Source organism: Micromonospora sp. NPDC049801, assembly GCF_040656575.1.
GTDB lineage: Bacteria > Actinomycetota > Actinomycetes > Mycobacteriales > Micromonosporaceae > Micromonospora.
Window position 1 is genome coordinate 343,396 of sequence record NZ_JBFAMS010000002.1, and the last position, 197,216, is coordinate 540,611.

The window sequence follows — 197,216 nt, forward strand, 5'->3', positions numbered from 1 at the left end:
AGCCTGGAGTCGGCGAGCGTCGCCGTGGTCGACGACCTCGGGCTGCCCGCCGCCCTGCTGGATCCGGCCGTCTCGGTGGACACCATCGTCCAGCGCTTCCCGACGCTCGCGGCCGAGCTGCGCGGCCTGCTCACCCCCACCGACGCCGAGCCCGACGCCACCGGACCCGACGCCATCGGGCCTCGGGCCGTTGGGTCGGACAGCGGGCGGGACGACGCTGAACCGGACGACGCTGAACCGGACGACGCTGAACCGCACGACGCTGAACCGGACGACGCTGAACCGGACGACGCTGAACCGCACGACGCTGCGCCGCACGACGACGGGCCGCGCGCGGATTCGGCCTATCTGCCCGGTGCCGCCGAGGTACGCCGCGCCGCGCTCGTGTCGAAGGTGCTGCTGAACGTGTTCGCCACCGGCTCCGGCCCGGTCAGCGCGACCCAGCTGGCGCGGTGGCAGTCCGATGCCGGCTGGTTCGAGCAGGCACTCGGCTGCGAGCCCGGCGAGCTGCGCCGTCAGAGCGGCGGGCTGGGCGGCACCCTCGCCGGGCTGGAGGGTGACCTGGTCCGACGGATGCACCTGCGGGAGGTGCTTGCCGACCCCGCGCTGGCCAGCCAGCTGACCCCGAGCATGTCGCTGATCGAGCAGTTGCTACGGGACAAGGCCAACCTGTCCGGACTGGCGCTGGCGAACGCCAAGGCGTTGATCCGGCGCTTCGTCGACGAGGTCGCCGAGGTGCTCCGGACGCAGGTGCAACAGACGAGTGTCGGCGCGCTCGACAGGTCGGTGCCGCCCAAGCGGGTGTTCCGCAACCTGGATCTCGACCGGACCATCTGGCAGAACCTGACCAACTGGAGTCCGGACGACGAGCGGCTCTACGTCGACCGGCTCTACTACCGGCACACCGCACGGCGCACCACTCCGTCCCGGCTCATCGTGGTGGTCGACCAGTCCGGCTCGATGGTCGACGCGATGGTCAACTGCACGATCCTCGCCTCGATCTTCGCCGGCCTGCCGAAGGTGGACGTGCACCTGATCGCGTACGACACCCGGGCACTAGACCTCACCCCGTGGGTGCACGACCCGTTCGAGGTGTTGCTGCGTACGCAGCTCGGTGGCGGCACCGACGGCACGGCGGCGCTGACGCTGGCGCGGCCGAAGATCGCCGAGCCGAAGAACACGGTGCTGGTGTGGATCTCCGACTTCTACGAGGTCAACCACCAGGCGGTCTTCGACGGCCTGCAGGCCGTCCACCGCTCCGGCGCCAAGGTCATTCCGGTGGGCTCGGTCAGCAGCTCGGGCCAGCAGAGCGTCAACCCCTGGTTCCGGCAACGCCTGAAGGACCAGGGCACCCCGGTCATCTCCGGCCACATCCGCAAGCTCGTCGTCGAGCTGAAGAACTTCCTCACTTAGGAGAGCACCCCCTCATGTCCGAGATGTTGCGCGCCCCCGCCGAGGTCACGTACGCCGACGAGCTGGATTTCCTCGAGTCGGTCGACACCGGTCCGAAGCCGTTCTCGTGGCGCCTGAGCCCGCGCATGGTCCGGCTGTTCATCCTCGGGTCGGAGCGGGCTGACGGCCTGTCCCGGGAGATCCCGCAGAAGTGGTTCGGCGACCGCAGTTTCGTCGAACGCGCCATCGTCACCCTCGCCTCGGACCGGGGCCTGCTGCTGATCGGTGACCCCGGCACCGGCAAGAGCTGGCTGGCCGAGTTGCTGGCCGCGGCCATCTGCCGCAACTCGACCCTGGTCGTGCAGGGCACCGCCGGCACGACGGCGGACCACATCAAGTACTCGTGGAACGTGTCCATGGTGATCGCCAAGGGCCAGTCCCGGGAGTCGATGATCCCGTCGCCGATCATGACGGCGATGGAGCGTGGCGTGGTCGGTCGCTTCGAGGAGTTGACCCGCTCCACCAGCGACGTACAGGACGCGCTGATCTCGATCCTGTCCGAGAAGTACGTCGCGATCCCCGAGCTGGACCAGGACAACATCGTCTTCGCCCAACCCGGTTTCTCGATCATCGCAACGGCGAACAGCCGCGACCGGGGCGTCAACGACCTCTCCTCGGCGCTCAAGCGGCGGTTCAACTTCGTCCGGATCCCGGTGGTCACCAACAAGCGCAGCGAGGCCGAGATCGTGCGGTTCCGCACCGAGGAGTTGCTGCGCCGGCACCGCATCGAGCTGGACGTGCCGCCCACCCTGCTGGACATCCTGTTGCAGAGCTTCGCCGACCTGCGCGCCGGCGCCGCGGCGGCGACGAGCGACGAGGAGAAGCTGGAGTCGGCACTGTCGACCGCCGAGCAGATCGGCGTGCTGGAGGACGCGATCCTGCACAGCCAGTTCTTCGGCGACCGTACGCTGCGCGCGGCGACGCTCGCCGGGTCGTTGGTCGGATCGCTGGCCCGGCGCAGCCCGGAAGACCTGGCAATCCTCAACAAGTACCTGCACGGCGTGGTCGAGCCACGGGCCCGCAAGGACGACGACGGCTGGGCGGGCTTCCTGGACGGCGGCCGTCAGGCGATCGCGTCCCTCTCGTGACCGCGTCGACAGTCGCCGGCACGTTCGGCGCGCTCCGCGAGCAGCTCACCGACGCGGCGACCGCGTTCGCGGGGTCCTCCGACGCGCTCGGCGCGATCCTCGCCGGGATGGTCGACGATGTCGACCGGGCGCTCGGCGAGCCGCTGGAGATCTTCCCGGTCTGCCACCACTCGCCGGCCTCCGCGCTGGCCATGGTGCGCCGGCTGCGCGCCAAACAGCCCCGGGTGATCTACCTGGAGCTGTGCGAGGATCTCCAGCCGCTGCTCGGCGAGTTGCGCAACTGCCGCCTGCCGGTGGCGGTGCAGGCGTTCGCGTCGGAGCTGTCCGGCTTTCCGGCCGACTGGGGGCCGCTCAGCGTCGTCGCACCGATCACCGAGGCGTCGGCGGAATACCAGGCCATCGCGTACGCGCTGGAGACCCCCGGCGTGGAGCTGGTGCTGGTGGACCGCTCCTCCGACCACGTCTTCCAGTGGTCGCCGCGCGACCAGCCGACCGGCGCGAGCAGCGCGAACGGGCCGACCGGCACCGGTGCGGGATCGGGACTGCACGGCGACGCCGTCGGGGTGGAGATCGGCGACCTGCGACCGCGGTTCGCGGAGCTGGAGGCGTACCTGCTGCACCACGGCAAGGTGCGGCACTGGTCGGAATGGTGGGACCAGTACGTGGAACGCCCGCTGGCCGACGCCGACCACGACACGTACCGGCAGGTGATGGTGCTGATCGGCAGCCTGTTCCGGCGGCTGCGCCCGGCCGACGCGGATCGGCTCGATCGCGACGAGGATCGCGAGCGGTACATGTGGACGCGGATGCGTCAGCACCTGGCCACCTCCGGCGTCGATCCGGCGCACTGCCTCTACGTCTGCGGCGCGTTCCACGCTGCCAGCCGGGTCGAGCAGTTCGGGCTGGGCTCCGGCGCGGACGATTTCGAGATCACCCCGCGCACCGACACCCGCTGGCGGTACGGGCTGATCCCGTCCAGCCACTCGGCGATCGAGGCACAGTTCGGGCTGGCGTCCGGCTCGGTCTCCATCGCCGCGGCGACCTGGGCCAGGGAGGTACGCCGCCACGGACTGTCGCCGTACCAGCTCGGCGGCCAACGCACGACGGCCGTCCGGGGGCGACGCGGTCGGGTCACGACGGTCCCCTCCCCCGCCGGGCCGGTCGATGACCGACTCACCGGCTTCCTCGCCGCGCCACCGCGCCCGGACGGTCTGGACGAGGCGGAGCTGCGCGGCTGGTGTGTCGACATCGTCCGGTTGGCTCGCCGCAACGGATATCTGGCGAGCACCGCCGACGCGATCGCGGTCTTCGAGACGTCGGTCCTGCTGGCCGGTCTGCGCAACCGGGCCCGGCCCACGCCGTACGACTTCGCCGACGCCGCGGTCACCTGCATCGAGAAGGACGTGGTGCCCGGCCGGCGGGACGTCCGACGGCTCTGCGAGATCCTGCTGGGCGGCGACCGGATCGGTCAGGTCGGCTACGACGCTCTGCCGCCGCTGGCCCGCGACGTGTTCGATCGGCTGGAACCGCTCGGCCTGGCCCTGGAGAAGCGGACCGTCCAGCGGGCGCTGCTGGACCTGAACGCCGAGCCGGCGCTGGGCCGCTGCTCGGACCTGCTGTGGATCCTGCGGCATCTGCTGCCACCGGCCGCGGTCCGCCCGATCATGGGTGAGCGGCGGCTCGGTCAGCGCTCGGTCCAGGAGAGCTGGGACCTGGCGCTCGGTCACCATCAGCGGGCGTTGATCGAGCTCGGCTACGAGGGTGTGACCGTCGAGCAGGTCCTGGAGCAACGACTGCGTCGGGCGGTGCGCGGCCCGGACGCCACCGCCGCCAGCGCTCTGGCAGCGGTCGAGGACGCGATCCGGCTGCTCGACAGCCCACGTCTGGTCGACGAGCTGGGGGCGCGGGCGGTGGAGCTGCTCGCCACCGCGCGCACCGTCGACGACGCTCCCGACGTGTTGCGCCGTATCCGACGGTTGCTGGCGCATCACCGGGCCACCGCGCCGACCCTGCCGGCCTGGTGCCAGGCGTTCGTGACGACCGGGTACGCGCACTACTGCACCCTGCTGCCCACCGCGATCACCAGCGACGAGACCAACGTGCGGCAGGTCGGCGCGATGCTCGGCTTCCTGTTCTCGATGGAGGGTCTGGCACTGTCGTTGGGCTGCGACCGCTCCCAGCTGGAACTGGCCGTCGCGCAGTCGCACCCGACCGCGCCGGCGAAGGTGGCGCTGCTCTGGGCGGGCCGACACCAGCTCGGCCTGCTGTCGGTGGCCGATCTGCGGGCCCGGTGTGCCGAGCTGCTGGCCAACCCGCTGGTGGTGCCGGCCTTCCCGCAGTACCTGGCCGGATTCGTGCACGCGCTGGAACCGGTGCCCGGTCTCGCGCCGTTCGTCGTCGAGACGATCTCCACGGCCTTCGCCCGGCTGCCCGATCCGGTGCTGCTGCCCTGGTTGCCGACCCTGATCACGACACTGCGGGAGCAGGGCCCGGAACTGGTTCCGCTCCTGATCCGGGAGGCCGGACGGACCTTCCCGGAGGCGCTGCCGGAGCTGGATTCCTGGGTGCCGCCGTGGGTCGCGGCCCCACCTGTCGGGCGGGTGGACGACCAACGCGCCGTGGCCGCGCCGCAGCGGCGGGTCGGTGTCCTCCTCGCCGCGCATCCCGAGGTGGTCGACGCGATCTCCGGTCTGCTCGGGTACGACGGCGGGTGGCCGCCGGCCGACGACGCTCCTGCCGAGCAGGGTGCGGTGGCGGGGCTGCTGGCGAGGCATCCCGAGACGGTCGAGGCCGTGGCCGCGCGGGTGGTGCGCCAGGCGTGAGCGCGACGGCGGCGGGTAGGCAGCGGCCCGGCGTTAGGGCGACTTCCGCCGGGTAGGAGGCTTTGATGAGCACGTACCGGGACGAACAGGGCGACCAGTTCCCTCCTCCGGAGGCGGACGCCGCCGAGCAGCGGCAGGACGCGTTCGACGTGGGGCCGCCGGACCGGGTCTCCGGCGACGTGGACCCGGAGGCGTCCGAGGCCGACCTGGCCGAGCAGGGCGCGCTACCGGCCGGCGCCCTGGAGGAGGTGACGTCCCTGCCGGCCGACGCCAACCCGGCGGACGCCCTCGAACAGCGTCAGGAGATCCCCGCGCGGGACGAGGGCCGCCGGACCTGAGCGCGCCGGCCGGATACGGCGGTGCCCCCGCCCTACCGGCGGGGGGCCCGTCGCTGAGGACCAGTGGAGGTGACTGTTGTCGGCGGTGCCTGTCGAGCTGCCCCGCAGGTGGGGCGGCACAGCACACGACCGGAGTCGCGGTGTCGGTGGGCGGTCAAGGCCTGCTTGACCCAGCCCAAGAACCGGCCGTAGTGCTGCACCGGGTCGGGTGCGGTCCGGTACAGGTCGGTCAGATCCCGGCTCGCCTCAGTCAGACAGTCGGCCATGTCCACCCCGAGCAGCTTCGGCTCGTCCGAGTAGTCGGCCACGAGTTCGACTTTCGCGTGCTCGCACGGCCAGGGGAGCACACAGGACGCGCAGAACCAGAACGGCCGGACCGGGGCGTGCCGCTGGCCGCTCACTGCTGAACCCCCTGATAGCGGACCGGCGACCATCGGTCAGACCAGCGTAGGGTCGACGACTGGCTATGAATGATCGCGTTGACGGTTCCGAAGATGACGCCAGGTGCTCGTTGCACCCGCTCGAGGTCTTCGATCATTTGCGCGATGGCGGCCAGCCGGCCACGGGCGTCGAAGAGTTCTCGCCGGACAGCCATGAGTGACGCCTCAAGCTGGCTCACCCACTCGCGCAGCCGCTCTACCTCTTGTTCCTGTTCCACTCCAGCCTCCAGGGGTGGTGTCGGACGGGGCACCCGTCGCCGCCGGGCTCCGCCTTGCGCGGCGACGGGCGTAGACAGATCCCATCCCGGACGCTACCCCCCTGTCAACCCTGGCGCGCCTATCTGAGCACATTCATGTTGACCCGTCACGGCCGGTCTACCTTCGTTCGCATGGCAGATGGACCGGGCGAACTCGTCGCGGCGGGCGAGGTCCTGGCGATGCTCGGGGTGGGCCGCTCACGGTTCCGCCAGATCCAGCAGTCGCCGCACTTCCCGGCTCCGTACGCCCGACTGTCGGTTGGTTCGATCTGGCTCAAGGCTGATGTGGAGAAGTACATCGCCGAACACCGACGCCCCCGCCCGGTAGACGAGGACGAGTAGCCCCGTCCGCCTTCCCGGCACTGACACCGGCTGGCTCAGCCGGTGACGACCTGCCACAGCAGGAAGGCGTTGAGCGCGACGACCAGGACGGCGACTCCGGACGCGGCGGCCGTGGTCAGTGGGTGGTTGACGAGGTTGCCCATGAGGTCCCGGCGACGGGTGAAGGCGACCACCGGGATCAGCGCGAACGGGATGCCGAAGCTGAGGATGACCTGCGACAGCACGAGGGCGCGGGTGGGGTCGAGGCCGATGGCGAGCACTACCACGGCGGGTGCCAGGGTGACCAGGCGGCGCAGCAGCAGCGGAACCCGGCGGCGCAGGAAGCCCTGCATGATCACCTCACCCGCGTAGGTGCCGACGCTCGTGGAGGCGAGCCCGGAGACCAGCAGGGCGACGGCGAACCCGAAGGCGGCGGCCGTGCCGATGCTCTCGCCCAGGCCGGCGTGCACCCCCTCCAGGCTGTCGGCGCCCACCGGGCCGCCGCCCCGGAAGCTGGCCGCCGCGATCAGCAGCATGGCGAGGTTGACCGCGCCGGCCGCCGTCAGGGCGAGCAGCACGTCGGTGCGTTGGCCCCGGAAGAGGGTACGGCGTTCGGCGTCGTCGGTCGCGGGGATGCGGTCGCGGGTCAGCGCGGAGTGCACGTAGATGACGTGCGGCATGACCGTCGCCCCGAGGATGCCGGCGGCCAGCAGGACGCTATCGGTGCCCTGGAGGCGGGGCACGAGGCCGGCCATGGCCGAGCCCGGGTCGGAGCCGGCGGCGAGCAGGTTGGCCGCGAACGCCAGGACGATGACGCCGAGCAGCACGGCGACGGCGATCTCGAAGGCGCGGAACCCGCGCGAGCGCAGGGCGAGCACGACGAACGCGGCCGCGCCGATGATCAGCCCGCCGGGTAGCAGCGGAATGCCGAAGAGGAGGTAGAGGGCGACCGCTCCCCCGATGACCTCGGCCAGGTCGGTGGCCATCGCCACCAGCTCGGCCTGCACCCACATCATCCGGTTGAGCGGGCGGGGCAGGCGCTCACGGCACAGCTCGGGCAGGCTGCGGCCGGTGGCCAGGCCCAGCTTGGCGGTGAGTGTCTGCACCAGCATGGCCATCAGGTTGGCCACCACCACGACCCAGACCAGCAGGTACCCGTAGCGGGCGCCGGCCGCCGAGTTGGTGGCGAAGTTGCCCGGGTCGACGTACGCCACGGCGGCGACGAACGCCGGGCCGAGCAGGATCAGCCGTCCGCGTACCCGGCCCCGGGCGCGGGCGATCTGCAGCGGTGTCGCCGTCGTCGCCCGGAGGTCGTTGGTGACCATCGAGCACCTCCCCATCGAGTACGGATCGCGTGCCGGTTCCCTTCCCGGGCGGCTGACCCGTCGGTGCCAGTCGGTGGCCCACGGGCGCCACGGTCCCTTCGCGCTTGACAGGCGTCGCCGACCCGACCAAGCTGTCTCATAGTCCTACTGTCGTAGGACAACAGGAAGGATCATCACGAGTGATCGAGTTCGTGCTCGACAGCCGGTCGAAGGTGAACACCTACATGCAGCTCGTGCAGCAGGTGAAGCAGGCGCTGCGCGTCGGTCTGCTCGCACCCGGCGATCAGCTGCCGAAGGTTCGGGACGTCGCCCAGTCACTGGCGATCAACCCGAACACGGTGCTGAAGGCGTACCGGGAGTTGGAGATCGAGGGTCTGGTCGGCGGCCGGCCCGGGGTGGGCACGTTCGTCCAGCGCACCCTGGCCGGCGCGTCCCTGCCCAACCAGGCCGAGCTGCGTGACGACCTCGTGGCGTGGTTGCAGCGGGCGCGGGCCGCCGGCCTCACGGCCGAGGACGTCGTCGCCCTGGTGGAGACCACGCTGCGCGCCACCCTCACCGACGACGCCCCACAGAAGGAACCCGCGTGAGCGGTACGAGAGGACAGAGGATGGAGATGGTCTTGGAGGCCGACCGGCTGGGCAAGCGGTACGGCAGAACGTGGGCGCTACGGGACTGTTCGCTGCACCTTCCGGCCGGCCGGATCGCCGCGCTGGTCGGGCCCAACGGCGCGGGCAAGAGCACGTTGCTGCACCTGGCGGTCGGGCTACTCAAGCCCGACGAGGGCGTGGTGCGGGTGTTCGGCAGGTCGCCGTACGGCGACACGGAAGGGCTGGCCGACATCGGGTTCGTCGCCCAGGACACGCCGCTGTACCGGGACTTCACCGCTGCCGAACTGGTCGTCGCCGGCGGCAAGCTGAACCGGCGATGGGACGCGGCACTGGCCCGGACCCGGTTGGCGCAGCTCGGGATACCGCCCGACAAGCCGGTCGGCAAACTGTCCGGCGGGCAACGGGCCCAGGTGGCGCTCGCTCTCGCACTGGCCAAACAACCCCGGCTGCTGCTGCTCGACGAGCCGGTGGCCAGCCTCGATCCGCTGGCCCGTCGGGAGTTCCTCCAGTCGCTGATGGGCAGCGTGGCGGATTCCGGCACCACCGTTCTGCTCTCCTCGCACCTGCTGGCCGACCTGGAGCGCGTCTGCGACTACCTGATCGTGCTCAACGCGGCCCAGGTGCAGCTCACCGGCTCGGTCGACGACCTGGTTGCCGGGCACCGGCAGCTCGTCGGCCCGCGGCACGACGGCGGTCCGATCGGGGGCGTGGCGCACGTGGTCCGGGCCAGCCACACCGACCGGCAGTCCACGCTGCTGGTACGCACCGACGGTCCCGTCACCGACCCGGCCTGGACGGTCCGCGACGTCAGCCTGGAGGACGTCGTCCTGGCCTACCTGGCCGACGGCGTCACGCAGACCAGTCACAGCGAGTGGGGGGTGGCGGCATGATCTGGCTGACCTGGCGGCAACACCGCAAGCAGGCGTTCTACACCCTCCTGGGGTTCCTGGTGCTCGCCGCGGTGCTGGTGCCGATCGGCCTCTCGATGCGGAGCACCTTCGCCGACCTCGACCTGGCCACATGCGTGCGTCAGCTCGACGACCCGAACGTGGCGGCGGCGACCCGGGAGGCCTGCGACGCGGGGTTCCACCGCTTCAGTAACCAGTACGGCAGCCTGAACCTGGTGGCCGTCCTGCTGATCACCCTGCCGGTGCTGGTCGGCCTGTTCTGGGGCGCGCCGCTGGTCGCCCGCGAGGTGGAGCAGGGCACCCACCGGTTCGTCTGGACCCAGGGTGTCGGCCGGACCCACTGGGCCCTGGTGAAGTTCGGGCTGGTGGGCGCGGGCGTCCTGGCCCTCGCGACGGCCTACGGGCTGGGTATGTCCTGGTGGGTCGACCCGCTCACCGACGCCGCGTACGAGGGCCGGCTCGGCATGATCGTCTTCGACCTCCAGGGCATCGTCCCGATCGGCTACACACTCTTCGCCGTGGCGCTGGGTATCTTCGCCGGCACCGTGTGGAAGCGGATGCTGCCCGCCATGGGCATCACCCTCGCCGGGTTCATCGGCGTGCGGGCGGCGGTGGAGATCCTGGCCCGACCGCACTACCAGCCCGCCAAAACCCAGACCTTCCCGATCGAGGGGGGTGGAATTCCGGAGGGCGACCGGGGCAACTGGGTTCTCGCCGTGGGAATCCGCGACGCCGACGGGACGATGGTCGCGGAGAACACCCGCATCCAGTGCCCGCCGGGCGGCAAGGGCCCGGACGGCCGAGTCTGCGGTGCCGACCTGGGTCTCGGGCCGGGCGCGTACAACTGGGAGATGTACCAGCCGGCCGACCGGTTCTGGCTGTTCCAGAGCATCGAGACGGGCATCTTCGTGGCCCTCGCCGCGCTCCTGCTCTACCTCGCGGTGCGTCGGGTCCGCCGGATCGCGTAACCGGGCGGGTGATCGCCGGAGCCACGGGGGCCCCGGCGATCACCCGTCCCTGCCGGCCTCAGCGGCCCAGCCGCCGGTAGCGGGCGACCGAGAGCGGCAGGAACACGGCAACCAGCGCGATCGGCCAGGCCACCGCCAACCAGAGGTAGTGCCGCGCGGCCCACGAGTCGCCACCCCAGCCCGGGTTGCCGAACAGCTCCCGGGCGGCGCCGACGGTCGCCGACAGCGGGTTCCAGGCGGCCACCGCGCCGAGCCAGGCCGGCATGGTGGACGGCGCGACGAACGCGTTGGAGAGGAAGCCGAGCGGAAACTCCAGGGTCTGCACCGCGACCACGGCCGTCTGTCCCCGGGCGACCAGGCCGAGGAAGATGCCGACCCAGACCAGGGCGAAGCGCAGCAGCAGGATCAGTCCCGCCGCGCCCAGCGCGGCGCCGACGCCGCCGTGTGCCCGCCAGCCGACGGCGAGGCCGGTGGCCAGCAGCACCGCGAGGGTGACCAGCGCGAAGAGCAGGTCGGTCACCGCGCGGGCGACGAGCGGGGCGAGTGGTGCGACCGGCATCGAACGGAGCCGGTCGGTGACCCCACGCTCCAGGTCGTCGGCGACGGCGATCGTGGTGAGGCTGATGCCGAACACCATCGTCATCACGAACATGCCGGGCATCAGGAACTCCCGGTAGCTGCCCCCGTCGGGGACCTGCATCGCCCCGCCGAACAGGTAGGCGAAGATCAGCACGATCAGGATGTTGAAACCGAGCGAGGCGACCAGCGGCCCGGGGTCACGTCGCCACCGGGCCAGGCCACGCCAGACCAGGGCACCGCTGTCTGTCAGGGCAGCGGGCCGGCCGGGCGTCAGGTCCACGGTCGCGGGCGGGTGTGTGGCGCTCACGCGGTCACCTCCACGGTGGCCCGACCACCCGTGACGTGCAGGAAGACGTCGTCGAGGGTGGGTCGCCGCAGGGCGATGTCGACCACCGTGACCTGCGCGGCGTCGAGCGCCCGCAGCACCTCGACGAGCGCGCCGGCCCGGTGCCCCACGCCGGCGCTGACCGCGCGCCGGTCCACGTCGACAGTCGGTTCGTCGGCGACCACCCGACGCATCTGCGCGACGGCGATCGCGAGGTCGGCGGGCTCCCCCACGACCACCTCGATCCGGTCGCCGCCGAGCTGCGTCTTCAGCTCGTCGGGGGTGCCTTCGGCGACGATGCGCCCGGCCTCGACCACCGAGATCCGGTCGGCGAGCTGGTCCGCCTCGTCCAGGTGCTGGGTGGTGAGCAGGACGGTGGTGCCCGCGCGGACCAGCCCGCGGATCGACTCCCACACCTCGCTCCGGCCGCGCGGGTCCAGCCCGGTGGTGGGTTCGTCGAGGAACAGCACGGCGGGGGCGAGGACCATGCCGGCGGCCAGGTCCAACCGGCGACGCATGCCCCCGGAGTACGTGCTGACCGGCTGCTCGCCGACGTCGGCCAGGCCGAACCGCTCCAACAGCTCGACCGCCCGCTGCCGGGCCCGGCGACGGCCCAGGTGGAACAGCAGGCCGAAGAGCACGAGGTTCTGCCGGCCACTGAGCGCCTCGTCCAGCGCGGGATGCTGCCCCACCAGGCCGATCCGGTAGCGCACCTGGTCGGGCTGGCGGGTCACGTCGAACCCGGCGACCTCGGCGTGCCCCTCGTCCGGGCGCAGCAGCGTGGACAGGATCCGTACCGACGTGGTCTTGCCGGCCCCGTTGGGACCGAGCAGGCCACACACCGTCCCGCTGGCCACCTCAAGGTCGAACCCGTCCAGGGCCAACCGGTCCCCGTACCGCTTCCGCAGCCCTCGCACCACTATCGCCGCGCCGCTCGTCGTCACACCCGTCCCCTTCCCACAGCCGGACACCGAAGGTCTACCGTACACGGTACGATAGACCGTACGGGATTGGTGGGTCGACTAGCGTCCCCGGCATGACGATCTCGTTGGACGGCCGGCGGTTCGCCGCGGTGACGGACGTGGTGGCCGGTGAGGTGGGCACCGAGACGGTCTTCACCTACCACGAGCGGGCGGGCGAGGTCTGGGCCGAGTACGCCGGTGGGTCCATCCGACGCGGCTGTCTCGTGGGCACCCGCGACGGCGACCGGTTGGACTTTCGCTACGTCCAACTCAATGCCGAGGGCCAGACGTCCACCGGCCACTGCGTCTCGCAGGTGCGGGTCCGGGCCGACGACCGCCTGGAGCTGCACGAGTCCTGGGCCTGGGAGTCCCGGCCGGGCAACGGCACCAGCGTGGTGCGGGAGATCGCCTAGATCGGGTCGACGGAACTTGACTGGCCGGCGACGCCGACGTTGAGCGGATCGGCCAGCAGCTTGTCGAAGGCCAGCTCGGCGGCCCCGATCAGGACGGCGTCCCGGCCGAGAGCCGCAGCCCGCAACCGCAGGTGCTCACGGGAGGCCGGCAGCGGCATGGCGTCCAGCCGCCGCCGCACCGTGTCCGCCCCGGCGATGAAGATGTCGCGCAGCGAGCCACCGAACACCACGGCGTCCGGGTTGACCACGTTGACCAGGTTGGCGACGCCGAACCCGAGCCAGTCGGCGACCCGCTCGACGGCGGCGCGGGCGGTCGCGTCGCCGTCCGCCGCCGCGCGCAGCACGTCGGCGACAGCGGCGCGGTCGTCGGGGTCGCGGCCGGCATGCCGCAGCAGCGCGGCCTCGGAGATCTCGGTCTCCCAGCAACCACGGGAGCCGCAGCCGCACGGCAGGCCGTTCGGGTTGACCACCATGTGGCCGACCTTGCCGCTGTGGCCACGGTGGCCGATCATCAGTCGGCCGCCGACCACGATGCCGGCGCTGATGCCGAGGTCGCCGTGCAGGTAGATGAGGTCGTCGATGCCGGGGGCCACGCCCCGGATGTGCTCGGCCAGGCCCGCGATGTCGGCCAGATCTCCGGCCACGAATCCTGGGCAGTCGGTCAGCTCGGCCTCGAGGGCTGCGCTCAGGCCCTCCTCGACGCCGACGATGCGCAGGCCGCCGTCGGCGTCGCGGGTGGTGTCGGTGACGGCGACCGCGCCGCCGACCAGCAGCGCGTCGGAGGCGACGCCGCGCTCCATCCCGCGCACGAGGTCGGCCAGGGGGCGGACGGCGTCGACGGCCGACATTCCACCGGGACGGGGTGCCTCCCGCAGGTCGAGGATGCGACCGCCGAGGCCGATCCGCGCCGCCCGCAGTCGGTCCGCGTCGATGCTGAGCGCGTGCGCGTAGACCCGGTCGGAGCGAGGGCTGACCACGAGGGAGGGGCGGCCGGCGCGGCGGGTCGTGGCCGGCGCCTCCTCGGTGACCAGACCGCTGGCGGTCAGGTCGGCGGCGAGGGCGCCGATGGTGCTGCGGTTCAGGCCGAGACGGCTGGTCAGCTCGGCCCGCGACGTCGGCCCGTGCAGGTGCACGTAGCGCAGCACGGCGCCGAGGTTCTGCCGTCGGATCTCCTCCTGGCTCGCGCCGGGGACCGGGGGCAGTGGGGTGTCGGCGGTACGACCGGCGCCGGCTGGCCTGGACCGCACGGGTGTCGCCACGGTCAGACCTCCTTCACGGATCGGTGCCGGGTGAACGATGGGGCGCGGACGACGATGGGCCCCGGAAGAGGAGATCCGGGACCCATCGGCGTTGCTGCTTACCGTGTGCTGATTACTTGGTGAGCGGCGCGAGCTTCGGGTCGTTGGCGTACGCCTCGACCACGTTCGCCTTGGTGACGGCGACCGGCGGGAGCAGGAACGTGTCGACGACCTTGCTGCCGTTGTTGTAGGACTTGGTGTCGTTCACCTGCGGGGTGTTACCGGCCTGGAGAGCCTTGACCATGTTGATGGTCTCCTTCACCAGGTTGCGGGTGTCCTTGTTGATCGTCATGTACTGCTCGCCCTTGACGATCGACTTGACCGACTCGACCTCGGAGTCCTGACCGGTGACGATCGGGGTCGGCTTGCCAGCGCCCTTGACCGAGGTCAGGATCGCGCGGGCCAGGGTGTCGTTCGGGGAGAGGACGCCGTCCAGCTCCTTGTTGCCGTAGGTCGAGGTCAGCAGCTGGTCCATGCGGGCCTGCGCACCCTCGGCCTTCCAGCCCTGGATGGCGGTCTGCTTGACGTCCTTCTGACCCGAGGCGACGACGACGTTGCCCTTGTCGATCTCCGGCTTGAGCACGTCCATCGCGCCGTTGAAGAAGACACCGGCGTTGTTGTCGTCCGGCGAACCGGAGAACAGCTCGATGTTGTACGGGCCGTTCGGCTTCTTGGCCTTCATGCCGTCCAGCAGGGCCTGGCCCTGGAGCTGGCCGACCTTGAAGTTGTCGAACGCGACGTAGTAGTCGAGGTCCGGCGTGTTGGTGATGAGCCGGTCGTACGCGATCACCTTGGCGCCGGCGGCGTGCGCCGCGGCGACCTGGGTCGCCAGCTGCGCGGCGTCGGTCGCGCCGATGACGATGACCTTGGCGCCCTTGGTGGTCATGGCGGTGATCTGGGCCTGCTGGTCGGCGACCGTGGTCGACGCGCCGGCGTACTGCACGTCAGCCTGGAAACCGGCCTCCTTGAGACCGTTGGTGAACAGGTCACCGGCGAGGACCCAGTTCTCCGAGGTCTTGGCCGGCAGGGCCACGCCGATCAGCGAGTTCGCCGCGAAGCCCTTGGCGTCGCCGCCACCCGAGCTACCGGAGTCGCCGTCGCGGCCGGAGCCGCAGCCGGCCAGGGCCAGCATGGCGGCGGCGCTGATGGCCACCACCGACGAGCCGAAGATTTTACGCATGGTGAGGACTTGCCTTTCTGGATGTGAGACGGGTGGAGAGGTCGGTGGCCGTCAGCCGGACACCGCTGCCTTGGCGGGCTCGCGCTCCGCGTCCGGCGGTGAGGCGGGTGGTGCGGAGTCCTCGCGGCGGAACGGCCGCATCAGGCTCCCGATGATGGAGAAGCGCCCCTGGCTCTTGTTGTAGACGTCGATCGCGACGGCCAGCAGCAGGACCAGGCCCTTGATGATCTGGACCTTGTCGGTGCCCACGCCCTCGAGCTGGAGGCCGTTGTTGAGCACGGCCATCACCAGACCACCGACGATGGAGCCGCTGATGGTGCCGATACCGCCGGCGACGGCCGCGCCACCGATGAAGACAGCGGCGATGGCGTCCAGCTCCCAGCCGTTACCGTCCTGCGGCCCGGAGGCCTGCGAACGGGCCACGAAGATCATGCCGGCCAGCGCGGCCAGGACGGACATGTTCATCATGACGAAGAAGTTGACCCGCTTGAGCTTCACGCCGGACAGCTCGGCCGCCCGGGAGTTGCCGCCCACCGCGTAGATGTGCCGGCCGCCGGCCGTGTTGCGGGTGTAGAAGGAGTACGCGATGACCAGCGCCACGAGGATGATGCCCGAGATCGGGAAGCTGGTGCCGACGCGACCACTGGCGAAGCGCAGCGCCGCGAAGGCGATCACCCCGACCATGACGGCCATCCGCAGGATCGAGATCCACAGGGGCGCCGGGTCGGCGTCCATCGCCCGTCGGGTGTTGCGGGCCCGGATCTCGCGCCACACCACCGCCACAGCGGCGGCCAGACCGAGCAGCAGCGTCGCGTTGTTGTAGCCGGTGTTCGGGCCGAACTCGGGCAGGAAGCCCGAGCCGATCTCCCGGAAGCCCTCCGGCACCGGGATGCTCTGGGCGTTGCCGATGAACTGGTTGCCACCGCGGAAGAGCAGCATTCCCGCCAGGGTGACGATGAACGCCGGCACCCCGATGTAGGCCACCCAGAAGCCCTGCCAGGCGCCGATCACCGCGCCGATGGCGAGGCCGAACACGATGGCGGCGGGCCAGGGCAGATTCCACTCGGTCATCGACTTGGCGACCAGGATGCCGGTGAATGCCGCGACCGAGCCGACCGAGAGGTCGATGTGCCCGGCGACGATCACCATGAGCATGCCGATGGCCAGGATCAGGATGTACGAGTTCTGCTGGAACAGCGCGATCAGGTTGTCCGACCGCAGCGTCAGCCCATTGGTCCAGATCTGGAAGATCAGGACGATCGCCACCAGGGTGAAGATCATCCCGAACTGGCGGGCGTTGGAGGTCGTGCCTCCAAACAGGTTCTTCTGAAGGTCTCTGATACGGCTCATCGGGTGGCCAACTTCTTCGTCGAGGTCATCTGCTTCATGAGGGTTTCCGGGTTCGCGTCCGCCCGGGCGATCTCGCCCGTGATGGCGCCTTCGAAGACGGTGTAGATGCGGTCGCAGAGCCCGATCAGCTCAGGCAGCTCCGAGGAGATGACGACAACGCCCTTCCCCTGGTCGGCGAGCCGCTGGATGATGCCGTAGATCTCGTACTTCGCGCCCACGTCGATGCCGCGGGTCGGCTCGTCGAGGATCAGCAGGTCCGGGTCGCTGAACATCCACTTGGCCAGGACGACCTTCTGCTGGTTGCCGCCCGAGAGCTTGGAGACGCCCTCGTCGACCGTCGGGGCCTTGGTCCGCAACTCCTTGCGGTACGCCTCGGCCGCCTGGTACTCCTCGACCTCGCTCAGGACGCCGTGGTGCGAGATCTTGGACAGCTTGGCGGCCACCGTCGACGTCTTGATGTCGTCGAGCAGGTTGAGGCCGAGCGCCTTACGGTCCTCGCTGACGTACGCGAGGCCGTGGTCGATGGCGTCCGCCACCGACTTCAGGACGATCTCCTTGCCGTCCTTGATGATCGTGCCCGACTCGTACACCCCGTAGGAGCGGCCGAAGACGCTCATCGCGAGTTCGGTGCGGCCCGCGCCCATCAGGCCGGCGAAGCCGACGATCTCGCCGCGGCGCACCACGAAGCTCTCGTTCTTGCAGACCTGGCGCTCGGCGGAGATCGGGTGCCGGACGTTCCAGTTGCGCACCTCGAAGAAGACGTCGCCGATCTTCGGGGTGTGGTCCGGGAACCGGCTGCTCAGCTCGCGGCCGACCATGCCCCGCACGATCCGGTCCTCGTCGACCCCGTCCGCCTTGACGTCGAGGGTCTCCACGGTCTTGCCGTCCCGGAGGATGGTGATCTGGTCGGCGATCGCCTCGATCTCGTTCAGCTTGTGCGAGATCATGATCGAGGTGATGCCGCGGGAGCGGAAGCCGCGCAGCAGGTCCAACAGGTGCCGGGAGTCGGCCTCGTTCAGCGCGGCGGTCGGCTCGTCCAGGATGAGCAGCTTCACGTCCTTGGCGAACGCCTTCGCGATCTCCACGAGCTGCTGCTTGCCGACGCCGATGTCCTTGACCAGGGTGTCCGGGTTCTCCTCCAGACCGACCCGGGCCATCAGGTCCAGCGCCATCCGGTTGGCGGCCTTCCAGTCGATCGCGCCCCGCTTGCGCGGTTCGTTACCGAGGAAGATGTTCTCGGCGATCGACATCCCGGGGATGAGCGCCAACTCCTGGTGGATGATCACGATGCCGGCGCCCTCGCTCGCCCGGATGTCGGAGAACTTGCTCTCCGACCCCTGGTAGACGATCTGGCCGTCGTAGCTGCCGTACGGATAGACCCCGCTGAGCACCTTCATCAGCGTGGACTTGCCCGCACCGTTCTCGCCGCAGATGGCATGGATCTCGCCGGCGCGAACCACCAGGTTGACGTCGGAGAGGGCCTTGACTCCGGGGAACTCCTTGGTGATGGAACGCATCTCAAGGAGGATCGGCACGTCGCTCATCGCTCGTACCACCTCGCCAACGTCATCGGTTGCCTCCGGAAGGTTGAACCTTCACTTGGTTTTGTTGTTGACGGCAACGTATTGCGGTGAGCAGGCCATCCGCAAGGCGAGGCGGTGTTGAAAATGTAACAATCCGGCAATATAGACGAAGCAGAGTATTCGCCCGTCACGCCGGTCCCACGAGTCGCCGATGGCACCATGGACCGCTCCTGGCAACGTTGTCAAATCGGAGTCGACGACCCATCCGCGCCGATCACCGCAAGCAGGCTCGCCACCAGGCACAATCCGCCCCAGCAGGCGCGGACACCCGTGCGCCGCGGCCGAACTGCCATCGAACGGTGGTGATCGAGCCATGAGGCCGGCGACCCGTCCAGCATGCCTCGGCCGACCGCGGCCTGCGATGTGACCCACGCCTCCCCCGAGCGAAGGGATCGACGGCCGCCACCCCCGCACGCCCCGCCCCCGCCCCCGCCCCCGCCCCCGCCCCGCCCCGCCCCGCCCCGCCTCGCCCCGCCGATCATGGAGTTGTGGTTGGTGACAAAGCGCGCGTCTATCTCCAAACCCGGCACCACAACTCCATGATCGACGGGGGCGGGCGGTGATCACCCGCGATCTTGCACTTGCTGTGGCGGCATAGCGGGCATTCCGCTCATGTCGACGACCGAAAGTGCAAGATCGGCGGGGCGAGGCGAGGCGAGGCGAGGCGGGGCGGGGCGAGGCGGGGCGGGGCGAGGCGGGGCGGGGCGAGGCGGGGCGGGGCGGGGGCGGGGGCGGGCGGTGGAGGTCGACCGGTCAGCTGGGGTGCAGCACCGCCTTGATCACCGCGTCCTCGCGGCGGTCGAAGCTGCGGTACAGCCCCGGCGCGTCGTCGAGAACGCCGTGGTGGGTCACGATCACACCGGGCCGGGCCCGACCGGCGACGACCATGTCCCGCAGCAGCACCGTGTAGCGACGATCGTGCGTGCGTCCGAACCGCACGGCGACGCCCTTGGTGAACAGCGTTCCCCAGGGCGCGACGAGATCCTCGCGGGCGCTCGCGCCCGGCCGCGGGTGTAGGTCCTTCTCGGGGTAGACGCCCGCCACGGCGATCGAACCCGCGGGATTGACCAGCCGGGCGGCGTCGGCGATCACCTGGTCCGGGCGCTCCTGGTCGGGGTGCTCCCGGTCGCGCGCCTGGAAACCGACCGCGTCGATGACCCGGTCGATCCCGCCCAACTTCTCCTCGCCCAGCGGCAGACCGGCCCGCGCGCGGTCGGCGCGGATCTGCTCCACCGGGTCACCGAGGCGGAAGTCGACCGGAACCGCGCCGAGCTCACCGGCCTTGTCGAGCCGGGCGTCCACCCCGTCGACGCAGTAGACGACCCGGGCGCCCCGCAGCAGCGCCGAGTACGCGCCGAGCAGACCGATGGTGCCGGCACCGAACACGGCCACGGTGTCGCCGGCCTGCACCTCGGCGAGGGTCGCCGCGGCGTGCCACCCGGTCACGAACGCGTCGGCGAGCAGCACGAAGTCGTCCTCGTACGCGTCGCCCGGCTCTCCCGGCACGGGCACGCAGTTCGCGTCGGCCCACGGCACCCGCAGCAGGTCGGCCTGGGCACCCCGGTACGGACCCATCCCGGCGTAGCCGTAGGCGGCGCCCGGCCCCTCGGCCCGTGCCCGCAGGCAGGCCGCCGAGAGCCCGCGCGAGCACATCACGCAGGTGCCGCAGAACAGGTGCGTGGGGATCACCACCCGGGTGCCGGGTCGCACGGTCTGCACCGCCGAGCCGACCTCCTGCACCACACCCAGCGGCTCGTGGCCGAACACCAACCCCGGTTCGGCGCCGGTGCGCCCGTCGTACATGTGCAGGTCCGTGCCGCACAGGGCGGTGGACGTGATCCGCACGAGCGCGTCCGTCGACGCCTCGATCCTCGCGTCGGGCACCTCCCGTACCGCGACGTCCCGAACGTCTACGTAGACGACGGCTCTCATACCGGCTCCCCCTCAGGTGGTGGAGCGTCGGTCTTCCCCCGGTTGGCCGATTCATGCCGGAGCGATCGACGGGCAGGACGGTCCGCCGCGCGACGTAGCATCGGCGAAGCACGATGTCAGGGGCACCACCTCGCCGACCGGATCGGGCACCTTCGACATGACGACCGAACAGACCACGTCCCGACCGCGCACCGGCGTCGGCATCGTGGCCCGTGACCTGGGGGCGACCGTCCGAGGTGGACGTCGCGTCCTCGACGACATCTCGCTGACCGTCGCGCCGGGCGAGCTGGTCGCGATCATCGGGGTCAGCGGCGCGGGCAAGACCACCCTGCTGGAGACGCTGGCCGGGGTCCGCCGACCGGCGGCCGGCACCGTGGGGTACGACGATGACGGTGTCCCGGGCTCGGTCGGCTTCGTCCCGCAGGACGACATCATCCACCGCGAGCTACCGCTGGCCCGCACCCTGCGGTACGCGGCCCGGCTGCGCCTGCCACCGGGGACCGGCCCCGCCGAGGTGTCGCGCCGGGTGGCCGAGGTGCTCGCCGAGCTGCGGCTCACCGAGCGGGCCGACGTGCCGGTGGGTCGCCTCAGCGGCGGTGAGCGCAAGCGCGCCAGCATCGCCGTCGAGCTGCTGACCCGACCCGGCGTGTTCTTCCTCGACGAGCCCACCTCCGGGTTGGATCCGGCGATCGCCGTGGACCTCCTGCGGGCGCTGCGGACGCTCGCCGACGCCGGTGCGACCGTCGTGCTCACCACCCACCAGGTCACTGACGTGGACCGTTGCGACCGGGTGGTCGTGCTGACCCGCGAGGGGCGGTTGGCGTACGCCGGCACGCCCGACGCCGCCCGGGAGTTCTTCGGCCTGCGGTCCCTCGCGGAGGTCCACCTGCTGCTCGACGAGGAGTCCGACCAGACCGTCTGGCCCGAGCGCTTCGCCGCGTCGCGCGCCGTTGGACCGACCGCTACCACGGGCGACCCAGGCGGCAGGGGTCCGGGACGGCCGGTTGGCCGGCTGCGCCAGTGGTGGGTCCTCGCGGCGCGCAACGCGGAGATCGTCGCCCGCAACCGGCTGACGCTGGCGATCCTGCTCGGCTCACCACTGATGGTGCTGGGGATGTTCGCGCTGCTGTTCCGCCCCGGCGCGTTCGACCCAGCGAGCCCGAGCCCGACCGTCACCGTGATGATCCTCTTCTGGATCGCGTTCGGCGGCTTCTTCTTCGGCCTGACCTACGGTCTGCTCCAGATCTGCACGGAGCTGCCGATCCTGCGCCGGGAGCGCCTGGCGGGTGTCCGGCTGCTGCCGTACCTGATGGCGAAGGTCGCGGTGTTGCTGCCGCTGCTCGCCCTGGTGGACCTGGCCCTGCTCGGGGTGCTGCGCGGCATGGACCGACTGCCGCCGGTCGGCGGCGGCGACTTCGCGGCCCTGTACGCGACCCTGCTGCTCTCCTCGGCGGCCGCGCTCGCGCTCGGCCTGCTCTGCTCCGCGTCCGTCTCGGACGCGGCCCAGGCGACCCTCATGCTGCCGATGCTGTGCTTCCCGCAGGTGCTGTTCGTCGGGGCGATCCTGCCGGTGCCGGCCATGGCGGACGGCGGCCGGTGGCTCAGCTACGCGATGTCGAACCGCTGGGCGTTCGAGGGGTTGGGGCACACCGCCGGGGTGGAACGGCTGTGGCGCGACGGCGGCTCACCGCTCGGCCCGCCGCTGTCGCAGACGTACGGCGACACCTTCGCGCGAGCGGTCTGGGTCGACTGGCTGGTACTCGGCGGGTTCGTGCTGCTCTCGCTCGCGGCGACCTGGGCGGTGCTGGTACGGCGGGAGGCCCGCCGTGCGGCCTGAGCGCGCCCCTGCCCTCTCGCCGACAGACCTGCCCGGGTACGCCGACACCGCGCGGATCGACGAGTTACGCGCCACCGAGTACCCGCACCTCGACCGGCACGGCCAGGTCTACCTCGACTACGCCGGGGCCGGGGTGACCGCACGGGCCCAGGTGCGGGCGCACCACGACCGGCTGCTGGCGGGCCCGTACGGCAACCCGCACTCGGAGAGCCCGACCAGCGCGGCGGCCGGCTCGCTGGTGGAGTCGGCCCGGCGGGCGGTGCTCGACTTCTTCTCCGCCGACCCCGCCGAGTACGCGGTGGTCTTCACCCCCAACGCCAGCGGCGCCTGCCGTCTGGTCGGCGAGGCGTACCCCTTCGGACCGACTGCACCCTTCGCGCTGACCTGGGACAACCACAACTCGGTCAACGGCATCCGCGAGTACGCCCGGGCGGCCGGCGCGGCGGTGCGGTACGTGCCGTTGAGCGGCCCGGAGCTGCGGGTCGCCGAGGCCGACCTGGTCTCGGTGCTCGACGCCGGCAGCGGGGTTCGGTCCGGCCGCCGTGGGCTGTTCGGGTACCCGGCGCAGAGCAACTTCTCCGGCGTGCAGCATCCCCTTGGCTGGGTCGAGCTGGCCCACCGGCACGGCTACGACGTGCTGCTGGACGCCGCCGCGTTCACCGCCACGAACCGGTTGGACCTGCGCGTCGTCCGACCCGACTTCGTCTGCCTGAGCTGGTACAAGCTGTTCGGCTATCCGACCGGCGTCGGCGCGCTGCTGGCGCGTCGTGACGCGCTGGCCCGGCTGCGCCGTCCGTGGTTCGCCGGGGGCACCATCAGGGCGGTCAGCGTGCAGGGTGACTGGCACCGCTCGATGGACGACGAGTCGGCGTTCGAGGACGGCACGCTCAACTTCCTGAGCATTCCGGACGTGGAGTTCGGGCTGCGGTGGCTCGACTCGATCGGCGTGGATCTCGTGCACAGCCGGGTCGGCCTGCTCACCGCCTGGTTGCTGGACCGCCTGACCGCGCTGCGGCACCGCACCGGCCAACCGCTGGTGCGGGTGTACGGGCCGGCCACCGGCGAGGGCCGGGGCGCGACCGTGACGTTCAACGTGCTGCGGCCGGACGGCACGCCGGTCGACGAGCGACTTGTCGCCCGGGAGGCCGCCGCGGCGGGCTTCTCCCTGCGGACCGGATGCTTCTGCAATCCGGGTGCGGGCGAGGGGGCGTTCGGGATCACCCGGCAGACGCTGCGGCGACGCCTGCTCGCCCAGATCGGTACGATCGACGAGTACCTGGACGCGCTGGCGCTACCGACCGGCGGCGCGGTCCGGGTGTCGTTCGGGCTGGCGTCCACCGCGGCCGACGCCGAACGCTTCGTCGCCTTCGTGGAGTCGTCCTACCTGGACCGGGACGGTGAGGTCGGGCCGCCGTTGCCGCCCCGGCTCCGGTGCTGACGTGCCCTCCGGGGCTAGCCGACCTGGGCCACCGGCGCCGGGCGGTGCGTGATCTCCTCCATGAACGCGAACCGGGCGGCCAGCTCGGCGAGGGTCGCCCCCTCCCGCCAGGCCGAGGCAACCTGGGCGACCTGGACCAGGTCCATGCAGTCGCCGCGGGCCAGCACCTCGCCCGCGGAGCGGACGTCGATCATGAAGTACCGGGCCTGCGAGCCCAGCCCGACACAGACCACGCCCTGGTCGGAGTGCAGCTCGGCGCAGGTGAACCGGGCCCGCCCCTGCTCGGGTGCGGTCACCCGGCCGATGTCGAGCCGGTGGCGGTCGGCGGTCTCGATGAGCGCGGGGGCCAGGCCACCCCGCTCGACCAGATCCGGGTAGAGGCGCACACCCAGCGCCGTCGACGCGTCGCTCATGACTGACTCCCACTTCCTTGTGACAGAGACCAGCAGCACGCAGGTTACGGGGAGGTTTCCTGCGGACCTCGTCATCCTGTCCCGGGTGGACGCTCCACGGCAATAGGAAGTGTCGATTCGACCGCTATCGAGGGGTGCGATCGGGCGGTAACGGACCGTCGCGGCATTGGAAACACTCTTGACAGAAAGGTCACCATATCGACATGCTTCGCTTGGAGAGCGCTCTCCAAGATTCTCTGCCGCGCCGTCTCCGACGCGCCGCCTCCCCTTCACCTCGCTGAGGAGCCTCCCGTGTTCACAGCCCGCCCCACCTCCCGCAGCCGCCCCCTCGTCCTCGCGGCGGTCGCCCTCGTCACCACCCTCGCCACCCTCACCCTCCCGGGCCAGTCCGACCGCGCCGAGGCCGCCATCGGCGGACTCACCTGGCAGGACGAGTTCAACGCCCCGGCCGGTACGCCCGTCGACGCGAACAAGTGGCGCTTCGACATCGGCGGCGGGGGCTGGGGCAACAACGAGCGGCAGTACTACACCAACAGCACCAGCAACGCCGTACACGACGGCCAGGGCAACCTCGTCATCACCGCCCGTCGGGAGAACCCCGCCAACTACCAGTGCCACTACGGCCGTTGTGAGTACACCTCGGCCCGGCTGCTGACGGCGGCGACCTTCACCCAGACGTACGGCCGCTTCGAAGCCCGCATCAAGATCCCGCGCGGTCAGGGCATCTGGCCGGCGTTCTGGATGCTCGGCACCGGCGGCGGATGGCCCGACTCCGGCGAGATCGACGTCATGGAGAACATCGGCCGGGAGCCCAACACCGTCTACGGCACCGTGCACGGCCCCGGCTACTCGGGCAGTGGCGGCATCACCGGCAGCCGCACGATCGGCGGCCCGCTCGCCGACGGTTTCCACGACTACCGGGTGGACTGGGAGCCGGGCGCGATCACCTGGTACCTGGACGGGGTGCAGTACCACCGGGTCGACCCGGCCCGCCTCGGCGGCAACCGGTGGGTGTTCGACCACCCGTTCTTCATGATCCTGAACGTGGCGGTCGGGGGAAACTGGCCCGGCTACCCGGACGGCTCCACCCAGTTCCCGCAGCAGATGCTCGTCGACTACGTCCGGGTGTCGAGCTACACCTCCGACGGCGGCAACCCGCCGTCCGGCACCACGCGGCTTCGGGGAGCGCAGAGCGGGCGCTGCATCGACATCCCGAGCGCCAACCCCGTCGAGGGCGCCAAGCTGCAGATCTGGGACTGCAACACGACCGCGGCGCAGGCGTGGACCTTCGCCTCCGACGGGACCGTCCGGGCGATGGGCAAGTGCATGGACCCGGCCTGGGCCGGCACGGCCAACGGCACCGAGGTCAACCTGGTCAGCTGCAACGGCAACCCGGCTCAGCGCTTCACGCTCAACAGCGCAGGCGACCTGGTCAACCTCAGCGCCAACAAGTGCGTCGACGTACGGGAGGCCAACCCCAACAACGGCGGCAAGCTGCACCTGTGGGACTGCCTCGGCGCGTCCAACCAGAAGTGGTCCCGCTTCTGAGCAGACCGGCATGAGCGAACGGGCCGTCCGAGCGCAGCCTCGGACGGCCCGTTCGCGTGCGCGACAGTGCCCCGAACCCGATTCGGTCGGGCGACCACCCAGCGACCGCTATGTTCGGTTTAGTCCGTATATAGCCATCACGGGAGTGAGCCCATGTCGCACCACCTCGACACCCCCCTCGCGGCCCAGGGAGGTCAGCTCTACATCGACGACCTCTACGTCTTCGACGGCGACCACGCCACGGTGTTCGTCATGGACGTCAACAGCTCGGTGACCAGGGCCGACATCAAGCGTGGCTTCCACGCCGAGGCCCGCTACGAGTTCAAGATTCACTTCAACGGGGCGGACACCGAGGAGCTGACCTACCGGTTCGCGTTCGGCGAGCCGGACGGCAACGCCACGCAGACCCTCCAACTGTACGAACTCACCGGCGCCGACGCCCGGGACGACGCCGCCATGGGCACTCCGATCGCCGAGGGCCGGACCGGCGAGGTGACGACCGGGCAGCGTGTCCGGGTCTGGGCGGGCCGGATCACCGACCCGTTCTACATCGATCTCGGCGAACTCGCCACCATCAACGGCGCGGTCAAGAACGGGGCGAAGGTGGACCGCTCGACGTGGCGGGCCGATCAGGCGACGAACAGCTTCGCCGGCACCACGGTCGAGTCGATCGTCCTGGAGGTCTCCCACGACGAGCCGCTGCTGCGCGAGGGCACCGAGATCGGCGTCTGGTGCCGGACCCTGCTCGCCACCGACGCGGGCGGATGGCGGCAGATCAACCGCGCCGGCCACCCCATGATGTGGCCCGTGTTCTGGCCGCACGACACCGACTTCTCGGATCCGGCGAACTTCCGGCACCCCAAGCAGGACCTGCCCGAGGACGGAGAGGAGATCGCCAAGGCGGTCGCCGGGGTCGTCGCGGCGAACGGCACCGCGCCGGACCCCCAGGCGTACGGCTGGAGCGTCGCCCGCGCGCTCTACCCCGACGTGCTGTCGTACACGGTGGGCACGGCCGCGAACTACGGCTTCGCGGTCCGCAACGGTCGCACCATGGCCGACAACGCGCCCGAGGTGATGTTCTCCCTGGTCCTGAACACCGGCACCACCTCCGGACTCACCCCCGACGTCACGAAGGCCGCCCGCGCCGACGCGTTCCCGTACGTGGTGCCGGCCTGACCGCCGCACGGGCCTGGCGGCGACCCAGCCGGATGACGGTGGTGTCGTTTGACCGTTTTGGGAGACTCTGCGTGGTTAATCTCTGAATCACATCCGTTGGGCGATTCAGATAGGAGATTTGATGCGCAGGAAACTTCTCGCGGGCGTGGCCGGCCTCGCCGCCGCCCTCGCTCTCGCCGGGCCGGCAGCCGCCGACACGACGGGCGACACCATCGTGACCCTGACCGTCGATGCCGCCGGTGGTCTCTCGATCACCGTACCGGCGACGGCGAACATCGGGCACGGCGTCGAGGGCTCGTCCGTCACCGGCCTGCTCGGCCCGGTCACCGTGCTCGACCAGCGCGGCTCGCTCACCCCGAACTGGACCGCCAACGTCATCTCCACCGACTTCACCACCGGCGGCGGCAGCTCCGGGGAGACGATCCCGAACATCAACGTCCTGTACTGGTCCGGTCCCGCCACGGCGACCGCCGGTGGGGGCACCTTCACTCCGGGGCAGCCCACCTCGGCCCAGCAGGTGATCATCAACGTGCCCCGCACCGCGATGAGCCACACCGGCGGTACGGGCAACAACTTCGCCACCTGGAACCCGACGCTGGTGGTGGACATTCCGGTCGGCACCGTCCAGGGTGTCTACACCGGGACGGTGACACATTCGGTGTTCTGAACCGCTCGGCCGGCTGGTGTTGCTGGCCTCGGTCGCCCTCGTGGCGCTCGGGGTGTCGGCGGCACCAGCCGTTGCCGCGCGGGAGCAGCGACAGGAACCCGCCGACGATGCCGCGATCAGCATCCGCATGCTGGACATTCCCGCGAGTCGGGTGCAGGACCCCCGCGCGCAGGTCTACATCGTGGACCACCTGAAGCCGGGCACGACGATCCACCGTCGGGTCGAGGTGCAGAACACCTCGGACGAGACGCAGAAGATCGACTTTTACTCCGGGGCGGCGTCGGTGGAGAAGAACGCCTTCGCCGTGCCCGAGGGGCGTACGGGCAACGAGCTCAGCGGATGGATCCGGCTCAAGACCGCCAGGCTGGAGTTGGACCCGGGCGAGCGGCGACCGGTCGAGGTCGAGATCGCCGTCCCGAGCAAGGCGTCCAAGGGTGAGCGGTACGCCGCGATCTGGGCACAGGTCACCAGCTCGAAGGAGCGCGGCGGCAACGTCACGCAGATACACCGGGTCGGCATCCGGGTCTACCTGGACGTCGGCCCCGGCGGTGAGCCACCGACGGACTTCCGCATCGACGGACTGACCGCGGAGCCCGGAACCGGCGAGTTTCCCGTGGTGTCCGCCAAAATCACGAACACCGGCCAGCGCGCCCTGGACATGACCGGCACGCTGTCGCTGCGCAAGGCGGCGGTGCAGGCCGGACCGTTCAAGGTGACGAACGGCGTGACGATCCTGCCCGGCCAGAGCGGCCAGGTCCGCGTCGAGGTCAACCAGTCGTTGCCCGCGGGCACCTGGGAGGTGCACGCGACATTCGCCAGCGGCACCGTCGAGCGCACCGCGACGGGCACGATCGTCCTGCCCGTCGCCGCGCCGATGGCGGTCACGACGGCCACCGGGCCAGGCTGGCTGGTCTACGCCGTCGGCGGGCTCGCCGCGCTGGTCCTGGTCAGCCTCGGTGGCTGGCACCTCGTCCGCCGGCAACGGACCCGGCTGGCCTGACCGCCAACGCTCGACGTCGCCCGGCCGTTCCCGTACTGGAACGGCCGGGCGACGTCCTCTCGGAGCAGCCTCAGACCGGCCACCGGCCGGCACGCGGCAGGTCACCGGCCGGCACGCGGCAGGCCACCGGCCGGCACGCGGCAGGTCACGGCCGACGATCTCACGCCGCTATCTGACGAGGCGTCACCCGGAGGCACGTGTGGCGCGTCGTGCCGACCCGCGCGTGTCCCAGCGCTTCTCGGCGAACGCGTCGGACAGGTCGGTCACCCGACCCGGCATGGTGTCGTGAGAACGTCTCGTCGGCGCCGTCGACCGCCGCGTCCCCAACCTCTCTGGACAGAACACCTAGATGACCGAGTGCGTCACGACCGCCACATAGTCTCCGACCACCAGCCCGTTCGAAAGCCGCACCACAAGCGTCGGATTCCAGGTGGCGGAGTTCGCGCCGCCGGTCTGGCCGGACCAGCCGGCGGCCGTGCGCGGCGTGTCCAGTACGGCGCCGGGCTGCGGGAGGAACGTCCCGTCACCGGTGGTGGCGAGGGCTGGCCCGGAGGCGTACGTGATGTTGCTGTTCGGAATGGTCTCGTCCGACGTGCCGGAACCGGTGGTGAAGTTCGTGGTCGAGACGACGCTGACCCACCGTCCGGAGAAGGGGCCACGGTCGTCGGTGACGGTGACCGGGCCGAGTTGACCCGAGACACCTGTCGCATCCGAGGTGACGGTGCCGAGTGGGGAGATCGTCGGGACGCTGATGGAGAGCCCGCCGAGCGGACTGATGACCAGTTGCGCAGCCCTCGTGTCGGACTGGTTGAACGAGTCGGTCACCCGCACGGTGAACGGGAACGTGCCGGACGCCGTCGGTGTGCCGGCGAGCAGGCCGGTGGCCGGGTCGAGGCTCAGGCCGGGGGGCAGGCTTCCGGAGCTGACCGACCAGACGAAGGGACTCGTGCCGCCGGTCACCGTGAGCTGGTACTGGTACGGCACGTACGCCTTGCCCGGCGGCGGCGGCGCGAAGTTCAGGGTCGGCGGCGGGTTGACCGCCACCGGCGCGGAGGGGGCCGACTGGGGGCCGGTACCGGCCGCGTTGATCGCGGCCACCCGGAAGGTGTAGGTGGCGCCGCCGGTCAGTCCGGTGACGACCTGGATCGTGGCGGTCCCGCTGAAGGTCTGGGGGGCCTGCGCCACTCCGTTGAGGTAGGGCGTCACCGTGTAACCGGTGATGGGCGAACTGCCGTTGGCCGGGGTCGTCCAGCTCAGCCTGGCGGCGGTCGTCCCCCCGGTGACCGAAGTGATCGCCGGTGCGCCCGGCAGGGTGTACGGCACCACCGCCGCCGACACCGGGCTGGCCGCGCTGGTGCCGTACGCGTTCACCGCGGCGACCCGGAAGGCGTACGAGGAGCCGGCGGTCAGCCCGGTCAGTGTGCGGCTTGTGGTGGAGGCGTCGAAGGAGAGGGTCGGTTGCGTGACGCCGTCCCGGATCGGGGTGACGAGGTACGCCGTGATCGGGCTGCCGTTGCTCGCCGGCGCGGTCCAGCTCACGGTGGCGCTGGTGACACCCGCGACGGCGGTCGGCGTGGCCGGCGTGGCGGGCGCCGAGGCGTAGACGTAGTTCGCCGACCCGGCGGCGCCTCGGGTGACGACGCTGACCGTGACCGTCGCCGCGCTGGAGCGGGCGGGCATCGAGGAGATGCCGAGGGTGCCGTCGGGGTTGACGGTGAAGCAGCCGGCCGCCGGGCCGGAGGTGCAGGGCAGCAGCAGCACCGACGTGCCGGCCTGCTGTTCGGCGGGCGTACCGATGGTGATCGCGGTCGCACCGGTGAGGTTGCTGCCGCCGACGGTGACGGCGATGCCCCCGGCGATCGAGCTCTGCGCGGGGGTGACGGTCACACCGCTCGGTGCGGTGGCTGGCGCGACGCCGGTGGCGATGCCGGAGTAGCCCGGGTTCGCGTCGACCGACGACGAGGTCGCCACCGTGGCGGTCTGGATCAGTGCCGGTGTCACCCCGGTTCCGGTCACGGTGGCGACGACGGTGATGGGCGGCAGGAAGGTGCCGCCGGGGAACGGACCGTTGCTGTTGGTGCAGGTGATGGTCTGGCCTGAGGGTGGGCCGCAGACCCAGCCGGTGCCGACCGCGCCGCGCGGCGTGACGCCGGTCGGCACGGTCTGGGTGACCGAGATGGGCGACGTCTCCGTGGCGCCGGCGTCGACCCCCGCGATGATCGAGTAGGTGACCGGGTCACCGGGCTGCGGGGTGGGGCCGACCGCGCTGGTCTGCGCGACGTTGAGGTCCGGCACCTGGTTGAAGCTGACCGCCCGAGCCTCGTCGACCTCGTGGAAGTCGGTGACCGATCCGGTCGAGCCCACCCAGCCGAAGGCGAGTTGCCGGGGGTAGCCGTCGGCGTTCAGCCAGGTCGGCGACGGGTACAGGGTCGGCGACACGACCGGCAGCGCGCCCTGAAGGGTCTGCGCGGAACCGCCGACCGGGGTGAAGCGGATCCGGTACTGACCGGCGGGAGTGGTGATCCCGCTGTCGGTCATGTACGGCGAGCCGGTGGTGTTGATGACGACCTCGACCGGCACCACGGACGCGGCCCGGGTGCTGGCCCGCAACGCCAGGGCGGGGGCCGAGGTGCTGCCGGCGCTGCTGTTGATCGCGCAGTAGCCGACGCCGTTGCGGCCCGGACCACGGACGACGACCTGCCCGGGTACGCGCCCCCCGGTGGTGTTGATGTACGGCGGGTTCGTGCAGCCGGTGCCCTGGTAGGTGCTGCTGCTGAAGTTGCCGAAGACGTCCAGCCCGATGCCCAGGTAGCCGTTGGACAGACCCGCCGACACGCCGTTGAACGCCGCCGAGTAGCCCAGCGAACCGCCCGTCTGACCGAGGGTCGCCGGGGACCTCGGGTTGGCGGGGTCGACAGCGGCCAGCGCGAAGGCGAGGCCGTCCGCGCCCGGGTTGGAGCCGCCGTACTGGTAGGTGTTGAAGGTGAGGTGCAGACCCTGCGAGGTGGGAACGCTGACCGCGCCGAACACCCCGCCCTGGCGGTTGATCGTGGCGGGGGTGAGGCGCAGCTTGCCCGCGCCCTGCGGGTCGGTGGAGGTGGTGCAGCTCAGTAGCGGGCCGGTGGTCGTGTTGCCGGCCGCGCTGAGGCAGGCGGCATTGGTCCCGCCGGCGGTGGGCACGCCCGGCACCGTCACCGGGCCGATGCCGTTCGCGGTGTTGTTGTGAAAGGGCTGGTCGAACAGGACGGACCCGACGGCCGACGCCGGTAGCGGTGTGAGCGTCAGCGCCCCCGCGGTCACGGCGGCCACGAGAGCCAGGGTGCCCATCGGACGACACAGTCCTGGAAACGCCACGTCCATCCTCCGCTGGTCACTCCAATCCCAAAAGGGACTCTATACCCCAAAAGCCCCCAATACTCTGGGTACGCGGAAGCCGGCGAAGCCCATACGGAAGCGGACCGGCCCCACTCGGTCACACCGAGGGGGCCGGTCCGCAGGCGGTGGGGTGATCAGCCCGCGATGTCGCGGGGGTCGCGGCTGCGCGGGTAGGTGTTCTTCTCCCCGATCGTGCCGTCCTGCTTCTTGATCACGTGCTCGACGCCCCGGTCGGCGGCCATCTCGCGGCCCTGTTCCTGCGCGTCGGCCTTGGTGTCATGCGTGCTGCTGGCCCGGTCGCTGCCCTCCGGGCGGTTCTTCCACTGGCCGTTCTCCTGGTACGTGTCGACATCGCCCTTGGTCATCGCCAGCTCCTTCCCTGCGTCTGCGCGGTCGTCCTCTTCAGTGCCCTGAGCGGGGGCGGGCAAACCGCCGTCCTCAGGAGACGGCCGGACAGTTGTTGCTCACCCGGCGGAGAATCTGCTCCTCCTCGTCGGTCGTGATGCCCGACGGCGTGCCGTCGAAGTGGGTCTCCACCTTGTCCCAACCTCGGCGCTGCTCGTAGTGCAGGTGCGGAGCGCCCGAGTTGCCGGTGCTGCCGAGTCGACCGATCTGCTCGCCCTGGGTGACCTTCTGACCGACCGTGACCAGCGGCGGTTCGAGGAGGTGCAGGTACTGCGTCTCCCAGGTGCCGCCGTGGTCGATCTTCACCCAGTAGCCACCGCCACGTCCGCGCGGCCCTTCCGGGTTCTCCGGCGTACGCCCACCCAGCGAGCCGTTGATGCCGGCCACCGTGACGGTGCCGCCGTAGGAGGCGAGGACGGGACGCCCCCACGACTCGCCCTCGATGGGGAAGAAGTCGACGTCGTAGTCGTCGTGGCCGGGGTAGGTGCTGAGCTGCCAGGTCTCCCCGCAGGTGACGGGCATCTGGAAGAGCGGGCGGGGACCGGCCGGTCGCAGCATCGGCACGACGACCACGGCGACGCCGGCGACGGCCGCCGCCGCGACGAGCGCGAGCAGGATGACGAGGGTTCGCCGACGGGGACGGCGATGGGCGCGGACTCTGGTGGGGCGGCCGGTCGTCACCGGCCCGAGCATGGCAGACGTCGGCCATCCTCGACCAGCGGCGATGCGTTGCAGTTGCATCGTCAAAGCGCTACGGTGGATGCAATGCAGTCGTATTGCAACTGGGGGTCGGCGTGTACGTGCTCGCGTTGTCCGAGGTGACCGCCGAGATGAGTGACCTGGTCGGCGGGAAGGCAGCCGGGCTGGGCGCGCTGATCCGGCACGGCGAACGCGTACCCGAGGGGTTCTGCGTCACCACCGAGGCCCACCGACACGGCGTCGTACCGGTGGCGGAGATCATCGCGGCGTACGAGCGGCTCGGGGCCGGCCCGGTCGCCGTACGCTCCAGCGCCACCGCCGAGGATCTGCCGGACGCCAGCTTCGCCGGGCAGCAGGACACCGTCCTGGGCGTCACCGGCGCGGCGGAACTCGTCGCCGCGGTCGAGAAGTGCTGGGACTCCCTGCACAGTGACCGCGCGACCGCGTACCGCGAGGCCCACGAGATCGACCAGCATGAGCTGGCGATGGCCGTCGTCGTGCAACGCATGGTCACGCCCACGGTGGCGGGGGTGCTCTACACCGCCAACCCGCTGACCGGTCGGCGTGACGAGATGGTGGTCGACGCCGCGCCGGGACTCGGCACCACCGTCGTGGACGGCGGCACGGCCGTGGACCACTACGTCCTCGACGGCGTCGCGCGGGACGACACCGGGTGCCTGACGTCCGCGCAGTTGGAGAGGCTGCGGGCGGCCGGCGAGCGGCTGGCCGGGCACTTCGGCTGCCCGCAGGACGTGGAGTGGGCGATCGACGCGGACGACGTGCTGTGGTTGCTGCAGTCACGCCCGATCACCAGCCTGTTTCCCCTGCCGCCGGCCACCGGCAAGCCCCTCCCCCGCGTCTTCCTGGAGTTCGGCCACGTCCAGGGCATGCTGCGACCGGTCACCCCGATGGGCATGGCGACCCTGCGGGCGCAGATCACCGCGACGCTCGCGGCGCTCGGCGTCCGGGTGGAGATCGTCGACATCGGCGGCCGCCTCTACGGCGACCTGACCGACCTGGCCCGGAGCAGGTCGTCCCGGCGACGACTGGTCAAGCTCATGGCGGTCGACTTCGGCCCCCGGGCGCAGGCCGTGATGCGGCACGTCCTGGCCGATCCGCGATTCGCCCCGACCAGCGGCGGGCGCGGCACGGCACAGCGGGCGGCGTCACTACGGACCGCCGGCCGGGCGGCGGTGGGAATCGGGCGTGCCCTGGCCCGCCCGGACACGGCACGCATTCGGCTGTTCGAGGCGATCGATCAGCTCCGAGCCCGCTCGGTGGCCCCCGACGACCTGCGGACCACCGCCGAGCGGCTGCGCTTCGTCGAGGCGCGCGACGACACCGACCACAGCGACGCCATCATGTGGCCGATCGTCGCCGGCATGCTCGCCACGGCGCTGCCGTCCCCGCTGCTCAAGGGCATCGCCGGTCCGGACGAGATCCACGCCGTGCTCGGCGGGATGCCACACAACGTCACCATCGAGATGGACCTGGCGCTGTGGCGACTCGCCCAGGGCGTGGGTGAGCACCGGCGACTGCTGCTCGACACACCACCGGACGAGTTGGCCGCCCGTCACCTGCGCGGAGCGCTGCCCGACATCGGCATGGCCGACTTCCTGGACGCGTACGGGCACCGCGGTGCGGCCGAGGTCGACCTCGGGGTGCCGCGCTGGGCCGAGGACCCCACACCGGTCTTCGCCGCGCTCGCCAACTATCTCCGGGTCACCGACCCGGAGCAGGGCCCCGACCAGCGCTTCCGCCGTGCCGCCGCGACGGCCGAGACGGCGCTGAGAGACCTCGTCGCGCGGGCCCGCCGACAGCGGCCGGTACGCGGCCGGATCGCCGGTTTCCTGCTGGGTCGCGCCCGCTCGCTGGCGGGCCTGCGCGAGGCCGGCAAGTTCGCCGGGCTGTACCCACTGCGGGAGACCCGCCGACAGTTGCTGTTGATCGGAGCCGACCTGACCGACGCCGGGCTGCTGGACCAGCGCGACGACATCATGTTCCTGACCCTCGACGAGGTGTGTGTCGCCGTACACCAGGGTGTCGACCAGCGCGACGTCGTCGCGTCCCGGCGGTCCGCGCACCGCCGCGAGCTGCGTCGCCGGTCGGTGCCGGTGGCCCTGCTGTCCGACGGCACCGACGTCGAGACTGTCCTGGCACGGGTACCCGGCGGTGACGGGACGCTCGTCGGCGTGGGAGCGTCCGCAGGTCGGGTCACCGGCCCGGCCCGCGTCGTGCACGACCCGGCCACCGCCCACGTCGAGCCCGGCGACGTCCTGGTCACCGCGACCACGGACCCCGGCTGGACCCCGCTGTTCCTCACCGCCGCCGCCCTGGTCAGCGAGACGGGCGCGATCATGGCGCACGGCCCCACGGTGGCGCGGGAGTACGGCATCCCCGCCGTCATCTGCGTGCCCGACGCCACCCGAACGATCACCACGGGTCAACTCGTCACCGTCGACGGTGGCGCGGGCGCCGTGACCGTCCACTGACCACCCACCTGACCCCGAGGACGACGATGACCGAGACGAGGACGCCGAGCAGGGCGGCCGTCGGGCCGCTGCTGCGCCGGGCGGTCGTGACCGAGGCGGCGATGTGGCGCAGCCTCTACCTGTGGGCGCGTCGCCGTCCCCTGCCGCTCGGGCCGGGCGACGAGCCGTTCGGCTACCTCGGCGTGGTCAAGCCGATCCTCGGGATCTTCATCGCCCTGTCGGCCGTCGAGATCCCGATCTTCGACCTGATCGTCAGCCACGTGGTCCCCTGGCGGCCGGCCCGCTGGATCGTGCTCGGCCTCGGCATCTGGGGTCTGCTCTGGATGGTCGGTCTCTGGGCGAGCATGACCATCCACCCACACATCGTCGCCGACACCGGGCTGCGGGTACGCAACAGCTCCGGCATCGACATCTGGATCCCGTGGTCGGACGTCGCCGCGCTGCGCAAACGGCACCGCTCCCTGCCGTCGAGCAGGTCCATCCAGGTCGAGCGGGAGGGTGCGCGCCAGATTTTGCACATCTCGGTCGGCAGCCAGACGAGCATCGACGTCGTGCTGCGCCGGCCGACGACCTTCGACCTGCCCCGAGGCCGGTCCGCGCCGGTGGACGAGCTGCGACTGTACGCCGACGACCCCGACGGCCTGCTGCGCAGCGCCCGGGGCACGCCCGCGCCGGAGACTGACCGCCGCGCGACGGCGGCTCCCGGCCACCCGCTGTGAAACGATCGAGGCCATGCCCAAGAAGGTCGATCACCAGCAGCGCCGCACCCTCATCGCGGACGCGTTGATGCGGGTCGCCGCGGATCAGGGCCTGGAAGCCGTCAGCCTCCGTCACGTCGCCACCGAGGCGGGCGTGTCCGCCGGAATGGTCCAGCACTACTTCCGCACCAAGGACGAGATGATGGCGTTCGCGTTGAGCGTGGTCCGCGAACGCAGCCAGATCCGGGTCACCGAGGCGGTGGCGCGACTCGGCGAGGCCCCCGCGCCCCGGCTGCTGCTGCGTACGATCATCGCCGCGCTCCTGCCGCTCGACGCGCACACCCGCGACGACGGTCGGGTGGCGCTCGCGTTCCTCGCCTACACGGCGGTGCGCCCGACGGCCGCGACCGGTCTGCGCGAGGGCACCGCGCAGCTCACCGCCTTCGTCGCCAGCGTCCTGCCCACCAACGACGTGGCCGCCGCGGCCGGCCTGCTGGCGCTGATGGAAGGGCTCGGCGTCTACCTGCTGGGTGGGCAGTACACCGCCGAGCAGGCCCTCGCCGCCCTGGACGCCCAACTGGACCTGCTCTTCGGCGGAACCCGCACGACCGACGGGCCGTGACCCGACGTCGAGTCACGGCCCGTCCCTCGCACTCCGCTCAGCCCACCCGAGCGGCAGCCCGCGCCTTGCGCTGGCGCAACTCCTCGGCGGTCATCAGCCAGGTCGAGTTCGTCGCCCCGAGACCGAGGAGCACCTGGTCGAAGCCGTTGCCGTCGTTGTCGTCGGTGTAGCAGAGGCTCACCTCGCCCCACGGGGACGCGGCGATGGCCAGGTCTTCCTGGCGGCCGGTCGTGGTCTGGCTCAACGCCTGCGCCGCCAGCCGACCCGTGGTGCTGCCGTCCGGGTTGAGGCCACGCGCCCAGACGTCCGGGTTGGCGCCGGACACCGTCCAGCCCACCACGACGTTGTCCTCGTCGTCGACGCCGACGCCGGGGGCGACGGCCCCGGTCCCGGTGGACACCTGGACCTCGTCGTGGCGGGCCGCGCCGGCCGCGGTGAACGAACGGGCCCAGACGCCCTTCGTGCCGGTGTGGTCCGACTCCCAACCGACGGCGAAGTCACCGGAGTAGGTCGACGCGACCGATGCCCGCCGCTGCTGCCCGCCGCTCTGCGCGTTGGCCGTACGCCGGGACAGCACCACCGCGCCGTTCGCGCGCGCCAACCGGGTCAGACCGATGTTGTACGACCCGTTCGCGTCGGCGTCCTCGTCCCAGACCACCAGCGCCTCGCCGGAGGCGGACACCGCCACGTCGGGGCGGTGGTGGCTGCCGGTCGTCTGGGAGGCCGTCACCTCGTACCCCTTGGTGGTGGGGCCGGTGAAGCCGGCGGCCTTGACGGTGGCCGGCGCGGTTCCCTGCACGTCCTCCCAGACGACGGCGAAGCCGACAGCCGCGCTGGTGGGCGCGCCGTCCGGGTCGACGGCCACCTTCGGCCAGATCTGCTGGCCGGCGTCGCTGGCGTTGGCCTGCCCGGAACCGAGGATCGCGCCGGCCGGCGACACCACCCGGTACTGGATGTTGTAGACGCCGTTGCCGTCACCGTCGGCGGCCCAGACGACCACGGCGTTGCCCCGGTCGTCGAGCCCCACGTCGGGGCTGATGTGTCGCCAGGCGGCCCCGCTGGTGCCGCCGGTCGAGAGCTTCAGCTCGTAGCCGGGCGTGCCGTCGCGGAACAGGCGCAGGTAGATCTCGCTGTGGGTGTCGTCCTCGGGCGCGGTGCTGTCCCGGTCGTCCTCCCAGGCCACCGCGACCTGCCCGGCGCGGTTCATGGCGATGGCGGGCAGGTCCTGGTCGCCGGTCGCCACGCTGTTGGCGGTGGTCCAGGTGATCGCGTCGGCGGTCATGGCCTTCGGAGCGGGCGCCACGGCGGTCGGCAGCAGCAGGGACGCGGCGAGCAGTGTCGTGAGTGCGGTCATCAGGGTGCTCCTTCTACCCGGCCTGCAGGCCGGGCTGGCCGTCGAGGATGACGAACGAGCGCACCGTCGACGCGGCCGCGCCGTGCTCGGTCACCGTGTTCACCGCGCGGAAGTCCGCGCGGACCTGGCTGCGGCTGATCGTCGTACGGACGTAGCCGCGCCGGTCGGAGTAGAACTTCAGGTGCGGGTTGGTCGCCGCGTTCGGGATGGTGGTGCTGCCGGTCCCGTTGCCCGTCGAGGTGATCGAGGTGCAGACCAGCTCGGTGCCGATGGTGGCCGACGACGGGTTGGCGTAGTCGGCCTTCAGCTCGTTGGCCCAGGACTTGTGCACGTCGCCGGTGAGGACGAGCGGGTTGCGCACGCCGCGCTGCTGCCAGCCGCTCTGGATGCGGCTGCGCGAGGCCCGGTAGCCGTCCCAGGCGTCCATGTTCGCCGCCCCGCTCGCCTCGAACTGACGGGCGAAGAACACCTGCTGGCCGAGGATGTCCCAGGTGCCGTAGTGCTGGGCCAGCCCGTCGAGCAGCCACGCCTCCTGGGTCGCGCCGGTCAGCGACCGGGAGGTTAGGTCGGCGTCCGCGCAGACCTTCCAGCCGTCGCCGCACGCCTGGTCGTCGCGGAACTGCCGGGTGTCGAGCATGTGGAAGGTGGCGAGCTGCCCCCACCGCACGCGGCGGTAGAGTCCGATGCTGTTGCCACTCGGCGCGGAGGCCGGTCGCAGCGGCATGTTCTCGTAGTAGGCGCGGTACGCGGCGGTACGCCGGGCGGTCCACTGGGCGGCGGTCAGCGTCGGGCTGCTGTCGGCCCGGACCATGTTCGCGTAGTTGTTCTCCACCTCGTGGTCGTCCGGCACCACCAGCCAGGGCGCCGCCGCGTGCGCCGCCTGCAGGTCCGGGTCGGACTTGTAGAGGGCGTACCGGCGGCGGTAGTCGGCCAGCGACACGATCTCCGCGCCCACGTGCTGGCGCACCGCCGAGGTGTTGACGCCGCCCTCGTAGATGTAGTCGCCCAGGTGCAGGATCAGCCCCGGGTTCTCCTCGGCCATCCGCCGGTACGCCGTGTAGTAGCCGGCCTCGTAGTGCGCGCAGGAGGCGAACGCCATGACCAGGTCGCGGCCGAACGTGCCCGCCGCCGGTGCGGTCCGGGTACGCCCCACCGGGGAGATCTGCCCCTGGGCCCGGAATCGGTAGTAGTAGTCGGAGTCGGCCGCTAGGCCGCCCGCGACGACGTGCACCGAGTGGGCGTCGGCGTACCGGGCGACCACCGAGCCGGACGCGACCAGCGACGAGAAGCGGTCCGTGGTGGACACCTGCCACTCGACCGTCACGTCAGCGTCGGCCATGCCGCCCTGCCCGTCCGCGTTGAGCGGTGACGGCGCCAGTCGGGTCCACAGGACCACGCTGTCGGCGGCCGGATCACCCGACGCCACACCGAGTTTGAAGGGGTACGGCGCCGCGGCGCGAGCAGTCTGCCCGGGGGTTACCGCGGCGCCGGCGGCGGCGAGTCCACCGAGGACGAAGATGCGACGACTGAGCCTTGTCATGGTCAATACCTTCGAGGCCGTCGATGAACAGCGAAGGCTGTGGCGCGGAAGCCGACATGACGGGACGTTGGCCGCGTCAAGGCCGTCAGGTGTCGTGCCCCGCGACCGGGTCGTCAGGTCAGCGGCGACGGCGACTCGGCGTTGGGGATCAGCAGTTTCGGCGTGCCGGAGCCGTCGGCGGGGACGCCGAACACGTCCGGCCGGCCGTCACTCTGGCGCAGCGTGTAGGCCAACGTCGCGTCGTCGAGCCAGGCCGCCTGGTCGTCCACGCTGGCGGTCTCCGCCGTCGCGGTGATCCGCCCGGACGCCAGGTCGAGCACGGACAGCCGCCAGCCCTTCCTGGGGTCCGCGTCGATCGCCTGTTTGAAGGCGATCCGGGTGCCGTCGGGCGACAGCGACGGGCACTCGACGTTCTCCCGCAGCGTCGCCACGGTCCGGGCGGCCACGTCGCCGCGTACCAGGTAGCGCTTGCCGCCGGTCGACATGGTCGCGTAGAACCGGTTGTCGTCGGCGGTGAAGGTCACGCCCCAGTAGTTGACGTCCGGGCTGCGGTAGGCGCGGCCGTCCCGCGTGACGGCGAACCCCTCCAACGACGGGACGGTCGCCCCGGTGACGGTGTCGAGGATGCCGGTGCGGGTGGAGAAGCCGCTCGCCGTGTAGGAGTCGCCCCCGACGAACGTCGTCCAGGAGACCATCCGGCCCGACGCCGAGACCCGGGCCCGGTTGGGCAGGCCCGGCACGCTCAGCGTCCGCCTCTGGTTCAGCGCCGCGTCGAGCACCACCACCTGGTACGACCAGGCGGTATCCGGCTTCAGGCAGACGCCGGTGCCGGCCGCCGCGTACACCCGCAGGCATTCCAGACCCGAGACGGTACGCGGCCCGGCGGGGTCGGCGGTGGCGACGCTGGAGACGTGCCGGTCGGTGACGGCCAGCAGGCGCGGGCCCGGCGTCAGCGCGACCGCCTGGTCCCCGGCGGCGGCCGCTGGCGGGGTCCGGGGCGGCTCGGCGGCGAGGGCCGCGTAGCCCACCGCCCCGCTGGCCAACAGCACCGCCGAGGCGGCCACCACACCGAGCTTGGCCCGGGTCGACATCGCGGTCACGAGGACACCCTCCGAGGGATCAGACGGGACGGGGAAGCCAGCAGGAGCACGGTGACCACCAGGACACCGGCGACGGCCACGGCCGCCGCGAGGACCGCCGTCCGCGGCCCCCAGGCCTGCCAGGCCAGACCGAACACGACCGAGGAGACGAGGTACGCGAGCGCCTGCCCGGTCTGCACCAGCGCGATCCCGGTGGTCCGCAGCCGCGGTGGCAGCACCGGTCCGGCGAGCGCGATGAGCACGCCGTCGGTGGCCGCGTAGAACCCGCCGTAGAGCGCCAGCGTGAGCACGAGCGCCGGCCAGCCGTGCAACGGCCCGGCCAGCAGCAGGTAGGTCGCGCCGAGGGCGACGTAGCCGCCCACCACGACCGGCAGCCTCCCGACCCGGTCGGCCAGGACACCGAGCGGGGCGGCGAGCAGCAGGTACGCGAGGCTGGTGCCCACCGCCAGCAGGGGGAACCACCGCAGGCCCAGGTCCTCGCGGCGTTGCAGCACCAGGTAGACGAAGCCGTCGCCGATGGTGGCCAGGCCGAGCATCGTCGCGGCCAGCAGCAGCCGACGGGCCGGCCGGCTGCGCAGCAGGCCCCACGCCTCGCCGACGGAGACCCGGGGCTCGTCCGGCGCGTCGGCGGGCTCGCCGCTCGGGCGCTCCCGGACGAACAGCACGAGCACGACGACCGCCAGCGCGGCGACGCAGAAGCTGGTGACGAAGACCGCGTCGTACGACTGGCCGACGGCCAGCAGGACGGCGAACGCGGCGAGCGGCCCGAGGAACGCGCCGACGCTGTCCATGGCCCGGTGCACCCCGAACGCCCGACCCAGCGCCTCGGGCGGGGTGGAGAGCGTGATCAGCGCGTCCCGGGGCGCGCTGCGCACGCCCTTGCCGAGCCGGTCGACGGCGATGACCGCGCCGATGGCGGGGACCGACCGGCCGGCGAGCAACAGCCCGAGCTTGGCGACCGCCGAGAGCGCGTAACCGACACCGGCGACGAGCTTGCGCCTCCGGAACCGGTCGGCCGCGAAGCCGCCGACGACCCGCAGCAGCGCGGTCGCGCCGGTGTGGACGCCGTCGAGCACACCGAAGGCCACCGGGCTGAGTTGCAGGCCCAGCACCAGGTAGAGCGGCAGGACGGCGGCCACCATCTCGGCCGAGACGTCGGTGATCAGGCTGACCGTGCCGAGCGCGACCACGTTGCCGCTGACCAGGGCGAGCCGGCGGCGGCGCGGCCCGGGTGGGTCGGCGACCGGACGGGAGACGGTCGACAGGTACACGCGCATCTCCTGGACATCGGTGGGCGACGGTCAGCCATCGTGACGATCCGGCGCGAAGGGCCACAAGGGAGCACAGGCTGCGGGCAGGCGTGCGGTGGGTGAACATCCAGCAAACATCGAGATGTTTCACTGTCTGAGCGTACTGTTCACCTGGCGGCAGTGCGCCGGTTCATCGACCTTCCTACGTTCCTTGCGCTCTACACCCGCAAACGAAGGGGTCCTGGATGGACATTCGAATCGCCCGCCCACCGGTGACGGTCGGTACGGTCGCGGTGCTCGTCGCCGCCACCGCCGCCGTCGTCCTGACCGGCTCGGGCACGGCCGCCGCGGCGAGCGTGACGTTCACGCCGGTCGCCGACACCTACGTCCAGAGCGACACGGCATCCACCAACTACGGCACGTCCACGCAGGTCGTGGTCGACAACTCGCCCGCCCGGCGGATGTTCCTGCGCTTCACGGTGAGCGGCGTCAGCGGCACAGTGACCAGCGCCAAGCTGCGGTTGCGCACGATCAGCGGCAACAGCGGCAGCGACGCCGGCGGCACGTTCCGGAGGATGTCCAGCACCACCTGGTCGGAGACCGGCACCACCTGGAACAACCAGCCGGCCATCGACGGGGCCACCCTCTCCTCGCTCGGCGCGGTCGCCGGCAACACCTGGTACGAGGTCGACGTCACCGCCGCGGTCACCGGCAACGGCACGTACAGCTTCGGCGCCACCTCGACCAGCGGCGACGGCGCGTACTACGACACCCGCGAGAGTGGCGGCGACGCACCGCAGTTGGTGGTCACGACCGGCACCACGACGCCGCCGTCCGGTGACCCCGTCCTCGTCGGGGCCGGCGACATCGCCACCTCCGGCTCCGGCGACACGGCCACCGCCGCGCTGCTCGACAACATCTCCGGCACCGTCTTCACGACCGGCGACAACGTCTACGACAGCGGCACCGCGACGCAGTTCGCCAGCTACTACGAGCCCACCTGGGGCCGGCACAAGAGCCGCACCCGCCCGTCGCCGGGCAACCACGACTACAACACGTCCGGCGCCACCGGCTACTACAACTACTTCGGTACGACCGCCGGCCCGAGCGGCCGGGGCTACTACTCCTACGACCTCGGCAACTGGCACGTCGTGTCGCTGAACTCGAACATCAGCATGTCGGCCGGCTCCGCCCAGGAGCAGTGGCTGCGCGCCGACCTCGCGGCCAGCAGCAAGCCGTGCACGATCGCGTACTGGCACCACCCGCTCTTCACGTCCAGCTCCGACCACGCGCCGTCCACGTCGACGCGCCCGCTGTACCAGGCGCTCTACGACTACAACGCCGACGTCGTGGTGTGGGGCCACAACCACGTGTACGAGCGGTTCGGCCCGATGAACCCGTCCGGTAGCTACGACGCCAGCCGGGGCATGCGCAGCTTCGTCGCCGGCATGGGCGGCGCGGACCACTACGGCTTCGGCACCATCCAGCCCAACAGCGAGGCGCGCAACAGCTCCGCCTGGGGGGTTCTGAAGTTCACCCTGCACTCCGGCAGCTACGACTGGCAGTTCGTGCCGGTCGCCGGCCAGACCTACGCCGACAGCGGCACCGGCAACTGCCACTGACGGCCCGATCCCGCTGCGCCGTTCGCGGCGCAGCGGGATTCTCCGTACCTCAGCACCGCCGTGACCAGCGTCTGCCCGACAATGCCGTGATCTGCGGCAAACAGGCCCAAAGTTGTCCAAGAGCCGGTTGAACCGTCGCCGGGCCACCCCGTAGTACCTCGGTACCGATCAGGACACCTACCCGGGAGGTCTACCAGTGGCGGCACCATGGGAAGAGTACAACCAGAGCTGGTTCCAGTACGACGGGCAGGGAAGTGTCGTCGACACCCGGAATCGCAATCCCGACGTCAGCCCACGAGACACAATGGTCGCTCTCTGGGAGAACATTGACGTGACCCGGCAGCTGGCCATGGCCGTAAACCTCAGCCAGCAGGCCATTGCCGAGTTCAACAACGTCAGACACCTTCCGGAAGACGCCACGCAAATCCTGGAGCGTCCCGACCTCAGCAACGATCTATTGAACGACGCCGCGGCAAGGTTGGCGGAGAGCGTCGCAGGAATCGAGCGGGCGGCCTCTGCGATGGAGACGTCCGTCCGCTTACTCAACATGGCTGGGGAGCGGTGGAACTCTCACCAAGGCGACTCACCGTACAACGAGAATATCGTGACCCTTCAAGCGGCGCAGTCGAGGGATGCGATCAACTCTATCAATACTTTTCTGAACATAAACCGGATCGCCACCGGGGCGATCGATGAGGCGAGAACGCGTGGTGTGCAGCACCCGGATTTCGGCCAGGCGCGCCAAGCGGCGACCCGGAGCCTCGATGATGTCCACCTAATGTCATCTGATGTCAATGTCCTCCTGTACACGAACGAGCGCGATGTGCGCGGGGTGTCCGACCTGGGCTGGCAGACGACGCCCACCCGGAACGATCTACCTGACCAAACAGTCGACAGGCTGGCGAACACACTCAGCGGCGGGGTCTACACCGACTCCAACCCGCACGGCGCACAACACTTCTCCACCACCGCGAGGAATGCGCAGGTAGCACAGGAGGCCATGAACATCCTGAGTGATGCGGGATTTGGCGAGCACGCGATGGCGTGGCAGGCGTATCACGCCCGGCAGCAGCACACGGCCGACACATTTCCGAGCGTCCAGTTCTACCCCGAGGGCCAATGGTCGGGGCAGGCGAACAGCCGGTCGGTCGGCGGCCCGGCGGGCGAGTCCATCGCCGACGAAACTACGACCAGCCAGCAGCATGGTGCCAGACGGCGGGGTGCACGGCGCCGGCGATGACCTGACCGCGTGGGCTCACAGCCCAGTCTGCGACGGGGTTCGGCGACCGAGCGACGTGTGCCCCCGCCCTCGAGATGGGCGGGGGCACACGTGCGTGCGGTCAGGGCATCAGCGGGTGCCGGCCGCCCGGCGCTTGTTGTAGACGTCGAACGCGACGGCGACGAGCAGGACGAGCCCCTTCACCACCGACTGCGTCGACTGGTCGACGCCCATCAGCTGCATGCCGTTGCTCATCACCGCCATGATCAGACCACCGACCATCGCGCCGACCACGGTGCCCACGCCGCCGGTGACCGCCGCGCCGCCGATGAAGGCCGCCGCGATCGCGTCCAGCTCGAACATGTTGCCGGCCGCGGGCTGCGCGCCGTTGGACCGCGACGAGTAGATGACGCCCGCCACGGCCGCGAGGAAGCCCATGTTGACGAACATCCAGAAGTTGACGGTGCGGACCTTCACGCCCGACAGCGCCGCCGCCGAGAGGTTGCCGCCGATCGCGTAGACCTGACGGCCGAAGACCGTCCGCCGGGTGAGCAGACCGTAGACCAGCACCAGCGCCGCCAGGATGATCAGCACGATCGGCAGGCCCCGGGCGTGGGCCAGCTGCCAGGCGAAGTACATGATGACCGCGCCCACCAGGACGACCCGGGCCACGAACAGCGGGAACGACTCGACCGGCTGCTGGTAGCGGATGCGCGCCAGACGGGTGCGGAAGCCGCTCACGGCGTACCCGGCCACGGCGATCGCGCCGATCAACAACGTGAAGGCGTCGAAGCCGTTACCGCCGAGCAGGCCGTTGAGGAAGCCCGCCGCCACCTTCTGGTACTCGGACGGGAACGGCGACAGCGAGATGTTGTCGAGCACCCGCAGGGTGAGACCCCGGAACAGCAGCATGCCGGCCAGGGTCACGATGAACGCCGGGATGCCGGCGTACGCCACCCAGAAGCCGTGCCACGCGCCGACCGCGATGCCGACGGCCAGCGCCGCGAGGACACCCAGCCACCACGGGTGCCCCTGCTGGATCACGAGGACGGCGGACACCGCGCCGGTCAGCGCGACCACCGAACCCACCGACAGGTCGATGTGCCCGCCGATGATCAGGATGACCATGCCGATCGCGAGGACCAGGATGTACGAGTACTGCAGGACGATGTTGGTGATGTTGCCGGGGCTCAGTGACACCCCGTCGGTCAGTACCGCGAAGAGCGCCAGGATGACGACCAGGGCGACGTAGATCCCGCTCTGCCGGAGGTTGTTCAGCACCAGGGCCCGCAGGTCGCTCGTCCCCGTGTGCAGAGCGGCGGCCGGGGCGGTGTCCGACGGTGTCGGGCGCTCCGTCGAAGGGGTTTTGATGCTGGTCATCCGACGAGCTCCTTGTCCTTTGTCATCAGCTCCATGAGGCTCTCCTGGGTTGCCTCGCTCACCGGCTTCTCACCGGTGATCCGGCCCGCGGCGAGGGTGTAGATGCGGTCACACATTCCGAGCAGCTCCGGCAGCTCGCTGGAGATGACGATCACCGCTTTGCCGGCGGCCACCAGCCGGTTGATGATCGTGTAGATCTCGAACTTGGCCCCGACGTCGATCCCGCGCGTCGGCTCGTCCAGGATCAGCACGTCCGGGTCGGTGAAGAGCCACTTCGACAGCACGACCTTCTGCTGGTTGCCGCCGGAGAGCTTGCCGACCACTGCCATCACGCTCGTCGTCTTGATGTTCATGTCCCGCCGGCTCGACTCGGCGACCTTGATCTCCTCGTTGCCGTTCACCCAGCCGTACTTGGCCAGCCGGTCCAGGGCGGCGGCGGAGACGTTGCGCCGGACGTCGTCGATGAGGTTCAGGCCGTACCGCTTGCGGTCCTCGGTGACGTACGCGATGCGGTTGTCGATGGCCTCCGCGACGTTGCGGGCGTTGACCTCGCGACCGTGCATGAAGAGCTTGCCCTTGATGTCGCGGCCGTAGGAGCGGCCGAAGACGCTCATCGCCAACTCGGTCCGGCCGGCGCCCATCAGCCCTGCGATGCCGACCACCTCGCCGGCGCGCACCGACAGGTTGACGTCCTCGACGACCATCCGCTCCTGGGTCGGGTGCCGCACCGACCAGTCCTCGATCCGCAGCACCTCCTCGCCGGGCGACGATTCGCGGTCGGGGTAGAAGCTCTCGATGTCGCGGCCGACCATGCCCCGGATGATGCGCTGCTGGTTGACGTCGTCGGCGCGCATGTCCAGGGTCTCCACCGTACGACCGTCCCGGATGACGGTGGTCGAGTCGGCGATCGCGGTGATCTCGTTGAGCTTGTGCGAGATCATGATGCAGGTGATGCCCCGCTCCTTGAGCTGCCGGAGCAGGCCGAGCAGGTGCGCCGAGTCGACGTCGTTGAGGGCGGCCGTCGGCTCGTCCAGGATGAGCAGGCGCACCTTCTTGGACAGCGCCTTGGCGATCTCCACGAGTTGCTGCTTGCCGACGCCGAGCTGGATCACCGGGGTCACGGGGTTCTCGTGCAGCCCGACGGACGCCAGCAGCTCCGCCGCCTCGGCGTTGGCCTTGTTCCAGTCGATCAGGCCGCTGCGGCCCCGGCGCTCGTTACCCAGGAAGAGGTTCTCGGCGATCGACAGGTAGGGCACCAGGGCGAGTTCCTGGTGGATGATGACGATGCCATTGGCCTCGCTGTCCCGGATGCCCCGGAACTGCATCGGCTTGCCGTCGAAGAGGATCTCGCCGTCGTACGAGCCGGATGGGTGGACGCCGGAGAGCACCTTCATGAGGGTGGACTTGCCGGCGCCGTTCTCGCCGCAGATGGCGTGGATCTCTCCCCGACGTACCGCGAGGTTGACATCCTCCAGCGCGGTCACTCCGGGGAAGGTCTTCGTGATACGACGCATCTCGAGGATGGTGTCGTCCATGGTCACTGTCCTCTGTCGGTCTGGACGTTGCTCGATCACGGCGTCGGGCCCGGCGGTCGCCCGCCGAGCCCGACGAGGTGACCTACTTCTTGGCCTGACCGGCGGCGACCTCTTCCGCCGTCCAGTAGCCGGAGTCGATCAGCGTCGCCTTGATGTCGTCCTTGTAGACGGTCGCGATCGGCAGCAGGTACGACGGAACGACCTTGACGCCGTTGTTGTACGTCTCGCTGTCGTTGGCCTGCGGCGTCTTGTCCTGCAGGAACGCCTCGGCGGCGTTCGCGGCCTGGTCGGCCAGCAGGCGGGTGTCCTTGAAGACGGTCGAGTTCTGCACACCGTCGTTGATCAGCTTGATCGAGGCGATCTCGGCGTCCTGGCCGGTCACCACGGGCAGCTTCTTCTTGCCGGTAGCGCTGTAGCCGGCGTTCTGCAGGGCGGTGATGATGCCCCGGGAGATGCCGTCGTACGGCGACAGGACCCCGTTGACGACCGAGCCGTCGTTGTAGCTGGAGGTGAGCAGGTCCTCCATGCGCTTCTGCGCGGTCTCCTGCTGCCAACGCAGGGTGGCCACCTGCTCCTTGGTGGTCTGCTTCGACTTCACCTTCAGCGTGCCCGCGTCCATGAACGGCTTGAGGGTGTCCATCGCGCCGCCGAAGAAGTACTGCGTGTTGTTGTCGTCCAGCGAGCCGGCGAACAGCTCGATGTTGAACGGACCCTTGGCCGTGCCCTTCGAGCCGTCCTTGTTCTGCAGGCCGAGCCCGACCAGGAGCGCGGTGGCCTGCGCCACGCCGACCTTGTAGTTGTCGAAGCTGACGTAGAAGTCGACGTTCTTGCTGCCGCGGATGAGCCGGTCGTACGAGATGACCGGGATCTTCGCGTCGGCGGCGGCCTGCAGCTGACCGCTGAGCGCCGTGCCGTCGATGGCCGCGATGATCAGGACGTCCGCGCCCTGGGTGATCATCTGGTCGACCTGCTGCGACTGGGTCGGGATGTCGTCGCCCGCGTACTGCAGGTCGACCTTGTAACCCTTGGACTCCAGCTTCGACTTCACCGCGTTGCCGTCGGCGATCCACCGCTCCGAGGTCTGCGTCGGCATCGCGACGCCGATCGTCAGGTCCCCCGGCTTCTTGTCGCTGGTGTTGTCGCCGCTGCCGGCGCCTCCACCACTGCACGCCGCCAGGCTCAACGCCAACGCCGCGCTACCGAGAGCAACCAGGAATTTCCTGCTCACGGGCCGTCTCCTCTCCCGATTCCCCCCGCCGACCGCCGGGGCCACCTGTCATCTTTCGGGTAGTGTTAGCGCTCACATAGGGCACGTCAACACCTGATCCGAAATACCGGTGTCACGGTCTCGTAACGGAGACTTCCTCACCCGCACGACCTCGCGCAACCCCTCCCGACAGTTGAGCGGCTGGCGCAGGTCACGAGGCATCGACGCGCTTAGCGGCGCGGCGGAGCGACACTGTCGCGGGCGACAAGTGTCGGCGCGATGGTCTGGCGCAGGGCGCCGCCGCCATTGCCGTTGCCCGACTCGATCTGGGTCAGCAACATCTGCAGACTCGCCCGCGCCACCGCGTCGAAATCCGGTCGGACGGTGGTCAGCGGCGGAATGAAGTACGCCGCTTCCGGCACGTCGTCGAAACCCACGACGCTGATCTCGGCCGGCACCTTGCGCCCGAACTCGTGCAGCGCCCGCAGCACCCCCAGGGCGAGGTGGTCGTTGGCCGTGAAGATGGCGGTCACCTCCGGCATCCGGGCGAGCATCTGCCCGCACCGGTAGCCCGACGCCGCCGACCAGTCCCCGTGCATGAGGGGCGGTGGCTCCACCCCCGCGGCGAGCAGCGCCGCACGCCAGCCCTCGATACGACCGGCGCTGTCGAACCAGTCGGACGGCCCCGACACGTGCCACACCGTGCGGTGCCCGGCGTCGAGGAGATGCTCGGTCACCGCCCGCGCGCCCGCCACCTGGTCGACCGTCACCAACGGCACCGGACGGTGCGGGTCACCGTCGACCGTCACCAGTGGAACGTCCTTGGGTAGCCGCTCCAACGCCTCGCCGGCCGACTCCACCGGCGCGATGACCACGATGCCGGCGACCCGGTGCGCCAGGTGCCGCTCGACCGCGGCCGAGATGGAACGGTGGTCCAGGTCGCGCACGCTGCCGACGCTGACGGCGAAGCCCTCCGCCGCGGCGGTCTGCTCCAGGGCGGCCAGCAGCGACGCCGGACCGTAGAGGGTCGTGTTCTGTGCCACCACGCCGATGACCTGGGACCGGCCGGTCACCAGGGCGCGCGCCGCGCCGTTCGGGCGGTAGCCGAGTTCGGCGATCGCCGCCCGCACCCGTAACCGGGTCTGCTCGCGCACGTTGGGGTGCCCGTTGAGCACCCGCGACACCGTCTGGTGGGAGACACCGGCCAGACGAGCGACGTCTGTCATCGCGGGACCGTGGACGGCCATTTCACTCCCCCCGCCTTCAACCCGACCCGCGGCCCGTCGACGTTGACTGGAGCGGCCCGGCCCGATCCCCCTCGCTCAGCCACCACGCCGGTGCTGAATCGCAGGTGACCAGCGCTGGATCGCCGACAGTCTACGCCAGCGATCGCCCCGGACACGGCACGGCTGAACGCGAAGACACGGCGTGTGCCAGGTCGCGCCGGAGTTCCGCGCGCACCTCGCGCCGTCGCCCTCGGCCGGAAGTGGCCGCAACGGGCCGCCGCCCCGCTCCAAGCTCCTGGACAGAGCGTGGAACAGGGCGGCGACTGGTCTGCTGCGACGACACGAACCCTCCCCCTGCGGGGTGGGCGATGCCGTCACCTCACTCGTTGTGTGACCGGCGTCACGGTGTGGTCAGGTCGAAGCGGCGGACGGCGACCGAGCCGCCGAGCGCCTGGGTGGCGTGGTTGAAGATGGCGAACCGGTAGCCCATGAAGAACTGCCAGTTGTTCGCCAGCGTCAGGGCGTTGCCGAAGGACGTGAAGTTCACGCCGTCGGTGCTGTACGAGAAGCGCGCCTGCCGGCCCGAGCCCGGTCTGATGTCGGCGTTGGCGCGCAACCAGATCCGTCCGCCGGAGATGGCGGTGCTCGCCGCCTCGCTGCCGGTGCTGGTGGTGTTCCAGTTACCGTCCATCGTGAGACCGTTCTGCATCACCAGACGCGTCGATCCGTTGTCCCGCTTGATGCCGATCCAGGCGGACGAGTTGCGCAGCACCGCCAGGCCGGTGCGGTCACCGTCGCGCATCGTGGAGTAGTCCAGCTCGATGGTGGCGGTGGAGGTGGGGCCCTGGATCCGGTGCGTCAACGTGTTACGCGCCGCGTACAGGTCGCCGGTCACGGTGGCGGTCTGCAGGTTCAGCCCGTTGTTGACCGACCAGCGGCTGTTGTCCGGGTTGTGGTTCCACTCCCACTGCGGGCCGAGGGTGGTGCCGGCGAACGTGTCGGTGCCCGTCAGCGGCTTCACCGCACGCGGCGGAGCGGGCAGGTTCGGCTTCGGGTAGGAGCTGCCCCACGCGCCGTTGACGGTCTGCAGCACCGGCCAGCCGTCGCTGGTCCAGGTGATCGGCGCCAGGGCCGGCATCCGACCACCGGGGTACGCGTCGACGAACGACATGTAGTACCAGTCGCCGTTCTGGGTCTGCACGAGACCGCCCTGGTGGGGCACGCCGCCGCCCGAGATGGGACCGGGCAGGTTGAGCAGCACCTGACGCTGCTCGTACGGGCCGAACGGGCCGTTGGTCGACTTCAGCACGTACTGGCCGTTGGCGGGCCGGGTGAGCCAGATGTAGTAGGCCCCGTTGCGCTTGTAGAACCGGGCGCCCTCCAGCGTGCCGATGCTCGACGGGGTCTGGTACACCTGCTGGGCGCGTACCTGGGACTTCCCGTCGGCGGAGAGCTGGGCGACGCTGATCGTGGTGTTGCCGTACGCCACGTACATGGTGTCGTTGTCGTCGATCAGCATGCCCGCGTCGTAGTAGCAGTTGGGGATGGTGGTGTGCTTGCTCCAGGTGCCGTCGACGGCCGACGCGGTGTAGATGTGCGTCTGCGCGAAGTCGATGCACCCGGCCCAGTAGTACGTGCGGTTGCTCGGCCGGTAGTTCAACGTCGAGGCCCAGATCCCGTCGACGTACGCGTTGCCGCCGCTCATGTCGTACTTCGAGCCGAAGTCGAGCCGGGGCACGGCGTGCCCGGCGTACTCCCAGTTCACCAGGTCATACGAGCGCAGGACCGGTGCGCCAGGCGAGTAGTGCATGGTGGACGACGTCAGGTAGTAGACGTTGTCCACCCGGATGATGTCGACGTCGGCGAAGTCCTGCCAGATGGCCGGGTTCGAGAACGTGCCGTTCGACGGTGGCGGCGTGGTGGGGGGCGGCGTGGTGGGCGGCGGCGTGGTGGGGTTGCCCCCGCCGTCGACGCGGACGAGCTGCCACTGCTGGTTGGTGCCGTTCCAGTCGTCGTACTGCACGATGTTGCCACCGTCGGCCGTCGAGGCGCCCTGCACCTCCATGACCTTGTTGCTGTTGCGGTTGACCAGGCGGACGTAGCCGCCGTCCGAGTCGGCAAGCCGGAACTGCTGGTTGGTCCCGTTGTTGTCCGACCACTGCACGATCGCCCCGCCGTTGGCCGTCGACCGGCCGGAAACATCCAGCACCTTGCCGGACAACCGCGACTTGACCCGGTAGTAACCACTACCGGAATCCACGAACTGCCACTGCTGCTGGTTGCCGTTGTTACGCGTCCACTGCGTGATCCGCGCGCCGTCGTTCGTGGCCAGGTTGTAGACGTCCAACGCCTTGCCACTGTTGCGGTTCACCAGGACGTACCACGCGCTCGTGTCGACGGTGGCGGCCGACGCGGGCGCCGCGGCCACCGCCACGGCCGCGCCACCGACCACCAGTGCCGTCGCGGCGACGGCCAATCTCGACAGCCAGTTGCGCCGGCGTGGCGCACCCCGGGGAACCCGACCGATGGAAAGCATGATCCTCCTCTGCTGACGCGAACCGTGCGGTCTGGGCCGGCGTCCGCGGCACCGGGCGGGGCACCGAGCTGACCACGCCCGGCCATGTGATCGCTAACAGCACGCCCCGGGCGTCACGGCACACGATGCCGACGACGGGGGGTTAGGACGCGTGCACGGCCGGACCAGGCAATGACATCGACCACCTTGGCTATAGACTGTGAGCGATAACATGCTCTTAGTCAAGGCGTAACACAACCGGCCCGCCGGCCTGCTAATGCACGCGGCAGAGCCCGGACGCAAACCCGAACGGGTGGTCCACCCCGGCCCGCAGGCAGGGGTGGACCACCCGGTTCAGCAGAGGTTCGGCGCAGGTCAGAAGCCGCGCGCCAGCCGGTAGTAGGCCTGGTTCCAGCGGATCTCGTCGGCGAAGCGGCGCGTCGTGGTCTCGGCGTCGATCACGACCAGCTCGGTCCGGCTCATCTCGGCCAGATCGTGCAGCTCCTCGGCGCCCACCGCCTGCGAGAGCACCGTGTGGTGCGGGGCGCCGGCAGTGATCCAGGACTCGGCGGAGACCGGCAGGTCCGGCCGCGGTCGCCAGACGGCGCGCGCCACCGGCAGCCGGCGCAGCGGCTGGGGCGGCGGCACGACGTCGATCTCGTTCGCCACCAGCCGGAACCGCTCCCCCATGTCGGCCAACCCGAGCACCACCGCTGGGCCGGGGGCGGCGTCGAACACGAGCCGCACCGGGTCCTCCCGGCCGCCGATGCTCAGCGGGTGGATCTCGACGTTGGGCACGTCGGACGCGATGGTCGGACAGACCTCGAGCATGTGCGCGCCGAGCACCACCTCCTGGCCCGAGGTCAGGTCGTAGGTGTAGTCCTCCATGAACGACGTGCCGCCCGAGACCCCCACGGACATCGCCTTGATGGTGTGCACCAGGACGGAGGTCTTCCAGTCGCCCTCGCCGCCGAAGCCGTAGCCGTCCGCCATCAGCCGCTGGACGGCGATGCCGGGGAGCTGACGCAGGCCGCCGAGGTCCTCGAAGTTCGTGGTGAACGCCCGGAACCCACCGGCCTCCAGGAAGGCACGCATACCCAACTCGAGGCGGGCGGCGTACCGCAGCGAGTCGTGCCGCTCACCGCCGGGAAGCAGCTCGGCGCCCACGCGGTAGGTGTCGCCGTACTCCTTGACCAGCTCGTCCACGTCGGCGTCGGCGACCTCGCCGACCACCTCGACCAGGTCGTTCACGCCGTAGGTGTTGACCGACACCCCGAAGCGCAGCTCCGCCTCGACCTTGTCGCCCTCGGTGACCGCGACGTCGCGCATGTTGTCGCCGAAGCGGGCCAGGCGCAGCGACCGCATCGCCGACCAGCCGGTCGCCGCACGGGCCCAGGCGCCGACCCGGGCGGTCACCCGCGGGTCGCTGACGTGCCCGGCGACCGTCTTGCGGGCCACACCGAGGCGGGTCTGGATGTACCCGAACTCACGGTCGCCGTGCGCGGCCTGGTTCAGGTTCATGAAGTCCATGTCGATGTCGTCCCACGGCAGCAGGACGTTCGCCTGGGTGTGCAGGTGCAGCAGCGGCGTCTGCAACGCGTCCAGCCCGGCGATCCACATCTTCGCCGGCGAGAACGTGTGCATCCAGGCGATGACCCCGATCGCGCCCTGGGCGGCGGCCTCCCGGCAGACCCGGAGGATCTCGCCGCTGTTGGTCAGGACGGGCTTCCAGACCACCCGGGCGGGAATCTGCGGCGAGTCGTCGAGCGTGGCCGCGATCTGGCGGGACTGCTCGGCGACCTGCCGGAGCGTCTCCTCGCCGTACATGCCTTGGCTGCCGGTGAGGAACCAGATCTCGGGTTCGGGGTGTGGTGCCATGGGGTTGCCTTCCGCGAGAGGGGCGGTCACTTGTAACGGATTCCGATGAGTCGCTGCAGGAGGATGAACGCGAAGAGCAGGCCGCCGATCACGATCTTGGTCCACCAGGAGTTGAGGCTGCCGTCGAACGTGATGAGGGTCTGGATCACACCCAGGACCAGCACGCCGAGCACGGTGCCGAAAATGTAACCCGAGCCGCCGGTGAGCACCGTGCCACCGATGACGACGGCGGCGATGACGTCCAGCTCCATGCCGACGGCGATCAGCGGCGCCCCGGAGAGGGTGTAGAACGACAGCAGGATTCCGCCGATCGCGGAGCAGAGCCCGCTGATCGTGTAGACGGCGATCCGGGTACGCCCCAGCGGCAGGCCCATCAGCAGCGCCGACTGCGGGTTGCCGCCGATCGCGTGGACGTTCCGTCCCAACCGGGTGTACGCCAGCACGTACGCGGCGACGAGCACCACGGCGAAGGCGATCAGCACGCTGATCGAGACGAAGTTGCCCCGGGGATCGCCGATCCGCTCCTGCGACATCCTGGTCCAGAAACCGTCGGTGATCGGGATCGACGAGTCCGAGATGAACGTGCACATGCCCCGGGCGAAGAACATCCCGGCGAGCGTCACGATGAACGGCTGGATGTCGAAGAAGTGGATGACACAGCCCATCAACAGGCCGAGCGTCGGCCCGATGAGCAGCGCGATCACGAGTACGAGCGCCGCCGGCAGGCCCTTCTCCAACAGCGCCGCCGACACCATCGCCGTCATGGCGACGACGGACCCGACCGACAGGTCGATGCCGCCGGTGAGGATCACGAAGGTCATCCCCACCGCGACGACGAGCAGGAAGCCGTTGTCGATGAAGACGTTGAAGATGACCTGGACGTTCGAGAACGCCGTGTACTGGGACACGCCGATGCCGTACATCACCAGCAGCAGGGCGAGCGTGGCCAGCACCGGCACCTGCCGCCGGGGCAGCCGGAACCGGGTGCGGCGGGGGGCGGTGAGCGATCCGGTGGTCATGCCGGCACCTGCTCCTTCGGCTTGTCGGCGACGGGGCGCGGCGGCGGGGTGCTCTTCCGTCGCCGGCTGAACCGGGCCCGGAAGGCCGGCGCCTGGATGAGGCACACAGCGATGACGACCACCGCCTTGAACAGCAGCGACGTCTGCGGCGAGATGTTCATGGCGTACACCGTGGTGGTCAGGGTCTGGATGATCAGCGCCCCGAGAATGGTGCCGCTGAGGTAGAACCGGCCGCCGGCGAGGGACGTGCCGCCGATGACGACCGCCAGGATGGCGTCCAGCTCCACCCAGAGGCCGACGGCGTTGCCGTCGGCGCTGGACACGTTGGCCGTCATCATGAAACCGGCGACGGCGGCGCAGGCGGCGCTGAGCACGTACACGAGGAAGATGACCCGGTTGGACCGGATGCCCGCCAGTCGGCTCGCCTCGGCGTTGCCGCCCACCGACTCGACGATCATGCCGAGCGCGGTGCGACGGGTGAACGCGGCGACGAGCAGTGCGGCGGCGAGCGCGATGAAGATGGCCAGCGGCAGGGTCAGCAGGTGACCCAGCCCGATGGCCCGGAACGGCCCCGAGTTGATGGTGATGATCTGGCCCTGGGTGATCAGCTGGGCGAGGCCGCGACCGGCCACCATCAGGATCAGCGTGGCGATGATCGGTTGAATGCCGATCACGGCCACCAGCACCCCGTTCCAGGCACCCAGCACCAGCGAGATACCGAACGCCATCGCGAGGGCGGTCAGCACCACGGCGAGGCTGCTCTGGTCGGTCTGCTTGCTGATGTACATGCAGGCGACCGCGCCGCTGATGGCGCAGATAGAGCCGACCGACAGGTCGATGCCGCCGGTCGAGATGACCAGCGTCATGCCCAGCGCCACGAGGATCAGCGGGGCGCTCAGCCGGAGGATGTCAATCGGCGTGCCGTACAGGTGCCCGTCCTTGAGCTCGATGGACAGGAACCCGGGCCGGTAGATCGTGTTCGCGGCGAGCATGACCACCAGCACGGCGACGGGCCAGAACAGCCGGTGACCGATCATCGTCCGATAGCGGCCCTTCGTGTCGTTCATCGGTCCGCCTCCTCCCGGTGGGATCCACTCGCGATCGTCTGCATGATGCGCTCCGCGTCGAGGTCCTCGTTGTTGGCGAGCTGCGCGACCATCTGCCGGTCCCGCATGACCGCCACCTTGTGGCTGAGGCGCAGCACCTCCTCCAACTCGGCCGAGATGAACAGCACCGCCATCCCACCGTCGGACAGTTGCGCCACGAGCCGCTGGATCTCGGTCTTCGCGCCGATGTCGATACCGCGGGTCGGCTCGTCCAGGATCAGCAGCCGTGGCTCGGTGATCAGCCAGCGGGCGAGGAGCACCTTCTGCTGGTTGCCGCCGGAGAGGTTGCGAACCGGCACCTCCGGGTCCGCCGGACGGATGTTGAGCGCCTTGACGTACTTGTCGACCAGTTCGTCCTGGCGGCGGCGCGGGATCGGGCGCAGCCAACCCCGGGCGGCCTGCATGGCGAGGATCATGTTCTCGCGGACCGACAGGTCGGGGACGATGCCCTCGGCCCGACGGTTCTCCGAGCAGAAGCCGACGCCCTGGTCGATCGCCTGCGCGGGGGTACGCAAACTGCTCGACGTGCCGTCGATCGCGACCTGCCCACCGTCGGCCCGGTCGGCGCCGAAGAACAACCGCGCCACCTCGGTACGCCCCGAGCCCAGCAGGCCGGCGAGGCCCACCACCTCACCGGGGTGGATGGTCAGACTGAACGGCTCGACCGCGCCCGCCCGGCCCAGCTTCGACACCGCCACCAGGGGGGTGCCCTCCTCGATCGCGGCCAGGTCGCGCCGGGAGTGCTCCTCGATTCCCTCGAGGACGTCGAGCTCCTTGCCGATCATCTTCTCGACGAGGCCGAGTTGGGGCAGCTCGGCGGTCAGGTACTCGCCGACGAGACCGCCGTTGCGCAGCACCGTGATGCGGTCGGCGATCTCGTAGACCTGGTCGAGGAAGTGCGTCACGAACAGGATCGCGATGCCCTCGTCGCGGAGCTGCCGCATGATGCGGAACAACTGCGCGACCTCACCCGCGTCGAGACTGGACGTCGGCTCGTCCAGGATCAGCACCCGGGCCTGGATGTCGATCGCGCGGGCGATCGCGACCATCTGCTGGATCGCGAGGGAGTACGAGCCCAGCGGCGCGCTGACGTCGAGGTCGAGGTCGAGACGGCTCAGGAGCGCGCGGGCGCGGCGGCGGACCTCGCCCCAGCGGACGGCGCCGAACAGCCTCGGCTCACGTCCGATGAAGATGTTCTCCGCCACCGAGAGGTTGGTGCAGAGATTGACCTCCTGGTAGACGGTGCTCACCCCGGCGGCCGTCGCCTGCATCGGCCCGCTGAAGGACACCGGCTCGCCGCCGAGGGTGATCGTGCCGTCGTCCGTGTCGTAGACGCCGGTCAGCACCTTGATGAGGGTCGACTTCCCGGCGCCGTTCTCGCCCATCAGGGCGTGCACCTCGCCGGGGAAGAGCCGGAAGTTGACGTCGTGGAGTGCACGCACCCCGGGGAAGGACTTGCTGATCCCGGTCATCGTCAGGACCGGACGGCTATCCGTCATCCCATCAGACCTCTTCTGGGGGTTGTCGACGCGGATGGGCCGTTGCGCTCCCACCGCGCCCGCCCGGCCCTTCACCTGGGCTCGGGCGGGCGTGGCGCGGGTCGTCGCGGGTCATGCCCGGTCCGTTCGTGGTTTACGGGGCGACGCGGCGGGGCCGCCACGCGAGCGTGGCGACCCCTCCTCGTCGATCAGTACTTGCGGGTGGGCAGAGCCTCCTTGGCCTGCTCCTGCGTGAAGGTGGTCTCCTCGGTCTCGATCCGAGCCGGCACCGTCTCGCCCGCCTTGACCTTCTTGGCGAGGTCCATCAGCTGAGGGCCGAGCAGCGGGCTGCACTCCGCGATGAAGTTGAACTTCCCGTCGGCGAGAGCCTGCATACCGTCCTTGACGGCGTCGACCGTGATGATGGTGATGTCCTTGCCCGGCACCTTGCCGGCCGCGGTGATCGCCTCGAGAGCACCCAGACCCATGTCGTCGTTGTGCGCGAACAGCACGTCGATCTTCGGGTTGGCCTTGAGGAACTGCTCCATGACCTGCTTGCCACCCGCCCGGGTGAAGTCACCCGGCTGCGAGGCGATGATCTTCAGGTTCGGGTTGGCGGCGATCGCCTCGCCGAAGCCCTTCTTGCGGTCGTTCGCCGGAGCGGCACCCGTGTTGCCCTGCAGCTCGACGATGTTGACCGGGCCCGTGGCGCCCTTCTTCTGCTCGACCAGCCACTCGCCCGCGAGCTTGCCCTCCTTGACGAAGTCCGAGCCGAGGAAGGTCTTGTAGAGGCTCTTGTCGGCCGAGTCGACCGAGCGGTCGGTCAGGATGACCGGGATGCCGGCGTCCTTGGCCTCCTTGAGCACGGTGTCCCATCCGGACTCCACCACCGGCGAGAAGGCGATGACGTCCACCTTCTGCTGGATGTAGTTGCGGATGGCCTTGATCTGGTTCTCCTGCTTCTGCTGCGCGTCGTCGAACTTCAGCTCGATGCCCGCCGCGGCCGCCGACTCCTTGATCGAGGTGGTGTTCGCCGTACGCCACCCGCTCTCGGCGCCGACCTGGGAGAAGCCCATCGTGATCTTGCCATCGTCCTTGGACCCGCCGCCGCCGGTGTCGCTGTTGCCGCAGGCCGCCACGCCGCCGATGAGCAGCACACTGGCGAGGACCGCGATAGCGCGCTGCGTTCGCATCTTTCTCATCAGATCTCCTTGGCTGGGTGTGGTGGGGACCGCGTCAGCCGCCGACGAGCAGAGGTGGCGTACGCGGGTGGTGCGTGCTGGTGCGTCGGTGGAGCAGACCGGCGGGCCGTGTGGAGACGGTCAGGAGCTCGCCGGTGCGACTGGTTGTTGGCCGTAGACGTTCTGGTAACGGTGGTAGAGAGCGTCGATGTCGGCCTGCGCGATCGGCACGGGCTGCCCGAGGGTGCGCGCCAGGTACGAGGTACGGGCCACGTCCTCGCACATGACCGCGGCCTTGACCGCCGCGCGGGCGTTGCGGCCGATGGTGAAGACACCGTGGTTGCGCATGAGCACGGCGGGTGAACGGTGCCCGGAGAGCGTGGCGACGATGCCCTTGCCGATGTCGTCGCCGCCGATCAGCGCGAACGGGCCCAGCGGGATCTCCCCGCCGAACTCGTCGGCCTGGGCGGTGAGGTGGCAGGGGATCGCCTCGCCACAGGCCGCCCAGGCGCTGGCGTACGAGCTGTGCGTGTGCACCACGCCGCCGACCTCGGGCATGGCGCGGTAGACGTAGGCGTGGGCGGCCGTGTCGCTGGACGGCGCCAGGTCACCCTCGACGAGGACGCCGTCGAGGTCGCAGACCACCATCGTCTCGGCCGTGAGGTCGTCGTAGCCCACGCCGCTCGGCTTGATGACCATGAGGTCCTGGCCGGGCACCCGCGCCGAGACGTTGCCGGACGTCCAGGCGACCAGGTTGTACCGGGTCAGCTCGCTGTGCAGGCGGGCAACGGTCTCGCGCAGTTCACCGATCTGCCGGCTCACCTCTGCGTTCATGCGACGACCTCCAGCGTGGCCTCGTGGGTGGGCACGGCGGCCTCTACCGCCGCGTTGCGGATCGCCCGGAGGCGGAGCATGACGTCGTTGCCGCCGCGACCGAAGTGGTCGTGCAGCGCCCGGTACTCGGCGTACAGGCCGTCGTAGGCACGGGCCCGCTCCGGGTCCGGCGTGTAGACGGCCTCGTGCACCCGCCCCATCGCCTGGGACGCCTCGTGGATCGACGGGTACGCCCCGGCGGCGACGGCGGCGTGGATCGCCGAGCCGAGCGCCGGCCCCTGCGCGGACGCGATGATGTTCAGCGGGCGCTTGGTCACGTCGGCGTAGATCTGCATCAGGAGCTTGTTGTTGGTGAGGCCGCCGGCGATCACCAGGTCGTTGACGGGCACCCCGGCCTCGACGAACGCGTCGATGATCATCCTGGTGCCGAACGCCGTGGCTTCCAGCAGCGCGCGGTAGATGTCCTGCGGGCGGGTGGCCAGGGTCATCCCGACGATCATCCCGCTCAGGTCGTGGTTGACCAGCAGCGAGCGGTTGCCGTTCCACCAGTCCAGCGCGATCAGGCCGTGCGCGCCGACCGGCTGGCTGGCGGCCAGCTCGGTGAGACGTTCGTGCGAGTCGAACCCGGCCGGTGCGCCGTGCTCGACGAACCAGCCGAAGATGTCGCCGACACCGCTCTGGCCGGCCTCGTAGCCCCACGCGCCGGGGCTGATGCCGCCGTCGACCACGCCGCACATCCCGGCGACCTCGGCCGGGTGCTCGCCGTTGACCACGTGGCAGGTGGACGTGCCCATGATGGCGACCAGCCGACCGGGCTGAACGGCCTGGGCAGAGGCCGCGGTGACGTGCGCGTCGACGTTGCCGACCGCCACGGCGATCCCCTCCGGGAGGCCGGTCCAGGCGGAGGCGCGGGCGCTGAGCGTGCCGGCCCGCGCGCCGAGCGGCAGCAGCGGACCGTCGAGCTTGGCCACGAAGTCGCCGAAGTCAGGGTTGAGCGCGGTCAGGAAGCTCTCGGACGGGTACTGCCCGTCCTGCAGGATGCCCTTGTAGCCGGCCGTGCAGACGTTACGGGTCTCGGTGCCGCTGAGCTGCCAGACGATCCAGTCGGCGGCCTCGATGAACCGCTCGGCCCGGTGGTAGATCTCCGGGTCCTCCTCCAGGAGCTGCAGACCCTTGGCGTACTGCCACTCGGCGGAGATCTTTCCGCCGTACCGGCCGATCCACGGCTCCGACCGCTCATGGGCCAGCGCGTTGATCCGGTCGGCGTGCGGCTGCGCGGCGTGGTGCTTCCACAGCTTGACCCAGGAGTGCGGCCGGTCGCGCAGCTCGGGAACCTCGCACAGCGGGGTGCCGTGGGCGTCGGTCGGCAGCACGGTGCAGGCGGTGAAGTCGATGCCGATGCCCACCACCGCCGCCGGGTCCACCCCCGCCGCGGCGACCGCGGCCGGAACGGCGTGGCGCAGCACGTCGCGGTAGTCGTCCGGATTCTGCAACGCCCAGTCCGGGGGCAGCGACCGACCTCCGGGCAGCGTCTCGCTGATGACCCCGTCGCCGTACTCGTGCACCGCGGTCCCGAGCTCGGCACCATCAGAAACCCGGACCACCAGGGCCCGCCCGGAGAGGGTGCCGAAATCGACACCCACGACGTAGCTTTCGGCAGCTCCGCCCACACGCTCCATGTTCACCTCCACCGTTAACGGGGATAGTGTTAACGCTCACATCCAGCCTCGTCAAGACATCTACCTGCAACAGCTCCGTAACGGAACGCGGAGGCCGTACCGACTCGGGCGCGTCAATACCGGACCGGCGCAAGGCGCTCGATCCGGGGCAGCGGGCGGTCGTGACCCCGTCAGATGGCGATGACGATCGACGGCCGGCGCGGATGGCAGCGATAACATCGACGGCGTCGCCACCCAGGCATGATCAGACCCGTCGAACGCGCCGCCGCCGCGTCCGGACCCCTGACCCGGCGCTCCAGCACCCGACCGCCACGGCGGGTCGCTGGCCGGCGCGGCGTGTTATCGATAACATTCGATGCATGATCGCGGGGTCGACTCGTCGCCGGAGTGATCGGCTCCGGGCCGGCCGTGTCGGGGCTTTCCGGGCCCCGCCGGACGGGCGGGCCGGGCCCCCGGCTGACGCAGGGACCGCCCGGTGACACGCCGACGACCCGGCCCCCATCCGGGCCGGGTCGTCGGTCGTCGGTCGTCGGAGGACGTTGGGTCAGGCCGTGCGCGGACGGTTGTAGAGCGCCTTGGCCCAGCAGAAGCAGCCGACCGTGATGACGGCGCACCAGGCGACCGCGAGGAGCCCGTTGACACCGATTCCACTGCCGAGCAGCAGGCCGCGGAGCGTCTCCATGACCGGGGTGAAGGGCTGGTAGTCGGCGAACAGGCGGACCGGCGTCGGCATCGAGTCGGTGGGGACGAACCCGCTGCCGAGGAACGGCAACAGCACCAGCGGCATGGGCAGGTTGCTGGCCGTCTCGACGCTCCTGGTGACCAGGCCCAGGGCGACCGACAGCCAGGTGACGGCGACGGTGACCATGGTCAGCACGCCGATCGCGGCGAACCACTCGACGGCATCGGCGGTGGGGCGGAACCCGACGAGCAGCGCCGCGCCGGTGACGGCCGCCAGGCTGACCATCGTCTGGAACACGCTGCCCACGACGTGGCCGGTGAGAACCGACGGTCGGAAGATCGCCATGGTACGGAACCGGGCGATGATGCCCTCGGCCATGTCCATGGCGACCGAGATCGCGGTGCCCTGCGCCGCGCTGGCCACCGTGATGAGCAGGATGCCGGGGGTGACGTAGTTGGCGTACTCGGCCCGGCCGCCGGTCGGTCCGAGGCCGGCGCCGAGCGTGCCGCCGAAGACGTACACGAAGAGCAGCAGAAGGATGACCGGGATGCCGATGAGCATGAGGGTCAGCGACGGGTAGCGGCGCATGTGCAGGAGGTTGCGCCGCAGCATGGTCGAGGAGTCGCGCAGGGCGAAGGTCAGGGTGCTCATCGCGCAGTGGCCCTTTCACGGCTGGAGGGGGCGTCGGGTTGGCCGGTGAGGGCGAGGAAGACGTCGTCGAGATCCGGGGTGTGCACGGCGAGACCGGCGACGGTGATGGAGCCCCGGTCTAGGTCGTCGAGGAGGGACCGCAGCGAACCCACCCCGCCGTCGCTCGGCACCTCGAGGGTCAGCGCGGCGTCGTCCCGGGTGGCCGTCGCGAACGTACGGGCCGCCGAGTCGAGTTGGCCCTGGTCGGCGAAGCGCAGGACCACGTGACCGCCCGGGATGAGCCGCTTGAGCTCGTGCGGGGCACCCTCGGCGATCAGCCGACCGTGGTCGAGGAAGGCGACGCGGTCGGCGAGGTGGTCGGCCTCCTCCAGGTACTGGGTCGTCAACAGGATGGTGACGCCCTCGGCGGCCAGCGCCTTGATGATGTGCCACATGGCGCGGCGGCTGCGCGGGTCGAGCCCGGTCGTCGGCTCGTCGAGGAAGATGACGCGCGGATCGCCGACGAGTGTCATCGCGAGGTCGAGTCGACGGCGCGTGCCGCCGGAGTACGTCGCGGCCGGCTTGTCCGCCGCTCCGGTCAGGTCGAACTGGTCGAGCAGGTCGGCGATCCGGCGGCGACCCGCCGCGCGGTCCAGGTGACACAGATCGGCCATGAGGTGCAGGTTCTCCCGGCCGGTGAGCAGGCTGTCCACCGCGGAGAACTGGCCGGTGACGCCGATCAGCTCGCGTACCGCGTCGGCGTCGCGGGTCACGTCGTGGCCGAGGACGCGGGCGTGGCCGCCGTCGGCCGAAAGGAGGGTGGAGAGGATCTGCACGGTGGTGGTCTTGCCGGCGCCGTTGGGGCCGAGCAGCGCGAAGATCGTTCCCTCGGTGATCATCAGGTCGATGCCGTCGAGCACGACCTTGTCGCCGTAGGACTTGCGCAGCTCGGTGGTGACGATCGCGGGTCTGCTGCTGCCGGTCATGGTTTCCTCATCTGTGGTCGGGCCGGGGCGCGTCAGGCGCGGCGGATGGTGATGTCGCCGTAGGAGGTGTTGGCGCGGATCTCGACCGTCTCGTCGGTCTCGGCCGGGCTGTCGGCGGCGTCGAGGGCGTTGTGGACGCGGCCGTGTCGGGAGCTGACGTCGAGCCAGGCGGCGGTGCCGCGCCGGACGCCCACCTCGATCGCGCCGTAGGAGGTCTGTGACTCGATCGACCCGCGCACGACCTCACCCAGCCGCACGTTGCCGTACGCGGTGCGCGCCGCCACCGAGGCGGTCGACGCGTCGACGGTGATGTCGCCGTACGCGGTGTTGATGCGGACGTCGCCTCCGCTGCGCCCGATCCAGCAGTCGCCGGAGGAGTTCTTGATTTCGGCGGTGCCGTCTACCGCGCCGAGGCGCACCTTGCCGGACGACGCCTTCACCCGGGCCGAACCGGTAACACGCTCCACCACGACCTCGCCGTGGCTGCTGTCGATCTCCAACTGCCCGGTCTCCTCCAGCCGGATCGCGCTTCCGGTCTTGATCCGGCACTCACCGAGCCGACCCTCGCCGCGGAAGGCCGCCCAGGCCGCCTCGGCGTGCAGCCGCGTGCCGCTCGGCACCTCGATCAGGACGTCGACCGACGGGCCGGAGCCGAAGCCGTACCGGCGCCAGCTCTTCGGCACCCTGATCCGCAGCTGCCCGGCGGCGAAGTCGACGGAGGTCTGCTCGGCCGCGTTCACGTCGGCCTTGCTCGACGGGTCGCGGGGCCGTACCCGTACCACGGTGTCGGTGCGGTCGGTCGCGGCGATCCAGGCGTCCCCGATGGGCAGCTCGACCTGGACGGAGATCGGTTCTGGCGTGTCGAAAACAGGCATGGTGGTCTCCCGGGAGGTGTTGGCGGAGGCGGAAAGAGCTACGGGGTGGGTGTGCGGCTGCTCAGCGCGCCCAGCCGGTGACGTGCTGGCCGGACCTCGGGGGCTCCGGCCGGCGCGGCGGCTGACGGTCGGGGCCACCGGCCCCGACCGCGCCGGCGACGGCGCGCACCAGCCACGCGTTGACGGAGAGCCCGGCGCGACTCGCGGCCTCGTCGACGCTGGCCTTGAGGTGGTCGGGAAGGCGGAGGTTGATCCGGGACGTGCCGCCCTCGTCGCCCTCGGGTGGCAGCAGAGGCGCCGGGGCCGGAGCTGGCGCGGCGGGCTCGCCCGGCCCGTCCGTGGGCGCGGCGGCGGGCGCCACCACGAAGTCGGGCTCGCGTCCGCGCAGCCGGACGTGCACCGACCCGGGGGCGAGATCGCGGGTGATCTCGTCGGCCGCGTCGGACAGCGCCTCGAGCAGCGTGAGATGGGTGGCCGCTTCGAGCTGGGTGAAGAGCCGTTCGGCCAGCGCCCGACTCTCCGGATCCACGCCCTCGGCTGCCACGGCGAACTCGTTACGCAGGTTCTCGACGTACGGCCTCAAGTCCATGGCACCATCATGGCACCACTTTGGCTCAGCATGCAACACCTGTGGCTCAGATTGCTGCCACGGTAGTCATCGGCGCTGCTCAGCGGGTGTGTCAGCGGTTGCGAACGCGCGGCGGACCACCCGGTTCGCGGCCTCCTGGCTCAGACCGGTGGCCACCAGCAGGTCGCTGGCGGTCGTCCGAACCTGCGCCACCACGACGTTCCCGGAGAAACCGACGCCTTCCCGGTAGGCGTCGCCAGCGGCGCAGACCGCGCGGAGCGCCCGCTCGCGCGCCTGAACGGGCTCCTTGCCGGCGGCGAACTGCCGCTGGAGCAGGCGTACCGCCTCGGCCAGGCCGGCGACCGCCGTGGGCAGGGGTTCCGGGACGGGCTCACCGTCCTCGAGCAGGGTCACCGCCCTACGGATCAGCGTTCCCGCATTGCGCATGGCCCGGTCGATCGGCTCCGCCGTGCGCGCGTACCGGGCCACCGGCCCCTGCCGCTGATGCCAGTGCACGGGTGAGAGGGTGCTGGCCTCCCGGGCACCCTGCGTCGCCTCGACGAGCGCACCCAACTCGTCCTTGTTCTGCCGCAACCTCGCCCGGGCGGTCAGCGCGCGGTCGATGTCCCGGTCGGCCAACGCGCCGGCGGTGGCGTCGAGTTGGGCGCTGAGCAGGTCCAGCGCCGGTCGCGCGGCCCGGTTGAGCACCCGCAACGGGCTCAACGGCAGCAGGACGGCGGTGACCAGCAGTGCCACGGCGCCCCCGACGAGAGCATCCACGAAGCGGGGGATCTCCAGGTCGCGCACGGCTGGACTCAGCGTGGCGATGAGCACGGCCGTAGCGCCCGCCTGGATCACCACGGCCGCGCTGCCGACGAGGAACAGCGCGACGACGATCGCCAACACGACGATCAGAGCGAGCTGCCACCACCCGGTGCCCATCACCCCGAGCAGCAGGTCACCGACCAGCACCCCGACGGTGACACCGATGATCAGCTCGACGGTGCGGCGCAGGCGTTGCCCGACCGACGCCGCGAGGGTGGAGACCGCGGAGATCGGCGCGAACACCGGCTGCGAGACGTGCAGCACGTCGCGCACCACCAGCCAGGACAGCGCCGCTGCCACGCCGGCCTGCAGGGCCAGCCCCCCGATACCCCGAACCCGCCGCGCTCGATCCCGCAGCGTGCCCGACAGCTGGCCCCGCAGCCGCGCGGCGGTCGACGCCGGGCCGGGCGGCGCTGCCCCGTCGGCGCGCGCCGACGCGTCCCCGTCCACACCGGGACGACCGGCAGCGACCATGGCGGGCGGCTACCCCGCCCCACCCCGATCAATCCTGAACGCCGGGCGCGGCCACGCGGGCCCGCGCCGCGCCCGGCGTCGGACGGCGGTCCCGCTCAGCGCTCGGCGAGCGCCTTCTCGGCGTACGCCCAGAGCGCGTCCGCGGCCACCGGGTCGACCGCGTGGTCCGCGACGCCGTCCGAGGCATCGGGGCCACCGGGAACCACCTCCATCTCCTGGTTGTCGACGAAGTACCGGCCCCCGATGCCCTCAAGCAGGGGCGACGCCGCGAGCAGGACCGTGGTCGACGCACCCTGGGCGGGCGTCTTGTAGTAGTCCGGCACCACGAGGTTGCCCGCCTCGTCCATCCCGCCGAGCGCGCGCATCGTGTCGTCGTCGAGGTGGCGCTGGAGATTGGTGTGGATGTAGCCGGGGTTGAGGGCGTTGGCGGTGATCCCGTCCGCCGCCCACCGCCGGGTGATGCCCACCGCCAGCAGTACGTCCGCCGTCTTCGACTGCCCGTACGCCGTCCACCGGTCGTATGGCCGCCGCTCGAAGTGGGGATCCGCGGCGTCGAACGGGGCGCTCAGGTGTGCTCCGGAGCTGACCAGCACGACCCGCGCCGCGCCCGCCGCCCGCAGGTTGTCGCGCACTCCAACGGCCAGCGCGAAGTGCCCCAGGTAGTTGGTCGCGAGCTGGAGCTCCCAGCCCTGGGCCGAGAGCTGACGGGTCGGCAGCGCCATGATGCCGGCGTTGGCGACCAGCGCGTCGAGCGGGCCGTCCCAGGCCGCGACGAACGCGTCGACCGACGACAGATCGGCGAGGTCGAGCGCGGCCGACCGGACGCTTCCCCGCGCGGCGTCGCCGGCGAACTCCTCGACGATCCCCGCGGCCCGATCCGGGTCACGGACCGCTACCGTGACCTGCGCGCCGGCGCCGGCCAGTGCGCGAACCGTCTCGACACCGATGCCCGAGGCGCCGCCGGTGACGATCATCCGACGCCCGGTCAGGTCCACGCCGTCGAGGATCTCGGCGGCGGTGGTGCGGGCGGTGAATCCGGTGGTGAGGCGTGCGTGCGCTGTCATGTCCACCACGCTATGCAAGCTCACCCTGGACTGCCTATAGTCATAAGTCCTTCATACTTTCGCGAGCGTCCAGGACGGTGCGGATGGACCCACTCGAAGACGTGCTGGCACTGCTCGGTGCCACCGCGCACCTGTCCGCCGGTCTCGTCGCGGGTGGGCGCTGGGCGGTCCGGTTCGACCCGCCGGCCGGCGCCAAGTTCAACGCCATCCGACGCGGCAGCTGCCACCTGCTCATCGAGGGCGAGGCCGAACCGATCGCCCTCACCGAGGGCGACTGCTACCTGTTGACCCGGCCGGTGTCGTACACGCTCTTCAGCGATCCCGACGTACCGACCCAGCCGGCGTACCCGATCTTCGCCGCCGCCGGCGACGGCGTGGCACACGTCGGCGAGGGTGCCGACATGTTCCTCATCGGCGGCGCGTTCTCCCTGGGCGACAGGGGTCGCAGCCTCCTGCTGGACGGCCTTCCGCCGGTCATCCACGTGCCGGCCGACGCTCCCGAGGCCGCCACCATCCGGTGGGCCCTCGACCAGATCGACATCGAGCTGCGGCGGCCTCAGCTCGGGTCGCGGCTCGTCGCGGAACACCTGGCGCTCGTCCTGCTGATCCAGGTCCTGCGGGTGCACCTCGCCCGCGACCCGCAGCACACCTCCGGTTGGCTGGCCGGGCTCGCCGACCCGGTGGTCGCCCCCGCTCTGCGGGCGATGCACGCCCGGCCCGCGCAGCAGTGGACGGTGGATGCCATCGCCCGCAGCGCCGCCGTCTCCCGCTCGACGCTCGCCGCCCGCTTCCGGAAGGTCGTCGGCGTCGGTCCGCTGGAATACCTCACCGGATGGCGGATCGAACTCGCGGCGGACCGCATCCGGCACGGCTCCGACTCCGTCGCGGCCATCGCCCGAGCCGTCGGATACGGCTCGGAGAGCGCCCTCAGCGTGGCCTTCAAACGGGTCACCGGCGTCTCACCACGCGCCTACCGCCACAAGGTGGCCGGGAGCGTTCCGGGCGGGTAGGTGACGCGGCGAGCGCCGACCGGGGGCGACCCCGGGCGATTGGGCGCGTCCCGGCCGGGTAGACCCCGGTCCGCCACGCCGGTGGCGGGCCACCCACGGGCCGATCGCCGGCACCGGGCGGTCGGGGTGTCTCGGGGGGCGGTGGCGGATGGATCAGCGCGGATGAGCGGCCCCGACACCGCCTCCGACATCGTGGAGCTGCGGGTGCACGGCGTCTCCGGCGCGAGCACCGAGCAGGTGCTGGGCCTGGCGCGGACGGTGCAGGTCGCGGGCGACCAGATGGGCGGCTTCGTCCGGGTCCGGCCGAGCTGGGCGACCCCCGAGGCGCGCGGTGTGACGCTGGAGGCGTACCGCTGGGGCGACCTACCCTCCGGAACCGTCGCCCGCACCCTGGCGCTGGTGCTGCTACTGCCGTTCCTGCTGGTCAACGTGGCGATCTGGATGCGGCCGGCGAACCCCCGCTCGGAGAGCGTGGTCAAGTCCCTCTGCCGGGTGCTGGCACTCACCCTCACCGTGCTGTACGTGCTCGCCATCGCCGGCGTCGCCCTCGACCTGCTCGCCTGGCACTGCCTGAACTCGCCCCGCTGCCTGGCCGGCCGCAGCTGGTTGTCCTGGTTCAGCGGTCAGCCCGTCGGGCGACGACTGGCGGTGTTCGCGCTGGTCCCGGCCGCCGCGATCGGCCTGGTGTGGCGGCTCAGCAACCGGCCCGGACGGTCGTTCGAGGCGTTCCGCGCGCCCGACGAGGAGGTCGCCGGGCATCGGCTCAGCACGGTCGGCACGTGGGACGCGGAACCCCTGGTGGGGCGGCTGCGATCCGTACACGTCGCTGCGGCGTTCGGGACGTTGAGTCTCGTCCTGCTCACCGCTCGCGCCGCGCGCGGCGTCTCGGTCGCCACGATCGCGTTGGCGGTGGTCACCGGCGTGGTCCTGGCGGCCTGCGTGGCGCTGCTCTGCACGCCGGCGCTGATCGACCGGTCCCCCACCGACCGGCGGCTCGACACGATCACCACCGCCCTGCGCACGACCGCGATGGTCCTGGCCGTCGTGGTCGCCGCCCACGTGGCGACCAGCCCGGCCGGCTGGCGCGAGGACGCCGCACTGCCCGGCTACGACAGGACGCTGGTCTGGCTGTTCGCCACCCAGACGATCCTGCTGGCCGCCCTCGGCGTGTTCCTGCTCTGGCGGCGCAGGGGCAGCCCCCTGTTCGGGCTGGGAGCGCTGGTCATCGCGGCCGCGGGGATCAGCACGGCGGTGGGGTACTCCGCCGAGCTGGTCTACCGGGTGGCGGACTACCTCGACCGCGACCTGCCGACCGGGGAGGGCATCGCGTCGGGTCCGCCCCGGGCGTACACCTGGGCGATCTTCGGTTTTCTCCGCACCGCGCTGGTCACGGCGCTCGTCGCCGTGCTGGTCGTCACGGTCTCCCGCTCCGGACGTCGCCGCCGTGCGGCGGCGATCGTCACACGCGACTACCCGGACGCGCCGACGGAGGCCCGCCCGCGGCTGCGACAGGTACGCGACGCGGTGGCCCGGGCCAGCTTCACCGAACGTCTGGTGCTGCTGGGCGTGATCTTCGGTTGTCTCGCCGGGGTCGGCTCCGCCAGCACCACCCTCGGCCTGTTGGGCGTGTTTCCGGGCGACGTCGTCGAGCGGTACACCCGGTTGCCGGCGGGCGCGGTCACCTTCAGCATCGCGTTCACCAGTTGGGTGAAGGCGGTGGGCCTTCTCGGCCTGGTGCTCGCCGGTATCTTCGCCTACCGCACCACCAGCTTCCGGCGGCACATCGGTGTCATCTGGGACCTCGGCACCTTCTGGCCCCGGGCCGCCCACCCGTTCGCGCCGCCCTGCTACGCCGAACGGGCCGTGCCGGAGCTGACGCGGCGGATCACCTACCTGGTGGAGCGCGGGGACCGCGTGCTGCTCTCCGGGCACAGCCACGGCTCGGTCCTGCTCGCCGCCGCGGTGCTCCAGTTGCCATCCCGGATCGGCGGCCGGGTCGCGCTGCTCACGCACGGGTCACCGCTGCGCCGGCTCTACGCGCGACTCTTCCCCGCCTACCTCGACGACGCGGTGCTGCACGAGATCGGCAACCGGGTGGGCTGGCGGTGGGTCAACCTCTGGCGGGACACCGACCCGATCGGCGGGCGCGTCTTTCCCGACCGGGGACCCGAGGCGTCCGCCGGTGACCCGGCCGCCGCGGTGGATCGCCGGGAGGTCGACCCCAGCGATGTGGTGACCCCGCCCGGCGACAGCGTTCCGCCGCCGATCCTCGGGCACTGGCCGGCCGAGTCCGACGAGCGGTTCGCGGCGGCGGTGCGGGAGTTGGCGCACCGCCTGCGGCGCACGCCACCGGAGTGAGGCGGTGGCTACCTCGCCGCTCGGGCACGCCACCCGTCGAGGCGGGTGGCGGCGATGCGGGCGCCGTCGTCCGGAACGAGCGAGCGCTCGGTCAGCGTGGCGCCGAAGTAACGCGCCCCGGGGTCGGACACGACCGAACGGGAGTCGTGCCGGGTGGCGAGGACGGACCGTCCCAGCTCGTCGAGACGGAACTGTTCCGGGCCGGCGATCTCGACGACGCCGTTCGTCGGCGCGTCGAGCGCGACAGCGGTCACCTCGGACGCGACGTCGTCCGCCGCCATGGGTTGGATGAGCACCGGCGCCAGCCGCGCCGTGTCGCCGTCCGTGGCGGCGTCGACGATGCCCGGGAGGAACTCGAAGAACTGGGTGGCGTGGACCAGCGTGTACGGCAGACCGGACGCGGCGACGAGTTTCTCCTGTGCGACCTTCGCCCGCATGTACCCGCTCTCCGGGAGCCGGTCGGAGCCCACGATCGAGAGCACGACGTAGTGCCGCACCCCGGCGGTGGCGGCGGCGGCGAGGAGGTTCCGGGTCGACGTCTCGAAGAACTCCCGGACGGCGGTGTCCTCGAACGACGGGGAGTTCGACGTGTCGACGACGACAGCGGCGCCGTCGAGCGCCTCGGCCACCCCCTCGCCGGTCAGGGTGTTCACACCGGTCTTCGGGGATGCCGCCACCGCCTCGTGGCCCTGCCCGCCGAGGTTCTGGACGACCTTAAAGCCGATGAGACCGCTCCCGCCGATGACGACGATCTTCATGATCGGACCACTTCCGGTGTGCCGAATCGCCTGACGAACCCAGCCTACGGAGCGCGCCGGACCGGCGCGGTTGACATCGCGACCCATGATTGTGGTCGCCGCCCCGCGAATCCTGGAGGTCGACGTGGCCGCTGTGTCCCATCCGGTGTTCGCGCGGGTCTACGAGCGACTCAGCGTCGCCATGGACCGTGCCGGCACCGCCGAGTTCCGCCGTGACCTGGCCGCTGGCCTGAGTGGCCGGGTGATCGAGGTCGGCGCCGGCAACGGACGCATGTTCCCCCACTACCCCCGCGCCGTGACCGAGGTCGTCGCGGTCGAACCGGAACGTCGCCTGCGTGCCGCCGCCGTCCGCGCGGCCGCGGGCGCACCGGTGCCGGTCACGGTCGTCGACGGCCTGGCCGAGGCGCTTCCCGCCGCCGACGGCGAGTTCGACGCGGCAGTGGTCGCGCTGGTGCTGTGCACCGTGCCCGACCAGGCGGCAGCGCTCGCTGAGATCCACCGCGTGCTGCGCCCCGGCGGGCAGCTGCGCTTCTTCGAGCACGTCGCGGCCGAGGAAACCAACCGCCTGCGCCGGGTCCAGCGGCTGTCCGACGCCACGCTGTGGCCGAAGCTGTTCGCCGGCTGCCACACCGGCCGCGACACCACGGCCGCCATCGCGGCGGCGGGGTTCGCCGTCGAGGAGCTGCGACGCTTCCGGTTCCCGACCGGCAGCTCCAGCCCCTCCTCGCCGTGCGTCGTGGGCCGGGCGACCCGGGTCGACAAGCGGGCGGGCTGAGCGCGTTCACCGGGGCGGCAGCCTCGACAGCCAGTCGTCCAGGGCCGCGGGGTGCGTGAACAGGAGAACCGGCGGGCGGGCCGGATCGGCCTGCCAGGCGCGCATCCGCCGCCGTGCGCGCCCGAACGCGGCGACGTGCCAGAGCAGGATCGAGTCCCGGGACAGCACGCTGCCGACTGATTCGCGGTTGCCGTTGCAGATCACCTCGCCCGTGCCCAGGCGGCGCAGCGTACGACGCAGCAGACGCCCGAACGAACGCCACCGCGGGTAGTCCAGGGCCACCACCAGGTCGGCGCGCGCCAGCGGTACGTCCCGCCACCCGTGGTACGCGCCGTCGAGGATCCAGGCGTCCCGGCGGCAGATCTCCTCGATCCGGCTGCGCTGCTGGGCGACCGGCACCTCGACCCAGCCCGGCAGCCACAGCAGGTCGTCCACCGGATACCACGGCACGTCGAGGCGCTGCGCCAACCGGGCGGCCAGAGTGGACTTGCCCGCGCCGTACACCCCGTAGACCAGGATGCGACGCGGTGCGGCCATCGCGGCAGCGTACGCCGGCCGACGACTACGTAGTCGGGTGGGCAAATCTACGTAGCGGCTGCGGACGTCCAACCACCCGACTCGCGGCTGCAATGGACACATGACCAGCAACGAGGCCGCGAAGGCCAGCAACCCGGACAGCGCCGAGGCGATCGCCCGGCCCACCACCGCACCGACCACACCGCCGCAACGAACCACCCCGGACGAGGCTCCGGCCCGGGCGGACGTCGCCCCACCGGCCCCGCCGCCGGTCCGGGCCCCCGCGCCGGCCCGCGAGGCCGAGCAGGCGCAGCGCGCCGACGGTCCGCCCGCCACGGCGACGCCGCCGGCCAAGGGTGACGCCCAGGCGGCACCGGCCACGCCGACGGCGACACCGCCGACGACCATCACCGCCGACACCGTCGCCGCCCGGGCCGTCGTGCTCGACGGCGCCGACAACGCTCTCGTCCTCACCAACTTCACGACCCGCGCGTACACGATCGGGATGAACGGCGGCACCAGCACCATCAGCCTGGCGAACGACAAGCGCGCCTACACGACAGTTCTGGACGGGCAGAACGGCAACCTGTGGGCCGCCAACAACGTCAACAGCCGGAGCCTGAGCGCCAACCAGGTCGACCTGGACGGGCCGGGCAACCACGTGAAGTTCTGTCACAGCAAGACCCGCACGTACACCATCGGCATCGACGGCGAGCACAGCTCGATGTCCTTCGCCCACCCGGACACCCGGCAGTACCGGCTGCTGCTCAACGGCACCACGGGCGACGTGTGGGCCGCCAACAACGTGAACAGCCCCAGTGTCACGGCGACCAACGTGTCCGCGACCAACGCGGTCAACTCCAAGGTCGTCGCGGCGAACGAGGTCGACCTCGACGGCGCCAACAACCACATCAAGTTCTGCCACAGCAAGACGCGCACCTACACGGTCGCGATCAGCGGTGACCAGAGTTCGATGTCCTTCGCCAACCCGGACACCCGGGCGTACACGGTGGTCATCGACGGGGTGCACGGCGACATCTCGCTCAGCAACGCCGACCTGGCCGAGGAGTTCGACGTCGCGGCCGGTCACCTGCCGTCGGCGATCCCGGGGGCGGTGCTCGTGATCGGCGAGACCGGCGCGTTGGAACTGGCCGACAAGCCGTACGACACGGCGGTGGCCGGCGTGGTCTCCGGCGCCGGCAGCTTCGCGCCGGCGATGGTGCTGGACCGGCGACCGGACAGCGAGCAGCGTCGCCCGCTGGCCCTGGCCGGCAAGGTCTACTGCCTGGTCGACGCGGCGCACGGCGCGGTGCGCCCCGGCGACCTGCTGACCACCTCCCCCACCCGGGGACACGCCATGCGGGTGGCCGACCCGCTCAAGGCGGTCGGGGCGATCCTGGGCAAGGCGCTCGGGCCGCTGCCGACCGGTCGGGCACTGGTGCCGATCATGGTGACCACGTCATGAACAGCCTGCGTCAGAAGGCCGGGAAGTACCTACGGTTCGAGGCGCCTCTGACGGTGCGGGAGGTCGGCACGGAACTCGGCCACCCCACCGGCTCCACCCGCCGGCTGCTCGTACAGCTCGAACAGACGTCGAGCGAGTGGTTCTCCGGGAGCCTGCTGCCCTCCAGCGTCAAGGGTTCGGCGTGGCTGCGGCTGTTCAGCGACGGCGGCTACATGTTCGACGGGCACGTGCACGAGAACGGCGCCGTCACGCACAACTGGTCGCTGGTCGCCACGCCGGGCTTCGTGGACGATGACGGCAACGCCTTCGTCTTCTCCGCGAGCGGCAAGGTGTCCGACAACCACAGCAGCGACGACTTCGCCGAGCACGGGCAGGACCCGCGGATCGCGCAGTACTGGGATCAGCTCAGCACGGCCAGCGTGAACTTCCGGCTGAGCGTGTCGATGAATGTGGCAGAGCTGATCGGCAACATCCTGAAGTGGATTCCGGTGGTGATCTTCGGCGCGGTGGTCGCCGGGTGGGTCGCGTTCTTCGGCCAGCCGGGCAAGGTCCACGCGTACAAGGACGAGAACGGGACCACCCACTTCTGGAAGTCGAGGGAGTGAGGTCATGGCCAGCGTCCGTACCGCCGCCGGCCGGTACCTCGACATCCGTGCGCCGCTGACGCTGCGTCAGGTGGGCGCGCAGGTCGGGCATCCGGCCGGGTCGACAAGGGTGGCGATGGACCGGCTGGAACAGGAGTGGACCGAGACGTTCTCCGGCAGCCTGCTGCCGTCGAGCGTGAAGGGCACAGCCTGGCTGCGGATGGCCAGCGACGGCCACTACTGGTTCCAGGGGCACGTACACGAGAACGGCTTCCTCAGCCACAGCTGGAGTTTCGCCGCCGGCCCGAACGTCGTGGACCAGCACAAGCAGGTGTTCGTGGCCGTCGCCACCGGCCGGGTGACCGACGATCACAGCAGCGACGACTTCAGCATCACCGGCCAGGACCCGCGCATCGCCGAGTTGTGGGAGCAGATCCGGTACGCGCCGGTCAGCTTCCGGCTCGACGTCACGGCCAACTTCGCCGAGGTCGCCAAGAAGGTCGGCATCGGCATCCTGACCGGATTGGGCTTCACGTTCCTGGTCGGCAGCATCAACGTCCTCGGCGCCAAGGGCGCGGACTGCCGTGAGGACTCCAACGGCCGGGTCACCTGCTACACGAAGAACTCCTAGGGGCGGTGGCCGGGGCGCACGTCGCGCCTCGGCCACCGCCGGTGGCCTCAGCCCGCCGGCCGTAAGGCGTCCGACAGGTCCCGCCGGGAGGTCACCGCCAGCTTGCGGTAGGCCCGTCCCAGATGTGTCTGCACGGTACGCACCGACAGCACCAACGCCTCGGCGATCTCCCGGTCGGACAGGCCCCGGGCGGCGAGCCCGGCGATCTGCCGCTCGCGCGCGGTCAGCCCCGCCACCCTCGCGGGGTCGTCCCGCACCGCCGATCGCAGCCGGGCACGCAGGTCGACGGCGAGCCGGACGGTGTCGGTGACCCCGGCCCGCCGGCCGACCTCTCCGGCCACCTTCAGCGCCTCGCCGGTCATGTTCATGTCCACCAGGCGGTGCGCGTGCTCCAGGATCACGGTGGGATCGCGTCCGGCCAGCGCGATCACCGCCCGGCCGGCGGCCACGAGCCGCTCGGCGTCCACGTGGACGAGAGCCTCGGCGATGCGGTCCGCGTAACGGGCCGGACCGGCGACCGGATCCAGGTGCGCGGCGTAGATGAGATAGCCCAGTTCCACCAACCAACTCCCGGAGGCGTGCGCGACCACGATCGCCTCGTCCATCAGCTCGCCCGCCCGAGCGCGCCGACCGGTCGCCGCGGCGACCGCCGCCAGCGCCCACGGGCGCAGCCCCGGGACCAGCGCGACCGCGTCGACGGGGTGCTCCCGTAGCACCGACTCCGCCTCGTCCGGGCGGCCGTCCTCGGCCAGCGTGACGGCCAGCCAGCCGGTTGCCTCGGCGCGGAACATGCCGTTGCCGCCGGCCTGTTGGGCGACGGCGTCCCGGAGCCGGCTGATGGCGCCCGCTCGATCCCCGCTGACCCGCTGGGCGTACCCGTCGAAGAGGGGCCAGGCGGTGGGGGACAGACCGGAGACGAGCGGGTCCGGGGGCAGCGGCCACCGACCGGTGGCCGGGTCGGTGACCGGACCGGTCGGGGTGGGCTGACGCCACAGCTCGGCCAGGGCCAGCGCCGCCCCGGCCATGCCACGGATCTGCGGCATGGCCGACGAGCCGGACCGCTCGACCGCCTCGACCACCGTGCGGCCCACCCGTACCGCCTCTTCCGTGCGGCCGGCCAGCACCAGCGCCACGACCGACGCCAACATGACCCGAAGCCGCGCGCCGCGCGGGAGTGACTCGCCCAGGAGCTGACGGGCGCTCGCCAGCACCCCCGCCGACTCGCCGCTGAACAGCTGGACCAGCACGCCGAGCGCGGCCAACTCCGCCCGGCCGGCAGAGTCACCGGCCGCATCGGCTTCCGCGCGCAGTCGTCGCAGGTCGTCGTACGCCTGTCCGGGCTCCCGCCCGACCCAGAGGCGATGCGCGGCCAGGGCCACCCCCACCGTCACCCGGGCGGTCGGGTCACCGGCCGCGTCGGCGTCCCGGGCGGCGGTCCGCAGCGTCTCGTACGCCTCGACGGCGCGGCCCTGCTCGGCGAGGGCGGCGCTGAGCGCGACCGCCGCCGACGCCCCACCACCCTCCTGCCACGCTCGCCGGGCCAACTGTTCCGAGGCCTCCGGGTCGGCGTACAGGCACAGGCCGGCAGACCGCACCAGCTCCGGCGGGTCAACCGGTTGCCCGGCGTGCACCGCCCAGAGCGCGCGGGCCACCGCGTGCGAGCCGCGCGGCGTGGCCTGCCGTGCGCCGGTCAGCAGCGTGGCGGCGATGCGGCGACGCCGGGCGGGTGACATGCGTCGGCGTACCGCCGCGCCGAGCATCGGATCGCGCAACCGCACCAGGACCTCGTCGCCGCGCTGCTCGCTGCGGAGCATACCGAGCTGTTCGAGGTCGGCGAGCAGCTCCGCCGACGCGGCGGCCTCCGCGACGGGCAGCGGCAGCGGCCCGCCGAGCGCCATCGCGGCCAGCGCCTCCTCACCGGGGCGGCCGACCTGGTCCAGCTCCCGGTCGAGCAGGTCCGCCAGCTGTGCGGGCACCGCCAGGCCGGCGCGCCAGCGCCACTGGTCGCTGTCGCGGGCCAGCGAACCGACCTCCTGCCCGTGGTCGAGCAACGCCACCGCCAGATGTGGCAGTCCGCCGGTCCACTGCCACAGCAGGTGGGTGGTGGACCGGCTGACCGGACCTGCCAACCGCTCCGCCGCCAGCGCGCCGACCTCGGCCTCGGTCAGGGCGGGCACCACCAGTCGGGACAGTCCGACGTCCTTCCACAGCGCGACGACGGCGTCGGGCACCGGGACCCCCGACCGGACGGTGAGCAGGGCCCGGACCGCTCGGGCCTGCACGAGGCCGAGCAGCACACCGGCGGACGGCCCGTCGAGCAGGTGGGCGTCGTCGACGACCAGGACGGGCGTGCGGGCCGGGCCGCACCGCTCGACGAGGCTGGTCAGCACGGTGCTGTGCACCAGGGCCGGGTGCAGGGCGGGGTGACCGCCCGCGAGGAGTCGACCGAGCGCGCCGAAGGGCACCTCCTTGCTCGCCTCGGTGGCGGTGATCCACACCGTGGCGAACAGTCGCGGCGGCAGGTCGGCGACCACCGCGCGAGCGAGGGCCGTGCGACCCACCCCCGCCGGACCGATCAGGACGGCGCCATCGGCCCGCACCAGCGCGGCGCGGGCCTCGGCGAGCGTGCCGTCACGCCCTGTCAGCATTCCCGGATGATGACGGGCGAGCCGCGTCCCGGGCCATCACCCATCCGACAGATGACGGACAGCGTCAATCGGTGCGAGGCCGACGGTGTCCACCGCTCACGATAACCAGTTGCCGTGCGCCACGGACGTCGCCACAGTGGTGCCCATGACGTACTGACGGACACCACCTGAGGACCGCGCCGAGGCCATTTCACGCCGCCCGGCGCCGTACCGCCGTCCGTCCACTTGCGACTCAGCGAGAAATGAGCGTCGTTGTCCGAGCACCACTCCCCTGGGGAGTCCCTGTCCCTGTCCACCCCCGCCACCGTCACCGTGTTCGCGTCCGCCGCGAGCTGGATCGAGTCCGCCGCGCTCGACCAGTGCCGGCAGGTGGCGGCCCTCGACGGCATGGTCCACGTCGCCGGCATGCCGGACCTGCACCCGGGCAAGGGCGCCCCGATCGGCGCGGCCATGGCGTCGACGGTCCTGTACCCGTTCCTGGTCGGCTCCGACATCGGCTGCGGTATCGCCGTCTTCCCGATTCGACTCCGGCGCGTCGTACCCGAGCGGCTGGCCGCCCGGTTCCCCGACCTCGACCGCGCGCTGGACCCGGAGCGGGACGCCGACGACCCCGCCTGGGCCGTCCTCGCGGGTGACGTTCCCGCCGGCCACCTGGACGGGCTCGGTACGGTCGGCCGCGGCAACCACTTCGTGGAGCTGGCCCGCGTCGACACCGTCTTCGCGCCGGAGCACGCCGACCGCCTCGGGCTGGCAACCGGTGACCTCGTCCTGGTCGTGCACAGCGGTTCGCGGGGCCTGGGTGAGCGGATCCTGCGGACGCACACCGAGACGCACGGGGCGGGCCCCGCACCCGACCCGGCCGCCTACCTGACCCGACACGACGAGGCGGTGCGCTGGGGCTCGCTCAACCGGCGGCTGCTGGCCGCCCGGGTCGCGTACGCCCTGGGGGCCGAACCGACCGAGCCGGTCGTCGACCAGTGCCACAACCTGGTCGAGGTGCGCGACGGCGTCTACCTGCACCGCAAGGGAGCGGCGCCGGGTGACGGTCGCGATGTGCTCGTCGCCGGTACGCGGGGCACCGCGTCGTACCTGGTGGCCGCCCACGCCGGGGCGGACGCCAACCACTCGGTGGCGCACGGCGCGGGTCGCAAGATGTCCCGCGCCGACGCGCTGCGCCGGGGCCGGGCCAAGCACACGGTCGAGGAGCTACGGCGTACCCCGGTGGGTTCGCTGGTGGTGTGCGGCGACCGGCAGTTGCTCTTCGAGGAGGCGCCCACCGCGTACAAGCGGATCGAGCAGGTGATCGGCGATCTCGTCGCCCACCAGCTCGCCACGCCGGTGGCCACCACGATCCCCCTGGTCACCTACAAGACGCCGGATGTCGGGGCCGCGCCTCGCTCGGACCGGCGGGATCAGCGTCGCGGGCGGGGTCGGTCGTGAGCCAGGCTCTGTTGCTGTCCGCCGGCCGTGGGCCGCGGGAGTGCGGGTGGGCGCTGGCCCACCTGCTGCGCCGTCTGGAGGGTGACGCCACCCGGCAGGGCGTGGCGGTCCAGCGGGTCCACGTGGTGCCCGGCGACCGGCCCGGCACCTACCGGTCGGTGCTGATCCGGCTGTCCGGCGTCGACGTCGAGGCGTTCGCCGCCTCCTGGACGGGGACGTTGTGCTGGCAGGCGCCCAGCCCCTACCGGACGAGCGCGGGTCGAAAGAACTGGTACGTGACGGCGCAACCGCCGCCGAGCGACGTTCCCCCGACGACGTTCGCCGAGGCCGACGTCGAGATCGTCGGCTGCCGCACCGGCGGTCCCGGCGGCCAGCACCGGAACAAGGCCAGCACGGCGGTACGCGCCACCCACCGCCCGTCGGGTCTCGTCGTCGTGGTGGACGACGAGCGGCAGTTCAGTCAGAACCGGCGCATCGCTCTGGAACTGCTGCGCCAGCGTGTCGAGCGGGGCGACGAGGCGGCCCGCCGCGCGGTCACCACAGCCAGGTGGCGCATCCACGACGACCTCGTGCGGGGCGATCCGACCCGCGTCGAACGCCCGGCGCCGACCTCGACGCCGGGTCGACGGCGGCGCGGACGGGCGGCCGCCGGCCACTGACAGCGGCGCGCTGGCGAGGGGTTGCAGGCGTGTCGGAGGACGTCGTATGTTAACGATCACATCGATGGGCTCGAATGAAATGCTCGCGCTCGCCGCCGCAGAAAGGTCGCCGACCGTGCCTCTGACCCGACGCGCGTTCACCCTGGGCGCGCTGTCCACCGCCGCTGCCGCCACCGGCGCGCTGAGCCTGCCCCGCACCGCCCTCGCCGCGCCGAACACCTCCTACGTCATGGCCTACTTCACCGAGTCGCCGCAGGGCCTGGGAGCGGACTACGGACTGCACCTCGCGGTCAGCCGTGACGGTCTCAACTGGACGCCGCTGAACCAGAACAACCCCGTCGTCACGCCGACCGCCGGGCAGTTGGGTCTGCGGGACCCGTTCGTCTTCCGCAAGCAGGACGGCGCCTTCGTGGTGCTGGCCACCGACCTCAAGGGCACCAACTGGAACCAGACCAGCCAGTACCTGCACGTGTGGGACTCGACCGACCTGACCAGCTTCACCGGCTACCGCCGGATCCGGATGCACACCCTGAACACCCACACCTGGGCGCCGACCGCCTTCTGGGACGCGGCGCGCGGCCAGTACGCCATCGTCTACTCGGCGAACAACGGCCAGGACGTCCTCCTGGTCAACTACACCAGCGACTTCCGGACGGTCAGCTCGCCGCAGGTGTTCTTCAGTCCGGGCTTCGGGGTCCTCGACGGCGACGTCGTCGTCGACGGCGGCACCACCTACCTGTACTACAAGAACCTCGCCAACGGGAACCTGTACGGCGCCCGGTCCAGCACCGCCGCCCCGAACAGCTTCACCACGTACACCTCGGGACTGCTGCAGGGCAGCGGCATCGAGGCGCCGCTGCTGGTCAAGGCGGTCGACGGTAGCGGCTGGCGGTTGTGGGGCGACTCGTACAGCCCGGTCAACAACGACTTCTACGCCTGGTCGACCACCGCCATCGGCGGCAACTCCTGGACGCCGCTGAACCAGCGCGACTACACGCCGCCGTTGAACTCGAAGCACGGGTCGATGACCGGCATCACCGACGCGGAGTACGCCGGTCTCGTCGCGCGGTGGGGTACGCCGAACTGGGTCCGACTGAAGTCCTCCAACCTGCCGGACCGCTACGTGCGGCACTACAACTACGTGGCCCGCGTCGACACGTACCCGTTCGACCCGTACCAGGACCAGTTGTGGCGGATGGTTCCCGGCCTCGCCGACTCGGCCGGGGTGTCGTTCGAGTCGGTGAACAAGCCCGGGTACTTCCTGCGCCACTACAACTACGAGGTACGGCTGGAAGTCACCGACAACACCTCGGTGTTCCGGGCCGACGCGACCTTCTACCGCACCGCCGGGCTGGCCGACGCGTCCTGGACGTCGTTCCGCTCCTACAACTACCCGACCCGCTACCTCCGGCACTACAACTACCTGCTGCGCATCGACCCGCTGAGCGCCAGCTCGGGCGCCACGGACCGGCAGGACGCCACCTTCCGGATCACCTCGTGACGCGAGCCGGACCGGATGGCACCCGCCACACGGCCCGGCCTCACACCTCGAGGACCGCGTCGGCGAACGCCCGCGGCGCCTCCTGGGGCAGGTTGTGCCCGACGCCGCCACCGACGGTCCGGTGCTCGTACCGGCCGGAGAACTGCTTGCCGTAGACGCTGGCGTCCAGGTGGGGCGCGCCGTTGGCGTCACCCTCCAGGGTGATGCTGGGCACCGTGATCTTCGGCTTGCCGGCGAGGCGCTTCTCCACCTCGGCGTACTGCGGTTCACCCTCGGCCAGGGCCAGCCGCCACCGATAGTTGTGGATCACGATGTCGACGTGGTCGGGATTGTCGAACGCCGCCGCGCTGCGGTCGAACGTCGCGTCGTCGAACGTCCATTTCGGCGATGCCGTCTGCCAGATGAGCCGGGCGAAGTCGCGGCGGTTGCGGTCGTACCCCTGCCGGCCGCGCTCGGTGGCGAAGTAGTACTGGTACCACCAGGAGAACTCGGCCTTCGGCGGCAGCGGCACCCGGCCCGACTCCTGACCGTCGATCAGGTAACCGCTCACCGACACCAGACCCGCACAGCGCTCGGGCCACAACGCGGCCACGACGTCGGCCGTACGCGCTCCCCAGTCGAATCCGGCGAGTTTCGCGCTGTCGATGCCCAGGGCGTCCATGAGGGCGACGAGGTCGAGCCCCATGGCGGCCGGCTCACCGTTGCGCACGGCGTCGTCGACGAGGAACCGGGTCGTGCCGTAACCCCGCAGGTACGGCACGACGACCCGGTGGCCGGCGTCGGTGAGCAGCGGCACGACCTCGGCGAAGCTGTGGATGTCGTACGGCCAGCCGTGCAGCAGGATCACGGGCGGCCCGTCCGGCGGGCCGGCATCGACGTACCCGACGTTCAGGACCCCGGCGTCGATCTGTCGTACGTCGTCGAACACCGCCATGGCCGGTACCCTTCATCGGTTGGTCAAGCCTGGGGGCCGCGCCCGGAGTGCGCCCACCCTGGGGAGAGCGTACGAAGCCCCGAGCCGCCCGGCGGCGCGTTGGGCAAGGACACCGGGGCCCGGCCGGCGGATGGTTAAGATGCGCCGCCGTACGCCGTCGGCCCCCACCCAGGTCCGATGCTGGTCGTAGGGTGGTGACATGGCTGAGCGATCCCTGACCCTGATGGCGGTGCACGCGCACCCCGACGACGAGGCGACGAGCACCGGTGGCGTCCTCGCCCGGTACGCCGCCGAGGGTGTCACCACGGTCCTCGTGACCTGTACGGACGGGCGGTGCGGCGACGGGCCGGGCGGGGTCAAGCCCGGCGAGCCCGGTCACGACCCGGCCGCCGTCGTGGCGATGCGTCAGGCCGAGCTGGAGGTCAGCGCGGCCACCTTGGGAATCACCCACCTGGAGACGCTCGGCTACGCCGACTCCGGGATGATGGGCTGGTCGACGAACGACCAGCCCGCCTCCTTCTGGACGACGCCGGTGGCGCAGGCCGCGGACCGGCTCGCGGAGCTGATCCGCCGGTACCGGCCGGACGTCGTCGTCACCTACGACGAGAACGGCTTCTACGGCCACCCCGACCACATCCAGGCGCACCGCATCACCATGGCCGCCGTGGCGCAGACCGACGTCCCCGCGAAGGTCTACTGGACCACCGTGCCCCGCACGGCGTTCGAGGAGTTCGGCCGGGTCATGAAGGAACTTGGCGTCGAGTGGGCCGACCCGGACGAGTCGTCGGACATGCCGGAGCTGGGTCTCCCCGACGACGAGATCACCACCTGGGTCGACACCCGCGCCCACGGTGCGCAGAAGTTCGCGGCCCTGGCCGCGCACGCCAGCCAGACCGAGAACATCTTCTTCCTCCAGCTCGGCCAGGAGCGGTTCACCGAGTTGATGGGCATGGAGACCTTCGTCCGGGTGCGGGACACCACCGACGCGCCCGTTCCCGAGGACGACCTCTTCGCAGGCCTGCGCTGACGCCGCCCCCGCCTGCCCGCCACGGCGCGTGAAAGGAAGGGCCCCCTATTAGCAGACGTCTGTTAACAGGGGGCCCTTCCTTTCACCAACGGTTTAGGACGCCGTGGCCGACTGTCCGCTGCGACGGTCCCGCTCCGGGTCCTCCCCGGGGCGGGACGTCAGCACCCGGGGACCGGACTCGGTGACCGCGATGGTGTGCTCGGAGTGGGCCGAGCGCGAACCGTCCGAGGATCGGATCGTCCAGCCGTCCTGGTCAAATTTGATCTTGTCGGTGGTCCGGCACAACCACGGCTCGATCGCGAGCGTCAGGCCGGGTTTGAGTGTCATGCCCCGGCCGGGACGGCCGTTGTTGGGCACGTGCGGGGCCTCGTGCATGGTGCGACCGATGCCGTGCCCACCGAACTCGTTGTTGACCCGATAGCCGTAGCGGTGGGCGACCTCGCCGATGGCGGCGGAGATGTCGCCGAGCTGGTTGCCCGGTCGGGCGGCGTCGACGCCGGCCTTCAGCGCGACCTCGGTGGCCTCGATCAGCTTCAGGTCGGCCGGGGCGGGAGCGCCGACGACGAACGACAGCGCCGAGTCGGCGGCCCAGCCGTCGATCTCGACCGCCATGTCGATGCTCAGCAGGTCACCGTCGCGCAGGAGGTAGTCGTGCGGCAGGCCGTGCAGCACCGCGTCGTTGACCGAGAGGCACAGGACGTTACGGAAGGGCCCACGACCGAACGACGGCGTGTAGTCCCAATAGCACGATTCGGCGCCACGCTCGGCGATGCGGCGGCGGGCGTGGTGCTCGATCTCCATCAGGTTGACGCCGACAGCGGCCACCGTCCGCAGCTCGGCCAGCAGTTCGCCGACGAACTGGCCGGTCACGGCCATCCGGTCGATCTCCGCGGCAGACTTCAGCTCGATCACGACAAACCCTCCCCATCCGGTGCGGTATATTTATACCACGCCGTGCGGGCGTCCGGCGGGTCGACATTGCCGGCCTCCAGCGGCGGAACTATCCTGCTCACATGGTTCGGCCACCGCTCACACCGGAGCAGATCGCCGCGGGGCAACGCCTTGGCGCGGCGCTGCGGGTCGCGCGGGGGGGCCGCAGTCTCGCCGAGGTCGCCCTCGCCGCCGGCATGTCACCGGAGACCCTGCGCAAGATCGAGGTGGGTCGGCTCCCGGCGCCCGCCTTCGGCACCGTGGTCTGCCTCAGCGAGGTCCTCGGTGTCGCGCTCAGCGACCTCGCCGACGTGTGGCTCGCCGACCCGCGGGTCCGCGAGGCGTCCTGAGCACTCGGCCAGGGCACGCTCGCGGGCACGCGCCGCGCGGAACACCCGGACCGGCACCTCGCTCGCTCCCTGAACAGGGGCGGCGGCGCCCAGAACCGACCGACGGTCGGAAAAGCCACCGATAACCGTCTATGGACAGGGCCGCCTGTTAACGCTAACGTAACGACGGCCGTCGATAACTGACCGTCACCGGTGCCTCCCAACTGCTGGCCCCGGCCGCGGTCTACGTCGTTCGCGGCGCGGGCGGGCGGAGCGTGGCCGACACGGGACGGCCCGAGCTCACCACCGGGCGACCCGTGCCGAGGGCCGGACGACGGATGCCTGACCAGCGGCGCCCGCAGGTCGGCATCACCTCGATCGGCCGGAGCCGTGCCGTCGATCGGCCTTCCCACAATCGCTCCAGGCCACAGCCACCGCCGTCACCGCGACCCCGGGCCGGGTCGCGGGCGGCGACCGCACCACCGCGTACCCGTCGCGCCCGGCCCGCCGACCCCACCGTCCGCGCGGTCAATCCCGCGCCGGACGGTTCCGGCGACGCCGTACGCGCCCGCGGACCGGGCCCCGTCCCGTCGTCCCCCTGCTCAGAGTCCGGGCCCGAGCAGGGTGAACGGGGCGGGGCCCGCACACCGCCAACTCCCACCCTTGAGGAGAGAACGTGCGAACCCAAGACATCCGACATCGGCGACCGGCGCTCGTCGCCGCGGCCGCCACCCTCGTGCTCGTCGGCGCCGCCGCCGCTCAGACGGGCGCCTCGGCGGCCGCCGCCGGCTGCCAGGTCACCTACGCGGTCAGCTCCCAGTGGCAGGGCGGCTTCGGCGCCAACGTCACCATCACCAACGTGGGCGACGCCATCAACGGGTGGCGGCTGAACTGGAACTTCGCCGCCGGCCAGACCGTCACCCAGCTCTGGAACGGCAGCTTCACCCAGGCCGGCGCCCAGGTGAGCGTCACCAACGCCGCCTACAACGGCAGCATCGGAACCAACGGCAGCACCAGCTTCGGCTTCAACGGCAGTTGGACCGGCAGCAACCCGACGCCGACCTCCTTCGCCCTCAACGGCGTCACCTGCAACGGCGTGGTGGACCCGACGACGCCCCCGCCCACCACGCCCCCGCCCACCACGCCGCCTCCGACGACGCCGCCACCCACCACACCACCGCCCACCACGCCGCCGCCCACCACTCCCCCACCGAGCACGACGCTGCCCTGCGACATCTACGCGGCGGGCGGCACGCCCTGCGTCGCGGCGCACAGCACCACCCGCGCCCTGTACGCCTCCTACAACGGCTCGCTCTACCAGGTACGCCGATCCTCGGACAACACCACCCGTGCCATCGGCGTCCTCAGCGCGGGCGGACGCGCCAACTCCGCCACCCAGGACAGCTTCTGCGCGAACACCACATGCGTCATCACGGTCATCTACGACCAGTCGGGGCGTGGCAACAACCTCGGCTACCAGGGGGCCGGTGGCATCGGTGGCGCCGTACAACCGGCGGTCGCGACCAGGGAGTCGTTGACGGTCGGCGGGAACAAGGTCTACTCGCTCTACATCAACGGCAACAGCAGCTACTGGCGGGACGGTCACCTGACCGGCATCCCGACCGGCGCCGCGCCCGAGGGCATGTACATGGTGACCAGCGGCACCCACGTCAACAGCGGCTGCTGCTTCGACTACGGCAACAGCGAGACCACCCGCCGGGCCGACGGCGCGGGCGCGATGGACGCAATCTACTTCGGCACCAGTTGCTGGTTCGGTGGCTGCTCCGGCTCCGGCCCCTGGGTGCAGGCCGACCTGGAGTACGGCCTCTACCCCGGCGGCAGCAGCTCCTGGAACAGCAACCAGCGGGCCTTCACCAGCAAGTTCGTCACCGCCACCCTGAAGAACAACGGCACCTCACGCTTCGCCATCAAGGGCAGCAACGCCCAGTCCGGCGGCCTTTACACCCTCTATGACGGGTCGCTGCCACGCGGGTACAGCCCGATGAGGAAGCAGGGCGCGATCATCCTCGGCAGCGGCGGGGACTGCTGCATCGACAACTCCAACCAGAGCGTCGGTACGTTCTACGAGGGCGCGATGGTGGCGGGCTACCCGTCCGACGCGGCCGAGAACGCGGTGCAGGCGAACATCGTCGCCGCCGGCTACCGCTGAGAGCGCGTGACCGCCGCCCCGCGACGCGACGGCGGCGGTCACGAAGGTCCGCGCACGCCGTGTGGCCCGACCCGGGAACGTCCCGGGCCGGGCCACACCGGTGGTTCAGGCCGCGTTCCGGCTCACCACCATCGGGTACGCCTCAACCGCGCGTCCACTTCTGACCGTTGCCGCCGTTGCAGGTCGCGAGCACCACCTGGGTGCTGTTGGCGGTTCCACCGGCGTTCGGCGCGAGGCACAGTCCGGACTGCACACCGGTGACGGAGCCGTCCGTGTTGAGGTTCCACTGCTGGTTCGCGCCCCCGGTGCAGTCCCAGATGATCACCCGCGTGCCCGCCGTCGTCGCGGCGCCCTCGGCGTCCAGGCACTTCGTCCCGTACACCTGGAGTTGCCGGCCCGCCGTCGAGGCCCACTGCTGGTTCGCGCCGCCGTTGCAGTCCCACAACGCGACCTGGGTACCGTTCGTGCGCGACTGCGCCGGGACGTCCAGGCAGCGGCCGGCGGCGGAGTTGCGCAACGCCCCGGTCGTGCCGCCCGGGGGCGGCGTCGTCGGAGGTGTCGTCGTCGGAGGCGTCGTGCCGCTGGTGGTGTCGAAGCCGAGGAACCGGATCGCCTGCGCGGCGTCGAACGGGATGGAGTGGCCGTACCCCTGGAAGCTGATCGCCTCGACCGGCGCGGTGCCGCCGGTGCCGCCGTAACGCGTCCTGGTGGCGCTGGTCTGCGGGTAGTCGGTGTAGCTGGGGGTCTGGGACACGCCCTGCACGTTGGTCCACTGCTTGATCTGCTCGCCGAAGTTGACGTAGCTCAGCGTGGTGTCCGTGGTGCCGTGCCAGATCTGGAAGCGGGGACGCTTGCCGGTGTAGCCGGGGTACGCGTTGCGCACCAGATCGCCCCACTGCTGCGGGGTCTTCACGATCCGCCCGCCGGAGCACTCGCTGTTCCACTCCGCGCCGTTGGTGGTCGCGAAGCAACCGAACGGAACGCCCGAGGAGCTGACGCCGGCGTTGAACAGGTCGGGGTAGAGGCCGACCATCACGTTGGTCATCATGGCGCCGGAGGAGAAGCCGGCCACACCGATGCGGTCCGGGTCGACCGGGTAGCGACTCCGGACGTAGTCGACCATCGACTTGAGGCCGACCGGGTCGCTGCCGCCGTCGCGGCGCAGGGCCTGCGGGGAGGAGACGTCCCAGCACTTGCTGCTCCGGGTCACGGACGGGTAGATGACGATGTAGCCATAGCGGTCGGCCAGCGAGCTGAGCCCGAAGCCGGTGTGCACGGCCGGGCCGCTGCCGGTGCAGTAGTGCAGGGCGAGCAGGAGAGCCGGACGCGCCGCTACCCGGTCCGGCACGTACAGGTGCATCTGCAGGTTCGTCGGGTTCGTGCCGAAGTTGGTTACCTGGGTGAGGGTCGCGGCCGACGCCGGGGTGGCGACCGTGACCACGGCCGTCATCGTCGCCAGCGCCGTCGCCAACGCGGCGGCCAGCAGTGCGAACCTTGTTCTCATGGGCGGATCCCTCTCGGTCGGTGGCAGCGTTGGTGGCGCGCGGGAAGGACGTTCGGGACGACGCCCTCGCGGGCGCGCGACATCTGCCGCGCGTCGCCGGCGGCTGGTGACAGGTGCTGATGGCGACGTCCGCTTGCCCGGAGGGGACGTCCGGATGGTGCGGGCCCGAAGCGGATGGCTCGCCCGGTGAGCCGTGGGTGCGGTCGCCTCGACATCGACTGTGAGCGATAACATGCCGTTCGTCAAGCCGTAACGGAGGACGCCGACGAAGCCCGCCCGGGGAGGACCGGACCGGGTCCGAGCCCGCGCGGCGACACCAATCGGCGGCAGGCATCATGTCGGCGTGAACTCAACCCTGGCCGCTCTGCTCGGCTCCGCGATCACCGCCTGCGCCTCACTCCTGGTCGTGTGGACGCACAGCCGGGTCAAGCGACGCCAACGCGAGCGGGCCGAGCTTCAGCGGGCGTACGTCCTGGTCCTGTCCGGCGCGCTCCGCCTCGCCCACAAGGTCGAGGCGCTGCGGCAGACCCGGTACTGGCGGTCGGGGCTGCCCGAGGCGGGCAACGACCTGCTCGGCGGGCACAAGCCGCTGGGGCCGATGGGGCTGCACGACTGGCTGGCCCGGGACATGGTCACCGTGGAGGCCGCGTGGTCGGAGATCTGGACGCGTGGGGACCAGGACGGCATCGCGCTCGCCAACGGGCTGATGACCGCGTACAACGCCGTGCTGGCGGCCGCGTTGCAGGCCAGCGGGAGGGAGCCGTTCGAGGCGTCCGACGAGATGACGACCGGGATCCGCCGCCTCGGTGAGGCACGTCGGCAACTCGCCCTGCACGCCCGCCGGGCCGCCAAGCTGGGTCCGCGCGACGTCGACCTGTTCACCGAGCGGGAGTACGGCGTACCGGTGGGCTGATGTCGGGCTGGGCGTCGGCCGGAGGTGCCGACGCCGGCAGCGCCAGCTGGACGACGCCGAGCATCGCCGCCGCCACCACAGCGTCGAGCCAGTAGTGGTTGCCGGTGGCCACGACGACGAGCATGGTGACGAGCGGATGGGTCAGCCACAGCCACCGTAGGCGTCCACGGGTCACCGAAACGAGCGCGACGGCGACGGCCAGCGCCCACCCGACGTGCAGGGACGGCATGGCCGCGTACTGGTTGCTGAGCGCGTCGGTGTCGGGCGGCCCGTAGACGGAGGGCCCGTACCGGCTGCCGGTGTCCACCAAGGCCGTCAGCGCGGTCAGCCGGGGCGGCGCCAGCGGGACCACGACGTGCACTGCCAGGGCCGCCGCGGTGAGCACGGCGAGCGTACGGCGGGTGCGCAGGTAGCGCGCCGGGTGCCGCAGGTAGAGCCAGACCAGGGTGACGGCCGTGGCCGGGAAGTGCACGTACGCGTAGTAGCCGTTGGCCAGGTGCGCCAGCAGGGTGTGCGAGAGCACGGGGTGCTGGACGACGGCCTCGTCGGGCAGGCGCAGCAGCCGCTCCAGATGCCAGACGGACTCGCCGTTGGCCAGCGCCGTGGCCACCCGACCGGCCACCACCATCCGCGCCCCCTTGTAGAGGAGGAACAGCGTGGCGACCAGCAGCAGCTCCCGCACGGCCCGGCGCGCCGGAGCGGCCCGCCGGCCGGGCGTGACCGGCCTCGACGCCGTCAGCTCGGCGATTCCCACAGGCGTCTCGATTCGGTCGTAGGGCCTGTTTCACCGGGGCGGTCGAGCCGAGGCGGGGCCTGGACGACGATCCGGCAAGGCCACGCCGCCGGTCGTCGTCCGGACCCCGCCGCAGGCCGGCCAGTCCTTGTGAAACAGGCCCTCGGATCAGGGGCCGCCACCGTCGTGACGGTGGCGGCCCCTGATTCTGTGCTCTGCAGAGGTCAGCGCCGCTCGGGCGCCGCGTTCGCCGTGGAATCGGCGGCGACCTGGTCGAACGCGGGCGCTCCGTCGACCGCGTCGGCGGCCAGAGCCGTCGACGTGGCGGCGTCCGGCAGGTCGAGGCTGGTCCGCAGGGTGACCGGCCGGAGCAGGAGCGCCGCGATGACGCCGACCACCCCGATGGCCGCGGAGATGAGGAAGATGTGGCCGGTGGCGTCGCCGTACGCGGCGCGCACGATGTGCTGAACTCCGTCGGGCAGCGCGGTGATGTTGAGGTTGCTGTCGCCACCGCTGCCGGAGGTGGGGATCCCGGCGGCGGCCAGGTCGCGCGTGATCTGGTCGGTGACCCGGTGGGCCAGCACGGCGCCGAGCACCGAGACGCCGACCGCGCCGCCGAGCGACCGGAAGAACGCGACGCTGGAGCTGGCCGCGCCGATGTCCTTGAGGGCCACCGTGTTCTGGACGGCCAGGACGAGGTTCTGCATGGTCATGCCGACGCCGGTGCCGACGATGAACATGCCGACGCCGACGAGCACCAGAGACGTCTCGTGGTCGATGGTGCCGAGCAGGCCGAACCCGACGACCAGGGTGATCGAACCGGCGACGATGTACGGCTTGATCCGCCCGGTCCGGGTGATCAGCCGGCCGGCGACGATCGAGGAGCCGAGGACTCCGGCCATCAACGGGATGGTGAGGAGGCCGGCCTCCGTCGGGCTGTAACCCCGGCCGATCTGGAAGTACTGGCCGAGGAAGACCGCGCCACCGAACATGGCCATGCCGACCGCGAGGCTGCCCAGGATGGCCAGGGCGGTGGTGTGCTGGCGCACGATGGCGAGCGGGACGACCGGCTCGGCCGCCCGAGATTCGACCCAGACCGCGAGGGCGAGCAGGAGGAGCGAGCCGGCCACCATGGCCGCGCTCTGCCACGAGACCCAGGCGAACGAGCTGTCGACGAAGGAGATCCAGATCAGCAGCACGCTCACGCCGGCGGCGATCAGGCTCGCGCCCAGGTAGTCGATCTTGACGTTGTCCCGTCGGAACGTCGGCAGGTGCAGAGTCACCTGGAGCAGGATCAGCGCGACGACGGCGACCGGCACGCCCACGAAGAAGCACCAGCGCCAGCCGAGCCAGGACGTGTCGACGATGAGGCCGCCGAGCAGCGGGCCGCCGACGGTCGCCACCGCCATGACGCCGCCGAGGTAGCCGTTGTAGCGGCCCCGCTCGCGGGGCGGGATCATGGCGGCGATCGCCACCTGGACGAGAGCCTGCAGGCCGCCGACGCCGATGCCCTGGAACGCACGGGCCGCGATGAGCTGGCCGGCGCTCTGCGAGAAGCCGGCGATGACGGAGCCCAACAGGAACACCACGATGGCGACCTGGATGAGGAGCTTCTTGTTGAACAGGTCGGCGAGCTTGCCCCAGATCGGGGTGGTGGCCGTCGCCGTGAGCAGGGTCGCGGTGACCACCCAGGTGTACTGGGTCTGGGAGCCGTTCAACGCGCCAATGATCTTGGGAAGCGCGGTCGAGACGACCGTGCTGCTCAACATCGCGACGAAGAGCACCAGCAGCAGGCCGCTGAGCGCCTCGAGGGTCTGCCGATGGCTCATCGGCTCGGCGCCGGGCGTGGTGGTGGGTGCGCTCATCGCGCGGCCTCCCGCTTGTCGTGGGTTCCAGGACGACAACCAGGCGTACGCGGCGGCCTCGGGTACGGACATCCGCGCGCCTGAGTTGGTTGCCTCACGCAAGCATCTACCGATCTTGCCCAGTCGGCAAGTTTGCCCATTGAGAAGCCGGTCACTCGACGTACGCTGACGACGATGGACGAGATCACCGGCCTGCGGGAGCGCAAGAAGGCGGCCACCCGCCTGGCCCTGCACGAGTCAGCCCTACGCCTCGCGGCCGAGCAGGGCCCCGACAGCGTGACCGTCGAGGCGATCGCCGACGCCGCCAACGTCTCCCGGCGGACATTCTCGAACTACTTCTCGAACAAGGAGGAGGCGCTCTTCTACGGCGACACCGTGCGCCTGCGCCGCCTGTTGCAGTTGGTGCGCGAACGGCCGGGCGGTGAGCCGCCGTGGACCGTGCTGGGCCGGGCGGCCGAACACTTCACCGCGGAGTCGGCGCGCGACCGCGACCACGACTGGCTGACCCGACGCCGGCAGTTGCGCGGGCACCCGGGCCTGGCCGCGCACCAGGTCGCGGCGTACACCGCGATCGAGCGCGAGTTGGCGGCCGAGCTCGCGCATCGCCTCACCGGTGCCGAGGTGGCGCTGCGCGCCCGCCTGCTGACCGCGACCTTCCTGGCCGCCCTGCGCGTCGCCATGCAGCACTGGATTGACCACCCGGGCCGCGACCTGCTGGAGATCGTACGAATCGCGCTGAGCGAGGTCGGTCCCCCGCCGGCCGTGCGGCCGGCGGGGGACTCGGTGTCCTGATCGTCGTCAGCGGTAGCCGGCGCTCACCACGTTGGACTGGACCGCGTTCTCGGTCGCGTCGGACGGGTAGCCCGCGACCATCGCGCCCTCGTAGAACGTGCCGGCGCTGAGGTTCGCGCCGCCGTCGGGCTTGCAGCAGTCGCCGCCGCTGCCCAGGATGATCGCGCCCTGCTTCTTCATCGGGCTGTAGCCGGACGGCAGCGAGCCGTCCCACAGCGTGTACAGGCCACCGGACTGCGCGTCACTGCCCTTCATCGCGAAGCGGGACGTGCCGTTGTTCTTCAGCGTCGCGGTGACGAACTTGCTGGTGAACGCCCGCTGGTTCGGGTTCCACGAGCTGCTGCCACCCGGGAACAGACCCCACTCCAGGTCGGCCTGCACCCACGGGCCGCTGCCCGAGCAGCCGCCGAACCAGCACTGCTTGCCGAAGTTGATGGCGTCCATCGCACCGGCGGCGTCGGCCTTGCGGGTCGTCTCGCTGTTGCCGTAGTCGAAGCAGCAGCCGCTGTTGACGTGCGTGCCGCTGGTCACCATGTACATGCCCTCGGGCGCGGCGCCGGTCGGCACGCCGGTCAGGTGACCGTCCCGCCAGTAGCTGTTGCCCGGGTTGATGTAGAGCGAGTACGCCTTGCTGCCGCCCACCGTCAGAGACTCCGTGGTCGCCGTGGCCGGCCTGCTCTGCGGCGAGCCCGGAACCACGCTCGATCCCTGGTACCAGAGGTCGTTACCGCGCCCGGACTGGTCGAAGACGACCGTGATCACGCAGGTCGTGCCGGCGCAGAACGAGTCCTGCGTCGCCGCGTTGGCGGTGCCGCCCGTACCGGTCAGCCCGATGTTGCGGGTCGTGTTGTCCGACGAGCGCCGGACCTGGTAGAGGTTGCCGGCGTACGTCCCGTAGAGGGCCCGCGTGGTGCTGTGGGCCGCCACGCACGGGGTGCCACCGGAGGCGTAGATGTCACACGGGCGCGCACCGCCCGGCGGCGGGCTGGTCGGCGGCGCCGTGGTCGGCGGGACGCTGGTCGGCGGGGTGGTCGGCGAGGCCCACTGCTGGTTGGCGCCACCGTTGCAGGCCCAGAGGATGACCTTGGTGCCGTTCGCGGTGCCGGCCCCGTTGGCGTCGAGGCACAGCCCGGACTGCACTCCGGTGATGGTGCCGTTGCTGTTGACGTTCCACTGCTGGTTGGTCTGGCCGTTGCAGTCCCAGATGATCGCCTGGGTGCCGTTGGTGGTGCCGCGGCCGGAGGCGTCCAGGCACTTGTTGCCGTACACCGAGAGCTGTTTGCTCGACGTCCAGGTCCAGGTCTGGCCGGCCGCGCCGTTGCAGTCCCAGAGCTGGGTCTGGGTGCCGTTGGCGGTGCTGGAGTTGGGGACCTCCAGGCACCGGCCCGAGGCCGCGCCGACGATGGTGGTGCTCTGCCCCGGCGCGATGGCCGCCGCCATCGCCGCGGCCTCCGCGGCGGACGACGAGGCACCGGCCGTGGCGCCGACGGTGACGAGGACGAGGGCGCCGGCCAACGCGCCGGCCAGCATGGCCAGGCGCCCGGGGCGACGTCTCGGGATGGGATCGCGGGCCAGGCCGGGCCCGGTGGGGGACGGGGTACGCACAGGGTGGCTCCTGGAGAGTCGTGGCAGCGCACGGGGTGTGCCGACGCGCCGCAGGGTGGTGGCGGGGCGGGCGAATCGATTCGTAGCGATCGTAGGAGCGGATTTTGATCAGTGTCAATGAAAGCCCGGTCGGCGGGAATCCGGCGGTGGCCGTCCGTACCGGCGGCCACCGCCGGGGTTCACGCGCGTCGCCTACCGACCCCAGAGACGCCAGGTCTGGTTTAGCGGGCTGCCCTGGGTGACCGCGTTGCAGGGCCACTGGATGACCGACGCGCGGGCCGCCGTGGAGACCCCGTTGACGTCGACACACTTGCCGCTGTGCCGGGCCACGAGTTGGTAGTCGTGCGCATCGTTGCCGGAGTAGGTCACCTTCCGGAGGGCGAACTGCTGGTTCGTCGCGTTCTGGCAGGTCCGCTGGATCACTGCGGCGGAGTTGGCGGTGGAAGCGCCGCTGACGTCGAGACACTTGCCGCTCTGCTGGTTGACCACCGTGTACGTGTTGGCCACGCCGGCGACCGGCCGGAAGTTCCAGAGCTGCTGGTCACCGCCCTCGCAGTAGAACTGCTGCTGCGCGTTGCCGTCGGCGGTGCTCAGGTTGGTGTTGTCCAGGCACTGCTGGGAGTGCTGGGCCACCGCCACCGACTGGAAGCCCGCCTCGGAGGGCGGCAGCAGGGTCACCGTGTACGTGTCGTTCTGGTTGCCGTACGGCAGGTTCACCGTGGCGTTGTTGTTGGACAGGTTGACGACGGTGTTCGAGACCGTGACGGGCCCCTGCACCGCGCCACCGTTGTTGTACGGGATGCGCTGCGTGAGCACCCGCACCTGGTTGTTCTGCACCACGCCGCTCGTCGTGTCGAGACGTTGCAGGTTGACGGCCAGGTTTCCGGTCGTACGACCGCCGCCGACCAGGACCTTCGCCACCCCGCTCGCCTTCGTGGCGTACGCGTCGTAGGACTGGCTGCCGGTCACCGCCACGATCTCCCCGGCCTGGGAGGCGTAGTAGCGGTAGACCCACCACTCCCCCTTGGGCTGGTGCTGACCGGCCGAGTTGCGGACCAACAGGTTGCCGAGGTCGTTGTGCAGGTTGCCGGCGCTGGCCCAGTTGGCGCGCAGACCGTCCGCCTTGGCCCGCTCCAGACGCGAGATGTACCAGGCGCCGTCGGCCGGGTTCTGCTCGTTGGACGCCCCGTACTCGTTGATCTGGTACGGGCGGGGGTGCGCGATTCCGCGCGGATCGAGGGTGGCGTTGGCGGCCGCGACGTTGGCGACCGGGTCACCCGGCAGGGAGTGCCAGCTGATGATGTCCGGCACGGTGTTCGTCGAGCGGACGAAGTCGAGGTACTGGTTCCAGAACGCGTGCGAGGTCGACGGCACGCAGGCGCAGCTCGGCCCGACGATGAGCTGGTTGGGGAACTCCGTGCGGAGCCGCTGGTACGTGCGTCGCCAGAGCTCGAGGTACTGGGAGATCGGCCGGTTCCAGAAGATGGTGATGTTGGGTTCGTTCCAGATGTCCCACTGCACGGTCAGCCCGGACGCCCGGACGTCGCCGATGACGCGGTTCAGGAAGTTGTCGTAGTCGGTCCAGTTGCCGTTGTCGCCGGGAAAGCGCGAGATGCCGGCACCGTCGGCGCCCCACAGGTCGTGCGGCAGCAGGATGAACTGCCCGCCGAGGGCGACGGTCCGGCGGGCCTGGGCGAGGGTGGCGTTCCAGCGGCGGTCGTAGTTTCCGCCGACCCAGCCACTGCCGGGCAGTTGCGCGCCGCCGGCCCGCATGTAGCGGAAGTTGACGTCGCGGTAGAAGTGGTCGGGTGGGCCGCTGGCGTTCTCGGTCATGCCGTAGATCCAGCCGGACGCACGGTAGGTCGGTGTGCCGGTGGTCGTGGAGAAGTTCACGCTTATCGACTCGTCGGCGGCCTGGGCGGGGGACGCGGCGACGGTGACGGCCGTGGTGGCGGCGAGCAGGCCGACGGCGAGTCGGGCGACGAGCGCGCGCGCTCGGCCGGGCCTGCTGCGGGACGGGGTTTTCACGGGCGGCTCCTTGGTGGGGCGCGGGGGACGCTCTCCGGAGGGCTGCGCTTGCGAATCGATTCGCTCGGATCGTAGGTCGGAGACTCACTCATGTCAATGAAGTGACGGTCCGGTAAAGCCGGTGTTTCCCGGTGCTCCTCACGAGGGCTGCCGGGCAACTCTTGACCACCGAACACGGACGGTCCTATCTTCGTGCGAACCGGTTCGTCGAATCGGTTCGCCTCATGGTCGGACCCGGTCCGGCCCGCGACGGTCAACCCACGACCCCACCACCCGATCGAGTTGAAGTGAGGCAGCACATGACACGACTCAACCGACGGCGGCGACTGGCCGCCGTGGCCGTGATAGCACTCGCCGCCGTGACGACCAGCGCCTGCTCGTCGTCCGGAGGCTCCGGCAACGACGACGGTGGCGGCGGCGCCTACCTCGTCTGGGACCCCTACCCCCAGTTCGCCGACGACTCCGACTGGGTCGCCCTGCTCAAGAAGTGCGGAACCTCGGCGGGCGTGACGGTCGAGCGGACCGGCTACGACACCACCGACCTGACCAACAAGGCGCTGCTCGCGGCCCAGCAGGGCAACTCGCCGGACGTGCTGATCGTCGACAACCCGGTCATCTCGACCCTGGCCGAGGCCGGCGCGCTCACCACGACCGAGGAGAACAAGCTGGACACCTCGAGCATGGAGAAGAACCTGCTCGGCGCGGGACAGAGTGGCGGCAAGACGTACGGCGTGCCGATCGGCGCCAACACGCTCGCGCTCTACTACAACAAGGACCTGCTGACCGCCGCCGGCGTCGACCCGGCCTCGGTCACCGACTGGACGTCGCTGACCACGGCGCTCACGAAGGTCAAGGCCAAGGGCAAGAAGGGCATCACCTTCTCCGCAATCGGCACCGAGGAGGGCAGCTTCCAGTTCCTGCCCTGGTTCTGGGGCTCGGGCGCGCAGTTGACCAGCCTCGACTCGCCACAGGCGGTCTCCGCGCTGACGCTGTGGAGCGACTGGCTGAAGCAGGGGCTGGCCCCGAACTCCGTCATCAACAACACCCAGACCACGAGCTGGCAGGAGTTCGCCACCGGCGACTTCGCGTTCGCCGAGAACGGCACCTGGCAGCTCGCCAACGCCGAGAAGCTCGGCTTCTCGTACGGCACCATCGCGATTCCGGCCAGCGCGGGTGGGCCGGCCCCGGCGCCGACCGGTGGTGAGTTCGTCTCCATCCCGGTACAGAAGAAAACCGGCCGGTACGCGACGTCGCAGCAGCTCGTCACCTGCCTGACCAGCGCCGACAACCTCCTGACCACCGACACCACGCTCTCCTACGTCGCACCGGTGGCCGCCGTGCAGGACCGGCAGGCCACCGAGAACCCCAAGCTCAAGGTCTGGGTCGAGGCGGTCCGGGCGGCCAAGGGTCGCACCGGCGACAACCTCGGCACGAAGTACCCGAAGATCTCCGAGCCCCTGTGGAGCGCCGTGCAGGCGGCTCTGAGCGGTGGGAAGTCGCCGCAGGAGGCGCTGACCGCCGCGCAGGCCACGGCCGCGAGCAAGTAAGCGCGCCGACGCGACGACATGACCCCCACGACGCAGACCTCCAGTACCACGCGGAGCGACGGTGGGGCGGCCGACGCCGCCCCACCCGGGCCCGCCGCGCCCCGTACCCGTCGACCCGGCCGCTGGCTGGCGTGGTGCTTCCTGGCGCCGACGGTCGTCTACCTGCTGGCCTTCTACGCCTACCCGCTCTATCGCAACGTCGAGCTGAGCCTGCGCGAGTACACCGTCCGGTCCTTCGTGCAGGGTGGCGCGCCCTTCGCCGGCCTGGACAACTACCGCACCGTCCTGACCGATCCGGCGTTCTGGCCGACGTTGACGCACACCCTGGTGTTCACCGGCGCGTCGCTCGTCTTCCAGTTCGGCATCGGCATGGCCCTGGCGCTCTTCTTCCGCCAGCACTTCCCGCTGTCGGGCACCCTGCGGGCGCTGATCCTCGTACCGTGGCTGCTGCCCCTGATCGTGTCCGCCTCGACCTGGTCGTGGCTGCTCAACAGCGACTCGGGCCTGGTCAACGCCGCGCTCGGCGTGGTGGGGGTCGACCCGGTCAACTGGCTCACGTCGCCGACGTGGTCGCTCACGTCGGTGATCATCGCCAACATCTGGATCGGGATCCCCTTCAACCTGGTGGTGCTCTACAGCGGCCTGCAGGCGATCCCGGTCGAGGTGTACGAGGCGTCCGCGCTCGACGGCGCGACCGGCTGGCAACGGTTCTGGTCGATCACGTTCCCGCTGCTGCGCCCGGTCTCCGCGATCACGCTGCTGCTCGGGCTGATCTACACGCTGAAGGTCTTCGACATCATCTGGATCATGACCAGGGGCGGCCCCAGCGGCTCCTCCGCAACGCTCGCCACCTGGTCCTACCGTCTGGGCTTCGGCAACCTGCTGCCCGAGTTCGGGCCGGGCGCGGCCGTCGGCAACCTGCTCATCGTGCTGGCGCTGGTCGCCGGGCTCGTCTACATCCGGTTCCAACGGAGGCAGCACCTACGATGACCACGTCACCGCGTCGAGTCTGGTGGAAGACCCTCGTCGGCCTGGCGCTGACCGGGCTGATGCTCTTCCCCGTCTACTGGATGATCAACGTGTCGTTCACCCGGGACCAGGACATGCGGGCCAGCCCGCCGCACCTGTTCCCGACGAACGGCACGCTGGACGGCTACCGGGCCGTCCTCGACCAGCAGCTCCCCTACCTCGGCACCAGCTTCGCGGTCGGCCTCGGGACGGTGGCGCTGACGGTGGCGCTCGCCGCCCCCGCGGGATACGCGCTCGCGAAGCTGCGCCCACCCGGCGGCCCGGTGCTGAGCTTCCTGCTGCTAATCGCCCAGATGATCCCCGGGATCATCATGGCGATGGGCTTCTACGCCATCTACCTCACCCTCGGCGTCCTGAACACGCTGCCCGGCCTGATCCTGGCCGACACCACACTCGCGGTGCCGTTCGCCGTACTGATCTTCACGGCCTTCATGTCGGGCATCCCCGACGAGCTGCTCCAGGCCGCCGTGGTCGACGGCGCGGGCCAGCTACGCACCTTCTGGTCGATCGTGCTGCCGGTCAGCCGCAACTCGATCGTCACGGTGTCGCTGTTCGCGTTCCTGTGGTCCTGGTCGGACTTCATCTTCGCCTCGACCCTCGCCGGTGGCGGCGACCACCAACCGATCACCCTCGGCATCTACCACTACATCGGCAACAACAACCAGCAGTGGAACGCCATCATGGCCACCGCTGTGGTCGCCTCCGTCCCCGCAGCTGTGCTGTTGATCCTGGCTCAGCGGTACGTCTCGATGGGCGTGACCGCCGGCGCCGTCAAGGACTGACCATCCGCACCACAGAAAGGCAGCCGCCACCCATGACTGTCGCCCCGCCCGGTCCGGAGTTCGCCATCCAGGACATCCCGTTCAGCTATCGGGGATCCTGGCTCAACATCTCCCCCGTGGTCGCCGAGAAGACGTACGCCGACGACCTGCACCTGGTGTCGCACCAGACCGGGCTGCACCCGGTGCTACGCCTCTGCCCCGGCGCCCCGGACACCACCGTCGTCGCCACGCCCGCGCTGCTGACCTGGCATGCCGGTCCCGGTCGGGTCGAGGCCGTCTTCGACGGACCGGACACCCTGCGGATCCGGGGCCGGCAGCTCGGCCTGCGGATCGCCGCGGCGGCGGACACGCTCACCCCGTTCAGCGGCAGCTACCTCTACCGCGACCCGGTCGACGGCTCGCACGTCTTCACCTCGTACGAGACCGGGCGTCGCTACCGGGTCACGGTCCTGGCCGGCGCGCTGCGCCGCGCCGACGGCGTCGAGGCGCTCGGCACCGCCGACCGGTCCCTGGACCTCGCCGGTGACGAGCCCTGGGAGATCGCCATCGAGGAGTACGCCACCGCGCGCCAGCCCTACGCCACGGCCGTCGCCTTCGACCAGGTGTGCCACGACCGGAGCGCCGAGTTCGCCGCGTTCGTCGACGCGGTCGCGCCGTGGCGCGGCGAGGACACCCCGGCCGCCGAACTGGCCGCGTACGTGCTGTGGTCCGCCACCGTCGACCCGGCGGGCTTCGTCACCCGACCCGCCGTCCTGATGTCCAAGCACTGGATGGACAAGGTGTGGAGCTGGGACCACTGCTTCAACGCGATCGCCCTGGCGGCCGGCGAGCCGGAGCTGGCCTGGCACCAGTTCCACCTGCCCTTCGACCACCAGGACGCCGCGGGCGCCCTCCCCGACTCGGTCACCCACTCCGAGGTCCTGCACAACTACGTCAAACCCCCGATCCACGGCTGGGCGCTGCGGCACCTGCGCCGACGTCTCCCCCACCCACCGGATCGGACGGCGCTCGCGCAGACGTACGACCGGCTGGCCCGGTGGACCGGATTCTGGCTGGACGCGCGCCGCGCACCCGGCCAGGAGCTACCGCACTACCAGCACGGCAACGACAGCGGCTGGGACAACGCCACCACGTTCGACGACCACCGGGTCCTGCAGACCGCCGATCTGGCCGCATTCCTCGTCTCGCAGTTGGACTGCCTGGCCGACCTCGCCACCGAGCTGGGCGAAGAGGCCGACCGGTGGTCCCGGGAGGCCGACCGGATCCGGGCGGCGATGCTCCGGGAGCTGTGGGACGGTGAGCGTTTCGCCGCCCGCAGCCCGCACACCGGGCAGCGGCGGACCAGCCGTAGCCTGCTCGACCTGATGCCGGTCGCGCTCGGCGCCGACCTGCCCACCCCGATCACCGACGCGCTGGCCCGGGGCGTCGAGGCCCACCTCACCACCCACGGGCTGGCGACCGAGCCGACGGACTCGACCCACTACCTCGCCGACGGCTACTGGCGGGGCCCGATCTGGGCGCCCTCCACCGTGCTGGTCGAGGACGGCCTGCGGCGGGCCGGGCACACCGCGATCGCCGACGACATCAGCCAGCGCTTCCTCGCGCTCTGCGAGAAATCGGGCTTCGCGGAGAACTTCGACGCCGAGACCGGCGCGGGGCTGCGCGACCGCGCGTACACCTGGACCGCCAGCAGCTACCTCATCCTCGCCGCCGCCCAGCAGGAGCGCCGGGCCGCGCGGCGCTGACCGGGCCAGCGTGTTCGCGCGTGGCCAACGTGGTCACGCGCGGCCGGCATGGTCACGCGCGGCCGCCGTGTTCGCGCGTGGCCAGCGTGGTGCCGTACGGCCGCCGTGTTCGCGCGTGGCCAGCGTGGTGCCGTACGGCCGCCGTGTTCGCGCATGGCCGGCGTGGTGCCGTACGGCCGGCGTGGTCGCGCGGCCGGCGTGGTCGCGCGGCCGGCGTGGTCGCGCGGCCGGCGGGAGCGGGCCGGATCAGCGAGCCCGGACCGGGCCCGTGCTGGACCGCAGCGAGATGGGTGGGCTGTACAGGCGGTGCCGCGGCACGCTGCCGGGGGCCGCGATGATCTCCAGCAGCAGTGACACCGCCTCCGCGCCCATGTCCCGCATGGGTACGTCCGCGGCGGTCAGCGCCGGCCGGAAGTCCTCTGCCCAGTGCTGGGCGGCGACGCCGGTGACGGAGAAGTCCGCCGGCACGGCCAACCCGGCGCCGGTCAGCGCGCGCTGCATCCCGGGCAGCGCCGCCTCGTTGATGGTGGCCACGGCCGTGACCTCCGGATGTGTGACGAGCAACTGCTCCACGCAGGCCTCGCCGGAGGCGGTGTCGTCGCCGCAGCAGACGTCGATGCCGGCGAGGCCCCGCTCCGCCACCGCCGCCTGGAAGCCGGCCAGGGCTCGGTGGCTCGGACCGTAACCCGCCGCCACCAGCTCGGCGGAGCGGTTCACCAGGGCCACGTGGCGGTGCCCCAGGTCGGCCAGGTGGTGCACGCAGCGTGCGATCAACCCGGCGTAGTCGATGTCGACCCAGCTCATGCCGTGCGCCTCGGCCGTGCGACCGATCGTGACGAACGGCAGACCAGCGCGAGCCAGCCGGGTCACCCGGTCGTCCTCCAACCGGATCTCCATCAGCACGACGCCGTCGACGCGACGCCCGGTGACGATCCGCTCGAACGAACGGTCGTGGTCGCCTCCCGACGGGGACAGCAGCACGTCGAGGTCGTGTCGGGCGGCGGCCTCGACGACGCTGGCGACGAAGCCCAACTGCATGTCGGTCAATCGTTGGCTGGCCGGTGGGATCACCAGCCCGAGGGTGCGCGTACGCCCCTCCTTCAGCGCACGGGCGCTGGCGTTCGGCCGGTAGTCCAGCTCGTCGATGACCGCCTGGATCCGCTGCCGGGTCGCCTCCGACACCGTCCGCTTGCCGCTGAGCACGTACGAGACCGTGCTGCGGGACACCCCCGCCCGTCGGGCGATCTCCCCGATGTTCATCCGCCGCCCTCGAATCGATCCCTGCCCCGCCGGGGACGCGCCCTGACCCGGGTCCGAGCATAGGCGCTCGGCGAAGCGACCCGGAGGTCCCGCCCGGCGCACCCCGCCCCGAGCCGGTCAGGAATCAAGAAGCTCCCGGGCGCTGTCCGGGCCTAGCCTTTTCCCAGGTGGCCGGCAGGATGCCGAACCACGACGAGCGAGAGGGAGCCCGACATGTCCGAGAAGTCCTCCACGACCGATTCCGCCGGCTTCAGCGCCGAGGAGCGTGCCGCGATGAAGGAGCGTGCGGCAGAGCTGCGTGCCGAGGGCAAGAAGGGCGCCAAGAAGGCCGACGGGTTACAGGCGGTCCTCGACCGGATCGCGCAGATGGCGCCGGACGACCGCGCGCTCGCCGAGCGGGTGCACGTGGCGGTCACCACCGCCGCGCCCGAGCTGTCGCCGAAGACGTGGTACGGGATGCCCGCGTACGCGAACGCCGCCGACAAGATCGTCGTCTTCTATCAGGACTCCGGCAAGTTCAACTACCGGTACTCGACGCTGGGCTTCCAGGACCCGGCCAACCTCGACGACGGCGACTTCTGGCCGGTGTCGTACGCCCTGCGCGCGTGGAGCCCCGAGGTGGAGAAGCGGATCGTCGAGCTGGTGCGCGCGGCGGTCTCCTGAAGCACGCTCTGGTGGGCCGTGCACCCACCAGCGATGATCGGGACGTGTCGCCCTGGGAGTTCGTCACGGATATCGGCGTACCGCTGTTCTTCGTCGTCGGTGCGGCAGTCACCGCGGTCGGCGCGTTCACCGATCCGCCGCAGGATTTCTCCTGGCCGCGCGGCTGGGAGTGGGCGTGGGTGGGCGTGTGGGTCATGGCGAGCGGCGAGGCGGCGTTCGGCACCGACCGACCGTGGTTCGAGCGCGCCTGGAAGGGCGCCGTCACCCTCCTCGTCGCCGTGGCATTCGTGGTCGCCGTGTGGCGACGATGGCGGTGGCGCACGAGGGCCCGAGGCACGGACGCCGGCGCGGCGGGGTAGACCACGGTTGGGCGACACGCCCGGCCCGCCGCCGGCGCGGGGCCGGCGGCGGGCGGGAACGCGCGGGTCAGGTGGTCGTGCAGGTGATGTCGGTCGGCGGGTTGTTGGTCCCCGTCGAGGTGGCGAGGAAGCCGAACGTGGTGGAGCCACCGGCCGGCAACGACCCGTTGTAGTCCACGTTCGTCACCCGCACACTCGCGCCGCTCTGGGTGTGCGTGCCGCCCCAGATCTGGCTGATCGCCTGCCCGTTGGGGAAGGTCCAGGAGACCGTCCAGCCACGGATCGCCGTCGCTCCGGCGGTCACCGTGACCGAGCCCTGGAACCCCCCCGACCAGGCGTTCGTCACCGTGTACGTCGCCCGCGCGCCGGACGGCGAGGGTGTGCTCGACACGGTCGGCGTCGGCGTCGGGATCGGGCTCGGTGTGTCGGTCGGACTCGGGGTCGGCGAGACGGTGGGCGAGGGCGTGCTGGTCAGCGTCGGTGACGGTGTCACACCGGGCCGCGCCGCGCGGTAGGTGTGACCGGCGCGGACGGCGAGTTGCACGACATCCGTTTCGGGTCGGGTGGTGCTGGGGGTGCTGCCGTCGGCGACGTCGACGAGCGTGAAGGACCCGTTGAAGAGGCGGGCGCGCAGGCGTACGGTGCCGTCCCGGTCGGCGCGGAGGCTGATCTCGTCGGCCTGCCCACTGGTCCAGGCCACGCCGACGGTGTACCCGCCGCGCCCGCGCAGGCCGGCGACCTGGCCGGTGGGCCAGGCGCTCGGCAGCGCGGGGAGCAGGTGCAGCTCGCCGTTGTGGCTGTGCAGCAACATCTCGGCGACGCCGGACGTCGCGCCGAAGTTGCCGTCGATCTGGAACGGTGGGTGCAGGTCGAACATGTTGGGCGCGAGCCGGTCGGTGCGGACGAGGTCCTTCAGGAGCTTGTAGGCACGGGTTCCGTCCTCCAGCCGGGCCCAGTAATTGATCTTCCAGGCGAGGGACCAGCCGGTCCCGTCGTCGCCGCGCAGTTCCAGCGTCCGGCGGGCGGCCTCGTAGAGCTGCGGGGTGCCGCGCTTGGTGATCTGGTTGCTGGGATGCAGGCCGTACAGGTGGGAGACGTGTCGGTGGTTGCGTTCGGTCTCGACCCAGTCGGCGAGCCACTCCTGCACGTTGCCACGGGAGCCGACCTTCATCGGGGCCAGCCGGTCCCGCGCCGTCCGCACCTGGGAGCGGAACGTGGTGTCCACGCCCAGCACCTCGCTGGCCCGGGCCACGGCGTCGAACAGGTCCCGCAGGATCTGGTTGTCCATCGTGGGCCCGGCGCAGACGCTGGCGTTCGAGTGGTGCGGCAACTCGGGCGAGTTCGACGGGTTGGTGACCAGGTAACCGAGCGACGGGTGAGCGACCAGGGTGTCGAGGAAGAACTGGGCCGCGCCCTTGAGCGCCGGATAGTTGGCCGCCAGGAAACCGGCGTCGCCGGTGAACAGGTAGTGCTCCCAGATCAGCGTGGACAGCCAGGCCCCGCCGGTCTGCCACATCCCCCACAACGCGCCGTCGACGACCGAGGCGCCCCGCCACGCGTCGGTGTTGTGGTGGGTGACCCAGCCGCCCGCGCCGTACTGCGCCTGGGCGACGCGGGCACCGGTGGCCGTCAGATCCTTGATCATGTCGAAGACCGGCAGGAAACACTCGGCCAGGTTCGTGGTGTCGGCGGGCCAGTAGTTCATCGGCAGGTTGGCGTTGATCGTGTACTTCGAGTCCCACGGCGGCGTCATCGAGTCGTTCCAGATGCCCTGCAGGTTCGCCGGTTGCGTGCCCGGACGCGAGGAGGAGATCAGCAGGTACCGGCCGAACTGGAACAGCAGGGCCGAGAACTGCGGATCGTTGGTGCTCCCGTGCTGGGCGATCCGCACGTCGGTCGGTTGGTCGGCCGCTGCCGTCCGCCCGAGGTCGATGGTCACCCGGTTGAACAGGGCCTGGTAGTCGGCGAGATGGCGGCCGCGCAGCTGGTCGTAGCTCGCCCCGCGGGCGGCGCTGAGGCGGGTACGCGCGATGCCCTGGTAGTCGCCGTTGACCGTGCGGTAGTTGACGTAGCTGGACCCGATCGAGATCAGGACGGTCACGCTCGTGGCCCCGGAGACGCGCAGGGTGCCGCCCGAGCTGCTGACCGTCCCGCCCGTCGCGGCGGCGGAGGCCAGCGCCAGGAAGCGCACCGACCCGTTGACGCCCTCCATGGCTCCGGAGATGCCGTCGACCGCGATCGTGGCGGCGTCGGGGCTCGACATCGTCGTGCGTTGTGGGCTGTCGAAGGTGGCGTTGAACGTGATCGAGTTGGCGCGGTCGGCGGTCAACCGGAGCACGATCACCCCGTCGGGCGCGCTGGCGAACACCTCGCGCTGGTGTCGGACGCCGTTGAGGACGTACGTGGTGGTGACGGTGGCGGTGGTCAGGTCGAGCGTCCGGTTGTACTGCGACGCGCCGCTGGCGGAACCGAAGGCGAGACGCAGGTTGCCCACCGGCTGGTAGGCGAGCTGACCGCCCGGGTTCCCCATCATCGTCTGGTTGATCAGGTCCTGCGCCGACGTCCACTGGTCGGCGAAGACCCGCCGCCGGATCTCGGCAAGGTTGGCCGCGCCCCGGGTGTTGGCCGAGTCGTACGGGCCGCCGGCCCAGACGGTGTCCTCGTTGAGTTGCAGCCGTTCGGTGTCGACGTTGCCGAACACCATCGCGCCGAGACGCCCGTTGCCGATCGGCAGCGCGCGGAGCCAGTCGGTGCCCGCCGGCTCGTCGTACCACAGAGCCATGTCGTTGGCGGCGAGCACCTGCGGCGGCGCGACCGAGCCGGCGCGGGCGACGGCGGACCACGCGACCGGTAGCAGCGCGGCGCCGGCGCCCACGGCACCGGCGCGTAGCACGTTTCTTCGTGTCACTTCGGACATGGTCTCTCCAATCTGCGCAGGCCAGATACCTCACGCAGGTGGGGACGGCGCCGCTGGAGACGCCGCCGGAATTGGCGCGATGGCGGGGACGTGCCCACGGCCGGATTGCCGTTCGAGTCCTGGCGGGGACGGTCGGCGGTGGCCGGGACGCGTGGTGGGCGCTCGCTGTTAGCGTTAACAGGCGCGGCCCGCTCGCACCCTCTGGCAACGTTCACAGCCGAGACCCGGCGCACCGGGCTCCCGGCGGCGCGCCATACATCCTCCATAGACCTTCGTAGATGACGACGCTGCTCGTCAATAGATGACGACCATGTTTCGGATCGGCGCGCAGGGGCGCGCCACCGGCGGGCCGCCCGGACACCTTGCCATCGACGCAGCTCGTTCGTACCATCCGGAGCCACGAGATGTTATCGCGAACAAACCGCGACATCTCGGCACCGACCGCTCGGAGGTGGCAGCTGTGTCCTCAGGCTCGTCGGCCGTTGCGGGCTACGACAACCCGGTCGTACCCGGCTTCTACCCTGACCCGAGCGTCTGCCGGGTCGGCGAGGATTACTACCTCGTCTGCTCGAGCTTCGAGTACTTCCCCGGGGTGCCGCTCCTGCACAGCCGGGACCTGGTCCACTGGCGACAGATCGGTAACGTCCTCGACCGTGCCAGCCAGTTGCAGATCCCGCCCGACGCCGACGCGTCCGGAGGCATCTTCGCGCCGACCATCCGCCACCACGACGGCCGCTTCTGGGTGATCACCACCAACGTCAGCCTTGGCCGGCATCTCATCGTCACCGCGGCGGATCCCACCGGCCCATGGTCGGAGCCGGTCTACCTCGACCTGCCGCACGTCGACCCGTCCCTGGCCTGGGACGATGACGGCACCTGCTGGCTGACGACCTCGGGAGTGGACGGCTACCGGATCGACCCGGACACGGGCCGGGTGCGGGAGGGTCCGATCGCGCTCTGGTCCGGCACCGGAGGGCAGTACCCGGAGGCGCCGCACCTGTACCGGATCGGCGAATGGTGGTACCTGCTGCTCTCCGAGGGCGGCACCCACACCGGTCACGCCGTCTCGGTCGCCCGGTCCCGCAGCCCTCGGGGGCCGTTCGAGCCCGCGCCGACCAACCCGATCCTCACCCACCGGAGCACTGACCTGCCCGTCCAGGCGGCCGGGCACGCCGACCTGGTGCAGGCTGCGGACGGCAGTTGGTGGATGGTCCTGCTGGGGATCCGGCCGAAGGGCCAGTGGCCGCCCTTCCACGTGCTCGGACGCGAGACGTTCCTCGTGCCGGTCCGCTGGGTCGACGGCTGGCCCGTGATCGACCCCGTCCGAGAGGTCACCGCCGCACCCGCCGGCAGCCCGCCGGCCCTGGCCGCCCCACCCGATCCGGGCGCGCACCGCGACGACTTCGACACGACCAGCCTCGCACCCGGGTGGGTCTCGCCCCGCTCCCGTCCCGACGCGGCCTGGTCGTTGACCGAGCGGCCCGGATGGCTCACCCTGCACGCCACCGGTACGACGCTGGACCGCGCCGGCGCGACGATCGTGGCGGCCCGCCAACGCCACCATGACTGCCGCGCCAGCGTGCGAGTCGATCCGGGCGGCGGCACGGCCGGACTCACCCTGCGCATCGACGAGGCGCACCACTACGACCTCGAGGTCCAGGACGCCGTCGTCCGCGTGCTCGGCCGGGTGGGACCGTTCCGGCAGGTCTTCGCGACGCTCGACGTACCCCGTGGTCCGCTCATCCTGACGATCGCTACCCGGACCCACGATCTCTACCCGCCGACCGTGACGTCCGCCGCCGGCCTCGCCGCCACCGACGAACCCTTCGGGGTACGCGCCGCCACCAGCGACATGATCACGTTCGAGGTGGAGAGCACCGAGGGTCGGGTGCTGCTGGCCGAACTCGACGGACGCTACCTCTCCACCGAGGTCGCCGGCGGCTTCACCGGCCGGGTCATCGGCATGTACGTGACCGACGGCGTCGCGGCCTTCGACTGGTTCGACTACCGTCCCATGGCGCGTCCGCCCGGCTGAACGACCGGTGCCGCGATCGTAGACTCGCCGTGTGAGCGACGAGAGCCGGCGGCGCCGCCCCCGCAAGCCACTGCGGGGTGACCTGCCCGTCGCCACGATCGCCGAGCTCGCCGGCGTGTCCCCGCCCACGGTGTCCAAGGTCCTCAACGGCCGGGCCGGGGTGGGTGAACAGACCCGGCAGCGGGTGGAGGCGCTGTTGCGCGACCACGGCTACCGCCGACCGGAGCACGCCGTGAGAACCCGCTGCGTCGAGGTGCTCTTTCACCACATGCTGCCCTCGATCGCGCTGGAGATCCTGCGCGGCATCCAGGAGGTCGCCGACGCGCGGCACTGCACCGTCGGGTTCGTCGACCTCCGCCACCGCGTGACGGCGGGGCTGCCCTGGATGGAGCCTCTGCTGCTGCGGCATCCGACCGCTGTCATCGCGGTCTGTTCTCTCGTCACCGCCGAACACGGCCGGCAGTTGGCCGCCATGGGCATACCGCTGGTCGCCATCGACCCGGGCGGCGAACACTTCCCCACCCCCGCCGTCGGGTCGAACAACTGGAGCGGCGCCCTCGCCGCCACCCGGCACCTTCTCGACCTCGGCCACCGGCGGATCGGGGTACTCACCGGGCCGGTGCAGGACCTGGCGGCGCGGGCCCGCCTGGACGGCTTCCGCGCCGCGCTGGATCATGCCGGCATCGGCTTCGATGACAGCCTCGAACGGCAGGGGGTCTTCAGTTTCGTGGCCGGCCGGGACCTCGGCCGCGAGTTGCTGGCCCTGCCCGAACCACCCACCGCCATCGTCTGCGGCAACGACCTGCAGGCCCTCGGCGTCTACGCGGCGGCACACGACGTCGGCTGGCGGATCCCCGAGGACCTCAGCGTCGTCGGGTTCGACGACGTGGACCAGGCGACCTGGACGTCGCCACCACTGACCACGGTGCGACAACCGTTCACCGAGATCGGGGCCACCGCCGCCCGCCTCGCGTTGACGCTGGCCGACAATCACGCGCTGCCCCAGGAACGGTACGAGCTCAGTACGGCGCTCGTCGTCCGGGGCAGCACCGGGCCACCCGGTCCTCGGTAGCAGTGCCGACCGCGACATCGCCAAGATTTTTTCGGCGATGATGTCGAGAACCACCACCCGGCGTCGTCCCCGGGGTGAACGTGACCGGAACGGGTCGCGCCAGCGAGGAGGCACACGACGATGAAGTACCTGCTGTTGAAGCACTACCGGGGCGGTCCGGTCGGAGTGAACGACGTGCCGATGGACCAGTGGACGCCGGAGGAGATCACGGCGCACGTGCGGTACATGCACGACTTCGCCGCCCGGCTGGAAAAGAGCGGCGAGTTCATCGAAGGCCAGGCGCTCGCCCCCGAGGGAGCCTGGGTCCGCTACGACGGAGAGGGACGCCCGCCGGTCACCGACGGCCCGTTCGCCGAGACCAAGGATCTCATCGCCGGCTGGATGGTGATCGACGTCGACAGCTACGAACGCGCCGTCGAGCTGGCGGGCGAGCTGTCGGCCGCGCCGGGCGCGGGCGGTAAGCCGATCCACGAGTGGCTCGAGGTACGCCCCTTCCTCACCGAGCCGCCCACCATCACGGAGTGACCTGCGCGATGGACCAGGCACTGCTCCGGAGCCTCACGCCGAGCGTGCTCGCCGTTCTCGTCCGCCGCGGAGCTGACTTCGCGGCGGCCGAGGACGCCGTACAGGATGCGCTTGTGGAGGCCGTTCGCGTCTGGCCGGCCGACCCGCCGTGCGACCCGAAGGGTTGGCTGATCACCGTGGCGTGGCGTCGGTTCCTCGACACCGCCCGCGCGGACGCCGCCCGTCGTCGTCGGGAGGACGTCGTGGACACCGAGCCGACGCCCGGTCCCACGAGCGGGGTGGACGACACCCTTGCGCTCTACTTCCTCTGCGCCCACCCCTCGCTGACGCCGTCGTCGGCGGTCGCGCTCACGTTGCGCGCCGTCGGAGGGCTGACCACCCGCCAGATCGCCCAGGCCTACCTGGTGCCCGAGGCGACCATGGCGCAGCGCATCAGCCGGGCCAAACGCACCGTCTCCACCGTACGATTCGACCAGCCCGGCGACGTGACCACCGTGCTGCGCGTGCTCTACCTGGTGTTCAACGAGGGCTACACCGGTGCCGTCGACCTCGCCGCCGAGGCCATCCGGCTCACCCGGCAGCTCGCGGTCGCCATCGACCATCCCGAGGTGGCGGGACTGCTCGCCCTCATGCTGCTGCACCACGCCCGCCGTGCCAGCCGGATCGCCCCCGACGGCAGCCTGGTGCCGCTCGCGGAGCAGGACCGCGACCGATGGGACACGACCGCCATCGCCGAGGGCGTCGGCGTCCTCCAGGCGGCCCTCGCCCGCGACCGGCTCGGCGAGTTCCAGGCGCAGGCCGCCATCGCGGCGCTGCACGCCGACGCTCTCACCGCCGAGGAGACCGACTGGGTGCAGATCGTCGAGTGGTACGACGAGCTCGCACGCCTGACCGACAGCCCGGTCGTCCGGCTCAACCGCGCCGTGGCGGTCGGCGCGGCCGACGGTGCCCGAGCCGGGCTGGCGGCCCTCGCCGCGTTGGACGACTCGCTGCCCCGGTACACGGCGGTGGCCGCGTACCTGCACGAACGCGCCGGTGACCTGGCGACGGCGGCGCGGCTCTACGCCGAGGCGGCCCGTAAGGCGGCCAACCTGGCCGAGCGGGACCACCTGACCCGCCAGGCCGCCCGCCTCAACGACCACCGACGGCGGTGAGGGCTGGCGCGCGACCCGCCTCAGACGCTCGGCAGGGGCGCGTACCACTGCGCGCCGGTCACCCGGACCCGCTGCGACTGCCTGCGGTTCCACTCCACCCGCATGCCGTGCCGGCGGAGCACCGGGAAGGCGACCTCGTCCAGTAGGCGTTCCAGGTCGGCCTGGTAACGGGCCTGCTGCTCGGCCTCCGGCAGGGCCGAGTAGGCGGCCTCGTCGAAATCCGCCGCCGGATAGACGCCGTAGCCGAGGTAGACCTCGCCGTCCTCGCTGGCGAGCAGCGACTCCGTGTCCTGCTGGTGGTACCACAGGTAGCCCTGCCAGTGCCGCGAGTCGTCGCGCTCGTCGTGGATCTCGGCGGACGCGCAGGTGCCGCAGCAGCTGAAGTTTTCCCGGGCCACCACGCCGACCTCGGTGAGCTCGGCGAACGCGCGGTTCAGGTTGCTGCGCACCGCGCCCCAACCCTGCTGCTGCTCGCGGCGGGCGGTCAGCGCCCTCTCGTACGCCGATCTCAGGTCGTCGTCGGTGGCGCCGTGTCGCTCGTCGTCCCCGTCGAGGTAGTCCACGAAGTCGTCGGGGTCGTCGGAGCCGCGCACGACCCAGTCCCAGATCTCGGCCTCGATCTCGGCGCGCCCCGGCTCGGCGACCCGCTCGGTCAGGAAGCGGACGCCCGCGGGGCGGTCGTTGTACACCCATCCAGCCACGGCGAGGATCCTGGCACGGACCTCCGACAGTGCCCGGCGGTGGCGGTGCGGACGGTCCGGCCCCGCCGTCGTACGGCGGGGCCGGCTGCGGCGGTCGCGCCCGGTCAGCTCAGGGTGGCGAGCAGCGCGGTGCTCATGCCCTGCTCACCACGGGCGTTCGGGTGAAAGGGCGCGGCGGAGTTCTGCGGCACCAGGCCCTCGACCCAACGGGTGCCGCTGCTCTTGCACGCGTCCCGACCGATCGACGGCGTGTAGACGTCGGCGTAGGTGGCGCCGTTCGCGCCCGCGGCGCTGGCCAGCATGGCGTTGAGCGACTTCTCGATGCCACGCAGGTACGGCACGTCCTGGTACGCGATCGGCACCACCGGCCAGCAGCCGTACCCGCTGTCGGGCAGGATCGCCGGATAGCCGAGGACGACGACGCGCGCGCTGGGCGCGGCCCGGCGGATCGACTGGAGCACGGTGGTCACCTTCGGCACCGTCGCCGCGATCCGGGCCTGCAACTGGTCGGTGCCGCCGGCCGTGTACCGGTTCTTGCACGGCGAGCCGAGGGGACTGCTGAGGCTCGCCTCCGCGCACTCGCCGATGATGCCGGAGAAGCCGATGTCGTTGCCGCCGATCTGCACCGTCACCAACGACGTGCTCGAGGTGACCGCGTTGAGCTGCGGTGGCAGGTTGATGCCCAGTTGACCACTGCCGCCGTAGAGGATGTCGTCGGTCGTGGCCCCGGAGCAGCTCACGTCCGCGAACGACGTCGAGCCGGCGGCCGCGGCCACCAGGGAGGGATAGTTGCGGTTCGACCGTAGACAGTTGAGGTCCACCTGGGTCGGGATCAGGGGACCTGCGGTGTACGAGTCGCCCAGCGCGACGTAGCGGCCGGAGGGGACCGCGGCGCTGGCGGGTGTGGTGACGGCGAGCAGGACGCCGACGGTGGCCGTGGCGAGTGCGGCCACTCGGGCGGCTGCCCGCAGGAGCGGCAGGCGGGGACGGGACATGACGCCTCCCAAGGGAGATCGCGGTGGTGGTGGTGCCGAGATCCTGTCCCCGGTCGGCGATAGACGTCAATATAGATAGGCCTCACTAAATGACACGCTGGAATGTGGATTTCGCCTTCACCACACACCCCTGCGACACGCGATGATCCCCCGCCGCATAGCATGGCGACAGTTCGGGACGGCTCTGCTGAAACGAGGCGACATGCGTTGGCTCCAGCGGCTGCTGGGCGGCGGGCGGATCCAGCTCGACCCGGAGCGGCAGCAGACGCTGCTGCGAGACCTCCAGCACGGATACGGCCCGCGGGCACGGACCCCGTTCCCCGCGCAGGTCGAGGCGGCGACCGGGATGCTGAGCGGGGACGACGGGCTGGTGGTCGCGGCCCGGGTCCTGCACCAGGTCGCCGACGAGGCACACCTCGATCTTCGGGCGCAGGCCCAGGACATCCACCGTCGGACGGGCCGGCGACTCCTCGTGCACCGGCGCAACTACCGGCAACTGTGGTCGGAGGCCGGCCCCGGACTGCGCTGGCCGCTGTTCGCGCTGCCCTGCGGCTTCCACCCGTACGCACAGGTGGCCGCCGCTGTCGCGGTGGTCGGCGGTCGCGCGGCCCGGCTCGATCGGGTGACCGATCCGGCGCCGCTGGTGACCCACATGTTCGAGGTGCTCGACCTCACCACCGCCGGCTGGGAGTACGGCCGGGTGCGGGTGGACACCGACGGGGCAGCCCTGGTCGATCGACTGATCGCGAGCGCCGCGCAGATCCTCGCGGCCATGGACGACCCACCGCGACTGCCGCCGCCGGTCCGCGCGCTGATGCGCCGCAACAACAGCCTCGACGTCCACGATCCGCACGCCGGACATCCGGTGGGACGGTTCAACCTGGGCGCGCGGATGCGGGAGCAACTGCTGGCCTGACCGCCGATCAGGCGGGGGCGTGCGCGCCCAGGAAGGCGAGCAACAGGGTCACCACCTCGTCGGGGTACTGCACGTGCGGGTAGTGACCCGCGCCCTCGACCATCTCGAGCCGCCCCCGCCCGCTCGGCAGCGCGGCCACGATGGCCTCGCCCTCGGCGCGCGGGTCGGCCCAGTCCGGGTCGAGCGCGCCCTCGACGATCAGGACCGGACAGCGGACGTTACCCAGTTGCGCCCCGGCGTCGGTCGGCGCCGACCGACCCATCCCACGCATCGCCGCCATCCGGCCGGGCTCGCGCATCATGGCGTCGATCCGGGCCGTGCGGGCGGCCCAGTCGGCCGGCTTGCGGCCCGGGTAGGCCACGTCGAGATAGCTGCGCCAGAGCCGGACGCTGCCGAACAGGCCGGTGCCGAGCAGCCGGGCGATGCCCCTGCGGTAACGGGAGACCCGCAGGTCACCCAGCTTGATCGACTGCTTGCGGGTGAAGGGGGCCAGTTCGACGACGCCGGCGACCAACTCGGGGGCACGGGCGGCGGCGATGGTGGCGGCCCCGCCGGAGATCGAGTGACCGACCAGCACGGCCGGGCCGCCCAGGTGGCGGATGATGGCGAGCAGATCACCCGCGATGTCGGTGCGACTGTAGGAGCGCCATCCGACGCTCGACTCGCCACAACCGCGCAGGTCGACCGCGGCCACCCGGTAGCCGGCGGCCGCCAGGCGCGGCACAACGAAGCGGTACGCCTCGCGGCTGTCACCCATGCCGTGGGCAAGCACGACGAGCGGCCCGGCGCCGGTCACCTCGTACGCCAGGGTGCCGCCGTCCACGTTCAGGTACTCGGTCATCGAAGCCTCCTAGCTAATCGTCTTAGCTAGAGGCTAATCCTATTAGCCACACCCGTCAAAGTGATGTCCACCGCCCCGCCTGACGGAGTGGGGTCAGCGTGCGGACGCGACGTCCCGGGTGATCACCCGCGCCACCTCGCCGAGGTCGTCGTCGAGCTGATGGTCGCGCCCCGGGAGCCGGTACAGGAGCGCCTGCGGCAGCGCCCGCGCGTAACGATCGGCGTGCGACGGCGGCACCGTCTCGTCCCCGAGGCCGTGGAACACCCGCACCGGCACGCCGCGCGGCAGCCTGGCACCGAGGTCGCCCGGCAACTCGAACTCGTCGCCGGGCCAACCGCCCGCTCCGACGAACGGAGCTGCGACCAGGACGATCAGCGCCAGCTCACGCTCCGGTGGCCGCTCGGCGAGCACGTGCGCGAGAATCGCCCCGCCCACCGAATGGCCGATCACGACCGCGCCGTCGTCCAGGGCCGCGATCTCCCGGCGAACGGCGGCGCTCCAGGTGGCGTAGCGCGGATCGCCCTCGTCGGGCAGGCGTGGATAGCGGACGTCGTACGAGTCACCGAGCTCGCGCCGCAGGCTGTCGACCATCCGGCTGTCCCACTCGTCGTACGTGCCGGGGCCGGCGCCCTGGACGAAGAGGATTTGCCTGACCGCTGTCACGGCAGCTCCCTCTCGTGCTTTCGGGGCGGGACCGCGCCGCTCTTTCGCGATTTTCATTCGTGGCCGGAAAACGCCACCGGTATCCGCTCCCACTTAAACGTATATCGCGACCGGGGCCTTGCCGCAAGACCCCGGTCGTGACGCAGAATCGTCGGCCGGAGACGGAACGATGCGAAGAATCGGGGCACCACGTGGGTGTGTTGTGCAGGACGCGAGTGTTCACGCCGACCGTGCGGGCCGAGGTGGCGCGATGACGGACCGGTACGTGTGGGATCTCGACGAGGTCGACGAGACGCAGGTCGCGCTCGTCGGCGGCAAGGGCGCCCGACTGGGGGCGCTGACACGGATCGACGGCGTCCGCGTACCGCCCGGCTTCTGTGTGACGACCGACGCGTTCCGACGGGTCGTGGCCGAGGCGCCCGCGATGGCTGATCACCTCGACCGCCTGTCGCGCCTCGCGGCGGACGACCGGGACACGATCCGCGACCTCAGCGCGGAGATCCGCCGAATCATCGAAGCCATCGTCCCGCCCGACGAGGTGGTGACGGCGATCGGCGCGGCCCTGCGCCGCCACGGCGCCGACACGGCCTACGCCGTCCGGTCCAGCGCCACCGCGGAGGACCTCGCGACGGCCTCCTTCGCGGGCCAGCAGGACACCTACCTGAACGTCCGGGGCGCGGAGGCCGTCCTCGCGCACGTCAGCCGGTGCTGGGCCTCGCTCTTCACCGAGCGGGCCGTCAGCTACCGGCAGCGCAACGGCATCGACCACCGGACGGTCCACCTCGCGGTCGTGGTGCAGAAGATGGTGTTCCCGCAGGCGGCCGGCGTGCTGTTCACGGCCGATCCGGTCACGTCCAACCGGAAGGTCGCCTCCGTGGAGGCCAGCTTCGGTCTCGGCGAGGCGCTGGTCTCCGGGCTCGTGAACCCGGACGCCTACCGGGTGCGCGACGACGCGATCGTCGACCGGTCGATCGCCGTCAAGCGCCTCGCCATCAACGCCCTCCCCGGCGGCGGCACCGACCGACAGACGATCAGCGCGGACCGGCAGGGCCAGCCGGCGCTGACGGACGACCAGGTCCTGCGACTGGTACGGGTGGGGCGGCGCATCGAGGCGGCCTTCGGTTGCCCGCAGGACATCGAGTGGTGCCTGTCCGACGGCGACGCCCAGATCGTCCAGAGCCGGCCGATCACCACGCTGTTCCCGGTACCCGCCGCCGCCGGGGACGGGGCGAACCACGTCTACCTGTCCGTGGGACATCAGCAGATGATGACCGACGCCATGAAGCCGCTGGGGCTGTCCATGTGGCAGCTCACGGCGATGGCGCCGATGCACGAGGCCGGTGGGCGGCTCTTCGTGGACGCCACCGGAATCCTGGCGTCGCCCGCGAGCCGCGCCGGCTTCCTCGAGATGGCGGGCAGGTCCGATCCGTTGACCCGGGACGCGCTGGAGACCCTGCTCGCCCGCCCCGACTTCGTACCGACGCTGACCGACGACGCTCCCCGTGTCCCCCGGCTGGGCGGCGCGCCGGCCACGATCGAGAACGATCCGGCCATCGTCACCGAACTGGTCGAGCGCAGCCGGACGTCCCTCGCCGCGCTGCGGCGTGACATCGCGACGGTGACCGGACCGGCACTGTTCGACTTCCTGCTCACGGCATTCGAGGAGCACAAGCGGCTGCTCGCCGATCCATTGAGCATGCAGGCGATCATGGCGGGGATGGAGGCCACCTGGTGGCTCAACGAACAGCTCGCCGGTTGGCTGGGTGAGCGGAACGCCGCCGACACCCTCACCCTGTCGGCCCCCGGCAACATCACGTCGGAGATGGGCCTGGCGCTGCTCGACGTCGCGGACGCGATCCGCCCGTACCCCGAGGTGGTGGCGTTCCTGCGGGACGTCGACGACGACGGCTTCCTCGACGAGCTGCCGAGACTGCCGGGCGGCAGCCAGGCGCGCGACGCCATCCGGGCCTATCTCGACCGGTACGGGATGCGCTGCGTCGGCGAGATCGACATCACGAGGCCGCGCTGGGCCGAACGCCCCACCACGCTCGTACCCCTGATCCTCGACAACATCAGGTTGCACGAGCGCGGCGCGGCCGCACGGCGCTTCGCGCAGGGGCGCGAGGAGGCCCAGCGCAAGCGCGAGGAGCTGCTGGAACGCCTGCGTGCCCTGCCGGACGGGGTGCGCAAGGCCGACGAGACCGCACGGATGATCGACCGGGTTCGCACCTTCATCGGGTACCGGGAGTACCCGAAGTACGCGATCATCAGCCGCTACCTCGTCTACAAGCAGGCCCTGCTGCGGGAGGCGGAACGCCTCCTGCGGGCGGGCGTGCTGCGCCAGATCGACGACATCTTCTACCTCACCTTCGCCGAGCTGCACGACTTCGTGCGGACGCACCGGATCGACGATCACCTCGTCGAGCGGCGCAGGGAGGCGTTCCGGACGCACCAGAGGCTCACCCCGCCCCGGGTGCTCACCTCGGAGGGAGAGGGCATCTCCGGGGCGTACCGACGCGATGACGTGCCGGCCGGCGCGCTTGTCGGTCTCGGCGTCTCCGACGGGATCGTCGAGGGTCGCGCCCGCGTCCTTCCCGACCTGGCCGAGACCGACCTGGAACCGGGCGACATCCTGGTCACCGCGTACACTGACCCGAGCTGGTCGCCGCTGTTCGTGGCGGTCGCCGGACTGGTCACCGAGGTGGGTGGCCTCATGACCCACGGGGCGGTCATCGCCCGGGAGTACGGCCTGCCCGCCGTCGTCGGCGTGCCGGACGCGACCAGGCTCATCCGGAACGGGCAGCGGATCCGGGTGCACGGCGCCGACGGGTACGTCGAGATCGTGTCGGACGAGGGCGCTCAGGTGTAGGGCATCGTCGGGAACCAGCCGTAGCCCGATCGCCGCGAAGTCCAGGATCGAACTGTGCGGCCTGGCTGTCGATCTACCGCCCGCCCGAGCCGTCGTAGTGTAGGGGCCCACCACCGAGGGGGCCGGCACACGGACGGGACTTGAGCCATGGCCAAGTACATGATTCTGATCTACGGCGACGCCCAGCAGTGGGAGGCGATGACCGACGAGCAGTGGAAGGCACACGACGCCGCGCACGCGGCGTTCGCCGAGAAGGCTGGGACGCAGATCATCGACGGAAAGCAGTTGGAGATGTCGCCCACGGCCACCACGCTGCGCTCGGACTCGATGGGGCAGATCACGACGACCGACGGCCCGTTCCTGGAGACCAAGGAGGCGCTCGGCGGCTACTACCTGATCGAGGCCACCGACCTGGACGAGGTGCTGTCGTTGGCGAAACTGCTCCCCGAGGTGCGCGCGTCGCACAGCGGTGTGGAGATCCGCCCGGTGGTCGACCACGGTTGACGTGACCGACCCACGAACGAAGGACGAGGTCGTCGCGGCGGTCGCCCAGGCGCACCGCCGCGACTGGGCCCAGGTGTTCAGCACCACGGCCCACCTGACCCGCGACCTCGACCTGGCCGAGGAGTGCACCCAGGACGCGTTCGCCCGGGCCCTGGAGACCTGGACGCAGACCGGCATCCCGGACCGGCCGGGCGCCTGGTTGACCACCATCGCGCGTAACCGGGCCCGCGACGTCCTGCGCCGCGCGTCGGTGTTCCGTCGCAAGATGCCCCTGCTCGTGGCCGACGAGACCACGCCGGGGCCGGAGGACGGTCTCGTCGACGACCGGCTGCGCCTCATCTTCACCTGCTCACACCCGGCCCTGGCCCGGGACGCCCAGGTCGCCCTGACGCTGCGTCTGGTGTGCGGGCTGTCCACGCCCGAGGTGGCCCGCGCGTTCCTCGTGCAGCCGGCCACCATGGCCGCCCGCATCACCCGGGCCAAGAAGAAGATCGCCGCGGCCCGCATCCCGTACCGGGTGCCGGGCCCGGACCAGCTGGAGGAGCGGGTGAGCGCCGTCCTGGAGGTCGTCCACCTGATCTTCACCACCGGCCACACGGCGCCGCTCGGCGCCCAGCTGGTCCGCCAGGACCTGGTGGACAGCGCGGTCGGGCTGGCCCGCATGCTGCACCTGCTCATGCCGACCAACGCCGAGATCAGCGCACTGCTCGCGTTGCTCCTGCTCAACGCCGCCCGCCAGGACGCCCGCAGAGCCGCGGACGGGCGTCTGGTGCTGCTGTCCGAGCAGGACCGCTCGCGCTGGGACCGGCAGCTCATCGCCGAGGGCCGGGCTCTGGTCGCCGACGCGCTGCGTCGACGGCCTCCGACGCGGTACGCGTTGGAGGCGGCGATCGCCGCCCTGCACGCTGCGGCGCCGAGCTGGCAGGACACCGACTGGGCCCAGATCGTCGCGCTCTACGACACCCTGTTCCGGATCTGGCCCTCCCCCGTGGTCGATCTCAACCGGGCGGTCGCGATCGGGCTGCGCGACGGACCCCGGGCCGGCCTCGACGCGCTCGACCCACTGCTCGCCGACCCGGCCCTGGCCACGTACGGATACCTGAGTGCCGCCCGGGCCGACTTCCTGCGCCAGTTGGGGCAGTGGCGGCAGGCCTGGACGGCCTACGAGGAGGCCTTGACCCTCACCGACAACGACGTCGAACGGGCATTTCTCAGCGACCGGCTGACCGAGGTGGAACGGAATCTGTGAGCGCCAGCGCCAGGGGAACGGCGGTCGGTCAGACATCCGCCTCGATGGCGAACGTGTTGCCGTCCGGGTCCTGGATCCAGGCGATACGCCCACCTCCGGCCCGCGCGGTGATCCCCTTCGGGTCGTGCTCGAACTGCTCGTAGCGCACGGGGTCGACGCCGGCGGCCATGAGTTCGTCGACGATCTCGTCGAGGTCGTCGACGTACCACGTCGCCAGCGTCGCCTCGGTCGTCCCGGCGGTGACCGACTGGTACACGTTGAGGGCCGGTCCGCCGCCGGAGGCGTAGATGCGGCTGCCGTCGGGGATGTGGGCGCTGGGCGCGGACCGCAGCGCCCGCAGGCCCAGCCTGCCTTCGTAGAAGGCGACCGCCCGTGCGATATCGGACACGGCGACTGACGTTCTGAGGTGGTGTGCGCTCAAGGGCATGCCCCAGCCTGGCAGAGACGGGGGCCGGTGGACGTGACGCGGGGCGGGCTCGGCGTGGTGCCGGGCCCGCCCCTCGGTCGTGCGTCAGGTCAGCGTTGCAGGGTGAGCACGCCCGGTCGGTACGGCAGTAGGCCGTAGTCGACGCCGTTGGAGGAGGGCGATCGGCCCTGGTAGAGCAGTTGGAGGTTGCAGGGGTTGACGGTGAAGGTCTGGTCGGCGCTGGTGCGGATCAACTCGCCGTGGCTGATGTCGTTGGTCCAGGTGGCGCCGCTGTTGGCCTTGCCGGCGAAGGGGTTGCTCTCGGTGGCGGCCTGGGGGGTCCAGCTGCCGTTGAGGCTGGTGGCGGTGAAGGAGCGGAAGTAGCGGCCCTGGCCGCCGATGGCCTCGACGATCATGAGGTACTTGTTCTGGCCTTGGAGCTTGTAGACCTGGGGCGCTTCGAAGAGGTTGTTGGTGGAGTCGCTCATGATGGTCGTGTAGCTGGAGCCGAAGCTGCTGGGGAAGTTCCCGATCGGCATGCTGGCGCGGTAGATCTTGCCGTTGTCGCCGGCGAAGAAGAGGTACATGTTCTGGTCGTCGGCGATCAGGGTCTGGTCGATCGGGCCGGTGCCGGAGCCGGTGATGCTGCCGCTGAACAGGGTCTGGGCGGCGGACCAGCCGTTGGCGTTGGTGGGGTCGGTGGAGGTGCGGTAGGAGAACGCGGCACCGCCCCACTGGTAGGCCAGGACCCAGATGTTCTTGGGCGCGAAGTAGAACAGGGTCGGCGCGACGGTGCCGCTGTTCATGGTGTTCTGGCTGGCCGAGCCCATCTCCGACCAGTTGGTGAACAGACCGAAGTTCATCGACCCCCACGACGAACCGAAGTCGTGGGTGGTGGCGTAGACGAGTTGCCGGCCGTTGTAGGGGGCGACGGTGAAGTCCTTGAGTGACACCCAGCCCGACTTCGGCTGCGCCAACGCCCCGGTCGACGACCACCGGTACGACGACGGCAGGTCACAGGTGCCACCCGGGGGCGGCGTGGTGGGCGGCGGCGTGGTGGGGTTGCCCCCGCCGTCGACGCGGACGAACTGCCACTGCTGGTTGGTGCCGTTCCAGTCGTCGTACTGCACGACGTTGCCACCGTCGGCGGTCGAGGCGCCCTGCACCTCCATGACCTTGTTGCTGTTGCGGTTGATCAACCGCACGTAGCCACTGTCCGAGTCGGCAAGCCGGAACTGCTGGTTGGTCCCGTTGTTGTCCGACCACTGCACGATCGCCCCGCCGTTGGCCGTCGACCGGCCGGAAACATCCAGCACCTTGCCGGACAACCGCGACTTGACCCGGTAGTAACCACTACCGGAATCCACGAACTGCCACTGCTGCTGGTTGCCGTTGTTACGCGTCCACTGCGTGATCCGCGCGCCGTCGTTCGTGGCCAGGTTGTAGACGTCCAACGCCTTGCCACTGTTGCGGTTCACCAGGACGTACCACGCGCTCGTGTCGACGGTCGCCGCGGCCGCGGGCGACGACACCGCCATCGCGGCGGCGCCAGCGACCACCACCGCCGCCACGCTGGCGGCTGCCGCTCGTACCAACCGCCCTCGCCGCCGCGAGGGCGGCGCTATCGCCGGGGTCGTATCAATGGCGGACATGTTCCTCCTCAATCACAGGGAGCCGAACGGCTCCCCGAAGCTGGGCGCACCACGACACGCGACCGGGCGCACACGGCGGGAATGTTCGCGTTAACACGATCCCTGCGTGCTGCGGACAGTGTCGGATTGACGGTCGACGAAGTCGGCCGGCGGTACATCGCACCCGACGTCGTCCTTGACCATCGACTGTGAGCGATAACATGCTGTTCGTCAAGACGTAACATCCGCGTAAAGCAGGGCCGACCCGTCGGGTCCGACCATTGACGCCGGTCGCACGCCTGCTGCCCGGCCACCCACCGCCCGACAACCCGGGCCGACGTACTCGGCAACCCAGAATGACTGACGCTAACATCGACATTCGCGCATAAAGCGCCGCGTCTCCCCCGCTGCCGCAGCCGTGCTCGCGAGGATTCATCGACGGACTGCCGGCCGCGCCCGCCCCGGTGCCCGGGCCCGGAGTCGGTGACTCCCGGCCCGGGCATCCGTGCTCAGGGGCTGGTGCAGGTGACGTTGCCGGGCGGGGTGGCGCCGTCTCCGGTGGCGGTGAATCCGAAGGTCGTCGAGGCGTTCGGCGCGAGCGTGCCGTTGTAGTCGGCGTTGCGCACGGTGACGTTGCCGGTGGTCCCGGTGTTGACACCGCTCCAGAGGCTGCTGATGGCCTGGCCATTGGCAAGGGTCAGGCGCACCGTCCAGCCGTTGATCGTGCCGGACGTCCCGTTGGTGACGGTGAACTCGCCCTGGAACCCGCCCGGCCAGCTGTTGATCGCCCGATAGGTGGCGGCGCAGGTGCCCGGCTCACCGGTCGGCGGCGGGGTGGTCGGCGGCGGCGTCGTCGGCGGCGGGGTGGTCGGCGGCGGCGTCGTGGGCGGGGGCGTGGTCGGCGGCGGCGTGGTGGGCGGAGTCGTCGACTGGAACTGGCTGAAGAACCGCCAGATCTCACCCGAGGTCCAGGTCCGCGAGTCGTTGGGGCTGCCCGACCCGTCGACCGGGCTCGGGGTGTGGTCGCCGTCGAACGCGGCCCACTGCACCGGGTACCCCGAGCGGCAGCCGGAGTAGGTGGTGGTGATGTGGGTCAGGCTGCCCTGGCTGGGCTCGCGTGGGCTCTGTGCCGTGCAGCCGTTGTTCCGCACGAACGTGTCGCGCAAAGCCCGACCCTGCGAGATGTTGAGCACGCTGTCGTGGATGCCGTGGATGCCGAAGTACGGAACCGGCTGGGTGCCGCCGCTACAGCCGCTGAGGTTCGCGCCGGAGAGCACCGCGACCGCGCGGATGACGTTGGGTCGGGCACAGGCCACCGCGTAACTCATGGCCCCGCCGTAGCTCCAGCCCAGGGCGAAACGCTGCGTCGTGTCGACGCAGAGGTCGTTCTCGACCTGCCTGGAGATGTCGTCGAAGAGGGTCAGGTCCCGCCCGTTGGTGTTGGCCCACCCGGCGTTGATGCCCTGCGGCGCGACGAAGATCGTGCTGTTGTTCGACAGCGGCGCGAGGCCGTAGTAGCCGGCCGAGGCGACGTTGTTGGCCGACCCGTTCAGCCAGTGGAAACCGAAGACCAGGCGGTACTGGCGGTTCCGGTCGTAACCGCTCGGGATCTGGAGGATGTAGGTGCGGCTCTGGCCGCTGCTGGTGATCGTGCGTGTCCCGTTGGTGAGGGTGGGCGCCTTACCGCAGCCCGCGGTCGCCGCCAGGGTGCCGTTCGTGGCAGCCGCCGCCTCGCCGCGGAACCCGGCGGTCAACGCGCCGCCGGTAGCCACGACGAGAACCGCCGCGGCCGCGACGAACGTCAGTAGTTGTCTCCGTCTGACCATTGCTCGACTCCTTGCCGTTGATCGTGCGTACGACATGCACCTCGAGCCGGTTCGTGCCGGGTGGGGTGCTCGCCCGCGCGGGCGGGACGAGGGCCGACCGACGAGGTGCCGTGACAGGACGTCCTTCCGTTGCGGGCCGACGTGCTCGTGCGGCCGGTGCGGCGTACACGGGTGGTGTACGGGCCGTACCGTCGCTGCCGGGTTGTCCGCGACGGGGCATGGAATGCGGGGAATGCGGCCGGACCGGGGGGCGTCCGACGACCGCGCGGTCGCCTGGCAGTGGCGGAGCGGCCCGGACTGGTCACCGATCGGTGCGGCGGCGGGAGGGCGGGCCCTCGGCATGCCTGCGCCGACTGACTGCGGTGACTGGGAGCGTGCCCTTCACTCCCCGCGCCGGAACATAGCATGTTATCGATAACACGCTCAACCGACCGAGTGCCGCGCAATCGACCGACATGGTCGGTCCGACCCATTAAAGCACTGGTCAGGCGGTCGACCGCAGAGCGGCACGCCCATCCCCGGGAACACGCGTCACCGCTGCGTGTCCTCGGATCGCGAGGCGAAGGGGGTGACCTCGAGGAGCCTGTCCCCCAGGTCGCAGACCGTGTCCCGCATGCGACGGGTCCCGCCGTTCTGCATGGCGTGCATGGCGTCGCAGGCCCCCCGCCAGGCCTGACAGGCGCCGGGCACATCGTCGAGATCCAGCAGGGTCCCGCAGAGCTGGGCGGACGCCTCGAAGACGTCGATCCGACTGTGCGCCTCGACGGCCGCTCGGAGGCCCTGCTCGAGCTGGTCCCGAGCGTGGCTCTGGTGCCCCAGCAACGCCAGGCACTCGGCGATCAAAATGCGGATCGCCGGTTCGTCCGTCCCTGGTCCGACCTTCTCGCTCTGGGCCAGCGCCTCGTCGAGGCACCCCATGGCCTCGCCGGGAGCACCGAGTCGGACCAATGTCCGGCCCCGGGCCACGCACGCCCAGATCTCGCCCTGCTCGAAGCCGGCGGCCCGGTAGAGGGACAGTGCTCGCTCGTTCTCCGCGAGTGCCCGCTCGTGCCGGCCGAGCTGACTGTGGATCCGGTGCAGGGCACTGTGGACGCCGCCCAACTCCGCGATCATGCCGCGCTCGGTGAAGATCTCTCGGGCGCGGGTGAGCAGGTCGAGTGCCTCGTCGTAGCTGGCGAAGTGGAAGCAGGAATCGGCCAGACTCCACATGGCGTGGGCCGCACCCAGGTCATCCCCGCTGCCGTTGGCAGCCCGCAGAGCCACCCGCATCACGTCCTGCCAGTCGTGGAACCGCCCGGTGAGCCGCAACCACGGCCAGATGGTGAGAGCCAGCCGCCAGGGTGGGACACCGAAGTCGCCCTCCGCCGCACGGCGAACCGCCTCGAACAGGACCTCCCGGTGATCGTCGAACCACCGCATCGCGGCCTCGTACGAACCGGGTCGCTCGGCGATGACGCCGGCCGGGGCCGGAGTGGGGGCAGCCGCCGGGCTCGTCGGTACCAGCCGCAGCGCGGCCTGGTGGCTGCTGTGCAGGTAGTGGTGCAGAAGTCGGTCGATCGCCGCCTCCCGGTCGCGGACCGACTCCGCCGCCAGGATCAGCTCCTGCGCGTACGCCCGGACGAGGACGTGCGAGGTGAACCGGCCCCGGTCGTCCTCGTCGAGCAGGGCCGCCTCGGCGAGTTCGCGCACCATGGCCCGCGTCTGCTCCAGCGGGGTCTGGGACATGCTGGCGAAGGCCTCGGCCGAAACGCCGGCCGCCATGGCCGCGGAGGACAGCCGGAAGAGCCGTGCCGCGTCCGGGCTGAGCTGACGGTACGACCAGGCGAAGGCGGCACGCGGATCGCATCCGCCGTGGTTGCCGGAGAAGGCGGTGAGTCGCCGCGCGCCGTCCCGGAGTTCCGCGGCGACGTCCTCCAGAGCGAGTCGCGGACGCGCGCTCAACCGGCCGGCCAGGATCGCCAACGCGAGGGGCAGGCGCCCACACATCTCGATGATCTCGTCGAGGGTGTCGGACACCTCAGCGCTGCCCGCCGGGGAGCGGTTCGGCGCGTCCTTCAGCCGGCGCTGGACCAGCCTTCGGGCGGTCGGCATGTCCGGAGGATCGAGATGCAGCAGGTGGGCTCCGTCGCGGACGGCGAGATCGACGAGCGGACTGCGGCTGGTCACCAGAACCAGACACTCCGGGGAGTTGGGCAGCAAGGGGCGCACCTGGGCGGCGTCGAGCGCGTTGTCGAGGAACACGAGCAACTTCCGGCCGGCGGTGAGGCTCCGGTAGATGCCGACCCGTGCGGCGAGCGTCTCCGGGACGCTGGACATGTGGAAACCCTGCGACGACAGCAGGGATCCGAGCGCATCGCTGGCCGAGAGGCTGTCGGTCTCGGGCTGCTCCGCGCGCAGGTCGAGGTAGAGCTGGCCGTCGGTGAACTCCCCGGCGACCAGGTGGGCGAAGTGCGCGGCCAGCGTGGACTTGCCCACGCCGCCCATTCCGTCGAGTGCGACAACCAGCGGACCCGTCCCGCGCGCGTCGGCCGTGTCCTCGCACATTCCGGCGAGAGTCGCGAGTTCGGCGGTACGTCCGACGAAGGCGGGGAGATCGGGTGGGAGCTGCGCCGGACGCACCAGCGGCACCGGCCACGAGCGGTCGCGCCGCCGCGTCTCTGGGCCGGTCTGGCCGTTCGGCACCGAGGTCGCCGTCCCCGCCAGGACGCGCCGGTGCGCGGCCTGGAGCGCCTCGCCCGGATCGATGCCCAGCTCCTCGACGAGACGGGTGCGGACGGTCCGGAAGAGCCCCAGCGCCTCGGCCTGGTGGCCGCTCGCCCCGAGCGTGGCGATGAGACTCGCCTGCACCGGCTCGTGGAACGGCGCCATCGAGGCGGCCAGCCGGAGGGGCCGGAGCACCCGCGTCGGCCGGTCCAGTGACATGGCGAGTTCGGCCGCCGGCACGCACCCGTCGAGGAATTCCTGATCGAGCGCCGCGAAGATCGACATCGAGGTGGTGCCGTGGGCGTACGTGTCACCGGCGGGCCCGCGCCACAGCCCCAGGGCCTGGGCGTACCGATCCAGCGCCGCGTGACGGTCGCCGGCCGTGAGCTTGGCGCGGGCGGCCCCGACGAGCTCACGGAAGCGGAACAGGTCCAGCGAGCCGGGCGCGGGCGCGAAGAGGTAGCCACTACCGTGCCGCCGCAGGTACGTGCCGGAAGCGCGCAGCGGGAGCGAGGGTTCCATCAGCCGCCGCAGCGCGCCGACGTACTTGTGGATGACGTTCGTGGCGCTGGCCGGAGCGTCCTCGCCCCAGACGAGTTCGATGAGGTCGGTCGCGCTGACCGGTCGCCCCGCGCGGGCGAGGAGCAGGGCCAGCAGGCGGCCCTGCTGTCGGGGGCCGACGTCCACCTCGACACCGTCACGCCACAGTCGCAGGGGACCCAGGATCTCGAAACGCAGGCTGCCGTCGGTCGGCCGGGGTCCGTCTTCTCCGTGGCGGGCATCGGTCGAAATCGACAATTCAATCTCCTGTTTCGCCGTACCCGCCGCCACCACCGAGCTTGCCAGTCTACGGGTGCGCGGCCGAGGACGACCCGTCACCGAGACGCGATCCGGACGAAACGGTGGAGCACGGCACCCGACAATAGAAATGTCACTGCGCGGAATACACGAGGCAGGGCCTCTCCGACGCCGTTCGTCGCTTTTTCGCCGACTCCGTGGATTCCAGGCGATACGGCCGCGAGACTGCCCTTTCGGCTCCTAGACTGCGAGCGTGTACGGCGGGGCCGCCCCTGCCAACGGGGAGGTGCGGGTGCCATGAATTCTCGGCCGACGAAACAGCAGGAACGCCCTCACGGCGGAGCCAACCGTGACATGCCTCCGGAACTCGGCTCCGATTCCGTTGGCATATTCGAGGGCCGAACCTTCATGTTGTCCAATGCTGTCGGCGACGTGCCCGCCGATTCCATTGCGGGACTGGTGCACGACGACACCCGTTACCTCAGCCGTTGGGAGATGACCCTCGACGGACACGCCCCGCTGGTGCTCAGCGCCAGCACCGTCGACGCCTACTCCGCGGCCTTCTTCCTCGCCAACCCGGAGCTACCGAACCTGCGGGCGAACGGCATCGGGCTGCGCCGGGAGCGGTTCGTCGGGGACGGCATGTACGAGCGGATCGAGTTGCAGTACTTCGGCGTCGAACCGGTCTCCGTACGCCTGCGGCTGGATGTCGGCGTGGACTTCGCCGACCTCTTCGAAATCAAGCGAGCGGGGCGGAGCCGGCTCGCCGACATCCGACGGAACCACCGGCGGGACGGCTCCGCCCTGCTCTTCTCCTACCGGAACTCGGGCTGGTCGGCCGGCACCACCGTCGAGGCCAGTCCCCCGGCCGACCGGGTCGAGGGCGACTCGCTGGCCTGGGAAGTGCGCCTGGAGCGCGGCGACACCTGGGGGTGCGAGGTGCGCGTGCTGCTGAACTGTCAGGGTACGGACTTCCAGCCGACCAGCCGTGTCTTCGGCGAGGCACACGCCACCGACCCCGACGACGTGGCATCGCGGTGGACGACCAACAAACCGGATCTCAGCGCGGATTCGGAGCTGTTGCGCAACGTCTACCACAAGACGGCCGTCGACCTGGTGTCGATGCGCATCGTCAAGGAGATCAACGGCCAGAAGGTCGTGCTGCTGGCCGCCGGCATGCCCTGGTTCCTGACTCTGTTCGGCCGGGACACGCTGATCACGGCGTACCAGAGCATCACCTGCGGTCCGGACGTCGCGCGCGGGGCGCTGGTCGCTCTCGCCGCGCACCAGGGCACCGTCGTCGACGACTTCAGCGACCAGGACCCCGGCAAGATCCTGCACGAGTTCCGCTCCGGTGAGCTGACGCAGCTCGGCATCGAGCCCTACGGCCCCTGCTTCGGCGCTGCCGACACCACCCAGCTCTGGCTGATCCTGCTCTCCGAGTACTGGCGGTGGACCGGCGACGACGCGTTGGTGCGGCAGTTGCGGCCCAACGCCGACGCGGCGCTGCGGTGGATCGACGAGTTCGGGGACCGCGACGGTGACGGGTACGTCGAGTACGGCACGCGCTCTCCGAACGGCATGCGCAACCAGTGTTGGCGCGACTCGCCGGACGGCGTGCAGTTCGCCGACAGCAGGCTCCCCGACCTGCCGGTCGCCACCTGCGAGATCCAGGGCTACACCTACGACGCGAAGGTACGCGCCGCGGAACTCGCCGACGGGCCGTGGGCCGACGCCCCGTTGGCGCGACGGCTGCGGACCGAGGCCGCCGATCTGCGGGAGCGGTTCAACCGTGACTACTGGCTGCCACAGCGCGGTGGCTACTACGCGATCGGCCTGGACGCGGAGAAACGCCCCATCGACTCGATGACCTCGAACATGGGCCACCTGCTGTGGAGTGGGATCGTTCCGCCCGAGCGGGCGGCCCTGGTGGCGCGGCACCTGATGTCCGACGAGATGTTCTCCGGCTGGGGCGTACGGACGCTGTCGACCGCGGACGTGGGGTACAACCCGATCGGCTACCACCTCGGGACCGTGTGGCCGCACGACAATTCGATCATCGCCGCCGGGCTCGCCCGGTACGGCCACCGGCACGAGGCCAACCGCATCGCGATGGCGTTGCTCGAAGCGGCGGCCCACTTCGACTACCGCCTGCCCGAGGCGTTCTCCGGGTACGACCGGTCACTGGGCCGACGACCCGTGCCCTACCCCACCGCCTGCAACCCCCAGGCGTGGGCCAGCGGGGCGCCCCTGCTCTTCCTGCGGACGATGCTCGGGCTCGACGTCCGCGACGGCGTCCTCGCCACCGATCCGCACATCCCCGAGACGTTGGGGGGCATCCGGCTGACCGGGGTCACCGTGCACGGCGCGAAACGGATCGTTGACGCCTCCGGTTCGCGGTTGCGCTCCCCCGCCTGAGCTGGCGGGCGAACCGGCCCGGTCAGGCCGCCGGGCGGCTCGTCCGCAGGGTGTGGAGCGCGTCCTGATGCCGGGAACGGACGGTCCGGACCGGGACGCCCAGCGCACGGGCCGTCTGGTGGGTGGTCCGTCCCGCCAGGTAGGTGTGCAGCAGCACCGCGCGGTGCTCGACGGACAGCCGGCGCAGCATCGAGACCGCCTCGGCCGCGGCGACGGCGGCGTCCGCGTGGTCCGGTTGGGCAGCGTCGACCTCCGGCTCGATCCTCTCCCGCCCGACGGCGACCTCCCGCAGCGACGCGACGGCCAGGTCACGCGCCACCGTCATCAACCAGTCGCCGATCGGGACCTCGATGGGGCGGAGGCGGGCGCCCTTCTGCCAGGCGTGGATGAACGTCTCCTGCACGATGTCCTCGGCGAGGTGGTGGTCCACCACGAGCCTCTCGACGAAGGTGAGCAGCGGCCCGAAGTTCTCGGCCATCAACTCGTCAAGCGCGGGAGTCCGGGCGGACGCCGCACAGGTGTGGGGAGCCGTTGTCATCGCTGGTGCCTGGTCCTTAACGAGCTGGTCTACGAGCGGGCCCGCCACCGGCACGTCCGGCAACCGGCGATCGGCCCGGCCCCGACGCTACGGTCGGCCAGTTACCAGCCTCGTGACGAACTCTTACCGACCCGGCCGGCCCGGCAGCGAACCCGCCCGCCCTGGCCGGCTACTTCGGGCGCGCGACCTCCAACTGGCCCGTGGACCGGACCGTCACCCAGGTCGTGACGGTGGCCCCGTCCACCTCGGCGGTGCAGGTGAACCGGTGGCCCTCGATGACCGGCTGGTCGACCGGGCAGGCGACGGTGTCCGCGTTCAGCCCGTAGTCGGCCCGGAGCACGGTCAGCACCTGGCGTTGCAGGGCGGCCGTGTCGAGGACCTTCGGTCGCGGGAGGTCGGGCCGGGTCACGGCCACGACCGTCCCCGCGACGACCAGGAGGACGACCGGAACCGCGACGGCCACCACGAGTTTCGGAGCGGGCCGCCAGCGTCTCGCCGTCGGCACGGTCGCCGCCGGCCCCCACTGCGGCCCAGGAGCCGGCTTCCAGCGGGGTGCCCGCAGGGCTGCCCCCGCGCCGGTGACCGCCGGGCTGTCGGACGCGCCGTCCGGGCTCATCGTCGACTCCACGGTCTCAGCGGGCGGTGGGGGTGGGCACGGTGACGACCTCCGGTAGCGGCTTCGTCTTCGCGCCGGTCGGGGCGACCGCGAACCAGGTGCCGCCGACTCCCTGGCCCCGGATCTCGCCGGGCGCGGTGTCCTTGGCGAACAGGTAGACCGGCCAGCCGCCGATGGTCACCTGGCAGGTGCCGTCGGCCCGCTCGACGTACCCGACGAGTTGGGGGTCGACGCCGTCGGGATAGATCCGGCCGGGTGACGAGATGAGCAACGGGGGCCAGGTCCTGGCGCAGTCACCCGCGCAGGTCGCCTTCGGTGGCTTCGCCGAGTCCTTGTCGAACCGGTAGAGCGTCCTGCCCTGGCCGTCCGCGACGTACGTGCCGATGTCAGGCTGCTCCATGGCCCGCAACCGCACCACGTTGCTGCCCTGACCGCGGTCCGGGCTACCGGAGACGGCGACGTCGGACGGCCCGCTGAAGATCTGGACGCGGCGCTGCGTCTTCGCCACGGTCGGCGGCGGCACCGGGCTGACCTCGATGACCTGCGGGCCCGGGTCCGCGGTCGCGGTGACCGACGCGGCCACGGACGCCCCCTGGGTCGGCGCGCTCGCGGTGCCGCCCGCCCCCGTGGCCTCCCCGCACGCGGTCAGCGCCGCCAGGCCGATCACCGCGATCGCGATCCGCGCTCTCTGCACCATGTTCGCTCCACCTCGTATTCGGTGTGGACCGGGCTCGTGCACAGGTCCGGCACCCACACGGACGCCGTACCGAATCGGTTCATCGCCGTACCGCGACGGACAGCCCGGACGGATTCGAACTTGCCCTGAACCGGATGGCGCGAGCATCCGTGTGGGTGGCGGCATCGGCGCAAGACGGTCCACGAGGGGACCGCTCGCCGACCCGCAGAACCACAGGAATACGGGAGGGCGACATGGCCACGTACCACATCGTCAGCGAGGACATCCAGGAGTCCGCGAGCTGGCTGCAGCAGAACATGCAGACTCTGCTGGACGGGATGACCCAGGCCAAGAGCAAGATCGACACGCTGATCCAGGGTGGCTACAACACCCCGGGCGCGCAGCAGCAGTTCGGTCCGTACTTCGAGGAGTACAAGGGCAGCGTCGACCAGACCCTGCACGGCATGGAGGGCATCAGCCAGTACCTCACGCAGGTCAGCGACGCCTTCTCGGAGACCGACACGCAGACCGCCGCCAGCCTCAGCCGCTGACGCGACAAACGGTCGGGGCCGCGTGGTGAGCGATCACCACGCGGCCCCGACCGTGTTCCCGACGGATCGCCCGACCAGGAGATACCCGTGCGCCTGCTGCTCACCGTCACGGATCAGTCCACCCCCGCAACCGACTACCAGGTCGAGGCCGCCCTCGACTCCACCGTCGCGGAGCTCGCCGAGGTGCTGGCGGGGCGCCGTCCGGAACCCGGCACCCGAGCACCGACGATCTTCGTCGCCGGCGCTCCCCTCGACCCCGGGCTGACGCTCGCCGACGCCCCGCTGTGGCAGGGCAGCGTCGTCGAGCTGGATCGTCCGACGTCCGTGTCACCGCCACCGGCGGCCGGTCCGCTGGAGATCCGGGTGGTCAGCGGTCTCGGCGCCGGCAACCTGTACCCGCTCGCCATCGGCGAGCACGCCGTCGGCGCCGCCGACGACAACCACGTCCGCGTACACGACGACCCGCTCGCTCCCGTGCTCGCCCGGCTGCGGGTGACCGAGGACGGGGAGTGCTGGCTCCGTCCGATGGAGCCCGGCCTGTTGCTCGACCGGGTGGAGGTCGACGAGCAGGAGCGGATCTGGAAGCCCGGAGCGCAACTCGCCGCGGGCTCCTCCCTGCTGGAGCTTCGCCGCCCCCTGCGGGACGAGGCGGCGCTCCAGATCTCGGAGGACCGTACGGGCCTCGACTACAACCGTCCGCCCCGCCTACTGCCCGCGGCGCGGACCACCCAGTTCACGCTTCCCGGGCCGCCGGCGCCTCCGGAGCGACGGCCGCTCACGCTGATCACCGTGCTGGCGCCGGTCGTGCTCTCCGGTGCCGCGTTCGTCGTCACCCGCAACCCGCTCACGTTGCTCTTCGCCATCCTGTCGCCGCTGGTGCTGATCGCCGGCCAGATCGGCGCGCGGCGTCAGGGCCGGGCCACCTACCGCTCCCGGCTCACCGAGTACGAGAAGAAGCGGGCCCGCATCAGCGGCGAGGCCGAGGAGGCGCTGGCCGCCGAACGGTCGGTCCGCCGGGACGACTTTCCCGATCCCGCGTCGATGGGGCTGATCGCCACCGGCCCGCAGCGTCGGCTGTGGGAGCGACGCCGCACCGATCCTGACTTCCTGGAGCTGCGGGTCGGCAGCGCGGACCTGCCGTCGGACGTGGTGCTCCGCGACCTGAGCCAGGACGAGAACCGGCGTGAGGTCCGGTGGAGCGCCCTCGACGTACCGGCGACCGTGCCGGTACGCAAGCACGGTGTCGTGGGGGTGGCCGGCGACGCCGTCGCGCGTACGACGGCCCGGTGGATGATGGCCCAGGCCAGTGCCCTGCACAGCCCGGAGGACCTGCAGATCTACCTGCTCTGCGGCACCGCCGACGAGAGCGGCTGGGCCTGGGCGGGGTGGCTGCCGCACCTGCGGCCCCGCGACGGTCAGGACACCCTCGCCACGGTCGGCACCGACACCCAGACGCTGGCCCGCCGGGTCGGCGAGCTGGTGGCCATCATCTCGTCCCGCTCCGGCGAGCGGGGCAGCGGAGCGTTCCGGGACATCCTCGTGGTGCTCGACGGCGCCCGCAAACTCCGGTCCCTGCCCGGCGTCACCCAGATCCTGCGCGAAGGACCGGCGGTCGGGGTGTACGCCATCTGCCTCGACGCCGAGGAGCGGCTGCTGCCCGAGGAGTGCCAGGCGGTCGTCGCCCAGCAGGAGGACGGGTCGCTGCTGGTGACGCAGACCCTCGCCGCCCCGATCGGCGACGTCCACCCGGACGTCGTGTCGCCGGAGTGGCTGTACCGGACGGCGCGGGCGCTGGCGCCGCTGCGGGACATCGGTGGCGCCGACGAGGAGAGCGCCCTGCCCGGGTCGAGTCGGCTGCTCGACGTACTCGGAATGGAGCCGCCGGAGCCGGATGCGGTGACGGCCCGGTGGACCTCGGGTGGTCGGACCACCGAGGCGGTGCTCGGGGTGTCGCTCGACGGGCCGTTCGCGCTCGACCTGAAACGGGACGGACCGCACGGCCTGGTGGCCGGCACCACCGGCTCCGGCAAGTCGGAGCTGCTGCAGACCCTCGTCGCCTCGCTCGCCGTGGCCAACCGTCCGGACGCGATGACGTTCGTGCTCGTCGACTACAAGGGCGGCAGCGCGTTCAAGGACTGCGTCCTCCTGCCGCACACCGTCGGCATGGTGACCGACCTGGACACCCACCTGGTGGGCCGGGCGCTGACGTCGCTCTCGGCGGAGCTGCGCCGACGCGAACACATCCTCGCCGAGGCCGGGGCGAAGGACATCGACGACTACGTGGAGTTGCTGCGCCGCGAGCCGTCCCGCGTCCCGATGCCGCGCCTGCTGATCGTGATCGACGAGTTCGCGTCGATGGTGCGTGACCTGCCCGACTTCGTGACCGGTCTGGTCAACATCGCCCAGCGCGGCCGGTCGCTCGGCATCCACCTGGTGCTGGCGACCCAGCGACCGGGCGGCGTGGTCTCCCCCGAGATCCGGGCCAACACCAACCTGCGCATCGCCCTGCGGGTCACCGACAGCAGCGAGAGCCAGGACGTGCTGAACGCCCCGGACGCGGCCGCCATCTCGAAGTCGACGCCCGGTCGCGCCTTCGTCCGTCTCGCCCAGTCGTCGCTGGTGCCGTTCCAGGCCGGCCGGGTCGGCGGGTTCCGCCCCGGCGCGCGCAGCACCGACCGCCCGGCCCCCTGGTTAGCGCCACTGTCCTTCCCCGACCTCGGTCGCCCCGCGCCACGTCGCCGCTCCGGCGAGGCGGCGCCGTCGGCCGAGCTGACCGACCTCGCGGTGCTCGTGACGGCGATCCGGGACGCGAGCGAACGGCTCGGCATCCCGGCCCAGCACAGCCCCTGGTTGGCGGCGCTGCCCACCTCGCTGACCGTCGACGCGTTGCCCCCGGCCCGCGCCACCGACTACCACCTCCCGGCGGTCGCCTACGGGCTGGTGGACCTTCCGGCCCAGCAGGACCAGGTGCCGCTGGCACTGGACCTCTCCACGCTCGGGCACCTGCACGTCATCGGCTCCTCGCGCAGCGGCCGATCGCAGACGCTCCGGACGATCGCCGGGGCGGTCGCCCGCGTCCAGTCCACGGCGGACGTCCACCTCTACGGCGTCGACTGCGGCAACGGGGCGTTGCTGGCCCTCAACGGCCTGCCGCACTGCGGGGCGGTGGTGCAGCGCACCGAGGCGGAGCGGCTCGGCCGGTTGTTCGCCCGTCTCGTCGCCGAACTGGGCCGGCGGCAGCAGCTGCTCGCCACCCGGGGCTCGGCGAGCATGGTGGAGTACCGGACGGGTGCCGCCCCGGGTGAGCGACCGCCACACATCCTGGTGCTCCTGGACCGGTTCGAGGTCTTCGACAAGACCTTCGCCGACTACGACAACGGCACGATCATGGCCGCTCTGCTGACCCTGCTGCGCGAGGGCGCCGGGGCGGGCATCCACGTGGTGCTCGCGGGTGACCGGGCGATGTTCTCCAGCCGGATCTCGTCCACCACCGACGACAAGCTGGTGTTGCGGTTGACCGAACGCGGCGACTACAGCATGGTCGGCATCAACCATCGGCAACTGCCGGACGAGATCGAGGCGGGTCGCGCGATCCGGGCGTCCGACGGCGCCGAGGCGCAGATCGCGCTGCTCGGCGAGGACACCTCGGGTCAGGGGCAGGCGCGCGTACTCGCCGACATCGCCGAGACGGCCCGGCGGCGGGACGCGGACCTCGCGCCCGGCGACCGCCCGTTCCGGATCGACGTGCTGCCCGACGAGCTGACCCTCGCGGACACCGAGACGCTCCACCGACCCGACGGGCCGCTGTGGACGATGCTGGGTGTGGGCGGCGACGAGCTCACCGCGATCGGGCCGGACCTGACGGTCGTCCCGACCCTGGTCCTGGCGGGTCCACCTCGTTCGGGACGGAGCACCGCGCTGCTGACGATGGTCGCCACCCTGCTGCGCAGGGGGACCGAGGTGGTCGTGGCGGCGCCCCGCAGATCGCCGCTACGCGAGCTGGCCGACCTCCCCGGTGTGCTCGACCTCGTCGCGAACGAGAACCTCACCTCCGCCGTTCTGACGGCCGCGCTGGAGCGCAGGAGCGGACCGGCCGTGGTCGTGCTCGACGACGCCGAGCTGCTGCTCAAGTGCGACGCGGGCAGCGACCTCGGGGAGATCGCCCGAACCGGCGCGGAACGGGGGCTCGGGTTGGTCATGGCGGGCACCATCGACGGCCTGTCCGGCGGCTTCGGCGGCTGGCACGTCGACGCCCGGCGCAACCGGCAGGGCGCGCTGCTCAGCCCACAGGGCCTCGGTGACGGCGAACTGATCGGCGCCAAGCTGAGCCGGGGCCAGCTCGGCGGGGGACGCCTGGGTCGGGCGTTGCTGCACCTGGGCGACGGCACCGTCCGCCTGGTGCAGGTGCCCCGCACCGATCCGGTGGCACTGCGGTCACTGGTGACGCCAGCGGAGTAGAACCCGAACGAGAGGGGGACACCGCGCTGCGGTGTCCCCCTCGTCGATCACCGCTCAGGCGTCGGTCGTACCCGTAGGCTCCGGCCGCGCGGCCAGCACCGGCCGGTCGTCGTCCCAGGTGAACGCCAGGGACTCGGTGATCGCGCCGAAGAGTTCGAAGATGTCCTCCGCCTCCGCGAGGTTCGGGCTCGACCCGGTGACCACCACGACGTCCGCCGATCCCGGCATCGGTACGACGGTGTGCATCACCGCGCACCGCATCGTGACGCCGTCCTGGACGACGTTCTGGATGCCGTACACCCGACCGACGGTGCCGATGCGGGGAATCGTCGCGGTGGTCACCCGCCGCCAGGTCCCGTCGGCCCGGTTGGGGTGCGCCACCGCCGTCAACGCGCCGAGGATGTCGCCGTTGGCCGGTGGCGTGACCACCGCGACCACCACGGTGGCGGTGAGCGGGCCGTCCTCGTACATCTCGAAGACGCCGGCCGCGTGCACCGCGCCACCGCGCCGGGCCTGGCGTACCGACCGGCGTACCTGCTCGGCGAAGCGGCCCGCCTGGTCGGCGGTGAACCCGCCGGTCAGGGCGTGGCCCCGCGCCTCCTCGCCGAGCCGGTTCTCGCTCGCCTCGTCGGCCACCGCGAAGTCGACCCACGCCTGCGGGGTGCGCAGCTCGAAGCCGGTCGGGGTGGGCGTCGCGGCATGGGCCTGGGTCGGGGCGCTCACTGTGCCGCCTGCTGGTCCGGCGCGGTCAACGCGTTGACCGTCTGGGTGTCGGTCTCCCGGAACGCGTCGGCGACGGCCTTCGCGGCGTCGCGTACGCCCCCGAGGTCCTTGCCCACGACGTGCCGACCGTCGCCCCACCGCTTCTCGAAGTGCCGGGCGGCGTCCTCCAGGCCGCGCTGCCCGAGCGTGTCGACCACCGCGCCCATCGACCGGACCGACGCGCTGTCCATCAACTCCTTGGTACGCCGCAGCAGCTCGTGTACGCGTTCCAACTCCGCGCCCGGAACGAGGATCTCGCTCATCGCGCGCACTCCCCCGCCGGCCTGCTCATCGCATCGCTCATCTCCGCACCCTCCCGACCCGTCTCGGCAACTGGGGCGTACACGGATCGGCGGCCGGCCCGGTTCACCAGGTGAACCGATCCACCCCGCGCTACGTGTGCGACTCGGCTCCCGGCGGATGGCTCGGGCGCCGGCCTGACGATGCGATGGGGAGGTTCGTCATGACGCGTCCGGGCGACGCCGAGTGGTCCGTGTTGCAGCTCGACTCAGATCCCGTGCCGGGTGATCCGGAGTCCTTCGAGGAGATCACCAGGGCGTACCAGGAGCTGGCCAGAACCACCCAGGAGGCGCACGACCTGCTCGCGTCCGGCAGCCAGATCGACGTCGGTCAGGGCAAGGCCATGGACGCCTTCCGCGACCTGATCGGCAAACTGCCGGGACGCCTGGACGGGATGGCGAACTCCTACGCCAGCGCCGCCGACGCGTACCTGCGGTACCTGCCCTCGCTGGAAGAGGCGCAGACCATGTCCCTGCGCGCCCTCGACCAGGCCCGACAGGCGGCCGGGGACCAGAGCGCCGCCCAGGCGGCGGCCGTCAGCGCGGCGGCCGCGCTCCTCGTCATGAACGCCGACACCACGACCACTCCGGACGCCAAGGAACAGGCCACCGACGACGCGACCGCCGCCAAGAACCGCGCCGCCGACGCCCAACAGGCACTCGATGGCGCGAAGTCGCTCCTCGGCCAGGCCACCGCCCTACGCGACCAGGCCGCCCGCACCGCCGCCGACACCCTGCGTCAACTCGCCAAGGACGCACCACAACGATCCCTCTGGGACAAGATCGTCGAAGCGTTCAACGCGTTCATCGACTTCCTGCAGAGCACCGTCATCGAGTGGATCACCACCATCCTGGACGTGCTCTCCGTGGTCGCCTCGTTCATCTTCCCACCCCTCGGTTCGGCGATCGGCTTCCTCTCCGGCGCCATCGACCTCGCCGCCGCAGCCCTCGGCGGCGACCCCGCCGAGATCGCCCTCGCCGCCGGCGGACTCGCCCTCGGCCTCGTACCCGGCGGACGCATCGTCAGCCGGGTCCTCAAGTTCGCCAACAAGTTCGCCGGCAAGATTCGCCCCGGCAGCGTCGCGGACGGCATCAGGAACAGCACCAAGGAGGTCACCGGCGGCAGCCGCAGCGTGCCGGGCGCCGGCGCGGCGCCGGGGCGCGGAATCGACGCGAACGTCACCGAGGTCGGCCTCGGCAAGGTCATCAAGGGCGTGTTCAACAAGATCGACATGAAGCTGTTCGACCTGCGGTTCAACCGGGACCTCAAGGCCGCCAAGAAGAAGCAGGCCAACGACCCGACCCTGATCATCGGCCAGAACAGCAAGGGCCACCTCAAGACGTTCCACGCCTCGGACGTCGAGTCGACCCCGCTGGTGGACAACAACGGCAAGCTGGTCGGCGTGCTCTTCCCGAGCAGGGCCACCGACAACGACAACTTCACCAGCTGGGCCCGGACCGACGCCAACCTCGCCTTCGGCCGGAACATCGGCGGGACGGCCGCCGACCCGGGGACGAAGGCGGTCCGCAAACTGCCCGGTACCGACACCGGCTTCGCGGGCAACGAGTTCCTTCCCCCGCCCTGGGCCGGCCTGAGAAACGATCCCACCCTGGTCATCGCGCACGGCAACCCGAACGGTGCCGCCGTACGGCTGGCGAACGGCAAGCTGCTGCACGTCCCGGGTGGAGAGTTCGCGAAGGTTCTGCACCACAACGAACTCTTCGATCCCAATTCGAAGAGGTCCATCGCCCTGATCTCCTGCAACTTCGCCAACGCTTCCGGCTCTGCGGGGCAGGACTTCGCCGACGCCATGGCTGCTCTCGGCAACCGGCGAAAGATCTTCGCGGCGAACGAGGTGGTCGTCACCACCGAGGGCGTGGACGTGGACGGTCTGGTGACCAGCCCGGGCCGGCCCATCGCGACGTTGGCGGTGCAGAACGGCGGCGAATTTGCAGAGCTCAAGCCGAAGGGCAAGGGGGCAAAGTGATGAACGAGAACGACAACGGTGACCGGCAGCGAAACTGGATGCTGCTGACGGACGCGCGCTGGAGCGCGCCCGACGAGGGTGCGGCGGACGCGACCGACGTGCCCCCGGTGGAGGCGATCGTCGGTGGCTGGCTGGTGGAGCCCGACGGCACCGTGGGCCGCTTCACCGCGAATCCGCTGTACCGGCCGGAGGACCCGGGGGCGCCCACCAGCCCGGTGGACGCCGCCGCGCAGTTGGTCGCTTCCGGCCGCGCGGGGGTCGACGTGGTGCTCCTGGCGCTGCGGGACAGCCTCGTGGACGTCGCGCTGGACAGCGAGGGTGAGGTCATCGTGGCACCGGCGCCCGACGACGTGCCGTGTGTGCTCGTCGCGACCGGGGTGGTGGACCAGGCCCGGGTCGACGCCGCCGAGTGGCGGCAGGTCGACCTGGGTGATCTGCTGACGCTGCTCCCGGACGGCGTCGACGTCCTGCTGAATCCGGGCGGGCCTCGCTCCATGCGCCTGTTCGCGGATGCGCTGCGGGACGTCGCCGTCGAGGGCGAGCCGTCACCGACCGCCCCGTGACGCACCACCCCGCTGGGGCTCGGACGTGACGTCTGCGCCCCAGCGGGGTGGTGCCGCCGGAAACGCATCGGCGACGGTTGACGTCTCGAATCGGTCTCGACGTGGGTCAGTAGACAAATCTTTTATTGATCAACTAACGGTACTAACAGGACGTGCATCCTGAGGCCCCGTAGACAACCGGCGGGCACGCCGGAGACGTGAGGGTCGGCAAAAGGGTGGTAGCAATGGCGGGATCAGGACCTGTTCGTCGGCGCGAAGTGGCAGGCGAGGCACTGGTCCGGTCCATATTCGAGGAGCACGGACGCGCGATGCTCGCTTACGCGACACAGTTGACCCGCGACCGCGCGGCCGCGGAGGACGTCGTCCAGGAAGCGCTGGTACGCGCGTGGCGTCACCCCGACAGTCTGGTCAACGGCAAGGGCTCGGTACGGGGTTGGCTGTTGACGGTCGTCCGCAACATCGTGACCGACACCGTCCGCGCCCGGAACGCGCGGCCACCCGAGGTGCCCGACGGCCCGACGGAATCCGCGGTCGAGCGTGACCACGCCGACCAGGTGGTCAACTCGATCGTCGTGACGGACGCCCTCAATCGCCTCTCGATCGAACACCGACAGGTGCTCGAGCAGGTCTACCTGCGCGGGAGTACAGTCGCGGAAGCCGCCCAGGTCCTCGGGATCCCGCCGGGCACCGTGAAGTCCCGCTCCTACTACGCACTCCGAGCCCTCCGCGATCTCGCCGAGCGTCGCGCCGGGGTGGAACGGCCTGCCTCATGACATCCGACAGCTCATCGCCCCACGCCGACCACTTCGACGTCGGCGGTTACCTGCTGGGCGCGCTCGACGAGTCCTCGGCCCGCCGAGCCGAGGAGCACCTGGCGGGTTGTGCGCAGTGCCGGGCCGAGGTCGAATCACTGCGGACGTGGACGGACGCGCTCGAGAACGTACCCGACGTGATGCTGCTCGACGGCCCGCCGGAGGACGGCGACCTGCTGTTGCAGCGCACCCTGCGGCAGATCCGCGGCGAGGCCGCCGACGAGCGCCGCCGCCGGCACGCCGTGACCGGGGTCGCCGCGGCGGTCGTCGCCTCGGCCGTCCTCGGCGGCGCCTTCCTCGTTCCCCGGGGCGACACGACGACGGACGCGACCGCGCCGCAGCCGAGCCCGAGCGTCCCGGCCGACCGGGCGGTCCGCTCCGCCAGCGCGGCCGATCCGCGCACCGGCGCTCGTCTCGCCGTCGCCGTCCAGCCGGCCCCCGGCTGGGTACGCCTCAACGCCACGGTGTCCGGCATCCCGCAGGGCCAGCGTTGTCGCCTACTGGTCGTCGGCAAGGACGGCAGCACGGTACTGGCGGGCAGTTGGCTGGTGTCGGAGCGCGGGGCCGCCGAGGGCGTCACCCTGGACGGCAGTGCCCTGATCGACGAGGCCCAGATCGGCAGTGTCCGGGTGGAGACGACCGACGGCACGGTGTACGTCAGCGCGACGCTGTAGGGCATACCACCAGCAGCGACAGACAGCAACGCGCCGGCCCGGCCAGTGGCCGGGCCGGCGCGAGCCGCACCGCCGGGATCAGCCCAGGCGCACCGAGACGACCGCGTTGTCGAAGTCGACGGTCGCCAGATCCGCGACGTCCCCGTTGATCACCTTCGAGCGGCCGGTGCAGTCCGGGCCCGCCCAGAGCTTGAGCGAGCCGGGCGCCGCCACCGAGGAGGAGACACCCGGGCGGCTCAGGTTCCGGCAGCCGGTGCCGGCGACCCCCTGCGAGCCAGCGCCGTCGCCGAAGTTGGTGTCGTCGAAGAAGACGGCGCTGGTGGCCGGCGGGGCCGGCGACTCCGCGCCGGGCTGCTCGCCACCGGACGCGCCGGCCTTGCCGCCGGTCGGGGTCACGCCGAACCAGGTCCCCCCGACACCCTGCCCCTTGGTCTCGCCGGGCTTGGTGTCCTTGGCGAAGCGGTAGGCCGGCCAGCCGCCGATGGTGACCTGCCGGCTGCCGTCCGAGCGCCGGACCGTACCGACGGCCTCGGCCTTGACCCCCGCGACGAAGATCTTGCCGCCCGGCGTCACCGTGACCGGCGGCCAGGTGGTGGCGCAGTCACCGTCGCAGTTCGACGTCGGCGGGTTGTTGCTGTCCTTGTCGAACCGGTACAGGGTCAGTCCCGCGCCGTTGACGACGACCGGGTCGAGTTTGCCCGCCCGGCCCACGGTCAGCTGGACCCAGCGCTGCGCCGACTCGCGGGCGGCCCCGGTCGCCACCCCGCCGTTGGGTACCGCCCAGTCACCGGTGCCCTGAGCCGCGTTGTTGGACTTCGCGGTGCCGGACGTGAGGGCGAGGTCGGCGACACCGGCCCCGCCCTGTGGTGATGCCGCCGGGCTGCCGCTCAGGTCGGCGGCCCGCGCTGGGCCGGGTGGCACCTGGCTCGGGCCGCACGCCGTGAGCGTCACCGCGCCGACGGCCAGCGCGGCGATGAGGGGTGTCACGTGGTTGCGCATCATCGGAAATCTCCAGCAGTCACCCGGCTCCCAGGAGGTCCGGAAACCGTTCGCCCCTCACACGGAACAGGTCCGGAATCGGTTCAGGGCGGGTGCTGCCGCAGTCGGCCCCGAGGAACTCAGGTGGTGCCGAGGGCCACCTTCAGCCAGCCGGGGCTGCGCAGGTCGAACTCCCGGTACGCCCCAACGGCGTCGGTCAGCGGTTCGTGCTCCGTCACGACATCCTCCGGACGGACCTGACCGGAGGCGACCATGGCCGCCAGCCTGGGGATGTACCGGGGATGGTTGCCGTTGCCGGCGCGGATGGTCAGGTTGCGTCCCATGGCCACACCGATGGGGAAGTACCGGTCGCCGGGCGGATAGACACCCACGATGCCCAGCGTGCCGACCTTGGCGAGGCTGTCGACCGCCCAGGTCTGCGCCTGGCTGGGCGCGTCACCCGGCTTCCAGTGCCCGTCCTGGCCCTGGCTGTCGAGGTTCGGGGAGATGGTGCGCTGTTCCTCGGCGTTGCGCTCGGCGTCCTTGCCCGCCGCAGGTCCCGACTTGGCGCTCTCACTGTCCACTCCGACGGCGTCGATGGCGCAGTCGGCGCCGATACCGTTCGTCAATTCCATGATGGCGTCGACCGGGTCCACCTCGTTGAAGTTGATCACCTCGGCGCCACGGCCACGGGCATGCTCCAGCCGGTCGGCGTGCCCGTCGATCGCGATCACCCGGGACGCGCCACGCTGGTACGCGGAGAGGATGGCGAACTGACCCACCGGACCGCAACCCCAGACCGTCACCACCTTGCCATCGTCGGCATCGGCGAGGACCGCTCCGAAGTAGCCGGTCGGGTAGATGTCGGACAGCGTAATGGCCTGCGACTCGGTGACGTTCTCGCCCAGGGAGATCAGGTTGGTGTGCGCGAAGGGCACGCGCGCGTACTCCGCCTGCAAGCCGTTGAACGGACCCTGCATATCGGGTGAGCCGGGCGAGGCCGTACCGGTCCGCGGTCCGAGCGGGTTCGCGTTGTCGCACTGCGCGAAGAGGCCCCGGCGGCAGTACCAGCAGGACCCGCAGCCCAGCACCGCCGAGATCACCACCCGGTCACCCGGTCGGAAGTTGTGGATCTGCGAGCCCACCTCCTCGACCACCCCGACGCCCTCGTGGCCGAGGATCTTGCCCGGCGACATCCCGGGCATGGTGCCGCGGACGAAGTGCAGGTCGGTGCCGCAGATCGCCGCTGTGGTGACCCGGACGATCGCGTCCGTGGGTTGTTCGATGCGGGGCTCGGGCACGTCGTCGACCCGAATGTCACCGATTCCGTGGAAAACGACGGCCTTCACGCGTACTCCCATCCGCGCTGGTCGCCGCAGTGGCGCCAGCCCTCGACAACGGGACCCGGCTTCCCCGGGCGGGCCACGACAAACCGCCCGCTCACGCCAGTTTCTGGGCCAGTCGGGTGACCGAGGCACGCATCCCCTCGGTGCCGCCGTCGGGAAACTCCCGCAGCAGCGTGCGCGCCTGTTCGAACGCCCGGCGGGAACCGGGCAGGTCACCGACGGCGATGAGCACGTCGGCCATCTGCCGCAGCGCGGCGAACTGCGACGGCCGGTTCCCCACGCGCCGCGCCGTGCTCGCCGCGAGTTCCAGCTCCGTCACCGCCTCCGCGACCCGGCCGGTCTCGACCAGGTTGTCCGCGACGGCGGCGCGAATCGCGCTCTCCTCGTGCGCACGCCCCGCCCGCTGGTTGAGGTCGAGCGCCTCCCGGAGCACCTGGATCGACTCAGCGACCTGCCCCAGGGCGGTCAACGACCGTCCCATCCGCAGCAGGCTGCAGATCTCGCCCTGCCGGTGGCCGAGCAGCCGGAACAACGCCAGCGCCTGCGTGCTGTGCGTGAGCGCGCGGTCGTGTCGGCCCAGCACGCTGAGCACCTGGTGGCAGTTGTTGTGCACCAACGCCTGTTCCAGACGCATGCCCCGGTCCTGGTAGGTCGGTGCGGCCTCGCCGAGCAGGCCGAGCGCCTCCTCGTGGGCTCCGAGAAAGTACCGGGCGCCCGCCAGGCTGCGCAGGACGTGCGCTTCCCCGACGACGTCGTGGCGTGCCCGCGCGGCACGTAGCGCGTTGCGCATGACGTCCTCCCAGTCCTGGAAGCGTCCGGCCCACTGCAGGTACTGCTGCATCGAGATGGCGAGCTGCCACGGCACGATGCCGTACCCGACGTCGGCGGCGAGGCGCACCACCTCCGTGAGCACCTCCCGCTGGCGGTCGAACCAGGCGATCGCTTCGTCGTGCGTGCCCGGCCGCTCGACGACGACACCGGGCAGCGGCGGCGCCGGCTCGATCGGCGAACGGTTCGGGTTCAACGCAAGCTGCGCCTGGTAGCTGCTGTGCAGATAGTGCTGCAGCAGGCGGCTGAGCGCCGCCTGTCGTTCCGCCGCCGGCTCCTCGGCCTCCCACAGCTCCTCGGCGTACGCCTTGACCAGCACGTGCGACGTGAGTCTGCCGTCCTCGTGCTCGCTCACCAGCGCCGCGTCGATCAGCTCGGCGAGCAGGGCACGCGTGGTGTCCGGGCCGCGGTCGGCGAGGCTCACGCAGGCCTCGGCCGTGACACCGGGCAGCGGGGCGGCCGACAGCAGTCGGAACAGCCGGGCGGCCTCCGGACTGAGCTGCCGATAGGACCACGAGAAGGCCGTCCGGGGATCGACCAACCCGCGGCTGGCCGCGAACGCCTCGAGCCGGTGGGCGCTGTCGCGCAGCTCGGCGGCGATGGTGGCGAGCGACAGGCCCGGACGAGCGGCGATCCGGGCCGCCAGGATGGCCAGCGCCAGCGGTAGCCGGCCACACAGCTCGATGATCTCGTCGGCCGTGCCGGCCCCCTTCCCGTCGTCGGTCGACCGGCTTGGCAGGCCGGCGAGACGACGTTCGAGCAGTCGACGGGCCGTCGGCAGGTCGGGCGGGTCGACCCGGAGCAGGTGCGCGCCGTCGAAGGCCGCGAGGCCGACGAGGGCCCGCCGGCTGGTGACGATCACGAGACTCCGTGCCGAGTTCGGCAGCAGCGGGCGCACCTGGGCGGCGTCGTGGGCGTTGTCCAGCAGGAAGAGCATCTGCTTACCGGCCGTCATGCTGCGGTACGTGCCGATCCGCGCGTCGAACGTGTCGGGCACGTCGGAGGCGGGCACGCCCACCATGTGCAGCAGCGAGCGTACGGCGTCGTCGGCCGACAGGCGCTCGCCCGCGCAGAGGTGCCCCCGCAGGTCGAGGTAGAGCTGTCCGTCGGCGAACTCGTCGGCCACCCGGTGGGCGAAGTGCGTGGCGAGCGTCGAGGTGCCCACTCCACCCATGCCGTCCATCGCGATCACCAGTGGACTGGTCCGCCCGGCGGTCCGCATCCCCGTGGTCAGGTCGCCCAGGATCAGCAGTTCGGACTCGCGGCCCACGAAGAAGGGCGGGTCCGGCGGGAGCTGCGCCGGGCGGACCAGCGGTGCCGGCCGGGCCACCACGGGGTCCGCGTCCTCGGCGGGTGTCAGCGCCGTCTGGGTGAGGGCCCGCCGATGGGCGTCCTGTAGGTGGTAGCCGGGGTCGATGCCCAACTCCTCGTCGAGGCGCGTCCGGATGACGCCGTACACGGCCAACGCCTCCGCCTGCTGCCCCGCCGCGGCGAGGGTCGTCACGAGGCTCGCGTGGACCGGTTCGTTGAGCTCACCCATCGTCGCCGCGAGCCGCAGCGGCGTCAGGACCCGGGCGGGCTGACGCAGCCGTACGGCCACCGCGGCGGCGGCGATCGCGGCGTCGAAGAACTCGCCGTCGATGCCCGCGCAGACCGCCGCGGCGGCGGCGCTGTCGAGAAGCCCGTCACCGGACGAACCGTGGCAGCGCCCCAGCGCGTCGAGATACTGCTCCAACGCCTGGTCCGGGCGGTCCTGCGCCAGGCTGGACTTGGCCGCCGAGACGTCGCGGCGGAACGCGACGAGGTCGAGCGTCTCCGGCTCGGCCACGAAGAGGTACCCGTTGCCGTGCCGCAACAGGTACGAGCCGACGGCCCGCGCGGGCAGGTCGGGTTCGAGCAGGCGGCGCAGCGCCGCGACGTACTTGTGGATCAGGTTCACGGCGCTGGCCGGCGAATCTGGACCCCAGACGAGATCCATCAGATCGCTGGTGGTGGTGGGACGCCCCTGCCGGGCCAGCAGGACCGCCAGGAGGCGGCGTTGCTGGCGCGGGCCCGCGTCGAGTTCGGCCGCACCGCGCCAGACCCGCAGCGGGCCCATGATCTGCAGGCGCGGTCCCCCCTGCGACGCCGGTTCCGCTGTCCGACCGGAGCCGACATCGTCCGTCACGTTGATCACGCTGCGTCCACCGAGTGGAGGTCTACTTGACGACGACTGGATCGGACAGTTCGCCGCAGGATCCGACAATCCCGGGCGCGGGGAAGCCGACACCGGGGTCGAAGGCGGCACGCACCGACCGGCTCGGCCCTGCGGAGGCGAGGTCCTGTCTCGTAACCCATGTTCAGCAGACGTCGCCGGCGAGACGAAAGTTCGATCCTCTTAATGGATTTTTCCCACCGGCGAGCTAGCGTTCCCGGATGCTTCTCCCGACCTCGACGCACGTGTCGGCCGACGACACGGTCGAGCAGGTCCGGAGCGCCCAGCAGGGCGATCCGGCCAGCTTCGCGCTGCTTCTCGACCGCCACTACGCCGGCATGCTCGCGGTGGCACACCGTCTGTTGGGCTCCCGGCCCGACGCCGAGGACGCCTGCCAGGATGCGGCGATCACGGCGTTCAGCCGCATCGGTGAGCTGCGCGACCCCGGCGCCGCGCGGTCCTGGCTACACGCCATCGTGCGCAACAACTGCCGGACGATGCTCCGCGCCCGCATCCCCGTTCCGGTCGGGGTGGCCGGCGAGAATCTGCTCGCCTCGGAGCTGGACGACCCGGTCGCCCGCATCGAGCGCAGCGCCATGCGGGACTGGGTCTGGCACGCGATCCAGCAGTTGTCGCCGGCCGCGCAGACGGTGGCGTTGCTGCGGTACTTCACCAACAACAACTCGTACGAGCAGATCGCCGACCTCTGCGGTACGCCGGTCGGCACTGTCCGTAGTCGCCTGAGCGAGGCACGCCGGCAGTTGGCCGAGGTCCTCCCCCGTGTGCACGACGAGCGGCACGGCGAGACCGTGGCGCTGCGCGCCGAACGACAGCAGGAGGCGGCGACCATCCTGTCGGCGGTGCCGGACGGCGCCAGGCTGAACAAGGTGGCCGCCCGCTGGGCCGAGGACATGACCTTCTGGTGGCCGAGCGGCATCCGGACGACCGGTCGGGAACCGGTCTTCGCCGTCATGCGGCAGGACTACGAGTCCGGCGTCGCTGCCAGGATCACCGGAGTGCTCGCCGGGTCCGGCGTCACGATCTGGGAGAACGCCTTCATCAACCCGCCGGAGGATCCGCACCACTGCCCGCCCGGGGGGACCTGGTTGCTGAGGGAGAAAGAGGGCCTGGTGCGCGAAGTGCGCCTTCTGCACACCCCACGGCCGCCCCGGTTCTAGAGAATCCGCGGCGGAATCGAACTTTCCCCCGCCGAGCCATGTCCTGAGGGTATGACCACGTACTCCATCCACGACCTGGAACCACAGCTCGCCGCGAACCGCACGTACTGGTGCGGTTGGGCCGGCGCCCAGCCCGACACCGACCTGCCGACCTATCGCACCGACATCCCGCACCCGCTTCTCAACGGTGTCCTGCGCGTACGCGGGCGGCAGCTCGACGACGCGATCACGGAGGCGAGGAAGCACCTGACCGGCTCGGTCTGGGGCTGGTGGGTGGGTGCGGACAGCGACGAGGGCACCGCCGAGGGACTGCTCGCGCGCGGCGCGACCCAGATCTCCGACATGCCCGTCATGGCGGTGGACGTGACCACGCTGGCCGAGGTCGAGGGCCCCAGCGACCTGCGGATCCAGGTCGCCGCCACGCCGGCCGAGATGCGCGAGTACGTCGAGGCGTACGCCGGGCCGCTCGGCGTCCCCGGCGACCTCGGGCTCGTCGTCGACCGGGAACTGTCCTTCGCCTATCCGGACGTGATCCGCCTCGCCGGCATCGTGGACGGCCGCACCGTGGGCACGTGCACCCTGTCGCTCGGCACCGACGTCGGCGCTCTGTACTGCATCGCCACCCACCCCGACCACCGTCGCAAGGGCATCGCGACCGCCCTCACCCGCGAGGCGCTGCGCATCACCCGCGCGGCCGGACTGCGGATCGCCACCCTCCAGGCGAGCAGTGAGGGCGAGCCGGTGTACCGGCAGATCGGCTTCGACACCGTCACCCGCTACCGCCTCTACCAGCTCCCGGAGTGAGTCCGCGGCGCTGTCGGGCGGGTCGTACGCCGGTCGGCGCGGCAGCGTGCTGACCGGTTCGGCAACAACTTGCTCGTACGGAAAGTGAGTGTTAACTTTCCGTACGAGCAAGTACTTTCCCTAGCTCAAGGAGTTGCGCGATGAGCACCACCCCGACCCCAGAAGAGGCACGGCGAGCTCTCGAGGACGTCGACCGGCGCCGGGACCAGACGGCGGCGGCCGCCAGCCGGTCACGCTGGACCTGGCTCGCGGCCGGAATCCTCGTCGCGGCGTACGGGATCGTGGCCGACCGTTATCCGGACTTCGTGCGCACCTACGGCACCACCATCGTCATCCTGCTTCTGCTCGCCTCGATGGCGGCCAACACCCGATGGGGAGCGGCGCTGCTGCGGCGTCCGGTGCGTCCCCGGGCCACCCCCGACACGTCGAGCCTGCTGTGGTCGGCCCTGGTGCTGGCCCTCCTGATCGGTGGCGCGGCCTTCGCCACCGCCCTGGACGTCCCGCACCTCTGGGCGTGGTTCGGCCTGGTGGGTGGTGTCCTGCTGGCCGCCGCCGGGCCGTGGTGGCAGCGCCGCGTCCTCACCCGCCCGGCCTGACCGTGGCGGCCGACCCGAAGCTGGACCCGGTCCTGCTCGATCCCACCCGGCTGGCCATCCTGGCGCTGCTGGCGGGGACCGAGTGGGCCGAGTTCGCGTTCGTCCGCGACGCCATGGACCTGAGCGATTCCGCCCTTTCCAAGCGGATCTCGAACCTGAGCGACCGCGGTTACGTCGAGGTGCGCAAGGGCTACGTGGGCAAGCGACCCCGCACGTGGATCAACCTCTCCGTGGCCGGGCGGTCGGCCCTGAGCGGCCACATCGCCGCCCTGCGGGACATCGCCGCCCGCGTGGACGGGCCTTAGTCCGTGTGTCAACGACTGCACCCGCTTCACCCACGTCATGGCCGCGATCCGGGTCGAGCGACCAGGGCCCGTGCGACTGACGGCGACAGCACCCTGATGAGCGTGATGCCTGTGAGTCATCTAGATGACTCACAGGCATCACGCTCATCAGCAATACCGCCGCCGCTCAGCGACCGGCCCCGACCGTGTTGATCGCGGCCTCGTTCCAGGCCACCGTCACCATCGCCGCGCTGCTCCAACCTTTGAAGATCCGGCCTAGCGGTTGTCGTTGTCGCGGCGCTGGGTCATGTGGACCTGTTCGAGGTCGAGTCCGTCCTGGACCCGGCGAAGCACCTCGTCGTCAATCTCGCCCGCGTCGCGCATGCGCACGACGGTCTCGTGGCGGTGGTCGATGACCGCGAGGTGCAGGTCGGCGTACTGCTTCTCGTAGTCGGCCGCGGCCTCGTCCGGGCCGGCGGGGGCGTCACCGTCGCGCAGCACCCGCAGCCGGCGGTCGTACTCCGTGCGCAGCTGCTCGTGCACGTCGTCGCTCGTGCCCAGCTCGGCGGCCATCGTGGGCAGGGACTCCAACGCCCGGTCCATGGACGTGATCTCGGCCTGCCGACGTTCCCGCTCGGCCTCGGAGTCGGCGCCCAGCCCGGCCCAGCGCGTCACCCGGGGCATCAGCGGCGCCTGCACCAGCAGGGTCACGGCGATCACGACAGCCGTGACGAAGACGATGAGGTCACGGTCCGGGAACTCCGCTCCGGAGGGAAGCGTGTGCGGTACGGCCAGCGCCGCCGCCATCGACACGGCACCCCGGAACCCGGCCGCCGACATGAGCGCCCGGGGACGCCCGCTCAGTCGTCGTTCCCGCTGCTGCGGTCGCCGGTCGATCGCCCGGATCACGTACGGGCTGGTGAAGAGCCAGCCGAAGCGCACCGCGACGATGACCGCGCAGACCACGAGCGCGACGAGCATGCCGTGTGCCAGACCGGTGTGGTCCAGCCCGCGCACCGCCGACTGCGCCTCCAGCCCCACCAGGACGAACAGCGCGGCGTTCGCCAGCATGGTCACGAACTCCATGACGGTGTGGACCTGCCGGCGCGCGTTACCAGGGAACAGGCGTGGCGAGGCACGGCCCACCCACAGTCCGCTGACCACGGCCGCGAGGACGCCGGACACCTCGGCCGCCTCCGCGATCAGGTAGGCGGTCAGGGGTGTCAGCAGCGCGAGCAGATTGTGCTGGAAGGGGTCGGTCAGCCGGCGACGGATCTGCAGGACGAGGAACGTCACGACCGCGCCGGACGCGATGCCACCGAGGTACGAGAAGGCGAACAACCCGGCGACCCGACCGACGCTCAGGTGCTCCTCGCCCAGGGTGATCCCGACCGCGAGCGTGTAGATCACCAGCGCCGTACCGTCGTTGACCAGGCTCTCCGCGCGCAACGTGGTCGCGATACGACGGGGCAGCATCCGGCCCAGGACGCCGACCGCCGTCGCGTCGGTCGGCGCGACGGCGGCGCCCAGCACCCATGCCGCTCCCCAGCCGAGCCCGAGCGCGTGCGCGGCGACCGCCACACCGGCCGCCGTCGCCACCACGAGCAGGGTGCTCAGCAGCACGATGACCCGCAGGTTCCGGCGCATCTCGCGCAGTGAGGAGGAGAACGCCTCCCAGTAGAGCAGCACCGGAAGGAACACCAACAGGACTGCCTCGGGCGGCAGGTGCACCCCGCGCAGCGCGGGGGCGAAGCCGAGGAGGACACCGGCGATCAGCAGCAGCACCGGCGGAGCGATCCGGAGCCGACGGGCCGCGCCCGTACCGACCAGGATCGCGACACCGACCGCCACGACCAGGGCGAGGCTGGACACGAGGTTTCCGCTGTCCTTCGTTCGGGGGTGACTCGGACCCGGCAAGGATGACCGGACCCAGTGGACGGCTACTTGACGCTCCCCCGGGTCACGACGACGGAGGGCTCGACGGCCTGGCCTTCTGCGGGTACGGGGTCTCGTGGCGGGCGAGCATGGCGACGAACTCGGCGATCTTCCGCTCGCGGGTCTCAACCCGCTTGACCGCGTTGACGCGGTGGATGAGAGAGAACCGGTTGGTTTTGGTGAGCACGTCGAACATGGCCTGGGCGGCGGGATCGGCGGCGATGGCGGCGAGCAGGTCGGCCGGCACCTCGGCTTCCGATGGCGGAGCGTACGCGGCCGCCCACCGCCCGTCGGACTTGGCGGCCTCCACCGCGGCCCGGCCGGCGGGCGTCATCCGCCCCTCGGCCTCCAGCCGCGCCACGTGCGCGACGTTGCGTTGTGACCAGATACTGCGCGGACGGCGGGGGGTGAACCGGATCCAGGAGGACTCCTCGTCCCGCTTGCGGGCCTGCCCGTCGATCCAGCCGTAACAGAGCGCCTCGTCGACCGCCTGCTGCCAGGTCAGCGTCGTGACCGTGCCGCCCTTCTTGGTCAGGGCCAGCCAGACGCCCGGCGACGTGGCGTGGTTGGCGGACAGCCACCCGCGCAGCGCCTCGGCGTCCACGACGATCAGCTCCTGGAGTTCGGCGCTCGCCATGACAGCAGGCTATCGTCGCGCCGGTCGGCCAGCCTCCACCAGGTGGGCCGTTCCGGCACCGACCAGCGGTGCGCGCGGGGACGGCCGGGGGTGCGGCACGTCGACCGTGCCACACCCCCGATCCCACCTCCGGTGGTCAGCAGCCGATCCGACTGGCTCCGACCGCGACGTCGTCGTACCAGAGGGTGTCGGACCCGTTGCCGTAGCTCTCCCAGCCCAGCTTCAGGTCGGTGAGCTGCGGTCGCCAGGTGCGGTTGTACCACTGCCCGTCGATGTCGTGCGTGGGTACGCCGTCCGCGGTCAGCCCCGCGACGGCGGCGCCGTCCAGCCAGGTGCGGAGCTGACCGGACGAGCCGTCCACCATGAACTCCAGGCAGGTCCACCGGTTGGTGGGCAGCGGCACGCTCTGTGCCACCCCGGCCGGGCTCTGCTCCGGCAGGGTCGCGTCGTCGGAGGCGCGGTTCCACTGCAGGGCGCCGTTCTGGCCGCCCATCCGCAGGTCCCGGTTACCGTCGGCGGCGTCGGTCATCGCCATCATCGTGGTGTGGTCGGTGGGCTGGGCGGTGGTGTGCCGGACCCAGATCCGGCCGTAGCGGACGCTGCCCACGCTGCCGAGGTTCTTCGTCGACCTGATGAAGACGTGGTTGCAGTACCCGGCCGCCCCGTTGATCCGCACGGCTCGGCTGCCGCTGTGCGTGGTGGTCGTGTCGATGGTGGCGGTTCCGGCGCCGGAACAGTCCGGGCTCACGACGGCCCAGTCGCCGGACGGTGTCGAACCGGTCTGGTTCTCGAAGCCGTCGCAGAGCACCGCTCCGGCACAGCCGACCGGCGGCGGCGTCGTCGGCGGGGGCGTCGTGGGCGGGGGCGTGGTCGGCGGCGGCGTCGTGGGAGGCGGCGTCGTCGGCGGCGGCGTCGTCGGCGGGGGCGTCGTCGGCGGGGGCGTCGTGGGAGGCGGCGTCGTCGGCGGGGGCGTCGTGGGAGGCGGCGTCGTCGGCGGGGGCGTCGTCGGCGCGACGCCGTTGCACGGTACGCCGTTCAGGCTGAAGCCGGTCGGCGCTCCACCGCTGGTGCCGTACGTGCCCTGCACGCCGAACTCGGTGACGCCACCGGCCGGAATGCTTCCGTTGTACGACATGTTGCGGGCGGTCACCGTCGATCCGGACTGGCTGACCGTGGCGTTCCAGCCGCTCGTGACGCGCTCGTTCCCGGCGTACGTCCAGGTGACGGTCCAGGTGGAGACGGCGGTGTCGCCCGGGCTGACCTTGACGCTGGCGGTGAAACCGCCGGGCCACTGGTTGGGCGTGTAGTCGACCCGGCAGCCCTGGGCGGCCGCGGCCGGCGCGACGAGCAGGGCCGTGCCGGTCGCGGTCACGGCGGCGGCCAACGCGGCGACGACCGCGAGGGTCGGGGCGGGGCGGGCGCGGAGAATGGTCATGGGAAGTCCTTCTGCCATCAAGCGGGAGACCGGCGCGGCAGCGCGCGTCCGGGGCGGACGCGGCGACACGCCGGGTACGGCGCGGCGATGCGCCACAGCGAGTGGTCGATGCGTACGACCGACGTGCCCGGCTCGAGGTGAAGCTGTCAGTCACCGCTTCGGGTTGTTACCCGGAACGCAGTGACGCCCGCTCCCAATGTATTGACAGACCACTATCTAATCAAGCGCGCGTAAATCGGTGGCCCGACGCCGGCGGCCGTGCCAGCCTGGCCGGAGAAGGACCGGGCCCGCACGGCCCGGCACCACCAGCAGACGGGAGCACGGCGATGCGAGGACTCGAAACCCCGCCCATCCGGACGCGAGCTTTCGAGGACCAGAGCGCCTGTGCAGACCATCAACCTTGGCATCGTCGCCCACGTCGACGCCGGTAAGACCAGCCTGACCGAACGCCTGCTCCACGCCACCGGGGTCATCGACCGGCTCGGCAGCGTCGACGCGGGCACCACCCAGACCGACACCGGAGCGATCGAGCGTCGGCGGGGCATCACCATCCGCAGCGCCGTCGCCTCGTTCACCGTGCGCGACCGCCAGGTCAACCTGCTCGACACCCCCGGGCACAGCGACTTCGTGGCCGAGGTCGAACGCGCGCTCGGGGTGCTCGACGCGGCCGTGCTGGTGCTGTCGGCCGTCGAGGGCGTCCAGCCGCACAGCCGCCGGATCATGCGCATCCTCCGGTCGCTCCGGCTGCCCACCCTGATCTTCGTCAACAAGATCGACCGGGTCGGCGCCCGCGTCGACGAGCTGGTCGCGGACACGCGCCGGCTCCTCGCGCCGACCGTCGTCCCGCTGGGCACGGTCCGCGCGCCCGGCACCCCCGACGCCACCTACCGGCCGCGCCATCGGGGGTACGACCACAGCCTCGCCGAGGTTCTCGCCGAACACGACGACGAACTACTGGCCGCCCTCGTCGACGACCGGCCGCCCGACGCCGACCGCGTCGACGAGGCCCTGCGGGCACAGGTCGCGGCGGGGCAGGCGTACCCGCTGCTGTTCGGCTCGGCGCTGTCCGGGGCCGGCGTACCGGAGCTGCTGGACGCCATCGCGGCAGTGCTTCCGCCCGCGCCCCCGGGCGAACCCGACCCGCGAGCGCGGGTGTTCGCCATTGAGCGCGAGCCCTCCGGCGAACGCGTGGCCTACCTGCGCTCGTACGGCGGGCAGTTCCGGGCGCGGGAGCGGGTCACCGCGTACCGCCGGGAGTCGGACGGCCGGACCACCACGACGCACGGGCGGATCACGCGGCTCGACGTGGTCGGCGCGGCCACCGACCAGGCCGCGCTGACCGCCGGCCACATCGCCCGGGTCGGCGGTCTGACCGGGGTACGCCTCGGCGACCAGCTCGGCAGCCCGGCCGGCCTCGACGGGCGGTCGTACTTCCCCGCGCCGACCCTGGAGGCGGTGGTGCGACCCCGCGACTCGTCCCAGACGCTGGCGCTGCACGCCGCGCTGCTGGACATCGCGGACACCGACCCGTTCCTGCGGACCCGGGTGGCCCCCGAGGGCGGCACGAGCGTGCTGCTCTACGGCGAGGTGCAGCGCGAGGTGCTGAGCGCCACGCTGGCCGAGACGTACGGGGTCCAGGCGGAGTTCGGGCCGGGACGGCTCATGCACGTGGAGCGGCCGACCGGCACGGGCACCGCCGTGGAGATCATCGGACACGGCTTCTTCGGGACGGTCGGGTTCCGGGTCGAGCCCGGCGTCGGCGTGGACTACCGGCGGGAGGTCGAGCTGGGCTCGCTGCCGCTGTCGTTCCACGCGGCCATCGAGGAGGCCGCCCGCGCCGCCCTCGACCAGGGCTGTCACGGTTGGCCGGTCACCGATATCCGGATCATCCTCACCCACAGCGGCTACTGGTCGCCGATCACGACCGCCGGGCACTTCCGGGACCTCGCCCCGTACGTCCTCATGCAGGCGCTCGCCGAGGCCGGCACCCGGGTCTTCGAGCCGTGCCGCCGCTTCGAGGTGGAGGTGCCGGCCGACCGGCTCGGCCCGGTCACGTCGTACCTGGGCCGGCTCGGCGCCCGGGTCGACGGCACCGACGACGTCGCCGCCGGCTGGCGGATCAGTGGCGTGCTGCCGGCACGGCTCGAACTCCAGGCGCAGCGGCGTCTGCCCGACCTGTCCAGCGGGGAGGGGCTGTGGTCGTCGACGCCCGGCGGCGACCGACCGGTGTCCGGCGAGCCGCCGCGCCGGGCCCGCACCGACGGCAACCCGTTCGACCGGGCGGAGTACCTGCGCTTCCTCGCCCAGCCGAAGAACCGACCCGTAGCCGTCAGGGACGCGGGCCCAGGAGGCCCCGGTCGGCCATGAAGGCGCGCAACGTCTCGGCGTCCTCGGCGGACATCAGCCACCGGGGGATCACGGTCGCCGGCATCCGGCCGACGAACACGATCCAGAAGTCCGGGTTGTCCCCCACCCGCGCGACCCCGTCCCAGGCGATACCGCCGGACTCCGAGCCGCTGCGCATCATGATGTTGTCGTCGGTGATCTCGTACGCGCCCTCGACGGCGTAGTCACCCGAGCGGCGGCGGGCCCGCGAGCGTACCCAGGGCAGGTAGAGCATCGACAGCACGCCCGCGAGCACCAACGTCAGCCACAGCGGGGACGCGCGCTCACCCCAGCCCAGCCCGCGCGAGAACACCAGGCCGACCGCCCCGACCGCCACCAGCACCGCGCCGATGTAGCTGAACCGACGCAGTCGGACACCGGCGAGGGTGGCCGCCACCCGAGCGGGGTAGGCGTGGTCGGCGGGTACGTCGAAGCGGATGCGCACCCCAGAACGATAGTGCCTGCATCGGCCCGGGTCGCGGCGGACGTGGGGTCGCGGACGTTTCGGCCGCAGTGGCTTTCGGGTAGCGGATGGCGCATGAACCGCGATCTCCTGAAGGCCGTCCAGGTGGCTTGGGGGCTGCCGGAGTTCCGCGACGGGCTGCGACACCTCATCGACCTCGACGAGGTGTCCGTGCTGCTCGGCACGCTGGCCGTGCCGGATCACGACGGTGCGGTCGACCGCAGCCTGGTGGACCTGCTGCGCTCCGGCCTGGAGACGGTCGAGATCCGGGAGGCGGTGTTGCTGCTGCTGGAACGGGACGAGGTGCGCCGGCCGCTCGTGGCGGCGGCGGTGGAACCGCTCGCCGACCGACCGGGCCTCGCCGCCGCCATCGCCTCGGCCGCCGAGGATCCCGGGGTACGGCGTGCGGTCCGGGCGGCGCTGGACAGCGCCAACGTGCGTGAGCTGATCTGGCAGGCGATGGAGAACCAGCTCAGCGACCACCGGTTCGGCATGATCCGCCGGGCGGCGGCGCTGTTCGTCCGGCACCCGAGCGTGCGGCGGCTGGCGTGGGCCGCGCGCCGGCACGGCGTGCTACGCGAACTACGGCGCGGACCGCTGATCGACCAGGGGCCCTCGGCCGGCAAGGGGCTTTGACACACGCCCTTAGCGTGGTGGGGTGGCCGCGCCTCGCCCGGCACCGCCCCCGCACCTGAGCCGCCCGCTGACGTTCCTGCTCGCGCTGGCGGCCGGCGCGGCCGTCGCCAACCTGTACTGGGCGCAGCCGCTGCTCGGCGTCATCGCCGACGACCTGGACGCGCCGACGTCCACGGCCGGCTGGCTCGTCACCGCGACGCAGATCGGGTACGCCGTCGGCGTCCTGCTGCTCGTACCGCTCGGCGACGTCCTGGACCGCCGCCGCTTCGTCCCGCTGATGTTCCTGGCCTCCGCCGCCGCGCTAATGCTGTGCGCGCTGGCGCCGTCGATCGGCGTGCTCCTGGTCGCGCTCGGCGTGCTGGGCGTCACGACGATCTCCGGGCAGATCCTCACGCCGCTCGCCGGGGACCTGGCCGGCGACGCCGACCGTGGTCGGATCGTCGGTGTCGTCGGCTCGGGGACCCTCACGGGCATCCTGGCCTCCCGCACGATCAGCGGACTCGTCGCCGGCGCTGCCGGTTGGCGTGCGACCTACGCCCTCGCCGCGGTCGTCGCCGCCCTGCTCGCGGTCCTGCTCCACCGCGCGATGCCGCCGCTGCCACCGCGAGCACGCATCCCGTACCCACGGCTGCTGTTCTCGGTCGCGGCGATGGTCCGGCGGGAGCGGGCGGTCCGGTGGACGCTGGTCCTGGCCGCCGCCGGCTTCGCCGCCTTCTCGCTCTTCTGGACGGCGCTGACGTTCCTGCTCAGCGGTCCACCGTTCCACTATCCGCCGGCGGTGATCGGGATGTTCGGGCTGGTCGGACTCGCCGGTGTCCTCTCCGGCCTGCGCGGTGGTCGTCTGCACGACCGCGGCTGGTCACTTCCGGCCACCGGGGCGGCCTGGGCCCTGGCCCTGGGGGCGTTCGTCGTCGCGGCGTTCGGCGGCCGGTCCCTCGTGCTTCTCATCACCGTGGCCGTCGTGGTCGACGTCGCCTTCCAGACGCAGGCCCTGCTCAACCGTGCACGGTTGTTCGCCCTCGCGCACGAGGCGCGCAGCCGGCTCAACACGGCTCTGGCGACCGCCAACTTCATCGGCGCCGCCGCCGGTTCCGCCGCCGCGAGCACGCTCTGGTCGGCGGGCGGCTGGTCAGCGGTCGCGATCGCGGGAGCGGGCCTGGGCTGTCTGGCGCTCACCGTGTGGGCGCTGGGACGCCGTGGCCCGCTCGTCGTCGATTGTGCCGAACCAGGTCCCGTCACCTGAGGACGAGCGGGTCAGCGCGCCTGCGTCTGGTCGACGATCGGGAACGCCCGCCGTACGGCCGCCAGGAACTCGTCCCGGCGGGAAGCGTAGGTGCCGACCGCCGCCCACAGCGCCTCCAGGGCGGCCTGCAACGGATCCGACTCGCCGGCGGCCACGAGGGCCGGCAGGGCCATCGCGACCGGGTCCACCGGGCCGTCGAGCGCCGCGCGCAGCAGGTCGGTCGGCGCGGCATCCCCGCGGCGCAGCGAGGCGACGGCGATCGTGACGGTCGCCCTGCCCTGGATGCGTGTCCTGAGCGCCGTCGTGTCGGTGAAATCGGCGGGCAGCGGTCCACCCCGTTCCAGCGCCGTCCACGCGGGCCTCATCCAGTCGAGATCCGCGATGCCCGCGAGGGCGCACGCCTGCCGCGCCGCCCAGACCGCGATCTCGCGTTGGGTGACGGCGTCGGCATCGGCCACCCCGTCGACCAGGTCCCGGTCCAGCAACAGCATGCCGTGGATATTGCCGCGTACCTGTCGGAGTCGCTCGCTCGGCAGACGCCCGCCCCAGCGCCGCAACTCCTCGCGCCGCCGGTACTCCTCGTTGCGGCGATCCTCCTCCGCCCGCCTGCGCACCTCGGCCTCAACCCGTTCCCACAGCGTGAGCGGAGCCGGCAACCCGTGCGCCCAACCGTGCCAGTACGCCGCGTTGCCGCTGCCCTGGCGCAGCACCGCGTCGGCACGGCCAGCGCCGTCACCCGGGTCGCCGGCCGCGCTGGCCTCCGGCCAGAAGCAGAGCAGGTAGCGGTCCGGTCGTCGGTCCAGGTAGGTGTGGTCGTCCTCGTCGATCTCGTCGGGGTCGAGCCCGCCGAACGGATCGCTCCCCTCGTCCATGCCCGCCGCGCAGTACCGCACGCGGTAGGCCGGCAGCCGGCCACCGTCACTCTCCTGCGAGGTCAGCGGCAGGTGGGCCAGCGCCCCATCGCCCCACGGGACCAGGTCGACCACCGGGGCCCTCGGCTGGAGCGACACCTCCACCACGTCCTCCCACTCGGCGGCTGCGGTCGGCGGCTCGGCGTCGTGCAGCTCGATCCGGAACCGGACCCGTCCGGAGTGGGTGCCGGTCATCAGGAACAGCGCGCCCGGGTGTCCGGCCCCGCATAGTCCGTTGACCTGCCCGGCGAACGCCCGGTCCATGTCGGGCAGCTCGCGACTCGTCACGTAGATCTGCCCATAGTCGACCGGCGCCGGGCCGTCGAAGAGAACGCGCATCGAGCGATCCTGTCATCGACCGATCGCCCTCCGCTGCCCCGCGACGAGGCGGCCGACCACCTCGTCAGTGAGAAACGTCGATGCCTTGACACTCCACATGCGATCGCTAACACTTGGCTGCAACACGCGCTTAACACACGGAACACACGCTGTCCGCGTCAGGGTGAGGGGCCGGGTCCACCCGCGCGGCACGCCAATCACGCCGCGATTCGACCGATCATGTCCGCGGTTCGTGTTAGCGCTAACACATTCACCACCGCCTCGGAGGCATCATGGTCACACCACCCGCTGACCGCGCACCTGATTCGACGCACGATCCTCGCCTGTTACGACGGACGCTTGTCGCCCTGGTGGCCGTGCTGACGGCGATGGTCGGCGGCATCGCGGTCCGGCCCGGGCCGGCCGCTGCCGCCACCAGCCAGTTCCGGGGCATGAACTGGGCCGTGCTGGGCGACAACTTCAGCACCGGCCCTCTCGTCGTACAGGGCCTGAGCATGTCCGACAGCAACGCCACCGTGCGCGCCAAGGCCAACGCCCTCTACGACGACATGGCGTCCACGCTGGGTGTCAACACCGTCCGGCTGCCCATCAACACCCACACCGTCGGGACGGCCTGGTGGGAGGCGTATCGCGGTGCCATCGACGCCGCCACCGCCCGTGGGTTCAAGGTGATCCTCGCCTACTGGGAGGACGGCGCCGCCTCCGGCGGCAGGATCACGAACCTCGCCGCGTGGAACGCGATGTGGTCCACGGTGACCAACACGTACGGCTCGAACACCAACGTCTACTTCGAGCCGATGAACGAGCCGCACGGCTACAGCTCGGCGGAGTGGCGCACCGTCGCGGCCAACTGGCTCACCTACCACTACTCGGCCCCGCCCGGCCGGGTGCTCATCGGCGGCACCGGCTTCAGCCAGGACCTGCGTGACATCTGTAACGACAGCCGCTTCAACGCCACGCTGCTCTCCTTCCACTACTACGCCTTCTTCTACGGCGCGATGACGTACGACGCGTTCCGCGGCCACATCCAGACGCGCCTCGGCAACTGCGCCTCCCGGGCGGTCGCCACCGAGTTCGGCGCGCCCATGAACGACGGCCGCAACTACGCCGACCCGAACAGCACCGACAACTTCGTGCGGTACATCCGCGCCATGGCCCAGGTCATGCGGGACAACCAGATGGGCGGCACCTACTGGCCCGCCCTGGGCGGCAAACCCGGCACCATCGGCTACGACTGGTACTCGATGTACGCGCTCAGCGGCGGCGGCACCGACCTCAACCTCACCGTTCGCAACACCTCCGGCGCGGACCGGATCCGCTACGGCTGGGGCGACACCATCGGCGGCGGCGACCCCACGACGCCTCCCCCGACAACGGGGACCTTCTACCGGGTCGACGTGCGGCACAGCGGCAAGGCCATGGACGTCCAGTCACCGAACACGAACAACGGCGCCCGCGTCGGCCAGTACACGTACGGCGGCAACGCCTGGCAGCAGTGGCAGTTCCAGGACGCCGGCAGCGGCTACTGGCGCATCATCAGCCGCAACAGCGGGAAGTGCCTCGACGTGACGAGCGCCTCGACCGCCGACGGCGCCGAGCTGATCCAGTACACCTGCGGCAGCGGCGCCAACCAGCAGTTCCAGATGGTCACCAACGGCAGCTACTTCCAACTTCGCGCCCGGCACAGCGGCAAGTGCGTGGACGTGCCCGCCGCGTCGACCGCGGACGGGGTGGTCCTCAAGCAGTACACCTGCAACAGCGGAGCCAACCAGCAGTGGTCGCGGACGGCCGTCTGACGACCGGCACGCCAGCGCCCCCGCTCATCGTCGTAACGGTGCGCGGGGGCGCGTCGTCCGTCCCGCGAAGATCAGGGCGTCCAGCGTACGTTCGGGTTCACCCGCCCGGACCAGTCGAAGACGGCCATGTTGTCCCACTGGTTTCCGGTGCCGTTGATGTTCGCCGGGTCCCAGCCGTTGCCGTTGACGGCGTACCAGGTCGGCTCCCAGTAGAAGACACCGATGGCCCCGGCGTTGCGGGCGGTGTTCTGCACCCAGTCGAACTCCTGAGCCTGACCCGACCAGGTCGCGCTGATGCCGTCGCACGTCGCGTCGCCGATGGCGTTCGGCTCGCTGTCCGCGTTGTTCCGCGTGAAGGGGTACGCGGTCTCCGCGATCACCACCGGCCTGCCGTAGCGACCGCGCAGGTCGACGATGTTGTTGTAGAGGTTCGCCAGGCTGCCGTGCCACATGCAGTAGTAGGACAGGGCCGTGATGTCCCACTGCACGCCCTGGGCGCGGATGCCGTCGTAGAACCAGCGGGCGTTGGCGTTGCTGTCGGCGTTGGCGGTGTGGATCATCACCGGGATGCCGCCCCCGCACGCCTTGGTCGCGTTGTAGCCCTGCTTCAGCAGGCCGGCCAGCGGGCGGAAGTCGTTGTTGACGACCTTGCCCTCGTCCCACAGCATTCCGACATTGATCTCGTTGCCGATCTGCACGCTGTCCGGCAGGGTGCCCTGCCCCCGCAGGCCGGCGCAGACGTCGTAGGTGAAGTTGTATACGTCGGCGCCCAGTTGGCTCAGGGTGTGGCCGGCCCACGCGACCGGCTTGTACTGCTTGCCGGGGTCGGCCCAGGTGTCCGAGTAGTGGAAGTCGATGAGCACCTTGAGGCCCTTCGCCTTCGCCGCCCTGGCCTGGGCCAACACCCTGCTCTTGTTGTTGTAGCCGCTGGTTGGGTTGTTCCAGACGCGCAGTCGGACGTAGTTCACGCCGACGGACCTCAGGATGTCCAGTGGGTCACGGGCGACGCCGCCGGCGTCGTAGTACCGCGCGCCCAGGTCGAGGCTGCGCTGCAACGAGGAGACGTCGGCGCCCCGCATGGTGAGCGTGTTCGCGGCGGAGGCGGGCGCGGTCAGGCCGCCGAGCGTGGTGGAGACGACGAGGACGCCGGCCAGGACAGCCCCGGCCAGGAACCTACGGCGACGGTGCGGTGTGCTCACGGGACTCCTCGGGAAGGGGGCGGGCTCAACCCACCGCGCACTGGGCGCCGTTCAGCGTGAAGCCGAGCGGCGGCGCGTCGCTGGCGCTCCACCGCCCCTGGATGCCGAAGGTCGTCGAGCCGTTCGGCGCCAGGACACGGTTCCAGTCGACGTTACGGGCGGTCACGGTGGAGCCGGTCTGGCTGACCGTGGCGTTCCACGCCGAAGTCACCTGCTGGTCTCCGCTGAAGGTGAAGGTGACGATCCAACCGTCGACCGGTGCGGCCTGGGTGTTCTGGACCGTCACCGTCGCCACGAAGCCGGTCGGCCACTCCGACTGGTTCCGGTAGGTCACGCGGCACGTCGAGGGCGGCGGGGGCGACGGCGTGGACGTCGTGGGCAGGGTGACCGTGTTGGACGCGATCGACACGTTGCCCACCGCGTCCCGGGCCCGTACGTAGTACAGGTTCTGCAGCGGCGTGGACGCGGGCAGCGACGTCGTGTACGTCGTTCCCGGCACGGTGGCGATCAGCGTCGAGCTGAACCAGCCGTCGAAGCGGTAGACGTTGTACCCGAGCACGCCGACGTTGTCGGTCGACGGCGACCAGGACAGGGTGCCGTTCGAGGCGGTCACCTCGGTGACCGTCAGGTTCTGCGGGGCGCTCGGCGGGGTGGTGTCCCCGCCGGTCTCCGTCACCGGCGTGACCACGGTCAGCGCGTCCGTGGACGTCGACCGGTGCCCGAGGGTGTCCCGGGCCGCCACCCGGAACGAGTACTGCTTGCCCGGCCCGATGTACGAGGTGATCGTGGTGCTGGTGACGGCCCCGACGCTGGCGCTGTAGATGACGTCGTCGAACGCCTGGTAGTACGTGATGTCGTACCCGACGATGGCGCAGCAGCCCGGCCTGGCTGCCGCCCACGTCAGCGTGACTGATCCGGTGCGTACCTCGCTGGCGGTCAGGTTGGTGGGCGGGCTCGGCGGGAAGGGTGAGGTGCCCGGCGTGCCGGGCGGCGTGGTGGGCGGCGGTGGCGCGGTCCCGGTCGGTTCGGCGGCGGGCACTGCGCCGCCGTGCGGCGCCGGGGCGACCCCGGGGTACGCGGCGGGGGCGGCGGTGCCGGCGTCGGCCGCCGGCGCGATGCCTGCCACGGTCACGACCACCGCCGTCGAGAGCATGGCGGCGACCAGCAGACCCGGACCGAGACGGCGGAACAGCGAGGACGACGAGACGCCTGTCATACGTCGACGATGCAGCCGTCATATCGATGATCGCCAACGTATCTCATTACTCGGTCGCCTCTCTTTCGGCGTGTCACCCGGTGCGTGCCCTGGTGGGGAGACGATTCACTGGGAGCGATACCAGCCGGGGCGGAATTCCGCCCGCCCGATCGCTACACTCGCCCCAACGCCGGCACCGTCCACAGTCCTCAGCCTGCGCTGATTCGAATCGAATGGAGACGCCTGTGACCCGCGACAAGGCGGCACCCCCGGGCATCGACCCCCGCATTCCCAGCGTGGCCCGGGTCTACGACTTCTTCCTGGGCGGCAAGGACAACTTCGAGGCGGACCGACAGGTCGCCGAGCACGCCCTGCGGATCACCCCGGACGGGCCGGCAGCCGGCCAGGCGAACCGGGCCTTCCTGCGTCGGGTGATCCGCTTCCTGGTCTCCGAGGCGGGCATCGACCAGTTCCTCGACATCGGATCGGGGCTGCCCACCCAGGGCAACGTGCACGAGGTCGCCACCGAGCAGAACCCGAAGGCTCAGGTGGTCTATGTCGACAACGACCCGATCGTCCTGACGCACGGCCGGGCACTGCTCGCCGCGGACGGCACCGCGACGGTGATCCAGGCGGACATCCGGACACCGCAGGAGATCCTGCGCCACCCGGACGTGCAGCGGTTCCTCGACTTCGATCGGCCGGTCGGGCTGCTCCTCTTCGCGATCCTGCACCACCTGGGCGACGACGAGGATCCGCGCGCGGTGGCGGCGGAGCTGATCGACGCGCTGCCCTCGGGCAGCTACGTGGCGATCTCACACTTCCGCGACCCCGGCGAGCGGGACCCGGAGGGCTCCCGCAAGGCGCGCGAGGTCGAGCGGGTCTTCAACGAGTCGCTGGGCACCGGCCGCTGGCGTACGGACGAGGAGATCCTCTCGTTCGTCGACGGGCTGGAGGTGCTGGAGCCGGGGCTGGTGCCGCTGGCCGAGTGGCGGCCGGCGCCGGGCGCGTCCGCGCCACAGCAGACCGACACCTATCACACCTTCGTCGGGCTGCTCGCCCGCAAACCATAGGCTTCACCCCCGATGCGGTCCGTCGGCGAGAGCACTCGTCGACGGATCCGTCGTGTCGTGCCCGGCCGAGCCCTACCGACCCCCGAGACGGCTCACCCCTAGTTATTGACGACGCAAATTTCCACCGGTAGCTTAAATTTGCATTGATAGTCGTCTATCGAAGGGGGCAGCCGTGCACTGGAAGTCCATCGCCGTTACCGCGTCCGTCGCGGGCGTCCTGGCCACCGCTCCCGCCGCACCCGCCGCGGCCTCCGGTGTCTGGGGTCCCGGGAACTGCCCGCAGGGCACGTTCTGCGCCTGGCCCAACTGGGACCACCCGGCGGAGGGCCCGACTGCGCCGCCGTCCCTGGTGACCAGCACCGAGTGGTCGGGCAGCGTCCCGGTCTTCAACTACTACAACCACACCTCACGGAACGCCGAGATCACCTGGTCCTACACGTACCTCGGCACGCCCCTCACCGGCACGGAGTGCGTCCGCCCCGGCGACGGGAACTTCTACGTCCCCATGTTCGTGACGAAGGTGACCTGGCAGACGCGTACCTGCTGAGACGCCACCCGTGCGGGCGGGTGCCCGGCATCCGCCCTCCGGGGCCTGGGTCTCCGTCTGACGTCGACGCTCCTCGCCGGGCGGAACGGACATCTCCACGCACGGTCGAAGCCTCGGCGTTCGCGCCTTGCCGCCACCCGCTTGGGGAAGAGTGTCGGGTGAGGCAGCTCTGTGCGCCGACGATTCCGCGTATCGGGTAGGAGACTCCGATGACCGATGGACCCCAGGGCGATCCCGCCCGCAACGTCGTCCTGGTGCACGGCGCGTACGCCGACGGCTCCTCCTGGTCCGACGTCATCCCGCTCCTCCACCGGGCCGGCCTGACCGTGACCGCCGTGCAGAATCCGCTGACCTCTCTGTCCGACGACGTCGCCGCCACCCGCCGGGCCCTCGACCGCCAGGACGGGGCGACGGTGCTCGTCGGCCACTCCTGGGCCGGTACGGTCATCACCGAGGCCGGGGACCATCCGTCGGTCACCGCCCTGGTGTACGTGGCGGCCCGCGCGCCGGACGCCGGCGAGGACTTCACCGCGCTCGCCGCCCAATTTCCCACGCCGCCGGCGAACGCGGGCCTGGTCCACAACGACGGGTACGCGCAGCTCAGCGAGAGCGCCTTCCTCGAAGACTTCGCCGGCGGCGTCGGCGAGGCCCGTGCGCGTGCCCTCTACGCCGTTCAGGGTCCGATCGCCGACGACCTGTTCAAGGCCCGTACGACAACGGCGGCCTGGCGGGACAAACCCTGCTACTACTCCATCTCGCGGCAGGACCGTACGACCGCACCCGAGCTCGAGCAGTTCCTGGCCGAGCGGATGAACGCGACGACGATCGAGGTCGACTCGTCGCACCTCGCCATGGTCACCCACCCGGAGGCGATAGCCGACCTCATCATCATGGCCACCCACGGCACCCGGAGCCCGGCACCGAACAGCACCGCCCGGTGACGTTCCACAGGTTATCTGTAAACAACCCTTGATATTAAACGTCACGAACGTCAATATGTGGAGGTCGCGGGTCGCCGAAGCCTGGGGAGTGAGCCATGAGAAGCCGTCGCATCGTCGCAGCGCTGGCCGGGGCGGCGATGTCCGTCGCGGCCGCCGTCGCCTTCGTCCCCAGCAGCATGGCCGCCGTGTCCTCGGGCAACGCCGTCGCGATGGTCGCCTGCACCGCACCCGCCTGGGCCGAGGGCACCACCTACCAGGTGGGCGCACAGGTCACCTACGGCGGCCGGCTCTACCAGGCTCTGGTCACCCACACCGCGTACGTCGGCGCCGGTTGGAACCCCGCTTCGACCCCGTCGCTCTGGCGTGACCTGGGAGCCTGCTCGGGAAACACTCCCCCACCCAGCACGCCACCGCCGACGACCGCGCCACCCACCACGCCGCCCCCGACCACCGCTCCCCCGACCACGGCTCCCCCCACCACGCCGCCGCCGACCGGCGGAACCTGCGGGGTGAAGTCCCGGCCGACCGGCAAGGTGTTGCAGGGCTACTGGGAGAACTGGGACGGCGCGTCCAACGGCGTACACCCCGGGCTCGGCTGGATCCCGATCACCGACAGCCGGCTCCCACAGCACGGCTACAACGTGATCAACGCAGCGTTCCCGGTGATCCGCGCGGACGGCACGGTCCTCTGGGAGAACGGCATGGACGCCGGCGTCAAGGTGGCGACCCCCGCCGAGATGTGCCAGGCCAAGGCGGCCGGCGCCACGATCCTGATGTCGATCGGCGGTGCCGCCGCCGGCATCGACCTGAGCTCCACCGCGGTCGCCGACCGGTTCATCGCGACGATCGTGCCGATCCTGACGAACTACCACTTCGACGGCATCGACATCGACATCGAGACCGGCCTCACCGGTAGCGGCAACATCAACACCCTGTCGACGTCGCAGGCCAACCTGATCCGGATCATCGACGGCGTGCTGGCCCGAATGCCGTCGAACTTCGGCCTGACCATGGCGCCGGAGACCGCGTACGTCACCGGCGGCAGCGTGGTCTACGGCTCGATCTGGGGCTCGTACCTGCCGATCATCAAGAAGTACGTCGACAACGGCCGGCTCTGGTGGCTCAACATGCAGTACTACAACGGCAGCATGTACGGCTGCTCGGGCGACTCGTACCCGGCTGGCACCGTGCAGGGCTTCACCGTGCAGACGCAGTGCCTGAACAACGGCCTCACCATCGGGGGAACCACCATCCGGGTGCCGTACGACAAGCAGGTCCCGGGCCTGCCCGCGCAGATCGGGGCGGGCGGTGGCTACCTGTCGACGTCGTTGGTCACGCAGGCCTGGAACTCCGTGCCCGGCCTCAAGGGCCTGATGACCTGGTCGGCGAACTGGGACGGCTCGAAGGGATGGACCTTCGGCGACAACGTGAAGCGCCTGCAGGGTCGCTGAGGCCCGCGCCGGCCCGCCCCGAGCCTGCGACAGGACAGGTTCAGGGCGGGCCGTCCGCGGCCTGGGCCCGGGTCCGTCTGATGCTGGCGATCTCACCGTTGATCGGTAGCCAGTAGAAGGGAATGAACGCCGCGACCGCGATCAGGCCGGCGATCGGGTGGACGACGCACAGGGCGGTTCCGACAGCGATCCAGACGGGGGCCACCCGGAAACGCCTGCTGATCGCTCGGGCGGTGGCCTCGTCGGTGGTGGACGTCAACAGACGGTGACCGCTGCTGGCGTACTGCCAGATGACGTTGAAGAGGATGGAGGCGGCCCCGTAGACGATGCCGTAGAAGACGAGCGCGGCCCGCTTGCCGGGCCCCTCCTCGAAGGCACGGGCCAGCACCGACGAGACGAACGGCAGGAACGCGATCACCATCAGCAGCAGGGTGTTCAGCAGTAGCAGCAGGCGGTCGGCGGAGCGGATGTGATCGAACATGACGTGGTGGTTCACCCAGATCTGGCCGAGCAGCAGAAAGGTGACGCCGTAGGCCAGGTAGGACGGCCACAGGTCGAGCAATCCGCGCATGAGGTGTTCGGTGTCCTCGGGCGGCTTGATCTCCAGGACGAGAAGGGTGATGGCGATCGCCATGACGGCGTCGCTGAAGGTGACCAGCCGGCTCGGGTCACGTTCGGCTCCGAACGGCCTCCGGGATCTGGTCACCCCGTTCGAGGTGGCACCGCGGGAGGTCCGGATCCTACGCATCAGCCTCCCCCACCCGTACCCGGCTGCCGCCGGAGCGCTGCCGGGAATCCCCGCCGCGCAAGGAGCTAAACCGGCACCCGCGCCGTCGTCTGGTCGGCGCGGACGCCTACCGGGCCCGCAACCTGGCGCGGACGGCTGCGGCGTCCGGGTGGTCCAGGGCCGTGAAGATGTCCAGTGCCCGCTGCCAGTCGGCTCGGGCGGAGGCGGGGTCGCCGAGTGCGAGGCGGGTGTCGCCCAGCCGGCTCAGAGTGTCCGCCTCGCCCCAGAGGTCGCCGAGATCCCGGGTCAGGTCGAGCGTGCGCTCGTAACACTCCACGGCCCGGCCGAACTGGCCGAGGTGGTGGTGTGCGTACCCGAGGCTGTCCCAGGTCGCCGCCTCGCCCGCCCGGTCGTCGAGTTGCTGGAGCAGGTCGAGCGCCTGCTCGCAGTAGGCAAGCGCCGCGAGGTGTTCGCCGATCTGCGCGTGGCACCAGCCGACGGCGTTGAGCGCGTCGGCCTGGGCCCTGCGGTGGCCGGCGGTTCGGGCCAGGACCAAAGTCCGCCTTGAGTGCTCGAGCGCCTTGCGGGGCTCGCCCTGACGGTCCCAGAGCGAGGCGAGGTTCTGGTGCGTACGCGCCTCGCCCTCGGTGTCACCACCGGCCACGTACAGGTCGAGGGCGCGTTCGAGGTGGCTGTGCGCGTCGGCGTACCGGTTGACCACGGTGTGCGCGCCGGCGAGGAAGCGGTGCGCGACCGCCTGGGCGACCGGGTCGCCGAGACGTTCGGCGGCGAGCAGGGCCGCCCGGCAGGTCTCGACCCGGTCGTGCCAGTGTCCCTGCCGGTCCAGGAACGTGTCGAGGGCCCGACCCAACCGCCAGGTGTGGGCGTCGTAGCCGGCGCTCGCGGCGAAGCGGAGCGCGGCGAGCAGCACAGGATGTTCGGCGGTCAACCAGTGCAGCGCCTCCGCGTGCGAGGTGGGCCGTTCCGGACGCACACCGGCCGCCGCCGGGGCCATGAGGTGGTCGACCGGATCGCTGTGCGGGCGCAGCAGGGCGTCGGCGGCGTGGGTGGTGTGGGTGTAGTGGTCGAGGAGCCGGATCGTGGCGGCCCTGCGGTCGGGCACGGAGTCGGTGCCGTCGCTGAGTTCAGCCGCGTACGCGCGCAGGAGGTCGTGCGCGGTGAACCGGCCGGGCCGGTACTCGGCCAGCAGGTTCGCCCGGGTCAGTTCGGTCAGCAGCAGTCGGGTGTCGTCCACCGCCCGACCGGCCAGGCTCGCCGCGGCGGCCACCGTGATGTCCGGGCCGGGGTGCAGGCCCACCAGCCGGAACAGCCCGGCGGCCGGTGCGCTGAGCGCGGTGTACGACCAGGAGAACACCGCCCTTACCTCGCCGACCGCGTCACCCGCGTTGAGTACGCCGAACCGTTGACCGGCCGTGCCCAGCTCGGCCGCGAGGGTGGCCAGCGGAAAGCCGGACTGCTGGGCCCGGGCAGCGGCGATGTTCAACGCCAGCGGCAGCCGGGCACACGCGGCGATGATCGCCTCGGCGGCGTCCGGCTCGGCTGCCACCCGTTCCACGCCGAGCCGACGGGTGAGCAGGTGAGCGGACGCGTCGCGGCTGAGCAGGCCGAGCGGGAGCGGGTGCGCGCCGTCCAGGCTGACCAGCGAGGTGAGCTGGCTGCGGCTCGTCACCAGCACCATGGTGGTGGGCGTGCCGGGTAGCAGCGGGCGGACCTGTTGGGCGTCCCGGGCGTTGTCCAGCACGATGAGGATCCGCTTGCCGGCGAGCGCGCTGCGGTACAGGGCGGCCTGGGCGTCGAGGTCGGCGGGCACCCGGGTGGCCGGAACGCCGAGCGCGTCCAGGAAGCCGTGCAGCGCCTTCGCCGCGCTCACCGCCTGCCCGCGCGGGTCGAAGCCGCGCAGGTTGACGTAGAGCTGACCGTCGTCGAAGCGATCGGCGACGCGATGCGCCCAGTGCACGGCCAGGGCGGTCTTGCCCACGCCCGCGGTTCCCGAGATCGCGGCCACCACGACGGAGGTGGGCGCGGCGACGAGCTTGTCGAGGAGGGCCACCTCGTCGTCGCGGCCGGCGAGGCTGGCCACGTCGGCGGGCAGTTGCCGGGGTACCAGCCGGCCGGGCGTACGCGGCCTGCGGCGGCGGTTCTCCTCGACGCGGTCCCGGGCGGTGGCCAACGCGCCCTGCTCGGCTGGCGTCGCGCCGAGCAGCCGGACCAGCGCGTCGAGCCGGTCGGTGGGCGGCAGCGTCTTCCCGGTCAGGTACTCCGCGATGGCGGTGTGCGACCAGCCGGTGCGGGCGGCCAGCTCCCGATAGGTCAGCTCGCCGTCGCCGTGTTGGCGTGCGTACCTGCGTCGCAACGCCCGCAACAGGCCGGCGAGGTCGTCGGACGTCTGCGCCCCCGCGGCATCCAGTGCCCTGCCCCCCACCGTCGACAATCGACGTTCGTCAGTGTACGGCGGTGTACGGAATTCCGGCCAGAGCCCGATCGGATCCGCGATCCTGCTCGTGCGCGGAGCACAGCGCACCGATCCGATCGATGGAGGTCACGTGTCCGTACACCTCAAGCCTCTGGCCCTGGCCCTGACCGTGCTCGCGGCGACGCTCGCCGTTCCGGCGGCGGCCGCGTCGGCGGCGACGCCCGACACGGCCATCTGCACGACGAAGAAGGCCTGCGCCGACGGCGGTCTCGCCGCGGCGTCGACGCACCGGGCGGCCCGCGCCATCGGCGGCGTCGGGGCCAACGTGATTCCGGTTACCCCGCCGGCCGCCTTCCCGCCGGGCACCCCCTGCTATCGCGAGGAGGTCTCCGAGCAGGTCTACGAGACCGCCACCTACTCCACCATCTACGAGCTGTACTTCCAGGCGAGCGTCTGCCTGTTCGCCACGGAGATCGTGCTGTACAACCTGGACACCTCGCTCTCCTTCCCCAACGACGTGCAGGACCCGCGACTGACCTCGATGCAGTTCGTGACGCGGGACGAGGTGTACGCCCACAGCCCGACCGAGAAGGACGGGTACTCCGAGCTGTGGGTGACCTTCTGCACCAACCCGGCGCAGCCGAACACCTGCCAGCGCTACCTGCACCGCCTGGGGCTGATCTTCACCCAGGCCTGGGTGTACCCGTTCTCCGTGTTCGAGCGTCTGAGTTGACCGTCCGTCCGTGACCGATCAGGGCGCCCTCCGGGATTCCCGGCCCCGGGCGCCCTGGCCGCGCGTCCGCGTCGGTTGCCGATGGATTTCCACGCCGTTACGGTGGGGTGCCATCGACGTTTGTCTACAAACGGGGGGCCGTATGTCCACGCCTGTCACTCGCCGTACCGTGCTGGCCGGTGCGGCCGGCGCCGCTCTCGGTCTCACCCTGCCGGGCGCCGCCGCCCAGGCCGACGACCGGCACCACGAGGTCGGCGTGGGCTTCACCCTCGACGCGCGGACGCTCGACGGTGGTGAGCAGGTCACCTCGGTCACCCTCGACACCCGTCGGCTCGGCCCGATCGACCCGGCGGGGCTCACCCCGGACACGTTCACCGTGCACGCCAAGGCCACCAGCCCGCTCCCGATCGCTCCCGGCGATCTGATCTTCAGCGAGTACGACCTGGACCGCACGGTGACCGCGGCCCGGCTCGACCGGCACGGAAACATCGTCCTGGAGCTGAGCCACGCCGAGGGTCAACCCGGCGGCGGCACCCTCGGCTACATCCTGAGCAAGGGCCGCAACGTCCGACTGGACCTCGTCTACACCATCACGCAGAACACGCCGCTCGCGCGCCGCCACGGCTCCCCCCTCACCATCACGCGCTTCGTGCAGGGGCGACTGTCGAACCCCGAGGTGGACGCCTTCACCCACCACGTTTCGGGGTCGGGCCTCAAGTACCGGCTGTACTCCCCGGCACATTCGCCCCGCCACGGCCGACGGCCGCTGATCCTCTGGCTGCACGGCGCCGGCGAGGGCGCCTCCCTCCCCGACGACTACTACGACAACGAGACCACGCTGCGCGCCAACCGCGGTGCGCTGGGTTTCGCCACCCCGCAGGCCCAACGGATCTTCTCCGGCGCGTACGTCGTGGCTCCGCAGAGCACCTCGTACTGGATGGAGGACGGGCCCCGGTTCGCACCGCTGATCCGCGAGATCGTCCAGGATCTCGTGCGTCGCGAGCGCGTCGACCCCGACCGGATCTACGTGGTCGGTTGCAGCAACGGCGGCTACATGTCCCTGGAGATGACCGTCACGTATCCCGATCTGTTCGCTGCGTCGGTGCCGATCTGCGGCGTCGTCGAGCCGCTCGGCGGGCAGGGCCCGCCGCTGGTCACGGACGCGGAGCTGGCGGCGATCCGGACGCCGACCTGGCTGGTCACCTCGCTCGACGACGACACCGTGCCGCCGGAGACCAACACGATCCACGCGCACGACCTCATCCGAGGATCGCTGGTCACCCTGTACGACCACGTCGTCTGGGACGGCTACCAGTTCCCCGGTCACTGGTCCTGGATCTACGTGGCCCGCAACGACCCCAGCCACCACGGCACCCACATCTGGCAGTGGATGGCCGGCCGCAGTCGGTGATCCACCCCGCAGAGGTCAGCCCACCTGAACACCTGCCCGGTACACGGCGAGCGGGTGGCGCAGCACCCCGATGTCGCTCGTCGGGTCACCGTCGACGATCAACAGGTCGGCCTCGAATCCGGGCCGGACGCGGCCCTTACCGCCGCCCACGCCACACACCTGCGCACCGATCGCGGTGGCCGCGGCGAGGGCGGCGGTGGGGGGAATGCCGCAGGCCACGTACTCGACGAGTGTCTCCGGCAGGATCCCGTGCGGTTTCGCGGGGCCGAGGCCCGCGTCCGAACCGGCCACCAGATGGACCCCGGCCCGGTAGAGCGTGGCGGCACCGGCACGTAGCGCGGCGGCGCTGAGCCCGGCCCGCTCCGCCATCGCCACCACCTCCGGCGGCGTCACCACGGCCGGATCGGTGCCGAGCGTGGCGCAGACCGCCGGACCGGACGCGGCCAGGCGGTCCGCGAGTTCGTCGGGGACGCGGGCCCCGGCCGCGGTCACGCAGGTGCAGTGCTCGATGCCGTCCACCCCGACGCGGAGCGCCTGCTCGACCGCGAGCAGGGCGTGCGCGTGCGCGGTCACCGGCAGGTCCAGGTCGTGCGCCTGCGCAACGGCGGCGGTCATCTCCTGATCGGTGAACTGCAATCCACTGGTGTCCGTGCCAGGGGTGAAGACCCCGCCGCTGGCCATGATCTTGATCAGGTCCGCGCCGGCTGCCGCTCGCAGCCGCACGGCCTCTCGCACACCGTCGACACCGCTCGCCTCACCCCCCAGCGCCCAGCAGTGTCCGCCAACGCTGGTGATGGGCGTACCCGACGCCACCACCGTCGGCAGGTCGTCGCGTACTCCCCGAGCCCGCCATCGGAGCACCGCGTCGCGTCGGTCGCCCAGGTCCCGTACCGTCGTGACGCCGGCCGCCAGGTGCGCGCGCAGTGACGCCTCGATGACCGCGTCGAGATCCGCCTCGGCGCGCTCGGCGAGTCGACCGAGCGCGTCCGGCCCGGCGTCGGCACACAGGTGCACGTGTGCGTCGACCAAACCAGGCAACACTGTCCCGTCTCGCGCCTCGCGTACCGGCCAGCCCACCGGCGCGTCGATCCAGCCCCGGTGCACGTCGGCGATGCGCCCGCCCTCGATGAGGACCAGCACCCCACCATCGGTGAGCCGCTCGCCGTCGAACATCCGGGCAGCCCGGACAGCCTGCTTCGTCATCGTCACCCCATCCGCACGACCGCGGCCATCACCCCCGCCGCGGCGCCTCGTGTCCTCCGGCGAACCACCGGCCGTGACCCGACCATCGCACCGGTGACGGGTGTCCAGCCTCCCTCAGCGGGGTGATCCTTCCTCCCTCTTCCGAGGCGGTTAACGATCAACACGGCTGATTGTCCACACAGGACGCGAGGCGGGTCGTCCCGAATCTTCGTTGCGCTTCCCGGGGCGCTCAAATTCTGCGACCCGCTGCTCCCAGTAACGGCGAGATCACCTGTAAGGTCATCGAGTCCCGTCCCTGACCTATCGCCTAGAACCTGGGGAGGTTCAGTTATGGTCACGCCTTCGGTGACCCCCCTGACGGTGTCCGCCGAGCGGGGACTGGCACGCAAAACTCTGCGAACGAGTTCTCTGGTGACGTTCGGCGCGACCGCGTCGTCTCCCATGGCCGTTCTCGTCGGCGGTATCGTCGCGACCTATGCGGCGACCGGCAATACCGGTGTGGCCTCCAGTTTCCTGCTCCTGACGGTCGTGATGCTCCTGTGGGCACCGGGGTACATCGCCATCGCCCGTTACGTGCAGCCCAGTGGAATCTTCTACACCGCCCTCGCCGCCGGCCTGTCCCGGCTCGTCGGGGTCGCGGGCGCGCCGGTCGTGCTCCTGGCCTACAACACCATTCAGATCTCGTTGTACGGGCTGCTCGGGTCGGTGATCAGCGGGCTGGTCGGCGGACCGTGGTGGGTCGGCGCGCTCCTCGCGTGGGCCATCGTCGCGGCGTTCGGTCTGCAACGCACCGGCGTCAGCACCGCCATGTTCGGCACCATCCTGATCGTCGAGATCACGTTGCTGCTGGTGTTCGTGCTGGTCGGCCTGGCTCACCCGGTGGGCGGTCAACTGACCTTCGCGGCGTTGAACCCGGCGCAACTGTTCGACACCGGGGTGGTGGCCGGGCTCGCGGTCCTTCCCCTCGGCTTCGCCGCGTTCTTCGGCACCGAGACCATCGCCGCGTACGGTGCGGAGGCGCGCACCCCACGGGCGGTGTCGCGCAGCATCATCTACGTGATCCTGGGCCTGGGCCTGCTCTACGCGCTGTGCGCGTGGGCAATGGTGGCAACGGTGGGCGCCGACCGGGTCGTCGACCTGGCCCGCGACCCGGCGGCGCCGCTGCCGTTCGAGGTCTTCTCGGGCTCCCGCGCCGGTAGCGCCGGCGTCCTGCTGGTGGCGCTGGGTGGCCTGCTGCTGGTCAGCAGCGTCCTCGCGGCGATGATCAGCTTCCACAACAGCGTGGCGAGATACCTGTTCGCGCTCGGCAAGGACCGGCTGTTGCCCGCTCGCCTGGCGGCCATCCGCGAGGGTGGGTCGGGCGCGCCGCTGGGCGGCTCGATCACCCAGTCGATCACCGCTCTGATCGTCATCCTGCTGTTCGTGGTGAGCGGCGCCGAGGCGTTGACCATGTTCACCTGGCTGAGCAACATCGCCGCGGTCAGCCTGATGCTCTTGATGACGGTGAGTTCACTCGCCACCGTCCGTTACTTCGCCCGGGGCGGCGGACGCAGCGAGTCGCTGTGGGCGCGGGCGATCGCTCCCACCCTCGGTGGTATCGCGATCGCGGTGATCCTGCTGGTCACGCTGGTCAACATCAGCGCCGCGCTCGGCACGCCACCCGGTTCCCACACCGCCTGGCTGGTGCCCGGAACGGTCGGCGTCTTCGTCGTCATCGGCGTGCTGTGGGCGATCAGCGTTCGGGCCCGCCGCCCGGACCTGCTCACCGGCATCGGGGAACGGGAGACCAACCCGACGCGGCAGGTCGACGAGGACCTGGGTCACCTCACGCTCTGAGCCGCGTCCACACGATGAAGCAGGCGGCGCCGCCGAAGCGGCGCCGCCTGCTTCAGGTTCTAGGCTGTCGCGCCCCTGGTCGGGCTGATCCGCTGCGCGCCGAGGTGCACCAGCGTCGCCAACTGGGCGATCCCCGTCCAGATCGGAGCGTCGCCCGAGTAGCTCTGCAACGGACGCCACGACTCGTACAGCGGCGTGGTGGACTGGATCAGCGGTCTCTCCCACGGATCGGTGGGCCGGTCGACGACGATCCGCGTCTCTTCGGGATCCATCATCTGGATGTAGAAGCGGCCGGGAATGCGGTCCTCACCCTCCACCCGGCGCATCGTCTGCTCCCAGGTGCCGAGCGGACCGTCGAGCGAGCTGACCGCGAGCCCGATGAACGTCGACTCGGCGGTGATCCGCTCGTCGACCCGGTTGCACATCTGCGGGGGCTGACGCGGATCCAAACCTCCGTTATCGAGGTAGTGTCTCGCCGTCTGCGCGAGGTCGTACAGCAGCCTGGGCAGGTGTGAGACGTCCTCGCCGGCCTTGTCGAGACGCGTCGCCGCGCCCACCTCGAAGACCGATCGATCCGCTGTGGACCCGATGACCGGCACCGCGTAGAGGAAGGCGAAGCCGTAGGGGCACAGCGGGTTGCGCCGGCGCTGCGCCCACGCGTGCCGGCCGTGCATCGTGTTCATCAACCCGACCCGGCTCAACGCGGACGATCGCAACGACGCCCAGATCCGCCGCGTCTCCGGATCGCTGACCGGGGGCGCGGTCGGCGACTCGCGCGTGGTCGGCGACGGCTCCACCGGTGGCGGCGCGTACGCGGACGGCGTGGGCTGCCAGGGGACCGGCGGCTGCTGCTCGACGGCGGGCGACGGTATCGCGGTCGTGGGCGCCACCCAACCGTGGCGTCCAACCGCCGGCGCCGGCTCCGGAGGGATGGACGGCTGGCTGCCCGAGTGCTGGTCCCAGGGGACCGCTGCCGTCCTTCCGGCACTCGCCGCCGCTCTCCAATCGTCGGCGCTCCTCTCAAAAGGATTCGAGCGCGTTCCCGGCCTGTCGTACGCCACGGTGTCAGTCCCTCCAAAGACGTCGCCACAGCCTCTCATCGCACACACACCGCGATCAACCATGCACCGCCAGTCGGCTTGATCGCGATTCGGAGACTGTTGCCTGTACGTCGGCGTCATGGTCCACTCTTCGCTGAGTCGCCTATCAACGGAGAGCCCGTGACCTCCCCCACAAGCGTTCCCGACGACCTTTCCCTCACCGCTGAGATCGAGCAGTTACGAGCCGCTCTGTCAGCGCGCAGGTCGATCGGCTTCCCGGCCGCGGTGGATATCGACTATGGACCCGTGACCTCCCTGTTCGGACTGTTGATCAATAATGTCGGTGACCCGGATACCGACCCCGACACCGTTCACACGAAGGCCTACGAGCGCAGGGTCATCGACTGGCACGCGAACCTCTTCGGCGCCCCCGCCGACGATCGGTGGGGATATCTGACCAGTGGTGGCACGGAGGCCAACCAGGCGGCCATCCTGCTCGCCCGGGACCGGTTCGCCGGCGCGAGTCCCGTCCTCTACTACAGCCAGGCGACCCACGACTGGATCCGCAAGACCGCCAGCATGCTCAACCTCCCCGAGGTCGTCATCCGCACCGACGTCACCGGTGAGATCGACTACGACGATCTGCGCGGCGAGTTGGCCCGGCGCAGGGACCGGCCCGCCATCGTCGTGGCCAACGCCGGCACGACCGTGACGGAGGCGGTGGACGACCCAGCCCGTGTTCGTCGCGCCCTGTCCGAGCTGGCGATCCGCAACGCTCACCTGCACGTCGACGGAGCACTCGCCGGTGTGCCGTTGGCCCTGCTGCCGGACCGGCCGGTGGCCATCGACCTTGGCGGCGTGGTCGACTCCGTGGCCATCTCCTGCCACAAGTTCTACGGGACCACCATCCCGGGCGGTCTGGTGGTCACCCGCCGCTCGCTGCAACGGGCAGCGCGACGGATCTCCTACACCGCCACGACCGACAGCACCATCAGTGGCTCGCGCTGCGGCCAACTCGCCGTCCAGATGTGGTACGCGCTGCGACTGCTCGGCGAGGACGGGCACCGTGAACGCGCCGAGCGCGCACGCGAAACGGCTCGTTTCGCCCACTCCCTGCTGGCCAGCGTCGGCTGGCCCGCCTGGCGCAACGTCCACGCCTTCACTGTCTACTTCACGACACCGCCACCGCCGATCTCCCGCCGCTACGGCCTGTCGAACGCCGACGGCGGCATCAGCCACCTGATCTGCATGCCGGGCGTCACCCGCCAACAGATCGAGGCGCTCGCGGCCGACATCGCGACCGTCCGGGGCACCGAACAGCCCAGCCCGAGCCGCGGCGTCCGGCGACTCGTGCCGGTCGCGCACCTGCCCCTGGCGGCCGCCGATCGGCCCTGATCGGCGGCCACCGCCCGAACGCCAGCCGTGCGGCGGGACGCCCGGGGGCGACGGCCCACCCTACGAAGGGCCGTCGCCCGCGGTGGCGGCGCGCATCTCCTTGAGGACGAACTTCGCCGCCTTCTCCACCACGCTGACGCCCGCCTCCTGGCTGACGTGATGGTCGGAGAGCACGGCGATCAGCCAGTCGTGACGGGCCTCGACGATCCGTCCGATGCTGTTGACGAGCCAGCGACCGCTGTCGACGTCCACGGTGTCCCAGCCGTTCTTGACGTACACGGAATTGCCCGGCTCACGCGCGGCGGTGACTCCCCACCGCTGCTCGGGGATCACCTTCTTCATGAGGCCCATGACGAAGGTACGGTCCTGCGGCGTCAGCGGGCCCTTCGACGACGTCAGCGCCGTCAGCAGACGGATCTGGTCGGCGGCCGTGGTCGTGGTCGTCCCCCAGTGCTTGTTGGCTTTGGTCTCCAGCAGACCGAGTGTGCGGTTCGCGGCCGTGAGGCCGCGCGAGCCGTCGATCTTCTGCCACAGGGCCACCGCGGCGTCGTTGTCACTGGACACGATCATGGCTTCGGCCAGCCGTCTGGTCTCCGAGCTCAGGGCCTTACCGGGCGGGTTCTGGCGCAGCAGCAGCGCCGCGAGGATATTGACCTTGACGATGCTGGCGGTCTCGAAGCGGGTGGCGCCGGCCGTCACCGCGGCCGTACTCTGTCGATCCACTGCCGCGACCGCGAGATGGCCGTCGTACCGGTCGACGTAGGCCTCGATACGTGCCCGCGCCGGTTTCAGCCGGTCGACGGCCGGCGTCGTCGGAACCGGACTGGCCGGCGAACGACCGGGTGACGCGTCGCCCCCGCCGCCGTCGCGGACGTGCGTCGTGCCGTAGGCGGCCGTCGCGACGCCGGCGAGGGACACGGTGACCGCGGAGACAACCCAGCGGCGTGGCAGCATCCGACCTCCCCGCTCAGCCAAGACGGGCCACCGCCTTCGCCGCGATCGTATCCACCGCAGCCTGGTCGCCCAAGTCGGGCAGGCTGATAGTCGAGACCGTCTCGTCCCGTTTCACCATGACGAAGTACCTAGCGGTAGTTGGGGTGTCGGCATGTGCGATGCGGCCCCTGACGAGCAGACCGGCACCGCCCAGATAGTGCGGGTCGATGATGTCGAACGAGACCCGTGATCCGTTAATCAGGTAGCTCGCGCACCGTCGGAGGACCGTACGGACGTCGTCGACACTGCGCTCGGCCCATCCGGGCTCGTACGTCTCCACGATGTGGTGGGCCGGCGACGAGCCGTCCGGCAGCCGGTAGTAGCGCTCCACGGCAGCCCGTCGGTGCGACTTCGCGGTGTAGTCGCTGCTCTGGTAGTCGGGGCAGTCGTCCTGCTCCCACGGCCAGGGTGGCAGACCGGGCCGCGCGTCGTCCGCACGCCAACCCGCACCCAGGTCGCCCGCTCCCAGCAGCATGCTCAGGCCACTCCGTTCGACGTTCACGGTCGGTGGCTTCTCGGGGCCGTCACCCGGCCCCGACCGCTGACACCCCGCGACCAGCACCACCAACGCCGACAGGACCAGCGGCACGACCAAAGCCGGCACCCGGACCCTGCCGCGAACCCGGCCCCGGCAGGTCCTGCTGCTCGACACGGACACCGAACCTCCCACACACAGATGACTGCCATCGCAGGTCGCGGCGTCGCCGAGGGTGCGCGGTGGCACCCCCGTCGCCGCCACCGGACAGACCCGGCCGATCAATGCCGCTCCTCGGCGAACAACTCGGAACGGGTCTCGCCGAGCAACTCGCGCAGCCGGCTGAGGGAGCGCATGCTCTGGCTCTTCACGACGGCCGTGGAGACGCCCACGACCTCGGCGGTCGTCTCCACGCTCAGGTCGTCCCAGTAGCGCAGGACGATGATCGCCCGATCGCGCAGTGGCAGGGTGGCGACCGCGTCGAGCAACGTCATGCGCAGCTCAGCCGGATGCTCCTCGCCCTGGTCGGGCGGCGTCGACATCGCCAACTCGGTGCTGGAGCGACGCCGCTGCTGATCGATCACGCAGCGCAGCAGTACCTTGCGGGCGTACGCGTAGAGGTCGTCGGCCCGTCGGACCCGCCCCCAGTTGGCGTACATCTTCGCCAGCGCGGTCTGGGTGAGGTCCTGGGCGAGATGCCAGTCGCGGCACATCAGGAACGCGGCGTCGCGCAGGCGGCCCACGGCCGCCTGCGCGAATTCCACGAAGTCTTCGTCAGCCATTCGACCTGGCCAGGGTGGGGAACCTCTTGGCGCCGCTCCGGACGTACTCGGCCGGAATTCTCGTCCCCCAGCTCGGATTGGCGGCGATCGCGATTGCCTCATCCACGGACAGAACGGCGGGCGCGGGCGAACTCCCCTTGCCATCCCAGGCCAGACAGGTGGAGAGCAGCACGTCGATCTGCAGGCCGTCCCGGTGATACACCGTGATCATCTTGTCCTGCACGCAGTTGCCGGGCACCTCGGTCAGCTCCACCGTCCCCGGAACCGGATCGCCGCCGAGGTCGTCCTGGTAGACGGAGAGCCGCACCATGCCGGGTCCGTCGCCCCGATCCAGGAAGGTCTGGATGTACGGCATGCCGGGGCCCGCCCCGCTGCTTCCCAAGCTCGCCTGACCGCTGGTCTCGCCCTTGGGTAGGAGCCGCATCAACAACTCCAGGGCGCCCTGCGGTGTGGTCGTCAGCAGTGGACCGTCCGGCCCCGCCCCGATCCGTACGTTGTCGATCACCGTGGTGGTGGGAGCCGCCGACATGGCCACTCCCGGGGCCTCGGCTGCGCCCGCCACGGACCCGCCGCCCGGGGCGCTGCCGGAGGTCTGCGCCGGGGACGGCGTCGGGCTGTCGACCGGCCCACCCGGCGAACCGACGCCCCACGTCTCGGACTGACCCACCTGGTCGGCGCCGCCGGTGAGCGGCCCGGCCGCCAGGCCGATCACGAGCAGCATCGCCAACGCGGATCCGCCCGCGCCGAACTGCGCCAGCCGACGCCGGCGGCGTAGTCGTCGACCCTGCACCACCGACTGCTCAACCAGGTCACCGAGCGGCGGGGCGACGTGTCGGGCCAGTTCGTCCCTGAAGCGCCCACGTAGGTCCCCCACGTCCCTTACCCTTCCTTGGCCGACCGCCGGCCGTGACCATCCGTCACCCTAAAGACGGGCCGACGGACCATTTTGGTCTCGCTTTTCCGGCACCAATTTCGGTCGCCAGTGGTGAGGTGGGTCGCACTTTCTCCACGTGGTCAGGCACTTCCGGAGAGTTACATCCCGCTCTCGAATCCCTGCAGAATGACCGGATGACCGAGGAGACCAACGGCAAAGTCGATTTCAAGAAGTCCCTTGACGCTTACCGAGCGCAACGAGGCCGCTTCCGGATCATCGACGTGCCCGACATGCGGTACCTGATGACCGACGGTCACGGCGACCCCAACACCTCACCCGCTCTGGCCGACGCGATCGCGGCGCTCTACCCGGTGGCGTACCGACTGAAGTTCGCCAGCAAGCGGGACCTCGGGCGCGACTACGTCGTCCCGCCGCTCGAAGGTCTGTGGTGGGCCGAGGACATGGAGTCGTTCACCACGGCACGGGACAAGTCACGGTGGAGCTGGACGCTGATGCTCATGGTCCCCGGCTGGATCGACCAGTCCCGCTTCGCCACCGCTGTCGAGCAGGCCGGCGCGAAGCGCCGACCGACGCGACTCGACGACGTCCGCCTTCAGACGCTACGAGAGGGGCGGTGCGTCCAGACACTGCACGTCGGTTCCTTCGACGACGAGGCGGCCGTGCTCAGGCAACTGCACCACGGATTCATCCCCCGTGAAGGGCTTCGCATGGCGGGTCGGCACCACGAGATCTACCTCAGCGACTTCCGCAGGACCGCCCCCGACAAGCAGCGGACCATCCTCCGGCAGCCGGTCACCGTCAACGCCCGGACGGCCGCCGGGCCAGGCGGCGCGATGCGCGACGGGGGTTGACATTGGTGCAGGTCATGTCTCATCTTGTTGAGACAAGGCTTGCGACGTATCGGGGTGGATGTCATGCGCGAAGCGGATCATGCGGAAGCCGGACGGTGGCTCAGCCGCCACGGCCTGACCGACGTCGGGCCGACGCCGCTGCTCGCGACGCGACTGGCGGTACGGCGGCACGCGAAGCTCGCCGACAGCGTCCTGTTGGCCGCGTTCCTGATCGGCGCCGCGCTGACGCACGTGCTGGGCCGACTCGACGACGACACGTTCTCCTGGCCACCGCTGCTGGTGCTCGCGGCGCTGGTGGTCGTACTGCTGACGGGGCAGTGGCTGCTCGGCTGGTGGGTACGGCGGGTCGACCGGACGGCCGGCGCGCGACTGTCCCGTCGGGTGGCCCATCCGGTCGAGCTCGGCTGGCCGGTGGTGCTCGGTCGGCCGCACGCCGCCTTCGCGGTCGCCACGTTCAGCGGCGCGGCGCTCCTCGCCGTGAGCGTGCTGCCCGTGCCGGACCCCGGCCTGCGGTACGGAGCGGCCGTCGTGCTGATCGGCCTCACCGGCGTCGGGGCTGGCATCGTCATGCAGCTACGCCAGATCCTGACGACCCCGGCCGTGGCCGAGGACGAGGGGTCGCTCACCGCCGACGTCATCATGCGGGTCGAGGACGCCCGCCACCTCGTCACCCCGAGCCTCGTGTGGTCGCTGCCGGCCATCTTCCTGTACGGGGATTCGCTCGGCTGGTGGAACGCCGTCTCACTGGCGCTCGTGCTGGCGGGCGTCTGCGCGCTCGGCCTGATCGAGGGCCGGACCACGGACGTCGGGACGACGGCGCGGCGTGCCATGGCGCTGCGATGATCGTCATCGACGCGGCCTCACCGACGCCGCCGTACGAGCAGCTCCGGGCCCAACTCGCAAGGCAGATCCAGGGCCGCACGCTCGCCGTCGGCACCAGACTGCCGACGATCCGCCGGCTCGCGGCCGACCTTGGTCTCGCCGTGAACACCGTCGGACGGGCCTACCGGGAGCTGGAGGACGCCGGGCTCATCGAGACCCACGGACGGGCCGGCTCGTACGTGTCGGCCGGCGGTGAGCGGTCCCTCGAACAGGCCCGCCGCGCCGCCCGCGACTACGCGGCCGTCATCGCCCGCGTCGGCATCGATGCCGCCGAGGCGATCCGAATCGTCGAAGCGGCACTGGGCCAGGCCGCGAGGCCATGACGTGCCGGGCGGACCGGGCGTGCCGGTGCGGACGGGAGCACGCGCCCGAGGCTTCTCCCGCGCACCGCCGCGGCGGGCTACTGCTCGGCAGCGGGTCGGCTGTGCACCACCAGCTCGCCGATCTCCAACCGGCCGACGCGCAGCTCCCGCACGACCGCGCGGCGGACAGCCAGCCGACCGATGACCAGCGCCCCGACGGCCACTGCTCCGACAGCCAGCGCCCCCAGCGCCAGGGCGCCGAGCGACGCCGCCCCCGCCGCCCGCGCGCCGGTGGCCACCGCGCCCGTCGCCACCGCGCCGTCGATGCGCGTTCCGGTCAACCGCTTCAGCCGAGTCTCTCGCTTCATCGCTCCATTGTCCGCGTGCCTCCGGCCGAACGGTGCCCGCACACCGCGGGTGTCACCCAGAGCACCGCTCCTCGCCCGGCGAACGGGACCGTCGCCCGTCGCCACCAGGGTCGGCCGATGATTGCGTACGAGACCGCCATCGGTCACCCGGGCACCGCGCTCAGGGCGGGAGGGGCCGGCGAACGGTTCGCCGGCCCCTCCCGGTCGGGTCACCGTCCGTACAGCTCGAATTCGTGCAGCGAGAATCCGTACGAGGTGGCCCGCTTGACGCCGTACACCCGCACGTAGCGGGCCGTGACCGGAGCGAAGGTGGCGTTGTCGACGCCGCCGTTGCCGGCGGTGGTGGCGAACACCGGCGTCCAGGAGCTGCCATCGCCGGAGACCTCGATCCGATACGAGGTGCCGTAGGCCGACTCCCAGCGCAGCACCGCCCGGCTGACGGTGCGGGCCGCGCCGAGGTCGACGCGGAGCCACTGGTTGTCGTTGTAGCTGCTGGCCCACCGGCTGCTCAGGCTGCCGTCGACCGCCTTGTCCGGGGTGTAGCTGGTGAGGAACTGGGTGCTCGACGCGGTCGCCGGGCGGCCCTGGGCCAGGTTGGTGACGTCGTCACCCCGGCGGGCGGGGAACGAGACGACCTGCTGGTAGGTGGGACGGTTCTGCCAGGCGATCACCGGGTGGGTGATGCCGCCGAGCCCGGAGTGTGCGATCGAGTCCGCGCACCACTGGTCACCGGCGCCGTAGGACTTGTCGCCGGGATAGACCGTGGTGGCCGGCAGCGCGGCGGCCTGGCCGAGCGCGTCCAACAGGGACTGTCGGCACGCGCCGAGGTTGCCGTTGCCGCAGTACGAGCGACCCGGCCCGCCGGCGACGGGGTCGCCGAGCACGGTACGCAGGTCCTTGTCGACGTAGCCCCACCAGCCGTGCTGGAACGACGAGCCCTTGTGCGCCTGACCTTGCGACGCCCAGCTCGCGGTGCCGTCACGCCCACCGTTCTGGCCGCCCGACGGCGCCTCGTTGACCTCGATGGCGTCGACCAGCGCGGCGTAGAGGTCCGGACCGAGGCCGGGCCGGAACTCGGCCGAGGCCAGCAGCGGCCACCAGGCGTCGAAGATCCGGATCGCGTCGGCGTGCTGGTAGACCTTGGAGCCGGGGGCTGTCTCGACCCGGCGGGTGCCCGCCTGCTGCCAGGCGCGCAGCTTGCCCACCGCGTCGACCAGCGCCGGGTCGGTGACCGGCGTGCTGTCCAGCACCCGCAACAGCTCGCCGAGGACCTGCTGGCCGCGCAGGTCGGTCACCGCCGCGTCCGCCATGATCTTGACGACGTCGGCGCGGCCGAGCTTGCGCTGGGAGATCGCCGTCCGCACCGGGCCGTCGAGCAACTGACCCCGGTGTACGGAGCCGAAGCTGAAGTTGCCGTCGGCCGCCCCGAAGTCCCGCGCCTGCTTGTTGTTCCAACTCACGTAGTAGTCCTGGTTGACCGACTGCGGGTGGGCCGACGCCGGCGCGTACGTGGCGTCGTTGGTGTCGGGATTCCAGCCGGCCCACTCGTACGCCCGCTCGGCCTTCGACGGGAGGTTCGGGTCGGTGCCGGACGACCGGACCGGGTTCGAGCCGGAGTTGAAGTACGCCGCCTCGGTCGAGTTGACGTAGAACCAGTTGAACGCGTACCCGACGCTGGCGGCGGAGCCCTGGAAGGCCGCCGCGCTGCCCATCGCCGCCGGGTCGTTGAAGGCCTGGAAACCGATCGCCGAGTCGGCCTCGTGCCGGTAGGTGGAGCGCAGCTTGGTGAACGCGGTCGGTTGCCCGTCCACCAGTCCCCGGTAGGAGACCAACCCGTACTTGGTGCGCAGCGCGCGCAACGTGTACGAGCCCGCGGGGGTGGAGTCCGCCAGCGTGGGCGACCAGGAGTTGCGCTGCTCCAACGCCTCCATCGCGAGACACTGCCCGTGGTAGAGGTAGCGGTTGGACCGCAGCGTCGGCGCGGTGCCGTCGGTGGTGCACAGCGGCACCGCGTACGTGTCGGTGAGGTCCTGCGAGGCCGAGGTGGCGCTCCACGCGTAGTCCTGGCCGCGACCCAGCAGCACGTAGAGGTTCAACCCGGCGAACGCGGCCCCTCGCGCGCTGATGCCCGGCCCCTGCAACTCCTGGAGCATGAGCAGTTGCGGTGCGAAGTAGCCGGTCTGCGGACCGAACACGGCGACGGGGTTACCGGTGGTGGTGTGCCGTCCGGAGACCACGACAGCGTTGGACATGCCGTGCGCGCGCAGGTTCGCCAGCCCGCCGACCAGCTCCTTGGTAGCGGCGCTCGCGCCGGTGCGGGAGGCGGCCCCGCCGCTGGCGTCGTGGGCGAGCGGCTCGGCGACCACGGTCCCGGCGTCGGGGAGCACCGCGCTGGTCGCGCCCGGAGGCGTCCCCCCGTACGGGAAACTCTGCCCGTCGTGCAGGGTGAGCACGGTCTCCGGGTCGTTCTGCGACCGGAACGCCGCCCAGACCCGGTCGCCCTCGGTCGCGCCGTACTTGGCGCGGGCGGCCACCCGGACCAGGGCGGACTGGATCTCACTGCCGCCACCCCCGCCGAACAGGCCACCGATCACGCCGGCGGTGGCGATCAGGTCGGTCATGGTGAAGTGCCTCGGCTTGCCCGCGCCGGCGAGCACGTACTCACCCGGGTAGTTGTCGTCGGCGATCGACTTGTCGATGTAGGCGTTGATGCCGGCGATGTAGTCCACCACGTCGGTGTAGAGCTGCTGGCCCCGGGCGCCCTTGGTGCGCAGCGCGTCCACCTGGGCCTGGAGGTCCGCCTCGGTGTACGGGGAGTTGGCCCAGACGCTCTGCTCCAGCTCCCGGTTGCCGGGCGCGCCGCCGGCGAACGAGCTGACGTTCCCGCGGCCGACGTGCCGCAGCAGGTCCATCACCCAGAGCCGATCCTGCGCCCCGGCGTAGCCGGCGCCGAACATCGTGCCGCCGCGGGTGGTGCCGGTGACGTGCGGGACGCCGGTGGCCTTGTCCCGCACGATGGTCACGTCCGCGCGCGGCGAGACGGTGCTCTCGACCTGTGCGGCCGGCACGCCGAACGAGGCGTCGTTGTAGAACTGGGCGATCTGCTCGTCGGTCAGCCCGGCGTAGTTGTAGACGAGGTTCGCGTACTCGTCGAGCTGGTCGCTGGAGTGCGCGGGGCGGGTGCCGAGCGCCTGGTGCGCCAGGATGGCGACGAGCGTGGCGTTGCCGTTCTGTCCGGGGGGCAGGATGTCGGAGCACTGGCCGAGGCAGTAGTCGTTGGCGGCGAACGTGGTGGCGGCCAGCGCCGGTGACGGCGGGGTCACCGTCAGGACGCTCGCGGTGAGGGTGGCGGCGGTGAACGCCGCGAGCCGGGTGCGGAGTGCGGGACGGGGCATGGCGATCCTCCGGGGACGCGGAGTCGGGCCTTCGGTGCGCCCGGCTTCCGGTGCCGACGTCTCGCCCTCCGTGCCGGGCGCGCCACCCGGAGGTGAGAATGACTCACATCGATACCGGGCAATGATCGGCGCTGAACCGTCGTTAGGGATACCCGTCGTTCACCACGCGCGAATGCCGACGTTTCGCCAGCGGCCATTGGTCGTGCGGACCGCAGGTTCGCCGGCCCCGATGAGAGGAATCCCGGTCGCGGGCACGGCCGACGGAGGCGCGGTTGGACCAGACCAACGCGCATCAAAGCGTTGGTCGGATTCGCAACTCAACGCTGAGCTGCGGCGGTCAGCGGATCGCTGAGCGTGTTGCCCCCTGCCGGTAGAGTCACGGCGCATCGGTCATCACGCGACCACGTAGCGCATGACCCCGAAGGGACTGCGGGATGCCCCTGGAGCCGAGGTTTCGCCGAGTGGCCGCGCTGCGCCGACGGTTCGTCAACCGGGAGTCCATCCTGGAGGCATATGCCGAGGAGTTGGCGAAGGTCGGCGCGAGCGTTCGGGTGCTCAATGTCGTCGGGGTGGGCGGCATCGGCAAGTCAAGGTTACTGCGCGAGTTGCGCGACCGGGCCGGTGAGGGTCGCCGCACGGCCACTCTCGATCTTCAGGTGCCCGCCATGCGTCAGCAGGAGGACGCCCTGGCCGTGCTGAGGGTGGAGCTGGGCCGGCAGGGGGTGCGGTTCGACCGTTTCGACATCGGCTACGCCGTGTACTGGCAGCGGCTGCACCCACATCTGCGGCTCACGGCCAAGGAGTTGCCGTTCGTCGAGGAGAGCGAGGCCCTCACCCAGATCCTCGACGACGTGTCAGGGATTCCGGTGTTCGGCACGGCTGTCGGCCTCGTGAAGTTGGCGGAGCGGGCAACGACAGGCGCTCGCCGTCGACGTCAGATCCGGATCGACGACACTTTGCGGTCGCTCGACGACCTCTCCAACGTCGACCTGGTCGACGCCGTCACCTTCCTGTTCGCCGAGGATCTGCGGGAGTCAAGCGCCGACCGGCCGTACGTCATCTTCGTCGACGCGTACGAGGCACTGGTGTCGGCCTCGATCCGGGCCGGCCGCGCGTCGATGCTCGACGTCTGGCTGCGTGACCTTGTGGCGCAGCTCGACCGGGGCCTTGTCGTGGTCGCCAGCCGCGAGCCGCTGCGCTGGCACGCGTACGATCCGAGCTGGGCCACCGTGACCCGTCAATGCCAGGTGGATGGGCTGCCGATGAATGCCCGGCTGGAGCTGCTGACCGAGAGCGGCATCGCCGATGCGGCGGATCGAGACGCCATCGCCCGGGCGAGTGCCGGCCTTCCGTTCTATCTGCATCTGGCGATCGACACCTGGACCGCTGCCGGCGATCCAGGACGCGCCGTCTCCCCCGAGGAGATCCTCCAGCGCTTCCTGCAACACGTGGGCGGCCAGGAGATTCGCACCCTGGAACTGCTAAGCATCCCCCGGATCTTCGACTTCGAGATCTTCCAGGCGCTCGCTGACGCGTTCGACCTGCCTCGGCACCGGCCGGCCTGGGAGTCACTTACGGCGTACTCGTTCGTCTACCCGGCCGGTCAGCATGGTCATCGGCTGCACCAACTCATGCGGTCCGCCCTGAGCACGCACATATCGCCGGCCACAGCCCGCGACGTACACCGGATCCTGCGCGACATCTGGGCGGACCGGTCCGGACAGGCGGCACGCACCGAGGACGGGGTGGCGACCAGGGCCAGGGCCATCCGGGAGACCGCCTACTCGGCGCTACACGCCGGGGACGTCGACGGCGCAGGACTGCTGGAGTACGCCGACCAGGCGCTGAACTGTGGCGGTAAGCAGGCGGTGGACGGGGTGCGGCGCGACCTCCAGGAGTTCGTTGGTGAAGGCGGTGACGCGACCGAACTGGCCGCCACGCTGCGATGCATGGAGGCTGAGTCGGCCGTCATGCTGGGTGACGCGCCGGCCGCCATGAGGCTCACGTCGACGCTCGATTGGCCGGTGAACGAGGTGGTGGGTGCCCGGCTGGTGCTCGCCGCCGCCCACGGACGCCGGATCGGCGGCGCCACCGGGGCGGCCCGTCGGTTGTTCGCCGAGGTCTGGGAGAACCACCCGGGACCGGTACGGCATCGAGCGGGTGTCTGTCTCGCGGACATCGAGATGTGGCAGGGCCGATTCCGGGCCGCGTTCGCCATGTCCGAGCAGATCCTCGCCGGTTGCTCCGAGGACGACGCGGTGCTGCGCGGGGACGTAGCCCGGCTGCTGCACCTCGGGCACCGGTTCGCCCTCGACTTCCCGGCCTCGGAGCAACAGTGGAATCAGGCCTACGAGTTGTACCGACGGGCGGACACGGTGGTGGGGCTGGCGAACCTCGAGACCAACCGCGCCGAGTTGCTGGCGTGGACCAACCCGGCGGACGCGGTACCGGCCGCGATGGTGGCGATCGAGGTGCAGCGCACCATGGGTGCCCAGCACGAGATCGGCAAGGCGTTCACGGCGCTGGCCATCGCGCAGCTTCGGCTCGGTCGGTACGACGAGTCGGGCGGCTCGTTCCGGGCCGCCGCCGACGCGTTGGACAAGGCGGGTTACCGCTCCGGGCGGGCTCGGGCGGAGCTGTTCCGGGCCTTCCTCAACGTCAGGCGGGGCCGCCGCGCCGACGCTGTGGACGCCGCGCGGTGGGCCGTCGCCGAACTGGTCGAGGCGGAGGTCTACCCGAACCTGATCGTGTTGGCTGGGCAGTTCCTCGATGCCCTCAGCGAACGCGACCAGCAGGTTAGCGATGCCGTTGCGGTGGCCCGCGACCAGATCGATGCGCTGGACTCCCTCGTCGCGTTAGAGGAACGTGGCAGGCAACTGGTAACGGCGCTCCTGGAGGATCAGCCATGACGTGGACGGAGACCTACGACCGGGCCCGGTCCCAGGTGGATGCTGCCGCCGGCTACTACAACCACAACATCCGCGTCGAGGTCGAGTCGGGGCCGGTCATCGTCCGGATCCCCATTCACGGCGCAGACGTGATGGACCTGCGGCTGTGGCGCGAGGAGGATCTGCTGCCGGCCATCGCGCCGTACGTTATTCAGGCACCCCGGCTGCTGTTCCTCAACAAGGATCCGGCGTTCCAGATCCACCAGTTCATCCCCGGGGACGTGCTCAACGACATCGCACCGCGCGGCACCGCCTGCCCGCCGCACGTCCCGGATGACGTGGCGAGGCTGCTTCGGCAGCTGGCCGACGTCCCCAGGGACAAGCTGCCGCCGATCCCCGCCGACTGGCCGGCCGACGGCGACAGTGCCGGCTTCGGCCGCCGTCTCGCCGGAATCACCCAGTGGATCTACGACACCTTCGTCGACGAGTACCGGCCACTGTTCGACAGGTTCGGCATTCCGGATGATCCGCTGACAGCGCTCGACCGCATGTGGCCCACGCTCACCTCTCGGCCGTTCGTCTGCGTCCACGCCGACGTGCACCGCAAGAACATCATTGTCGACGACGGCACCAGCGTGTTCCTGGACTGGGAGCTGGCCCTGTGGGGTGATCCGGTCTACGACCTCGCAGTTCACCTCCACAAGATGACGTACCTGCCGGCCGAGGAGACGGTGTTGCTCGACCATTGGCAGGCTGCCATGCCAGCCGAGTACCTGGCCCGATGGGAGCCGGACCTCGACGGTTACCTCGGCCACGAGCGGATCAAGTCTTCCATCGTCGACACCATCCGGTACGCGCAACTGTTCGTCGCGGGCGGTCCGTACCCGTATCCGGAGGAGGACATGATCCGGTCGATGGCCGGCAAGCTCAACGCGGCCCGGCCGCGGTGGGGCATGACAGCGCCGATCGGTCTGGACGACGTACGCGCGGGGTTCGCCGACTGGGTCGCCTCTCACCGCTCGCATTCATGACGGCCAGACGCGCCGCAAGATGCCTACGTCACCGACCTCGCCTGGGCGCGGTGGTCGCCGAGGGGCTGACGGCGTAACCGAAGCGACGTAATGGCGGCGGCTCGCCGGCGGCTCTCGTCTCCGCCGCCGATGCGGCGGTTCTGCCGGTCCCGACAGGGTCCGGCCGCGCGTCCGCAACGCCGCCGGGTGTCGTCCGAGTTCTGGTGAAACAGGCACTAGTCGCGGACACTGCGGCCGACGAGCGCTTCGATGCCGTCCAGGAGCAGGCCGAGCCCGAAGGTGAAGTCGGCGTCGTCGATCCACTCCTCGGTGCCGCCCAGTGCACTCGCGCCAATGGCCGAGGTCAGCTCCGGGTAGCCGTCCGCGTCGAGTACCTGCCCGAGGATCTCGCCGTACTCGGCCAGCCCGGCGATCGAGTCGTCGGTGGCGGCCGGACCGGCGCTCAGCGCGTGGGCCAGGGCCGCCTGCTGGGTAGCGTAACCACTGAGAACGGTGGCGATGTTGATCCGTGCACCGTAGGCGAGCCCGGTGCCGGCGAGCGCGGCGAGCGCGCGGTCCAGCCAGCGCAGCAACCGGGGCCCGGTGGGCGGGGTGCGCTGGTCGAGCGCCAGCAGCCACGGTCGGGCGAGCAGGAAGTCGCGGTTGGCGCGCGTCCAGTCGAACAGGTAGTCGCGCCAGGCGCGTCCGTCGAGCGCGGGCGGCTCGGGCGCTGCGGCGTCAGCCATCATGACCAGCAGCTCGTCCTTGCTGCCGACGTAGCGGTACAGGGACATGGCCGCCACCCCGAGTTGGGTCGCGACGCTGCCCATCGTCACCCCGGCCAGACCCTCACGGTCGGCGATCCGGATCGCGGCGTCGACGATGCCGCCCAGTTCGAGGCTGGGCCGGGGGCCGTGCCGGGAGCTGGTCTCACGACCCCACATCCGGGCCACCACTGCCGGAAGCCTCCGTTGCGCCACGTCCGATTCTCCTCGCTCTTCACCCGGGGGTCTTGCCTGCACTCTAGATCTCGTGGACTCTGTATCTCATACGCTGTAGCTCATACAGAGATGGAGATCGTGATGACCACGCGGGTACCGGGCGGACGTCTGCACGACGTCGACGCGATCCGAGGGTTCGCCCTCCTCGGCATATTCGCTGTCAACGTCACCTTCATGGCCTCCGGCTATCCGGGGAACCTGGTGACGGATCCCGACTTCGCCTCGGGCCTCGACGACGCCGTCCGCACGTTCTCGTCGGTCTTCGTCGACATGAAGTTCTACGTGCTGTTCTCGTTCCTCTTCGGATACAGCTTCACCCTCCAGCTGACCGCGGCGAGCAGGGCCGGCGCGGCGTTCCCAGCACGCATGCTCCGCCGGATCGGTGGCCTCTTCGTCCTCGGCGCTCTGCACACCGTGTTCCTGTACGGCGGCGACATCCTCACCACGTACGCGGTGGCGTGCCTCGCGCTGCTCCTGCTGCGCAAGGTGGCCGACCGTACGGCGCTTCGGATCGCGGCGGCGCTCTACACACTCGTGTTGATCAGCCTCGTCGCCAGCGCGCTCCTCGTGGACCGCTCGGCGTTCCTGCCCGGCGAGGCCGAGGCGCTGGCCAACGGCGAGGAGGCAACCCAGGCACTGCTCGGCGGTTGGACGGCGAACATCGGCGAGCACCTCGCCGGCCTGCCCCTGCTGGTGCTCCAGGCGGTCACCCTGCAGGGCCCGACCGCCCTGGCACTGTTCCTGCTCGGCATGGTCGCCGGACGCCGGCAATGGCTGAACCGGGCCTGGGGCAACGAGCCGGTGCTGCGCCGGATCCAGTGGATCGGTTTTCCGATCGGACTGCTCGGGGCGGCCGTCTACGCGGCCAGCGGCGGCAACGGCAACACTCTCGGCGTCGCGGCCAGCGTTTCGACCGCGCCGCTGCTGGCCGCCGCCTATGTGGCGACGCTGCTACGGATCATGCACAACCCGCGTACGTCGGTGGTCCGGGCGGCGCTCGCCCCGGCCGGCCGGATGGCCCTCACCAACTACCTCGCCCAGTCGGCGGTCGGCCTGATCGCCTTCACCGGAATCGGCTTCGGCCTCGCCGGGACGTTCTCACCCCTGGCCCTCTTCGCCTTCGTCCTCGCGGTGTTCGCGGCCCAGTTGGCGGCAAGCGCACTCTGGCTGCGGCGGTTCCGCTACGGGCCGGTCGAGTGGGCGCTGCGCTGGCTCACCAACGCCCACCGTCCCGCCTTCGTCGCCCGAACCGATCGGGTGCACGCGGTCGAGGACGGCGCACGGCGGCCCGATCACGCGTCCTCGGCGTAGCGGACGGCGTACCTGTGCAGCGTGACGCCCTCGGCGAAGGAATCCTGCTCGATCAGGTCCAGCTGCACCGATCGCTCCAACTCGTCGAAGAGTGGCCGACCCCCACCGAGGACGACGGGGTGTGTGAAGATCAGAAGCTCGTCCAGCAACCCCGCGCGGAGCAGCTGGGTGGCGACCGTCGCGCCGCCGACACCGATGTCGCCGTCCTGCTCCTCCCGGTACCTGGCGAGCAGCTCGACGGCGTCGCCGCCCGAGCCGAGGGTCCGGGTGTTGTACCCGGCCTCGGTGCGGGTGCGGGACACCAGCACCTTGGGCTTCGTCGTCCAGATCTCGCCGTACTCACGCATGAAGTCGGGCAGTTTCTCGTCCGTGCGCGCGGCCGGCCAGAACCCCTCCATCGTCTCGTAGATCGTGCGCCCCTGGACCATCGACGTCAGCGCGCGGGCCCTGGTGTTGAACTCCCGGTGCAGCGGCTCGCCGATGCGCAGCCAGTTCCCGGCGCCCTCCTCGCCGGGGGCATGCTCGATCCTGAGATCGAGAGAGACGTTCATCCAGTAAACGAAACGGCCCGACACGTAGCCTCCCGGTGATCGCGGTCTGCACCCACCTAACCCGACGTTGGCGAATGCTCGACAGATCCCGCCAGGCGTTTCCTGAACGCGTGGTACACGGGGGTGCCCGGCAGGCCGTCGTGGATGGCGAACACCACGCGGTCGAACCGATCGACCACGTGCAGAGCGTCGGCGAACGCGCCGGCCACCGCAGCGGGTTCGTTGCGGAACACCCCGCACCCCCAGGCGCCCAACACGATCGAGCGATGTCCGTGCGCGACGGCGACCTCCAACACCCGCCGCGCACGCCGGGCCAGCACGGCCGGCACGTCCGCCGCGTGCGCCGGCTGGTTGCGCACGATCGCGCCGAGGTTCGGCGCCGCGGCGGTCAGGAACGACGTCGGGTACGGCTGCTCGAGCAGGTTTCCCCTGTCGTCCCGGAACACCGGCACCAGCGGGGAGTAGATGACCCGGTCGCTGTAGCGCAGATCCTGCTCAGCACGGTGGAACGCGTAGAACTCCGGCACGGCACGCAGACACGGGTAGAGCGCCGACGAGCGGGCGATGCTCTCCTCCTGCGCCTGCGCCCCGCCCAGGAACCCGCCGCCCGGGTTCTTCGCCGACGCGAACACCAGGCATGCCGCGCCGGGCCCGAGCCGGTACGCCGCCTGCAACGTCGACTCGTGCGTCACCTCCACCGTCGCGGCGGCGGGTGCCGCGTCCCGCGCCTCGAACACCTCGTCGGGGAGGTGATGACGAGTCCCGGCGACCGCGGCGCGTACCGCCTCACCGACGACGACCTCGACGCCGTTGCCATTGCGATAGCGTCCCGACTCGACGATCGCGACGGTCTGCCGGGCGATCTCCCGAAGCCGGCCGCTCACCGGTCCACCCGCGGGATCAGAAGACGAAGGGGGGCCACAGCCAGCAGGCTAGGCAGGGACAGTAGCCGCCCACAATCGGATTTCGGGATCACGCCCGACAGCCGTAGGCGAGGGTCACAGGGGTGACGGGTCGTCGCGCAACCGGCTGTAGAGCCACGCGTCCCGCCAGGCGCCGGCCCGGAACTCACAGGCCCGCACGACCCCCTCCAACTGGAAGCCGGCCTTCTCCAGCGACCGCTGCTCGGCGACGTTCTCGGCGTGGGTGCTGGCCTGGATGCGCTGCGCCGGCGTGTGGCTGAACAGGTAGTCGCAGAGCAGCGCCTGGGCCCGCCAGCCGATGCCCTGACCGCGCCACTCGGGCAGCAGCACGATGCCGATCTCCCAGTAGGGCGCCCGACCTCCGTACTGGCGCTGGAGGTAGCTGAGGTAACCCGCCCGCGAGTCGGTCGCCGGCTCGACCTGCACGACCAGGCCACCGATCCGCTCACCGAGATAGCCGTCCTCGGCGAAGCGACGGGCCGGCGCGGCGGCGTCCCGAAAACCAGCCCAGTCGAGGCCGATCAGCCCGGGTTCGACCGCGAACCGGCGCAACATCTCCAAGTCGTCCTCGGTCACCGGACGCAGCCGTACCGTCGATTCGGAAGCCTGGTGCACGACGCCGACCACCTGCGGCTCAGAACTGGTCACCCTGGTGACCGTAGCGACGAAACGGCCGATCCGTTGTCCCGATAGGGCGTGTGTCAAAGTCCTGGGTCGAGCCGAGGCGGAGTCCAGGCGGCGGTCCGGCAAGGCGGAGATGGGCTCGGATACCGGTGTTGTATCCGGGCCCATCTCCAACGCCGCCGGCCGTCGGCTGGGCCCGCCGCAGGCCGGCCATGGGCTTTGACACACGCCCTAGGTGTGCTGTCCAGGGAGGTTGGTCGAGGTTGTGTGACGACACGATCTGATGTCGTAGGTAGGTGAAGGCCTCCGGTTGTGGAGTGGAGCTG

160 protein-coding genes and 2 pseudogenes (1 of these 162 running past the window's edge) are annotated in these 197,216 nt (G+C 71.0%); 78 read left to right on the top strand and 84 right to left on the bottom strand.

The annotated features are described in order from the left end of the window. The 5 genes and pseudogenes from AB0I89_RS04990 to AB0I89_RS05010 form a co-directional block, all read left to right on the top strand. A pseudogene (locus AB0I89_RS04990) lies at positions 1-135 on the top strand (VWA containing CoxE family protein); its annotated part reaches 102 nt to the left of the window's first position; the annotation flags it as partial. Between the two features lie 216 nt (positions 136-351). Then, positions 352-1,413, top strand: a pseudogene (locus AB0I89_RS04995) (VWA domain-containing protein); the annotation flags it as partial. 14 nt (positions 1,414-1,427) lie between these two features. Then, positions 1,428-2,540: an AAA family ATPase gene (locus AB0I89_RS05000; protein ID WP_357120282.1), complete on the top strand. Its 1,113-nt coding sequence runs from the start codon at positions 1,428-1,430 to the stop codon at positions 2,538-2,540. After that, positions 2,537-5,362: a DUF5682 family protein gene (locus AB0I89_RS05005; RefSeq protein WP_357120285.1), complete on the top strand. Its 2,826-nt coding sequence runs from the start codon at positions 2,537-2,539 to the stop codon at positions 5,360-5,362. The genes AB0I89_RS05000 and AB0I89_RS05005 overlap by 4 nt, the downstream gene beginning before the upstream one ends. A gap of 65 nt (positions 5,363-5,427) precedes the next feature. After that, on the top strand, positions 5,428-5,700 hold the full coding sequence (locus AB0I89_RS05010) for a hypothetical protein (protein ID WP_357120288.1): 273 nt from the start codon (positions 5,428-5,430) through the stop codon (positions 5,698-5,700). A gap of 397 nt (positions 5,701-6,097) precedes the next feature. Here AB0I89_RS05010 and AB0I89_RS05015 read toward each other — a convergent pair whose 3' ends face one another. Further along, the gene (locus tag AB0I89_RS05015) at positions 6,098-6,358 is read right to left on the bottom strand and encodes a hypothetical protein (protein ID WP_357120291.1); all 261 of its coding nucleotides are present in this window, start codon (positions 6,356-6,358) and stop codon (positions 6,098-6,100) included. 171 nt (positions 6,359-6,529) lie between these two features. On the opposite strand from AB0I89_RS05015, the gene AB0I89_RS05020 reads away from it, so the two are divergent. After that, entirely contained in the window at positions 6,530-6,739 is a 210-nt protein-coding gene (locus tag AB0I89_RS05020; protein WP_357120294.1) for a hypothetical protein, read from the top strand. 35 nt (positions 6,740-6,774) lie between these two features. On the opposite strand, the gene AB0I89_RS05025 is transcribed toward AB0I89_RS05020, so the two are convergent. Beyond that, entirely contained in the window at positions 6,775-8,043 is a 1,269-nt protein-coding gene (locus AB0I89_RS05025) for an Nramp family divalent metal transporter (RefSeq protein ID WP_357120297.1), read from the bottom strand. A 179-nt stretch (positions 8,044-8,222) separates the two neighbouring features. Here AB0I89_RS05025 and AB0I89_RS05030 point away from each other — a divergent pair, with 179 nt between their 5' ends. From AB0I89_RS05030 to AB0I89_RS05040, 3 genes are read left to right on the top strand one after another with little or no spacing between them, the layout of a single operon-like run. Next, a complete protein-coding gene (locus tag AB0I89_RS05030; protein ID WP_355050404.1) occupies positions 8,223-8,630 on the top strand; it encodes a GntR family transcriptional regulator in 408 nt (135 codons plus the stop codon). 20 nt (positions 8,631-8,650) lie between these two features. Further along, on the top strand, positions 8,651-9,541 hold the full coding sequence (locus AB0I89_RS05035; RefSeq protein ID WP_357120301.1) for an ABC transporter ATP-binding protein: 891 nt from the start codon (positions 8,651-8,653) through the stop codon (positions 9,539-9,541). Continuing rightward, on the top strand, positions 9,538-10,527 hold the full coding sequence (locus AB0I89_RS05040) for a transporter (protein WP_357120304.1): 990 nt from the start codon (positions 9,538-9,540) through the stop codon (positions 10,525-10,527). Before AB0I89_RS05035 ends, AB0I89_RS05040 begins: the two co-directional genes overlap by 4 nt. Positions 10,528-10,585: 58 nt before the next feature. Here AB0I89_RS05040 and AB0I89_RS05045 read toward each other — a convergent pair whose 3' ends face one another. Together AB0I89_RS05045 and AB0I89_RS05050 are read right to left on the bottom strand one after the other, a co-directional pair. Beyond that, positions 10,586-11,413: an ABC transporter permease gene (locus tag AB0I89_RS05045; RefSeq protein ID WP_357120307.1), complete on the bottom strand. Its 828-nt coding sequence runs from the start codon at positions 11,411-11,413 to the stop codon at positions 10,586-10,588. Continuing rightward, positions 11,410-12,375 carry an ATP-binding cassette domain-containing protein gene (locus AB0I89_RS05050; RefSeq protein WP_357120310.1) on the bottom strand — a complete coding sequence of 322 codons (966 nt, stop codon included), beginning with the start codon at positions 12,373-12,375 and terminating at the stop codon, positions 11,410-11,412. Before AB0I89_RS05050 ends, AB0I89_RS05045 begins: the two co-directional genes overlap by 4 nt. Positions 12,376-12,467: 92 nt before the next feature. Here AB0I89_RS05050 and AB0I89_RS05055 point away from each other — a divergent pair, with 92 nt between their 5' ends. Further along, entirely contained in the window at positions 12,468-12,806 is a 339-nt protein-coding gene (locus tag AB0I89_RS05055) for a hypothetical protein (RefSeq protein WP_357120313.1), read from the top strand. Here the strand turns inward: AB0I89_RS05055 and AB0I89_RS05060 are convergent. From AB0I89_RS05060 to AB0I89_RS05080, 5 genes are all read right to left on the bottom strand, one after another. Beyond that, positions 12,803-14,008: an ROK family transcriptional regulator gene (locus AB0I89_RS05060; protein WP_357120802.1), complete on the bottom strand. Its 1,206-nt coding sequence runs from the start codon at positions 14,006-14,008 to the stop codon at positions 12,803-12,805. The two genes, AB0I89_RS05055 and AB0I89_RS05060, sit on opposite strands and share 4 nt — an antisense overlap. A 169-nt stretch (positions 14,009-14,177) precedes the next feature. Then, a complete protein-coding gene (locus AB0I89_RS05065) occupies positions 14,178-15,284 on the bottom strand; it encodes a sugar-binding protein (RefSeq protein WP_357120316.1) in 1,107 nt (368 codons plus the stop codon). A 51-nt stretch (positions 15,285-15,335) separates the two neighbouring features. Beyond that, positions 15,336-16,634 (bottom strand): multiple monosaccharide ABC transporter permease, encoded by a 1,299-nt coding sequence (gene mmsB, locus AB0I89_RS05070; protein WP_357120319.1) that lies wholly within the window; start codon positions 16,632-16,634, stop codon positions 15,336-15,338. Next, entirely contained in the window at positions 16,631-18,178 is a 1,548-nt protein-coding gene (gene mmsA, locus AB0I89_RS05075) for a multiple monosaccharide ABC transporter ATP-binding protein (RefSeq protein ID WP_357120323.1), read from the bottom strand. The genes mmsB (AB0I89_RS05070) and mmsA (AB0I89_RS05075) overlap by 4 nt, the downstream gene beginning before the upstream one ends. Positions 18,179-18,970: 792 nt before the next feature. Next, positions 18,971-20,149, bottom strand: coding sequence for a glutathione-independent formaldehyde dehydrogenase (locus AB0I89_RS05080; protein ID WP_357120326.1), 1,179 nt, complete (start codon positions 20,147-20,149; stop codon positions 18,971-18,973). A gap of 157 nt (positions 20,150-20,306) precedes the next feature. Here AB0I89_RS05080 and AB0I89_RS05085 point away from each other — a divergent pair, with 157 nt between their 5' ends. Both AB0I89_RS05085 and AB0I89_RS05090 read left to right on the top strand, forming a co-directional pair. Then, a complete protein-coding gene (locus AB0I89_RS05085) occupies positions 20,307-21,986 on the top strand; it encodes an ATP-binding cassette domain-containing protein (protein WP_357120329.1) in 1,680 nt (559 codons plus the stop codon). Continuing rightward, entirely contained in the window at positions 21,976-23,424 is a 1,449-nt protein-coding gene (locus tag AB0I89_RS05090; RefSeq protein WP_357120332.1) for an aminotransferase class V-fold PLP-dependent enzyme, read from the top strand. Before AB0I89_RS05085 ends, AB0I89_RS05090 begins: the two co-directional genes overlap by 11 nt. A 14-nt stretch (positions 23,425-23,438) precedes the next feature. Here AB0I89_RS05090 and AB0I89_RS05095 read toward each other — a convergent pair whose 3' ends face one another. Continuing rightward, positions 23,439-23,837 carry a hypothetical protein gene (locus AB0I89_RS05095; RefSeq protein WP_357120335.1) on the bottom strand — a complete coding sequence of 133 codons (399 nt, stop codon included), beginning with the start codon at positions 23,835-23,837 and terminating at the stop codon, positions 23,439-23,441. A gap of 291 nt (positions 23,838-24,128) precedes the next feature. Between AB0I89_RS05095 and AB0I89_RS05100 the strand changes: the two genes are divergently transcribed. The 4 genes from AB0I89_RS05100 to AB0I89_RS05115 all read left to right on the top strand — a co-directional run bounded on the left by AB0I89_RS05100 (position 24,129) and on the right by AB0I89_RS05115 (position 28,228). Beyond that, entirely contained in the window at positions 24,129-25,385 is a 1,257-nt protein-coding gene (locus AB0I89_RS05100) for a family 16 glycosylhydrolase (protein ID WP_357120338.1), read from the top strand. A gap of 153 nt (positions 25,386-25,538) precedes the next feature. After that, on the top strand, positions 25,539-26,561 hold the full coding sequence (locus AB0I89_RS05105) for a DUF4331 family protein (RefSeq protein WP_357120341.1): 1,023 nt from the start codon (positions 25,539-25,541) through the stop codon (positions 26,559-26,561). Positions 26,562-26,682: 121 nt separating this feature from the next. Beyond that, positions 26,683-27,228, top strand: coding sequence for a hypothetical protein (locus tag AB0I89_RS05110; protein ID WP_357120344.1), 546 nt, complete (start codon positions 26,683-26,685; stop codon positions 27,226-27,228). A gap of 16 nt (positions 27,229-27,244) precedes the next feature. Then, on the top strand, positions 27,245-28,228 hold the full coding sequence (locus AB0I89_RS05115; protein ID WP_357120347.1) for a hypothetical protein: 984 nt from the start codon (positions 27,245-27,247) through the stop codon (positions 28,226-28,228). 345 nt (positions 28,229-28,573) lie between these two features. On the opposite strand, the gene AB0I89_RS05120 is transcribed toward AB0I89_RS05115, so the two are convergent. The 3 genes from AB0I89_RS05120 to AB0I89_RS05130 form a co-directional block, all read right to left on the bottom strand. Further along, positions 28,574-31,537 carry a fibronectin type III domain-containing protein gene (locus AB0I89_RS05120; RefSeq protein WP_357120350.1) on the bottom strand — a complete coding sequence of 988 codons (2,964 nt, stop codon included), beginning with the start codon at positions 31,535-31,537 and terminating at the stop codon, positions 28,574-28,576. 200 nt (positions 31,538-31,737) lie between these two features. After that, the gene (locus tag AB0I89_RS05125; RefSeq protein WP_357120353.1) at positions 31,738-31,968 is read right to left on the bottom strand and encodes a DUF2188 domain-containing protein; all 231 of its coding nucleotides are present in this window, start codon (positions 31,966-31,968) and stop codon (positions 31,738-31,740) included. A 73-nt stretch (positions 31,969-32,041) separates the two neighbouring features. Continuing rightward, complete coding sequence (locus AB0I89_RS05130; protein WP_357120805.1) at positions 32,042-32,701, bottom strand: M23 family metallopeptidase; 660 nt, start codon at positions 32,699-32,701, stop codon at positions 32,042-32,044. Positions 32,702-32,784: 83 nt separating this feature from the next. On the opposite strand from AB0I89_RS05130, the gene AB0I89_RS05135 reads away from it, so the two are divergent. Genes AB0I89_RS05135 through AB0I89_RS05145 form a run of 3 tightly spaced genes read left to right on the top strand, consistent with a single transcriptional unit; the run spans position 32,785 to position 36,519 of the window. Continuing rightward, the gene (locus AB0I89_RS05135) at positions 32,785-35,199 is read left to right on the top strand and encodes a PEP/pyruvate-binding domain-containing protein (RefSeq protein ID WP_357120356.1); all 2,415 of its coding nucleotides are present in this window, start codon (positions 32,785-32,787) and stop codon (positions 35,197-35,199) included. Positions 35,200-35,225: 26 nt separating this feature from the next. Then, positions 35,226-35,918 carry a hypothetical protein gene (locus tag AB0I89_RS05140; RefSeq protein WP_357120359.1) on the top strand — a complete coding sequence of 231 codons (693 nt, stop codon included), beginning with the start codon at positions 35,226-35,228 and terminating at the stop codon, positions 35,916-35,918. Positions 35,919-35,931: 13 nt separating this feature from the next. Continuing rightward, the gene (locus AB0I89_RS05145) at positions 35,932-36,519 is read left to right on the top strand and encodes a TetR family transcriptional regulator (RefSeq protein WP_357120362.1); all 588 of its coding nucleotides are present in this window, start codon (positions 35,932-35,934) and stop codon (positions 36,517-36,519) included. A 37-nt stretch (positions 36,520-36,556) separates the two neighbouring features. On the opposite strand, the gene AB0I89_RS05150 is transcribed toward AB0I89_RS05145, so the two are convergent. From AB0I89_RS05150 to AB0I89_RS05165, 4 genes are all read right to left on the bottom strand, one after another. After that, positions 36,557-37,873, bottom strand: coding sequence for a hypothetical protein (locus AB0I89_RS05150; RefSeq protein ID WP_357120365.1), 1,317 nt, complete (start codon positions 37,871-37,873; stop codon positions 36,557-36,559). 13 nt (positions 37,874-37,886) lie between these two features. Next, the gene (locus AB0I89_RS05155) at positions 37,887-39,413 is read right to left on the bottom strand and encodes an alkaline phosphatase D family protein (RefSeq protein ID WP_357120368.1); all 1,527 of its coding nucleotides are present in this window, start codon (positions 39,411-39,413) and stop codon (positions 37,887-37,889) included. 113 nt (positions 39,414-39,526) lie between these two features. Beyond that, the gene (locus AB0I89_RS05160; RefSeq protein WP_357120809.1) at positions 39,527-40,504 is read right to left on the bottom strand and encodes a hypothetical protein; all 978 of its coding nucleotides are present in this window, start codon (positions 40,502-40,504) and stop codon (positions 39,527-39,529) included. Between the two features lie 5 nt (positions 40,505-40,509). After that, positions 40,510-41,784, bottom strand: a complete 1,275-nt coding sequence (locus tag AB0I89_RS05165; protein WP_357120371.1) for an MFS transporter — start codon at positions 41,782-41,784, stop codon at positions 40,510-40,512. Positions 41,785-42,008: 224 nt separating this feature from the next. On the opposite strand from AB0I89_RS05165, the gene AB0I89_RS05170 reads away from it, so the two are divergent. Together AB0I89_RS05170 and AB0I89_RS05175 are read left to right on the top strand one after the other, a co-directional pair. After that, positions 42,009-43,385: a DNRLRE domain-containing protein gene (locus tag AB0I89_RS05170; protein WP_357120374.1), complete on the top strand. Its 1,377-nt coding sequence runs from the start codon at positions 42,009-42,011 to the stop codon at positions 43,383-43,385. Between the two features lie 196 nt (positions 43,386-43,581). Continuing rightward, positions 43,582-44,625: a hypothetical protein gene (locus AB0I89_RS05175; protein WP_357120377.1), complete on the top strand. Its 1,044-nt coding sequence runs from the start codon at positions 43,582-43,584 to the stop codon at positions 44,623-44,625. A gap of 108 nt (positions 44,626-44,733) precedes the next feature. Here AB0I89_RS05175 and mmsB (AB0I89_RS05180) read toward each other — a convergent pair whose 3' ends face one another. The 18 genes from mmsB (AB0I89_RS05180) to AB0I89_RS05265 all read right to left on the bottom strand — a co-directional run bounded on the left by mmsB (AB0I89_RS05180) (position 44,734) and on the right by AB0I89_RS05265 (position 67,746). Next, the gene (gene mmsB / locus AB0I89_RS05180) at positions 44,734-45,984 is read right to left on the bottom strand and encodes a multiple monosaccharide ABC transporter permease (protein WP_357120380.1); all 1,251 of its coding nucleotides are present in this window, start codon (positions 45,982-45,984) and stop codon (positions 44,734-44,736) included. After that, complete coding sequence (gene mmsA, locus AB0I89_RS05185) at positions 45,981-47,519, bottom strand: multiple monosaccharide ABC transporter ATP-binding protein (protein WP_357120383.1); 1,539 nt, start codon at positions 47,517-47,519, stop codon at positions 45,981-45,983. Before mmsA (AB0I89_RS05185) ends, mmsB (AB0I89_RS05180) begins: the two co-directional genes overlap by 4 nt. An 82-nt stretch (positions 47,520-47,601) precedes the next feature. After that, positions 47,602-48,747, bottom strand: coding sequence for a multiple monosaccharide ABC transporter substrate-binding protein (gene chvE, locus AB0I89_RS05190; RefSeq protein ID WP_357120386.1), 1,146 nt, complete (start codon positions 48,745-48,747; stop codon positions 47,602-47,604). A 209-nt stretch (positions 48,748-48,956) separates the two neighbouring features. Then, positions 48,957-49,952, bottom strand: a complete 996-nt coding sequence (locus AB0I89_RS05195) for a LacI family DNA-binding transcriptional regulator (RefSeq protein ID WP_357120389.1) — start codon at positions 49,950-49,952, stop codon at positions 48,957-48,959. A gap of 400 nt (positions 49,953-50,352) precedes the next feature. Beyond that, positions 50,353-52,488: an RICIN domain-containing protein gene (locus AB0I89_RS05200; RefSeq protein ID WP_357120392.1), complete on the bottom strand. Its 2,136-nt coding sequence runs from the start codon at positions 52,486-52,488 to the stop codon at positions 50,353-50,355. Positions 52,489-52,842: 354 nt separating this feature from the next. Further along, positions 52,843-54,345: an L-arabinose isomerase gene (gene araA, locus AB0I89_RS05205; protein ID WP_357120395.1), complete on the bottom strand. Its 1,503-nt coding sequence runs from the start codon at positions 54,343-54,345 to the stop codon at positions 52,843-52,845. 26 nt (positions 54,346-54,371) lie between these two features. Further along, positions 54,372-55,364 carry a galactofuranose ABC transporter, permease protein YjfF gene (yjfF, locus tag AB0I89_RS05210; RefSeq protein ID WP_357120398.1) on the bottom strand — a complete coding sequence of 331 codons (993 nt, stop codon included), beginning with the start codon at positions 55,362-55,364 and terminating at the stop codon, positions 54,372-54,374. Next, on the bottom strand, positions 55,361-56,431 hold the full coding sequence (locus AB0I89_RS05215; protein ID WP_357120401.1) for an ABC transporter permease: 1,071 nt from the start codon (positions 56,429-56,431) through the stop codon (positions 55,361-55,363). The genes yjfF and AB0I89_RS05215 overlap by 4 nt, the downstream gene beginning before the upstream one ends. Next, the gene (locus AB0I89_RS05220; RefSeq protein WP_355050441.1) at positions 56,428-57,969 is read right to left on the bottom strand and encodes a sugar ABC transporter ATP-binding protein; all 1,542 of its coding nucleotides are present in this window, start codon (positions 57,967-57,969) and stop codon (positions 56,428-56,430) included. The genes AB0I89_RS05215 and AB0I89_RS05220 overlap by 4 nt, the downstream gene beginning before the upstream one ends. A gap of 188 nt (positions 57,970-58,157) precedes the next feature. Beyond that, complete coding sequence (locus AB0I89_RS05225; RefSeq protein WP_357120405.1) at positions 58,158-59,150, bottom strand: ABC transporter substrate-binding protein; 993 nt, start codon at positions 59,148-59,150, stop codon at positions 58,158-58,160. 120 nt (positions 59,151-59,270) lie between these two features. Then, positions 59,271-59,963, bottom strand: coding sequence for an L-ribulose-5-phosphate 4-epimerase (locus AB0I89_RS05230; protein ID WP_357120408.1), 693 nt, complete (start codon positions 59,961-59,963; stop codon positions 59,271-59,273). Next, the gene (gene araB, locus AB0I89_RS05235; RefSeq protein WP_357120411.1) at positions 59,960-61,642 is read right to left on the bottom strand and encodes a ribulokinase; all 1,683 of its coding nucleotides are present in this window, start codon (positions 61,640-61,642) and stop codon (positions 59,960-59,962) included. Before araB ends, AB0I89_RS05230 begins: the two co-directional genes overlap by 4 nt. A 544-nt stretch (positions 61,643-62,186) precedes the next feature. Further along, a complete protein-coding gene (locus AB0I89_RS05240; protein ID WP_357120414.1) occupies positions 62,187-62,975 on the bottom strand; it encodes an ABC transporter permease in 789 nt (262 codons plus the stop codon). After that, on the bottom strand, positions 62,972-63,940 hold the full coding sequence (locus tag AB0I89_RS05245) for an ATP-binding cassette domain-containing protein (protein WP_357120417.1): 969 nt from the start codon (positions 63,938-63,940) through the stop codon (positions 62,972-62,974). Before AB0I89_RS05245 ends, AB0I89_RS05240 begins: the two co-directional genes overlap by 4 nt. A gap of 32 nt (positions 63,941-63,972) precedes the next feature. Continuing rightward, positions 63,973-64,815 carry a DUF4097 family beta strand repeat-containing protein gene (locus AB0I89_RS05250; RefSeq protein WP_357120420.1) on the bottom strand — a complete coding sequence of 281 codons (843 nt, stop codon included), beginning with the start codon at positions 64,813-64,815 and terminating at the stop codon, positions 63,973-63,975. Between the two features lie 61 nt (positions 64,816-64,876). After that, the gene (locus AB0I89_RS05255) at positions 64,877-65,404 is read right to left on the bottom strand and encodes a hypothetical protein (protein ID WP_357120423.1); all 528 of its coding nucleotides are present in this window, start codon (positions 65,402-65,404) and stop codon (positions 64,877-64,879) included. 66 nt (positions 65,405-65,470) lie between these two features. Continuing rightward, entirely contained in the window at positions 65,471-66,682 is a 1,212-nt protein-coding gene (locus tag AB0I89_RS05260; RefSeq protein ID WP_357120426.1) for an FUSC family protein, read from the bottom strand. Between the two features lie 95 nt (positions 66,683-66,777). Next, positions 66,778-67,746: an SDR family NAD(P)-dependent oxidoreductase gene (locus AB0I89_RS05265; RefSeq protein ID WP_357120429.1), complete on the bottom strand. Its 969-nt coding sequence runs from the start codon at positions 67,744-67,746 to the stop codon at positions 66,778-66,780. An 83-nt stretch (positions 67,747-67,829) separates the two neighbouring features. Between AB0I89_RS05265 and AB0I89_RS05270 the strand changes: the two genes are divergently transcribed. Then, positions 67,830-68,756: an AraC family transcriptional regulator gene (locus AB0I89_RS05270; protein WP_357120432.1), complete on the top strand. Its 927-nt coding sequence runs from the start codon at positions 67,830-67,832 to the stop codon at positions 68,754-68,756. Positions 68,757-68,918: 162 nt separating this feature from the next. Beyond that, positions 68,919-71,114: a hypothetical protein gene (locus tag AB0I89_RS05275; RefSeq protein ID WP_357120435.1), complete on the top strand. Its 2,196-nt coding sequence runs from the start codon at positions 68,919-68,921 to the stop codon at positions 71,112-71,114. A gap of 8 nt (positions 71,115-71,122) precedes the next feature. Here the strand turns inward: AB0I89_RS05275 and AB0I89_RS05280 are convergent, their stop codons facing one another. Beyond that, a complete protein-coding gene (locus AB0I89_RS05280; protein WP_357120438.1) occupies positions 71,123-71,872 on the bottom strand; it encodes an SDR family oxidoreductase in 750 nt (249 codons plus the stop codon). Between the two features lie 124 nt (positions 71,873-71,996). Here AB0I89_RS05280 and AB0I89_RS05285 point away from each other — a divergent pair, with 124 nt between their 5' ends. Beyond that, positions 71,997-72,647, top strand: a complete 651-nt coding sequence (locus AB0I89_RS05285; protein ID WP_357120441.1) for a class I SAM-dependent methyltransferase — start codon at positions 71,997-71,999, stop codon at positions 72,645-72,647. Positions 72,648-72,653: 6 nt separating this feature from the next. Here the strand turns inward: AB0I89_RS05285 and AB0I89_RS05290 are convergent, their stop codons facing one another. Further along, positions 72,654-73,184 carry an adenylate kinase gene (locus AB0I89_RS05290; protein ID WP_357120444.1) on the bottom strand — a complete coding sequence of 177 codons (531 nt, stop codon included), beginning with the start codon at positions 73,182-73,184 and terminating at the stop codon, positions 72,654-72,656. A gap of 100 nt (positions 73,185-73,284) precedes the next feature. On the opposite strand from AB0I89_RS05290, the gene AB0I89_RS05295 reads away from it, so the two are divergent. Genes AB0I89_RS05295 through AB0I89_RS05305 form a run of 3 tightly spaced genes read left to right on the top strand, consistent with a single transcriptional unit; the run spans position 73,285 to position 75,843 of the window. Further along, positions 73,285-74,628 (top strand): hypothetical protein, encoded by a 1,344-nt coding sequence (locus AB0I89_RS05295; protein WP_357120447.1) that lies wholly within the window; start codon positions 73,285-73,287, stop codon positions 74,626-74,628. Continuing rightward, positions 74,625-75,233 carry a hypothetical protein gene (locus tag AB0I89_RS05300; RefSeq protein ID WP_355050456.1) on the top strand — a complete coding sequence of 203 codons (609 nt, stop codon included), beginning with the start codon at positions 74,625-74,627 and terminating at the stop codon, positions 75,231-75,233. The genes AB0I89_RS05295 and AB0I89_RS05300 overlap by 4 nt, the downstream gene beginning before the upstream one ends. 4 nt (positions 75,234-75,237) lie before the next feature. After that, positions 75,238-75,843, top strand: coding sequence for a hypothetical protein (locus AB0I89_RS05305; protein WP_357120450.1), 606 nt, complete (start codon positions 75,238-75,240; stop codon positions 75,841-75,843). 47 nt (positions 75,844-75,890) lie between these two features. Here the strand turns inward: AB0I89_RS05305 and AB0I89_RS05310 are convergent, their stop codons facing one another. Then, positions 75,891-78,491 (bottom strand): LuxR C-terminal-related transcriptional regulator, encoded by a 2,601-nt coding sequence (locus AB0I89_RS05310; protein WP_357120453.1) that lies wholly within the window; start codon positions 78,489-78,491, stop codon positions 75,891-75,893. Between the two features lie 252 nt (positions 78,492-78,743). On the opposite strand from AB0I89_RS05310, the gene AB0I89_RS05315 reads away from it, so the two are divergent. The 3 genes from AB0I89_RS05315 (at position 78,744) to AB0I89_RS05325 (ending at position 82,091) form a co-directional block, all read left to right on the top strand. Further along, the gene (locus AB0I89_RS05315; protein WP_357120456.1) at positions 78,744-79,931 is read left to right on the top strand and encodes an RNA ligase RtcB family protein; all 1,188 of its coding nucleotides are present in this window, start codon (positions 78,744-78,746) and stop codon (positions 79,929-79,931) included. Beyond that, positions 79,928-80,590, top strand: a complete 663-nt coding sequence (gene prfH / locus AB0I89_RS05320) for a peptide chain release factor H (RefSeq protein ID WP_357120459.1) — start codon at positions 79,928-79,930, stop codon at positions 80,588-80,590. Before AB0I89_RS05315 ends, prfH begins: the two co-directional genes overlap by 4 nt. A gap of 115 nt (positions 80,591-80,705) precedes the next feature. Next, positions 80,706-82,091 carry a glycoside hydrolase family 43 protein gene (locus AB0I89_RS05325; protein ID WP_357120462.1) on the top strand — a complete coding sequence of 462 codons (1,386 nt, stop codon included), beginning with the start codon at positions 80,706-80,708 and terminating at the stop codon, positions 82,089-82,091. A gap of 40 nt (positions 82,092-82,131) precedes the next feature. Here AB0I89_RS05325 and AB0I89_RS05330 read toward each other — a convergent pair whose 3' ends face one another. Then, positions 82,132-83,025 (bottom strand): alpha/beta hydrolase, encoded by an 894-nt coding sequence (locus AB0I89_RS05330; protein ID WP_357120465.1) that lies wholly within the window; start codon positions 83,023-83,025, stop codon positions 82,132-82,134. A 199-nt stretch (positions 83,026-83,224) separates the two neighbouring features. On the opposite strand from AB0I89_RS05330, the gene AB0I89_RS05335 reads away from it, so the two are divergent. After that, complete coding sequence (locus AB0I89_RS05335; RefSeq protein ID WP_357120468.1) at positions 83,225-84,052, top strand: PIG-L family deacetylase; 828 nt, start codon at positions 83,225-83,227, stop codon at positions 84,050-84,052. 93 nt (positions 84,053-84,145) lie between these two features. On the opposite strand, the gene map is transcribed toward AB0I89_RS05335, so the two are convergent. Then, positions 84,146-84,964 (bottom strand): type I methionyl aminopeptidase, encoded by an 819-nt coding sequence (gene map, locus AB0I89_RS05340; protein WP_357120471.1) that lies wholly within the window; start codon positions 84,962-84,964, stop codon positions 84,146-84,148. 101 nt (positions 84,965-85,065) lie between these two features. Between map and AB0I89_RS05345 the strand changes: the two genes are divergently transcribed. Both AB0I89_RS05345 and AB0I89_RS05350 read left to right on the top strand, forming a co-directional pair. After that, positions 85,066-85,332, top strand: coding sequence for a helix-turn-helix transcriptional regulator (locus tag AB0I89_RS05345; protein WP_357120474.1), 267 nt, complete (start codon positions 85,066-85,068; stop codon positions 85,330-85,332). A 655-nt stretch (positions 85,333-85,987) separates the two neighbouring features. Next, positions 85,988-87,481: an arabinofuranosidase catalytic domain-containing protein gene (locus AB0I89_RS05350; protein ID WP_357120477.1), complete on the top strand. Its 1,494-nt coding sequence runs from the start codon at positions 85,988-85,990 to the stop codon at positions 87,479-87,481. Between the two features lie 142 nt (positions 87,482-87,623). Here AB0I89_RS05350 and AB0I89_RS05355 read toward each other — a convergent pair whose 3' ends face one another. After that, positions 87,624-88,985, bottom strand: coding sequence for a PHB depolymerase family esterase (locus tag AB0I89_RS05355; RefSeq protein ID WP_357120480.1), 1,362 nt, complete (start codon positions 88,983-88,985; stop codon positions 87,624-87,626). A gap of 343 nt (positions 88,986-89,328) precedes the next feature. Between AB0I89_RS05355 and AB0I89_RS05360 the strand changes: the two genes are divergently transcribed. Next, positions 89,329-89,898 carry a hypothetical protein gene (locus tag AB0I89_RS05360; protein ID WP_357120483.1) on the top strand — a complete coding sequence of 190 codons (570 nt, stop codon included), beginning with the start codon at positions 89,329-89,331 and terminating at the stop codon, positions 89,896-89,898. Here AB0I89_RS05360 and AB0I89_RS05365 read toward each other — a convergent pair. Together AB0I89_RS05365 and AB0I89_RS05370 are read right to left on the bottom strand one after the other, a co-directional pair. Then, on the bottom strand, positions 89,864-90,652 hold the full coding sequence (locus tag AB0I89_RS05365) for a phosphatase PAP2 family protein (RefSeq protein WP_357120486.1): 789 nt from the start codon (positions 90,650-90,652) through the stop codon (positions 89,864-89,866). The two genes, AB0I89_RS05360 and AB0I89_RS05365, sit on opposite strands and share 35 nt — an antisense overlap. 203 nt (positions 90,653-90,855) lie before the next feature. Beyond that, positions 90,856-92,496, bottom strand: coding sequence for an MDR family MFS transporter (locus tag AB0I89_RS05370; RefSeq protein WP_357120489.1), 1,641 nt, complete (start codon positions 92,494-92,496; stop codon positions 90,856-90,858). A 174-nt stretch (positions 92,497-92,670) separates the two neighbouring features. Between AB0I89_RS05370 and AB0I89_RS05375 the strand changes: the two genes are divergently transcribed. Further along, positions 92,671-93,288, top strand: a complete 618-nt coding sequence (locus AB0I89_RS05375) for a TetR family transcriptional regulator (RefSeq protein ID WP_357120492.1) — start codon at positions 92,671-92,673, stop codon at positions 93,286-93,288. 6 nt (positions 93,289-93,294) lie between these two features. Here AB0I89_RS05375 and AB0I89_RS05380 read toward each other — a convergent pair whose 3' ends face one another. Then, positions 93,295-94,893 carry an arabinofuranosidase catalytic domain-containing protein gene (locus AB0I89_RS05380; RefSeq protein ID WP_357120495.1) on the bottom strand — a complete coding sequence of 533 codons (1,599 nt, stop codon included), beginning with the start codon at positions 94,891-94,893 and terminating at the stop codon, positions 93,295-93,297. A 192-nt stretch (positions 94,894-95,085) separates the two neighbouring features. Further along, a complete protein-coding gene (locus AB0I89_RS05385; protein WP_357120498.1) occupies positions 95,086-96,921 on the bottom strand; it encodes an RICIN domain-containing protein in 1,836 nt (611 codons plus the stop codon). 299 nt (positions 96,922-97,220) lie between these two features. Here AB0I89_RS05385 and AB0I89_RS05390 point away from each other — a divergent pair, with 299 nt between their 5' ends. The 4 genes from AB0I89_RS05390 to AB0I89_RS05405 are packed head-to-tail and all read left to right on the top strand — an operon-like array spanning position 97,221 to position 102,024. Continuing rightward, positions 97,221-98,468, top strand: a complete 1,248-nt coding sequence (locus AB0I89_RS05390; protein WP_357120501.1) for an extracellular solute-binding protein — start codon at positions 97,221-97,223, stop codon at positions 98,466-98,468. A gap of 18 nt (positions 98,469-98,486) precedes the next feature. After that, the gene (locus AB0I89_RS05395; RefSeq protein ID WP_357120504.1) at positions 98,487-99,458 is read left to right on the top strand and encodes a sugar ABC transporter permease; all 972 of its coding nucleotides are present in this window, start codon (positions 98,487-98,489) and stop codon (positions 99,456-99,458) included. Then, positions 99,455-100,279, top strand: coding sequence for a carbohydrate ABC transporter permease (locus tag AB0I89_RS05400; protein ID WP_357120507.1), 825 nt, complete (start codon positions 99,455-99,457; stop codon positions 100,277-100,279). The genes AB0I89_RS05395 and AB0I89_RS05400 overlap by 4 nt, the downstream gene beginning before the upstream one ends. A gap of 32 nt (positions 100,280-100,311) precedes the next feature. After that, complete coding sequence (locus AB0I89_RS05405) at positions 100,312-102,024, top strand: trehalase family glycosidase (RefSeq protein ID WP_357120510.1); 1,713 nt, start codon at positions 100,312-100,314, stop codon at positions 102,022-102,024. Between the two features lie 246 nt (positions 102,025-102,270). On the opposite strand, the gene AB0I89_RS05410 is transcribed toward AB0I89_RS05405, so the two are convergent. Continuing rightward, positions 102,271-103,284, bottom strand: a complete 1,014-nt coding sequence (locus tag AB0I89_RS05410) for a LacI family DNA-binding transcriptional regulator (protein ID WP_357120513.1) — start codon at positions 103,282-103,284, stop codon at positions 102,271-102,273. A 213-nt stretch (positions 103,285-103,497) separates the two neighbouring features. Between AB0I89_RS05410 and AB0I89_RS05415 the strand changes: the two genes are divergently transcribed. Together AB0I89_RS05415 and AB0I89_RS05420 are read left to right on the top strand one after the other, a co-directional pair. Continuing rightward, positions 103,498-103,947 carry a hypothetical protein gene (locus tag AB0I89_RS05415; protein ID WP_357120517.1) on the top strand — a complete coding sequence of 150 codons (450 nt, stop codon included), beginning with the start codon at positions 103,498-103,500 and terminating at the stop codon, positions 103,945-103,947. Positions 103,948-103,958: 11 nt separating this feature from the next. Beyond that, positions 103,959-104,306 carry a hypothetical protein gene (locus AB0I89_RS05420; protein WP_357120520.1) on the top strand — a complete coding sequence of 116 codons (348 nt, stop codon included), beginning with the start codon at positions 103,959-103,961 and terminating at the stop codon, positions 104,304-104,306. Between the two features lie 67 nt (positions 104,307-104,373). Here AB0I89_RS05420 and AB0I89_RS05425 read toward each other — a convergent pair whose 3' ends face one another. After that, entirely contained in the window at positions 104,374-107,223 is a 2,850-nt protein-coding gene (locus AB0I89_RS05425) for a glycoside hydrolase N-terminal domain-containing protein (RefSeq protein ID WP_357120523.1), read from the bottom strand. Between the two features lie 460 nt (positions 107,224-107,683). Here AB0I89_RS05425 and AB0I89_RS05430 point away from each other — a divergent pair, with 460 nt between their 5' ends. The 4 genes from AB0I89_RS05430 (at position 107,684) to AB0I89_RS05445 (ending at position 112,009) form a co-directional block, all read left to right on the top strand. Further along, the gene (locus AB0I89_RS05430) at positions 107,684-109,258 is read left to right on the top strand and encodes a glycoside hydrolase family 43 protein (RefSeq protein WP_357120527.1); all 1,575 of its coding nucleotides are present in this window, start codon (positions 107,684-107,686) and stop codon (positions 109,256-109,258) included. Between the two features lie 31 nt (positions 109,259-109,289). Beyond that, on the top strand, positions 109,290-110,330 hold the full coding sequence (locus AB0I89_RS05435) for a LacI family DNA-binding transcriptional regulator (protein ID WP_357120530.1): 1,041 nt from the start codon (positions 109,290-109,292) through the stop codon (positions 110,328-110,330). A gap of 120 nt (positions 110,331-110,450) precedes the next feature. Further along, positions 110,451-110,855, top strand: a complete 405-nt coding sequence (locus tag AB0I89_RS05440; protein WP_357120534.1) for a YciI family protein — start codon at positions 110,451-110,453, stop codon at positions 110,853-110,855. Between the two features lie 8 nt (positions 110,856-110,863). Continuing rightward, a complete protein-coding gene (locus AB0I89_RS05445) occupies positions 110,864-112,009 on the top strand; it encodes a DUF6596 domain-containing protein (RefSeq protein WP_357120812.1) in 1,146 nt (381 codons plus the stop codon). Positions 112,010-112,029: 20 nt separating this feature from the next. Here AB0I89_RS05445 and AB0I89_RS05450 read toward each other — a convergent pair whose 3' ends face one another. Both AB0I89_RS05450 and AB0I89_RS05455 read right to left on the bottom strand, forming a co-directional pair. Further along, positions 112,030-112,710 carry a hypothetical protein gene (locus AB0I89_RS05450; RefSeq protein ID WP_357120536.1) on the bottom strand — a complete coding sequence of 227 codons (681 nt, stop codon included), beginning with the start codon at positions 112,708-112,710 and terminating at the stop codon, positions 112,030-112,032. 104 nt (positions 112,711-112,814) lie between these two features. Beyond that, complete coding sequence (locus AB0I89_RS05455) at positions 112,815-113,705, bottom strand: SGNH/GDSL hydrolase family protein (protein WP_357120540.1); 891 nt, start codon at positions 113,703-113,705, stop codon at positions 112,815-112,817. A gap of 202 nt (positions 113,706-113,907) precedes the next feature. On the opposite strand from AB0I89_RS05455, the gene AB0I89_RS05460 reads away from it, so the two are divergent. Beyond that, positions 113,908-114,621, top strand: coding sequence for a hypothetical protein (locus AB0I89_RS05460; RefSeq protein WP_357120544.1), 714 nt, complete (start codon positions 113,908-113,910; stop codon positions 114,619-114,621). Positions 114,622-114,628: 7 nt separating this feature from the next. Here AB0I89_RS05460 and AB0I89_RS05465 read toward each other — a convergent pair whose 3' ends face one another. Then, positions 114,629-115,462 (bottom strand): alpha/beta hydrolase, encoded by an 834-nt coding sequence (locus tag AB0I89_RS05465; protein ID WP_357120547.1) that lies wholly within the window; start codon positions 115,460-115,462, stop codon positions 114,629-114,631. A gap of 93 nt (positions 115,463-115,555) precedes the next feature. Continuing rightward, on the bottom strand, positions 115,556-116,125 hold the full coding sequence (locus tag AB0I89_RS05470; RefSeq protein ID WP_357120550.1) for an alpha/beta fold hydrolase: 570 nt from the start codon (positions 116,123-116,125) through the stop codon (positions 115,556-115,558). A gap of 250 nt (positions 116,126-116,375) precedes the next feature. Here AB0I89_RS05470 and rph point away from each other — a divergent pair, with 250 nt between their 5' ends. From rph to AB0I89_RS05485, 3 genes are all read left to right on the top strand, one after another. Then, entirely contained in the window at positions 116,376-118,994 is a 2,619-nt protein-coding gene (gene rph / locus AB0I89_RS05475) for a rifamycin-inactivating phosphotransferase (protein ID WP_357120553.1), read from the top strand. 147 nt (positions 118,995-119,141) lie between these two features. Further along, positions 119,142-119,498 (top strand): YciI family protein, encoded by a 357-nt coding sequence (locus AB0I89_RS05480; protein WP_357120556.1) that lies wholly within the window; start codon positions 119,142-119,144, stop codon positions 119,496-119,498. Position 119,499: 1 nt separating this feature from the next. Beyond that, positions 119,500-120,747, top strand: a complete 1,248-nt coding sequence (locus tag AB0I89_RS05485; protein WP_357120559.1) for a sigma-70 family RNA polymerase sigma factor — start codon at positions 119,500-119,502, stop codon at positions 120,745-120,747. A gap of 28 nt (positions 120,748-120,775) precedes the next feature. On the opposite strand, the gene AB0I89_RS05490 is transcribed toward AB0I89_RS05485, so the two are convergent. The 4 genes from AB0I89_RS05490 to AB0I89_RS05505 all read right to left on the bottom strand — a co-directional run bounded on the left by AB0I89_RS05490 (position 120,776) and on the right by AB0I89_RS05505 (position 128,111). After that, positions 120,776-121,135 carry a VOC family protein gene (locus tag AB0I89_RS05490; RefSeq protein WP_357120562.1) on the bottom strand — a complete coding sequence of 120 codons (360 nt, stop codon included), beginning with the start codon at positions 121,133-121,135 and terminating at the stop codon, positions 120,776-120,778. Positions 121,136-121,263: 128 nt separating this feature from the next. Next, positions 121,264-122,805, bottom strand: coding sequence for a non-reducing end alpha-L-arabinofuranosidase family hydrolase (locus tag AB0I89_RS05495; protein WP_357120565.1), 1,542 nt, complete (start codon positions 122,803-122,805; stop codon positions 121,264-121,266). Between the two features lie 488 nt (positions 122,806-123,293). Further along, positions 123,294-124,610, bottom strand: coding sequence for a cellulose binding domain-containing protein (locus AB0I89_RS05500; protein ID WP_357120568.1), 1,317 nt, complete (start codon positions 124,608-124,610; stop codon positions 123,294-123,296). Positions 124,611-125,141: 531 nt separating this feature from the next. Further along, positions 125,142-128,111 carry a BTAD domain-containing putative transcriptional regulator gene (locus tag AB0I89_RS05505; protein WP_357120571.1) on the bottom strand — a complete coding sequence of 990 codons (2,970 nt, stop codon included), beginning with the start codon at positions 128,109-128,111 and terminating at the stop codon, positions 125,142-125,144. 354 nt (positions 128,112-128,465) lie between these two features. Here AB0I89_RS05505 and AB0I89_RS05510 point away from each other — a divergent pair, with 354 nt between their 5' ends. Continuing rightward, the gene (locus tag AB0I89_RS05510) at positions 128,466-130,529 is read left to right on the top strand and encodes a glycogen debranching N-terminal domain-containing protein (protein WP_357120574.1); all 2,064 of its coding nucleotides are present in this window, start codon (positions 128,466-128,468) and stop codon (positions 130,527-130,529) included. Positions 130,530-130,551: 22 nt separating this feature from the next. On the opposite strand, the gene AB0I89_RS05515 is transcribed toward AB0I89_RS05510, so the two are convergent. The 3 genes from AB0I89_RS05515 to AB0I89_RS05525 form a co-directional block, all read right to left on the bottom strand. Continuing rightward, positions 130,552-131,067 (bottom strand): sigma-70 family RNA polymerase sigma factor, encoded by a 516-nt coding sequence (locus AB0I89_RS05515; RefSeq protein ID WP_357120577.1) that lies wholly within the window; start codon positions 131,065-131,067, stop codon positions 130,552-130,554. A 169-nt stretch (positions 131,068-131,236) separates the two neighbouring features. Next, positions 131,237-131,683, bottom strand: a complete 447-nt coding sequence (locus AB0I89_RS05520; RefSeq protein ID WP_357120580.1) for a DUF4333 domain-containing protein — start codon at positions 131,681-131,683, stop codon at positions 131,237-131,239. A 16-nt stretch (positions 131,684-131,699) separates the two neighbouring features. Further along, positions 131,700-132,380 carry a hypothetical protein gene (locus AB0I89_RS05525; RefSeq protein ID WP_357120583.1) on the bottom strand — a complete coding sequence of 227 codons (681 nt, stop codon included), beginning with the start codon at positions 132,378-132,380 and terminating at the stop codon, positions 131,700-131,702. 233 nt (positions 132,381-132,613) lie between these two features. On the opposite strand from AB0I89_RS05525, the gene AB0I89_RS05530 reads away from it, so the two are divergent. Both AB0I89_RS05530 and AB0I89_RS05535 read left to right on the top strand, forming a co-directional pair. Continuing rightward, entirely contained in the window at positions 132,614-132,910 is a 297-nt protein-coding gene (locus tag AB0I89_RS05530) for a WXG100 family type VII secretion target (protein WP_007457407.1), read from the top strand. 87 nt (positions 132,911-132,997) lie between these two features. Next, positions 132,998-137,368, top strand: coding sequence for an FtsK/SpoIIIE domain-containing protein (locus AB0I89_RS05535; protein WP_357120586.1), 4,371 nt, complete (start codon positions 132,998-133,000; stop codon positions 137,366-137,368). Between the two features lie 54 nt (positions 137,369-137,422). Here the strand turns inward: AB0I89_RS05535 and AB0I89_RS05540 are convergent, their stop codons facing one another. Continuing rightward, entirely contained in the window at positions 137,423-138,091 is a 669-nt protein-coding gene (locus AB0I89_RS05540) for a hypothetical protein (RefSeq protein WP_357120589.1), read from the bottom strand. After that, positions 138,088-138,393, bottom strand: coding sequence for a hypothetical protein (locus AB0I89_RS05545; RefSeq protein ID WP_357120592.1), 306 nt, complete (start codon positions 138,391-138,393; stop codon positions 138,088-138,090). Before AB0I89_RS05545 ends, AB0I89_RS05540 begins: the two co-directional genes overlap by 4 nt. Positions 138,394-138,593: 200 nt before the next feature. On the opposite strand from AB0I89_RS05545, the gene AB0I89_RS05550 reads away from it, so the two are divergent. The 4 genes from AB0I89_RS05550 to AB0I89_RS05565 all read left to right on the top strand — a co-directional run bounded on the left by AB0I89_RS05550 (position 138,594) and on the right by AB0I89_RS05565 (position 142,466). Further along, positions 138,594-140,417, top strand: coding sequence for a putative T7SS-secreted protein (locus tag AB0I89_RS05550; RefSeq protein WP_357120595.1), 1,824 nt, complete (start codon positions 138,594-138,596; stop codon positions 140,415-140,417). Next, positions 140,417-140,980 (top strand): type VII secretion system-associated protein, encoded by a 564-nt coding sequence (locus AB0I89_RS05555; protein ID WP_357120598.1) that lies wholly within the window; start codon positions 140,417-140,419, stop codon positions 140,978-140,980. The genes AB0I89_RS05550 and AB0I89_RS05555 overlap by 1 nt, the downstream gene beginning before the upstream one ends. Before the next feature lie 272 nt (positions 140,981-141,252). Then, positions 141,253-141,753, top strand: a complete 501-nt coding sequence (locus AB0I89_RS05560) for a sigma-70 family RNA polymerase sigma factor (protein ID WP_357120815.1) — start codon at positions 141,253-141,255, stop codon at positions 141,751-141,753. Continuing rightward, positions 141,750-142,466: a zf-HC2 domain-containing protein gene (locus AB0I89_RS05565; protein WP_357120601.1), complete on the top strand. Its 717-nt coding sequence runs from the start codon at positions 141,750-141,752 to the stop codon at positions 142,464-142,466. Before AB0I89_RS05560 ends, AB0I89_RS05565 begins: the two co-directional genes overlap by 4 nt. 78 nt (positions 142,467-142,544) lie before the next feature. Here AB0I89_RS05565 and AB0I89_RS05570 read toward each other — a convergent pair whose 3' ends face one another. From AB0I89_RS05570 to AB0I89_RS05580, 3 genes are all read right to left on the bottom strand, one after another. Beyond that, on the bottom strand, positions 142,545-143,465 hold the full coding sequence (locus AB0I89_RS05570) for a hypothetical protein (RefSeq protein WP_357120604.1): 921 nt from the start codon (positions 143,463-143,465) through the stop codon (positions 142,545-142,547). 119 nt (positions 143,466-143,584) lie between these two features. Beyond that, positions 143,585-144,793, bottom strand: coding sequence for an alcohol dehydrogenase catalytic domain-containing protein (locus AB0I89_RS05575; RefSeq protein WP_357120607.1), 1,209 nt, complete (start codon positions 144,791-144,793; stop codon positions 143,585-143,587). A gap of 91 nt (positions 144,794-144,884) precedes the next feature. Then, a complete protein-coding gene (locus tag AB0I89_RS05580; protein WP_357120609.1) occupies positions 144,885-147,785 on the bottom strand; it encodes a BTAD domain-containing putative transcriptional regulator in 2,901 nt (966 codons plus the stop codon). A 248-nt stretch (positions 147,786-148,033) separates the two neighbouring features. Here AB0I89_RS05580 and AB0I89_RS05585 point away from each other — a divergent pair, with 248 nt between their 5' ends. From AB0I89_RS05585 to AB0I89_RS05600, 4 genes are all read left to right on the top strand, one after another. Continuing rightward, positions 148,034-148,990, top strand: a complete 957-nt coding sequence (locus AB0I89_RS05585) for a sigma-70 family RNA polymerase sigma factor (protein WP_357120612.1) — start codon at positions 148,034-148,036, stop codon at positions 148,988-148,990. Between the two features lie 51 nt (positions 148,991-149,041). Next, positions 149,042-149,794: a GNAT family N-acetyltransferase gene (locus AB0I89_RS05590; protein WP_357120615.1), complete on the top strand. Its 753-nt coding sequence runs from the start codon at positions 149,042-149,044 to the stop codon at positions 149,792-149,794. Positions 149,795-149,934: 140 nt separating this feature from the next. Further along, entirely contained in the window at positions 149,935-150,390 is a 456-nt protein-coding gene (locus AB0I89_RS05595) for a hypothetical protein (protein WP_357120618.1), read from the top strand. Positions 150,391-150,392: 2 nt separating this feature from the next. After that, a complete protein-coding gene (locus AB0I89_RS05600) occupies positions 150,393-150,695 on the top strand; it encodes a transcriptional regulator (RefSeq protein ID WP_357120621.1) in 303 nt (100 codons plus the stop codon). 255 nt (positions 150,696-150,950) lie between these two features. Here the strand turns inward: AB0I89_RS05600 and AB0I89_RS05605 are convergent, their stop codons facing one another. The 3 genes from AB0I89_RS05605 to AB0I89_RS05615 all read right to left on the bottom strand — a co-directional run bounded on the left by AB0I89_RS05605 (position 150,951) and on the right by AB0I89_RS05615 (position 154,681). Next, complete coding sequence (locus AB0I89_RS05605; protein WP_357120624.1) at positions 150,951-152,546, bottom strand: Na+/H+ antiporter; 1,596 nt, start codon at positions 152,544-152,546, stop codon at positions 150,951-150,953. A gap of 88 nt (positions 152,547-152,634) precedes the next feature. Further along, entirely contained in the window at positions 152,635-153,246 is a 612-nt protein-coding gene (locus AB0I89_RS05610) for a YdeI/OmpD-associated family protein (protein ID WP_357120627.1), read from the bottom strand. Positions 153,247-153,382: 136 nt separating this feature from the next. After that, entirely contained in the window at positions 153,383-154,681 is a 1,299-nt protein-coding gene (locus AB0I89_RS05615) for a cellulose-binding domain-containing protein (protein WP_357120630.1), read from the bottom strand. Positions 154,682-155,065: 384 nt separating this feature from the next. Between AB0I89_RS05615 and AB0I89_RS05620 the strand changes: the two genes are divergently transcribed. Beyond that, on the top strand, positions 155,066-157,048 hold the full coding sequence (locus AB0I89_RS05620) for a GTP-binding protein (protein WP_357120633.1): 1,983 nt from the start codon (positions 155,066-155,068) through the stop codon (positions 157,046-157,048). Here the strand turns inward: AB0I89_RS05620 and AB0I89_RS05625 are convergent. Then, positions 157,011-157,511 carry a YcxB family protein gene (locus tag AB0I89_RS05625; protein ID WP_357120636.1) on the bottom strand — a complete coding sequence of 167 codons (501 nt, stop codon included), beginning with the start codon at positions 157,509-157,511 and terminating at the stop codon, positions 157,011-157,013. The genes AB0I89_RS05620 and AB0I89_RS05625 overlap by 38 nt on opposite strands. A gap of 93 nt (positions 157,512-157,604) precedes the next feature. On the opposite strand from AB0I89_RS05625, the gene AB0I89_RS05630 reads away from it, so the two are divergent. Continuing rightward, positions 157,605-158,165 (top strand): hypothetical protein, encoded by a 561-nt coding sequence (locus AB0I89_RS05630; protein ID WP_357120639.1) that lies wholly within the window; start codon positions 157,605-157,607, stop codon positions 158,163-158,165. A 22-nt stretch (positions 158,166-158,187) separates the two neighbouring features. Further along, positions 158,188-159,408: an MFS transporter gene (locus AB0I89_RS05635; RefSeq protein ID WP_357120642.1), complete on the top strand. Its 1,221-nt coding sequence runs from the start codon at positions 158,188-158,190 to the stop codon at positions 159,406-159,408. A gap of 11 nt (positions 159,409-159,419) precedes the next feature. On the opposite strand, the gene AB0I89_RS05640 is transcribed toward AB0I89_RS05635, so the two are convergent. Beyond that, positions 159,420-160,658 carry a hypothetical protein gene (locus AB0I89_RS05640; RefSeq protein WP_357120644.1) on the bottom strand — a complete coding sequence of 413 codons (1,239 nt, stop codon included), beginning with the start codon at positions 160,656-160,658 and terminating at the stop codon, positions 159,420-159,422. Positions 160,659-160,930: 272 nt separating this feature from the next. On the opposite strand from AB0I89_RS05640, the gene AB0I89_RS05645 reads away from it, so the two are divergent. Beyond that, the gene (locus AB0I89_RS05645) at positions 160,931-162,454 is read left to right on the top strand and encodes an RICIN domain-containing protein (protein ID WP_357120646.1); all 1,524 of its coding nucleotides are present in this window, start codon (positions 160,931-160,933) and stop codon (positions 162,452-162,454) included. Positions 162,455-162,525: 71 nt separating this feature from the next. Here AB0I89_RS05645 and AB0I89_RS05650 read toward each other — a convergent pair whose 3' ends face one another. Together AB0I89_RS05650 and AB0I89_RS05655 are read right to left on the bottom strand one after the other, a co-directional pair. Next, positions 162,526-163,653 (bottom strand): glycosyl hydrolase 53 family protein, encoded by a 1,128-nt coding sequence (locus AB0I89_RS05650; RefSeq protein ID WP_357120649.1) that lies wholly within the window; start codon positions 163,651-163,653, stop codon positions 162,526-162,528. 25 nt (positions 163,654-163,678) lie between these two features. Then, entirely contained in the window at positions 163,679-164,869 is a 1,191-nt protein-coding gene (locus AB0I89_RS05655; protein WP_357120652.1) for a cellulose binding domain-containing protein, read from the bottom strand. Between the two features lie 224 nt (positions 164,870-165,093). Here AB0I89_RS05655 and AB0I89_RS05660 point away from each other — a divergent pair, with 224 nt between their 5' ends. The 4 genes from AB0I89_RS05660 (at position 165,094) to AB0I89_RS05675 (ending at position 168,860) form a co-directional block, all read left to right on the top strand. Further along, positions 165,094-165,921, top strand: coding sequence for an SAM-dependent methyltransferase (locus tag AB0I89_RS05660; protein WP_357120655.1), 828 nt, complete (start codon positions 165,094-165,096; stop codon positions 165,919-165,921). Between the two features lie 172 nt (positions 165,922-166,093). Further along, a complete protein-coding gene (locus AB0I89_RS05665) occupies positions 166,094-166,468 on the top strand; it encodes a hypothetical protein (RefSeq protein ID WP_357120658.1) in 375 nt (124 codons plus the stop codon). Positions 166,469-166,677: 209 nt separating this feature from the next. Next, on the top strand, positions 166,678-167,409 hold the full coding sequence (locus tag AB0I89_RS05670) for an alpha/beta hydrolase (RefSeq protein ID WP_357120661.1): 732 nt from the start codon (positions 166,678-166,680) through the stop codon (positions 167,407-167,409). A gap of 95 nt (positions 167,410-167,504) precedes the next feature. Continuing rightward, positions 167,505-168,860, top strand: a complete 1,356-nt coding sequence (locus tag AB0I89_RS05675) for a glycosyl hydrolase family 18 protein (RefSeq protein ID WP_357120664.1) — start codon at positions 167,505-167,507, stop codon at positions 168,858-168,860. Positions 168,861-168,900: 40 nt separating this feature from the next. Here AB0I89_RS05675 and AB0I89_RS05680 read toward each other — a convergent pair whose 3' ends face one another. Continuing rightward, entirely contained in the window at positions 168,901-169,566 is a 666-nt protein-coding gene (locus tag AB0I89_RS05680; protein WP_357120667.1) for a TMEM175 family protein, read from the bottom strand. 148 nt (positions 169,567-169,714) lie between these two features. Next, positions 169,715-172,030, bottom strand: coding sequence for a tetratricopeptide repeat protein (locus AB0I89_RS05685; protein WP_357120670.1), 2,316 nt, complete (start codon positions 172,028-172,030; stop codon positions 169,715-169,717). Between the two features lie 121 nt (positions 172,031-172,151). On the opposite strand from AB0I89_RS05685, the gene AB0I89_RS05690 reads away from it, so the two are divergent. Together AB0I89_RS05690 and AB0I89_RS05695 are read left to right on the top strand one after the other, a co-directional pair. Further along, on the top strand, positions 172,152-172,754 hold the full coding sequence (locus AB0I89_RS05690) for a hypothetical protein (protein ID WP_357120673.1): 603 nt from the start codon (positions 172,152-172,154) through the stop codon (positions 172,752-172,754). A 142-nt stretch (positions 172,755-172,896) separates the two neighbouring features. Beyond that, entirely contained in the window at positions 172,897-174,165 is a 1,269-nt protein-coding gene (locus tag AB0I89_RS05695) for a PHB depolymerase family esterase (protein ID WP_357120676.1), read from the top strand. 15 nt (positions 174,166-174,180) lie between these two features. On the opposite strand, the gene AB0I89_RS05700 is transcribed toward AB0I89_RS05695, so the two are convergent. Beyond that, positions 174,181-175,368 carry an amidohydrolase family protein gene (locus AB0I89_RS05700; protein ID WP_357120679.1) on the bottom strand — a complete coding sequence of 396 codons (1,188 nt, stop codon included), beginning with the start codon at positions 175,366-175,368 and terminating at the stop codon, positions 174,181-174,183. Between the two features lie 411 nt (positions 175,369-175,779). Between AB0I89_RS05700 and AB0I89_RS05705 the strand changes: the two genes are divergently transcribed. After that, positions 175,780-177,204 (top strand): APC family permease, encoded by a 1,425-nt coding sequence (locus AB0I89_RS05705; protein ID WP_357120683.1) that lies wholly within the window; start codon positions 175,780-175,782, stop codon positions 177,202-177,204. A gap of 59 nt (positions 177,205-177,263) precedes the next feature. Here the strand turns inward: AB0I89_RS05705 and AB0I89_RS05710 are convergent, their stop codons facing one another. Then, complete coding sequence (locus tag AB0I89_RS05710) at positions 177,264-178,094, bottom strand: hypothetical protein (protein WP_357120686.1); 831 nt, start codon at positions 178,092-178,094, stop codon at positions 177,264-177,266. A 330-nt stretch (positions 178,095-178,424) separates the two neighbouring features. Here AB0I89_RS05710 and AB0I89_RS05715 point away from each other — a divergent pair, with 330 nt between their 5' ends. Next, positions 178,425-179,639 carry a histidine decarboxylase gene (locus AB0I89_RS05715; protein WP_357120689.1) on the top strand — a complete coding sequence of 405 codons (1,215 nt, stop codon included), beginning with the start codon at positions 178,425-178,427 and terminating at the stop codon, positions 179,637-179,639. Between the two features lie 60 nt (positions 179,640-179,699). Here AB0I89_RS05715 and AB0I89_RS05720 read toward each other — a convergent pair whose 3' ends face one another. The 4 genes from AB0I89_RS05720 to AB0I89_RS05735 all read right to left on the bottom strand — a co-directional run bounded on the left by AB0I89_RS05720 (position 179,700) and on the right by AB0I89_RS05735 (position 182,763). Beyond that, the gene (locus tag AB0I89_RS05720; RefSeq protein WP_357120692.1) at positions 179,700-180,593 is read right to left on the bottom strand and encodes a serine hydrolase; all 894 of its coding nucleotides are present in this window, start codon (positions 180,591-180,593) and stop codon (positions 179,700-179,702) included. Between the two features lie 13 nt (positions 180,594-180,606). Next, positions 180,607-181,221, bottom strand: a complete 615-nt coding sequence (locus AB0I89_RS05725; protein ID WP_357120695.1) for a hypothetical protein — start codon at positions 181,219-181,221, stop codon at positions 180,607-180,609. 167 nt (positions 181,222-181,388) lie between these two features. After that, complete coding sequence (locus tag AB0I89_RS05730) at positions 181,389-181,889, bottom strand: SigE family RNA polymerase sigma factor (RefSeq protein WP_357120698.1); 501 nt, start codon at positions 181,887-181,889, stop codon at positions 181,389-181,391. Beyond that, positions 181,882-182,763 carry a hypothetical protein gene (locus tag AB0I89_RS05735; protein WP_357120701.1) on the bottom strand — a complete coding sequence of 294 codons (882 nt, stop codon included), beginning with the start codon at positions 182,761-182,763 and terminating at the stop codon, positions 181,882-181,884. Before AB0I89_RS05735 ends, AB0I89_RS05730 begins: the two co-directional genes overlap by 8 nt. A gap of 194 nt (positions 182,764-182,957) precedes the next feature. Between AB0I89_RS05735 and AB0I89_RS05740 the strand changes: the two genes are divergently transcribed. From AB0I89_RS05740 to AB0I89_RS05750, 3 genes are all read left to right on the top strand, one after another. Continuing rightward, the gene (locus AB0I89_RS05740) at positions 182,958-183,635 is read left to right on the top strand and encodes a GyrI-like domain-containing protein (protein ID WP_357120704.1); all 678 of its coding nucleotides are present in this window, start codon (positions 182,958-182,960) and stop codon (positions 183,633-183,635) included. A 63-nt stretch (positions 183,636-183,698) separates the two neighbouring features. Continuing rightward, positions 183,699-184,478, top strand: coding sequence for a hypothetical protein (locus tag AB0I89_RS05745; RefSeq protein WP_357120707.1), 780 nt, complete (start codon positions 183,699-183,701; stop codon positions 184,476-184,478). Next, on the top strand, positions 184,475-184,840 hold the full coding sequence (locus AB0I89_RS05750) for a GntR family transcriptional regulator (RefSeq protein ID WP_357120710.1): 366 nt from the start codon (positions 184,475-184,477) through the stop codon (positions 184,838-184,840). The genes AB0I89_RS05745 and AB0I89_RS05750 overlap by 4 nt, the downstream gene beginning before the upstream one ends. Before the next feature lie 77 nt (positions 184,841-184,917). Here the strand turns inward: AB0I89_RS05750 and AB0I89_RS05755 are convergent, their stop codons facing one another. Continuing rightward, positions 184,918-185,187, bottom strand: a complete 270-nt coding sequence (locus tag AB0I89_RS05755; RefSeq protein ID WP_357120713.1) for a hypothetical protein — start codon at positions 185,185-185,187, stop codon at positions 184,918-184,920. Positions 185,188-185,396: 209 nt separating this feature from the next. Then, positions 185,397-188,582: a penicillin acylase family protein gene (locus AB0I89_RS05760; protein WP_357120716.1), complete on the bottom strand. Its 3,186-nt coding sequence runs from the start codon at positions 188,580-188,582 to the stop codon at positions 185,397-185,399. Positions 188,583-189,016: 434 nt separating this feature from the next. Between AB0I89_RS05760 and AB0I89_RS05765 the strand changes: the two genes are divergently transcribed. Continuing rightward, positions 189,017-191,491, top strand: coding sequence for a hypothetical protein (locus AB0I89_RS05765; protein ID WP_357120719.1), 2,475 nt, complete (start codon positions 189,017-189,019; stop codon positions 191,489-191,491). Beyond that, positions 191,488-192,501, top strand: coding sequence for an aminoglycoside phosphotransferase family protein (locus AB0I89_RS05770; protein WP_357120722.1), 1,014 nt, complete (start codon positions 191,488-191,490; stop codon positions 192,499-192,501). Before AB0I89_RS05765 ends, AB0I89_RS05770 begins: the two co-directional genes overlap by 4 nt. Before the next feature lie 215 nt (positions 192,502-192,716). Here AB0I89_RS05770 and AB0I89_RS05775 read toward each other — a convergent pair whose 3' ends face one another. Beyond that, entirely contained in the window at positions 192,717-193,460 is a 744-nt protein-coding gene (locus tag AB0I89_RS05775) for a TetR/AcrR family transcriptional regulator (RefSeq protein ID WP_357120725.1), read from the bottom strand. A 102-nt stretch (positions 193,461-193,562) separates the two neighbouring features. On the opposite strand from AB0I89_RS05775, the gene AB0I89_RS05780 reads away from it, so the two are divergent. Beyond that, a complete protein-coding gene (locus tag AB0I89_RS05780; RefSeq protein WP_357120728.1) occupies positions 193,563-194,792 on the top strand; it encodes a DUF418 domain-containing protein in 1,230 nt (409 codons plus the stop codon). Here the strand turns inward: AB0I89_RS05780 and AB0I89_RS05785 are convergent. The 3 genes from AB0I89_RS05785 to AB0I89_RS05795 all read right to left on the bottom strand — a co-directional run bounded on the left by AB0I89_RS05785 (position 194,774) and on the right by AB0I89_RS05795 (position 196,914). After that, positions 194,774-195,343, bottom strand: a complete 570-nt coding sequence (locus AB0I89_RS05785) for a dihydrofolate reductase family protein (RefSeq protein WP_357120731.1) — start codon at positions 195,341-195,343, stop codon at positions 194,774-194,776. The genes AB0I89_RS05780 and AB0I89_RS05785 overlap by 19 nt on opposite strands. A 56-nt stretch (positions 195,344-195,399) precedes the next feature. Continuing rightward, a complete protein-coding gene (locus AB0I89_RS05790; RefSeq protein WP_357120734.1) occupies positions 195,400-196,227 on the bottom strand; it encodes a TIGR02452 family protein in 828 nt (275 codons plus the stop codon). A 114-nt stretch (positions 196,228-196,341) separates the two neighbouring features. After that, positions 196,342-196,914 (bottom strand): GNAT family protein, encoded by a 573-nt coding sequence (locus AB0I89_RS05795; RefSeq protein WP_357120737.1) that lies wholly within the window; start codon positions 196,912-196,914, stop codon positions 196,342-196,344. Positions 196,915-197,216: the final 302 nt, after the last annotated feature.

Excerpts from the sequence above, each read along its gene's own strand:
- AB0I89_RS05000 (WP_357120282.1), top strand. The coding sequence starts at position 1,428 with ATGTCCGAGATGTTGCGCGCCCCCGCCGAGGTCACGTACGCCGACGAG.
- AB0I89_RS05010 (WP_357120288.1), top strand. The coding sequence starts at position 5,428 with ATGAGCACGTACCGGGACGAACAGGGCGACCAGTTCCCTCCTCCGGAG.
- AB0I89_RS05020 (WP_357120294.1), top strand. The coding sequence starts at position 6,530 with ATGGCAGATGGACCGGGCGAACTCGTCGCGGCGGGCGAGGTCCTGGCG.
- AB0I89_RS05025 (WP_357120297.1), bottom strand. The coding sequence starts at position 8,043 with ATGGTCACCAACGACCTCCGGGCGACGACGGCGACACCGCTGCAGATC.
- AB0I89_RS05035 (WP_357120301.1), top strand. The coding sequence starts at position 8,651 with ATGGAGATGGTCTTGGAGGCCGACCGGCTGGGCAAGCGGTACGGCAGA.
- AB0I89_RS05040 (WP_357120304.1), top strand. The coding sequence starts at position 9,538 with ATGATCTGGCTGACCTGGCGGCAACACCGCAAGCAGGCGTTCTACACC.
- AB0I89_RS05055 (WP_357120313.1), top strand. The coding sequence starts at position 12,468 with ATGACGATCTCGTTGGACGGCCGGCGGTTCGCCGCGGTGACGGACGTG.
- AB0I89_RS05065 (WP_357120316.1), bottom strand. The coding sequence starts at position 15,284 with ATGCGTAAAATCTTCGGCTCGTCGGTGGTGGCCATCAGCGCCGCCGCC.
- mmsB (WP_357120319.1), bottom strand. The coding sequence starts at position 16,634 with ATGAGCCGTATCAGAGACCTTCAGAAGAACCTGTTTGGAGGCACGACC.
- mmsA (WP_357120323.1), bottom strand. The coding sequence starts at position 18,178 with ATGAGCGACGTGCCGATCCTCCTTGAGATGCGTTCCATCACCAAGGAG.
- AB0I89_RS05080 (WP_357120326.1), bottom strand. The coding sequence starts at position 20,149 with ATGAGAGCCGTCGTCTACGTAGACGTTCGGGACGTCGCGGTACGGGAG.
- AB0I89_RS05085 (WP_357120329.1), top strand. The coding sequence starts at position 20,307 with ATGACGACCGAACAGACCACGTCCCGACCGCGCACCGGCGTCGGCATC.
- AB0I89_RS05095 (WP_357120335.1), bottom strand. The coding sequence starts at position 23,837 with ATGAGCGACGCGTCGACGGCGCTGGGTGTGCGCCTCTACCCGGATCTG.
- AB0I89_RS05105 (WP_357120341.1), top strand. The coding sequence starts at position 25,539 with ATGTCGCACCACCTCGACACCCCCCTCGCGGCCCAGGGAGGTCAGCTC.
- AB0I89_RS05110 (WP_357120344.1), top strand. The coding sequence starts at position 26,683 with ATGCGCAGGAAACTTCTCGCGGGCGTGGCCGGCCTCGCCGCCGCCCTC.
- AB0I89_RS05125 (WP_357120353.1), bottom strand. The coding sequence starts at position 31,968 with ATGACCAAGGGCGATGTCGACACGTACCAGGAGAACGGCCAGTGGAAG.
- AB0I89_RS05130 (WP_357120805.1), bottom strand. The coding sequence starts at position 32,701 with ATGCTCGGGCCGGTGACGACCGGCCGCCCCACCAGAGTCCGCGCCCAT.
- AB0I89_RS05140 (WP_357120359.1), top strand. The coding sequence starts at position 35,226 with ATGACCGAGACGAGGACGCCGAGCAGGGCGGCCGTCGGGCCGCTGCTG.
- AB0I89_RS05145 (WP_357120362.1), top strand. The coding sequence starts at position 35,932 with ATGCCCAAGAAGGTCGATCACCAGCAGCGCCGCACCCTCATCGCGGAC.
- AB0I89_RS05150 (WP_357120365.1), bottom strand. The coding sequence starts at position 37,873 with ATGACCGCACTCACGACACTGCTCGCCGCGTCCCTGCTGCTGCCGACC.
- AB0I89_RS05155 (WP_357120368.1), bottom strand. The coding sequence starts at position 39,413 with ATGACAAGGCTCAGTCGTCGCATCTTCGTCCTCGGTGGACTCGCCGCC.
- AB0I89_RS05160 (WP_357120809.1), bottom strand. The coding sequence starts at position 40,504 with ATGTCGACCCGGGCCAAGCTCGGTGTGGTGGCCGCCTCGGCGGTGCTG.
- AB0I89_RS05170 (WP_357120374.1), top strand. The coding sequence starts at position 42,009 with ATGGACATTCGAATCGCCCGCCCACCGGTGACGGTCGGTACGGTCGCG.
- mmsB (WP_357120380.1), bottom strand. The coding sequence starts at position 45,984 with ATGACCAGCATCAAAACCCCTTCGACGGAGCGCCCGACACCGTCGGAC.
- mmsA (WP_357120383.1), bottom strand. The coding sequence starts at position 47,519 with ATGGACGACACCATCCTCGAGATGCGTCGTATCACGAAGACCTTCCCC.
- AB0I89_RS05195 (WP_357120389.1), bottom strand. The coding sequence starts at position 49,952 with ATGACAGACGTCGCTCGTCTGGCCGGTGTCTCCCACCAGACGGTGTCG.
- AB0I89_RS05200 (WP_357120392.1), bottom strand. The coding sequence starts at position 52,488 with ATGCTTTCCATCGGTCGGGTTCCCCGGGGTGCGCCACGCCGGCGCAAC.
- araA (WP_357120395.1), bottom strand. The coding sequence starts at position 54,345 with ATGGCACCACACCCCGAACCCGAGATCTGGTTCCTCACCGGCAGCCAA.
- yjfF (WP_357120398.1), bottom strand. The coding sequence starts at position 55,364 with ATGACCACCGGATCGCTCACCGCCCCCCGCCGCACCCGGTTCCGGCTG.
- AB0I89_RS05215 (WP_357120401.1), bottom strand. The coding sequence starts at position 56,431 with ATGAACGACACGAAGGGCCGCTATCGGACGATGATCGGTCACCGGCTG.
- AB0I89_RS05220 (WP_355050441.1), bottom strand. The coding sequence starts at position 57,969 with ATGACGGATAGCCGTCCGGTCCTGACGATGACCGGGATCAGCAAGTCC.
- AB0I89_RS05225 (WP_357120405.1), bottom strand. The coding sequence starts at position 59,150 with ATGAGAAAGATGCGAACGCAGCGCGCTATCGCGGTCCTCGCCAGTGTG.
- AB0I89_RS05230 (WP_357120408.1), bottom strand. The coding sequence starts at position 59,963 with ATGAACGCAGAGGTGAGCCGGCAGATCGGTGAACTGCGCGAGACCGTT.
- araB (WP_357120411.1), bottom strand. The coding sequence starts at position 61,642 with ATGGAGCGTGTGGGCGGAGCTGCCGAAAGCTACGTCGTGGGTGTCGAT.
- AB0I89_RS05240 (WP_357120414.1), bottom strand. The coding sequence starts at position 62,975 with ATGAGCACCCTGACCTTCGCCCTGCGCGACTCCTCGACCATGCTGCGG.
- AB0I89_RS05245 (WP_357120417.1), bottom strand. The coding sequence starts at position 63,940 with ATGACCGGCAGCAGCAGACCCGCGATCGTCACCACCGAGCTGCGCAAG.
- AB0I89_RS05250 (WP_357120420.1), bottom strand. The coding sequence starts at position 64,815 with ATGCCTGTTTTCGACACGCCAGAACCGATCTCCGTCCAGGTCGAGCTG.
- AB0I89_RS05255 (WP_357120423.1), bottom strand. The coding sequence starts at position 65,404 with ATGGACTTGAGGCCGTACGTCGAGAACCTGCGTAACGAGTTCGCCGTG.
- AB0I89_RS05260 (WP_357120426.1), bottom strand. The coding sequence starts at position 66,682 with ATGGTCGCTGCCGGTCGTCCCGGTGTGGACGGGGACGCGTCGGCGCGC.
- AB0I89_RS05265 (WP_357120429.1), bottom strand. The coding sequence starts at position 67,746 with ATGACAGCGCACGCACGCCTCACCACCGGATTCACCGCCCGCACCACC.
- AB0I89_RS05270 (WP_357120432.1), top strand. The coding sequence starts at position 67,830 with ATGGACCCACTCGAAGACGTGCTGGCACTGCTCGGTGCCACCGCGCAC.
- AB0I89_RS05275 (WP_357120435.1), top strand. The coding sequence starts at position 68,919 with ATGAGCGGCCCCGACACCGCCTCCGACATCGTGGAGCTGCGGGTGCAC.
- AB0I89_RS05280 (WP_357120438.1), bottom strand. The coding sequence starts at position 71,872 with ATGAAGATCGTCGTCATCGGCGGGAGCGGTCTCATCGGCTTTAAGGTC.
- AB0I89_RS05290 (WP_357120444.1), bottom strand. The coding sequence starts at position 73,184 with ATGGCCGCACCGCGTCGCATCCTGGTCTACGGGGTGTACGGCGCGGGC.
- AB0I89_RS05295 (WP_357120447.1), top strand. The coding sequence starts at position 73,285 with ATGACCAGCAACGAGGCCGCGAAGGCCAGCAACCCGGACAGCGCCGAG.
- AB0I89_RS05300 (WP_355050456.1), top strand. The coding sequence starts at position 74,625 with ATGAACAGCCTGCGTCAGAAGGCCGGGAAGTACCTACGGTTCGAGGCG.
- AB0I89_RS05305 (WP_357120450.1), top strand. The coding sequence starts at position 75,238 with ATGGCCAGCGTCCGTACCGCCGCCGGCCGGTACCTCGACATCCGTGCG.
- AB0I89_RS05310 (WP_357120453.1), bottom strand. The coding sequence starts at position 78,491 with ATGCTGACAGGGCGTGACGGCACGCTCGCCGAGGCCCGCGCCGCGCTG.
- AB0I89_RS05330 (WP_357120465.1), bottom strand. The coding sequence starts at position 83,025 with ATGGCGGTGTTCGACGACGTACGACAGATCGACGCCGGGGTCCTGAAC.
- AB0I89_RS05335 (WP_357120468.1), top strand. The coding sequence starts at position 83,225 with ATGGCTGAGCGATCCCTGACCCTGATGGCGGTGCACGCGCACCCCGAC.
- AB0I89_RS05345 (WP_357120474.1), top strand. The coding sequence starts at position 85,066 with ATGGTTCGGCCACCGCTCACACCGGAGCAGATCGCCGCGGGGCAACGC.
- AB0I89_RS05355 (WP_357120480.1), bottom strand. The coding sequence starts at position 88,985 with ATGAGAACAAGGTTCGCACTGCTGGCCGCCGCGTTGGCGACGGCGCTG.
- AB0I89_RS05370 (WP_357120489.1), bottom strand. The coding sequence starts at position 92,496 with ATGAGCGCACCCACCACCACGCCCGGCGCCGAGCCGATGAGCCATCGG.
- AB0I89_RS05375 (WP_357120492.1), top strand. The coding sequence starts at position 92,671 with ATGGACGAGATCACCGGCCTGCGGGAGCGCAAGAAGGCGGCCACCCGC.
- AB0I89_RS05390 (WP_357120501.1), top strand. The coding sequence starts at position 97,221 with ATGACACGACTCAACCGACGGCGGCGACTGGCCGCCGTGGCCGTGATA.
- AB0I89_RS05395 (WP_357120504.1), top strand. The coding sequence starts at position 98,487 with ATGACCCCCACGACGCAGACCTCCAGTACCACGCGGAGCGACGGTGGG.
- AB0I89_RS05400 (WP_357120507.1), top strand. The coding sequence starts at position 99,455 with ATGACCACGTCACCGCGTCGAGTCTGGTGGAAGACCCTCGTCGGCCTG.
- AB0I89_RS05405 (WP_357120510.1), top strand. The coding sequence starts at position 100,312 with ATGACTGTCGCCCCGCCCGGTCCGGAGTTCGCCATCCAGGACATCCCG.
- AB0I89_RS05410 (WP_357120513.1), bottom strand. The coding sequence starts at position 103,284 with ATGAACATCGGGGAGATCGCCCGACGGGCGGGGGTGTCCCGCAGCACG.
- AB0I89_RS05415 (WP_357120517.1), top strand. The coding sequence starts at position 103,498 with ATGTCCGAGAAGTCCTCCACGACCGATTCCGCCGGCTTCAGCGCCGAG.
- AB0I89_RS05425 (WP_357120523.1), bottom strand. The coding sequence starts at position 107,223 with ATGTCCGAAGTGACACGAAGAAACGTGCTACGCGCCGGTGCCGTGGGC.
- AB0I89_RS05440 (WP_357120534.1), top strand. The coding sequence starts at position 110,451 with ATGAAGTACCTGCTGTTGAAGCACTACCGGGGCGGTCCGGTCGGAGTG.
- AB0I89_RS05445 (WP_357120812.1), top strand. The coding sequence starts at position 110,864 with ATGGACCAGGCACTGCTCCGGAGCCTCACGCCGAGCGTGCTCGCCGTT.
- AB0I89_RS05455 (WP_357120540.1), bottom strand. The coding sequence starts at position 113,705 with ATGTCCCGTCCCCGCCTGCCGCTCCTGCGGGCAGCCGCCCGAGTGGCC.
- AB0I89_RS05460 (WP_357120544.1), top strand. The coding sequence starts at position 113,908 with ATGCGTTGGCTCCAGCGGCTGCTGGGCGGCGGGCGGATCCAGCTCGAC.
- AB0I89_RS05465 (WP_357120547.1), bottom strand. The coding sequence starts at position 115,462 with ATGACCGAGTACCTGAACGTGGACGGCGGCACCCTGGCGTACGAGGTG.
- rph (WP_357120553.1), top strand. The coding sequence starts at position 116,376 with ATGACGGACCGGTACGTGTGGGATCTCGACGAGGTCGACGAGACGCAG.
- AB0I89_RS05480 (WP_357120556.1), top strand. The coding sequence starts at position 119,142 with ATGGCCAAGTACATGATTCTGATCTACGGCGACGCCCAGCAGTGGGAG.
- AB0I89_RS05495 (WP_357120565.1), bottom strand. The coding sequence starts at position 122,805 with ATGTCCGCCATTGATACGACCCCGGCGATAGCGCCGCCCTCGCGGCGG.
- AB0I89_RS05500 (WP_357120568.1), bottom strand. The coding sequence starts at position 124,610 with ATGGTCAGACGGAGACAACTACTGACGTTCGTCGCGGCCGCGGCGGTT.
- AB0I89_RS05510 (WP_357120574.1), top strand. The coding sequence starts at position 128,466 with ATGCCTCCGGAACTCGGCTCCGATTCCGTTGGCATATTCGAGGGCCGA.
- AB0I89_RS05515 (WP_357120577.1), bottom strand. The coding sequence starts at position 131,067 with ATGACAACGGCTCCCCACACCTGTGCGGCGTCCGCCCGGACTCCCGCG.
- AB0I89_RS05520 (WP_357120580.1), bottom strand. The coding sequence starts at position 131,683 with ATGAGCCCGGACGGCGCGTCCGACAGCCCGGCGGTCACCGGCGCGGGG.
- AB0I89_RS05525 (WP_357120583.1), bottom strand. The coding sequence starts at position 132,380 with ATGGTGCAGAGAGCGCGGATCGCGATCGCGGTGATCGGCCTGGCGGCG.
- AB0I89_RS05530 (WP_007457407.1), top strand. The coding sequence starts at position 132,614 with ATGGCCACGTACCACATCGTCAGCGAGGACATCCAGGAGTCCGCGAGC.
- AB0I89_RS05545 (WP_357120592.1), bottom strand. The coding sequence starts at position 138,393 with ATGAGCGAGATCCTCGTTCCGGGCGCGGAGTTGGAACGCGTACACGAG.
- AB0I89_RS05550 (WP_357120595.1), top strand. The coding sequence starts at position 138,594 with ATGACGCGTCCGGGCGACGCCGAGTGGTCCGTGTTGCAGCTCGACTCA.
- AB0I89_RS05555 (WP_357120598.1), top strand. The coding sequence starts at position 140,417 with ATGAACGAGAACGACAACGGTGACCGGCAGCGAAACTGGATGCTGCTG.
- AB0I89_RS05565 (WP_357120601.1), top strand. The coding sequence starts at position 141,750 with ATGACATCCGACAGCTCATCGCCCCACGCCGACCACTTCGACGTCGGC.
- AB0I89_RS05570 (WP_357120604.1), bottom strand. The coding sequence starts at position 143,465 with ATGCGCAACCACGTGACACCCCTCATCGCCGCGCTGGCCGTCGGCGCG.
- AB0I89_RS05585 (WP_357120612.1), top strand. The coding sequence starts at position 148,034 with ATGCTTCTCCCGACCTCGACGCACGTGTCGGCCGACGACACGGTCGAG.
- AB0I89_RS05590 (WP_357120615.1), top strand. The coding sequence starts at position 149,042 with ATGACCACGTACTCCATCCACGACCTGGAACCACAGCTCGCCGCGAAC.
- AB0I89_RS05595 (WP_357120618.1), top strand. The coding sequence starts at position 149,935 with ATGAGCACCACCCCGACCCCAGAAGAGGCACGGCGAGCTCTCGAGGAC.
- AB0I89_RS05610 (WP_357120627.1), bottom strand. The coding sequence starts at position 153,246 with ATGGCGAGCGCCGAACTCCAGGAGCTGATCGTCGTGGACGCCGAGGCG.
- AB0I89_RS05615 (WP_357120630.1), bottom strand. The coding sequence starts at position 154,681 with ATGACCATTCTCCGCGCCCGCCCCGCCCCGACCCTCGCGGTCGTCGCC.
- AB0I89_RS05630 (WP_357120639.1), top strand. The coding sequence starts at position 157,605 with ATGAACCGCGATCTCCTGAAGGCCGTCCAGGTGGCTTGGGGGCTGCCG.
- AB0I89_RS05640 (WP_357120644.1), bottom strand. The coding sequence starts at position 160,658 with ATGCGCGTTCTCTTCGACGGCCCGGCGCCGGTCGACTATGGGCAGATC.
- AB0I89_RS05645 (WP_357120646.1), top strand. The coding sequence starts at position 160,931 with ATGGTCACACCACCCGCTGACCGCGCACCTGATTCGACGCACGATCCT.
- AB0I89_RS05655 (WP_357120652.1), bottom strand. The coding sequence starts at position 164,869 with ATGACAGGCGTCTCGTCGTCCTCGCTGTTCCGCCGTCTCGGTCCGGGT.
- AB0I89_RS05670 (WP_357120661.1), top strand. The coding sequence starts at position 166,678 with ATGACCGATGGACCCCAGGGCGATCCCGCCCGCAACGTCGTCCTGGTG.
- AB0I89_RS05675 (WP_357120664.1), top strand. The coding sequence starts at position 167,505 with ATGAGAAGCCGTCGCATCGTCGCAGCGCTGGCCGGGGCGGCGATGTCC.
- AB0I89_RS05695 (WP_357120676.1), top strand. The coding sequence starts at position 172,897 with ATGTCCACGCCTGTCACTCGCCGTACCGTGCTGGCCGGTGCGGCCGGC.
- AB0I89_RS05700 (WP_357120679.1), bottom strand. The coding sequence starts at position 175,368 with ATGACGAAGCAGGCTGTCCGGGCTGCCCGGATGTTCGACGGCGAGCGG.
- AB0I89_RS05720 (WP_357120692.1), bottom strand. The coding sequence starts at position 180,593 with ATGCTGCCACGCCGCTGGGTTGTCTCCGCGGTCACCGTGTCCCTCGCC.
- AB0I89_RS05730 (WP_357120698.1), bottom strand. The coding sequence starts at position 181,889 with ATGGCTGACGAAGACTTCGTGGAATTCGCGCAGGCGGCCGTGGGCCGC.
- AB0I89_RS05740 (WP_357120704.1), top strand. The coding sequence starts at position 182,958 with ATGACCGAGGAGACCAACGGCAAAGTCGATTTCAAGAAGTCCCTTGAC.
- AB0I89_RS05745 (WP_357120707.1), top strand. The coding sequence starts at position 183,699 with ATGCGCGAAGCGGATCATGCGGAAGCCGGACGGTGGCTCAGCCGCCAC.
- AB0I89_RS05750 (WP_357120710.1), top strand. The coding sequence starts at position 184,475 with ATGATCGTCATCGACGCGGCCTCACCGACGCCGCCGTACGAGCAGCTC.
- AB0I89_RS05755 (WP_357120713.1), bottom strand. The coding sequence starts at position 185,187 with ATGAAGCGAGAGACTCGGCTGAAGCGGTTGACCGGAACGCGCATCGAC.
- AB0I89_RS05760 (WP_357120716.1), bottom strand. The coding sequence starts at position 188,582 with ATGCCCCGTCCCGCACTCCGCACCCGGCTCGCGGCGTTCACCGCCGCC.
- AB0I89_RS05765 (WP_357120719.1), top strand. The coding sequence starts at position 189,017 with ATGCCCCTGGAGCCGAGGTTTCGCCGAGTGGCCGCGCTGCGCCGACGG.
- AB0I89_RS05770 (WP_357120722.1), top strand. The coding sequence starts at position 191,488 with ATGACGTGGACGGAGACCTACGACCGGGCCCGGTCCCAGGTGGATGCT.
- AB0I89_RS05780 (WP_357120728.1), top strand. The coding sequence starts at position 193,563 with ATGACCACGCGGGTACCGGGCGGACGTCTGCACGACGTCGACGCGATC.
- AB0I89_RS05785 (WP_357120731.1), bottom strand. The coding sequence starts at position 195,343 with ATGAACGTCTCTCTCGATCTCAGGATCGAGCATGCCCCCGGCGAGGAG.